This window comes from Gillisella taibaishanensis (genome assembly GCF_001938985.1).
GTDB lineage: Bacteria > Pseudomonadota > Alphaproteobacteria > Rhizobiales > Rhizobiaceae > Allorhizobium > Allorhizobium taibaishanense.
Genome location: NZ_MKIN01000022.1, coordinates 57,011 through 286,273 on the forward strand (window position 1 = coordinate 57,011; position 229,263 = coordinate 286,273).

General features: G+C 59.5%; 216 protein-coding genes, 7 tRNA genes, 1 pseudogene and 3 riboswitches (2 of these 227 only partly in view). Of the genes and pseudogenes, 98 read left to right on the plus strand and 126 right to left on the minus strand.

Annotated elements, in window-relative coordinates:
* From BJF91_RS11415 to BJF91_RS11435, 5 genes are all read right to left on the minus strand, one after another.
* On the minus strand, window positions 1-495 hold the beginning of the coding sequence (locus BJF91_RS11415; RefSeq protein WP_075614663.1) for a DNA methyltransferase. Its footprint begins 2,115 nt before the window's first position; 495 of the gene's 2,610 nt are visible here — the first part of the coding sequence; it begins with the start codon at window positions 493-495; its stop codon lies beyond the left edge, outside the window.
* Entirely contained in the window at window positions 492-1,052 is a 561-nt protein-coding gene (locus BJF91_RS11420; RefSeq protein WP_075614664.1) for a GcrA family cell cycle regulator, read from the minus strand. Before BJF91_RS11420 ends, BJF91_RS11415 begins: the two co-directional genes overlap by 4 nt.
* A complete protein-coding gene (locus BJF91_RS11425; protein ID WP_075614665.1) occupies window positions 1,049-1,240 on the minus strand; it encodes a hypothetical protein in 192 nt (63 codons plus the stop codon). The genes BJF91_RS11420 and BJF91_RS11425 overlap by 4 nt, the downstream gene beginning before the upstream one ends.
* Window positions 1,237-1,701 (minus strand): hypothetical protein, encoded by a 465-nt coding sequence (locus BJF91_RS11430; RefSeq protein ID WP_075614666.1) that lies wholly within the window; start codon window positions 1,699-1,701, stop codon window positions 1,237-1,239. The genes BJF91_RS11425 and BJF91_RS11430 overlap by 4 nt, the downstream gene beginning before the upstream one ends.
* Window positions 1,702-1,939: 238 nt before the next feature.
* The gene (locus BJF91_RS11435; protein WP_075614667.1) at window positions 1,940-2,173 is read right to left on the minus strand and encodes a hypothetical protein; all 234 of its coding nucleotides are present in this window, start codon (window positions 2,171-2,173) and stop codon (window positions 1,940-1,942) included.
* A 16-nt stretch (window positions 2,174-2,189) separates the two neighbouring features.
* On the opposite strand from BJF91_RS11435, the gene BJF91_RS11440 reads away from it, so the two are divergent.
* The 17 genes from BJF91_RS11440 (at window position 2,190) to BJF91_RS11525 (ending at window position 12,169) form a co-directional block, all read left to right on the plus strand.
* Window positions 2,190-2,870, plus strand: a complete 681-nt coding sequence (locus BJF91_RS11440) for a LexA family transcriptional regulator (protein WP_083943278.1) — start codon at window positions 2,190-2,192, stop codon at window positions 2,868-2,870.
* 199 nt (window positions 2,871-3,069) lie between these two features.
* Window positions 3,070-3,234, plus strand: a complete 165-nt coding sequence (locus BJF91_RS24995; RefSeq protein WP_162843861.1) for a hypothetical protein — start codon at window positions 3,070-3,072, stop codon at window positions 3,232-3,234.
* Between the two features lie 7 nt (window positions 3,235-3,241).
* On the plus strand, window positions 3,242-3,433 hold the full coding sequence (locus BJF91_RS11445) for a hypothetical protein (protein WP_075614669.1): 192 nt from the start codon (window positions 3,242-3,244) through the stop codon (window positions 3,431-3,433).
* Complete coding sequence (locus BJF91_RS11450; protein ID WP_075614670.1) at window positions 3,430-3,750, plus strand: hypothetical protein; 321 nt, start codon at window positions 3,430-3,432, stop codon at window positions 3,748-3,750. Before BJF91_RS11445 ends, BJF91_RS11450 begins: the two co-directional genes overlap by 4 nt.
* Window positions 3,747-4,445: a hypothetical protein gene (locus tag BJF91_RS11455; RefSeq protein ID WP_075614671.1), complete on the plus strand. Its 699-nt coding sequence runs from the start codon at window positions 3,747-3,749 to the stop codon at window positions 4,443-4,445. Before BJF91_RS11450 ends, BJF91_RS11455 begins: the two co-directional genes overlap by 4 nt.
* Before the next feature lie 16 nt (window positions 4,446-4,461).
* Complete coding sequence (locus tag BJF91_RS11460; protein WP_075614672.1) at window positions 4,462-4,899, plus strand: hypothetical protein; 438 nt, start codon at window positions 4,462-4,464, stop codon at window positions 4,897-4,899.
* Complete coding sequence (locus tag BJF91_RS24565; RefSeq protein WP_083943279.1) at window positions 4,896-5,438, plus strand: hypothetical protein; 543 nt, start codon at window positions 4,896-4,898, stop codon at window positions 5,436-5,438. Before BJF91_RS11460 ends, BJF91_RS24565 begins: the two co-directional genes overlap by 4 nt.
* A complete protein-coding gene (gene ssb, locus BJF91_RS11470) occupies window positions 5,438-5,917 on the plus strand; it encodes a single-stranded DNA-binding protein (RefSeq protein ID WP_075614673.1) in 480 nt (159 codons plus the stop codon). The genes BJF91_RS24565 and ssb overlap by 1 nt, the downstream gene beginning before the upstream one ends.
* A gap of 52 nt (window positions 5,918-5,969) precedes the next feature.
* The gene (locus BJF91_RS11475) at window positions 5,970-6,314 is read left to right on the plus strand and encodes a hypothetical protein (protein ID WP_075614674.1); all 345 of its coding nucleotides are present in this window, start codon (window positions 5,970-5,972) and stop codon (window positions 6,312-6,314) included.
* A 71-nt stretch (window positions 6,315-6,385) separates the two neighbouring features.
* Complete coding sequence (locus tag BJF91_RS11480; protein WP_075614675.1) at window positions 6,386-7,333, plus strand: DUF2303 family protein; 948 nt, start codon at window positions 6,386-6,388, stop codon at window positions 7,331-7,333.
* A gap of 4 nt (window positions 7,334-7,337) precedes the next feature.
* Window positions 7,338-7,598 carry a hypothetical protein gene (locus BJF91_RS11485; RefSeq protein ID WP_075614676.1) on the plus strand — a complete coding sequence of 87 codons (261 nt, stop codon included), beginning with the start codon at window positions 7,338-7,340 and terminating at the stop codon, window positions 7,596-7,598.
* Between the two features lie 3 nt (window positions 7,599-7,601).
* Window positions 7,602-8,024, plus strand: a complete 423-nt coding sequence (locus tag BJF91_RS11490; protein ID WP_075614677.1) for an ASCH domain-containing protein — start codon at window positions 7,602-7,604, stop codon at window positions 8,022-8,024.
* Window positions 8,025-8,252: 228 nt separating this feature from the next.
* Window positions 8,253-8,480, plus strand: coding sequence for a hypothetical protein (locus BJF91_RS11500; RefSeq protein ID WP_075614679.1), 228 nt, complete (start codon window positions 8,253-8,255; stop codon window positions 8,478-8,480).
* Window positions 8,477-9,589, plus strand: coding sequence for a DNA polymerase III subunit beta (gene dnaN / locus BJF91_RS11505; protein WP_075614680.1), 1,113 nt, complete (start codon window positions 8,477-8,479; stop codon window positions 9,587-9,589). The genes BJF91_RS11500 and dnaN overlap by 4 nt, the downstream gene beginning before the upstream one ends.
* A 10-nt stretch (window positions 9,590-9,599) precedes the next feature.
* Entirely contained in the window at window positions 9,600-10,667 is a 1,068-nt protein-coding gene (locus BJF91_RS25325) for a hypothetical protein (protein ID WP_234801615.1), read from the plus strand.
* Window positions 10,664-10,909, plus strand: a complete 246-nt coding sequence (locus tag BJF91_RS11515) for a hypothetical protein (RefSeq protein ID WP_075614681.1) — start codon at window positions 10,664-10,666, stop codon at window positions 10,907-10,909. The genes BJF91_RS25325 and BJF91_RS11515 overlap by 4 nt, the downstream gene beginning before the upstream one ends.
* Window positions 10,910-11,128: 219 nt before the next feature.
* On the plus strand, window positions 11,129-12,169 hold the full coding sequence (locus BJF91_RS11525) for a site-specific integrase (protein ID WP_075614683.1): 1,041 nt from the start codon (window positions 11,129-11,131) through the stop codon (window positions 12,167-12,169).
* A gap of 72 nt (window positions 12,170-12,241) precedes the next feature.
* Here BJF91_RS11525 and BJF91_RS11530 read toward each other — a convergent pair.
* The 5 genes from BJF91_RS11530 to BJF91_RS11550 all read right to left on the minus strand — a co-directional run bounded on the left by BJF91_RS11530 (window position 12,242) and on the right by BJF91_RS11550 (window position 14,009).
* Window positions 12,242-12,318 (minus strand) — tRNA-Arg (locus BJF91_RS11530).
* Between the two features lie 42 nt (window positions 12,319-12,360).
* The gene (locus BJF91_RS11535; protein ID WP_075615581.1) at window positions 12,361-12,666 is read right to left on the minus strand and encodes an ETC complex I subunit; all 306 of its coding nucleotides are present in this window, start codon (window positions 12,664-12,666) and stop codon (window positions 12,361-12,363) included.
* A 100-nt stretch (window positions 12,667-12,766) separates the two neighbouring features.
* Window positions 12,767-12,843: transfer RNA gene (locus BJF91_RS11540), tRNA-Pro, on the minus strand.
* Window positions 12,844-12,939: 96 nt separating this feature from the next.
* Complete coding sequence (locus BJF91_RS11545) at window positions 12,940-13,308, minus strand: DUF192 domain-containing protein (RefSeq protein ID WP_234801616.1); 369 nt, start codon at window positions 13,306-13,308, stop codon at window positions 12,940-12,942.
* Between the two features lie 122 nt (window positions 13,309-13,430).
* Window positions 13,431-14,009 (minus strand): cold-shock protein, encoded by a 579-nt coding sequence (locus BJF91_RS11550; protein ID WP_075614685.1) that lies wholly within the window; start codon window positions 14,007-14,009, stop codon window positions 13,431-13,433.
* Between the two features lie 284 nt (window positions 14,010-14,293).
* Here BJF91_RS11550 and gloA point away from each other — a divergent pair, with 284 nt between their 5' ends.
* The 5 genes from gloA to BJF91_RS11575 all read left to right on the plus strand — a co-directional run bounded on the left by gloA (window position 14,294) and on the right by BJF91_RS11575 (window position 16,524).
* On the plus strand, window positions 14,294-14,734 hold the full coding sequence (gene gloA, locus BJF91_RS11555) for a lactoylglutathione lyase (protein WP_075614686.1): 441 nt from the start codon (window positions 14,294-14,296) through the stop codon (window positions 14,732-14,734).
* 223 nt (window positions 14,735-14,957) lie between these two features.
* Window positions 14,958-15,842, plus strand: a complete 885-nt coding sequence (locus BJF91_RS11560) for a hypothetical protein (RefSeq protein WP_075614687.1) — start codon at window positions 14,958-14,960, stop codon at window positions 15,840-15,842.
* Window positions 15,843-15,945: 103 nt separating this feature from the next.
* Window positions 15,946-16,020, plus strand: a tRNA-Glu gene (locus tag BJF91_RS11565).
* 182 nt (window positions 16,021-16,202) lie between these two features.
* Window positions 16,203-16,277 (plus strand) — tRNA-Glu (locus tag BJF91_RS11570).
* A 172-nt stretch (window positions 16,278-16,449) separates the two neighbouring features.
* A tRNA-Glu gene (locus BJF91_RS11575) sits at window positions 16,450-16,524 on the plus strand.
* Window positions 16,525-16,713: 189 nt separating this feature from the next.
* Here BJF91_RS11575 and recJ read toward each other — a convergent pair.
* The 4 genes from recJ to BJF91_RS11595 all read right to left on the minus strand — a co-directional run bounded on the left by recJ (window position 16,714) and on the right by BJF91_RS11595 (window position 21,857).
* Window positions 16,714-18,516, minus strand: coding sequence for a single-stranded-DNA-specific exonuclease RecJ (gene recJ, locus BJF91_RS11580; RefSeq protein WP_075614688.1), 1,803 nt, complete (start codon window positions 18,514-18,516; stop codon window positions 16,714-16,716).
* Window positions 18,517-18,558: 42 nt separating this feature from the next.
* Window positions 18,559-19,881: a homoserine dehydrogenase gene (locus BJF91_RS11585; RefSeq protein WP_075614689.1), complete on the minus strand. Its 1,323-nt coding sequence runs from the start codon at window positions 19,879-19,881 to the stop codon at window positions 18,559-18,561.
* Window positions 19,882-19,953: 72 nt separating this feature from the next.
* Window positions 19,954-21,171 (minus strand): LL-diaminopimelate aminotransferase, encoded by a 1,218-nt coding sequence (locus tag BJF91_RS11590; protein WP_075614690.1) that lies wholly within the window; start codon window positions 21,169-21,171, stop codon window positions 19,954-19,956.
* A 281-nt stretch (window positions 21,172-21,452) separates the two neighbouring features.
* A complete protein-coding gene (locus BJF91_RS11595; protein ID WP_075614691.1) occupies window positions 21,453-21,857 on the minus strand; it encodes a hypothetical protein in 405 nt (134 codons plus the stop codon).
* 534 nt (window positions 21,858-22,391) lie between these two features.
* On the opposite strand from BJF91_RS11595, the gene BJF91_RS11600 reads away from it, so the two are divergent.
* Window positions 22,392-24,176, plus strand: coding sequence for a PHA/PHB synthase family protein (locus tag BJF91_RS11600; protein WP_234801640.1), 1,785 nt, complete (start codon window positions 22,392-22,394; stop codon window positions 24,174-24,176).
* Between the two features lie 4 nt (window positions 24,177-24,180).
* Window positions 24,181-24,888 (plus strand): DNA/RNA nuclease SfsA, encoded by a 708-nt coding sequence (gene sfsA, locus BJF91_RS11605; RefSeq protein ID WP_075614693.1) that lies wholly within the window; start codon window positions 24,181-24,183, stop codon window positions 24,886-24,888.
* Here sfsA and BJF91_RS11610 read toward each other — a convergent pair whose 3' ends face one another.
* The gene (locus BJF91_RS11610; protein WP_083943280.1) at window positions 24,889-25,962 is read right to left on the minus strand and encodes a YeiH family protein; all 1,074 of its coding nucleotides are present in this window, start codon (window positions 25,960-25,962) and stop codon (window positions 24,889-24,891) included.
* A gap of 119 nt (window positions 25,963-26,081) precedes the next feature.
* On the opposite strand from BJF91_RS11610, the gene BJF91_RS11615 reads away from it, so the two are divergent.
* From BJF91_RS11615 to BJF91_RS11630, 4 genes are all read left to right on the plus strand, one after another.
* Complete coding sequence (locus BJF91_RS11615; RefSeq protein WP_075615583.1) at window positions 26,082-26,993, plus strand: LysR family transcriptional regulator; 912 nt, start codon at window positions 26,082-26,084, stop codon at window positions 26,991-26,993.
* A gap of 79 nt (window positions 26,994-27,072) precedes the next feature.
* Window positions 27,073-27,909 carry a type I methionyl aminopeptidase gene (map, locus tag BJF91_RS11620; RefSeq protein WP_075614694.1) on the plus strand — a complete coding sequence of 279 codons (837 nt, stop codon included), beginning with the start codon at window positions 27,073-27,075 and terminating at the stop codon, window positions 27,907-27,909.
* Window positions 27,910-27,912: 3 nt separating this feature from the next.
* The gene (gene radC / locus BJF91_RS11625) at window positions 27,913-28,755 is read left to right on the plus strand and encodes a RadC family protein (RefSeq protein WP_075614695.1); all 843 of its coding nucleotides are present in this window, start codon (window positions 27,913-27,915) and stop codon (window positions 28,753-28,755) included.
* Window positions 28,756-28,909: 154 nt separating this feature from the next.
* Window positions 28,910-29,236: a flagellar basal body rod protein FlgC gene (locus BJF91_RS11630; protein WP_075614696.1), complete on the plus strand. Its 327-nt coding sequence runs from the start codon at window positions 28,910-28,912 to the stop codon at window positions 29,234-29,236.
* A gap of 15 nt (window positions 29,237-29,251) precedes the next feature.
* Here the strand turns inward: BJF91_RS11630 and BJF91_RS11635 are convergent, their stop codons facing one another.
* Window positions 29,252-29,923 carry a LysE family translocator gene (locus BJF91_RS11635; protein WP_324615712.1) on the minus strand — a complete coding sequence of 224 codons (672 nt, stop codon included), beginning with the start codon at window positions 29,921-29,923 and terminating at the stop codon, window positions 29,252-29,254.
* Window positions 29,924-30,268: 345 nt separating this feature from the next.
* Between BJF91_RS11635 and BJF91_RS11640 the strand changes: the two genes are divergently transcribed.
* Together BJF91_RS11640 and BJF91_RS11645 are read left to right on the plus strand one after the other, a co-directional pair.
* Complete coding sequence (locus tag BJF91_RS11640) at window positions 30,269-31,588, plus strand: MFS transporter (RefSeq protein WP_075614697.1); 1,320 nt, start codon at window positions 30,269-30,271, stop codon at window positions 31,586-31,588.
* 334 nt (window positions 31,589-31,922) lie between these two features.
* On the plus strand, window positions 31,923-32,228 hold the full coding sequence (locus tag BJF91_RS11645; protein WP_075614698.1) for a DUF1883 domain-containing protein: 306 nt from the start codon (window positions 31,923-31,925) through the stop codon (window positions 32,226-32,228).
* A gap of 23 nt (window positions 32,229-32,251) precedes the next feature.
* Here the strand turns inward: BJF91_RS11645 and BJF91_RS11650 are convergent, their stop codons facing one another.
* The 3 genes from BJF91_RS11650 to BJF91_RS11660 are packed head-to-tail and all read right to left on the minus strand — an operon-like array spanning window position 32,252 to window position 35,501.
* Complete coding sequence (locus tag BJF91_RS11650) at window positions 32,252-32,791, minus strand: MOSC domain-containing protein (protein ID WP_075614699.1); 540 nt, start codon at window positions 32,789-32,791, stop codon at window positions 32,252-32,254.
* A complete protein-coding gene (locus tag BJF91_RS11655) occupies window positions 32,788-34,101 on the minus strand; it encodes a replication-associated recombination protein A (RefSeq protein WP_075614700.1) in 1,314 nt (437 codons plus the stop codon). Before BJF91_RS11655 ends, BJF91_RS11650 begins: the two co-directional genes overlap by 4 nt.
* Window positions 34,098-35,501, minus strand: a complete 1,404-nt coding sequence (locus tag BJF91_RS11660; protein ID WP_075614701.1) for a DegQ family serine endoprotease — start codon at window positions 35,499-35,501, stop codon at window positions 34,098-34,100. Before BJF91_RS11660 ends, BJF91_RS11655 begins: the two co-directional genes overlap by 4 nt.
* Window positions 35,502-35,746: 245 nt before the next feature.
* Between BJF91_RS11660 and BJF91_RS11665 the strand changes: the two genes are divergently transcribed.
* From BJF91_RS11665 to BJF91_RS11685, 5 genes are all read left to right on the plus strand, one after another.
* Window positions 35,747-36,106: a lysozyme inhibitor LprI family protein gene (locus tag BJF91_RS11665; RefSeq protein WP_075614702.1), complete on the plus strand. Its 360-nt coding sequence runs from the start codon at window positions 35,747-35,749 to the stop codon at window positions 36,104-36,106.
* A 168-nt stretch (window positions 36,107-36,274) separates the two neighbouring features.
* Window positions 36,275-36,769 carry a DUF1203 domain-containing protein gene (locus tag BJF91_RS11670; protein WP_075614703.1) on the plus strand — a complete coding sequence of 165 codons (495 nt, stop codon included), beginning with the start codon at window positions 36,275-36,277 and terminating at the stop codon, window positions 36,767-36,769.
* Between the two features lie 21 nt (window positions 36,770-36,790).
* The gene (locus BJF91_RS11675; protein WP_075614704.1) at window positions 36,791-38,380 is read left to right on the plus strand and encodes an asparaginase domain-containing protein; all 1,590 of its coding nucleotides are present in this window, start codon (window positions 36,791-36,793) and stop codon (window positions 38,378-38,380) included.
* A gap of 133 nt (window positions 38,381-38,513) precedes the next feature.
* Window positions 38,514-38,849 (plus strand): PilZ domain-containing protein, encoded by a 336-nt coding sequence (locus BJF91_RS11680; RefSeq protein WP_075614705.1) that lies wholly within the window; start codon window positions 38,514-38,516, stop codon window positions 38,847-38,849.
* A 163-nt stretch (window positions 38,850-39,012) separates the two neighbouring features.
* Window positions 39,013-41,031: a bifunctional 2',3'-cyclic-nucleotide 2'-phosphodiesterase/3'-nucleotidase gene (locus BJF91_RS11685; protein WP_075615585.1), complete on the plus strand. Its 2,019-nt coding sequence runs from the start codon at window positions 39,013-39,015 to the stop codon at window positions 41,029-41,031.
* A 100-nt stretch (window positions 41,032-41,131) separates the two neighbouring features.
* Here BJF91_RS11685 and BJF91_RS11690 read toward each other — a convergent pair whose 3' ends face one another.
* Both BJF91_RS11690 and BJF91_RS11695 read right to left on the minus strand, forming a co-directional pair.
* A complete protein-coding gene (locus BJF91_RS11690) occupies window positions 41,132-41,458 on the minus strand; it encodes an HlyU family transcriptional regulator (RefSeq protein WP_075614706.1) in 327 nt (108 codons plus the stop codon).
* A gap of 147 nt (window positions 41,459-41,605) precedes the next feature.
* Entirely contained in the window at window positions 41,606-42,643 is a 1,038-nt protein-coding gene (locus BJF91_RS11695; protein WP_075614707.1) for a glycosyltransferase family 2 protein, read from the minus strand.
* An 895-nt stretch (window positions 42,644-43,538) separates the two neighbouring features.
* Between BJF91_RS11695 and ilvA the strand changes: the two genes are divergently transcribed.
* From ilvA to fghA, 16 genes are all read left to right on the plus strand, one after another.
* Window positions 43,539-44,789: a threonine ammonia-lyase gene (ilvA, locus tag BJF91_RS11700; protein ID WP_075615586.1), complete on the plus strand. Its 1,251-nt coding sequence runs from the start codon at window positions 43,539-43,541 to the stop codon at window positions 44,787-44,789.
* Window positions 44,790-44,800: 11 nt separating this feature from the next.
* Window positions 44,801-45,937, plus strand: a complete 1,137-nt coding sequence (locus BJF91_RS11705; protein WP_075614708.1) for a pectinesterase family protein — start codon at window positions 44,801-44,803, stop codon at window positions 45,935-45,937.
* A gap of 175 nt (window positions 45,938-46,112) precedes the next feature.
* Window positions 46,113-46,220, plus strand: a riboswitch (guanidine-I (ykkC/yxkD leader).
* Between the two features lie 69 nt (window positions 46,221-46,289).
* On the plus strand, window positions 46,290-47,360 hold the full coding sequence (locus tag BJF91_RS11710; protein ID WP_075614709.1) for a putative urea ABC transporter substrate-binding protein: 1,071 nt from the start codon (window positions 46,290-46,292) through the stop codon (window positions 47,358-47,360).
* A 70-nt stretch (window positions 47,361-47,430) separates the two neighbouring features.
* Complete coding sequence (locus BJF91_RS11715) at window positions 47,431-48,246, plus strand: ABC transporter permease (protein WP_075614710.1); 816 nt, start codon at window positions 47,431-47,433, stop codon at window positions 48,244-48,246.
* Window positions 48,246-49,061, plus strand: coding sequence for an ABC transporter ATP-binding protein (locus tag BJF91_RS11720; RefSeq protein WP_075614711.1), 816 nt, complete (start codon window positions 48,246-48,248; stop codon window positions 49,059-49,061). The genes BJF91_RS11715 and BJF91_RS11720 overlap by 1 nt, the downstream gene beginning before the upstream one ends.
* Window positions 49,062-49,072: 11 nt before the next feature.
* Window positions 49,073-49,900 carry an urea amidolyase associated protein UAAP1 gene (locus BJF91_RS11725; RefSeq protein WP_075614712.1) on the plus strand — a complete coding sequence of 276 codons (828 nt, stop codon included), beginning with the start codon at window positions 49,073-49,075 and terminating at the stop codon, window positions 49,898-49,900.
* A 12-nt stretch (window positions 49,901-49,912) separates the two neighbouring features.
* Window positions 49,913-50,563, plus strand: coding sequence for an urea amidolyase associated protein UAAP2 (locus tag BJF91_RS11730; RefSeq protein ID WP_075614713.1), 651 nt, complete (start codon window positions 49,913-49,915; stop codon window positions 50,561-50,563).
* A 3-nt stretch (window positions 50,564-50,566) separates the two neighbouring features.
* Window positions 50,567-54,097 carry an urea carboxylase gene (uca, locus tag BJF91_RS11735; RefSeq protein ID WP_075614714.1) on the plus strand — a complete coding sequence of 1,177 codons (3,531 nt, stop codon included), beginning with the start codon at window positions 50,567-50,569 and terminating at the stop codon, window positions 54,095-54,097.
* 173 nt (window positions 54,098-54,270) lie between these two features.
* The gene (locus tag BJF91_RS11740) at window positions 54,271-54,921 is read left to right on the plus strand and encodes an RBBP9/YdeN family alpha/beta hydrolase (RefSeq protein ID WP_083943281.1); all 651 of its coding nucleotides are present in this window, start codon (window positions 54,271-54,273) and stop codon (window positions 54,919-54,921) included.
* Window positions 54,922-55,074: 153 nt separating this feature from the next.
* Window positions 55,075-56,034, plus strand: coding sequence for a DMT family transporter (locus BJF91_RS11745; RefSeq protein ID WP_075614715.1), 960 nt, complete (start codon window positions 55,075-55,077; stop codon window positions 56,032-56,034).
* 149 nt (window positions 56,035-56,183) lie between these two features.
* Window positions 56,184-56,615, plus strand: a complete 432-nt coding sequence (locus BJF91_RS11750; protein WP_075614716.1) for a hypothetical protein — start codon at window positions 56,184-56,186, stop codon at window positions 56,613-56,615.
* A 298-nt stretch (window positions 56,616-56,913) separates the two neighbouring features.
* Window positions 56,914-58,041, plus strand: coding sequence for an S-(hydroxymethyl)glutathione dehydrogenase/class III alcohol dehydrogenase (locus tag BJF91_RS11755; protein ID WP_075614717.1), 1,128 nt, complete (start codon window positions 56,914-56,916; stop codon window positions 58,039-58,041).
* A complete protein-coding gene (locus BJF91_RS11760; RefSeq protein WP_075614718.1) occupies window positions 58,041-58,520 on the plus strand; it encodes a GNAT family N-acetyltransferase in 480 nt (159 codons plus the stop codon). The genes BJF91_RS11755 and BJF91_RS11760 overlap by 1 nt, the downstream gene beginning before the upstream one ends.
* Window positions 58,520-58,972 carry a YaiI/YqxD family protein gene (locus BJF91_RS11765; protein WP_075614719.1) on the plus strand — a complete coding sequence of 151 codons (453 nt, stop codon included), beginning with the start codon at window positions 58,520-58,522 and terminating at the stop codon, window positions 58,970-58,972. The genes BJF91_RS11760 and BJF91_RS11765 overlap by 1 nt, the downstream gene beginning before the upstream one ends.
* On the plus strand, window positions 58,969-59,646 hold the full coding sequence (locus BJF91_RS11770) for a DUF1345 domain-containing protein (protein WP_075614720.1): 678 nt from the start codon (window positions 58,969-58,971) through the stop codon (window positions 59,644-59,646). Before BJF91_RS11765 ends, BJF91_RS11770 begins: the two co-directional genes overlap by 4 nt.
* A 15-nt stretch (window positions 59,647-59,661) precedes the next feature.
* Window positions 59,662-60,495 carry an S-formylglutathione hydrolase gene (gene fghA, locus BJF91_RS11775; RefSeq protein WP_075614721.1) on the plus strand — a complete coding sequence of 278 codons (834 nt, stop codon included), beginning with the start codon at window positions 59,662-59,664 and terminating at the stop codon, window positions 60,493-60,495.
* A gap of 115 nt (window positions 60,496-60,610) precedes the next feature.
* Here fghA and lpxB read toward each other — a convergent pair whose 3' ends face one another.
* The 14 genes from lpxB to BJF91_RS11845 form a co-directional block, all read right to left on the minus strand.
* Window positions 60,611-61,786: a lipid-A-disaccharide synthase gene (gene lpxB, locus BJF91_RS11780; RefSeq protein ID WP_075614722.1), complete on the minus strand. Its 1,176-nt coding sequence runs from the start codon at window positions 61,784-61,786 to the stop codon at window positions 60,611-60,613.
* A 121-nt stretch (window positions 61,787-61,907) separates the two neighbouring features.
* A complete protein-coding gene (locus BJF91_RS11785; RefSeq protein ID WP_139310671.1) occupies window positions 61,908-62,771 on the minus strand; it encodes an LpxI family protein in 864 nt (287 codons plus the stop codon).
* Window positions 62,772-62,785: 14 nt separating this feature from the next.
* Window positions 62,786-63,601 carry an acyl-ACP--UDP-N-acetylglucosamine O-acyltransferase gene (gene lpxA, locus BJF91_RS11790; protein ID WP_075614723.1) on the minus strand — a complete coding sequence of 272 codons (816 nt, stop codon included), beginning with the start codon at window positions 63,599-63,601 and terminating at the stop codon, window positions 62,786-62,788.
* Window positions 63,598-64,062: a 3-hydroxyacyl-ACP dehydratase FabZ gene (fabZ, locus tag BJF91_RS11795; protein WP_075614724.1), complete on the minus strand. Its 465-nt coding sequence runs from the start codon at window positions 64,060-64,062 to the stop codon at window positions 63,598-63,600. Before fabZ ends, lpxA begins: the two co-directional genes overlap by 4 nt.
* The gene (gene lpxD, locus BJF91_RS11800) at window positions 64,059-65,123 is read right to left on the minus strand and encodes a UDP-3-O-(3-hydroxymyristoyl)glucosamine N-acyltransferase (RefSeq protein ID WP_075614725.1); all 1,065 of its coding nucleotides are present in this window, start codon (window positions 65,121-65,123) and stop codon (window positions 64,059-64,061) included. Before lpxD ends, fabZ begins: the two co-directional genes overlap by 4 nt.
* Window positions 65,124-65,174: 51 nt before the next feature.
* Window positions 65,175-67,511, minus strand: a complete 2,337-nt coding sequence (gene bamA, locus BJF91_RS11805; protein ID WP_075614726.1) for an outer membrane protein assembly factor BamA — start codon at window positions 67,509-67,511, stop codon at window positions 65,175-65,177.
* Window positions 67,512-67,706: 195 nt separating this feature from the next.
* The gene (gene rseP / locus BJF91_RS11810; protein ID WP_075614727.1) at window positions 67,707-68,828 is read right to left on the minus strand and encodes an RIP metalloprotease RseP; all 1,122 of its coding nucleotides are present in this window, start codon (window positions 68,826-68,828) and stop codon (window positions 67,707-67,709) included.
* 110 nt (window positions 68,829-68,938) lie between these two features.
* Window positions 68,939-69,781, minus strand: a complete 843-nt coding sequence (locus tag BJF91_RS11815; protein WP_075614728.1) for a phosphatidate cytidylyltransferase — start codon at window positions 69,779-69,781, stop codon at window positions 68,939-68,941.
* A 5-nt stretch (window positions 69,782-69,786) separates the two neighbouring features.
* Window positions 69,787-70,530 carry an isoprenyl transferase gene (locus BJF91_RS11820; protein ID WP_075614729.1) on the minus strand — a complete coding sequence of 248 codons (744 nt, stop codon included), beginning with the start codon at window positions 70,528-70,530 and terminating at the stop codon, window positions 69,787-69,789.
* Between the two features lie 197 nt (window positions 70,531-70,727).
* Entirely contained in the window at window positions 70,728-71,288 is a 561-nt protein-coding gene (gene frr / locus BJF91_RS11825; protein ID WP_075614730.1) for a ribosome recycling factor, read from the minus strand.
* 87 nt (window positions 71,289-71,375) lie between these two features.
* Window positions 71,376-72,098 (minus strand): UMP kinase, encoded by a 723-nt coding sequence (pyrH, locus tag BJF91_RS11830; protein ID WP_075614731.1) that lies wholly within the window; start codon window positions 72,096-72,098, stop codon window positions 71,376-71,378.
* A gap of 230 nt (window positions 72,099-72,328) precedes the next feature.
* A complete protein-coding gene (gene tsf, locus BJF91_RS11835; protein ID WP_075614732.1) occupies window positions 72,329-73,255 on the minus strand; it encodes a translation elongation factor Ts in 927 nt (308 codons plus the stop codon).
* Between the two features lie 316 nt (window positions 73,256-73,571).
* The gene (gene rpsB / locus BJF91_RS11840; protein WP_075614733.1) at window positions 73,572-74,339 is read right to left on the minus strand and encodes a 30S ribosomal protein S2; all 768 of its coding nucleotides are present in this window, start codon (window positions 74,337-74,339) and stop codon (window positions 73,572-73,574) included.
* Between the two features lie 193 nt (window positions 74,340-74,532).
* Window positions 74,533-75,348: a cell envelope integrity EipB family protein gene (locus BJF91_RS11845; protein ID WP_075614734.1), complete on the minus strand. Its 816-nt coding sequence runs from the start codon at window positions 75,346-75,348 to the stop codon at window positions 74,533-74,535.
* Between the two features lie 336 nt (window positions 75,349-75,684).
* Here BJF91_RS11845 and BJF91_RS11850 point away from each other — a divergent pair, with 336 nt between their 5' ends.
* The 4 genes from BJF91_RS11850 to BJF91_RS11865 are packed head-to-tail and all read left to right on the plus strand — an operon-like array spanning window position 75,685 to window position 78,597.
* Window positions 75,685-76,155 (plus strand): RidA family protein, encoded by a 471-nt coding sequence (locus BJF91_RS11850; protein ID WP_075614735.1) that lies wholly within the window; start codon window positions 75,685-75,687, stop codon window positions 76,153-76,155.
* Entirely contained in the window at window positions 76,152-76,883 is a 732-nt protein-coding gene (locus BJF91_RS11855; protein WP_075614736.1) for a glycerophosphodiester phosphodiesterase, read from the plus strand. Before BJF91_RS11850 ends, BJF91_RS11855 begins: the two co-directional genes overlap by 4 nt.
* Window positions 76,884-76,895: 12 nt before the next feature.
* Complete coding sequence (locus BJF91_RS11860; RefSeq protein WP_075614737.1) at window positions 76,896-78,125, plus strand: GNAT family N-acetyltransferase; 1,230 nt, start codon at window positions 76,896-76,898, stop codon at window positions 78,123-78,125.
* Between the two features lie 52 nt (window positions 78,126-78,177).
* A complete protein-coding gene (locus BJF91_RS11865) occupies window positions 78,178-78,597 on the plus strand; it encodes an HIT family protein (protein ID WP_075614738.1) in 420 nt (139 codons plus the stop codon).
* A gap of 67 nt (window positions 78,598-78,664) precedes the next feature.
* Here the strand turns inward: BJF91_RS11865 and BJF91_RS11870 are convergent, their stop codons facing one another.
* The 5 genes from BJF91_RS11870 to BJF91_RS11890 all read right to left on the minus strand — a co-directional run bounded on the left by BJF91_RS11870 (window position 78,665) and on the right by BJF91_RS11890 (window position 83,854).
* Window positions 78,665-80,239 (minus strand): Do family serine endopeptidase, encoded by a 1,575-nt coding sequence (locus BJF91_RS11870; protein WP_407639880.1) that lies wholly within the window; start codon window positions 80,237-80,239, stop codon window positions 78,665-78,667.
* Window positions 80,240-80,629: 390 nt separating this feature from the next.
* Complete coding sequence (gene hflC / locus BJF91_RS11875) at window positions 80,630-81,547, minus strand: protease modulator HflC (RefSeq protein ID WP_075614740.1); 918 nt, start codon at window positions 81,545-81,547, stop codon at window positions 80,630-80,632.
* A gap of 1 nt (window position 81,548) precedes the next feature.
* Window positions 81,549-82,655 (minus strand): FtsH protease activity modulator HflK, encoded by a 1,107-nt coding sequence (gene hflK, locus BJF91_RS11880; RefSeq protein WP_075614741.1) that lies wholly within the window; start codon window positions 82,653-82,655, stop codon window positions 81,549-81,551.
* 245 nt (window positions 82,656-82,900) lie between these two features.
* Window positions 82,901-83,422 (minus strand): dihydrofolate reductase, encoded by a 522-nt coding sequence (locus BJF91_RS11885; RefSeq protein ID WP_075614742.1) that lies wholly within the window; start codon window positions 83,420-83,422, stop codon window positions 82,901-82,903.
* Between the two features lie 126 nt (window positions 83,423-83,548).
* A complete protein-coding gene (locus BJF91_RS11890; RefSeq protein ID WP_407639881.1) occupies window positions 83,549-83,854 on the minus strand; it encodes a DoxX family protein in 306 nt (101 codons plus the stop codon).
* Between the two features lie 3 nt (window positions 83,855-83,857).
* On the opposite strand from BJF91_RS11890, the gene BJF91_RS25000 reads away from it, so the two are divergent.
* Entirely contained in the window at window positions 83,858-84,025 is a 168-nt protein-coding gene (locus tag BJF91_RS25000; protein WP_162843857.1) for a hypothetical protein, read from the plus strand.
* Between the two features lie 151 nt (window positions 84,026-84,176).
* On the opposite strand, the gene BJF91_RS11895 is transcribed toward BJF91_RS25000, so the two are convergent.
* A complete protein-coding gene (locus tag BJF91_RS11895; protein ID WP_075614744.1) occupies window positions 84,177-85,028 on the minus strand; it encodes an urea carboxylase-associated family protein in 852 nt (283 codons plus the stop codon).
* A gap of 213 nt (window positions 85,029-85,241) precedes the next feature.
* On the opposite strand from BJF91_RS11895, the gene BJF91_RS11900 reads away from it, so the two are divergent.
* Complete coding sequence (locus tag BJF91_RS11900) at window positions 85,242-86,111, plus strand: LysR substrate-binding domain-containing protein (RefSeq protein ID WP_075614745.1); 870 nt, start codon at window positions 85,242-85,244, stop codon at window positions 86,109-86,111.
* 58 nt (window positions 86,112-86,169) lie between these two features.
* Here BJF91_RS11900 and BJF91_RS11905 read toward each other — a convergent pair whose 3' ends face one another.
* The 7 genes from BJF91_RS11905 to cysE all read right to left on the minus strand — a co-directional run bounded on the left by BJF91_RS11905 (window position 86,170) and on the right by cysE (window position 92,739).
* Window positions 86,170-86,499 carry an AzlD domain-containing protein gene (locus tag BJF91_RS11905; RefSeq protein ID WP_139310673.1) on the minus strand — a complete coding sequence of 110 codons (330 nt, stop codon included), beginning with the start codon at window positions 86,497-86,499 and terminating at the stop codon, window positions 86,170-86,172.
* The gene (locus BJF91_RS11910) at window positions 86,499-87,290 is read right to left on the minus strand and encodes an AzlC family ABC transporter permease (protein WP_075614747.1); all 792 of its coding nucleotides are present in this window, start codon (window positions 87,288-87,290) and stop codon (window positions 86,499-86,501) included. Before BJF91_RS11910 ends, BJF91_RS11905 begins: the two co-directional genes overlap by 1 nt.
* A gap of 173 nt (window positions 87,291-87,463) precedes the next feature.
* Window positions 87,464-89,950 carry an ATP-dependent Clp protease ATP-binding subunit ClpA gene (gene clpA / locus BJF91_RS11915; RefSeq protein WP_075614748.1) on the minus strand — a complete coding sequence of 829 codons (2,487 nt, stop codon included), beginning with the start codon at window positions 89,948-89,950 and terminating at the stop codon, window positions 87,464-87,466.
* 10 nt (window positions 89,951-89,960) lie between these two features.
* Window positions 89,961-90,308 carry an ATP-dependent Clp protease adapter ClpS gene (clpS, locus tag BJF91_RS11920; RefSeq protein WP_075615588.1) on the minus strand — a complete coding sequence of 116 codons (348 nt, stop codon included), beginning with the start codon at window positions 90,306-90,308 and terminating at the stop codon, window positions 89,961-89,963.
* Between the two features lie 545 nt (window positions 90,309-90,853).
* The gene (locus BJF91_RS11925) at window positions 90,854-91,210 is read right to left on the minus strand and encodes a phasin family protein (RefSeq protein ID WP_075614749.1); all 357 of its coding nucleotides are present in this window, start codon (window positions 91,208-91,210) and stop codon (window positions 90,854-90,856) included.
* A 192-nt stretch (window positions 91,211-91,402) separates the two neighbouring features.
* Window positions 91,403-91,606, minus strand: a complete 204-nt coding sequence (locus BJF91_RS11930; RefSeq protein WP_075615589.1) for a DUF3126 family protein — start codon at window positions 91,604-91,606, stop codon at window positions 91,403-91,405.
* A 308-nt stretch (window positions 91,607-91,914) separates the two neighbouring features.
* Window positions 91,915-92,739 carry a serine O-acetyltransferase gene (gene cysE, locus BJF91_RS11940; RefSeq protein ID WP_075614751.1) on the minus strand — a complete coding sequence of 275 codons (825 nt, stop codon included), beginning with the start codon at window positions 92,737-92,739 and terminating at the stop codon, window positions 91,915-91,917.
* Between the two features lie 72 nt (window positions 92,740-92,811).
* Between cysE and BJF91_RS11945 the strand changes: the two genes are divergently transcribed.
* Window positions 92,812-93,615, plus strand: a complete 804-nt coding sequence (locus tag BJF91_RS11945; protein ID WP_075614752.1) for an enoyl-CoA hydratase-related protein — start codon at window positions 92,812-92,814, stop codon at window positions 93,613-93,615.
* Window positions 93,616-93,624: 9 nt separating this feature from the next.
* Here BJF91_RS11945 and BJF91_RS11950 read toward each other — a convergent pair whose 3' ends face one another.
* Window positions 93,625-94,407 (minus strand): alpha/beta fold hydrolase, encoded by a 783-nt coding sequence (locus tag BJF91_RS11950; protein ID WP_075614753.1) that lies wholly within the window; start codon window positions 94,405-94,407, stop codon window positions 93,625-93,627.
* 328 nt (window positions 94,408-94,735) lie between these two features.
* Here BJF91_RS11950 and BJF91_RS11955 point away from each other — a divergent pair, with 328 nt between their 5' ends.
* A complete protein-coding gene (locus BJF91_RS11955) occupies window positions 94,736-94,981 on the plus strand; it encodes a zinc-finger domain-containing protein (protein WP_075614754.1) in 246 nt (81 codons plus the stop codon).
* Between the two features lie 129 nt (window positions 94,982-95,110).
* On the plus strand, window positions 95,111-96,280 hold the full coding sequence (locus tag BJF91_RS11960; protein ID WP_075614755.1) for an FAD-dependent monooxygenase: 1,170 nt from the start codon (window positions 95,111-95,113) through the stop codon (window positions 96,278-96,280).
* Between the two features lie 55 nt (window positions 96,281-96,335).
* On the opposite strand, the gene BJF91_RS11965 is transcribed toward BJF91_RS11960, so the two are convergent.
* Both BJF91_RS11965 and BJF91_RS25005 read right to left on the minus strand, forming a co-directional pair.
* Entirely contained in the window at window positions 96,336-97,526 is a 1,191-nt protein-coding gene (locus BJF91_RS11965) for a cystathionine beta-lyase (RefSeq protein WP_075614756.1), read from the minus strand.
* On the minus strand, window positions 97,502-97,672 hold the full coding sequence (locus tag BJF91_RS25005; protein ID WP_162843862.1) for a hypothetical protein: 171 nt from the start codon (window positions 97,670-97,672) through the stop codon (window positions 97,502-97,504). The genes BJF91_RS11965 and BJF91_RS25005 overlap by 25 nt, the downstream gene beginning before the upstream one ends.
* 283 nt (window positions 97,673-97,955) lie before the next feature.
* On the opposite strand from BJF91_RS25005, the gene BJF91_RS11970 reads away from it, so the two are divergent.
* The 4 genes from BJF91_RS11970 (at window position 97,956) to BJF91_RS11985 (ending at window position 102,353) form a co-directional block, all read left to right on the plus strand.
* Window positions 97,956-98,981: an amino acid ABC transporter substrate-binding protein gene (locus BJF91_RS11970; protein WP_075614757.1), complete on the plus strand. Its 1,026-nt coding sequence runs from the start codon at window positions 97,956-97,958 to the stop codon at window positions 98,979-98,981.
* 125 nt (window positions 98,982-99,106) lie between these two features.
* Window positions 99,107-100,303, plus strand: coding sequence for an amino acid ABC transporter permease (locus BJF91_RS11975; RefSeq protein WP_075614758.1), 1,197 nt, complete (start codon window positions 99,107-99,109; stop codon window positions 100,301-100,303).
* A gap of 40 nt (window positions 100,304-100,343) precedes the next feature.
* Window positions 100,344-101,462 carry an amino acid ABC transporter permease gene (locus BJF91_RS11980; protein ID WP_407639888.1) on the plus strand — a complete coding sequence of 373 codons (1,119 nt, stop codon included), beginning with the start codon at window positions 100,344-100,346 and terminating at the stop codon, window positions 101,460-101,462.
* A 120-nt stretch (window positions 101,463-101,582) separates the two neighbouring features.
* Window positions 101,583-102,353 carry an amino acid ABC transporter ATP-binding protein gene (locus tag BJF91_RS11985; protein WP_075614760.1) on the plus strand — a complete coding sequence of 257 codons (771 nt, stop codon included), beginning with the start codon at window positions 101,583-101,585 and terminating at the stop codon, window positions 102,351-102,353.
* Window positions 102,354-102,433: 80 nt separating this feature from the next.
* Here BJF91_RS11985 and BJF91_RS11990 read toward each other — a convergent pair whose 3' ends face one another.
* From BJF91_RS11990 to recA, 3 genes are all read right to left on the minus strand, one after another.
* The gene (locus tag BJF91_RS11990) at window positions 102,434-103,840 is read right to left on the minus strand and encodes an amidase (protein ID WP_075614761.1); all 1,407 of its coding nucleotides are present in this window, start codon (window positions 103,838-103,840) and stop codon (window positions 102,434-102,436) included.
* Window positions 103,841-103,981: 141 nt separating this feature from the next.
* On the minus strand, window positions 103,982-106,645 hold the full coding sequence (gene alaS, locus BJF91_RS11995; RefSeq protein WP_075614762.1) for an alanine--tRNA ligase: 2,664 nt from the start codon (window positions 106,643-106,645) through the stop codon (window positions 103,982-103,984).
* Window positions 106,646-106,815: 170 nt separating this feature from the next.
* Window positions 106,816-107,904, minus strand: a complete 1,089-nt coding sequence (gene recA / locus BJF91_RS12000; protein WP_075614763.1) for a recombinase RecA — start codon at window positions 107,902-107,904, stop codon at window positions 106,816-106,818.
* A gap of 245 nt (window positions 107,905-108,149) precedes the next feature.
* Here recA and BJF91_RS12005 point away from each other — a divergent pair, with 245 nt between their 5' ends.
* The 3 genes from BJF91_RS12005 (at window position 108,150) to BJF91_RS12015 (ending at window position 110,351) form a co-directional block, all read left to right on the plus strand.
* Window positions 108,150-109,115: a carbohydrate kinase family protein gene (locus BJF91_RS12005; protein ID WP_075614764.1), complete on the plus strand. Its 966-nt coding sequence runs from the start codon at window positions 108,150-108,152 to the stop codon at window positions 109,113-109,115.
* Window positions 109,112-110,035, plus strand: a complete 924-nt coding sequence (locus BJF91_RS12010) for a pseudouridine-5'-phosphate glycosidase (RefSeq protein ID WP_075614765.1) — start codon at window positions 109,112-109,114, stop codon at window positions 110,033-110,035. The genes BJF91_RS12005 and BJF91_RS12010 overlap by 4 nt, the downstream gene beginning before the upstream one ends.
* 231 nt (window positions 110,036-110,266) lie before the next feature.
* Window positions 110,267-110,351: transfer RNA gene (locus BJF91_RS12015), tRNA-Leu, on the plus strand.
* Between the two features lie 1,060 nt (window positions 110,352-111,411).
* Here the strand turns inward: BJF91_RS12015 and BJF91_RS25560 are convergent.
* The 3 genes and pseudogenes from BJF91_RS25560 to BJF91_RS25175 form a co-directional block, all read right to left on the minus strand.
* A pseudogene (locus tag BJF91_RS25560) lies at window positions 111,412-111,864 on the minus strand (recombinase family protein); the annotation flags it as partial.
* 282 nt (window positions 111,865-112,146) lie between these two features.
* On the minus strand, window positions 112,147-112,584 hold the full coding sequence (locus tag BJF91_RS25565) for a recombinase family protein (protein ID WP_139310674.1): 438 nt from the start codon (window positions 112,582-112,584) through the stop codon (window positions 112,147-112,149).
* Between the two features lie 926 nt (window positions 112,585-113,510).
* The gene (locus tag BJF91_RS25175) at window positions 113,511-115,322 is read right to left on the minus strand and encodes a hypothetical protein (protein WP_184412680.1); all 1,812 of its coding nucleotides are present in this window, start codon (window positions 115,320-115,322) and stop codon (window positions 113,511-113,513) included.
* 204 nt (window positions 115,323-115,526) lie between these two features.
* On the opposite strand from BJF91_RS25175, the gene BJF91_RS12040 reads away from it, so the two are divergent.
* The 3 genes from BJF91_RS12040 (at window position 115,527) to BJF91_RS12050 (ending at window position 123,935) form a co-directional block, all read left to right on the plus strand.
* Window positions 115,527-121,955, plus strand: a complete 6,429-nt coding sequence (locus BJF91_RS12040; RefSeq protein WP_075614768.1) for a hypothetical protein — start codon at window positions 115,527-115,529, stop codon at window positions 121,953-121,955.
* 392 nt (window positions 121,956-122,347) lie between these two features.
* Window positions 122,348-123,298: a hypothetical protein gene (locus tag BJF91_RS12045; RefSeq protein ID WP_139310675.1), complete on the plus strand. Its 951-nt coding sequence runs from the start codon at window positions 122,348-122,350 to the stop codon at window positions 123,296-123,298.
* A gap of 178 nt (window positions 123,299-123,476) precedes the next feature.
* Complete coding sequence (locus tag BJF91_RS12050) at window positions 123,477-123,935, plus strand: hypothetical protein (protein ID WP_075614770.1); 459 nt, start codon at window positions 123,477-123,479, stop codon at window positions 123,933-123,935.
* 102 nt (window positions 123,936-124,037) lie between these two features.
* Here the strand turns inward: BJF91_RS12050 and BJF91_RS12055 are convergent, their stop codons facing one another.
* The 8 genes from BJF91_RS12055 to BJF91_RS12090 all read right to left on the minus strand — a co-directional run bounded on the left by BJF91_RS12055 (window position 124,038) and on the right by BJF91_RS12090 (window position 133,795).
* Window positions 124,038-124,730 (minus strand): hypothetical protein, encoded by a 693-nt coding sequence (locus BJF91_RS12055; protein ID WP_075614771.1) that lies wholly within the window; start codon window positions 124,728-124,730, stop codon window positions 124,038-124,040.
* 149 nt (window positions 124,731-124,879) lie between these two features.
* Window positions 124,880-126,667 carry a hypothetical protein gene (locus BJF91_RS12060; RefSeq protein WP_075614772.1) on the minus strand — a complete coding sequence of 596 codons (1,788 nt, stop codon included), beginning with the start codon at window positions 126,665-126,667 and terminating at the stop codon, window positions 124,880-124,882.
* Window positions 126,664-128,400, minus strand: coding sequence for a hypothetical protein (locus BJF91_RS12065; protein ID WP_075614773.1), 1,737 nt, complete (start codon window positions 128,398-128,400; stop codon window positions 126,664-126,666). The genes BJF91_RS12060 and BJF91_RS12065 overlap by 4 nt, the downstream gene beginning before the upstream one ends.
* A 167-nt stretch (window positions 128,401-128,567) precedes the next feature.
* A complete protein-coding gene (locus tag BJF91_RS12070; RefSeq protein ID WP_075614774.1) occupies window positions 128,568-128,768 on the minus strand; it encodes a hypothetical protein in 201 nt (66 codons plus the stop codon).
* A 120-nt stretch (window positions 128,769-128,888) separates the two neighbouring features.
* Window positions 128,889-130,421, minus strand: a complete 1,533-nt coding sequence (locus BJF91_RS24575) for an AAA family ATPase (RefSeq protein ID WP_162843863.1) — start codon at window positions 130,419-130,421, stop codon at window positions 128,889-128,891.
* Window positions 130,422-130,955: 534 nt separating this feature from the next.
* Window positions 130,956-131,429, minus strand: a complete 474-nt coding sequence (locus tag BJF91_RS12080; RefSeq protein WP_075614775.1) for a chemotaxis protein CheW — start codon at window positions 131,427-131,429, stop codon at window positions 130,956-130,958.
* Between the two features lie 479 nt (window positions 131,430-131,908).
* Window positions 131,909-132,346 (minus strand): DUF1489 family protein, encoded by a 438-nt coding sequence (locus BJF91_RS12085; protein ID WP_075614776.1) that lies wholly within the window; start codon window positions 132,344-132,346, stop codon window positions 131,909-131,911.
* 45 nt (window positions 132,347-132,391) lie between these two features.
* Window positions 132,392-133,795, minus strand: a complete 1,404-nt coding sequence (locus BJF91_RS12090; RefSeq protein WP_075614777.1) for an L-serine ammonia-lyase — start codon at window positions 133,793-133,795, stop codon at window positions 132,392-132,394.
* A gap of 555 nt (window positions 133,796-134,350) precedes the next feature.
* On the opposite strand from BJF91_RS12090, the gene BJF91_RS12100 reads away from it, so the two are divergent.
* The 3 genes from BJF91_RS12100 to BJF91_RS12110 all read left to right on the plus strand — a co-directional run bounded on the left by BJF91_RS12100 (window position 134,351) and on the right by BJF91_RS12110 (window position 136,680).
* Window positions 134,351-135,124, plus strand: coding sequence for a DUF599 domain-containing protein (locus BJF91_RS12100; protein WP_075614779.1), 774 nt, complete (start codon window positions 134,351-134,353; stop codon window positions 135,122-135,124).
* A 98-nt stretch (window positions 135,125-135,222) separates the two neighbouring features.
* Window positions 135,223-136,191 carry a heparan-alpha-glucosaminide N-acetyltransferase gene (locus tag BJF91_RS12105; protein ID WP_075614780.1) on the plus strand — a complete coding sequence of 323 codons (969 nt, stop codon included), beginning with the start codon at window positions 135,223-135,225 and terminating at the stop codon, window positions 136,189-136,191.
* A 12-nt stretch (window positions 136,192-136,203) separates the two neighbouring features.
* Window positions 136,204-136,680: a methyltransferase family protein gene (locus tag BJF91_RS12110; protein WP_075614781.1), complete on the plus strand. Its 477-nt coding sequence runs from the start codon at window positions 136,204-136,206 to the stop codon at window positions 136,678-136,680.
* Window positions 136,681-136,704: 24 nt separating this feature from the next.
* On the opposite strand, the gene BJF91_RS12115 is transcribed toward BJF91_RS12110, so the two are convergent.
* The 6 genes from BJF91_RS12115 to cobA form a co-directional block, all read right to left on the minus strand.
* The gene (locus BJF91_RS12115; RefSeq protein WP_075614782.1) at window positions 136,705-137,091 is read right to left on the minus strand and encodes a MerR family transcriptional regulator; all 387 of its coding nucleotides are present in this window, start codon (window positions 137,089-137,091) and stop codon (window positions 136,705-136,707) included.
* A 158-nt stretch (window positions 137,092-137,249) separates the two neighbouring features.
* Entirely contained in the window at window positions 137,250-138,665 is a 1,416-nt protein-coding gene (gene mgtE / locus BJF91_RS12120) for a magnesium transporter (RefSeq protein WP_075614783.1), read from the minus strand.
* Between the two features lie 125 nt (window positions 138,666-138,790).
* Entirely contained in the window at window positions 138,791-139,762 is a 972-nt protein-coding gene (cbiB, locus tag BJF91_RS12125; protein WP_075614784.1) for an adenosylcobinamide-phosphate synthase CbiB, read from the minus strand.
* Window positions 139,759-140,772 (minus strand): threonine-phosphate decarboxylase CobD, encoded by a 1,014-nt coding sequence (cobD, locus tag BJF91_RS12130; RefSeq protein ID WP_210288951.1) that lies wholly within the window; start codon window positions 140,770-140,772, stop codon window positions 139,759-139,761. Before cobD ends, cbiB begins: the two co-directional genes overlap by 4 nt.
* Window positions 140,769-142,079: a cobyrinate a,c-diamide synthase gene (locus tag BJF91_RS12135; RefSeq protein WP_075614785.1), complete on the minus strand. Its 1,311-nt coding sequence runs from the start codon at window positions 142,077-142,079 to the stop codon at window positions 140,769-140,771. Before BJF91_RS12135 ends, cobD begins: the two co-directional genes overlap by 4 nt.
* Entirely contained in the window at window positions 142,076-142,951 is an 876-nt protein-coding gene (gene cobA / locus BJF91_RS12140; RefSeq protein ID WP_075614786.1) for a uroporphyrinogen-III C-methyltransferase, read from the minus strand. Before cobA ends, BJF91_RS12135 begins: the two co-directional genes overlap by 4 nt.
* 249 nt (window positions 142,952-143,200) lie before the next feature.
* Here cobA and BJF91_RS12145 point away from each other — a divergent pair, with 249 nt between their 5' ends.
* Window positions 143,201-144,328 carry a cobalt-precorrin-5B (C(1))-methyltransferase gene (locus BJF91_RS12145; protein WP_075614787.1) on the plus strand — a complete coding sequence of 376 codons (1,128 nt, stop codon included), beginning with the start codon at window positions 143,201-143,203 and terminating at the stop codon, window positions 144,326-144,328.
* Window positions 144,312-145,031: a cobalt-precorrin-6A reductase gene (locus BJF91_RS12150; protein ID WP_234801618.1), complete on the plus strand. Its 720-nt coding sequence runs from the start codon at window positions 144,312-144,314 to the stop codon at window positions 145,029-145,031. The genes BJF91_RS12145 and BJF91_RS12150 overlap by 17 nt, the downstream gene beginning before the upstream one ends.
* Window positions 145,032-145,053: 22 nt before the next feature.
* Here BJF91_RS12150 and BJF91_RS12155 read toward each other — a convergent pair whose 3' ends face one another.
* From BJF91_RS12155 to BJF91_RS12190, 8 genes are all read right to left on the minus strand, one after another.
* Window positions 145,054-145,626, minus strand: a complete 573-nt coding sequence (locus tag BJF91_RS12155) for a chemotaxis protein CheD (RefSeq protein WP_075614789.1) — start codon at window positions 145,624-145,626, stop codon at window positions 145,054-145,056.
* A 452-nt stretch (window positions 145,627-146,078) separates the two neighbouring features.
* Window positions 146,079-147,038: a nucleoside hydrolase gene (locus tag BJF91_RS12160; RefSeq protein WP_075614790.1), complete on the minus strand. Its 960-nt coding sequence runs from the start codon at window positions 147,036-147,038 to the stop codon at window positions 146,079-146,081.
* A gap of 68 nt (window positions 147,039-147,106) precedes the next feature.
* On the minus strand, window positions 147,107-147,883 hold the full coding sequence (cobM, locus tag BJF91_RS12165) for a precorrin-4 C(11)-methyltransferase (protein ID WP_075614791.1): 777 nt from the start codon (window positions 147,881-147,883) through the stop codon (window positions 147,107-147,109).
* 1 nt (window position 147,884) lies between these two features.
* The gene (gene cobJ, locus BJF91_RS12170; RefSeq protein WP_075614792.1) at window positions 147,885-149,708 is read right to left on the minus strand and encodes a precorrin-3B C(17)-methyltransferase; all 1,824 of its coding nucleotides are present in this window, start codon (window positions 149,706-149,708) and stop codon (window positions 147,885-147,887) included.
* A gap of 12 nt (window positions 149,709-149,720) precedes the next feature.
* The gene (cobI, locus tag BJF91_RS12175; protein ID WP_075614793.1) at window positions 149,721-150,461 is read right to left on the minus strand and encodes a precorrin-2 C(20)-methyltransferase; all 741 of its coding nucleotides are present in this window, start codon (window positions 150,459-150,461) and stop codon (window positions 149,721-149,723) included.
* Entirely contained in the window at window positions 150,458-151,684 is a 1,227-nt protein-coding gene (cbiE, locus tag BJF91_RS12180; protein ID WP_075614794.1) for a precorrin-6y C5,15-methyltransferase (decarboxylating) subunit CbiE, read from the minus strand. The genes cobI and cbiE overlap by 4 nt, the downstream gene beginning before the upstream one ends.
* Window positions 151,677-152,348, minus strand: coding sequence for a precorrin-8X methylmutase (locus BJF91_RS25330; protein ID WP_075615593.1), 672 nt, complete (start codon window positions 152,346-152,348; stop codon window positions 151,677-151,679). Before BJF91_RS25330 ends, cbiE begins: the two co-directional genes overlap by 8 nt.
* 921 nt (window positions 152,349-153,269) lie before the next feature.
* A complete protein-coding gene (locus BJF91_RS12190) occupies window positions 153,270-154,610 on the minus strand; it encodes a sirohydrochlorin chelatase (RefSeq protein WP_075614795.1) in 1,341 nt (446 codons plus the stop codon).
* A 340-nt stretch (window positions 154,611-154,950) separates the two neighbouring features.
* Between BJF91_RS12190 and BJF91_RS12195 the strand changes: the two genes are divergently transcribed.
* Window positions 154,951-155,736: a TSUP family transporter gene (locus BJF91_RS12195; protein WP_075614796.1), complete on the plus strand. Its 786-nt coding sequence runs from the start codon at window positions 154,951-154,953 to the stop codon at window positions 155,734-155,736.
* Window positions 155,737-155,748: 12 nt separating this feature from the next.
* Here BJF91_RS12195 and BJF91_RS12200 read toward each other — a convergent pair whose 3' ends face one another.
* From BJF91_RS12200 to BJF91_RS12250, 11 genes are all read right to left on the minus strand, one after another.
* Window positions 155,749-156,582, minus strand: a complete 834-nt coding sequence (locus BJF91_RS12200; RefSeq protein ID WP_075614797.1) for an FkbM family methyltransferase — start codon at window positions 156,580-156,582, stop codon at window positions 155,749-155,751.
* Between the two features lie 177 nt (window positions 156,583-156,759).
* Window positions 156,760-157,185: an EamA family transporter gene (locus BJF91_RS12205; RefSeq protein ID WP_075614798.1), complete on the minus strand. Its 426-nt coding sequence runs from the start codon at window positions 157,183-157,185 to the stop codon at window positions 156,760-156,762.
* Between the two features lies 1 nt (window position 157,186).
* Complete coding sequence (gene cobO / locus BJF91_RS12210) at window positions 157,187-157,831, minus strand: cob(I)yrinic acid a,c-diamide adenosyltransferase (protein ID WP_075614799.1); 645 nt, start codon at window positions 157,829-157,831, stop codon at window positions 157,187-157,189.
* Complete coding sequence (cobN, locus tag BJF91_RS12215) at window positions 157,828-161,613, minus strand: cobaltochelatase subunit CobN (RefSeq protein ID WP_075614800.1); 3,786 nt, start codon at window positions 161,611-161,613, stop codon at window positions 157,828-157,830. The genes cobO and cobN overlap by 4 nt, the downstream gene beginning before the upstream one ends.
* A 4-nt stretch (window positions 161,614-161,617) precedes the next feature.
* Window positions 161,618-162,691, minus strand: a complete 1,074-nt coding sequence (cobW, locus tag BJF91_RS12220; RefSeq protein WP_075614801.1) for a cobalamin biosynthesis protein CobW — start codon at window positions 162,689-162,691, stop codon at window positions 161,618-161,620.
* A gap of 5 nt (window positions 162,692-162,696) precedes the next feature.
* On the minus strand, window positions 162,697-163,224 hold the full coding sequence (cobU, locus tag BJF91_RS12225) for a bifunctional adenosylcobinamide kinase/adenosylcobinamide-phosphate guanylyltransferase (RefSeq protein WP_075614802.1): 528 nt from the start codon (window positions 163,222-163,224) through the stop codon (window positions 162,697-162,699).
* Between the two features lie 3 nt (window positions 163,225-163,227).
* A complete protein-coding gene (locus tag BJF91_RS12230) occupies window positions 163,228-163,545 on the minus strand; it encodes a hypothetical protein (RefSeq protein WP_075614803.1) in 318 nt (105 codons plus the stop codon).
* Window positions 163,546-163,678: 133 nt separating this feature from the next.
* A riboswitch (cobalamin riboswitch) is annotated at window positions 163,679-164,059 on the minus strand.
* Window positions 164,060-164,115: 56 nt separating this feature from the next.
* Window positions 164,116-164,583, minus strand: coding sequence for a hypothetical protein (locus BJF91_RS12235; RefSeq protein WP_075614804.1), 468 nt, complete (start codon window positions 164,581-164,583; stop codon window positions 164,116-164,118).
* Window positions 164,584-164,645: 62 nt separating this feature from the next.
* Window positions 164,646-165,431, minus strand: coding sequence for an ATP12 family chaperone protein (locus BJF91_RS12240; RefSeq protein ID WP_075614805.1), 786 nt, complete (start codon window positions 165,429-165,431; stop codon window positions 164,646-164,648).
* Between the two features lie 8 nt (window positions 165,432-165,439).
* Window positions 165,440-166,093, minus strand: coding sequence for an HAD-IA family hydrolase (locus BJF91_RS12245; RefSeq protein WP_075614806.1), 654 nt, complete (start codon window positions 166,091-166,093; stop codon window positions 165,440-165,442).
* Entirely contained in the window at window positions 166,090-167,082 is a 993-nt protein-coding gene (locus tag BJF91_RS12250) for an RluA family pseudouridine synthase (protein ID WP_075614807.1), read from the minus strand. Before BJF91_RS12250 ends, BJF91_RS12245 begins: the two co-directional genes overlap by 4 nt.
* 334 nt (window positions 167,083-167,416) lie before the next feature.
* On the opposite strand from BJF91_RS12250, the gene BJF91_RS12255 reads away from it, so the two are divergent.
* Together BJF91_RS12255 and BJF91_RS12260 are read left to right on the plus strand one after the other, a co-directional pair.
* The gene (locus BJF91_RS12255) at window positions 167,417-167,713 is read left to right on the plus strand and encodes a hypothetical protein (protein WP_075614808.1); all 297 of its coding nucleotides are present in this window, start codon (window positions 167,417-167,419) and stop codon (window positions 167,711-167,713) included.
* 146 nt (window positions 167,714-167,859) lie between these two features.
* Window positions 167,860-168,075, plus strand: a complete 216-nt coding sequence (locus BJF91_RS12260) for a hypothetical protein (RefSeq protein WP_075614809.1) — start codon at window positions 167,860-167,862, stop codon at window positions 168,073-168,075.
* An 88-nt stretch (window positions 168,076-168,163) separates the two neighbouring features.
* Here BJF91_RS12260 and BJF91_RS12265 read toward each other — a convergent pair whose 3' ends face one another.
* Window positions 168,164-168,703, minus strand: coding sequence for a copper chaperone PCu(A)C (locus BJF91_RS12265; protein ID WP_075614810.1), 540 nt, complete (start codon window positions 168,701-168,703; stop codon window positions 168,164-168,166).
* A gap of 348 nt (window positions 168,704-169,051) precedes the next feature.
* Window positions 169,052-169,139: riboswitch (glycine riboswitch) on the plus strand.
* A gap of 153 nt (window positions 169,140-169,292) precedes the next feature.
* Here BJF91_RS12265 and gcvT point away from each other — a divergent pair.
* The 6 genes from gcvT (at window position 169,293) to BJF91_RS12295 (ending at window position 176,584) form a co-directional block, all read left to right on the plus strand.
* On the plus strand, window positions 169,293-170,432 hold the full coding sequence (gcvT, locus tag BJF91_RS12270; protein ID WP_075614811.1) for a glycine cleavage system aminomethyltransferase GcvT: 1,140 nt from the start codon (window positions 169,293-169,295) through the stop codon (window positions 170,430-170,432).
* 36 nt (window positions 170,433-170,468) lie between these two features.
* The gene (gene gcvH / locus BJF91_RS12275) at window positions 170,469-170,831 is read left to right on the plus strand and encodes a glycine cleavage system protein GcvH (RefSeq protein WP_075614812.1); all 363 of its coding nucleotides are present in this window, start codon (window positions 170,469-170,471) and stop codon (window positions 170,829-170,831) included.
* Window positions 170,828-173,692 carry an aminomethyl-transferring glycine dehydrogenase gene (gene gcvP, locus BJF91_RS12280; RefSeq protein WP_075614813.1) on the plus strand — a complete coding sequence of 955 codons (2,865 nt, stop codon included), beginning with the start codon at window positions 170,828-170,830 and terminating at the stop codon, window positions 173,690-173,692. The genes gcvH and gcvP overlap by 4 nt, the downstream gene beginning before the upstream one ends.
* 241 nt (window positions 173,693-173,933) lie before the next feature.
* Entirely contained in the window at window positions 173,934-174,857 is a 924-nt protein-coding gene (locus BJF91_RS12285) for a LysR family transcriptional regulator (RefSeq protein ID WP_075614814.1), read from the plus strand.
* Between the two features lie 98 nt (window positions 174,858-174,955).
* Window positions 174,956-176,146, plus strand: a complete 1,191-nt coding sequence (locus BJF91_RS12290) for a cupin domain-containing protein (protein ID WP_075614815.1) — start codon at window positions 174,956-174,958, stop codon at window positions 176,144-176,146.
* Window positions 176,147-176,287: 141 nt separating this feature from the next.
* Window positions 176,288-176,584, plus strand: a complete 297-nt coding sequence (locus BJF91_RS12295; RefSeq protein WP_075614816.1) for a hypothetical protein — start codon at window positions 176,288-176,290, stop codon at window positions 176,582-176,584.
* Window positions 176,585-176,618: 34 nt separating this feature from the next.
* Here BJF91_RS12295 and speB read toward each other — a convergent pair whose 3' ends face one another.
* Both speB and BJF91_RS12305 read right to left on the minus strand, forming a co-directional pair.
* Window positions 176,619-177,668: an agmatinase gene (gene speB, locus BJF91_RS12300; RefSeq protein WP_075614817.1), complete on the minus strand. Its 1,050-nt coding sequence runs from the start codon at window positions 177,666-177,668 to the stop codon at window positions 176,619-176,621.
* An 11-nt stretch (window positions 177,669-177,679) separates the two neighbouring features.
* Window positions 177,680-178,861, minus strand: coding sequence for an aminotransferase (locus BJF91_RS12305; RefSeq protein ID WP_075614818.1), 1,182 nt, complete (start codon window positions 178,859-178,861; stop codon window positions 177,680-177,682).
* A gap of 373 nt (window positions 178,862-179,234) precedes the next feature.
* Between BJF91_RS12305 and sthA the strand changes: the two genes are divergently transcribed.
* Window positions 179,235-180,647, plus strand: a complete 1,413-nt coding sequence (gene sthA / locus BJF91_RS12310) for a Si-specific NAD(P)(+) transhydrogenase (protein ID WP_075614819.1) — start codon at window positions 179,235-179,237, stop codon at window positions 180,645-180,647.
* Window positions 180,648-180,707: 60 nt separating this feature from the next.
* Here the strand turns inward: sthA and BJF91_RS12315 are convergent, their stop codons facing one another.
* From BJF91_RS12315 to BJF91_RS12350, 8 genes are all read right to left on the minus strand, one after another.
* Window positions 180,708-181,223, minus strand: coding sequence for a DUF992 domain-containing protein (locus BJF91_RS12315; RefSeq protein ID WP_075615594.1), 516 nt, complete (start codon window positions 181,221-181,223; stop codon window positions 180,708-180,710).
* An 88-nt stretch (window positions 181,224-181,311) separates the two neighbouring features.
* Window positions 181,312-181,626, minus strand: a complete 315-nt coding sequence (locus tag BJF91_RS12320) for a BON domain-containing protein (RefSeq protein WP_075614820.1) — start codon at window positions 181,624-181,626, stop codon at window positions 181,312-181,314.
* Window positions 181,627-181,656: 30 nt separating this feature from the next.
* The gene (locus BJF91_RS12325; RefSeq protein WP_075614821.1) at window positions 181,657-181,836 is read right to left on the minus strand and encodes a CsbD family protein; all 180 of its coding nucleotides are present in this window, start codon (window positions 181,834-181,836) and stop codon (window positions 181,657-181,659) included.
* Between the two features lie 155 nt (window positions 181,837-181,991).
* A complete protein-coding gene (locus BJF91_RS12330; RefSeq protein ID WP_075614822.1) occupies window positions 181,992-183,467 on the minus strand; it encodes a helix-turn-helix transcriptional regulator in 1,476 nt (491 codons plus the stop codon).
* 125 nt (window positions 183,468-183,592) lie between these two features.
* Complete coding sequence (gene tig / locus BJF91_RS12335) at window positions 183,593-185,074, minus strand: trigger factor (RefSeq protein WP_075614823.1); 1,482 nt, start codon at window positions 185,072-185,074, stop codon at window positions 183,593-183,595.
* Window positions 185,075-185,420: 346 nt separating this feature from the next.
* Window positions 185,421-185,505, minus strand: a tRNA-Leu gene (locus tag BJF91_RS12340).
* A 152-nt stretch (window positions 185,506-185,657) separates the two neighbouring features.
* Window positions 185,658-186,239 carry a GDYXXLXY domain-containing protein gene (locus BJF91_RS12345; protein WP_075614824.1) on the minus strand — a complete coding sequence of 194 codons (582 nt, stop codon included), beginning with the start codon at window positions 186,237-186,239 and terminating at the stop codon, window positions 185,658-185,660.
* Complete coding sequence (locus BJF91_RS12350) at window positions 186,236-187,363, minus strand: DUF2157 domain-containing protein (protein WP_075614825.1); 1,128 nt, start codon at window positions 187,361-187,363, stop codon at window positions 186,236-186,238. The genes BJF91_RS12345 and BJF91_RS12350 overlap by 4 nt, the downstream gene beginning before the upstream one ends.
* A gap of 608 nt (window positions 187,364-187,971) precedes the next feature.
* Between BJF91_RS12350 and BJF91_RS12355 the strand changes: the two genes are divergently transcribed.
* The 3 genes from BJF91_RS12355 to trmFO all read left to right on the plus strand — a co-directional run bounded on the left by BJF91_RS12355 (window position 187,972) and on the right by trmFO (window position 190,242).
* Window positions 187,972-188,121, plus strand: coding sequence for a DUF1127 domain-containing protein (locus BJF91_RS12355; RefSeq protein WP_075615595.1), 150 nt, complete (start codon window positions 187,972-187,974; stop codon window positions 188,119-188,121).
* Between the two features lie 356 nt (window positions 188,122-188,477).
* Window positions 188,478-188,621, plus strand: coding sequence for a DUF1127 domain-containing protein (locus BJF91_RS12360; protein ID WP_075614826.1), 144 nt, complete (start codon window positions 188,478-188,480; stop codon window positions 188,619-188,621).
* 142 nt (window positions 188,622-188,763) lie between these two features.
* Window positions 188,764-190,242 carry a methylenetetrahydrofolate--tRNA-(uracil(54)-C(5))-methyltransferase (FADH(2)-oxidizing) TrmFO gene (gene trmFO, locus BJF91_RS12365; RefSeq protein ID WP_075614827.1) on the plus strand — a complete coding sequence of 493 codons (1,479 nt, stop codon included), beginning with the start codon at window positions 188,764-188,766 and terminating at the stop codon, window positions 190,240-190,242.
* Between the two features lie 193 nt (window positions 190,243-190,435).
* Here trmFO and BJF91_RS12370 read toward each other — a convergent pair whose 3' ends face one another.
* From BJF91_RS12370 to yajC, 5 genes are all read right to left on the minus strand, one after another.
* Complete coding sequence (locus BJF91_RS12370) at window positions 190,436-190,900, minus strand: hypothetical protein (RefSeq protein ID WP_075615596.1); 465 nt, start codon at window positions 190,898-190,900, stop codon at window positions 190,436-190,438.
* Window positions 190,901-191,152: 252 nt separating this feature from the next.
* Entirely contained in the window at window positions 191,153-192,016 is an 864-nt protein-coding gene (locus BJF91_RS12375; protein WP_139310677.1) for a phytoene/squalene synthase family protein, read from the minus strand.
* Window positions 192,017-192,019: 3 nt separating this feature from the next.
* Window positions 192,020-192,406, minus strand: a complete 387-nt coding sequence (locus tag BJF91_RS12380) for an Mth938-like domain-containing protein (protein WP_075614828.1) — start codon at window positions 192,404-192,406, stop codon at window positions 192,020-192,022.
* Between the two features lie 3 nt (window positions 192,407-192,409).
* Window positions 192,410-194,986 (minus strand): protein translocase subunit SecDF, encoded by a 2,577-nt coding sequence (gene secDF, locus BJF91_RS12385; protein WP_075615598.1) that lies wholly within the window; start codon window positions 194,984-194,986, stop codon window positions 192,410-192,412.
* A 206-nt stretch (window positions 194,987-195,192) separates the two neighbouring features.
* Window positions 195,193-195,567: a preprotein translocase subunit YajC gene (gene yajC / locus BJF91_RS12390; RefSeq protein WP_075615599.1), complete on the minus strand. Its 375-nt coding sequence runs from the start codon at window positions 195,565-195,567 to the stop codon at window positions 195,193-195,195.
* 218 nt (window positions 195,568-195,785) lie between these two features.
* Here yajC and BJF91_RS12395 point away from each other — a divergent pair, with 218 nt between their 5' ends.
* A complete protein-coding gene (locus BJF91_RS12395) occupies window positions 195,786-196,652 on the plus strand; it encodes an ATP-binding protein (RefSeq protein ID WP_075615600.1) in 867 nt (288 codons plus the stop codon).
* Between the two features lie 125 nt (window positions 196,653-196,777).
* Here BJF91_RS12395 and BJF91_RS12400 read toward each other — a convergent pair whose 3' ends face one another.
* The 13 genes from BJF91_RS12400 to BJF91_RS12460 all read right to left on the minus strand — a co-directional run bounded on the left by BJF91_RS12400 (window position 196,778) and on the right by BJF91_RS12460 (window position 212,462).
* Entirely contained in the window at window positions 196,778-198,418 is a 1,641-nt protein-coding gene (locus tag BJF91_RS12400) for a LysM peptidoglycan-binding domain-containing M23 family metallopeptidase (protein ID WP_083943287.1), read from the minus strand.
* Window positions 198,419-198,699: 281 nt separating this feature from the next.
* The gene (locus BJF91_RS12405; RefSeq protein WP_075614830.1) at window positions 198,700-199,353 is read right to left on the minus strand and encodes a protein-L-isoaspartate(D-aspartate) O-methyltransferase; all 654 of its coding nucleotides are present in this window, start codon (window positions 199,351-199,353) and stop codon (window positions 198,700-198,702) included.
* Window positions 199,350-200,120 carry a 5'/3'-nucleotidase SurE gene (surE, locus tag BJF91_RS12410; RefSeq protein WP_075614831.1) on the minus strand — a complete coding sequence of 257 codons (771 nt, stop codon included), beginning with the start codon at window positions 200,118-200,120 and terminating at the stop codon, window positions 199,350-199,352. The genes BJF91_RS12405 and surE overlap by 4 nt, the downstream gene beginning before the upstream one ends.
* 33 nt (window positions 200,121-200,153) lie before the next feature.
* Window positions 200,154-201,437, minus strand: a complete 1,284-nt coding sequence (serS, locus tag BJF91_RS12415; RefSeq protein WP_075614832.1) for a serine--tRNA ligase — start codon at window positions 201,435-201,437, stop codon at window positions 200,154-200,156.
* Between the two features lie 109 nt (window positions 201,438-201,546).
* The gene (gene tatC, locus BJF91_RS12420; protein ID WP_075614833.1) at window positions 201,547-202,353 is read right to left on the minus strand and encodes a twin-arginine translocase subunit TatC; all 807 of its coding nucleotides are present in this window, start codon (window positions 202,351-202,353) and stop codon (window positions 201,547-201,549) included.
* Window positions 202,350-203,225: a Sec-independent protein translocase protein TatB gene (gene tatB, locus BJF91_RS12425; protein ID WP_075614834.1), complete on the minus strand. Its 876-nt coding sequence runs from the start codon at window positions 203,223-203,225 to the stop codon at window positions 202,350-202,352. The genes tatC and tatB overlap by 4 nt, the downstream gene beginning before the upstream one ends.
* Window positions 203,226-203,346: 121 nt before the next feature.
* Complete coding sequence (locus BJF91_RS12430) at window positions 203,347-203,556, minus strand: twin-arginine translocase TatA/TatE family subunit (RefSeq protein WP_075614835.1); 210 nt, start codon at window positions 203,554-203,556, stop codon at window positions 203,347-203,349.
* A 191-nt stretch (window positions 203,557-203,747) separates the two neighbouring features.
* Entirely contained in the window at window positions 203,748-204,434 is a 687-nt protein-coding gene (gene scpB / locus BJF91_RS12435) for an SMC-Scp complex subunit ScpB (protein ID WP_139310728.1), read from the minus strand.
* Between the two features lie 17 nt (window positions 204,435-204,451).
* Window positions 204,452-205,336 carry a segregation and condensation protein A gene (locus BJF91_RS12440; protein ID WP_075614837.1) on the minus strand — a complete coding sequence of 295 codons (885 nt, stop codon included), beginning with the start codon at window positions 205,334-205,336 and terminating at the stop codon, window positions 204,452-204,454.
* Window positions 205,336-206,352, minus strand: coding sequence for a beta-N-acetylhexosaminidase (nagZ, locus tag BJF91_RS12445; RefSeq protein ID WP_075614838.1), 1,017 nt, complete (start codon window positions 206,350-206,352; stop codon window positions 205,336-205,338). Before nagZ ends, BJF91_RS12440 begins: the two co-directional genes overlap by 1 nt.
* A gap of 158 nt (window positions 206,353-206,510) precedes the next feature.
* Window positions 206,511-209,354: an SPOR domain-containing protein gene (locus tag BJF91_RS12450; RefSeq protein WP_075614839.1), complete on the minus strand. Its 2,844-nt coding sequence runs from the start codon at window positions 209,352-209,354 to the stop codon at window positions 206,511-206,513.
* Window positions 209,355-209,422: 68 nt separating this feature from the next.
* Complete coding sequence (gene argS / locus BJF91_RS12455; RefSeq protein WP_075614840.1) at window positions 209,423-211,180, minus strand: arginine--tRNA ligase; 1,758 nt, start codon at window positions 211,178-211,180, stop codon at window positions 209,423-209,425.
* 64 nt (window positions 211,181-211,244) lie between these two features.
* A complete protein-coding gene (locus tag BJF91_RS12460) occupies window positions 211,245-212,462 on the minus strand; it encodes a deoxyguanosinetriphosphate triphosphohydrolase (protein ID WP_075614841.1) in 1,218 nt (405 codons plus the stop codon).
* Between the two features lie 194 nt (window positions 212,463-212,656).
* Here BJF91_RS12460 and erpA point away from each other — a divergent pair, with 194 nt between their 5' ends.
* Both erpA and xth read left to right on the plus strand, forming a co-directional pair.
* Window positions 212,657-212,989, plus strand: a complete 333-nt coding sequence (gene erpA, locus BJF91_RS12465; protein WP_075614842.1) for an iron-sulfur cluster insertion protein ErpA — start codon at window positions 212,657-212,659, stop codon at window positions 212,987-212,989.
* A 33-nt stretch (window positions 212,990-213,022) separates the two neighbouring features.
* Entirely contained in the window at window positions 213,023-213,817 is a 795-nt protein-coding gene (gene xth / locus BJF91_RS12470) for an exodeoxyribonuclease III (protein ID WP_075614843.1), read from the plus strand.
* Window positions 213,818-213,903: 86 nt separating this feature from the next.
* On the opposite strand, the gene exoR is transcribed toward xth, so the two are convergent.
* The 6 genes from exoR to BJF91_RS12500 all read right to left on the minus strand — a co-directional run bounded on the left by exoR (window position 213,904) and on the right by BJF91_RS12500 (window position 223,610).
* A complete protein-coding gene (gene exoR / locus BJF91_RS12475) occupies window positions 213,904-214,671 on the minus strand; it encodes an exopolysaccharide production regulator ExoR (RefSeq protein ID WP_162843877.1) in 768 nt (255 codons plus the stop codon).
* A gap of 660 nt (window positions 214,672-215,331) precedes the next feature.
* Window positions 215,332-216,546: an OmpP1/FadL family transporter gene (locus BJF91_RS12480; RefSeq protein WP_075614844.1), complete on the minus strand. Its 1,215-nt coding sequence runs from the start codon at window positions 216,544-216,546 to the stop codon at window positions 215,332-215,334.
* A gap of 377 nt (window positions 216,547-216,923) precedes the next feature.
* Window positions 216,924-219,767 (minus strand): valine--tRNA ligase, encoded by a 2,844-nt coding sequence (locus BJF91_RS12485; protein ID WP_075614845.1) that lies wholly within the window; start codon window positions 219,765-219,767, stop codon window positions 216,924-216,926.
* A gap of 204 nt (window positions 219,768-219,971) precedes the next feature.
* Entirely contained in the window at window positions 219,972-220,841 is an 870-nt protein-coding gene (locus tag BJF91_RS12490) for a PopZ family protein (protein WP_075614846.1), read from the minus strand.
* A gap of 220 nt (window positions 220,842-221,061) precedes the next feature.
* On the minus strand, window positions 221,062-222,465 hold the full coding sequence (locus tag BJF91_RS12495; RefSeq protein WP_075614847.1) for a TolC family outer membrane protein: 1,404 nt from the start codon (window positions 222,463-222,465) through the stop codon (window positions 221,062-221,064).
* Between the two features lie 491 nt (window positions 222,466-222,956).
* Window positions 222,957-223,610 carry a protein-L-isoaspartate O-methyltransferase family protein gene (locus BJF91_RS12500; RefSeq protein ID WP_075615602.1) on the minus strand — a complete coding sequence of 218 codons (654 nt, stop codon included), beginning with the start codon at window positions 223,608-223,610 and terminating at the stop codon, window positions 222,957-222,959.
* Window positions 223,611-224,129: 519 nt separating this feature from the next.
* Here BJF91_RS12500 and BJF91_RS12505 point away from each other — a divergent pair.
* Window positions 224,130-224,456: a hypothetical protein gene (locus BJF91_RS12505; RefSeq protein WP_075614848.1), complete on the plus strand. Its 327-nt coding sequence runs from the start codon at window positions 224,130-224,132 to the stop codon at window positions 224,454-224,456.
* A gap of 29 nt (window positions 224,457-224,485) precedes the next feature.
* Here the strand turns inward: BJF91_RS12505 and BJF91_RS12510 are convergent, their stop codons facing one another.
* A complete protein-coding gene (locus BJF91_RS12510) occupies window positions 224,486-224,734 on the minus strand; it encodes a hypothetical protein (RefSeq protein WP_075614849.1) in 249 nt (82 codons plus the stop codon).
* 343 nt (window positions 224,735-225,077) lie between these two features.
* Here BJF91_RS12510 and BJF91_RS12515 point away from each other — a divergent pair, with 343 nt between their 5' ends.
* The 6 genes from BJF91_RS12515 to BJF91_RS12535 form a co-directional block, all read left to right on the plus strand.
* Complete coding sequence (locus BJF91_RS12515) at window positions 225,078-226,058, plus strand: DNA polymerase beta superfamily protein (protein ID WP_075614850.1); 981 nt, start codon at window positions 225,078-225,080, stop codon at window positions 226,056-226,058.
* The gene (locus BJF91_RS12520) at window positions 226,051-226,584 is read left to right on the plus strand and encodes an HD domain-containing protein (RefSeq protein ID WP_075614851.1); all 534 of its coding nucleotides are present in this window, start codon (window positions 226,051-226,053) and stop codon (window positions 226,582-226,584) included. The genes BJF91_RS12515 and BJF91_RS12520 overlap by 8 nt, the downstream gene beginning before the upstream one ends.
* A gap of 137 nt (window positions 226,585-226,721) precedes the next feature.
* Window positions 226,722-226,889 carry a Thivi_2564 family membrane protein gene (locus tag BJF91_RS25010; RefSeq protein WP_162843858.1) on the plus strand — a complete coding sequence of 56 codons (168 nt, stop codon included), beginning with the start codon at window positions 226,722-226,724 and terminating at the stop codon, window positions 226,887-226,889.
* Between the two features lie 290 nt (window positions 226,890-227,179).
* A complete protein-coding gene (locus tag BJF91_RS12525; protein ID WP_075614852.1) occupies window positions 227,180-227,590 on the plus strand; it encodes a hypothetical protein in 411 nt (136 codons plus the stop codon).
* A 103-nt stretch (window positions 227,591-227,693) separates the two neighbouring features.
* The gene (locus tag BJF91_RS12530) at window positions 227,694-228,068 is read left to right on the plus strand and encodes a hypothetical protein (RefSeq protein WP_075614853.1); all 375 of its coding nucleotides are present in this window, start codon (window positions 227,694-227,696) and stop codon (window positions 228,066-228,068) included.
* 444 nt (window positions 228,069-228,512) lie between these two features.
* Window positions 228,513-229,263, plus strand: partial view of a methyl-accepting chemotaxis protein gene (locus tag BJF91_RS12535; RefSeq protein WP_075614854.1) — the 5' portion only. Its footprint extends 920 nt past the window's final position; the window shows 751 of its 1,671 coding nt (coding positions 1-751); its start codon is at window positions 228,513-228,515; its stop codon lies beyond the right edge, outside the window.

Here is a 229,263-nt window from a genome sequence, read left to right on the forward strand (position 1 = left end):
CGCCTCGTCGAGGCTTGCGACATCGAACAGGCGCGGGTCGATCTTGCCATCGCGCACCGGCTCATAGTTGGTCACATGCAGGCCGGTCGCCTGCGCCTCGGCCATGGAGCGGATGAAGGTAAGCCCATAAGCCCGATCGGGCCGCAGCGCCCGCCAGGCCTTCAACTCCGAGCGCTGCACATCGGTGATCCGGGGATGCGCGCCGGTTTCCAGCATCAAAGCATCCTTGCGGAATTCCTGGCGCACGCCGAGTGGCGCCACGATCAGGCCGCGACCGCCAAAGCGCGACAGCACCAGCCGCAGCACTTCCAGCTGAATGATGGTCTTGCCCAGCCCGAAGGCCGCGAAGATGGCGCGCCGGCCGCCAGCGCAAGCCCAGATGACAACCGCTTTCTGATGCGGCAGCAAAAGCGGATTGACGTCCTCGACGGCAACAGCAAACCCGCCTTCCGCCGCCATCTGGATCTTATCCTTGACAAACTCGACGTAGTTCATGCCGCCCTCGCCCGGAAAACCAGCTTCTGATGCGCGGGGCACCACGATTGCAGATCGTCGACAGCAGCACCGCAGCAAGGCGACTTCGGCCCGGCGACGTCATCGAAGGGAACCAGCGGGAATTTGCATTGGCCCGAGGTCAGATCGGCAAAGGCCACCGGCTCGACATGCTCCAGCCGGAACGCATTAAGATTGCGTTTCGGTGCGAGACCGCCCGTCACCCGCCCATCAACGATGGTCTGCACGAACACCGGCAGTTTGGGCGCTGGCTTCGGTTCCGGTTTCGGTGCTGCCGGCTTTGGCGCACGGGGCTTTGCTGGCGCGATTGGCTTGGCAGTGACCGCCACCTTGACCTGGCCCGTCCCTTTCCGGGATGGCGGCTGAGTGCCAACGCCACGGGCTGGAAAGAGGTCACGGCGCCGACCAGCAATACCGAGAACGGAACTCCGCGACACACCGAGAGTGCTGCTGATTTCAGTCGCCGAATGCCCCTCTTTCCAAAGGTCAGCGGCCTTTTCCAGCTTCTCGCCGGTCCAGACGAATGCCACGCCGCTCATCGAAAGAACCTCCCGATCTCAGCGCAGCGGATGCAGTGCTTTTCGATAACCTCAGCTGTGGTGCGCACCGTGCCGCATTCCTTGCACTGACGCTTCTCGAGCGACGGGCTCGGCGCAAAGGCGGCAATATTGATTTCGCGGTCATGGCGACGGCGGGCGGCGTAGAGCTTTTCCTCGACAGGTGTCATACGCCTGCCCCCGCCTTGCTCATGATCTCACGGATCTTTTTGATCAGCTTCTCGCCTTCGCGGCCGATGTCACGAGCCTCGCCCGTCGAAATGTGCCCATCGTCCAGGGCCTCGACGACGACGGTTTTCAGCGCATTGGACACGCTGTCCATGCTCAAGAGGTCCATCAGGTTGAGCTTTGCGGCCGCAGCCGCAGGCTCATCCTTCACCAGCCGATAGCCCTGCAACCGGGCCAGCTGCTCGGTAATGACGGGAGAACCGGCTTCGAGATCAGCCTCAAGGACGATATCGAGCGGCATGAACTTTTCCGCATTGTCATCGGAGGTGCTGGCGTAGTTCGACAGCGGCGCCTTGCCGACACGAGTGATGTGCTGAAAACTCTCAGCGGTGCCCGCCATCTGGATGGCTCGGCGGGTTGCGCCCTTCAGGGCAGCAGCCTGTTCTCTGTTAATTGCGCGCACTTATCCCTCCTCGGAAATCAAGGATATTTTTTGCCGATTTGTTTTCGTGAACCGCCCCGCGCCAGCGGCTAGAACCGCAACAGAAACAGGGACTTAACTTTAGCTCTCACTCACATGCGAGGCCGATATGACCAACAGACAAGAAAATGCCGAGGAGATCGGGGGACAATCCCCTCGGCAGGTAGCGCCAGGCTCTTGCCAGACCCGGCGCGGGAGAAGCGATGTGGAGCCGCGCGGTTCATTCGACAGCCTCCAAACCGACCGCATGTTTCGCGAGCCAGGCAAAAGAAATCTCTTCGATTCCTTGCGCAGCGGAAGCATCAACAACGCGAGCCCAATGCTTAGGCGCGATACTTCCACGTCGCCGCATCTGACGAGCAGCCTCATAGCCGCAGCCAACCGCTGACGCGAAATCCGCGATTGTCGGCCATTGGTCAATAAGCTCGGAAATTGTCGAAACCGTCTTGCTCATACATGGACTGTACAAAATGTACGACACTTCCGCAACCCTATTTCGTACACCTTGGACGACAAAAATCGTTCATTGTGTACGCATGAATGAACCGAAAGACAGATTGCAGATCGCTAGAGCGAAATCAGGCTACAAATCGCCGACAGAAGCGGCGAGAGCGTTTCCGCGCCACATCAATGCGAACACCATGATAAGTCATGAAAATGGCAACCGGGCGATATCGCGCAAAGCCGCCGCAAAATATGCCGATCTGTTCGGTGTTGACGCCGGCTGGATCCTTTATGGCGAGAATGACGCAACAGAGTCTTCCGACATCGACGTGCCACTTCTCTCGCTGGTCAGCGCGGGCAATCTCCGCGACCAATCCATGATCACTGCCGACAACATAATCAGACACATAAAGGTTGGCGAGCTGCCCAGGGGCGATTGGGTTGCACTACAGGTAGAAGGCGATTCTATGGATCGCATTGCTCCAGAAGGAGCGATCATTCTTGTAGACCGAGCCGACGATCAACTCATTGATGGCAGGTTTTATATTTTTGCACTGGCGACAGGCGAGGCTACCTTTAAGAGATGGCGCAGATCGCCTGCCCGCCTTCAGCCATACTCAACAAACCCTGATCATATGTCAACGCCAGCAAGCCTTGATGACTTGTATGTCTTCGGCCGCGTGAAGCGGGTTATTCACGACATCTAATCCAAAAAACCAGACGTTATGTGTGCTCGAAATTGCCTTGGGCATTTTTCGTACGTTTTGTACTTGACCCTATATCGTACATAAAGTACGTTTCCCGTTATCCGCTGCACCACACAGCGGGTTGCCCCCGAAGCCCGCCGCCAAGCCCCTACAGATCCACCGGGCGGCGGGCAACCGGGCTTTCAACGGGGAACAGATCATGTCTTTCAAATCGCTGCAATCGGTGATGGTGCATTTTCGCGTCTCTTCACCGTTAATCTGCTTTGACTATCAGTCTGCGACCACCTTCATCGCCCGCCACCAGACCGCGTTCATGCTGCCCTGCGCTTTCGCCATTGGCTTCATGATCGCCTGCAGCGTGTGAGGCGGCCATGACCGAGCAAGAGCAAGACGCCCTGATCCGCAAGTGTCACCGTTTGGAAATGATCATCGTTCGGGCGTTCCGCGAACTTGATCCTTCCTCCGATGTCGATACGCACAGCGATATCGAAGTCCTCTCCAGCCTGCCCTTCACCATCCGCAATCAGTTGCGGCTGCTGACACTGCTGGAGGTCGTGCGATGATCCAGGACGCTTTCGCCGCGCTCTACGCTTCGCTGTATGTCATTCTGACCATTTGGGTGATTGCGCTTTGCCTCGGCCTCGTGGCTTCTCTCTGGAACCGCAATAGCCGGCTGCGCGAGGACAATTACGATCTGCGTATCCGCGTGATTACAGCAGAGGCGGCTCTGGCATTCGCCGAACAACTCCCATCCCTGCAAGCGAAGTCGGACTTTCTCTGGGAATATATGTTCGGCGGCAGCTATGTCGGCGCCATGCATCCCAGCTGGCCGAAGTTTCTTCATGCGCGCATCTCTGCAGCGCTGGACACGCGCTCATGACGCGCCTCGCCTCCGCTCCCGTTGCATCTTTCCGTGCCGATGGATCGACCCTCGACCTGGTTGCCCCGCATCCGGGTGAGGTCTGCGTCTACAAGATGGCAGCGGCCCTCTCGCGCATCAACCGGTTCAACGGCGTGCCGGAGGCCGGGGGCTATTCGGTGGCGCAGCACAGCGTGATGGGCACCGAGGCCCTGCTGAATGAGGGCGCCGACCCGCTGGTGGCGGTCCTGTTTCAGTTTCACGACGGGCATGAATATCTGCTCGGCGATTGGACCCGCCCGGCGCAGGACGCCATTGCCGCCGTGATCCGCCAGCAGACCGCAGAGATCGGCCCGGCCGTTGCGTTTCGCAATGCGATGGCCCGGCTCAAGGACGGCTGGGACACGGCAATCTACAGCGCCCTGCACCTGCCGCCGCCAAGCGCCTGGAAGGCGGGTCAGCGAAAGCTCGTCCACGCCATGGATACGATGATGCTCGGCGCCGAGGCGCGCGCGCTGTTTCTGCGCGGCCAGGAGCTTTACCCGGTCGACAAGTACCGCCAGCCCAAACTGAAGGGCGCCATTACTCCTTGGGGCCCGTCCAAGGCCGAAGAGGCCTTCATCAAGCTCGCCGCCCGCCTGATCGGCCAGGACCGCCTGGATACCTGCCGGCTCACCCACCTCGCCCACATCGCCACCCCGGCCAAGCGCCGGTGAATTGGAGGAAATTTTCATGTCCAGAATCTATCTCGCGTCGAGCTGGCGGAATGCATCGCAGCCGCTTGCCGTTCAAACTCTGCGGAATGCTGGTCATTTCGTCTACGATTTCAGAAACCCACCAAACGGCGTCAAAGGTTTTGCATGGTCGGAGATTGATCCTGACTGGCAGGCATGGGATGCGAAAAAATACCGCGACTTGCTAACGACCCATCCCACGGCAGCACTCGGATACCTCAATGACTTTAGGGGCATGGAGTGGGCAGATACCTGCATCCTCCTTTTGCCCTGCGGGCGTAGTGCCCATCTCGAAGCCGGTTGGTTCGCCGGTCGCGGCAAACGCCTGATCATCTGGACCCGCGACGGCGAAGAGCCGGAGCTGATGGCACTGATGGCGAACGCTATCTGCACATCCCTCGATGAAGTGCTTGACGCCCTGGAAGGCGGCGCATGATGGCTGTCTTTACCGCGAAAATGCTCAGGGATCTGGCTTATTTTTACGCGAATACTGAACGTTCACGGCTGGAAAGCGCCGGCCTCGTTCAGGCTGGTAAATCTGGCGATGTCCAATGGGAGCGCTTCAACCATAACTTCGATACCTTCATCTTGAAGCTTTCAGACGAAAAGCTGACCCAGCTCGCCTCTATGGCAACCAAATATGCGGGAACATCCTTTGAAGACAGCAAGGCCATCCGTGATGTGATCGCGGAACGGTTTCGACAGATCAATTATGAAGGGTGGACACCACACCACGATGACATCGAGCATGACGGCGGCGATCTCGCCGCTGCTGCTGCATCGTATGCCATTAATGCTGCAAATAACCTCTCTCCGCATGGACCGGGCGACAATGAATGCCCCGCATTTTGGTCATTCACGCCTGGATGGTGGAAACCAAAATCTCCCCGTGAAGATCTTGTTCGCGCTGGCGCGCTGATTTTGGCCGAGATCGACATGATCGACCGCGACGAAGCCAGAAAGGCAGGTGCATAATGGCCGGTTCCGTCAACAAGGTCATCCTCATCGGCTTTCTCGGCGCCGATCCAGAAATCCGGCGCACTCAGAGCGGCAACCCGATCGCGAATCTGCGCATCGCCACGTCGGAAAGCTGGCGCGACCAGTCCACCGGCGAACGCAAAGAGCGCACGGAATGGCACACCGTCGTGATTTTCACCGAGGGCCTGGCCAAGCTGGCCGAGCAGTACCTGAAGAAGGGATCGCAGGTCTACATCGAGGGCAAGCTGCAAACCCGCAAGTGGCAGGACCAGAACGGCAACGATCGCTACAGCACCGAGATCGTGCTGAACGGCTTCAACGCCACCCTGACCATGCTTGATCGCCAGCCCTCCAATCGTCCGCCAGCCGCCGGCAGCCCGGATGAATACCGCTCGACCAGCACCCGCACCGGGGCCGGTGCTGGCACGTCTTCGGGCGGCTTCCGCGATGAAATGTCGGACGACATTCCGTTTTAGCGACGGTCCAACCGTCTTTTTCAATCCGCACCACCAACCAACGAGGTGATTTATGGCAATTATTCGTGACCCCAGCGTTCTGATCGGCTCTCTGGAACAGGGCCAGCTCCACAAGGATCTCGCCGAGAAAATTCAGGAAACCATCACCAAGCTACAGGACCTGACAGGCGATAACGCCAAGGCGAAGGCCAAGGGCAGCGTTACCATCAAGCTCGATATCTGCGTGCAGGATGGCCGCATCGAATTCGACGCCGACGTGACGACTAAGACCCCGAAGCCACCGCGCCGGTCCACCGTGTACTTCCTCACCGAGGACGCCGAAATCAGCACGGTCCATCCCCGCCAACACGACATGTTCGGCGGCCCTAACGCAGTTCCCACGCGGGAAACCGCCTGATCCGCTCCGGTTTCCGCAGGACGTCACGTCACGCCTGCGGTTTCCCGAACGGACCAGCAAAGGAGCAGACCGTGGACACCCAGACTCTCATTCAACCTTCCAAACTTCCCGATAGCGGCGACGGTATTGATCGTATCGCAGAAATGGCAAAAGCCGCCAACGCCGTGACATTTCAGGTCGTCGAAACGGATGGCCTTGGCGATGGCTTGCCCGAAAAAATTCTTCTGGCCGTCGACACCAAGAATGGCAGGATCTCCGATCTGAAAAGCCAGATCGAGGCCTATCGTCAGGGTCCGAAACGCCGGACGGGCGAAGCCACGGTCACAACGCTGGACAGTTTTATTGACTTGGTCAACCGCCATGCATCGGAGGACGAAACGGTCGTCTTTGCCTCGACCACCTATCCGAACCTGAAGCTGACCGCCGTCATCAACTATCACAGCCTCGAAAACGTTCCGGGCCACAGCGATCACCGGATCGGCTACGCCTTTCCTATCACGCCGGAGATGGCGGCATGGCTGGCAAAGAACAACAAGCCCTTCACGCAAGGCGAATTTGCGGAATGGCTTGATGAGCATTGCGCCGAGCTATCGGAAGCCGACGACACCGAAAAAGACTTCTATGAAGGCCTGTTCAAGGAGCGCTTTGCCGAGCCGTCGCGGCTGATCGAACTGTCGCGCGATCTGGAAATTTCCGTCGGCGGCAAGGTCAAGCAGAACATCCGGCTGGCATCCGGAGAGCGCTCGCTGGTCTTCGAAGAAACCCACAGCGACAGCAACGGCCAGCCGATCAGCATTCCAGGCCTGTTTATGCTGTGTGTGCCCGCCTGGGTAGATGGCGATCCGGTGCGCATCCCGGCCCGCCTTCGGTATCGGGTGAAGGGAGGCGAGATCAGTTGGATGTATCAACTCTACCGCCCGGACATCGCTCTGCGCGATCAGGTCAAGAAAGACCTGGAAGCTGTCGCCGACCGGACAACGCTACCGGTCTTTGAAGGCAAGCCGGAAGTGACGGCCTGACGCCATGATCCCGCTCGCCAGCAACCCCGCCGTGACGGAACCGAAGACGACGCTGACGCAAGCGCAGCAGTCCGCCCTGCTGGCTATCCGCTTCTATCGCTTCAACAGCCGCGCGCGGGGCCGCTGGCGAGTGGGAAACGACACCGTCGCCACCGCCACCATCAAGGCCCTGATCGGCCACGGGCTGGTGATCGAGCGCGGCGGCCAGAACCCTTTGACCCTCACCAGGGCTGGCGAACTGGCCGCCGACAAGCTGAAAGGCTGAGAGATGGAAACCCTCCCAAAATTCGCCCTGTCGATTCGCCAACCATGGGCGTGGTGTATCGTCAATCTGGGCAAGGATATCGAGAACCGAGACTGGCCAACGCGGTTTCGCGGGCCGGTCTGCATCCACGCCTCAAAGGGCGTGACGCGCGACGAATATGAGGATTGCCTCGCAACCGTGCACGCCATCAGCCGCACTCGCCCTTTCCCGCAGGGCGGCGTCTTTCCAGAACGCGACGAATTGCAGCGCGGCGGCATCGTGGCCACGGCCGAGATCGTCAACTGCGTCGATAGCTCGTCAAGTCCATGGTTCTTTGGGCGCTATGGGTTCGTGCTGCGCAATGTCCAGCCGGTCAAATTCATTCCGGTCAAAGGCGCGCTCAGCTTTTTCGAATGGCGCAAGAACCTCGTCGAGGCGGGGCCATGAAGCCCGACCCGCCACTCTTCACCTGCCTGATTTGCGAGAAGGATGTCCCTCAGCCGCGACCCTACGAATACATGTCCAGGGGCCGGCCCACAGAACATACGCCCATCTGCAAATCATGCACGTCCCAATGGGGCAACAAGATTTCCGGCCCGGTTTTCAACCGGCGCAATTTTCAGGTTCTGCGGCAGCTCAAGGCGATGATCACTCTTTTGGAATGGGAAATCCAGAATGGACACTTCAGACATCGGTAGCGCCTTCGACGTTCCCGCCATCATCACCGGCCTGCGGCAAGACCTGACAGACCTCCGCACCGGCACGATCACCGCGCATGAAGCGAAAGTTCGCGCAGAGATCGCCAAACAGATCTTCAGCGGCCTGCGGCTGATGGTCCAGGCGCAGAAATACATGACCGGCAATGCCAAGCCTATCCAGCAAATCGAAGGGCAAGACCCATGATCACCGCCAGCAAATCCGCCCTCGCCGCAGCCTTGAAGGCCCGAAAGGGCATTGTCGAACGGCGCAACACCATCCCCATCCTGGCCAATGTCGGTTTCGAGCGCGGCCCGGCCGGGCTGCAGCTGCGCATGACGGATCTCGATATCGAAGGCACCATTGATTGCCCGGCCGATCTTGACATGGAGTTTCAGCCCTTCACCGTCCCGGCCGAGATGCTGGGTCAGATCGTCGACAAGCTGCCTGACGGGCAGATTAAGATCAAGCTCGACGCTGGCAAGACGCAGGCGCAGATCTCGGTCGGCCGGTCGCGGTTTGAGCTGCAGGTGCTGCCGATCGGCGATCTACCGACGATGGTGAGCTTTGCCGACGGCGCGGCCCCGACCAAATGCACCACCGGCGTCAAGGATCTGCTGGCCGCGATCGGCTCGGTTGCCTTCGCCATATCGACGGAAGAGACGCGCTATTACCTGAATGGCATCTACATCCACTCGGGCGCAGACGGCGCGCTGCTGGTGGCCACGGATGGCCACCGCCTGGCAAAGCGCTGGCTGCGCATTGATGGCGAAGCACCGCCCGGCGTCATCATGCCACGCAAGACGGTCGCGGCACTCATCCCGATTCTGAACGACCTGCCGAAGGATGCGCAGGTGACCATTGAGGCGAACGACAGCAAGATCGCCCTGACAATGCCCGGCATCAAGATCACCTCCAAACTGATCGATGGCACCTTCCCCAATTACCGCGCCGTCATTCCCGCTCCAGGCGCGCCCATGGCGGAATTCGAAGGCAAGATCCTGAAACCCGCCATTGAGCGGGTCACCACCATCGTGAGCGAACGCGGCCGGGCGGTGAAGTGCGCCTTCTCCGATGGCCAACTGATGCTGACCGTCAACAACCCGGATGCCGGCTCGGCCGAGGAAACCATTGCCGTCGAAGGCAATCTGCAAATCGAAGCCGGCTTCAACGGCAAATACGTGCTCGAGGCGCTGAAAATGCTGTCCGACGGCCCCTTGACGCTGGCGATGCAGGAAGCCGGCAGCCCCGCCATCCTGCGCACCGACGGCGACCATGAAGAGAACCTGATCGTGCTGATGCCGATGCGGGTGTGACTGGAGAGAGATGATGAATGTCACCAAAGACATGATCACCGCCGGCGCCATGGCTGGAAATGTGACGGATGAAAAGGCGCGTGAGATTATCGAAGCCGCCGTGGCCGTCGAATTTGGAGACGAGGAGCGGCCACGCTACACCATGCGGCGCTTGCGCGAAGAGATAGCCAGGGCTGAATACCGTGGGAGGCAGGGTGAACGCGAAGCGCTCGAATCTGCCCTGCCCGGAACCGCAGAGACCTATCAATATCGCGTATCTGCCGCGCACCATGCGCTCTTCCATGATGACCCAACTGATGTCGCGGAACGGCTCAACCGCTATGCGGAGGAGACAAACGAAGTCCTACAAGCGTTTGGCATGACGCGAGAAGATGCCCACCGCTTGGTGGATTACACATGGGACCGGCCAGCCGGCGAACCCGCCAAGGAGATCGGCGCAGCCCTTCTTACACTGACGTCGCTTTGCGTTGTCGCTGGATATGATCTCATGGCCTGCGGCGAGGCCGATCTCGAAAAGCTACAACAGCCCGAGACGATTGCCCGTATCCGTGCCAAGCGTTCCACCCGTCACGGACGTGGCCCGCTTCCCGGTCTTGATCCTGCCGCTCTAACCACGAACACGACGCAGGAAGTGCCTACCACCCTCACCTATACGAACTACCGCGGCGAAACTGCCCAGCGAACCATTCTGCCAAGAGGCATTTGGTTCGGTGCCACTGACTGGCACCCGGAACCGCAGTGGCTGCTCAAAGCCTTCGACGTCGAAAAAGGCGCAGACCGCGACTTTGCGCTGAAGGATTTCGGCAAGCCGCTCGCCGCCGAACTCTTCGGCTATTCCGCCTTGCCCGTTCCTGCGCCATTCAAAATCGGCGACATGGTCGAAAAGTATACCGGTGATTACAGTGCCAGGGGAGAGGTGCGCGGTATTTTCGCAACAACACGTGGCGCCGTCCGATATGTGGTCGAACATCAGGCCGAGGGCGGCGGATCGTTCTGCCATATCTACAGCGAACACAACTTACGTCTCGCACGCCGATTGCCGACATCGAACTGGGCTGAGAGGGCAACAAGCCGATGACCGCCGCCCGCGCCTATAAACTTCAATCTACCACCCGCTGCCCGTGCTGCGGCGCCGACCGGATCGTGATGGATATCGACGCCGCCAAGACCTGGGCCACTGTCGCCTATCAGCGTCATGCCGGCTTCACCGTCAAAGACGGCGAAATCACTGTCACCGGCATCTGCCACGCCGGCACGAACCTGGCGGCCTATCTGATGAATGCAGAAACCATGGGACCGCGAAGGGAGGTATCCGGATGAGGGAACCACGGCTACTAACGCAGACACAAGCGGCTCAATATTGCAATCTGTCCCCTGCCCAGTTCAACGCCTGGGTACGCGATGGAAGAATTCCCGGCCCATTGCCAGGCACCCATCGATGGGACAAGGTTGCGCTTGACAGGGATATCGACAAACTTTCCGGGATAGCGCCAAAGTCGGAACCGGAAGACGCTCTTGAGGCATGGAAAAGGAAACGGGATGCGCGTCGAGCTGAAGGGACTGCACAAAACAAGCAAAAGTCTCGCTGACGGCAGCAAGCGGGACTATTACTATGCCTGGAAAGGCGGCCCGCGCCTGAAAGAGAAATATGGCACGCCGGCATTTGTCGAAGAATTTCGGCAGGCGACACGCGATCGATCCTCACCAGATGCAGATACGTTGGCCTATGTGATCGCGCTCTACAAGCGGATGGAACTGCCGAGGCTGAAACCCTCTACCCGCAGCACCTATCTTCCCTATCTCAAAACCATCGAAATAGAGTTCGGCGATATGGACATCCGTGCCATCGAGGCGACCGGGTCACGCGCAGTCTTTCTCGAATGGCGCGATAGCTTGGCAAGAACACCTCGCGCGGCCGATATCGCATGGTCCATCCTGCAACGGATCATGGCGTTTGGTGTGCATATGGAAAAGTTGAAACGCAACCCCTGCACCAATGCCGGCAGGCTTGCCGAATCTGGCACGCGCCGGGAAATCATTTGGACCCCGCCAGATCTGTCCCGTTTCCGCGCCGTCGCATCACGCCAGTTGGCCGATGCCTTGCTGTTGGCAATTTGGACCGGCCAGCGCCAGGGCGACTTATTGCAATTGCGATGGTCGGCCTACGATGGGAAACACATCCGCCTCAAACAGGGTAAGACCGGACGCCGCGTTGCCATTCTGGTCTCTGGCACTCTCGGCAAAATGCTGGACCGGCTGAAGGCGGAAAACGAGGCCCGCAAAGTCCAGTCCTTGACGATCCTCACCAACCAGCGCGGCCGGTCGTGGACCAGCAGCGGATTTAAAACATCATGGGGAAAAGCGGCAAAGAAGGCCGGCATAACAGGCCTGACATTCCACGATCTACGCGGAACATTCATCACAATGGCTCGCCGAGCCGGGGCCTCGATCGAAGACATTGCCAAAGCCTCAGGCCATACGACGAAGGACATTCATAGCGTGCTCGAAACGCACTATCTGGCCGACGATCTGGAGCAAGGCGACGTGGTGATTTTGAAGCTGGAGGCGAATGAAAAATGAACAAAGCTCCAAACCGTTTGGATTTTTCTCCAAACCGCTCCAATCTGTATTCACATAACCATTTGAAATCATTGGCGACCCCTGCAGGAATCGAACCTGCGACAACCTGCTTAGAAGGCAGGTGCTCTATCCAGCTGAGCTAAGGGGCCGTCGCGGCCTTGGCGCAGGCCGGTCACAGCGAAATGATGCGCTCAATGCGTCCAGGGCTGGAGGCGGCTGAAGCGGAAATTGTCGGTGTAGGATACGGACTGGCGGCGCGGTTCTTTCGGGGGGATGACCCTGTAGTCGATACCATTGCGCTGGGCATAGGCCTCAGCAAGTTCCTGGGTTTCGAAGGTCAGCTTGACTTGTTGCAGCATGTCGCCGGAGCTGGTGTAGCCCATCATCGGATCGATTTTGCGTGGCTCAGAGGCGTCGAATTCCAGAACCCAAAGATGGGTCTTGGCCTTGCCCGATTGCATGGCAGTCTTAGCTGGACGGTAGATTTTCGCGGACATCGAACCCATTCCTCATGAAAACGAAGAGACTATAGCTCTTCCCTTCCTCGCCGTCACTGTTCGGCGTGAGCATTTCCCAGCGAAATATCCGCCGGAAGAATGGTCGGAGTGGAGAGATTCGAACTCCCGACCCTCTGGTCCCAAACCAGATGCGCTACCAGACTGCGCTACACTCCGTGACCGCCGAACAAGTGGGGAGATACACGGTTCATCCGGCAATCGCAACAGGCAAATCTCAAAAAGACAGGCTTTTTTCCATCTGTGCAAAAGAACTTAGGATGGAGGCCTCAACCCCTGCACCACCCGGCTCCCGGGCGTAATTCCAAGTGCCTGCGCCCGGCCCCCATTTATTTCGATGACGTAGCGCACCGGACCGGGCGACGGAATGATATCCTCGGAATAAGGCTGAGTTCGCTCGGCGACCCCGACGACCTCGCCCTTTTCATTGACGAACAACATGTCGAGCGACAGGATGGTGTTTTTCATCCACATCACGGCGCTCTGGGTTGCGCCAAAGTCGAAGATCATTCCTTCATCAGGACCAAGCAGCTTGCGGCCCATCAACCCCTGCTCGCGCTCGCCGACAGTTATAGCATATTCCATGGCAAAACGGCGCGCTTCCCCCGAAACCGTCTCAATCACGGCTGCGCCTTTTGTAAAATCTTCAGCTGAGGCGGGAAGAATAGCCAGCGCTATCCAGAAAAAAAGCGCCCGGAAGGCGCTTCTACGTAAAACAATCATGGCATTGCTCGCAATGCGGACGCTCAGTGCGCCATCACATGCGGCGCCGGATTGTCCGGGTGAATTTCTGCCGCCATCAGGCCCTTGTCGCCATGGCCGAAGCGCACCAACACTGTCTGTCCGGGGCGCAATTCTGTCAAGCCGAATCGGCGCAGCGTTTCCATGTGCACGAAGATGTCTTCGGTCCCCTCGCCCCGCGTCAAAAAGCCGAAGCCCTTCGTGCGGTTGAACCATTTCACCAAAACCCGCTCCAGCCCGCTCGACGGCGTCACCTGTACATGGGTGCGAACGGGCGGCATCTGCGATGGGTGGGTAGCAGTGGACTGGTCCATCGACAGGACACGGAAGGCCTGGTAGCCGCGGTCACGCTTCTGGATCAGCGCGACGATGCGTGTTCCTTCAAGAATTGTCTGATATCCGTCGCGGCGCAGGCAGGTCACATGCAACAGCACATCCTGCATGCCGTTATCAGGCACGATAAAGCCAAACCCTTTGGCCACATCGAACCATTTCACCGCGCCGGTGATTTCGATAAGGTCCATGGGCTCCTCCGAGAGCCCACTGAATTCCACGAAGTCCTTCGCCGAAATTCTTTCCACCATCTCCAAACCGCCCCTCGACACGCCAAACGGATAACGCACACTGATTCCCGAGGACTAGATTAACATTTTGTTAACGCTGTTGCGCAAGCCCTAGTTTCAGTTATTCGCATCTGCTTTCTGCTTGACGGACCTTGTTCCAGGCTGGCGCAGGGGGCGTTTGACACGCCCTGGTCTTACCAAGGGCATTTATACGCCCTTCGCTTTTTTCCAAACACTGCTCTGACAGAACTTGAAGCCGCACCGCAGAGGCGACATATGCGGCATGCAACAGGGAGATCTTTCAAATGCGCTATCTGCACACCATGGTTCGGGTCAAGGACGTCGATGCCTCGCTGAAATTCTACTGCGAGCTGTTTGGCATGAGCGAAGTCCGCCGCATCGACAACGACAAGGGCCGCTTCACGCTGATCTTTCTTGCGGCCGACGAGGACGTAGCAAAGGCCAACCATGACATGGCGCCCTGCCTCGAACTGACCTATAACTGGGATCCGGAAGACTACACCGGCGGTCGCAATTTCGGCCACCTCGCCTACGAGGTCGACGACATCTATGCTATCTGCCAGAAGCTGATGGACAATGGCGTTACCATCAACCGCCCGCCCCGCGACGGCCACATGGCGTTCGTGCGCTCGCCGGACGGAATTTCCATCGAAATCATCCAGAGGAATGGCTCGCTGGCTCCAGCCGAACCCTGGGCCTCGATGCCGAATACCGGCGCCTGGTAACCACTCTCTCACTTTCCCTTTGGCCCTAAAGCCATTGGTTTGCATTCCAGGATGCCGCCGCTAGCCTTTCTGAGCAATTTCGTACGGGAATCTACATTCCCCTTGGGAAGGCTTAAAGGGCGTCGGCATCCTGCCTGACGCAAGCTAAAATCGTCATAGTCTCCTCAACCAGAGGAGCAGTCCGCCGCATACCGGCTTGGACGCTCGCAGTCAGGAGAGCGACATGACGTCTCGAACCCGCATCGTCTTTCAGGTCCAAGCCGCAGCCTTTGCGGTGGCGTTGCTCGCCGGCTGCGCGACCACGAAACAGGACCTGCCGCCCATTGATAAAGGTCCGATCGGTGATGTCGATGCTGGCGAGAGTGCCGTTGTACCTCCAAGCTCGGCGACCGCACCGAAAAAAGGTGGGCTCTACCGCGATCCGCTCGTCACGACAGGTCACGATAGATCTGCAGCACCACCAGCTCTAAAGAGCGCAAAGCCGGCGAATGCGGCAGCGACCGCTTCCAGCGCGCCGCAGCACATTGCAACGCCTTCAGCTGACGAGCAGATGGTTGCCATGAACCAGACCGAATCGGACGCCACGGCGGCGTCTGGCACCCCGCATCATAACGGTCTCTATGCCGCTCAGCCGCAGCAAGCGGCTAACGACTCGGCACCTGCCAACAGCATCGTGCCGCCGGATATGCCATCGCGCCCGTTTCAAGCCACGGTAAACAGCGTCTACAGCCTGTCAAAGCAGCAGCAGAGCCAGCCGCAAGTGCAAGCAAATCAACCGGCGCAACCCGCAGCAGCGGCTCCGGTCGTCGTTCCCCAGCGTCCGCCGACCAAGGCCGAGATTCTGGCAGGGCTTGCACCGGATCCAAAGAAGCGTCGCCAAGCACCGCGCGCGGATCAGCAGCCGGTAACAATGCCAAGCGCCTCACCATCCAGCGAGATCGTGCCGGGAATGCCTGCACAGCTCCAGGCCAGCCTTCCCGGCGGCGTGCCTGGCGCGGCCAACTCCGGCGACATAACGGAAATGGACAAGATCCAGGGCGCGCCGGAAGCGACCGGCATGACAAAAGACAGTTTCATCAAGAAATTCCTGGCGAAAATCCGCAAATAGGCCCGCCAAAGCTCTAAAGTGCCGGCTGTCATTTTTCCGTAAAAAATTCGGATTTGAGCGCTTGCCAGCGACAAAACACCTGACTATAAGGGCGCCACAGCACGCGCCCTTCGTCTATCGGTTAGGACGTCAGATTTTCATTCTGAAAAGAGGGGTTCGACTCCCCTAGGGCGTGCCACTGTTTTCCACAGCCTTTCCCTGAATAAGTTGCACCCGCTCAGGCGGCGTTTCCCGTTGCTGGCAGGCAAATAAAGCTGGGCTTTTACGCGTTATCAACAAGCGCATCGGAATTTTGCCCACAGGGCACAAATTTCTCTTGCAGGGCAAAACCGTTCGCACTAAGAGAGCCGCACGCAACACGCGCCCTTCGTCTATCGGTTAGGACGTCAGATTTTCATTCTGAAAAGAGGGGTTCGACTCCCCTAGGGCGTGCCATGCGTTTCTCCTGACATAATAGAGAGTGAACCGGCTTGGCCTCGAGCCCGCTGGGGTGACTGCGGTTTTCTGCTCAGATTTCCCTTTAAAAAGAATCGCCAAACATGTGGAAAAGGCTCGATTTTCTGCTTGCCCTCAGGCTCGAGTCTGCCTATAAGCGGCCTCACAGCACGCGCCCTTCGTCTATCGGTTAGGACGTCAGATTTTCATTCTGAAAAGAGGGGTTCGACTCCCCTAGGGCGTGCCACTGTTACCCTCCCTACATAGATGAAGACTTGCAACGGCTCGCTCCTCGCTGCCGCTATGTCTGCATTTTCGGCCAATCTAGCCATCTTGAGTTTGTCAGGGAAAAGTGGAACCCGGTTTTCCCTAAAAGACAAACGAAAGATGAAATCTGGAGGCTGTCTAGTTCAACCTGAACCTGACAGATTCTAGTTCAAAATGCCGGAGCAGCGTCCAGGATTCTGATCTGTATACGGCGCGCGCCTTGCCAGAGTTCGGCGCCGAGGCAGCCGGCAACATGCACGGAATCGCCGCGACGTCCGAGCAACAAATCGCCGAGCGGCGTCTCCTTGGCACGGAAGGCTATACCATCGATCCGGCTGCCATCGGGCGCTTCGAGCGTGACTTTGACGTGATTGGTGCCGATCAGGCGGGAATCGCGAATCCGATGCGCCGGGATGGCAAAGATCGGCTGCGAATGGCCGGAGCCATAAGGACCGGCGGTTTCGATAAGGTCGATGAGATCGAGCGTCGCGCCTGACGCGCCAACAGCTCCATCGATCTTCAAGGCGCGGTTGGCGGCAAGCGCCATGACCGTATCCTGCGCCATATCCTCGAAAAATGCTCTGACCTTGCCCAGATTGCCGCGCTCGACCGTGAGGCCTGCGGCCATGGCGTGGCCGCCGCCTTTGACCAGCAAACCGTTATCGACAGCTGCCCGCACCATCTTGCCCATGTCGAAGCCGGGGATGGAACGGCCCGAGCCAGTGCCCTTGCCCGACCCATCGAAGGCGATGGCGAAAGCCGGGCGCTGGAATCGTTCCTTCAGCCGTGCGGCCAGCAGGCCGACAATGCCGGGATGCCAACCCTCGCGCGCCGTCAGGATAACCGCTGCCCGCTCGCCAGTACCATATTCGGCCATAGCCTCGGCTTCGGCCTCGGCCAGCATCTGGGCTTCCATGGCCTGACGCTGGCGGTTGAGATCATCGAGTTGCACGGCGATTTCCTCGGCTTGGGCGCTGTCATCGAGCGTCAACAACCGGCTGCCGAGTGCTGCATCGCCGATTCGTCCGCCAGCATTGATGCGCGGGCCGACCAAAAAGCCGAAATGATAGGGCGTGACCGGTCCGCCGATGCCAGCGACCTTCAACAGTGCCGCAAGCCCGGCGTTCTGCTGGTGACGGGCGGCGATCAGGCCTTTCACCACATAGGCGCGGTTCAGCCCCTTCAGCGGCACGACATCGCAAACCGTAGCCAGCGCCACGAGATCAAGCCAGGCGAGAAGATCGAGCGACCGCGCAGCACCTTGTCCGGCATCGCGCAGCTTGCGCAGCGTGCCGACCAGAACCATGAACACCACGCCAGCCGCACAGAGATGGCCTTGGCCCGAGAGATCGTCGCCCCTGTTGGGATTAACCAGCGCCAGGCAGGGCGGCAGTTCGTTGCCCATCTGGTGATGGTCAATGACCACGACATCGACGCCGCGACGCCGCGCCTCCTCCAGCGCCTCATGGCTGGTTGAGCCGCAATCGACCGTGACGATCAGCTGCGCGCCGCGCTCGATCAACTGGCCGATCGCAGCGGCATTCGGGCCGTAGCCTTCGAAAATCCGGTCGGGAATGTAGATTTCTGCATCGATACCGAAATGCGCCAGAAACCGCGCCATCAGCGCCGAGGAGGCTGCACCATCGACATCATAATCGCCGAAAACAGCCACGCGCTCGCCACGGTTGATCGCCGCGACCAGCCGGTCTGCGGCCTTGTCGCCATCTGTCAGGCTGGAAGGATCGGGCATCAGCCCGCGGATCGTCGGATCGAGGAAGGCCTTGGCATCCGAGACCGCGACGCCCCTGCCCGCCAGAACCCGGGCCACCAGCTCGGGAATGCCATGGACCTGCGAAATCGCCAGCGACCGGTTCAGCCCGGCCTGATCGAGGCGCGACACCCAGCGCTGGCCACTGACCGAGGTCTCGACATTCAAAAAGGCGCGTTCGATGGGATCGGCAGGCTCTAGCATTCTATGAAGCAACTCCGGTGTGGCCGCTCCAGGGAACGGGCATTACGCCGTTTTCGGCCGCTCAATGCGGATCACTTGCGGCTCACCCAGCAGATAGCCCTCCTCCTTGATCGCGGCAACGGCCGTGCGAACGGATTTTTCGAGCGTCGCGTGGGTCACGAGGATGATCGTCTTCGAATGATCGTCGCCGCTGCCGGTCTGGGAGTGCTGAACGATCGATTCGAGCGAGATGTTATTCTCGGCCATTTTCGTGGCAATGCTGGCGAATACGCCGGTGCGGTCCTCTACCGTCAGACGGATGAAATAGCCGCCTTCGTGGCGCGTCATCTCGGCCTGGACATAGGGCTCAAGCAGATGGGCGGGGCGGCCCAGCACCGGCACCTTCTGGGCGCCCGGCCGGCTCTTCGCGATATCGGTGATGTCACCGAGCACAGCCGAGGCTGTGGCATTGCCGCCGGCGCCGGGGCCGACCATCAGCAATTCGCCGAGAATGTCGGATTCGAGCGCTACGGCATTGGTGACGCCATCGACCTGGGCAATTACCGAATCGAGCGGCACCATGGTTGGATGCACCCGCTGTTCGATACCGGTCGCGGTCTTCTGGGCAACACCGAGCAGCTTGATCCGGTAGCCAAGATCGCGCGCAGCGTGGATGTCGTCGATAGAGATATTGCTGATGCCTTCGAGGTAGATATCGTCGGCAGCGATCTGGCTGCCGAAGGCCAGCGTTGTCAGGATCGACAGCTTGTGGGCCGTATCATTGCCATCGATGTCGAAGCTCGGATCCGCCTCGGCATAGCCGAGCCGCTGCGCTTCGGTCAGGCATTCGGCAAAGCTCAGACCTTCCTTTTCCATCCGGGTCAGGATGTAATTGCAGGTGCCGTTCATGATCCCGTAGATTCGGGAGAACTGGTTGCCGGTCAAGGATTCACGCAGCGTCTTGATAACAGGGATGCCGCCGGCGACCGCCGCCTCGTAGTTGAGCAGCACGCCCTTGTCTTCGGCCATTTTGGCCAGTTCGACACCGTGCCGGGCCAAGAGCGCCTTGTTTGCAGTCACCACATGCAGGCCACGGCTAAGGGCTACGCGCACCGACTGGTCCGCCGCGCCCTCGGCGCCGCCGATCAATTCGACGAAGACATCGATATCGGCCTTTTCCGCGAGCTCCATCGGCGTCGCGAACCACTCGATGCCGGAGAGATCGATGCCGCGATCGCGGCTGCGGTCACGGGCGGAGACTGCCGCAATGGAAATGGCGCGACCGCAGGAAACAGTGAGCGCGTCGGCCCTGGTTTGCAAGATCCGCGCCAGCGACGCACCGACGGTACCGAGACCCGCAATGCCGATCTTAAGGGCATCAGCCATGAGATAATCCTGATATGCTACTGGAAACATGGGAAGGGAGCGGCCGCGAATGGGCCGCTCTTTAAAATAAAATCAACGGTGGGCGTTGAGTGACACGACATTATGCAGCGTATCGTCAGCCGTGGACAGGAAGCGCTTCAAATTACGCGCCGCTTGACGGATGCGATGCTCGTTTTCGACCAGCGCGATGCGGACGTAATCATCACCCTGCTCGCCGAAACCGATACCGGGCGCCACGGCCACGTCAGCCTTTTCCACCAGCAGCTTGGAAAACTCCAGGGAGCCGAGATCTCGGAACTTCTCAGGAATCTTTGCCCAGGCAAACATGGTGGCTGCCGGCGGCGGAATCTCGAAGCCGGCCTTGCCGAAGCTTTCGACCAGTACGTCGCGGCGGCGCTTGTAGATATTGCGCACTTCGGCAACGTCTGTGCCATCACCGTTCAGCGCGTGGGTAGCAGCGACCTGAATCGGCGTGAAGGCGCCGTAGTCGAGATAGGATTTAACGCGCGCAAGCGCCGAGATCAGCCGCTCGTTGCCGACAGCAAAGCCCATGCGCCAGCCAGGCATGGAGAAGGTCTTGGACATCGAGGTGAATTCCACCGCAACATCCATGGCGCCGGGTACTTCCAGCACCGACGGCGGCGGGTTGCCGTCGAAATAGATTTCCGAATAGGCAAGGTCGGAGAGCACGATCAGATCATGCTTCTTCGCAAAAGCGATCACGTCCTTGTAGAAATCCAGCGAGGCAACACGGGCGGTCGGATTAGACGGATAATTGATGATCAGCGCCAGCGGCTTCGGAATCGAATGGCGCACGGCCCGCTCCAGCGGCGGGAAGAAGGTCTCGTCCGGCTCGACCGGGATCGAGCGGATCACGCCGCCGGTCATCAGGAAGCCGAAGGCATGGATCGGATAGGTCGGATCCGGGCAGAGAATGACATCGCCCGGCGCGGTAATCGCCTGCGCCATGTTGGCAAAGCCTTCCTTGGAACCCAGCGTCGCGACGACCTGGGTATCGGGATTGAGCTTCACGTTGAAACGACGAGCGTAATAGGCGGCCTGGGCACGGCGCAGGCCGGGAATGCCCTTGGAAGAGGAATAGCGATGCGTGCGCGGGTCCTGCACAGCTTCGCACAGCTTATCGACGACGGATTGTGGCGTCGGAAGATCGGGATTGCCCATGCCGAGGTCGATGATGTCAGCGCCACCGGCTCGCGCGCTTGCCTTCAAACGATTGACCTGTTCGAAAACATAGGGCGGCAGACGCCGGACTTTGTGAAACTCTTCCATTTCAGACCTCGTTGAACCGCAGGCCCTCAGCCTGGCGGACGATCCGTTTCCACTGTTGCATCCCCGAAAACGGACCGGGTAAACCGGGGTGCAGGCACGATACCGCAGATTGCAATGATTCGCGGTAATTTTAGGCCGCTCACCCCTGCCCGGCTTCGTACGGCCAGGCTGGCCTGACATGCACACGGGATACGGCAGATGCGACCGTCGCTCATTTTTGCTTTGCGGCCAAAAGCCGGGCAAGGCAAGGGCTAATTGAGGGTCAATGGTACGGCGCGGCCTTATTGGCTGGCCGGCTGGCCCTGCTTGGCGAGCTTGCGCATTTCTTCGACCTTGCGATCGTATTGTGCTTGGCTGATCTGGCCGGATTTGCGCTGGGCGCCGAGAGCTGACAGCCGCGTGCTCATCTCCTTAGCCTCGTCATTGCTCATCTGCACATTGGCAGCCGTGAGAGGCTTGGAGAATTCGGGATAACCGTCCGGCGTCGTATAGGCTGTTGCCGCGGGATCGGCCTTATCTGTCACGGTCACGTCGACATGATTCTGGCGCGCCGGAGCGGCCGTGCTGTTGCAGCCGGCGAGCGCAAGCAGACCGACAGAGGCGCCAGCGATTGCGCCGACCGTAGCCAGCCTCGACACACCACGTACAGCCGAAATCCGCAAAACGAAAGAGACGTTCGAAACCATAGTCAAACCCAACCAATTCCACCGGCACAGATGCCGGGCCAACGTCACCCGGCAGTGGCGACACAACCGCGCAGGCACCTCGTTTTCCACAGCAGAGACGCGAAGATCGAGAGACAACAAGCGCGGAAATTGCAAAAGATGGCGACCTGATTTGATCTACATCTTTCATCCGTCTGGAACTTGTAGTCATTTTCAGGCAGGATAGGCAAACATAAAAAAGAGAATGACAAAGGGGAGATGGCGTTGACCACAGTATCGAAGGATCAGGCTCGCAAACGTCCATCCCGCCCTACGCGCAAAGCGCCGGAAGCCGGGGCAAAAGACCCAGCCACAAAGGTTAAGTCCTCTGCCAAGGCAGCCCAGCCACAAAAGGCCGATGACAACGGCGCAGCCCGGCAGTCCGCTGCGAATCAGCAGCCAAACATGACCAAGACCGCAGCAGGCCAGGCCAGCGCGGATAAGCCGGGCGCCGACAAGGCTGGCGCGGGCCATGGGGGTCAGGCAGGCGCTGGCGCCGCAGGTTTCGACCCTTCGATGATCGAGCCCTATATCGTCAAGGACCCGGAGGCTCTGGCAGTCAATCTGGCCAAAGCGCTGGAAAATCTCGGCAAGGCCGCCTCCACCTGGCTCGCACCGCGCGAAAAGGGTGAGATCAACGATCCCGTCGCCGAGCCGGCGGTGGAGCTGGTCAAGACCCTGACCGGCGTTGCCGAATACTGGATGGCCGACCCGCAGCGCAGCCTGGAGGCGCAGACGCATCTGATGACATCGCTGTTTGGTGTCTGGATGAAGAGCATGACCCGCTTTTCCATGCCGATGGCGGCCACGCCGGCGGCGGAGCCTATCAAGGACAAGCGCTTTGCCGATGCGGACTGGCAGCGCAATCCCTTCTTCGATTTCCTGCGTCAGGCCTATCTCGTTCTATCGGACTGGGCCGAGAAGCTGGTCGAGAACACCGAGGGTATGGATGAGCATTCGCGCCACAAAGCCTTGTTCTACATGCGGCAGATGACGGCGGCGCTATCGCCAGTCAACTTCGTCATGACCAATCCCCAGCTCTACCGTGAGACGGTCGCCACCAGCGGCGCCAATCTGGTCAAGGGCATGAAGATGTTCGCCGAAGACATGGCCGCCGGCCGCGGCGAGTTGAGGATGCGCCAGACCGATACATCGAAATTTGCCGTCGGCACCAATATGGCGCTGTCACCGGGCAAGGTCGTGGCGCAGAGCGATGTCTGCGAAGTCATCCAGTACGAACCCTCGACGGACAAGGTGCTGAAGCGGCCATTGCTGATCTGCCCGCCCTGGATCAACAAATTCTATATTCTCGATCTCAATCCGGAAAAGAGCTTCATCAAATATTGCGTCGACAAGGGCCACACGGTCTTCGTGATCTCCTGGGTCAATCCTGATGAGCGCCATGCAAAGAAGGACTGGCTGTCCTATATTCGTGAGGGCGTCGATTTCGCGCTCGATACGGTGGAAAAGGCAACCGGCGAGAAACAGGTCAATGCCATCGGCTATTGCGTCGGCGGCACGCTTTTGTCGGCGGCCATGGCGCTGCATGCCAAGGAAGGCGATACCCGCATCGCCAGCGCCACGCTGTTTACCACCCAGGTGGATTTCACCTATGCCGGCGATCTCAAGGTCTTCGTCGATGAGGAACAGGTGCGCGGCCTGGAAGAGCGCATGAAGCAAAAGGGCTATCTCGATGGCTCGAAAATGGCGACCGCTTTCAACATGCTGCGCTCGTCCGAACTAATCTGGCCCTATTTCGTCAACAACTACCTGAAGGGCCAGGACCCGACCGCCTTCGACCTACTCTATTGGAACGCCGATTCGACCCGGATGGCAGCGGCCAATCACTCCTTCTACCTGCGCAACTGCTATCTCGAAAACAATCTGGCGCGCGGCAAGATGGAATTGGATGGCAAGACCCTGTCGCTAAAGGACGTCAAGATCCCGATCTACAATCTCGCCACCAAGGAAGACCACATCGCGCCGGCAAAGTCGGTCTTCATCGGCTCTGCCTGCTTCGGTGGCCCCGTGACCTATGTGATGAGCGGCTCGGGCCATATCGCCGGCGTTGTCAATCCGCCGGACAAGCGCAAATATCAGTTCTGGACCAATGGCAAGCCGGATGGCAGCTTCGAGGATTGGGTGGCGACCGCTGAGGAGACGCCGGGCTCCTGGTGGCCACATTGGCAGCAATGGATCGAAAGCCTGGACAAGCGGCGTGTCGATGCCCGCCTGCCCGGCGGAAATGCGCTAAACGCCATTGGCGATGCGCCCGGCTCCTACGTGCTGGAGCGCGTCTGAACGCATGATCTTCGACCCACCGCTGGTGGCGGCAACCCTCATCCGCCGTTACAAGCGCTTCCTGTTCGACGCTGTCCTGGAGGATGGGCGTGAGATCGCCGGCTTCTGCGCCAATACCGGCTCGATGCGCGGGCTGACCACGCCCGGTTCGCGCATCTATCTGTCGCAGCATGACAGCCCGAACCGCAAGTATCGCTATGCTTTCGAGATGATAGAGGCTGAAGGCACCTTGGTTGGCGTCAATACCGCCCTGCCCAACCGCCTGGCACAGGAGGCAATCCGGCTCGGCTTGGTCAGCGATCTCTTACACTACGAGAAAATCCGCACCGAGCAGCGCTACGGCGAAAACTCCCGCATCGACCTGCTGCTGTCGGCGCCTGACAGGGTCGATTGCTATGTCGAGATCAAGAACGTCCATTTCGTCAGGCAGACGGGATTGGCTGAATTTCCAGACAGCGTCACCACACGCGGCGCCAAGCATCTGAACGAGATGGCAAAGCTGGTGGCATCAGGTACAAGGGCCGTAATGCTCTACGTGATCCAGCGACCAGATTGCGAGGCGCTGGCGATCTCAGCCGATCTCGACCCCGCCTATGGCCGCGCCTTTACGGCAGCGGTGGCGCAAGGGGTCGAAGCCTATGCCGTCAAGTGCAGCGTGACGCCTGAGGGCATTGCTCCGGTTCGAGGCGTGCCGGTGCGTCTTACTGTCTAGCTACCCCATCAGCCCTGATATCATCAGCGCGATGCCAGTCAGGGCCATGATCGACAGGCTGCCGGCGGCGAGAACGCGACCGCCAGAGGCAAGCAAACCGCGCAGATTGACCTGAAGCCCAAGGGCGGCCATCGAAAGGGTGGTGAAAAAACCGGAAATATGTTGCGACGGTGCAATCAGACCCTGAGGCAATAGGCCAGCCGAGCGGGCAAGCATCATTGCCAGGAAGCCGAGGATGAACCAGGGCGCCAAATGCGCAAAGCCTATCTTCGCCGCACCCTCCCGTCCCTCGCCTCTGCGGCTGGAAATCATGCCCAGCGCCAACAGAACAGGTCCGAGCATCATCACCCGCACCAGCTTTACCAACGTGCCAACATGCAGGCTGACCAAACCGAAAGATGACGTTGCCGCCAGCACCTGCGGCACAGCATAGACCACCATGCCAGCGACCATGCCGTAATGGCGGGCGTCAAGCCCAGCCAAGGCCCCGAGCAGCGGCAGAAGCAGCACGACGAGAATTCCGAGCACGGCTGTGAAGGCAATGGACGAGGCCACCTCATTCGCATCCGCGCCGATTACAGGCGCCGCCGCCATGATCGCGGAATTGCCGCAGATAGAATTGCCGCAGGCCACAAGCAGTGCCGGGCGATGCGAAAGCCCCAACAAACGACCGATTCCATAGCTGCTGACAAGACCGCAGCAGACCAGAGCCATGATACCAAGCACGAGCGCCAGGCCATCGCCAGCAATCTCCTGAAGGCTTATCGATGCGCCGAGCAGCACAATGGCCGCCTCCAGCACGATCTTGGCGCAGAAATGAACCCCTGGCTGCACCTTTGGCGATAGCGCCAGCAGACTGTTGACCAATGTGCCGAGCAGGATGCACCAGACGAGCGGATCGACGGGCATTACCCCGGTTGCCCATTGCAATCCATAGGTCACGCCATAGCCGCAAAGCGACACGCCGGTCGCGAGCGCTATCCCCGGCAATAGCCTCGACAGCCGGCCGCGGCCGATGCTTTCCGGACTAATGAAGCGGTCGGTGGCGGTACCGGAGTGAGAAGACGTGCGCATGGTGAAAACCCTTGATCAACTAAACTGGTTTTGCGCCCTCGGTTCGTTTCACTCCATCGCATAATATGCGATAGTTCATGCGAAAATATTTCACGATCACTTTTGCAAGGCATCCTTCCATGACCCTCGAGCAACTTGCGATCTTTCTGGCCGTGGCCGAACGTCAGCACGTGACGCGGGCAGCGCAAGCGCTCGGCTTGACCCCATCCGCGGTCAGCGCCGCCATCCGCGCATTGGAAACCAATCACGATGTGCTGCTGTTTGACCGGGTAGGGCGCGGTATCGAATTGACTCAAGCGGGCAGGATCTTTCTGGAGGAAGCCCGCGCCACGCTTGCTGCAGCCAATCGCGCCACTCTCGTGCTGGCCGAATTGGGCGGGCTGAATCGTGGAAGGCTCGCCCTCTATGCCAGCCAGACCGTTGCCGGCCATTGGCTGCCGCGCCAGATGATGCGCTTTCGCGCCCGCTATCCCGAGATCATACTCGATCTAACCATCGGCAATTCGGCCTCTGTCGCCGAAGCGGTGGAAGGCGGTCGCGCGGAACTTGGCTTCGTCGAGGCGGAGATACCCTCGCAGGTTCTCTCACATCTTGTCGTGGCCGAGGATGAGATGGTGATCGTCGTGCCCAAGGGGCATCCGCTTACGCAGCCGGTTGCCGATCTGCCGGCAGCGCTTGCCGCCAGCCGCTGGGTTCTGCGCGAGCCGGGTTCCGGCACCCGCGCCTATTTCGAGCAAGCGATGCAGAGCCTGGGCATCGACCCACACCAACTGGTGATCGCCCTCACCTTCCCATCCAACGAGGCGGTATTGTCGGCCTTGACGGAAGGCGGCTGCGCCAGCCTGCTATCGCGCTCGACAGTTCAGGCGCTGGTCGAAACCGATGCGCTGGCGATCGTGCCGGTGCCGCTTGCGCCGCGGCGGTTCACAGCGCTTCGCCACCGGGAACGACGGATGAGCGGCGCGGCGCGGCAGTTCCTGCAATTATGCTCGCAGCCGGACGACCATGGTCGCAGTCTGTTCAAGAATTGAGCGCAACCGTCCGAACGTGATGGACGAACAACCTCTGCCTGCGGTATGTAAAACGCTGGAATGAATGCGGGACAGTTGAATGGTAAATTACATCGACGCGGCGACCGCGCCGCTCAAGAATACCGGCGCGATACGCCTTTACGGTTCGGACGCTTTCGAGGCGATGCGCAAGGCCTGCCAGGTCACGGCGCGATGCCTCGATGCCCTCGTGCCGATCGTCAAGCCGGGCGTGACGACCAATGAGATCGACCGTTTCGTGTTCGAATTCGGCATGGACCATGGCGTGCTGCCGGCAACGCTGAATTATCGCGGTTATCGCCATTCGGTCTGCACCTCGATCAACCATGTTGTCTGCCACGGCATTCCCGATGACAAGCCGCTACGCGAAGGCGATATCGTCAATATCGACGTCACCTATGTCGTTGATGGCTGGCACGGCGATTCGAGCCGGATGTACCCGGTCGGCGAGATCAAGCGCTCCGCCGAGCGGCTTTTGGAAGTCACCCATGAATGCCTGATGCGCGGCATTGCCGCCGTGCGTCCGGGCGCCCGCACCGGCGCGATCGGCGCGGCGATCCAGAGCTTTGCTGAGGCGCAGCGCTGCTCCGTCGTGCGCGATTTCTGCGGTCACGGTGTCGGCCAACTGTTTCACGACAGCCCGAATATCCTGCATTACGGTAAGGCGGATGAAGGTCCTGAAATCCGTGAGGGCATGATCTTCACCATCGAGCCAATGATCAACCTCGGCAAGCCGCATGTGAAGGTTCTGGCCGATGGCTGGACCGCCGTCACCCGCGACCGTTCGCTGACAGCCCAATACGAACATGCCGTCGGCGTCACCGCCACGGGCTGCGAGATCTTCACGCTGTCGCCCGCTGGCCTCGACCGGCCGGGCCTGCCACCCTTACAAGGCTGAGCGATGAACCGGCCGCCGCGTCTTCCGCTCTCCGACGAGCCAGAACAGGTTTCGCTTCCAGACGATATCGAGGCGGAGGCCTTTGATGACGAGCAGGATGAGCGTGGCTTTTTTGCCGAGCAGGTGCAAAAGCCGAAAGCCGTCAAGAAGGCGCCCGAGCCGGCGACCAAGCAGGTGGAGCATTATCACGGCCACCGCGAGCGGTTACGTCAGCGCTTCAAGGAGAAGGGCGACGAGGCGCTTGCCGATTACGAGGTGCTGGAACTGCTGCTATTCCGGCTGATCCCGAGACGCGACACCAAGCCGATTGCCAAGGCCCTGCTCGACCGGTTCGGCAGCCTGGCCGGCGTGTTCGGGGCCAAGCACAGCCTGCTGCAGGAAGTAAAAGGCATCGGTGAAACCGTCGCCCTCGATCTCAAGCTGATCTCGTCAGCTTCGCAACGCATGCTGAAAAGCGAGTTGAAGGGCAAGCAGGTCCTGTCATCGTGGTCGAGCGTTATCGATTACTGCCATGCGGCCATGGCCTATGAGACGACAGAACAATTCCGCATCCTGTTTCTCGACAAGCGCAATGCGCTGATTGCCGACGAGATCCAGGGCCGCGGCACCGTCGATCATACGCCCGTCTATCCTCGCGAAGTGGTCAAGCGCGCCCTGGAGCTTTCGGCAACGGCCATCATCCTTGTGCACAATCATCCCAGCGGCGATCCGACCCCGTCGCGCGCCGATATCGACATGACCAAGACGATCATCGATACCGCCAAGCCGCTTGGTATTACCGTGCATGACCACGTGATCATCGGCAAACAGGGACATGCCAGCCTGAAGGGGCTGCGGCTGATCTGACACCCCGCGACGCCGCAGTTTTATGGGCGATCAAGCCGGTCGTCCCATGGCGAGACACTTGCGACATCTGCGCCGACTCTCCGTTAAGCGTGATCCTTTAGCCTTCGGTAAAGGACCTTCCGTATTCATGGAGATTGACGGCAAGGAGCGAGCGATGAGCATTTCCGGGATCTTGAACACGGCAACGTCAGGCATGCTGGCCCAGCAGGTTCGCGTCAGCAATGTCGCGAGCAACATCGCCAACGCCGATACACCGGGCTATCGCCGGTTGAATACCGATCTTTCCGCCGATGGCGCAGGCGTGACAGCCACAACGGCACGATCCACTCAGGAACCCGTCACGCCTGATGTCTCCAATGTCGATCCCTTACAGGAGATGACCGAGATGATCGGGGCTCACCAGGCCTTCGCCGCCAATGCCAAAGTGTTTGAGGCCGGCGCCGACATGTGGGACATGCTGATGAGCATCAAGCGGGACTGACGCGCCGCGTCGCCCTCACCCGCCGAAATATTGCCGGGCCGCCAACGCCAGCGACACCAGGCCGAAGCCGATCAGCAGGAATGCAGACCCGCGCTGCACCCAATGGGCAAAATTGTCAGGCAGACGGCGCTGTAGCCAGACGACCGCCCCACAGAGCGCAAACCACCAGGCAAGTGACCCCAGAAACACCCCGGCCACCAGGAAGAACGGGCTGATACCATCCGTATCGGCAAGACCGGCACCGGCAAACAAAGCGGCAAAGCCGAACACGGTCGCTGGATTGGTAATCGTTAGCGCAAAGGTGGAAACGGTCGTCCGGATAATGTCGCTCGCCTCGATCTCTGCCGCCGCAATCAGCGGTCTGGGTGTCAGCATCCTGATGCCGATCACCAGAATTAAAATGCCCCCAACCAGCTTGAGCGGCAGCGAAATCTCAACAAGAAAATCCTGCATGGCCGCGAAACCGGCGGCAGCGGCGATGGCAAACACCATGTCACCAAGTGCCGCCCCAATCCCCGTTGAGACGCCATGCCAGAAGCCACGCTCCATCGTGCGGTTGATGCAGAGCGTGCCTATCGGCCCGATTGGCGCGGCCACGGCAACGCCGACCAGAAAGCCCTTGACCAGCAGGATGAACAGCATCGACATCTCCGTCACAGAGGCCTTATCCGTGACGGATGAAAGCATAAAAAGGTCTCGCCAGCCCTGCGGCCGCTTCACGCCTGCCTAACGCTGCAAACGGCAATCCGGTTCGTGCGTTATGACATTAACCGTTGAAACAGCGCCGCTTCGGGTAAAGTACGCCCCCTGTACTGCATAATCCCTTAAATCGGAACAGGTTTTGGCCAAAGTTTCCGGCCAGTGGCGCAAGTGCTGAACCGGGCCCTTGTGGGCATGTCCCTTTTGCCTAATTCACGTCTTGCGAGACGGTGTCGGGGCGTGCAACGCTGCCGGGATGGCGCCATGGCCTGCCCCGTCACCTCCATAAGTGACAGCCATGGCAGGAGAAGAACAGTAGAAGGAGGAAACGGTATGGCGAACGGACAGGCATCAAATCCGCCGCAGGAGGGCACGGGCGACATGGCGCGCCGGCTGCGCTCGATTTTCAGCGGATCGATCGGCAACATGGTCGAGTATTACGACTTCTACGTCTATTCGGCCTTCTCGCTCTATTTCGCACCGTCCTTCTTTCCCAACAGCAACCCGACCGCGCAATTGCTCAACACCGCGGGCATTTTCGCAGTCGGCTTCATCATGCGCCCTGTCGGCGGCTGGTTCTTCGGTGCCTATGCCGACCGGCGCGGCCGCAAGTCGGCACTGACACTGTCCGTGCTACTGATGTGCTTCGGTTCGTTGATGATTGCGGTAACACCGGGCTTTGCCACGATCGGCTATGCCGCGCCCGCGGTCCTGATGCTGGCGCGCATGCTGCAAGGGCTCAGCCTTGGCGGCGAATATGGTACCAGCGCCACCTATCTCTCGGAAATGGCCACGAAAGAGCGGCGCGGCTTCTACTCGAGCTTTCAATATGTCACGCTGATCAGCGGCCAGCTCTGCGCTATCCTGGTGCTGCTGCTCTTGCAAAAACTGCTGCTGACGCCGGCGGAGCTTGAGGCCTGGGGCTGGCGCATTCCCTTCGTCATCGGTGGCGGTTTGGCAATTATCGCCTTGTTTCTGCGCCGTAACATGGCCGAGACCGAACAGTTCAGCCGGACGGCAGGCAAAAACCTCGGTAGCCCGCTGCGTGAGTTGATGAAGTATCCGAGACAAGTCGTGACCGTCATCGGCCTGACATTGGGCGGCACGGTCGCCTTCTATACCTACACGACCTACATGCAGAAATTTCTTGTGAACACCGTCCACCTCAGCAAGGACGATTCGACCCTGGTGTCGGCGGGGGCACTGTTCGTCTACATGTGCCTGCAGCCGGTGGTGGGCTGGATTTCCGATAAGATCGGCCGGCGGCCCGTGCTGATCGCCTTCGGCGTGCTGGGCTCGATTTGCACCGTGCCGCTGCTGACGACGCTCAGCACCGCTTCAAATGCCTTCGAAGCCTTTTTGATCATCATCGCCGCACTGGTGATCGTGTCAGGTTATACGGCGATCAACGCGGTGGTGAAGGCGGAGCTGTTTCCAACTGGCGTACGCGCCTTGGGCGTTGGCCTGCCCTATGCGCTCACCGTGTCGATCTTTGGCGGCACAGCCGAATATGTCGCATTGTGGTTCAAGGAGGCTGGTGTCGAACACTGGTTCTACTGGTATGTTTCGGGCTGCATCGCCGTGTCGCTGGTGGTCTATGCCGTCATGCCCGACACGCGCCAGACATCGCACATCGATCGCGAATCTGAGTGAAAAACCACATTGTAAATTGAAAAAACACAAGAAAATCCCCGCCCGGCAGAGCCAGGGCGGGGTAACCAGAGGTTGGAGGGTTGACGGTCAAACCTCGATAGGGGGATACGAGACCTTCGTCGCCAACCCAACCGCATAACGGGCATCAAACCGATAAGTTCCGTTCGGTTTACCTTACTTTTCCTTAATGCTCTTCTTTTACCGTATCACTTGACGTTTTCCCAAGGCCCATGGGCCGAGAGAAGTTCTATCGAGCCATTCATACACCGCCGAGGGCCGCCCCGGCAGGCTCAGACCGGGATGACATCAGATTGACAGGCGGGAGGAGGACCTCATGACGAAACCGAGCTTCCGGTTCACCCATTACGACCTCAAGGAATTGCGGGCGGGTACCATTCTTGAAGTCCAATTGAACGCCATCAACAATGTCCGGCTGATGACGGCGCCCAATTTCCAACGCTTCAAGGAGGGGTTGGACTACAAATATGCCGGCGGCGTAGCGAAGAAGGCTCCCGTCAAGATCGTCGTTCCCGAAAGCGCCCATTGGCATCTAATCGTCGACATGGAAGGCCATCATGGCCTGGCTGAATCCTCTGTCAAGCTGGTGACGCCCCCGACAAAGGTGCGCAAGGCGGGGTGATTAACCGGCCCGTTGATCGAAGGTCAGACGGGACTTAAGGGCTGATGCGGTTCTGACGGCAGTTCAACGCGGATAGCATCACCTGAACGCACAGGCCCCCCGTTGATTACGACGGCCATCACTCCGGCTTTGCGGATCAGTCCGCCACCAGCATCGCGGTCCAGAACCGCCTGCATCAGGCCCGGCTGAAAGTCGTTGATCTGCTTGCAGGGATTGCGCAAGCCGGTGACCTCAATAACCGCAGTCGCACCAATATGCAGGCGGGCGCCCTCCGGCAGGCCGAGCAGATCGACACCAAGTGTCAGAATATTTTCCCCGAGATCGCCTGCGCGTACCGCAAAGCCCTTGCCGGCCAATTCCTCCAGCAATTCGCTATGGATCAGATGCACTTGGCGCAGGTTCGGCTGGCTCGGATCTTTTGCGACGCGCGAGCGGTGCTGCACCGTCACGCCGAGATGGGCATCTCCCTCCACACCCAAGCCGGCCAGAAGCATGATCTCCGCCAGCACCGGTTTGCTGAACTGGTGCGCTTCTGCACGGCTGACAGCTTCGACCTTGCTCATGTTTCGTTGCGCTCCCGTCGCAGTTTTGCCCACCAGTCCAGCCGCTTGCGGATGTCGCGCTCGAAGCCGCGCTCCGGCGGATCGTAGAAGGTCTGGCGGCCGAGCTTTTCAGGGAAATAATCCTGGCCGGAAAAGGCATCCGGCTCGTCATGGTCGTAGCGATAGCCGTCGCCATAGCCCTCGCCTTTCATCAGCTTGGTCGGAGCGTTGAGAATATGCTTGGGCGGCAGCAGCGAGCCATGTTCCTTGGCCACCCGCATGGCGGCCTTGTAGGCGGTATAGACTGCGTTGGATTTCGGCGCGGTGGCGAGATAGACGCAGGCCTGCGCCAACGCCAGTTCCCCTTCCGGGGAGCCGAGATAATCATAGGCGTCCTTGGCTGCGTTGCAGATCACCAGCGCCTGCGGGTCGGCAAGGCCGATATCCTCCACCGCCATGCGCACCAGCCGACGCCCGAGATAAAGCGGGTCTTCGCCTGCATCGAACATCCGGCAGAGATAGTAGAGCGCCGCATCCGGGTCAGAGCCGCGCACAGACTTATGGAGCGCCGAAATCAGATTGTAATGGCCGTCCTGGCCTTTGTCATAGACAGGCGCCCGCCGCTGCACGATCCGCGCCAGGCCTTCGGTATCAAAGACCTCGTCCTTGCGCGCCGCCCGCCAGACTTCTTCGGCCAGCGTCAGCGCCGCGCGGCCATCGCCGTCGGCCATGCGGATCAGACTGGCGCGGGCGGCCTCGTCGAGCGGCAGCGGCTTTGCTTCCGTCGCTTCTGCCCGTTGCAGCAGCACTTCGATGCTCGCCTCATCATGGGACTTGAAGGTCAGCACGCGGGCGCGTGACAAAAGAGCGGCATTGAGCTCAAAAGACGGGTTCTCGGTGGTCGCGCCAACCAGAATGACCGTACCGTCTTCCATAACAGGCAAAAAACTGTCCTGCTGGGCGCGATTGAACCGATGGATCTCGTCAACGAACAGCAGCGTTTGGCGTCCGGACATGCGCCGGGCGCGGGCGCCCTCGAACACCCGCTTCAGATCGGCCACGCCGGAAAAAATCGCCGAAATCTGCTCGAAGGCTAGTTCCGCCTCGCCCGACAGCAGCCGGGCGACCGTGGTCTTGCCGGTGCCCGGAGGCCCCCAGAAAATCATCGAGCCGAGCGAACCCGAAGCAATCATCCGGGCCAGTACACCGTCCGGCCCGGTCAGATGATCCTGCCCCGTCACATCAGAGAGCGTCTTCGGCCGCAGCCGATCCGCCAGCGGCCGTCGGGCCGCCATATCCTCATCCAGCTTCGGGGCGAACAGATCACTCATCGAAACATCTGCCGCAGCCGCTGGCCATTGCGGTCGATTTCCACCCGCCAATAGGATGGCGACGACTTGGCGATTTTTACCATGTCACGGGAAGTGGCGACATCGACGCCGTTGATGGAAACGATGATATCGCCGGGCTGAAAGCCCAGCCGCTGCGCCACGGAGCCATCGGCAACCGCTGTGATCGCAACGCCTGATGCCTGCGTGTTGAGCTTCAGCTCATAGGCAAGCCGCGGTGACAAATTGCCGACGGTCGCACCTTCGAACGGGCTGCCGTCCTTGATCACCTGCTCGTCGCGCGGCCGGGTCTCAGGCGCTCCGGCCAGCGTCAAGCTGATCTCCTTCGGCTTGCCGTCCTCGATCACGCTGAGCGTCACCGGCTTGCCGAGGCCTGTCGTGGTCAGCCGGTAGTTCAGCGCATCGGGATGCTCGACCGTGACGCCATCGACGGCGGTGATTACCTGCCCGGCCTTGATGCCGGCTTTTTCAGCCGGACCATCAGGCACCGTCTTTGTCACGAGCGCGCCGAGCACCTGCTTCAGGCCAAGCGCATCGGCAACATCCGAGGTGACCGGCTCAAAGGTAGCGCCGACATAGGGCCGTTCGAAGGATTTTTCACCCTTGTCGGCCGCAGCCAGGAACACCTTGACCAGATTGGCGGGAATCGCGAAACCAACGCCGTTCGAACCGCCGCCCTTGGAAAAGATCGCGGTGTTGATGCCGATCAACTCGCCATTCATGTTCATCAACGCGCCGCCGGAATTGCCGGGATTGATCGAAGCATCGGTCTGGATGAAGAAGCCGAAATCGCCTTCCGACACCTGATTACGGGCAAGACCCGAAACGATGCCGCTCGTGACAGTCTGACCGACGCCGAAGGGATTACCGATCGCCAGAACCAGATCGCCAACCTCGATCTTGTCGGAATCGGCGATCTTGAGCGTGGGCAGGCTTTCCTTTGCATCGACCTTCAACACCGCAAGATCCAGCCGCTCGTCCTTGAGCAGCACCTTGACCGGATATTCACGGCCATCGGACAGCGCCACCTTGATATCGTCGGCGCCGGCAATGACATGGTAGTTGGTCATGACCGTTCCGTTGTCTTCCACGATCACGCCCGATCCGAGCGAGGTCTGCTTTTCGGTGCGATTTGGAAAACGCTGGCCGAAGAACTGCTCGAAAAAGGGATCGCCTGCAAACGGACTTGCGCGGCTCTGCACGACCCGCTCGGCATAGACATTCACGACGGCGCCATGGGTCTGCTTGACCAGCGGCGCAAACGACATCTGCATCTCGGTGCGGCTTTGCGGCAGGGTCTTGGCATCCTGCGCCTGGCCGGGAGAACTTGCCATAAAGGCAAGAACGATGACAGCAGGAGAGATCAGTTTCAGGCCACGCATTCGGGTTTCCTCTTCAATCCCCTAAACCTTGTTGAGCAAGTCTTATGGGAGGTTCTGGCAAAGCAAAATAGGCTCATCCGTGAAAATTGTGGCAAACCATCGCCATTTCAAGCAGGTCAGGCGCAGTGCGGGAAAAACCACTGCGGCGCTGCGTCAAGGCGGGCCGCTGAATTGGGAACCTTTGCCTTTGTAGAACATTGATGATTAGCCATTTGGCTGACTGCATCACTGGAGAGCGAATCTGAATGTCCATCACCTTGAAATTGGCCGCTGCCTGCACCGTTGTTCTTGCCACGCTCTGCCTCGCTCCCCAGCAGAGTCATGCGGCGAGCTTCGACTGCAGCAAGACGGATCTGAAAGCCGACGAAAAGGCGATCTGCGACAATCGCGCCCTCAATGACCTCGACGTGAAGATGGTCACGACCTTCGAACTGATCTCCGGCCTGCTGCCCATGGGCAATCGCGGCGAATTGCAGGACCAGCAGACCACTTGGCTGAAAAGCCGCCAAGCCTGCAATGCCGATACCGATTGCATAGCCAAAGCCTATGAGGCGCGTCTGAAGGCGCTGATGGGCGTCTACGACAAGATCGAGCGGCCGATCTAACAGTCCGTCCCATAATCGCCGCTGGCCGTCTGCAAATGGCAATTTCGCCAGACCAGCAGCAATGTTTCGACAGGCCGTAACTTATTTCAGTATTGGCAAGAACCGGGTGGCTTGGGCGGGCGTCCTGAGATGACATGTCTGGCATAGACCCTCACAAAGGAGCCAGACATGCCCTCCATCCGCTTTACTCCCATGCCATCATCAATCGCGGCCGCCTATCGAAACGGCGAACCGGATGCCTATGGCTGCGCGCCGGAACAGCGCCTGTCGCCCGGCGGCTACCAATGCCGCCATTGCCTCGCGCCCATTGCCGAAGGTCAGCCCTACCTGACCGTCGCCTACCGTCCCTTCCCGGCGCTGCAGCCCTATGCCGAGACCGGTCCAATCTTCCTGCATGCCATGCAATGCACGGCCTATGATGGTGGGGACCGGTTGCCGCCGATCTTCGACAGCCCCGACTACATCGTGCGCGGTTATGGCCATGACGATCGCATCGTCTATGGCACCGGCGCGGTGACGCCCACATCAGAGATTGCAGCGCGTGCAAAGGCGCTTCTCCAGGACGAAAATATCGCCTATGTGCATGTCCGATCCGCGCGCAACAACTGCTTTCAATGCAGGATCGAGCGGGTTACGGCAGAAAAACACCTGCCGGAGAGATAGGAAACAGCGGAAAGCCCGCTGATGGAGGCGATTTTGAAGATTGGCGTGATCAATACGGGCGGCACGATCAGCTGCGTTGGCAACCCCTTGGCGCCGATGACCAGCGTCGAATTCAAGGCCGCCTGCCAGACTCATCTCGACCCCATCCTGCTTCAGGCCTTTCCCGATCTTCAGCTGGATTACGTGACCGACCTCGCTTTTCCCGAAAGCGCGACGGGCATGCTCGATAGCACCAATCTACAGCCATCCGACTGGTGCCTGATCGCCCGCGCCATCCTGGAGCGCTACGACAGCGTCGATGGTTGGATCGTGCTGCATGGCACCGACACGATGGATTTCAGCGGCACGGCGCTGTCGATGCTGCTGGCGCGCTTTGCCGCAGATGGCACCGTGCTTGCCGAGTTGAGCAAGCCGGTGATCCTCACGGGGTCGCAGGTGCCGCTGTTCCATTCGCCAGCGCCGGGCACGATTTCGGGCATGAGCTTCAATACCGATGCCTTCCAGAACGTTTGCGGGGCAATCGCTGCCGCCCAGGCAGGCATTCCCGGCGTCTGCGTCTTCTTCGACAGCCTGCTGATGCGCGGCTCACGCGTGGTCAAAGCCGATGCCAACCAGTTTCGCGGCTTTTCCAGCCCGAATTTCCCGCCGATAGGTCAATATGGCATTACGCTCGGGCTGAATCCGGACCTGATGCCTCAACCGCCGGTCTCACCCGCCACAAGCCTCGACGACCAAACGGCACGCGCCGGCGTTCTCGAACAGTTGGACGCCATCGCTGCCGATATCGACAAGGCACCGGTCATCACGCTTGGCGCCTTCCCCGCCCGCTATAACCCCGCCGAGGCGACGGCGCTTCTAGCCGAAATGATCCGCGCCTGCCTTGGCAAAGGCATTTCAGGGCTGGTGTTGCAGTCCTATGGCGAAGGCAATTTCCCGAGCGGCAATGCCAGGGAGGCTGCAAAAGGCGCCATCTATCAGGCGCTGGACGAAGCAAACCGCGCAGGCGTCGTCATCGTCGACAATACCCAAGTGTTGCAAGGCGCCGTCGATTACAACGCCTATGCAGCCGGCGCCTGGCTGCCGAAAATCGGTGCGCTGAACCCCGTCGATATGACTGTGATGGCCTCGATTGCCAAGCTCACCGTGCTGATCGCCGCCCGTCGCAAAAACGGCTGGACCCTCGACGACGTCAAATATCTGATGCAAACGCCACTCGTCGGGGAAATGACCGACATCTCCAGGCTCGACAGCCGCAGCAACGCCGTGCTTTTGCCGGGCCAGTCGCTGACGACCTTCAATGGCAGCGGCAGCCTGATCAACGACACCAAGACAGGCCCGCAATTGCGCGACAGCAGCGGCGCGGTGCTCTGGTCGATGCTGGAAGCACCGGACAAAGCCGCCCTGCCCGGTCGCCTGCACATCATGGGCAGTGGCAACCTTGCCTTCCACAGCCGCAACAGCGAACTTCTTTGGCAGAGCGAGAGCGGTAAGGACGATTGCGCCGCCGCCCGGCTGCGTCTCACACAGGCTGCGGATGGCTGCAGCGTAACGCTCAGCATCGAGGATTATGGGAAAAGCCGGACCCTCTGGACGAAAACGGTCAGCCTCTGAATGCGGCAAAGTGCCGGTGTTCGGCAGGGGATGCGCCGTCTCGGCACATGGTAATAATTTGAGTGGATTTTTTTACTCGATGGCGATCGAGCATGGATATTGTTGAGCTGTCATAAGCAACAAAGACAGCACCATGCAAAACAATCTGAAAATGGACGTCCGCTCAGCTCCCAGAAGCCGTTGCCGCATGGATAGTGCTGTGCGCTACATGCGCCAGATTGCAGACTGCCGGATTATCGACATCTCGCGCTCCGGGCTCGCGATCGAACTCCACACTGCTTTCCATGCATCTGCAGGCAGCACGATCGTGATTGAGAATGATGAAATCGGCTTGCTGGAAGGGCTTGTTCGCTGGAATCGCGGCGGTCGGATGGGGATCCAGTTTCGCCAGAACAGCAATTCCATTGCCAAGGTAGCGGCTTACTTCCGTAATTTCCATCAGGAAGTCCGTCCCGTCCTGAAGCGATAGGTGTCGCGCAAGGCTGCGGGATTCCGCCGCAAATGAAATTGACAGGACCGGCATTCTGCCGTCCGTGATGCTTTTGAAATAAACATCATCAACCTGTCATGATATGAAGGCAACTGATTTGCGATGCCAACGCATCGTTCATGCTATTTGCCAGGAGCCCTTCATGTCGCCACTCGTTGACCTGCCCTCCCGCAACCGCTTGTCTCCGGATCTGCATCCCATCTCCAGGCGCGCGCTGCTGGGCGGCGCCGCTGCAGCTGGCGCATTGATCATGCTGCATCCGTTTGCAGCACGGGCAGCCGCCAACCAGGCGCATCTGCGGCTGATGGAGACGACCGATATCCACGTCAACCTGATGCCTTATGACTATTATGCCGATAAGCCCAATGACACGATGGGCCTGACCCGCACGGCAACGCTGATCGACGAGATCCGCGCCGAAGCCGGAAACTCCATGCTGATCGACAATGGCGACCTGCTGCAGGGCAGCCCAATGGGCGATTACATGGCCTATAAAAAAGGCATCAAGGCCGGCGACGTGCATCCGGTCATGAAGGCGATGAACACGCTGGGCTACGATTGCGGCACATTGGGCAATCACGAGTTCAACTATGGGCTCGACTTCATGTTCAACACGCTGGCCGCCGCCAAGTATCCGCTGGTCTGCGCCAACCTGACCAAGGGGCAGCTTGCCAGCGATCCGAAGAACGATGACCTGTTCTTCAAGCCCTTCGCCATCATCGACAAGACCATCAAGGACGGTGCCGGCAACGAAAGCACCGTCAAGGTCGGTTTCATCGGTTTCGTGCCGCCACAGATCATGCTCTGGGACGCCAAGAACCTCGAAGGCAAGGCCCAGACCCGCGATATCGTTCAGGCGGCCCGCGCCTGGGTGCCCGTCATGAAGGAACAAGGCGCCGATATCGTCATCGCCCTTTCCCACTCCGGCATCGATGGCAACGGCCAGAGCGAACGGATGGAAAATGCCTCCCTCTATCTTGCTGCCGTCGAAGGCATAGATGCGATCTTCACCGGGCACCAGCATCTGGTTTTCCCGGGCCCGAAGACGTGGGACGGAGTCCAGGGCGCCGATCCGCTCAAGGGAACGCTGATGGGCAAACCCGCCGTCATGGCTGGCTTCTGGGGTTCGCATATGGGCCTGATCGACCTGATGCTCGAAAAGGACGGCAAAAACTGGAAGATCGTCGACTTCACCGTTGAGGCCCGGCCCATCTATCACCGCGACGATACAAAGAAAGTTATCGCGGACGTGCGCGACAAACCCGAAGTGGTCGCTGCCATCAAGGACGAACACGAAGCAACGCTCGCTTACGTGCGCACCCCTGTCGGCAAGACTTCGGCGCCACTCTATTCTTACTTTTCCCTGGTCGCCGATGATCCTTCGGTTCAGATCGTGTCCAATGCCCAGACCTGGTACATCAAGGACATGCTGAAGGAGACGAAATACAAGGACTATCCGGTCCTGTCGGCAGCAGCACCCTTCAAGGCCGGCGGTCGCGGCGGTGCTGACTATTATACCGACGTTCCCGCCGGCGACATCGCCATCAAGAACGTCTCGGACCTCTATCTCTATCCCAACACCGTTCAGGCAGTATTGATCACCGGCGCGCAGGTGAAGAACTGGCTGGAAATGTCAGCCGGTCTGTTCAACCAGATCAAGCCGGGCTCCAAGGATGCACCGCTGATCAATCTCGACTTCCCGACTTACAATTACGACGTGATTGACGGCGTCACCTACGAAATCGACGTTTCGCAACCGGCCAAATACGACAAGGACGGCAAGCCGATCAACGCGGACAGCAACCGGATCAAGAACCTCAGCTTCAACGGCAAGCCGATCGATGCCGAGGAGAAGTTCGTTGTCGTCACCAACAATTACCGCGCTGGCGGCGGCGGCCATTTCCCCGATATCGCCTCCGACAAGGTGATTTTCGTCGGCCCTGACACCAACAGAGACGTCATCGTCCGCTATATCGTTGCCCAGGGCACCATCAACCCGAGCGCCGACGGCAACTGGCGGCTTGCTGCTCTTGCCGATACGACCGCAAGCTTCCAGACCGGCCCCAAGAGCCGCCCCTTTGCGGCCGAGATCAAAGGCGCAAAGATCGAAGATGCCGGCGACGGTGCAGATGGCTTCGCCAATTACCGGATCTATCTCTAAGACCGCATCTGTCCTTAAAAAGAGCCGCAAAATAGTGAAATGCCCGGATCGTCGTCCGGGCATTTTTCATTGTAGAACTTTCAGAAGAAGTTGAGGCCGATCAGGCGTTTCGTTCCTTGGCGCCATCGGCAAACAGCGACGGCCCGTTCTGATCGATGATCTGACGCGCCTTGCGGAAGGTGCAGTCCAGTGCATCCTCGCGGGAGGTAAACATGTCGGCACGGATGAAGCTGCGCACCAGCGTTTCGCCGTTCACATCCTTCTCGATCCGGCCTGCCAGGCGCAACTGGCTGCCTTCCTTGATCGGCTCTGCATAAATGCGGCAATCGCCATGCAGTTGAGGTTCGGCGGCAGGCGACTGCTTTGTCTCACCAGAGGAGGAAGAGCCCGAAAAGGCTGAGAAGATCTTGGAAAGAAAGGATGCCATTGCAACTGCCCTCTGCCTGCAAACAATATCAAGGCACGGGCGCAAGCGCGCACCGGCCATGAAGATCAAGTAGCATTTCGGCATGTGGCAGGTAAAATCAAGCCCCTTCGTCCACCATGCCCGACAATCCGGGCATGGCTACCGCTATCATGCAACAGCATCTTCAGCGGGAAGAGACTTTACGGCCGTCTCATTGGTCATGACACGACGGTTGCGCAGGAAGAACTGGAAGCTCGTCGGCGCCCGCAGCAGATAGCCCGGATAAGCCGTCACCAGCCGCATCATCACCTTGAAATCGGGCAGGTAGCCCTTGGCCAGACCGCGCAGCAGCGCATAGGTATAGGCGCCCTCGTAAAGCTTCTGCCGGAACAGAACCGTTTCCGGATCAGCCAGCAGGATGACCGGCATGTCCTTCAGGTAATTGTACTGAAGTGCCAGGCATCCCTGGATCGCAACGGACTTCGGGCTATCCCAGGAGACGTTGGACCAATAGAGATTGACGCCCTCAAGGCAGCTGACATTGATCTTCGGGTCAATGACCGTGTCGTTGAACAGGCAAAGTTCGATCCAGAACACATGGTCTTCGCCAGCGCTGCGCAGCGCGCCGTTAAAGCGCAGGCCGGCATTTTTCTTGAAGCGGTAGACGACAGTCGAAGTCTGTGGCGGGCATTCGCGGATCATCACCTCTGCGAGACGACCCTTTCGGAATGCTCGGTAGCTGTCGCCGCAGGTCAGTTCGTCCTCACAGGCCAGCACCCGGCGCGTGCCCGGAAGGCTGATGAAGTAATCGGCGTAATACTTGCCGCGAACATGGTTACAGAAGAAAAAGTCGCCAAAAGCCAGCCCTTCCAGCGCCCGCTGGATGTGGTTGTCGTGCCAGACGTCATCAGAATCGAGAAAGGCGACATAATTGACAGGGTCGTTTTCGAGGTAATCCAGCGCCATATTACGCGCTTCGCCAGGACCACCATTTTCCTTCTCAAGTACAACAAGCCGCAGATTGGTGCCGGGATTGAAATCGGCAAGCTCTTCATGGACGGAAATAGGAGAGCTGTCATCGACAACAATAACGCTGATCTCGACGTCGCGATCGATTTTCTGCGACTTCACCGACTCCAGAGCGCGGGATAAAATCCCTTTTTCCCTCTGGAAGAAGGGAATCACGACAGCAACCGATACACTCATCACACACCTCACGTTGCTTCAAAGACACCCTTTACCGCACGCGCTATCAAACACGCGTGCAGCCGACACTTGTTAAGGCACCGTCTTGGCGCTAGAGCGTTCATAGAAAAAGCATTAATACAAAATTAAGCTTACACAACATTACCGAACCCAGCAACATCCAGAAACGCCATTTATTGGGTCTATTTTTTTCAAAGTAGCAACGGAACAAAGCTAGCATTGCCATTATGCTACATATGTATTCATGGCTACTTCTCAAAATGGGACAGCATGAAATATGCAGTAGGATTACAAAAAAATATTGTAAATCAATATTTTGCAAATTTTCTACGATGAACATCCCTCGATCTGAGGGGATATTTCGCGGTTTTTTGCGGTTTTATGTAAACGAAATCCGCTATTGATGATTGCATTTGGCGCTTCGAAAACTCGTGCCTATGGTTAACAACGTAGATCACCTTTGACTTGAGCCACATTGAAACAAAATTCCCCGCAGGCGCGGCTTTAGGGAGAAGCAAATCGAACTCATCAGGCAGCCATTAATACAACTATAAATAGTAAACTTGAAATTCTTATCGCATTTTTGGAAACAACCCAGCAACATGCGAGGGTTCCGATATCGATACGCCTGCCGAAGTTCTCTATTGTTACGGTAAGTGGCTTCACAAGACCCGGTTGCGACCCGACAGCACGACAAAATCGCTCTAAGAGGTTTCAACAGATCGTGTCATGCGCTAGTGGTCTGGACCATGCGCTTTGCCAGCCTTCGCAGCAGCGAAAAGAGCAAAAGGCACAACCTGGAAGATAGAAGCCGGCTTCGTGATTGCTATCGAGTTTCCGAACGCGACATACGATCATGATGCTGCCGCAACCCCGCCCTTCGGAACCCAAGACCGTGCAAAAATCCGATATTCACAATGCCGTTAACGCCATCCGCGAACTGTTTGCGGCCACGCCCTTGCAGCTCAGCGAGCATTTGAGCACGCTTTTCAACGCGGATATCTATCTGAAGCGGGAAGATTTGACGCCGGTGCGCTCCTATAAGGTCCGCGGTGCATACAATTTCTTCCGCAAGGCACTGGCTGGCGGGCATAGCGACAGGACCTTCGTCTGCGCCTCCGCTGGTAATCATGCCCAGGGCTTTGCATTCGCCTGCCGCCATTTCGGCGTCAAAGGCGTGGTCTTCATGCCGGTCACGACGCCGCAGCAGAAGATCGACAAGACCCGCAAATTCGGCGGTGAATTCATTACCATCAGGCTGATCGGCGATATCTTCGATCAGTGCTATAAGGCAGCTCGCGACCACGTGGAGGCAACCGGCGGCGTCATGGTCCCACCGTTCGACCATGCCGACATCATGGAAGGACAGGCAACGGTTGCCGCCGAGATCCTGGAGCAATTGCCCGAGGGTGTGACGCCCGACCTGATGATCATGCCCGTTGGCGGCGGCGGTCTTAGCGCTGGCATGACCGGCTATCTGGCCGACGATCTGCCCGCTTCCGCCTTCCTCTTTGCCGAACCGGTGGGCGCACCGAGCCTGAAGTGCTCGCTGGAGGCAGGACAGATCGTCACGCTCTCCAAGGTCGACAATTTCGTCGACGGCGCAGCCGTGGCACGCATCGGCGATGCCAATTTCGAAGCTCTGCGCCGGTTTTCTGCCGATCAAGTGCTGCTCGTGCCTGAGAACGCGATCTGCGGCACGATCATCGACATGCTGAATGTCGAGGGCGTCGTGCTGGAACCGGCTGGTGCACTCGCCATCGCCGCTCTCAGCCTGCTGCCACCGGAGACAATTGCCGGCAAGTCTGTGGTACTCGTCGTTTCCGGCGGCAATTTCGATTTCGAGCGCCTGCCCGACGTCAAGGAACGCGCCATGCGTTATGCGGGGTTGAAGAAATACTTCATCCTGCGCCTGCCGCAGCGTCCGGGTGCTCTGCGTGATTTCCTCAACTTGCTCGGGCCGGATGACGATATCGCCCGCTTCGAATATCTGAAGAAGTCGGCGCGCAATTTCGGCTCGATCCTGATCGGCATCGAAACCACCCATGCCTCGAATTTCGCCGGCCTCTTCCAACGCTTCGAGGAGAACGGTCTCGGATTCGAGGACATTACCGAAAATGAGATCCTTGCCAATCTGATCATCTGACGGTCGCCCTCATGTTGCGCCGTCACATCCTGAAAGGCTGCCTGATGAGCCTGCTGCTGCCAAACCTGTCGCTGAGATCAGTCTTCGCCAGCGATGCCGATATTGATGCGATCGTCGATTCTTCGTCGGAAGGGCAAGGTCAGATCGCAACGTATCCCACCATCGCCGCAGCAATTGCAGCAACACCGGCGCAACGGACACGGCCGTGGCGGATTGCGATCCGCGAAGGCCGCTACCGCGAAAAACTGTTCATCGATAAGCCCGACATCGTGCTCGTCGGCGCTGGCCAAGAGAAGACCGTGATCAGCTTCGACGCCTATGCCGGCGGCACGGCGCCTGATGGCAGCCACTGGGGCACCTTTGGTTCGGGGACCATCATCGTGCGGGCGCCGGGCTTTGCGGCAAAAGACCTGACGATTGCCAACACGTTCGATTTCCTCGCTCATGATGGGCGTGATCCGCATGCTGTCAACCGAGTCGGAGCCAGCCAGGCGGTGGCGCTGATGCTGGATCGGGGTGCGGATCGCAGCCTGTTCGATACTGTCGCGATCAACGGCTTTCAGGATACGCTGTTTACCGACCAGGGCCGCAGCCTGTTTCGCCGCTGCCAGATATCCGGCAATGTCGATTTCATCTTCGGCGCCGGCACCGCACTGTTTGTCGACTGCGATATTGTCAGCCGCAAGCGAGCCGATCCCGCAATCCTGCCGGCAGGCTTCGTGACCGCGCCAAGCACAGCACTCGCGCATCCCTACGGTCTGGTGTTCCATCACTGCCGCCTGCTGAAGGAAGATGCCTCGATCCCGCCCGCCAGCCATTATCTCGGGCGCCCGTGGCATCCTACCCGTGACTTCGCTGATGGCCGCTATGCGGACCCAGACGCCGTCGGCCAGGCGGTGTTCCTGACTTGTGAGATGGAGGATCATATCGCCACCAATGGCTGGACCGAAATGACCGGGCTCGCCAAGGACGGAACCCGCCGCAGCTTTCTTCCCTTTGAGCATGCCCGCTTTCTGGAATGCGAAAGCCATGGCCCAGGCGCAGCCGTCAATCCCGACCGGCCGCAACTGACGACACAACAGGCAGCGCTGTTTGCACCCGAAAAAGTGCTGGGCGATTGGCACGCCGCGCTCCTGCAACAGCAATAGGCCTGCCGTAAAAATCAGCGGACTTGCCTCATTTTTAATGTCTCAATTTTATTCAGCGCGTCGCCGCCTGCCCCATTTCTACGAACTTGCCATAGAAAAACGCATTCATATCAATTTCTTAAGCAAACGCAGAACCGAAAATTAAAATCTGGCACACCAATTGCTTTGATTGGTTTGAGTTGGCCGCTAGGGTTCCGGCGCGAAAGCGTGACTGGTCCGAGAGCAGCCACCGGCGGGGGAGACATCCCTGTCGGGTGCACGGCGGGATAAAAGCCCGGGAGACCTCGTTAGCCAAGGGATTGGCGGCGTTGGTCTATGCCGATCCCTTTTGAAAAAGCAAAAGGGGAAATGCATGCGCCTTCTATCGAAACTTCTTTCCATGTCCGCACTATCAGCAGCAATCGCGCTCGGTGGCTTGAGTGCCGCTGACGCCGCGCCGAAGAAGGATTTCAAGGTCGCCTGGTCGATCTATGCCGGCTGGATGCCCTGGGGCTATGCCAGCGACCATGGCATCGTCAAGAAATGGGCCGACAAATACGGCATCAAGATCGATGTCACCCAGTTCAACGACTATGTGGAGTCGATGAACCAGTATACCGCCGGCGCCTATGATGCGGTAACACTGACCAATATGGACGGGCTTTCCATCCCCGCCGCCGGCGGCGTCGACACCACGGCCGTCATCGTCGGCGACTTTTCCAACGGCAATGACGCCGTCATTCTCAAGGGTAAGGACAAGCTTGCCGACATCAAAGGACAGAAGGTCAATCTCGTCCAGTTCTCGGTGTCGCATTACCTGCTGGCCCGGGCGCTCGACAGCGTGAAAATGACCGAAAAGGACGTCACCGTCGTCAACACGTCTGACGCCGACATGGTCGCGGCCTACAAGACCGATGACGTGACATCCGTCGTCACCTGGAACCCGTTGGTCTCGACCATTATGGAAGAGCCGAGCGCAAAAAAAGTATTCGACAGCTCGCAAATCCCCGGTGAAATCATCGATCTGATGGTCGCCAATACCGCTGTGCTGAAGGACAATCCCGACTTCGGCAAGGCACTCGTTGGCATCTGGTATGAAACGACGGCGCTGATGATGAAAGACACGGCGGAAGGCAAGGCCGCCCGCGAAGAGATGGGCAAGGCCTCCGGCACCGATCTCAAGGGCTTCGACAGCCAGCTTGCCGCCACCAAGCTGTTCGACAAGCCCACCGATGCCAGCGCCTTTACCGCGTCGCCTGGTCTGCCGAAGACCATGGATCTGGTGCGCAACTTCCTGTTTACCAAGGGCCTGCTCGGCAATGGTGCGCCGTCTGCCGACGTGATCGGCATCGAAATGCCCGATGGCAAGGTGCTGGGCGACAAGGCCAATGTGAAGCTACGCTTCACCACCACCTACATGGACGCCGCCGCCAAGGGCCTCTGATCACTCCCATTCCGGAGGAGGTCCGCCTCCTCCGGTCTTTCAAGATCAGATTGATGGAACGGAGATTGCCATGCGGTTGATCAACCGAAGACCCGGCAACGGCGCGCGGCTGGCGCTGGCCTTTCTACCCTTTGCCGCCGTGCTCGCGGCTTACGCGGCAGGGTCTGCGGCCCGCCTTGCCGACAATGCCAATGATAAACTACTGCCGGGCTTTGCCTCTTTTGCGCAGGCCATCAACCGCATGGCTTTCGTGGCAGATCCGCGCACGGGGGATTACATTCTCTGGGCCGACACTTGGGCAAGCCTGATCCGGCTGTTTTCGGGCCTTGGCATTTCCACCGCTATCGCCCTGCTGCTCGGCCTCGTCATCGGCATGTTTCCTTATATCAGGGCGCTTCTGTCGCCCTTCGTCGGCGCAATTTCGATGGTGCCGCCGCTGGCGCTGCTGCCGATTCTGTTCATCGTCATGGGGCTAGGCGAATCCTCGAAGATTACCCTGATCGTCATCGGCGTCGCGCCAATCATGATCCGCGACCTGGCGCTCCGGGCAATGGAACTGCCGCGCGAGCAGATCATCAAGGCAGAGACGCTGGGCGGCTCCTCCTGGCAGATTGCGCTTCGGGTGGTGCTGCCGCAAATCCTGCCGCGCCTGATCACGACGCTGAGGCTGCAGCTTGGCCCGGCCTTCCTCTTCCTGATCGCGGCGGAAGCGATTTCGTCGGATAGCGGGCTTGGCTACCGGATATTTCTGGTGCGCCGCTATCTCTCCATGGACGTGATCTTTCCTTATGTCGCCTGGATCACCCTAATCGCCGTGCTGACAGATTACCTGCTCGACCGTCTGCGGATTGCGCTGTTTCCCTGGTCCAATCTGGAGGCGCATTGATGAGCGGCATCGTCATCGACAATGTCTGGAAGGAATACGGCGACCAGATCGTTTTGGAAAACGTGTCGCTCACCATCGAGCCACGCGGTTTCGTCGCCCTTGTCGGCCCCTCCGGCTGCGGCAAGAGCACATTTCTGCGCATGCTGCTCGGTCAGGAACGGCCAACGCGGGGCGCGATCCTGCTGGATGGCCAGCCGCTGCCGCCCGAACCGGGGCCGGATCGTGGCGTGGTGTTCCAGCGCTACTCCGTGTTTCCGCACCTCACCGTGCTCGGCAATGTCATGCTGGGCAAGGAACTGACAAAGGCGCGCATCTCTGCAAGATTGTTTGGTGCGGCCAGGCGGCAGGCGCGGGAAGAGGCGGAGGCGATGATTGCCGCCGTTGGCCTTTCCGGCTCCGAGAGCAAATACCCTGCGCAGCTCTCAGGCGGCATGCAGCAGCGTTTAGCGCTGGCGCAAGCGCTGATGATGAAGCCGAAAGTACTGCTGCTCGATGAGCCTTTCGGCGCACTCGATCCCGGCATCCGCGCCGAGATCCATCAACTGATGAAGAAGCTCTGGCATGAGAACCCGATGACCGTGGTCATGGTGACGCACGACATGCGCGAGGCCTTCACGCTCGCCAGCCGCGTCGTCGCCTTTGAGCGGCCACGTGACCGGCCGGAGGAAAAGCTGCGCTACGGCGCCACCATCACCAAGGACATTTCGATCTGGCCGCCACGACAGGCCGGAACACCTTCCATTTTTCGCCCAGACCGGGACGGCCCGGTCACCACAGACGGGCTTCACCGGGACGACCCGGCACATCGTCGATAGGAGAAAAACCCATGCATATCCGACGCTCTGCCGAAGAGATCGCCGCCAACCGGGCGCGCTATGAAGAACACCAGAAAAAGGGGCTGAATTTCGCGCCAAAGGCCTTGCCGGGCAAAAGCGCCCTGCCCGCGCCAGATCTCGATGATAAGACCATCGTCCACCGCGAGGTTATCCCCGGCGGCTGGTATTGGTCGACGCGGGTGAAGGCGCTGGAAACGCTGCGCGTTCACCTCACGCACGGCTTTTCCACCGTATCGCTGATTGCCTGGAACGCTGCCGATCCCGTTGAGCGGCTAAACCTGCCGGACACGGTGAAAATGCAATGGACCACGGGTCTTGGCAAAGGCCGGGTGATCTTTTCCGACATGGGCAAGGTGATGTTCTCGATCACCGAAGACAGCAGCGGCGCCCATGACTGCCTGATGGGTGGCTCCACCGCCGCCTCCAATGCCCGCAAATATGCCGGTTCCAACAGCGCCGCCACCAGAAACAGCCGCGACAATTTCGTGCTGATGGCGACGAAAGCCGGGCTTTCCAAGCGCGACATCCCCGCAAGCCTCGCCCTGTTTGCCCCTGTCCCCGTCGATGCCGAAGGCCGTTTCCAATGGAAACCGGAACTGCTGAACCAGGGCGACTATGTCGATCTGCGCGCCGAGATGGATATGATCGTCGGCTTTTCCAACTGCCCGCATCCGCTCGACCCCAATGCCTCCTATGCCCCCAACCCGGTGACGATCACGCGCCTTGCTGCTTCGGAACCTGCGGCTGACGATCTCTGCCGCACTGCCACTGCAGAAGCCGTTCGCGGCTTTGAAAACAACGCATTTGCAGCGCTTTGAGGGAGAAGACCGATGACCGAATTTAAAGCAACCTCCCCAGCCCGCTCGCTTGATAACGCCGTGCAGGACCATTTCATTCCAGCGGAAGCCCCTTTCTCCACCGTGGTGAAAAAGGGCCAGATCCTGCGCATCGAAGACAGCTACGGCCAACAGGCAATCGATACGCTGTTCTACAATGCCACCGACTTCTCCGAGCGCTATTCCAGCCAGGATACGATGCGCGAACAGGGTGCGGCCTATATCTCCACCGGCACGAAGATCATCTCCAACGAAGGTCAGATCATGCTGACCATGGTGGCCGATAGCTGCGGACGCCATGATACCTCGGCTGGCGCCTGCTCCTGCGAGAGCAACACCGTGCGCTTTGGCCACGCCACGAAATACCTGCATGCCTGCCGCGACAATTTCGTGCTTGAGGTCTCCAAGCACGGCATGAGCAAGCGTGACGTCGTGTCGAACATCAACTTCTTCATGAATGTGCCGATCGAACCGTCAGGCGAAATGACCATCGTCGACGGCATTTCCGCGCCCGGCGATTTCGTCGAGCTGAAGGCGGAGATGGATGTGCTGCTGATGATTTCCAATTGCCCGCAGATCAACAATCCCTGCAACGGGTTCGATCCGACGCCAGCCCGCGTCATGGTTTGGGATGGTGAGGCCTGAGCGATGTTCAAAAAGGTTCTGATTGCCAACCGGGGCGAAATCGCCGTCCGGATCATCCGCACGCTCCGCTCGATGGGGATTGCCTCCGTCGCCGTCCATTCCGATGCCGACCGCTTTGCCAAAGCCGTGCAATTGGCCGACGAGGCGGTACGGCTTGGTCCGGCAGCGGCATCTGAAAGCTATCTCAATGTCGAGGCTGTGATTGCCGCCTGCAAGGCAACGGGGGCTGAGGCCGTACATCCCGGCTATGGCTTTCTCTCGGAAAATATCGGCTTTGCCGAGCGGCTGGAGCAGGAAGGCATCGCCTTCATCGGTCCAACGCCTGCCAATATCGCCGCTTTCGGGCTGAAACATACCGCCCGCGAGATTGCGGAAAAAAGCGGCGTGCCGCTTTTGCCCGGCAGCGCCTTGCTCGATCATGCCGAGGAAGCCCTGGGCGAGGCCGAGCGCATCGGCTATCCCGTCATGCTGAAATCCACCGCCGGCGGCGGCGGTATCGGCATGCAGCTCTGCGCGGATGCAGCCACCTTGAAGGCCGCCTTCGATAGTGTGCAACGCACTGCAAAGGCCAGCTTTGGCGATGCCCGCGTCTATCTCGAGCGCTTCGTCGCCAAGGCCCGGCATGTGGAAGTGCAGATCTTCGGCGATGGAGAAGGACGGGTGATCGCGCTTGGCGAGCGGGATTGCTCGCTGCAACGGCGCAATCAGAAAGTCATCGAGGAAACCCCGGCACCCGGCCTGAGCGATGCCGTGCGCCAGCGTCTCCATTCAGCGGCGGTGTCGCTCGGACAATCCGTCAAATATCGCTCTGCGGGCACGGTGGAGTTCATCTACGATCCGGCGCGGCAGGAATTCTACTTCCTTGAGGTCAACACCCGGCTGCAGGTTGAGCATCCCGTCACCGAGGAAGTCTTCTGCATCGATCTCGTTGAATGGATGATCCGCCAGGCGGCGGGTGAAGACGTGCTGACGGGGAGGGAAAACCTCGCGCCCAAGGGTGCCGCCATCGAGGCGCGAGTCTATGCGGAAATGCCGCATGCGGACTTCCGCCCTAGCGCCGGGCTGCTGACGGAGGTGACCTTCCCGAACGGCGTTCGCGTCGACGGCTGGATCGAAACCGGCACCGAAGTCACACCCTTCTACGACCCGATGCTGGCCAAGGTGATCGTGTCAGGTGAAAGCCGCGAGGCGGCCATCGCGGCTTTGCAGCAGGCTCTGGATGGCTCCTCAATATCGGGCATAGAAACCAATCTCGAGTATCTTAAAGCCATTGCCGCCTCGGATCTTTTCAACAGCGCCGATGTCGCCACAACGGCCCTGAAGGATTTCAACTTCGTGCCTGACGTGGTCGAAGTCATCACAGCAGGCGCCCAATCCAGCCTGCAGGAACTGCCGGGACGGCTGGGGCTCTGGCATGTCGGTGTGCCCCCGAGTGGGCCGATGGATGAGCGCTCCTTCCGCCACGCCAACCGGCTGGTGGGCAATGCCGACGAGACGGCGACACTCGAACTGACGGTATCGGGACCTATTCTGAAATTCTTCTCGGATGTTACGGTGGCGCTGGCTGGTGCCGTGATGCCGATGACACTGGACGGTGAAGCGGTTGCCCATGATACGGCGATCTCGGTCAAGGCCGGCCAGACGCTTGCCATCGGCAGCATTGCGGGCGCGGGCCAACGTGCCTATCTCGCCGTGTCGGGCGGCTTTGCCGCCCCCGTCGTGCTCGGCTCCCGTGCCACCTTCGGCCTCGGCCAGTTCGGCGGTCACGCCACCGGCACGCTGAAGGCCGGGCATGTGCTGCGGCTGGCACGCAGCGCTCAATCCACGCCGAAGCCGGCGAATGACCCGGCGCAGTTGTCGCGCCATTGGCAGGTCGGCGTGATTTACGGTCCGCACGGGGCGCCCGACTTCTTTCAGGACGGTGACATCGAGACCCTGTTTTCCACCGATTACGAGGTGCATTTCAACAGCGCCCGCACCGGCGTCCGCCTGATCGGCCCTGCGCCGAAATGGGCGCGCAGCGACGGCGGCGAGGCGGGGCTTCACCCCTCCAACCTGCATGACAATGCTTACGCCATCGGTGCCATCGACTTTACCGGCGATATGCCGATCATTCTCGGTCCTGACGGCCCAAGCCTTGGCGGCTTCGTCTGCCCGGCGGTGATTGCGGCGGATGAACAGTGGAAGATGGGGCAGTTCAAGCCGGGGGATACCATCCGTTTTCATCCCGTGGCGCGAGATGCGGATCTCCTTACCGGTCCTGTGGTCAAACGTCTTCCGGCTGAAACCGGCTCGCCGATCATTGGCTCGGACCAATCCGGCCCGGTCTCCGTCACCTATCGCCGCCAGGGTGATGACAATCTTCTGGTCGAATATGGTGAGATGCAGCTCGACATCGGGCTGAGGCTGCGCATCCACCTGCTGATGCAGGCGGTTCAAGCGGCAAAGCTGCCTGGCCTTATCGACCTCACCCCCGGTATCCGCTCGCTGCAGATACATTATGACGGAGCGAGCCTGCCGCGCCACCGGCTGCTTGGTCAGTTGCGGGAGATCGAGGCGAGCCTGCCGGATATGCGGGATGTGAAAGTGCCGAGCCGCACCGTTTATCTGCCGCTCTCCTGGAACGATCCGCAGGCAGAGCTTGCCATGCGCAAATACCAGGACCTGGTGCGGCCAAACGCGCCCTGGTGCCCGTCGAATATCGAATTCATCCGCCGCATCAACGGGCTTGCCGACGAAGAAGCGGTGAAGCAGACGATTTTCGATGCCAGCTATCTGGTGATGGGTCTGGGCGATGTCTATCTCGGCGCGCCGGTTGCCACGCCTCTCGATCCACGCCACCGGCTAGTAACGACGAAATACAACCCTGCCCGCACCTGGACGCCCGAAAATGCCGTGGGCATCGGCGGTGCCTATATGTGCATCTATGGCATGGAAGGTCCGGGCGGCTACCAGCTGTTCGGGCGCACCATTCAGGTCTGGAACACCTGGCGCAAGACCTCTGTCTTCACCAAGCCCTGGCTGCTTGAGTTCTTCGACCAGATCCGCTTCTTCCCCGTCAGCCATGCGGAACTGACCGAAGCGAGGGAAGCTTTCCCGCACGGCGCCTACCCGATCCGTATTGAAGAGGGCACCCTCTCCTACGCCGCCTATGAGGCAGAGCTTGCTGCCAATGCCAGTGGCATCGCTGCCTTCAAGCAGCAGCAGCAGGCCTCCTTCGAGGCGGAGCGCCAGCGCTGGAAAGAGCTAGGACTAGACACGTTCCAGGTGGATGACGGCGCTGGTCCAGGCCTTGGCGGCGATATTCCCGACAATTGCTTCGGGGTAGAAAGCGCCGTGCCCGGCAATCTGTGGAAGCTACTCGTGGAAGAAGGCCAATTCGTTGCTGCCGGAGACACCATCGCCATCATCGAGTCGATGAAGATGGAAATCACGGTCACCGCTCATGCGCCCGGCATCTTGCGGGAAATCCGCGCAGCGCCCGGCCGCACGGTAAAAGCAGGAGATGTTATTGCGGTGCTGCAAAACCCTTAAAACTCGCCTCCAACGAGACCAAATGACCGGATATATGGAACAGAATTTCATTTATCCGGTCAAATTTTCTACTAAAAAGGAAGAGAATAGGCGCTCCTTTCTGGCCTTGGGCGGGTTTCGCCGCTGATAATGCCTCCCATAGCGACGACCCACAGCGACAGGAGGGATCCGCCATGGCAAGACCGTATTCCAGCACCGATACGCTTATCGTTCCCGGACTGAACGGATCGCCGGTGGGTCATTGGCAACAGGTATGGCTTGAGGATCGGCCGGAAAGCACACTGGTTGAGCAGGACGATTGGAACCATCCCGACCTCGACAGCTGGAAGGCCCGGCTGGAGCAGCATTTGTCGCGGAGCGAGGGTGCCTGGATCGTCGCCCATAGCATGGGATGTCTTCTCACCGCCCAGATGGCGGACAGCCCCCTGCGCCACCGAATTCGCGGTGCGCTTCTGGTGGCACCTTGTGACTTGAAAACGGCGGAAAACCAGCATCCTGACGTGATCCGCTTCGGTGCCATGCCCTGCAAGCACTTGCCCTTTCCAACCCTGATGATCGGCAGCCAGAACGACCCCTATATGGGCGAAGACGTTCTGGAGCGTACCGCCGCCTGCTGGGGCAGCCGGTTGGTCAATCTCGGCGCCGTTGGCCATATCAATCCGCAGAGCGGGTTTGGCCGCTGGCCGCAAGGTTATACGTTGCTGTCACATCTACAGGCCTATGTGGAGGGACGACTGGCCAGCCGCGTGCTCGACACCGATTTCGTGGGGGCACCAGCACCTCAAGCAATTGATCTCAATGGCACAACGGTCGGCGCATCCTGACCAGGGAAGATCCGCTAGAAAACGATAGATACGCCTTCAATTGCCTTTGCCAGGCGGACCGGAAATGTACGCAAATTGTCCGGCAGGCAATTCAGTACGCGCTTGAATAATATCCGTCGCCGTGGTCATCATCGATAAACCACGGATCGCACAATGACCTCTCAGCCTGCCCCTTCGCTTTCTACCACCCACAACTTGGCGCACGGCCCTATTCACGGCATGGCGCTGATGGCCGGCTGCATGCTGCTGTTGCCGGGCATGGATGCGATCGCCAAATACATGGCCAATGTCGAGGGTATGTCGCCTGGCCAAGTGACCTTCTATCGCTTCTTCTTTCAACTGGCCTGTACTCTGCCCTTCCTCGTTCTCATGCAGGGAAAAGCGGCTTTCACGGCCAAGCGGCCATTTCTCAATCTGCTGCGCGGCGCGCTGCATGGGGCGGCCAGCCTCTGCTTTTTCGCTGCCGTCAAATATATGCCGCTTGCCGATGTCTTCGCGATCTATTTCGTCGAGCCCTTCATCCTGACGGCACTGTCGGCCCTGTTCCTGGGCGACAAGGTCGGCTGGCGGCGGTGGCTGGCAATTGTGGTTGGTTTTGGCGGCGCGATGATCGTCATTCAGCCAAGCTGGGAAGTGTTCGGCGCCACATCGCTATTGCCGGTGCTCTGCGCGTTCCTCTTTGCCCTCTACATGTTCCTCAACCGCGCCATCGGCAACGCCGATTCGCCGATGACCATGCAGACCATGTCCGGCGTAGGCGGGACGATCTTCATGGCCGGTGCGATTTTTCTCGGCCACGGGCTAGGCAGTGCCGATTTTGCGCCCTCGTTGCCCGCAACATTCCTCGGCCTGATGTTGCTCATTTTGCTCGGCGTGCTCTCCGGCTATCTGCATCTGCTGGTCGTCAAAGCCTTCCGCATGGCGCCGCTGTCGGTGCTGGCGCCTTTCCAGTATTTCGAAATCATCGCTGCCACTATTCTCGGTTATGTGCTGTTCAGCGATTTCCCATCACCTTCGAAATGGCTGGGCATCGTCATCATCGTCGGCTCGGGCCTGTTCATCCTCTGGCGCGAGCACCGCAGCGCCCGCCGGGAGAAGATCGCAACGGGCTGAGGTACGCGCCCAAAAATGAGCAATTGCCTCTGACCTTTCCGTTTCATTTTGGGCCATCGTTACCATTCGTAAACCGAGTCCGTTATGTCGATTGCAACGATTGGCATTTAGATCAATCTACGGTTTCATGATGAAACGAGGTTTCGACGATGCGGGAATTTCGCCTGTCGTTTCCGGCAAGCGTGATTGCCGGAAAGCGAAGACTGGACCCTCATGACGTGGTCCTTCTCAAGACTTATAGCCTGCCGCAAGGTGTCTCGACCCATGAAGAGGCGATGATCCTCCTGGTTCTCAATGGCTGCTGTCCAGAGAAATGCCCGGAATGGCAGAGTTATTTCGTCGACGCCATCACCACCTTCATTGTTGCGAAGTGTCCGCCGGAAAATCGGATAGATACCCTGAAGCTGCGCTGGTTGATCAGCACCTTCACCACTGACGGTCAGGCCAACTCGCCGATCGAGCGCTGGCTCCTACAGCAGATAATCGCCAAAATTACACTTCTGCGCGGCAAAGGCGCAGCCACCCCAAAGACATCTTCCGTTACAGAAGAGTGGCAACAGAAATCCTTAGCCCTCGCTTAGGGCAACGGCTGGCCATTTCAGCCGCATTTTTCCTACAAACATCAGGATCGCTTCTGCCAACTTGAGATCGGCGGCATCGGCATGCAAAACTCCTCCTCACGAGGGCCATTGCTGTCGCTTTCATGATCCAGCACACCTCAGTTTCGCAAGATCCTCAACCGAACGGAATTTCCATAGCCTCGCCTCAATGCTATGGAGCACTGTTCGAAAAAGACAGAAATGACAGCACTGTGCCGATGACTGTCCTCTGCATAATGCTTTAAAGACGAAGACCTTAGGAAAATCAGGGAGATTCTCGATGGATGTTCGCGCCGCCGTTGCCACTCAGGCAGGCAAGCCGCTTGAAATCATGACCGTGCAGCTCGAAGGCCCGAAGGCTGGCGAGGTCCTTGTCGAGGTCAAGGCAACAGGCATTTGCCACACCGACGATTTCACCTTGTCGGGTGCCGATCCGGAAGGCCTCTTCCCCGCCATTCTCGGCCATGAGGGTGCGGGCATCGTCGTGGATGTCGGCCCGGGCGTAACATCGCTGAAAAAGGGCGATCACGTCATCCCGCTCTACACGCCGGAATGCCGCGAATGCTATTCCTGCACTTCGCGCAAAACCAATCTCTGCACCTCGATCCGCACCACCCAGGGCCAGGGCGTGATGCCTGACGGCACCTCGCGCTTCTCGATCGGCAAGGACAAGATCCACCATTACATGGGCTGCTCGACCTTCGCCAATTTCACCGTCCTGCCGGAAATTGCGCTGGCCAAGATCAATCCCGACGCCCCCTTCGACAAGGTCTGCTATATCGGCTGCGGCGTCACGACGGGCATTGGCGCAGTCATCAACACGGCGAAGGTCGAGATCGGCTCGACCGCCATCGTCTTCGGTCTCGGCGGCATCGGCTTGAACGTGCTGCAGGGCCTGCGCCTGGCTGGCGCCGACATGATCATCGGCGTCGACATCAATCCCGACCGAAAGGCCTGGGGCGAGAAATTCGGCATGACCCATTTCGTCAACCCGAAAGAGGTCGGTGACGACATCGTGCCCTATCTCGTCAACATGACCAAGCGTCATGGCGACCTGATTGGCGGCGCCGATTACACCTTCGACTGCACCGGCAATACCAAGGTCATGCGCCAGGCGCTGGAATGCTCGCATCGCGGCTGGGGCAAGTCCGTCATCATCGGCGTTGCCGGTGCTGGACAGGAAATTTCCACTCGCCCCTTCCAGCTGGTCACCGGCCGCAACTGGATGGGCACTGCCTTCGGCGGCGCGCGCGGCCGCACCGACGTGCCGAAGATCGTTGATTGGTACATGGAGGGCAAGATCCAGATCGATCCGATGATCACCCACACCATGCCGCTCGAGGACATCAACAAGGGCTTCGACCTCATGCACAAGGGCGAAAGCATCCGCGGCGTGGTGATTTATTGATGGCAGATCTGCCATATCGGGTCGACGTGCGGACAATGGAAACACTGTCCGCACATGACCTCTACGCATTGCTGAAAATGCGGGTCGACGTTTTCGTCGTCGAGCAGCAATGCGCCTATCCTGAACTGGACGGCAAGGATCTCGACGCCGTGCATGTGCGGTTGATGGAAGGTGACATGCCTGTCGCCGCTGCCCGGATTCTACCGCCTGGCAAGGCCTCGGCCACCGTGAAGATCGGCCGGGTGGTCGTCTCGCCGGATCACCGGGGCAAACGCCTCGGCGAGGCCCTGATGCGGGAGGCAATCGCCGTCTGCGAACGGCAGTTTCCTGAAATCCAGATCGGCCTTTCCGCGCAGCGCCATCTGCAGCATTTTTACGAATCCTTCGGCTTCCAGCCTGTTTCCGCAGTCTACCTTGAAGATGGCATTGCGCATGTCGACATGCTGCGCCCTGTCTCCGGCGCAAAGGACGGCCTGTGATGATCTATGTCGATGCCGACGCCTGCCCGGTGAAACCGGAAATTCTCAAGGTCGCCGAACGCCATGATCTGCCGGTGACCTTCGTTGCCAATTCCGGCCTGCGCCCCTCTCGCGATCCGATGGTGATAAACGTGATCGTCTCAAACGGCTTCGACGCCGCCGATGACTGGATCGCCGAGCGGGCCAGCGCTGGCGACATTGTCGTCACGGCCGACATCCCGCTCGCCGGTCGTTGCGTGGCTGCCGGCGCGCTGGTAACCGGACCGACCGGCCGGCCTTTTGACGAAACCAATATCGGCATGGTCACCGCCATGCGCGATCTTGGTGCCCATCTGCGCGAAACCGGCGAAAGCAAGGGCTATAACCGCGCCTTCAGCCCGCGTGACCGCTCGCAATTCCTGGAAACTCTCGACCGGCTGTGCCGCAGAGCGAAATCATTGGGCAAACCATGACCACCAAGAAGAAGAAGCCATTCCTTTATCTGCTGCGCCGCCATCGCCATAGCGCCTTCTACCGAGGTGGTCTCCTGGCGTTGTGCTCGCATCCAGTCTTCCTGGTGTTGAAACCGCAGCTCGCCATCGAACTGTCGGCAATCATCTTCTTCGTCTTCTATCTTGGAGCCATGGCACGGCGCATCCCCGGCATAACCGCTGAACGGCTGAAGACCAGCCCGCAGCGTGACGACGCACCGACCATCGCCATTCCCATGGTCAGCCTTATCGCCGTTGCCGCCGCCGTCGCGGCACTGTTTAACGCGCTGAACCGCGGCAGCGGGTCGGAAAGCGTAGTAGAAGTCGGCCTGGCCTTTGCCTCGGTCATTGGTGGCTGGTTTACCATTCACGTGATGTTCGCCATGCATTACGCCCATCGGTTCTGGCAACATCTGCCGGCCGGCGGTAATACCGAGCCGCACCGGGGCTTGGATTTTCCTCAGACGGACGAACCCGGCGCCTACGAATTTCTATATTTTTCACTCGTGATCGGCATGACAGCACAGACCTCAGACGTGGCGATCACCTCGACACCAATGCGCTGCGTCAACATTCTCCACGCCATCACCTCTTTCTTCTTCAACACCATCTTGGTTGCCGCAGCGGTCAATGCCGCCGTGGCGCTTGCCGGCTGAATTGGAGCTTTCCTCATGAATATCCTGTCGCAAAACACCGCTTTCGGCGGCATGCAGGGCGTGTTTTCGCACATGTCCGAGACCACGAAATGCGAGATGACCTTTGCAGTCTTCGTGCCGCCGCAGGCAATCGCCGAAAAGCGGCCTGTGCTCTGGTTTCTCTCAGGCCTGACCTGCACCCATGCCAATGTGATGGAAAAGGGCGAATACCGCCGTCTCGCAGCCGAACTTGGCCTGATCATCGTCTGCCCCGACACCAGCCCGCGCGGCAATGACGTGCCCGACGAACTGACCAACTGGAAGATGGGCAAGGGCGCGGGCATGTATCTCAATGCCACCGAGATGCCCTGGAGCGAACACTTCCAGATGTATAGCTATATCACCGAGGAACTGCCGGCCCTGATCGCCAGCCAGTTCCGCGCCGACATGGCCCGCCAGGGTGTTTTCGGCCATTCCATGGGCGGCCACGGCGCCCTGACCATCGCCCTGAAGAACCCTGACCGCTTCAAGAGCTGCTCGGCTTTTGCACCGATCGTCAGCCCCCTGCAGGCTGACTGGACGCAGGACGCATTCGAGAAATATCTCGGATCCGACCGCACGACATGGCGGCAATACGACGCCTGTGCCCTGATCGAGGACGGCGCGCGCTTTCCCGAGTTCCTGGTCGACCAAGGCAAGGCCGACAGCTTCCTTGAGAAGGGCCTACAGCCCTGGCTGCTGGAAGAGGCCGTGAAGGATACCGAGATCGGCCTGACGCTGCGCCTGCACGAGCGCTACGACCATTCCTATTATTTCATCTCAAGCTTCATGGACGACCATCTGCGCTGGCATGCCGAGCGGCTCGGTTGATCGGGACCCTCAGGCAAACGTGGGAACGGGTTAGCATTCACTAGAGCCCTTCCGTGTTCCGCGGAAAGGCGCTACCGCGCTTTTGCCGGAAATGCGCCACTGCGCAAACAGAAGGTCAAATCGCCTTTCGGCTACGCAACAGATCGAGCACGATTGCCGCCCCCGCCTCGCCGGCGGGGATCTGGGTCTGCATCTTGCGCCAGATGAGGTCATAGCCCTCAAGCATGGCCTGACGCTCCGGCGTTTGCTGCGACAGACGCTCCATCCAGCGCGCCAGGGAGGCGCCGCGCAATTGCTCGTTCAGGTATTCCGGCACGACGACATAATCGGCGATGATGCTGGGCAAAGCGCCGGTCCAGGTCTTGATAAGGCTGTTGAAAAGCTTGATCAGCCAATCGGTCTTGTAGGTGGAGACAACGGGCACGCCGGCGAGACTCAATTCCAAAAGCACGGTGCCCGACGCGGCAATGGCAGCATCCGCCTCGGCAAAGGCGCGCCACTTGGCCTCTTCGCCGACAACGACCTCCGGCTTTTCCTCCCAATCGGCGACCGCCTGGCGCACCATAGCCTCCCGGCGCGGAACCGTCGGCAACACGAACCGAGTGGGTCCGTTGCGCTCGACGAAGTCACGGGCGGCATCACGAAAGATAGGCGTCAGCGACGAAATCTCGGCGCCGCGTGACCCCGGCAGCAACATGATCGTTTTCGGCTCTGACGGCGCCGGCAGTGGCTTCAACAGGCGCTCAGCCCGGCAGGCAAGCACAGACGGATCAGTCACCAGCCGGTGGCCGACGAAATGGGTCTTCGGACCACCCAGCCGCTGCATGACGGCGGGCTCGAAGGGCAGTACCGCAAGCACGGCATCGACATAGGGCAACATGGCCTTGGCCCGGTATTCCTTCCAGGCCCAGACGCTCGGGCAGACGTAATTAACGACGGGAAGGTCGGGATGAACCGCCCTCACCTTCTTCGCCACCCGATGGGTGAAATCGGGACTGTCGACGATGAGCAGCAGGTCCGGCTTATCGGCAATGATAGCCTTCGCCGTCTTGCCGATCAGCGACAGAAAACGCGGCAGCCTGGCCAGGACTTGCGTTATGCCCATCACCGACAGCTCGGAAAAATCAAACAGCGAGGTCAGCCCCTGCGCCTCCAGCGCCGGCCCGCCGACACCGGTCAACAGGACCTCGCCGCCATATTGCCGCTTCAGTGCAGCGATCAGATCGGCTCCAAGCAGGTCGCCGGAGACCTCGCCGGCGATAACAGCGATCTTGAGGGGTTTATCGACCACGGTCTGTGTCTCCCGGCCCGGGCTACAGCATCGCGCCGAATCGGCAGGATGCTTCAGCTTTTTGTTTTTGCATCGGATTTACCTGAAAACCGGTTCCCGTTTTTCGGTCCGATGCTCTCAATCAGAGTGTGCTATCGTGCTGCAATTCGATGCCAGAGACGAACACACCAGCTGCATCGGCCATAGCAAGCGTTTCCTGCCGCTGCAATAGCAGCGCTCGGCCGGCCTCGACGGCGATGCCCGCCAGGCCAGCACGCGCCGCATGCTCGACCGTCGACTGGCCGATGGTTGGCAGGTCGGCGCGGATATCCTGCTGCGGCTTGCAGAGTTTGACCAAAACACCACGCCGGCGGGATGAAATTCGGCCTTCGGCGCGAAGTTCGGCGACCCGTTGCAGCATGCGATCGGTGCCTTCAACACCTTCCAGCGCTACGATACGTCCGCCGACACTCACAGCGCCCTGCCCGACATCCAGCCGGCCCAAAGCATCGGCGGCTTTCATCGCCGCGGCAATGTCGCGCTGGTCGTCATCATTTGGCCGTGCTGTCCCCTGCGGCCCGATCTCGGCCAGCAACTGCGGTGCAATTTCATGGGCGCCGACGACGCGGCATCCTTGCGATTCGATCAGTTGGATGACCATCTTCAGAACGGCATCATCGCCCCCCGACAGGAGCGTCCTGACAGCAAAGGGAAGCTTCATCAAAAAGCGAAGATTGACATGTATCTCATTGAAATTCGGCCTCTTCTTGACGCCGCCTGACATAACCACGCGTTTGATACCATGTCGGCGGATCAAGGCGGAAAGCCCAGACATGTCGCCGACCCCGATCACCGCGGTATCGAAGCCGTCCCAGCGCTGGTCGGCTTCGTTCTTCAAGGGCAGGATGAAGGGATTCTCACCGGCGGCACGGGCTGCCTCCGCGACATAAACCGGCAGCATTCCGCTGCCGGCGATGACGGCAAGACGCCCGTCCTGGGTCATCATCGCGCGGCCATCGTTCAGCTCTTGCCGCGGAACGGCGAAGACAGCGCCCGATCGCTTTCAGCTGCGATGAAATCGAGGATCTCCATCGCCTGCGGGCAATCGGCAAATTCGTCGCGGATCGCAGCGGCCTTTTCGCGGATCGCACCTTCTTCGTCGAACAGCGCCTTATAGGCCTTGCGCACCCGGTGAATGGTGGCGCGATCGACGCCGGCGCGGGTCATGCCGACGACGTTGAGGCCGCCCAGCAGGCCGGGATTGCCGTTCAGCATGCCATAGGGAATGACGTCATAGCTGCAGGCTGATAGCCCACCGATGAAAGCCTGGCGGCCAATACGGGTGAACTGATGAACCGCAGACCCGCCGCCGAGAATCGCCCGGTCCTCGATCTTGACATGGCCAGCCAGCATCACATTGTTCGACAGGATAATGTTGCTGCCGAGCTGGCAATCATGGGCCACATGCGAGTTGGCCAGGAACAGGTTATTGTCACCCACTACCGTATGCCCGCCGCCTTCCACCGTGCCGCAATTGATCGTCACGCCTTCGCGCATCGTGCAATTGTCGCCAATGGTCAGCGTCGTTTCCTCGCCATTGTGGTGGATGCTTTGCGGCTCTCCGCCGATCACGGCATTTGGAAACATCCGGCTGTTCTTGCCAATCACCGTCTTGCCGGTCACGACCACATGGGACAGCAGCTCTGCGCCCTCACCCAGAACCACCTTCGGCCCAATATGGCAGAAGGGTCCGATGCTGACGTTTTCACCGATCACCGCGCCATCTTCGATGACGGCGGAGGGGTGAATGCGGGCGCTGGCCGGAATAGCGGTCATTGGGCTTCCTTATGTATGATCATCGCACCGATATCGGCTTCCGCCGCCAGTGCGCCATCTACCTTGGCATCGCAATGGAACTTCCAGACATTGCCGCGCTGCTTCTGCTTCGTGACATGAAACTCGACACGATCACCGGGCACGACCGGCTTACGGAACCGGGCATTGTCGATTGTCATGAAATAGACCAGATCGCCACCCGTACCAGCCTTGCGCGCGCAAATGGCGCCGGCCGTCTGCGCCATGCCTTCAATGAGCAATACGCCAGGCATGATCGGCTGCTCCGGGAAATGCCCGGTGAACTGCGGCTCGTTTGCCGTGACATTCTTGATGCCGATTGCGGAGTTGTCGCCATCGATATCGATGATGCGATCTACCAGCAGGAAGGGATAGCGATGCGGCAGGAGCTTCATGATCTCCAGAATATCCGCGCGTCCCAACTCTTTCTGCTCAACGGTCATTTTTGCCCCTTTCCGACCTTCGACCTGCCTTCAGACCGGCCCATGACTTGAGCGCAATCCCTGAGGAAATCGCCAAGTGGGCGTGCGGGAATGCCACCGAATTTTTCTCCGGCGGGAAGATCCCCGATCACGCCGCTCATCGCCGCGATCTGAACACCGTCACCTATCTTGATATGGCCGTTCACGCCAGACCCACCGCCAATCAATACGCCATCGCCAATAACCGTGCTGCCGGCAATGCCGACTTGTGCAACGATGCCGCAATGGCGACCGATGCGCACGTTGTGAGCAATCTGCACCTGATTGTCGATCTTCGTGCCTTCACCAATGACTGTATCGTCCATGGTGCCGCGATCGATTGTCGTATTAGCGCCGATCTCGACATTATCCTGAATGATCACGCGCCCGACCTGAACGATCTTCACCATGCCACGCGAGCTTGGCGCATAGCCGAAGCCGTCCTGGCCAATCCGCGCCCCGTTATGGATGATCACGCCGTTGCCGATATAGCTGGCGATAACACTAGAGCCAGCGGCAATCGAGCAGTCCCGACCGATCTTGACGCCGCGCCCAATCACCGCACCTGCACCAATATGGCTGCCTGCGCCGATCTCGACATCCGCACCAACGACCGCCATAGGCTCGACAACGACACCGGCCTCAAGACGAGCGCTAGGATCGACGAAAGCCGCAGGAGAAATCTCCGCAGCTCCATCGCGCGCCACCGGCAAGGGGCGCTCACCTTCCGGATGCAGCCATTGCCCGGCCAGCGCGAACGCGGCATGCGGGTTCTTGATCAGCAGCACGGGAATGTTGTCGGGGATGAGGGAGCGGATCGCCTCATCGCAGAGGATAGCTCCCGCCTCGCAGGTTTCAAGCTCGGCTTTGCTGCGTCGCGACAGGATATAGCAGATATCTGTCGCCTTTGCCCGATACACCGGCGCAACCGAACGGATGACGCGGTCGCCCGCCTCCTCCTGTAACAGTTCCGCCCCAAGACGGACCGCCAGTTCTTTCAAACTGACGCCCGCGTGGGGCGGATAAAAATCTTCATGCTCCATCACACCAATGTCCCAGACGAGTTAATTTGTCTGAGGTTCCGACTATAGAAATCAGAACTGGTTCGCAATGGAGAATCGGAACTGCTGCACCTTGTCGTAGTCTTCCTTGAGGATAGGCTGTGCGTAATCGAAGCGCAGCGGACCAAAGGGCGATGCCCAGATGATACCAGCGCCGACGGATGCGCGCCAAGCCATATCGACACCCTGGGCGCCGCCACTGTTCTTCACGTCATTGCCGTAAAGCGTACCGGCATCAGAGAACACCGCGATACGGAAGCCCGCATCCTGCGGCACGCCCGGAATTGGCATGCTGGCTTCAGCCGAAGCCGTGAAGTAGGTCGTGCCGCCGAGCGCATCGTCGTTGTTGTTCGGCATGCGAACACCAATACCGTTGTTCTCGAAGCCACGGATTTCCTTACCACCGATCTGGAACTGATCGAAGACGTTCAGGTGATCACCCGTCGACATGACGTGACCGGCGCCGACAGACAGCGATCCGATAATATCCTGCTCGTCCGAGAGGCTCTTGAAGATCTTCGCCTTGCCCGACACCTTGTAGAATTCGGAATCACCACCAAGACCGGCAAACTCATGCGTAAACGTCGCGTAAATACCTTCATGCGGCAGGTTACGGTCGTCAAGCGTGTTGTAGGTCAGGGTTTGAGAAACCGATGACACGGTCCACGGGCTACCGTTGATCAGGTTCTGGTACGGAGCGGAAAGCTCGGTCGTCCAATCGTCGACGCCCTTATACTTGATCTGCTTGTAGGTGTAGCGGAACGTCGTCGCCAGGCTTTCGGTGATCGGCGCGGTCACGCGCAGAGTACCGCCCTGTTCGTCGTAGTCGTAGTAGTCGTTGCTGCTCGTGCTGCTCTTGAACAGGTCGAAGCCGACAGCCAACCGGTAACCGAGGAAATAGGGCTCGGTGAAGGACAGGTTGTAGGTCTGGCTATCGTCCGTGCCGGCACCCGCAGCGATGCGGATGTACTGACCACGGCCGAGGAAGTTCTTTTCTTCCACCGACGCTTCCAGGATCAGGCCGTCGCCGCCGACCGAATAGCCAGCACCGATACCGAAGGAGCCAGTCGACTGGTCTTCGACATTGACAACGATGATCACGCGGTCAGGTGCACTGCCCTGAGCCGTCGTGATGTTGACCGAGCTGAAATAACCCAGCGCTTCCAACCGACGCTTGGCGCGGGTGATGACTTCCTGATTGAATGCATCGCCTTCGCTGATGTCGAATTCGCGACGGATAACGTAATCGCGGGTCCGGGTATTGCCCTTCACTTCGATCCGCTCGACATAGGCGCGCTCGCCCTGGTCAACCATATAGGTCACGCCGATCGTGCCATTGCCCATGTCGCGGTTGCCGCGCGGAACGACGCGGGCAAACGGATAGCCCTTGGCAGACACGCGCTGCTGGATCGCTTCCATCGACTTCTGGATTTCGCGGGCGCTGTAGACGCCACCCTGCGAGGTCGTTACCAGACCCTTGAGCTCGTTGGCATCGACGCCTTCGACAGAGCTTTCGACATTGATGTCAGCGAATTTGTAGCGCTGGCCTTCGTCGACGGTGATGTTGATCGTATATTCGTTCGTCTGTTCGTTGAGCGACGCATCCGAAGAAATCACACGGAAATCGGCATAACCGTGATTGTAATAGAACTGACGCAGAGCTTCTTCGTCCGCCTTCAGCTTGTCCTCATTGTAGACATCCTTACGGGTCAGGAAGGACAGCGGATTGGACTTCTTGGTGCTGATGACAGCAGCCAGGCGGCTGTCGCCATAGGCATGATTGCCCGTGAAGTTGATCGAACCGATCTTGGTGCGGTCACCTTCGTTGACGACGAATGCCAAGTTGACACGGCCATTGCCAACCGGCGCGGTCTGCGTGGTGACTTCGACGTCAGCGCGACCAATGGCGGCATAAGCCTGCTTGATGCGGGCGATGTCGGCCTTGATCAGCTCTTCGCTATAGGGACCGAGCGGCTGCGTCTGCACGACGGTCTGGAGCTTGTCGTCCTTGATCTTGCGATTGCCGTTGAACACGACCTGGTTGACCAACTTGTTTTCGTTGACCGTAACCACCAGCGCGCTGCCGGCAACCGAGATCTTCACGTCCGAGAAATAGCCGGTCGCATAGAGGCGCTTGACCGAGTCGTCGACGTCGGAATTTGAGAAGGTCTTGCCAGGCTGAATCGTCAGATTGGAGCGAACCGCCTCCGTTCCAACCCGCGTTGCACCGCGAACGTCGATCCGCTGGATCACGGCCGCATTGGCGACAGAGGCAGAAGCCACAACTGCGAGGCCCGCACTTACCGAAACTACACCAGCAGACAGCGCGACCGCTGATACCGCGTTCAAAAATCTTGAACCAGCCTTCATGTGAACTTCTAACCTTTTTTCCGTTGTCCCTCGGTCTTAAAACCGACTCCGGTCCGATGGTCGTTTTAACCGCTTTTGCTCTACAAGCAAGGCCAGCAGTTAATTTCCATTTACTTCGTTTGCACACGTGGCGTATTCGCCACTCCCAAATTGAAACATCGTAAACAAATCCTTATCAACGATGCCAAAACACCCCTAGCCAATCAACCGGCTGATATCGTTCCACGTAGCGAACACCATCAACGACAGGATCATGACCATCCCCACCTTGAACGCGATCTCCTGCGCGCCGGTGCTGACGGGCTTTCCGCGTATTGCCTCTAGCGCATAGAGGATTAAATGGCCGCCATCAAGCACCGGAACCGGCATAAGGTTCAGTAACCCAATGGAAACCGACAGAACGGCCGCCAACTGCAGCAAGGCGACAACACCAAGCGTCGCAACCTGGCCCGAAGCCTGCGCCACGCGGATCGGTCCACCCAACTGATCAGCGCTCATCCGGCCGGCAAACAGGTTGGTAAGATAGTCATACGTGCTGGTGACGATGTTCCAGGTTTGCTGGACGCCAGCCTGCAGCGAATCGGCAACACCAAGTTTTTCCACACGAAAATTGCCGCTGGCCGCCGTCGTCATGATTCCGATCTGGCCGACTTCCATCTTGTTGCCGAAACGATCGGCTGTTTCCGTGCGCCGCGGCGTCATCTTCAGGTCCAGCTGTGCGTCAGCTCGCTTGACGGTGACGACAACAGGCACCTCGGGCCGCACGCTGACATAACGCACCACGTCATCGAAGGTCTTGACCGCAGTGCCATCGAGCGCCACCAAAACGTCTCCTGGCTGCACACCGGCTTCTGCGGCGGCACTGGCCGGCTTCACCTCGGCCACGACAGGATCGGAAACCGGCTTACCGTAGAGGCTGAAGGTTACCGTAAAAATTAAAATTGCGAGCAGGAAATTTGCAATTGGACCGGCGGCAACCGTCGCTGCCCGCTTCCAGAGTTTGGCTCCGTTCAGGGTGCGGGCCTGGTCTTCGGGGCTAAGAGCCTCGAACTCGGCAGCATCGGTCTTGCTGGAAGCATCGGCATCGCCGAAGAAGCGGACATAGCCGCCGAGCGGAATGGCGCTCAGCTTCCAACGTGTGCCATGACGGTCGTTATAGCCGATCAATTCCGGGCCAAAGCCAAGCGAGAAGGCGAGAACCCTGATGCCGGACCAACGTCCGACCAAATAGTGGCCCATCTCGTGGACGAAGACGATCAGCGACAGGACGAGGACGAAGGGCACGATATACCCCGTCAGAAATCCGATTATCGCCATCTTACATCCTCCTCACACACACCCTACCCGGGTCAGCCCTACATATGGGCCAGAATGACACCTGCGTAAAGCGCGCTTGTCAGCGGCGCCGCATGGCCGCTGCCATCCGGTCACCGGCCGGCAAAATCGAACAGTAAACCACCGACCGAGTCGGTCACGCCGTTATTGACCGCAGCTACCGTCATAGCGATCATAAATGCCGCGAAGCTTGCGGTCGCCAATCCATCGACGCGGTCCATGACGCCACCATGCCCGGGAATAAGCTGGCTCGAATCCTTGGCGCCAAACCGACGTTTGATGAAGGATTCGAACAGGTCGCCCATCTGGCTGCAGATCGACAGCACGAGCGCGAGAACAGGGATCCACCAGCCGGAAACCGAAAAATAGGAGGCGGTCACCGCGTAGCCACCGATCACGGCCGCAATCGTCCCGCCGATGGCACCTGACCATGTCTTGCCCGGCGATATGCGCGGGGCCAGCTTCGGCCCGCCAAGCGTGCGCCCGACGAAATAGGCGAAGATGTCGGTGCTCCAAACCGTAACGAACACAAACAGCATCGCAACAAAGCCAATGGCGTCGTCATCGCGGATTGCAGCCAAGGTAACGATGCTTGCACCGGCGTAGAAAACGCCGCCGGCCAGCCACCAGCGCCAACGGCGCAGCAGCGTCATCAGCATAATGGTCAGAGTGAAACCGCAAAGCAGCGGCAGACTGAGCGCGGGATCGCCAATAACAGCGTTGACCGCAACCACGACCACCGACAGCCAGCCAAGCGCCAGGCCCCGCATGCTGACCTCGGAGAGCCGAGTCATGGTCGACCATTCCCAGAACACCGCAAGACCGATCACGGCAGCAAGCGCCTGAAATGCCAGTCCGCCGACCCAGGTCGTGGCCAGGACCACGGCAAGCATGACGATGGAGGAGAGAATACGCAGCCTGAGTTCACGAGTCATGGAGATCAAGACCCGACAACGGCAGCCGCAGGCGCAAGCCCGCCAAAACGCCTGTTGCGCGTCGCATAGCGCTCCAGGGCTGCCAAGAAGTTTTCCCGGCCGAAATCAGGCCAATATTCCGGCACGAAGACCAGTTCGGAATAGGCAGCCTGCCACAGCAGGAAATTCGACAGCCGCTCTTCTCCGCTGGTGCGGATAATCAAATCGGGATCGGGCATGCCGGCTGTATCCAGCCGTGCTGAGATCGCTTCGGGAGTAATTGCGCTCATCGGCAACAGACCGGCCTGAACATCGCGCATCAAAGCCGACACTGCCCGGGTCATCTCGTCACGCGCACCGTAATTGAAGGCGATGACCAACGTCATGCCCGTATTGGTGGCGGTACCTTCCTCTGCTTCGATCAAAAGCTTGAGGATATCGTTCTTCAGATTCCCGCGTTCGCCAATCACCCGCACCCGCACATTGCGGGAGCGAAGCTCGGCGAGATCGCGTTGCACGAAGGTTTTCAACAACCCGAAAAGGCCGCTGATTTCGGTTTCTGGCCGGCGCCAGTTTTCCGAGGAAAACGCAAACAGGGTCAGATAGCGAATGCCGAGATCGCCGGCCGCCCGCACCACGGCGTGCAGCGATTCCATCCCCTGCCGGTGGCCGTAGGCGCGCGGCATGCCGCGCTGATTGGCCCAGCGACCGTTGCCATCCATAATGATGGCAACGTGTTCAGGGATGGTGGAGAGATCCAAATTCGTCATATCGGGTCCTGCATTGGCGTCGCAGACAAGGCGAGCTGACAGTCTGTTCAAGAATATGGCTGGCCTGGCGAAAATGGTGATTTCGAGAACCGAAGCGCACAAAAGGTGTGTAAGCCAAGGTAAGCACGGAAATTGCCATTTGCAGACGGTCAGCAGCGATTATGGAACGGACTGTCACACAAGGCAAACACTGCAGTTTAGACCTGCATGATTTCCTTTTCCTTTTCCGCAAGCAAGCGGTCGACATCCGAAATCGTGTCATCGGTCATCTTTTGCAGCTTTTCCGACAGACTGCGCGCATCGTCCTTGCCTATTTCGCCGTCCTTTTCCGCCTTCTTCAGGCTGTCCATGCCATCGCGACGAACGTGACGGATCGCCACTTTCGAGTTTTCCGCATAGCCGTGAGCAACCTTGACGAGCGATTTGCGGCGCTCTTCGTTGAGTTCCGGCAGCGGAATGCGCAGGTTCTGGCCATCGACGATCGGGTTGAGGCCCAGATTGGATTCGCGGATAGCCCGGTCGACAGCGCCGACCATGCTCTTGTCCCAGATGGATACGCCGAGCATGCGTGGTTCGGGCACGGTGATGTTGGCAACCGTGTTCAGCGCCACGCGTGAACCGTAGGCTTCGACCATGACGGGATCGAGAATATTGGCCGAAGCGCGGCCTGTGCGCAGCGAAGCAATGTCGCTTTTGAAAGCGTTGATGGCGCCATCCATGCGGCGCTTGATATCGTTGAGATCAATACCTGCAGTCATCTTACAGTCTCCGACAATTCTTGAGTGCCGCCTTGAAAACGTGAAACGGGGCGTCTGTCAATCGGTCCACCCCGTCTATTGTTTGCGTCAATCGTCGCTGACGACGGTTTTGACGCCGCCGCCCTGGAGAATGGCGCCGAAGCCGCCCTTTTCGTGGATGGAGAACACGATGATCGGAATGCTGTTTTCGCGCGCCAGGGCAACAGCGGTGACATCCATCACGGCCAGGCCTTTTTCCAGCACTTCGGCATGGGAAATGCGGTCGAAGCGGGTCGCTGTCGGGTCCTTCTTGGGGTCGGCGGAATAGATGCCGTCCACCTGGGTTCCCTTGAAGATCGCCTGGGCGCCCATTTCCGCCGCGCGCAAGGCTGCGGCAGAATCGGTGGTAAAGAACGGGTTGCCGGTGCCGCCGGCAAAGATCACCACCCGGCCCTGGGACAGGTGATGCACGGCGACGCGCTGCGAAAAGCTCTCGCAGATCTCAGGCATGGCGATGGCCGACAGCACAACCGTGTCGATGTCCAGCTTGCGCAGTGAGGTAGCCAGCGCCAGCGCGTTGATGACGGTGCCCAGCATGCCCATGTGGTCGCCGGTCACCCGGTCACCGCCCTTTGAAGCCACGGCGACGCCGCGGAAAATATTGCCGCCGCCGACCACGACGCCGACCTCAACGCCCATGGCGCGGGCTTCCGCGATGTCACCGGCAATGCGGTCGGCCACAGTGACGTCGATGCCGAAGCCCTGGCTGCCCATCAGGGCTTCGCCGGAAGCTTTGAGAAGAACTCGTTGATAGATGGGCTTGGAGGTCATGGTCTCTCCTGGATGGACCTTGCGGCGTCACGCCTCTTCCCGGATTAAAGCCGTGGAAGCCGGCAGAGACGGCAACGTTGAAATGCGATCGCACGATGAGCCGCAGTCACGGGAAGTGCGCGGGCGCCAGCAATGCCGGATACACGAAGGGCACCGCGTTGTCACGCGATGCCCTTTGGTTTTCCAAGATGGTGTTTCCCAAGATTGGAATGTTTTTAGGTTAAGGCCGATCAGCCCTTGGCGACAGCAGCAACTTCTGCCGCGAAATCGCTTTCTTCCTTCTCGACGCCTTCGCCGAGCAGAAGACGTGCCATGCCCACAACTTCGATGGCAGCACCGGCTTCCTTTTCAGCTTCCTTGATGGCAGCGCCAACCGTCAGGTCGGGGTTGACAACGAAAGCCTGCGACAGAAGAGCAACTTCTTCGAAGAACTTGCGCATGCGGCCTTCAACCATCTTTTCGATGATAGCTTCTGGCTTTCCGGATTCGCGCGCCTGTTCGATGAAGATAGCGCGTTCGCGCTCGGCAACAGCCTGGTCAACTTCTTCAGCGCGGATAGCGAGCGGGTTGGTAGCGGCGATGTGCATGGCAACCTGGCGGCCGATGGACGTCAGAACCTGCTTGTCACCAACAGACTTCAGAGCAACCAGCACGCCGAGCTTGCCGATGCCGTCGCCAGCAGCGTTATGGATGTAGGTGGCGACAACGCCGTGCTCAACTTCGAGCAGAGCGGCGCGGCGCAACGCCATGTTTTCGCCGATGGTTGCAATAGCATCCTTGATGGTGTCGCTGACCGACTTGCCGGTTGCGGGGTAGGTCGCGGCAGCAATGGCGTCAACAGTGCCATCGGTGGTCAGGGCAACGGCAGCAACGCCGCGAACGATATCCTGGAAGGAATCATTACGGGCGACGAAGTCGGTCTCGGAGTTCACTTCGACCACAACGGCTTTATGGCCGGCGCTGGCAACGCCGATCAGGCCTTCGGCTGCGGTGCGGCCGGACTTCTTGTCGGCCTTGGCAATGCCCTTGGCACGCAGCCAGTCGATCGATGCTTCCATGTCGCCGCCGTTCTCAGCAAGCGCCTTCTTGCAATCCATCATGCCTGCGCCGGTCTTTTCGCGCAGTTCCTTCACCATTGCAGCAGTGATCTCGGTCATTGTTTGCCTCTTTGTCTGGTCAGGGGCGGGGCAGGAGTGGATCGACCTGCAACCGGCGCCCGGATTGGGCACGACTTGTACCCGGAAATGTTACAGCGTGATGAAATGTGCTCATCACAGGCGGCCCCAACACGCGGCTGGAAGGTCCCGCAGCCGGCTCTAATCGTGTCCCGCCGACCTCGCCTATACGGCGTCAGGCGACGCGGGCCGTATCTCGGACCGGTATAAGCAGCGGGCCGCCGCACAGCAAATGCTGACGGGCGGCCCATTGAATTCTTGTCGAAGGCGGGCGGACCCGCCTTCCCTCACCGCAGCATCAAGCTTCGGCGGAGCCTTCCAGAGCCGGCTCGATCGGAGCTTCGGCCATGGCGCCGATATCACGGCCCGACGAACCCTGCTGGCGAGCGATACCGTCGATGGCAGCGCGCGAGATCAGATCGCAGTAGAGAGCGATGGCGCGCGAAGCGTCGTCGTTGCCTGGGATCGGATAGTCGATCAGATCAGGATCGCAGTTCGAGTCGATGATGGCGACGACCGGGATGCCCAGACGCTTGGCTTCATCGATAGCGATCTTTTCCTTGTTGGTGTCAACGATCACCATCAGGTCAGGGGTGCCGCCCATGTCGCGGATACCGCCGAGAGCCTTTTCAAGCTTCTCGCGTTCGCGCTCGAGGTTCAGGCGCTCCTTCTTGGTGAAGCCCTGAGCTTCCGAATTCAGGATCTCGTCGAGCTTGCGCAGACGCTGGATCGAATTGGAAATGGTCTTCCAGTTGGTCATCATGCCGCCGAGCCAGCGGGAGTTGACGTAGTACTGAGCCGAACGCTTGGCAGCATCGGCGATCAGGTCAGAAGCCTGACGCTTGGTGCCGACGAACAGAACGCGGCCGCCACGAGCAACGGTGTCGGACACGACCTGCAGGGCGCGCGACAGCATAGGAACGGTCTGAGCCAGGTCGATGATGTGGATGTTGTTACGATCGCCGAAGATGTACGGCTTCATCTTCGGGTTCCAGCGGTGAGTCTGGTGGCCGAAGTGAACGCCAGCTTCCAGAAGCTGACGCATGCTAAAATCAGGCAATGCCATGCCTTTTTCTCCTTTTCCGGTTTAACCCCCGTGAAGCGAACAGCGTTTCCGAAGAAACACCACCGGGCGGAACGGACCGGATGTCTCCCGGCCAATCCCAAGCTTCACGTGTGGAATGCGGGTCGCCTTAGACCGAATTCGGCGTTAAGGCAAGGCTCGCTGTCATAAAAAGCGCAAATGCGCTGCGGCGCTGCTACTTTTGCGACTTGCACACCGCTGGAGGCAAGAGTTCGAGCTTAGACAGTTTGCCGGTCAGGATCACGTCACCATAGTCGAGTGTCAGGTCGCGCGTGACGCCATTGTCGTAGAGGTCGAAGGACTGGGTATAGACCGGCAACTGATCGCCATTGGTCTTGTCGTCATAATAGGCGATCGATACCGGCCAATAGGTCCGTCCAGCCAGCTGATCCTTTGTGTCGCTCAGCCGCTTGGAGCCGCCAAGAACCGTTGTGGTCAGATAGCTCTTGTCACCATCCTCGGTACCGTCGAACACCCGCGCCTCAAAGAAACGACTGCCCTTGCGGGCCTTGTCGATCATTTCGAGCATGTGCTGAGCCGGAAAGCGGGCAGAGGCCATTTCCAGCTCCTTCTTTTGCGGCTCCTTCAGCTCGACGCGCAAACCGTCGGTGCGGGCCGCCGCCTCACCCTTCACGTCCTTGTCGAGCTTATCGTCGGTGAAGCTTTTTGCTTCGAAATCGAACCGCCGTGCCGCCATGTCCTCGAAGGTGCGTACCTGCTGGTCGGTAACGCTCACCTGGTCACCAGTCTCGATTCGCGTAACGAAACGGAAGCTGGTCGTATAGCCATCGCAGGCCGAGCCGTTGAATTCGTAGACCATGCGGCCGCTCATATCATCGACGCCGGATTGGTCGCTCGCCTTCTTCAGGCGAATGTCATAGGTGGCGCGATGGGGCTGTAGCTCGCCGGCTGTTGGCTGTTCGACCTTTGGAGTCGTCATCGCCGTATTGGCCGTCAATGCCAGAACGAGGGCCAGGGTCGCCTGCGGCATGCCTATTCTCCTGTTGCAGTCCAGACGGATGCTAGCGCATAATTTGCAAAACCGGAATCGGTCTGGGGACAAATTTACGCAGGCAGTCAAAAGCCTTAGAGCGCCTTAAGATCTGATATAATCAGATCGACTCTCTAAGTCATTTGTTTGACACATGTCGTTACCGCAAAACCGCTACACACTTTTGCGCGACATGCGTTGGGACGTCATTTCTGCGTCATAGAACATCCACACAGAACGTCCTATAAGACCTGATCTGTCAAAAGCGAGGCGCCTGGCGCGCAAAGCTCAGTTTATCACCACGTTTCCACCAATCTGTTTATCCGGGAAGCCATCATGTCCGACACTATCGACAGCCGCCTCACCGCCCTTGGCATCACCCTGCCCGAAGCCGCCGCCCCGGCTGCCAACTATGTGCCCTATGTCATCAGCGGCAATCTTCTCTACCTCTCGGGCCAGTTGCCCATGGAAGCCGGCAAGATCGCCGTCACCGGTCTTGTGGGCGCCGATGTCGATCTCGCTTCCGCCCAGCGCGCAGCAGAACTTTGCGCCATCAACATCCTTGCCCAGGCGAAATCGGCGCTGTCGGGCGATCTGTCGCGTATCGTGCGCGTCATCAAGCTCAACGGCTTCGTTGCGTCGGGCGCCGGCTTCACCGATCAGCATCTGGTGATCAACGGCGCCTCGAACCTGATCGCCAATGTGCTGGGCGAGGCGGGTAAACACGCCCGCGCCGCCGTCGGCATGGCGGCCCTGCCCCTGAACGCCGCCGTCGAAATCGACGCCATCCTGGAGATCCGCCTGTGACGGATGCAAGCTGGCTCAAGGAAAAGCCCGTCGCCCATCGCGGCTTTCATGACATGAATAAACAAGTCTGGGAAAACACTCTCTCGGCTGCCGCCCGCGCCATCGAGGCCGGTTTTGCCATCGAGTGCGACCTGCAATACACGACTGACAGCGTGCCTGTGGTTTTCCACGATGACGACATGCAGCGCCTGTGCAGCATGACCGGCAATGTGCGAGACCGCACCTCCGCCGAACTGAAGATGATGTCCATCGGCGGCACCAAGGACAAGGTGCCGACGCTGCGCCAACTGCTCGATCTCGTCAAAGGCCAAGTGCCGCTGATCATCGAGCTGAAAGGCCGCCCCGGTGACGACGAAGGCTTTGTCGAGGATGTGCTGGAGGTTCTCTCCGGCTATCAGGGCAAAGTGGCAATGATGAGCTTCGACCATCACCTGCTGAAGGACCTGAAGGCCAATAACTGCCCCTACCCGGTCGGCCTGACCGCCGAAGGCGCCAAGCCGGAAGATTTCTTTGCCCATGACGAGGCCATGCAACTGGGGCTGGATTTCATCTCCTACTGCGTTGCCCACCTGCCCAACAGCTTCATTGAGGCCCAGCGGCAGAAAAACATTCCTGTCATCACCTGGACGGTACGGGATGAAATCATGCGCGAGCGCACCTATACTTATGCGGATCAGATGACATTCGAAGGTTTTGACCCACGCGATAGCGCCAACTCAAAACCCTGAACATGGAGCGGCATGACACAAGAGGTCATCATTCGGGTTGAACCGTCCTTCAAGGCGATTGACCGTGACGCATGGAGCCAGCTTTCCGGTGCCGGCAAGGCATCGAAGGCAAGCGGAGAGGCGGCGCCCCGCGTCGCCTATAACCCGTTCAACAGCTGGGCTTATCTCTCGGCTCTGGAAGAATCGGGGTCCGCCACGGCTACAACCGGTTGGCATGGGCACCATCTGCTGATGGAAGATGGCGACGGGCACTTGCTCGGCGCCATGCCGTGCTACCTCAAAAGCCACAGCCGTGGAGAATATGTCTTCGACCAGGGCTGGGCCGATGCCTTCGAGCGGGCCGGCGGGCAATATTACCCAAAGCTGCAGGTCTCCATCCCCTTCACCCCGGCCACAGGACCGAGACTGATGGTAGCGCCAGGTGTGGACGCCGACAGCGCCCAGGCCTCCCTTGCCTCAGGCCTTGCGCAGATCGCCCGCAAGCTCGGCGTCTCATCAGCCCACGCCACCTTCCTGCCACAGGCCGAACTTGACGCTTTCGAGGATGCCGATTTCCTGCATCGCGTCGACCAGCAGTTCCACTTCATCAACGAAGGCTATAGCGACCATAATGCCTTTCTCGACACGCTCGCATCGCGCAAGCGCAAGGCGCTGAAGAAGGAGCGGCGGGCCGCGCTGGAAAACGGCATCACCATCGACTGGCTGACCGGCTCCGACCTGACGGAAGCGATCTGGGACCAGTTTTTCGCCTTCTACATGGATACTGGCAGCCGCAAATGGGGTCGGCCCTATCTGACGCGCGAATTCTATTCGCTGATCGGCGAGCGCATGGCCGACGATATTCTGCTGGTCATGGCCAAGCGCGACGGACGCTACGTGGCCGGCGCCATCAATTTCATCGGCGAGGACACGCTGTTTGGTCGCCATTGGGGCTGTGTCGAGGACCATCCCTTCCTGCATTTCGAGGTCTGCTATCACCAGGCCATCGATTTCGCGCTGGCCAAGGGGCTGAAAAAGGTCGAGGCTGGCGCCCAGGGCGAGCACAAGCTGGCGCGCGGCTACCAGCCGGTTATGACCCATTCCGCCCATTACATCGCCCATCCGGGCCTGCGCCGGGCAATTGCTGATTACCTCGAGCGCGAGCGCCAGGATGTCGAGCAGATCGGCGCCTATCTCGACGACCACACACCCTTCCGAAAGGGCGACCGCCAGCCCCGTGAGGGCGAGGAAATCGACGGTTGACCTTAACGGAAGCTGCTGCCAACAGAAATCAATCCACTACCGAGGACTTCGCATGACCGACTACGACCCCAGCAATATCTTCGCCAAGATCATCAAAGGGGAAATTCCCTCGGTAAAGCTCTATGAAGACGATGACGCGCTGGCCTTCATGGATGTGATGCCCCAGGCGCCGGGCCATCTGCTTGTCATCCCCAAGCAGGGATCGCGCAACCTGCTGGACGCCGATCCTGCCGTGCTGGCCAAGCTGATGCCCGTGGTGCAGAAACTGGCTGTTGCGGCTAGGCAAGCCTTCGACGCCGATGGCGTCTATGTTGGCCAGTTCAATGAGCCGGCGGCCGGCCAGACCGTTTTCCACCTGCATTTCCACGTCATTCCCCGCCACGATGGCCAACCGCTGAAGCCACACATTGGCGGCATGGAGAATATCGACGTGCTGAAGGCCAATGCCGAAAAGATCAAGGCCTGCCTGTAACAGAGTCTCTGCGGCGAGGGCGTCCCCTCGCCGCTTTGACGCGACCTAAGTAACTTTAGGGCCGAAACTAATCCAGCGGAACCGCCACGAAGCGCAGATCGCCCTGCGGGTTCGCCACCATCAAGTGAATGGCGCGGCGACCATCGGATTTCAGCTTGGCGACCTTCTCAGCCAGGGCATCCGGCGTGGCGACGAATTCCTGAGCGACTTCAACGACGACTTCGCCAACCTTAAGACCCTTCTGGTCGGCTGCAGAGCCCTGCTGCACATCCGTGATCAGCAGGCCCTCGACGCTCTTGGCAATCGAATGGGCAGCCCGCGTCTCATCATCGAGCGCGACAACACTCATGCCAAGCACCGTGCCGGCGTCCGCCTCGTCCTCATCCTCACCGCCGGCCTTGGGGTCGGCCTGCTCGGTTTCCTTGTCCTTCGCGTCCGCTGTCTTGTCCTCAGGCAGTTGCGCCAGCTTCACCTTGAAAGTCTGACGATTGCCGTCGCGGAAGACGACGACATCGAGATCCTGATTGATCGGACTTTCTGCGACGGTGCGCACCAGATCGCGGCTTTCGGCAATATCCTTGCCGGCAAAGGAAATGATCACGTCACCAGTCTTCAGAGGCCCCTTGGCAACTGGACCGCCCTCGATGACGCTGCTGACCAATGCGCCGCGGCCGGTCTTGATGCCAGCGGACTTGGCGAGATCGTCGGGCACCGGCTGGATGCGCACGCCAAGCCAGCCGCGCCGCGTCTCGCCATAATCCCGCAACTGCTTGATGACGTTTTCCGCGAGCTCCGACGGCACGGCAAAGCCGATGCCGATCGAACCGCCGCTCGGCGAAATAATCGCCGTATTGATGCCGATCACCTCGCCGCGCATGTTGAACAGCGGTCCACCGGAATTGCCCTTGTTGATCGCCGCGTCGGTCTGGATGAAATTGTCGTAGGGGCCTGCATTGATATTGCGGCCGCGCGCCGACACGATACCAAGCGTCACCGATCCACCAAGTCCAAACGGGTTGCCGATCGCCATAACCCAGTCGCCGATCCGCATCACTTTCGAATCGCCGAACTTCACCGCCTTCAGCGGCTCCGTCGGCTCGACCTTCAGCAGCGACAGATCCGTCTTGGTATCCGTGCCGATCAGTTTGGCCTGAAGTTTCGAGCCATCGGAAAAGATAACTTCGATATCGTCGGCATTTTCAATGACGTGATTGTTGGTGACGATATAGCCGGCGGGATCGATGACGAAGCCGGAGCCCAGCGAATTGACCTTGTGATTGCTGCCCTTGCCCTGGCGGTTCTTGTAGAAATCCTCAAACAGATCCTCGAAAGGCGAACCCTTCGGCACCTGCGGCAAAGGCGCGGCATCGTCACCATCGACATTCTGCGAAGTGGCGATATTGACGACGGCGCCCAGCAGCCCTTCGGCGAGATCAGCAACCGGGGCGGGTCCGTTCTCGTGCGACGACGTGGCCCCAGCCGTCGGAGCCGACCCCGAAGCGGAAGGGGCCGCCGGCGCCGGCACGGCAGTCTTCATCTGGGCAAACCCTGGTGTGGCCGTAGCCATTGCGCTCAGACTGACGGCAGCCCCGACGAAAACGGAGGTCAGAAGGCTTGCGGCCGTGCTGCGGCGCTTGATCATGGGCTTCCTCATATAGAACTGGTTCCTGCTCGCACGGAGCATAGAGCATTTCGAGGGAAAGTGGGAACCGGTTTCCCATCCGGAAATGCGTAAAAACAATAGGCTAGGTCGTCTTGGTGTTTCGATAAACGAGAGCGTCTGTCAGGTTCGGAGCGAACCGGACAAACGCTCGCGTCTCCTATTTTCGTTCGTCTTTTTGGAAAAACCGGTCTCCGCTTTTGCCTGACAAACACCAGGGTAATCTACCGCTCATGGCGTCAAACCGAAACGGGTTTGCCCCACTTGTTCACGCTATCTTGTGTATGGGGCATCGTGATGGCGTGGCCAAAGCCCGCAATAGAAAAGGGGCCGGACATGTCCGACCCCTCTGTATGGCTTTTAGCGCTGCGCTTACTTCGTGGCGGGTGCTGCCGGCGCCGGGCTTGGGGTGCCTGCCTGCGACCGGAAGTACTTGAAGAACTCCGAGTTCGGTGACAGAACCATGGATGTGCCTGTCGTTCCGAGCGAATGCTCGTAAGCAGCCATCGACCGGTAGAACTCGAAGAAGGCCGGATCACGCTGATAGGCATCGGCAAAGATCCGGTTCCGTTCGGCATCGCCCTGACCGCGCAGGATTTCCGAATCGCGCTGAGCATCGGCCTGAAGCTCGACCACCTGGCGGTCGGCAATGGCGCGGCGCCGCTGGCCTTCTTCATTACCGCGAGCGCGGATCAGTTCGGCTTCGGCCAGACGCTCGGAACGCATGCGAGCATAAGTCTGCTGCGACACTTCCTGCGTAAGGTCGGTCCGGCGAATACGAACGTCCTCGATGGTGATGCCGAGGTTTTCCGCATCCGATTTCAGATCGGCGGCGACTTCCTGCATCATCTGCGAGCGGGCGTCGGAGAGCGCCGCCTCGAAGCCGCGCAGACCGTAGACCCGGCGCAGCGATGCGTCGAGACGGGTGCGCAGTCGAGCTTCCGCCAGATCGCGGTCACCGCCGGAGACGATGCCGATGAAGCGACGAGCATCCGTGATCTTGTAGATCAGGAAAGCGTCGACTTCATAGAATTTACCGCCGGAGACCTGAACGCGGATGTTATCCAGATCAAAACGGAGCGACTGATCCGAGATGATCTGCACCTTGTCGGCGCCGGAGAAGGCAAACGGCAGTTTGAAGTAGAGGCCGGGCTCGTTATAGACGGCCTTGATCTGGCCGAAACGCACGACCACCGCCTGCTGGCGCTGGTTGACGACGAAGATAGACGAATAGACCAGCAACAAAATGATCGCGAGGCCAATTAGGAAGGCGGGAAGACGATTGGTCATCTTACTTGCCTCCCTGTGCCGGCTGGCTGCCCATGCGGCCGATTTCGTTCAAGGGCAGATAGGGCACGACGCCCTGGCCCTGCTCGTCGACAATCACCTTGTTGGACTTCTTCAGGACCTGCTCCATGGTTTCGATATAAAGCCGCTTGCGGGTCACATCAGGCGCCTTGGTATACTGGTCGTAAATCGAGACGAATCGTTGCGCCTCGCCTTCGGCTTCCTTCACGACGCGGTCCTTGTAGGCAGCCGCCTCTTCGCGGATCTGTGCCGATTGGCCGCGGGCCTGACCGAGCTTCTGGTTGGAATACTGGTTGGCCTCTTCGACGAAACGGTCTTCGTCCTGCTCGGCACGCTGCACTTCATCGAAAGCGTCAGCAACTTCGCGCGGCGGTGCCGCATCCTCGATGGCCACGGAGTTGATGGAAATGCCGGAACCGTAGCTGTCCATCGTGCCCTGGATGATATTGCGTACGTCAACGGCAATCGACTGACGCGCATCGCGGAAGATGTCCTGGGCAGGCCGACGACCAACGACTTCACGCATCGCACTTTCGGCAACCTGCTGCAGGGTCTGCGGCGGCGTTTCCAGATTGAACAGATAGGCCTTGGGATCGCTGACCGTATAAAGCACGGAGAACTGCACGTTGACGATGTTCTGGTCGCCGGTCAGCATCAGGCCAGCCGTGGAATTGGACGCGACCTTGGCGCCGATATTCTGCTGCTGCTCCGTGACCTTGACCTTCTCGACTGTTTCGAGCGGCCAGAGATGGAAATGGAGGCCAGGCGCTGAAATCTCGTCCTTCGGCTTACCGAAGCGCATTTCGACGCCGCGCTCATCCGGCTGCACCGTATAGACGGCCTGGGTCAGCCAAAGGCCGACGACGCCAAGCGCAATGAGAAGCCCCATACCGCCGCTAAAGCCGCCGGGCACGAGGTTCTTGAACTGGTCCTGGCCGCGCTTGATGATGTCTTCCAGATCCGGTGGCTGTTTTCCGCCGCCGCCATTGCCGCGTGGACGGTTCGGCCCCTGCCCCCACGGCCCTCCCTGATTGTTATTGCCACCGCCGCCGCCCCAAGGGCCGCCGCCGTTCTGATTACTCCAAGGCATCAAAACCTCTTTTTCTGAGATGCTCCCAACAGCGCCATGGAGTGTGAGTACCCGGCATGGTGCTGCAAAACCTCTAGTTTCCTGCACAAACAGCGCTGCCGGCCCTTCGGCCGAACATTGTCGTGCAAAGGCCCGCAACGGCGCCGCAAACAGGCATCCACCCGGATTATCACCGTTATAGGGATCGCGACCCCGGCTTTCAACGAAAACGCCCTAACTTCTTCGATTTCTATGGAAATAAACGGTTACGATGCCGGTTTTCGCCGATAGATCACGTAGCGGGTGGGAAAACTGTCGCGCTCGCCGGCGGGAAAGCGCTCTTCCGCCACTGGGTCAAACATATCGAGATCGACCGGCGGAAAGAAAGTATCGCCATTGGCAATTTTGACTTCCACATGGGTAACGTAGAGACGATCGGCGAGCTGCAGCGCCTGACGATAGATCTCGCCGCCGCCGATCACGAAAATCTCGTCGACGCCGGTGTCCTCGGCAGTCTCACGAGCGCGCTCCAGCCCCTCTTCAAGACTGCGCACCGTCTCGACCATGGGCATGACAATCTCAGCGCTGCGGCTGATGACGACATGCGGCCGACCGGGTAGCGGTCGCGAACCGAAACTTTCGAAGGTCTTGCGGCCGAGAACCAGCGGCTTGCCGAGCGTCAGCGCCTTGAAACGCTTTAGATCGGTGCTCAGTTTCCAAGGCATATCGCCGTCACGGCCGATGACGCCATTGGTCGAAACCGCCAGAACAATCGAAATCAGCGCCATAACCTGCCCTTTGCAATCACGATAACCGGATTGGTTTCACAAGCAGCACCCATCGTCCATAGAAAAAGCCGCCGTCAGAAGACGGCGGCCACTTATCCATAGGAACCTAGCTCATTTGAACCAGGATTATTCCTTGCCCATGGCCGCATCGGCGCTGAGCGGGCCGGGACCGGCAAAAACCAAGTAGAAGAACACGAAGCAGAACAGGATCGCCGGTTCGCCGTGATTGTTCATCGGGTAAAAGCCCATCTGCGCATGGACAAGAAAGTAGGCGACGGCGCACATGCCCGATGCGATGAAGGCTGCCGGGCGGGTGAAGAGGCCGATGGTGATCAGCACGCCGCCGACGAGCTCGATACAACCTGCGATCCAGGGCAGCGACATCGCAGCCGGGTGCATATCCGACGGCGGGAAGCCCAGAAGCTTGCTCATGCCATGCTCGAGAAACAGCAGGCCAGCCATGATGCGGACGATGCTGAGGATGGTTGGAGCCCATGGGCTAAGACGCTTGAAGAACATCAAAGATTTACCTTTTCAAAAAAGTGGATGGCGGACGAAAACCACACCTGCGGCATTCTGTCACTCAAACTTTCGATAACATAACCGTGAAAGGAAACTTTACCGTGATTAAACTGAAAATGGAACTCTGGCGACAGCATCTACAACTCAATGTCATGATGAAATCCAAAGAAAATTGGCACCGTCCCTTAAAGCACTAGCGACGACCATCGACGCCACAGACGGAAAGCCCAACTCACGCTGGCCGATAGCCGTTGCGCTCCGGGAATGGCCACGCCGAAAGCACATCTAGATCCGGCCTGAAAATCTCGACTTTCAGCGGATAGCAGGCTGCCGTGTCGCTGGAATGGGAAGCGCTGCAATCGCCGCCAGGGCAAGCCGACAGCGCGCCAAGTAGATCAATCTCAGCAAACATTTCCAAGTAATCGCCCGGCCGCACCGGGCTCGCTTTCATGAAATATTGATGCGTATCTTTGGTAAAGCCAGTGCACATGAAGACGTTGAGCACGTCATGCACATGCGGCTCCGCATCCCGAAAACTGAGCCCCTTCGTCGCAGCCAAGGCGTTGCAGAGGTTGGAGTGGCAGCAATGGTGATAATCGCCACCGCTCAACAGCCTGTTCGTGTAGGGATCGCAACGGGTGCCGATGACATCGTGAATCCCGCCTCCGTCAGCATCGAACCCATACCAGGACAGCGTATCCTCGCTGATCGTCGCCATCGGCCTCAGCGACGGCAGATTGCTCCAGAGGCGGTCACCAACCGACACATGCGTGGCATGCAACGCCCGAGTCTTGCCGCTGAAAAACCGCTCCGTCAGGTCCTGCGCATTCCAGAGGTTGAGATCGCCCACCTGGGCGCCCTCTACGCTGACGATGCGGAAGAAATGACCCTTCGGCACGGTAAAGCACCGGCCATCCCTCGGCGGTACGATTACCTCGTCGATCTTTTCCATCCGCTGCTTGGCCTTGCCGAGAAGCGCGAGATCGGGCGCCACAAGCGTGCCATTGGGATAGACGACCACGGGCTTTGCGGCACGGCGGGCATCGGCGTCAGCAGGGGCGGGAGAGGCAGGAAGAGCTGGCATGATCTGGCCGTTCTTGAGAGTGATGATGGGGCTAAAGCGTGTCGCCGTGAGTAGGATTCACGGCGACACGCTTTAGCTCTTCTTTTGTCGCATGTACGTTATCGTTTAATTGCGGGCAATTAAACGCGACATGCTTTAGTGTCGCGGAATTCGCGACTGAAACAAGAGAGCTTCTTCTTGCGCAAAGGCTAAGTCTGGCTTAGCCATTAGCCCATGAAATTACCTCCCCTTACCGCATTGCGGGCCTTTGAAGCAGCGGCCCGCCTGGAAAGCTTCGCCCGCGCCGCCGATGAACTCGGCACGACTGCCGCTGCCGTCAGCCAGCATGTGCGGGCACTGGAGGATTGGCTCGGCCAGCCACTGTTCGAACGCCGCCCACGCGGCGTGACGTTAAATGGCGATGGCAGAACATTCGGTGCCGAAGTCTCGAGTGGGCTGGGCCTGATTGCCACGGCAGCGGCGCGCCTGAAGGCCGCTTCGAAGCACGAGACGGTGACGCTCGCCTGTCTGCCTTCGGTCGTCACCCATTGGTTAGGACCGCGCCTGCCGGGCTTCCGTCAGCTGTATCCGGAAGTCCAGGTGACCATCAGCTATGCAGCCGCCCAGGCTGTCAGAGCACAGGATATCCAGGCCGATCTTCTGCTCTGTCACGGCGTAAAGCCACACCCTGGTGCCCGCAAGATCCTGAGCGGCGAGACCCAGGCAGCCGCCTCGCCCGCCTTTCTGGCGTTGAAAGGCCCTTTCCAACACCCGGCGGACCTGCTCCAGGCAGACTTGCTGCATGATGAGACGGTGGACGGTTGGCGGCGCTGGTTCGAGACAGCGGGCCTGCGTGGGACGGTGAAGCCAGGACCGATCTTCGCCGATTTTACGCTGCTGCGCAGTTCGCTGCTGGCCGGACTCGGTGTTGGGCTCTGCCCAATCGCGCTGATCGAAGAGGATCTGGCTGAAGGTCGGCTGCAACTGCTGTTCGACCACGGCAGCGACCTCGACCGCGCCTATTGGCTGGTGGAACGCCAGCTGCTATCCCCGGCGGCGACACTGATGCGCGATTGGCTGATCCGCGAGGCGGAGGGCTTATAGTGCATCGGACCGAAAAGTGGGCACCGGTTTTCGGAACAATCCGATGCCAGACAAAAAACTAGAGCAACGCCAGGCCCGCGCCCAGCACCCCGAGCGAAACCAGCACGCCGACGATGATCCGTTGGCCTCCGGCAAGAAAAGCGCCAAAACCGATGGCCGTCGCGGCAAGCCGCAACCACAGCGGTGAGTGCTCAAGCACGCCAGTGGGAAACACGATCAGCTTGGCCGTGACAGCCATGACCAGGGACGTTGCGACCGCCTTCACCCAATATAGCGCTTCCGAACCTTCTTGAAGCCGGTTGCCGGCGACAACGCCGAGCCAGCGCCACAGATCGGTTGCCAGAAAGCCCGCGACGATGATCACCACATAGGGCCAGTAATCCGCCATCACAGCTCCTCCGCAACGTTTTCGGCGGGACTGATGGCGGAGGGTTCGCCGCGGCGGCGGCGCATCTGCCGGTCGATGAGATAGGCTAGCGTGCCGCCGCCGAGACCGGCAATCAGGATGTCGAAGCCAGGCAGCAGCACCGCCAGCAATGGCCCCGAAACGATGCCGATCACGAAGGCGATCTTCACCACCCGCTGCTTGCCTGTCGCCCAGATCGAGGCGACGAAATAGACCGGCGTCAGGAAGAACAACAGCCCGGCCACGAGCGGCGGAAAGCTCGACACCAGCCCGTAGCAGATCCCGACCAGCAGCGTATTGACCGCAACCAGGGTGATGCCGAAGCCGGCGAAGAAAGCGACACGCCCTTCCCTTGGCACCGTCTTCAGATGGCCCATGGCATAGACCCAAGCGGTGATGGCCACAAAATGCGAGAGGATCAGCAGCAGCCAGGTCGGCGTACGCTGGCTGCGCATTTCAGGCACCAGCGACGCCACCATGGGCATCATCCGGATCGATGATAGCGATACGGCGAGAAAGCAGGCCAGCAGATTAGCGCCGCTCGACATCATGCCGATCAGGATCATTTTGGCCGGCAGCGCCCAAATGATCACAGTCATGAACATCGCCTCGTTGCGGCTGATGCCGCTTTGCAGGGCAAAGCCGCTGAAGCCGATGAAGGACACCATCAGGATCATTGCAGGAAGGCTGAACAGGCCACGCATGCCGGTGAAAAACCAAAGGAGCTGGCTACGTTCGTGGCCATCCGGCTCGACGGAAATGGAAGAGGACATGAAATCGATCGTGATTGACAGGGTTCGTCAGGACGCGGTTTGCCTTAACAGACATAAGAAGACAAGGGGATCGCGGGTGAGAGGGAGGAATTGACGTGAAGCGACCAACAAAAAGAATGCCGGGCACTGGCCCGGCATTCTCTGCATCTGATATCAAAGGATAACGAAGCGTCTTATTTCTTCTTCGGCACCTTCGGAACGGCGGTCTTTTTCGTAGACGCCTTGGTTTCCTTCAGCGCTTCGACCTCAGGTTCGGCCTTGGCAGCCTTTTTCACCTTCGGGCGAGGCTTGGCGATCACGTCGCCATCGTCAACCTCGGCGGCAGCGATTTCGGCTTCCTTCTGCGGCTTGACCGGCGTGGCATCGGCCACGCAATCGAGCTTCAGTTCCTCTTCGCCATCCTTCATGACCGTGCCGACCTTGACGACACCGCCCTTTTTCAGCTTGCCGAACAGGATCTCATTGGCCAACGGCTTCTTGATATGCTCCTGGATGACACGGCCGAGCGGACGTGCGCCCATCTTTTCGTCGTAGCCACGGGTGGCGAGCCAAGCAACAGCCTCTTCCGCCAGATCGAAGGTAACGCCACGTTCCGAAAGCTGTGCTTCCAGCTGCATGACGAATTTCTGCACGACCTTGTGGATGACTTCGCTTGGCAGCGGCGCGAACGGAATGATCGCATCGAGACGATTGCGGAATTCCGGGGTGAACAGACGGTTTATTGCCTCTTCATCCTCACCACTACGCTTCGACGATCCGAAACCGATGGCCGATTTCGCCATTTCCGATGCGCCGGCATTGGTCGTCATGATCAGGATCACGTTGCGGAAGTCGATCTTCTTGCCATTGTGATCCGTCAGCGAGCCATGGTCCATGACCTGCAGCAGGATATTGTAGATATCCGGATGCGCTTTCTCGATTTCGTCGAGCAGCACGACGCAATGCGGATGCTGGTCGACACCATCGGTCAGCAGACCACCCTGGTCAAAGCCGACATAGCCGGGAGGTGCACCAAGCAGGCGCGAGACCGTATGGCGCTCCATATATTCCGACATGTCGAAGCGCAGCATCTCGACGCCGAGAGACGAGGCGAGCTGCTTGGCCACTTCGGTCTTGCCGACGCCGGTCGGACCGGAGAAGACGTAAGAGCCGATCGGCTTGTTCGGCTCGCGCAAGCCGGCCCGAGCCAGCTTGATCGCCGTCGACAGCGCATCGATGGCGGCATCCTGACCGTAGACGACCGAGCGCAGCTCCTTGTCCAGGTTGGCAAGAACCAGTTCGTCATCCTTCGACACGGTCTTGGCCGGAATCCGAGCCATGGTGGCGATGGTGGCTTCGATTTCCTTTTCGGTGATCAACTTGCGCCGACGCGAGGCCGGGAGCAGCATCTGTGCCGCGCCGGTTTCATCGATGACGTCGATTGCTTTATCCGGCAGCTTACGGTCGCTGATATAGCGGGCCGACAGCTCGACAGCCGTCTTGATCGCCTCGTTGGTGTACCGCAGCTTGTGATAGTCTTCGAAATAGGGCTTCAGGCCCTTCATGATCTCGATGGCATCGTCGATCGATGGTTCATTGACGTCGATCTTCTGGAACCGCCGCACAAGAGCCCGGTCCTTTTCGAAGAACTGCCGGTATTCCTTGTAGGTCGTCGAGCCGATGCAGCGGATCGCCCCGGAAGACAGAGCCGGCTTCAACAGGTTCGACGCATCCATGGCGCCGCCCGAGGTCGCGCCAGCACCGATGACCGTATGGATTTCATCGATGAACAGCACGGCGCCGGGATAATCTTCCAGCTCCTTGACGACCTGCTTCAATCGCTCTTCGAAATCACCGCGATAGCGAGTGCCGGCCAGCAGCGTGCCCATGTCGAGCGAGAAGATCGTCGCATCGGACAGCGCTTCCGGCACCTTGCCTTCGACGATCCGCTTGGCAAGACCTTCGGCAATGGCCGTCTTGCCGACGCCAGGGTCACCGACATAAAGCGGATTGTTCTTAGAACGGCGGCACAAAACCTGGATCGTCCGGTTGACCTCGTCGTGACGACCGATCAGCGGGTCGATCCGGCCGGTTTTGGCCTTTTCGTTCAGATTGACGCAATAGGCCTTGAGGGCTTCCGGCTGTTTCTTGGCCGGGCCTTCCTCCTGCTCGCGCTGCGGCTTCTGGCTGGCTTCGCTTTCTTCCTCGACGCCGCGTGGCGGACGAGCGGTCGAAGCACCCGGCCGTTTGCCAATGCCATGAGAGATATAGTTGACCGCATCGTAGCGGGTCATTTCCTGCTCCTGCAGGAAATAAGCCGCATGGCTTTCGCGTTCAGCAAAGATCGCCACCAGCACATTGGCACCGGTCACTTCCTCGCGTCCAGACGATTGGACGTGGATCACGGCGCGCTGGATGACGCGCTGGAAGCCCGAGGTCGGCTTCGAATCCTCGTCGTAGCCAGTCACCAGATTGGCCAGCTCGTTGTCGATGTAGTCGCTTACGGTCTTGCGCAATACGTCGAGGTTGACATTGCAGGCGCCCATTACAGCGGCTGCATCAGCATCGTCGATCAACGCCATCAGCAGATGTTCAAGGGTCGCATACTCGTGGTGCCGCTCATTGGCATAGGTCAGTGCCTGATGCAGCGCCTTTTCCAGGCTCGGAGAAAATGTTGGCACGGTCAGATCCTCATTTCTTTTCCATGACGCATTGCAGCGGATGCTCGTGCTGCCGCGCGAAGTCCATGACTTGGCTTACCTTGGTTTCGGCGACCTCATAGGTGAAGACGCCGCATTCCCCTACCCCGTGGTTGTGTACATGCAGCATGACGATTGTGGCTGCGTCCCTGTCTTTCTGAAAGAAACGCTCCAGGATGTGAATGACGAATTCCATGGGAGTATAGTCGTCATTCAGCAGCAGAACACGATAAAGATTAGGCTTCTTGGTCTTCGGTTTAGTGCGCGTGATCACTGACGTTCCCCTGTTGGGGCCGTCATTGTTACCCTGCGCTTGCATGACGATCGATTGCACGATCATTTCCATCCATTCTCCCGAAACCCGGCCATTTCATCGCGTCAGGCGAATCCCGCCGAGCCTCACAGATTCTATAAGGTAGTCTATTTTTCTCCGATTTTAAGCCCATCCGCCCACACTGCAAAGAGAATTGAGCAGACGGGTCAAAAAACTCGCCCCGGATAACTTCCTGGGATATTATCCTCATCCCCAGGAGCCGTCACCTGGAATGATGCAACGAAGACCTTGGTCTAAGGATAGCTGGCAAGAAGCCGACGGAGATTTCGCATCTTAAGATAAGAACGACGAATTCATTTTCCAGCCTCGAACAGTCTGTTGTCGCATTGCGAACAAAGCCCGTTTGCGGTCTGTCGACCGCCGCGACCTAGGCACCGCTGTCCATCTATAAAGCCGAACGCTCTCTCAACCTCGGCGCAATCACTGATCAGATTATGACCATGCACTGTCAGCACTGCCCGAAGCTGACTATACGAGGCGCTCATTGTCCCTGAAACGCAAAACGGCCACCCGTTAGGGTGACCGCTTCGGCAATTATCAAGATAAAATGATCAGGCTGCGGCTGCAGCCGGCACGATCTTGGAGGAAGCCCGGGCAATCGGAGCTTCGTAAGGCTTGTAGGCGGTTTTAGCCAACTCGACATACATTTCGCCGATCTTGGTGGCTTCAGCCATGAAGCTCTCGAAGGAGGACTTGGCATACTTCGTCTGAAGCTCCAGCACCGTTTCAATGCTGCGCGCAGCGGTCAGCTGCTCGACGAGGCCAGTCACTTCCTGGAAGGACTTCTTCTGGTATTCCTGGGTCTCGGCAGCGATGGCCTGAAAGCCCTTGGCGACTTCGGAATAGTTCTTCACCATCGTATCGACGGCTTCTTTGCTCTTTTTATTGACGTCTTCGAAATTCAGCATGAGAGCACTCCTTTTTCCTCTGCCATGGGGAACATTAGGACAAAATTCGTCCTTAAGGTCAAGCGAAATTGTGCGGTGCGTCATCGCGACATAGTTGCACACCATGAGGAACGAACAAGGGCGGCCCCTTTCGAAGCCGCCCTTCATCATTAAATATCAATAGGTCTATCCTTTTAGAGATACAACCTGAGATCAGAGATCCACGTCCAAAATAGCCATGGAAAAATTATAGGAGAGGTCGCCATCTTCCTCATCCTTGAACACGACGCCGAGAAACTCATCGCCAACATAGACTTCCGCCGAGTCATCCTTGCGCGGCCGCGCCTTGACGGCCATGGTCGGGTTGAAAGTCCGCTTGAAATAAGCGTCCAGCTTCTTGATTTCGTCAGCTTTCACAAAAATCTCCATTATGGCCGGCGCGGCGCGGACGATCTGCGATCACCACTGCGCAACGCTCACAAAATGTCCAGCACGACGGTGGCCTGCGCCTGCCGAACCATGCCCTTGCGGCCCGCTTGTCGCATCGCCAACCGAGCCTGTAAAGCCGGGATCGGGTCACTGCCCCCGCTTTTGAGGGATAATGCCGGTAACCCCTTTATGGTTAAGGCTAAAAAACATCGCGAGGCGAAATTGCGACCGCGTCGCGTGATGCGGGTGACGGCCGGTATCCGGAAAATCCCAGTTATACCGGCCATCGCGTCGCCTCAATTGTCCTCGGATACCATCTGGTTCATAGACCGGGCGGGCTCGGCGCAGCCGGCCTCGCCGACCACCCTTGCTGGAACGCCTGCCACTGTCATGCCAGCCGGAATCGACTTCAACACCACCGATCCTGCCGCCACCCGCGAGCAGCAACCAATCTCGATATTGCCAAGTACCTTGGCACCGGCGCCGATCAGTACGCCATTGGCGATCTTGGGATGACGATCCGCGCCCTCCTTGCCAGTGCCGCCGAGTGTCACGCCATGCAGGATAGAGACATTGTCGCCCACCCGCGCGGTTTCGCCAACCACGAGGCCCGTTGCATGATCAAGAAAGATACCACGGCCGATACGGGCTGCAGGATTGATATCCGTCTGGAACACGCTTGAGGCGCGGCTTTGCAGATAGAGCGCGAAATCCCGCCGCCCCTTGTTCCACAGCCAATGGGCCAGCCGATGAGTCTGGATGGCGTGAAAGCCCTTGAAATACAGAAGTGGCTCGATGAACCGCAGGCAGGCTGGATCGCGGTCGTAGTAGGCCTGGATATCGACGCGCAGCACCGAACCCCATTCCGGCCAATCCGCCAGCATGTCCCCGAAGGTCTGGCAGAGCAGGCTGGATTGCAGATCGGCATGATCGAGCCTTTCGCAGATCCGGTAGATCACGCTGTCTTCGAGCGAACGGTGGTTGAGCACCGTCGAATAAAGGAAAGCGGCGAGTAAGGGATCATGCTCAGCGGCGCTTCGGGCCTCTTGGCGCATACTATCCCAGATCGGGTCCAGGGGCTGGATCGTGTCGCGTGTCATAAATTCCGGCACAGCCGCCATGACGGTCTCCTCATTGACGTTCACGGCGCATTATATAGATGATCTACGACCGAGACCAGATGGGGACATGACATGAAAAAAGCGCGGACATTCGCAGACAACGGCATCCGCGTGGCGGCCCAGGATGGCATTGGGGCGTTGATCATCGACAATCCGTCACGCAAGAACGCCCTCACCCAAGCCATGTGGCGCGCCATTCCGACTGCCATCGACTGGTTGCTCGATGATGCCCGCGTGCACGCAATCGTCATGACAGGTGGCGGCCATACCGATTTTTCTGCAGGGGCCGATATTTCGGAGTTCGATACCGTGCGGGCGGATGCGGGCCTCGCCCGCATCTATGAAGCCGACAACAGCAGTGCCTTTGAAGCCATCCGCGAGGCAAGGGTGCCGGTTATCGCTTCCCTCCGCGGCGTCTGCTATGGCGGCGCCTTCGGGCTTGCCGCCGCCGCAGACCTGCGGATCGCCGACGACACTGCCGTCTTTGCGATTCCGGCCGCACGGCTCGGGCTCGCCTATCCCGCAGATGCTGTGGCCGATCTCGTCCGCGCGCTCGGTGGCCAGATGGCGCGGCGGGCCCTGTTTACCGGCCAGGCCTTTCCTGCCTCAAGCCTTATGGCCTGCGGTTTCCTCAGCGAAGTCGTTGTCGCCGACTCGTTGGATGGCGCCGCCTTTTCGCTTGCCAAAACCATTGCCGCCAATGCGCCACTATCCGTCATCGCCGCCAAGATGGCATTGAGGGCAACGGAGGCGCAGGACGAACGGCTGTTGACCGAGGCCGCCGTGCTTGGTGCCGCGACCTTCGAAAGCGCTGACTATCGCGAAGGCCGCGCTGCCTTCCGTGAGAAGCGCCAGCCGGTCTTTACCGGGGAATAGAGGGGCTGATCAGCCCTCCAGTTCGGCATAGAATTCCAGTACGGCCTGTTTAAACACGCGGTCGCCAACGGCAAGCATGTGATCGCGTTTGGGAATGTCGATGGCGCGGGCGTTAGGCATCAGCGCCGCAAGCTCATGGGGTGATCCCGCGATATCGTCGACCGTGCCCACACCGATCAGCACCGGCATGTCGATCCGCGCCAGTTCGGCGGTAGAGACCAGATCCCGCGACGTGCTGATGCAGGCGGCAAGCGCCAGTCGGTCGCTGCGGGTCTGGTCGGCAAAGGCGCGGAACATCCGGCCGCGCTCGTGGGTGACATCGTCAAGCGACGGCGCCAGCAAGGCCTCGGCAATCGGATCCCAATCACCAACGCCAGTGCTGATGCCGATGCCGAGCCCGCCGAACACCAGGGACCGAACCCGGTGCGGAAAATCCAGCGCCATGAAGGCGGAGATCCGCGCACCCATCGAGTAGCCCATCACATGGGCCTCGGCCAAACCGAGATGATCGAGCAGAGCGGCGGCATCCGACGCCATGTTTTCGGGGTGATAGAGTTCTGCCTCATGCGGCTTGTCGCTCTGGCCATGGCCGCGATTGTCGATGGCGATCACCCGGTGGCCGGCATCCCCAAGCGTCTTCAGCCAGCCGGGATGAACCCAGTTGACCAGCGCACTGGATGCAAAACCGTGAATAAGCAGCACCGCCGGGCCAGATGGATCGCCCTCGTCGAAATAGGCAAGCTCCAGACCGTCGTGACGGAAGCGGGAAAAGGATGGGGCATTGAGGTTCATCGCATTCGGTCCAGTTCGATCGAGGGTCGGTCTTCAAGGTTGCGTCTGCTGCATAAGGGGTAACCGGCCCGATGTTCAAGGGCGGGATTTAGAGCATAGATGTCTCCAGACCACTGCAAATGCGTGGCAGCACCGGCAAAAAACTCCAGGGGCTACGGCGCATTGCCCCTACCCATTTTGAAAAAAGGCGGATAATGTCGCGCGGAAATCAGCCACGGCTGGGCGTCATCCAGCATGCCGCCCGCGCATCGTGGCACATCATCTTCCTGTGGATTTCCGACGGTGTACCGCTGCGGAAATTGCGCAACAAGGCATTCGGAGCAGAGACATGGCCGGTCATTCCATTCCCCATTTCCAGAACGACGGCGGACATCGGCTGATCGAAATCGGCGTCAAGGAATTCATGTGCACGGGCGCATCCGTTCCCTTCGACCACCCGCATATCTTTATCGACCTTGGCCACGAGACCGAGAAGGTCTGTTCCTATTGCTCGACACTCTACCGTTACAATCCGAGCCTGAAGGCGACCGAGACCAACCCGCCAGGCTGCGTCTTCCACGTCAAGGCTGCCTGAGCATCAGTCGCACCTAGACGGAACAGGCCGCGCGTCGGCTTGCTGATATACAAACAATAACAAATCGATCTGCAGCCTGCTTGATTCAATGTGACAGCGCAGGCTGCGGGCCCGGGAACGGATCACCCCATGTCCACGAAAACCGTGGCGATCGTCGGCGGCGGCATAGCCGGCCTCGCCGCATCCCTTTGCTTTGCCCGTCGGGGCATTGCCAGCCGGATATTCGAAAAGACCGCTGATTTGCAGGAAGTGGGCGCCGGCCTGCAACTAACGCCCAATGTGACGTGGATCCTTGATGAACTCGGCATCCTCGCCGCGCTCAAACAGCGCTGGCATGAGCCGCAAGTGGTGGCACTCGCCTCGGGTATCAGCCTGAAAAGGCTTTGCGCCGTACCAGTCCAGAACCATGCTCAATCCGTCTGGAACGCTCCGTATGGCGTGGTGCACCGCGCCACCCTGCAGCGGGCGCTTCTCGATGCCGTAGAAGCCAATCCGCTCTGCTCGTTGATCCTTGGCCAACGGGTCGAAAGTCCCGACGCCCAGATCCTGCGCAACCCCGTAACCGGTGAGCGGCCCGACCTGCTGATTGCCGCCGATGGGGTCTGGTCGCGGCTGCGCAATTTCGTGACAGGCGGTCCCGATGTCAGCTTCAGCGGTTCCATTGCCTGGCGAATGACCATTAAGGAAGCCAGCGCGCCAGCCTTTCTCGACCGCGATGCCGTTACCGCCTATCTCGGGCCGAGATCGCATATGGTGACCTATCCGCTGCGCGAGGTTGGCAGCATCAATATTGTGGCGATCGGCGCCGGTATCAATCCTGGCGAAGGCTGGGCCGCACAGACCGGAGCCAACCAGGGCCCGTTGCTGGAGCGCGCCTTCCGCGGCTGGAACAGCGGCATCCGGGCTATGCTGGCCACTCCGCACGACACCACGTTCTGGCCATTGTTTGAAGCCGGCCCGGGACGCTGGCAGAACGGCCGCGATCTGGTGCTGATCGGCGATGCCGCCCACGCCATGCTGCCGTTTTCCGCCCAGGGCGCGGGAATGGCTATTGAAGATGCCTATGAGCTAGCTGGCCTCGTGGCAGAGAAGCCGCGCGCGGACGCTCTACCCGCTTACGAACAGCGTCGGCAAAAGCGGGTCTACAGCGTGCGCAAGCGCGGTGCCATCAACAAATTCGCCTATCACGCTCGTGGTCCGCTCCAACTCGGTCGCGACATGCTGCTGTCGCTACGGTCGGGCGACAGCTTTGCCCGCGACCTTGACTGGCTCTACGGATATCGTCCCGCTTCGCCATGATAGGACTGCCGGACCGGTCTTAAGACCGAAGCGCCCGGCACTGCCATCTTCTGCGTCACACCTTCGCAGCCGCCTCAAAGCCACGTTCCAGGTCAGCCTGCAGATCGACCACATCCTCGAGACCGATCTGCAAGCGGATCAGCGGCCCTGTCGTCGGCGGTTTGGCAATGGTACGTCCGCCAACATTTGCAACGACGGCAAGGCTTTCGTAACCACCCCATGACCACCCAATGCCAAAAATCTGCAAGGCGTTCAAAAAGGCGTGCGCCCTCAGCTTGAAGCGGGTCGGATCATTTTCCGCCAAGACAAAAGAAAACAGCCCGGATGCGCCCTTGAAATCACGCTTCCAGAGTGCGTGACCCGGAAAGCTTGGAAGCGCTGGATGCAGCACACTCGCCACGTCATCGCGCGCTTCCAGCCATTGAGCGATCTCACGGGCGCTGCGATCGTGATGGGCAAGGCGCACCGCCATGGTGCGCAGCCCACGCAATACCATGTAGCTGTCTTCCGCCGAACCGCAGAGGCCCATCGCGCCGTAGGCCGCCTTCAGCGTCGGCCAGCACGCGGCATTGGCCGAAACCGTCCCCATCAAGATGTCGGAATGCCCGGCCGGATATTTGGTCGAGGCCTGCATCGACAGATCCACGCCAAAATCGAGGGGGCGAAAATAGAGCGGCGTTGCCCATGTATTGTCCATGCTGACCAAAGCGCCGTGGCGATGGGCAATCTCGGTCAAGATCCGGATATCCTGCATCTCGAGGGTATTGCTTCCCGGTGATTCCGTGTGAACCAGCTTGGTGTTCGGCCGAATCAACGCTTCGATTCCAGCCCCGATCGTCGGGTCGTAATATTCAACCTCAACCCCGAGACGCTTCAGCATCGTGTCGCAGAAATGCCGCGCAGGATCATAGACCGAATCGACCACCAACGCGTGATCGCCATGCGACAGGAAGGCCAAAAACGGTACGGTGATCGCGGCAAGGCCGGAAGGCAAGATGATGGTCCCGGCAGAGCCTTCCAGCGCGTCGATCGCCTCGCACAGCGCGTCCGTGGTCGGCGTCCCGCGCGTGCCATAGGTATATTTCTGCTGCGGCGGGTCCATGCTCTCAGCCGTGGCAAACAGAACGGTCGACGCCTTGACGATCGGCGGATTGACGAAGCCATGATAGCTCGACGGATCATGCCCTATGTGACAGAGCTTGGTATTGGTACCGGCCCCGGTCAGCCAATCTTTCTTTTCGGACATCGGTATTCACTGCCTTTCACTGTCTTGCCGCTGGCCGAACGAGCGCGGCAGCTTTCCTGCGGATCAAAGAAAACAACCTGCCCCACGAGCCAAAATTCACAAACTTTCTGTCCCGCTTTGTCGCCCGCCATCACGAGATCGGTCAAGCACCACATGCGTCATCAAGACAATGAAATTTCCGGATGCATTTTCCGTCTATTTTTTCATCATCCACTGCAGCTTTCATGGTTACGGCGCCTATAATCTGCGCAGAATCTCGGAATTGCCACTTTTCGGCGCAATTTCCACCCATCAACTCTTGACCATGAACCCATTTATGAATGTGATGGGGCAAGCTAGGGTTACAACCCAAGCACCGGCGTCATGGAGAGGGGCAACAGCCGTGTCGGACGCCGGAGGGAAGACAAACAGAAAAAAAGGTTGGGAAACATGAAAAAAACGCTCCTGTCCGCTGCGCTCGCCGCTGCGGCATTCGGTTTTGGCGCATCGGCAGCCTCGGCCGACACTTTGAGCGACGTGAAGGCAAAGGGCTTCGTACAATGCGGCGTCAGCCAGGGCGTTCCGGGCTTCTCGGCTCCGAACGATAAGGGCGAATGGTCGGGTCTCGACGTGGACTACTGCCGCGGCATCGCTGCAGCCATCTTCGGAGATCCAACGAAAGCCAAATTTACGCCTCTGTCGTCCAAAGACCGCTTCCCGGCACTTCAGTCCGGGGAAATCGACGTCCTGACCCGTAACACGACTTGGACGATCAGCCGCGATACCTCGCTCGGCTTCAACTTCCGCTCTGTCAACTATTATGACGGCCAGGGCTTCATGGTCAAAAAGGGCCTCAGCGTAAAGTCTGCTCTGGAACTGTCGGGCGCTGCCGTCTGCGTGCAGACCGGCACGACGACCGAACTGAACCTTGCCGATTACTTCAAGGCCAATGGCCTGAAATACAATCCGGTCGTGTTCGAAAAGGAAGACGATGCTACGTCCGCCTATGACGCCGGCCGTTGCGACGTATACACCACCGACCAGTCCGGTCTTTATGCCATCCGTCTGAAGCTTAAGAACCCCGACGACAACATGGTTCTGCCGGAAGTCATTTCCAAGGAGCCGCTTGGCCCGGCCGTTCGCCAGGGCGACGACAAGTGGTTCGACGTGGTCAGCTGGGTTCACTATGCCATGGTGAACGCCGAAGAAGCTGGCGTGACGTCGAAGAATGTCGACGACATGAAGACCAACGGCAGCCCTGACGTGAAGCGCATGCTTGGCGCCGAAAGCGGCAGCAAGCTCGGCACGGACCTCGGTCTGAAGGAAGACTGGGCTTATAATATCGTCAAGTTGGTCGGCAATTACGGCGAAGTCTTCGACCGCAACGTCGGCGCTGGTAGCCCGCTGAAGATCGCCCGCGGCGTAAATGCCCTGTGGTCGAAGGGCGGCTTCCAGTACGGTCCGCCTATCCGCTAAACCGTCGCGACCGATAGCAAGTCAAACCTAGCCTTTCTGGGGAGGCGGTGTCCGCACCGCCTCCCCATTGCAAAACGGCAGGGAAATATACGCCCGAAAAGGGTGACGAAGGGGAAAAAGCCTCGATGGCAATTCAGGATTCGAGCTCGTCCAAAACAGGATCGGCTGGCACAGCGTCGCTGATCTACGACCCGAAAGTGCGCGGACTATTTTACCAGGTGGTCACATTGTTGGTTCTGATCGCCTTCATCTGGGCGGTCGCCAATAACACCATCCACAATCTCCAAAAAGCCAATATCGCCTCGGGTTTCGGCTTCTTGCAAGGCCGGTCCGGCTTTGACATCGGCCAGCAGCTGATCAGCTACACGAGCGACTCCACTTATGGACGCGCGCTCATTGTTGGCCTGCTGAATACGCTGCAGGTCGCCATAGCCGGCATCATTACTGCCTCCATCATCGGCTTTGCCGTCGGTTTAGGGCGGCTGTCGCACAATTGGCTAATTGCCAAGATCTGCCAGGTCTATGTTGAAATCTTCCGCAATATTCCGCCGCTGCTGGTTATCTTCTTCTGGTATCGCGGCGTTATCGCCATCCTGCCGCAGGCGCGCGATTCCATTGCGCTGCCATTCGACATCTATCTGAACAACCGCGGTCTGACTTTTCCCAAGCCTATCTTCGGTAATGATGCATTGTTGCTTCTGCCGGCCATCCTGATCGGTATCGTCCTTGCCATCGTCATTGCAAAATGGGCGCGCAAACGTCAGATGGCGACCGGGCAGCAATTTCCGATCCTCTGGTGCTCGTTGGCGCTGGTTATCGGCCTGCCATTGCTGGTCTTCTTTGCGATCGGCATGCCGTTGACATTCGACCTTCCGATCGTCGGTCGCTTCAACATGCAGGGCGGCTCCGTCATCGGGCCGGAATTCACCTCGGTCTTCCTGGCACTGTCGTTCTATACCGCAGCATTCATCGCCGAAATCGTCCGCGGTGGCATCAAGGCCGTATCCAAGGGCCAAACCGAAGCCGCGAGCGCGCTTGGTTTGAAGCATAGCCATACGTCACGGCTCATCGTCGTGCCGCAGGCGATGCGGATCATCATTCCACCGCTTACCAGCCAATATCTCAACCTCACGAAGAACTCCTCGCTCGCGGTCGCCATCGGCTTTGCCGATATCGTGGCAGTCGGCGGCACCATCCTCAACCAGACCGGTCAGGCCGTAGAGGTGGTAGCAATCTGGCTCGCCGTCTATCTGACGATCAGCATCAGCACAGCAATCTTCATGAACTGGTTCAATGCCAAGATGGCGCTGGTCGAGAGGTAAAATCATGGCAACAGAGTTCAAAACCTACGTCCGCCAGGAAATGGTTCCACCGTCTCCTGCACCCGCCGGCCAGATCGGCCCGACCGCCTGGATCCGCAAGAACCTGCTTGCGACCCCTAAAGACGTCGTTCTGACCATCCTCGCAATTGCGCTCCTGGCGTATATCTTGCCAGGGATCATCGACTGGCTGTTCATTCATGCCGTCTGGACGGGGACAAGCCGCGTCGCATGCCTCACCGTCTCCCAGGGCGGCGCCCTGCCAGATGGGACGGTCGGCGCCTGCTGGGCCGTGGTCGGCGCCAAGTTCCAGCAGTTCATCTTCGGCCGCTATCCAAGTGAGGAAATCTGGCGTCCGATCACCGTCATGGTGGTGTTCGCTCTGTTGCTCGTGCCGATGCTGATGCCGAAGGCACCGTTCAAGGTGACCAACGCTATCCTGCTGTTCATCGTCCTGCCGGTCGTGTCATTCTTCCTGCTGATCGGCGGCTTCGGCCTTGAACATGTAGAAACGGCACGCTGGGGTGGCCTGATGATCACCCTGATCCTGTCTTTCTTCGGGATCGCGGTATCTCTGCCTGTGGGCATCATCCTGGCACTCGGCCGCCGCTCGACCATGCCTGTCATCAAGATGCTCTGCGTCGTCTTTATTGAGGTGATCCGCGGCATTCCTCTGATCACAGTGCTGTTCATGGCCAGCGTCATGCTGCCGCTGTTCCTGCCTGATGGCTGGACCTTCGACAAGCTGCTGCGCGCCCTCGTCGGCGTCTCGATCTTCTCGTCTGCCTATATGGCTGAAGTCATTCGCGGTGGCTTACAGGCCATTCCGAAGGGGCAGTTCGAAGGGGCGGATTCGCTTGGGCTGAGCTACTGGCAGAAAATCTGGCTGATCATCCTGCCGCAGGCGATCAAGCTGGTCATTCCTGGCATCGTCAACACCTTCATCGGCCTGTTCAAGGACACGTCGCTGGTGTCGATTATCGGGATGTTCGACCTGTTGGGTATCGTTGTTCTCAACCTGTCGGACTCCAATTGGGCCACGCCCGTCACCGCCGTCACTGGCCTGGTGTTCGCAGGCTTCGTCTATTGGCTGTTCTGCTTCAGCATGTCACGCTACTCGCATTTCATGGAACGGCACCTCGATACCGGCCACAAGCACTAAGGCCATCACTATTGGCATCGGTCCGGCCCAACCGGGCGGATGCCGCTCTCAATCGCTTCGTTTGCATGGCATGACCGGTCCGCGGTTTTCCGGCAAACTTTACTACTAGGAACTTGAACAATGGCTGAAGCTCAATCCTCCTCCGGGAAAGCCCTTAACCCGACCGCCATCGAACTGATCGGCATGAACAAGTGGTATGGCGAATTCCACGTCCTCAGAGACATCAACCTCAAGGTCGCCACCGGCGAACGCATCGTCATCGCAGGCCCGTCAGGCTCTGGGAAATCGACGATGATCCGTTGCATCAACCGGCTTGAAGAGCATCAGACCGGCCAGATCATCGTCGACAATATCGAACTGACCAGCGACCTGAAGAAAATCGATGAAGTGCGCCGCGAAGTCGGCATGGTGTTCCAGCACTTCAACCTGTTCCCGCACCTGACCATTCTGGAAAACTGCACGCTGGCGCCGATCTGGGTGCGCAAGATGCCGAAGAAGCAGGCGGAAGAAGTCGCCATGCACTATCTTCAGCGTGTCAAGATCCCGGAACAGGCCAATAAATATCCTGGCCAGCTCTCCGGTGGCCAGCAGCAGCGCGTCGCTATCGCCCGCGCGCTCTGCATGAAGCCGAAGATCATGCTGTTCGACGAGCCTACCTCGGCACTCGACCCGGAAATGGTCAAGGAAGTGCTCGACACCATGGTGAGCCTTGCTGAAGAAGGCATGACCATGCTCTGCGTCACCCACGAAATGGGCTTCGCCCGCCAAGTCGCCGACCGCGTGATCTTCATGGACCAGGGCCAGATCGTCGAGCAGAATGCGCCTGCCGAATTCTTCGACAATCCGCAGCACGAGCGCACCAAGCTGTTCCTCAGCCAGATCCTGCACTAATCAAGTCTGGAAAGCTGGAGCCAAGACATTGAGGCACTGCGGCTTGATCGCCGCAGTGCCTCTTTCATGTCCTCGAATGTCTAACTGAACGTCATAGCCACCGGTGCAGGTGGCTGCAGATGTGCCGCTTTCGCCAGCGACAGTAGCAGCGGCTCCTGGAACGGACGCGCCATCAGATCAAGACCGACGGGCAGGCCATCGGAAAGGCCAACGGGCACGTTGATGGCGGGCCAGCCAATCGCCGAGGCCAGGACACCGTTGCGCTCAGGCCTGGAAGCTTGACCGATATTCAAGGCGGCCCGATGCTGCGCCGGATAGGCGAAGGCTTGCAAGCCGTGGTCATCAATCAGATTTTCGAGCACCTGCTGAATGGCTTGGGCAGCGGCTTTCTTCCTGGCATAGATCACCTGGCTTTCCGGCCGCTCCGCATCGAGCGCCACGGCTAGTAGCTGCTGCATCGTCGCTTGCGGCCAGCGGCCATCATCGACATAAGCCTTGAAACTGGAAATGGGTGCTTTGTCTCCCAGCCCCTCCAGCCAGCTATCGAAGGCTTGGTGGAACTCGTAGGCGTGCAGAGCGAGATCGGCATAGAGAGCAGCCGAATCAAAATGCGGATCGGAGAGCTCGATGATCTCGGCGCCCTGCCCTTCCAGTCGCTCCAGCGCAGACTTCAAGACGGCGTTGACGCCCAGATGCTCTTCACCTTGGCCAAACAGACCTGAGAGCACGCCGATACGCATGCCCTTCACGTCTGGCCACCGACAAGGATGCAGGTTGTCAACATCGTAATCTTTGGCGGCCAAGGTCACCGCATCAGCGGGATCAAAACCCACGATGAACCGCAGCGCCCGGGCGAGATCATCGACCGTTGATGCCAATGGCCCAAGCACATCCATGGTCGGAGACACCGGGATGACGCCGCTGCGCGAAACCAGACCTCTCGTTGGCCTCAGCCCCAGGATGCCGCAGACATTGGCAGGATTGCGAATCGAGTTGACCGTTTCCGTGCCCAACGCAAACGTGCAGGCGCCGGTAGCCACTGCTATGGCCGAGCCGCCGGAGGAACCCGCCGGTGTTCGCGCTGGGTCATAGGGATTGCGCGATTGGCCACCAAGCGAACTCAGCGTGCTGCCCCCTCCCGCCAGTTCGTCGAGGTTTGTCTTGCCGATCACCACCGCCCCCTGCCGCTTGAGCGCCTGCAGCGCAAACGCGTCTGAGTGCGGCACGTAACTTTGCAGCGCGACGGAGCCACCGGATGTCGCAAGACCAGCCGTTTCGATGTTGTCCTTCACAGCAATCACCATGCCCCGAAGGGGAAGGTGCTCGCCATCAGCGTGCCGCTGGTCCACGGCAGAAGCTTCATCTCGGGCATGGAGATTAGGGCGAATGAAGGCGTTGAGATGCCTGAACCGCTCCGCATTTTCGAGACAGCGCTCGACCGCGTCGAGAGAGGACCCCTTTGCCGCTTCGTCACTGTCGACAGCCATGCATTCCCTCGCGTCAAAATACCGGCGTGATTATGCCGATTTAAAAGACAAAAGGAGCCAACCTTTCGGCGGCTCCTTTCAATAGTCGTTGAACCAGACCTCCGGCCAACCGCTACGGCGGCTAGCCGATAGCAACCAGACTCAAGCGGCTTCGATCGCCTTTGCCACGGCTTCGATCGCCTCATCGGCCTTGGCGCCGTCAGGGCCACCGGCCTGGGCCATATCCGGCCGGCCGCCGCCGCCCTTGCCGCCGAGGGCAACCGAGGCAACGCGCACCAAATCCACGGCAGACATCTTCGCTGCCAGATCGGCGGTAACGCCAACCACGGCGCTAGCCTTGCCATCTTCGGCAACAGCGATAAGCGCGACAACGCCGGAGCCCAGCGCGGTCTTGGCCTCATCAACCATTCCCTTCAGATCCTTGGCGTCGATGCCGGCCAATTGCTTGCCGATGAACTTCACGCCAGCGATGTCACGCGGCACATCGGCACCACCAGCCGCACCGCCGCCCATGGCGAGCTTGCGCTTGGCATCGGCCAGTTCCCGTTCCAGCTTGCGGCGCTCGTCCACGAGAGCTTCGACGCGTGAGACGACATCGACGGGCTGTACCTTGAGAGCAGACGCCAGTGCCTTCACCCGTTCGTCCTGCTCTGCCAGATAGGCGCGGGCCGATTCGCCGGTCAACGCTTCGATACGGCGCACGCCGGCGCCGACAGCGCTTTCGGCGACCAGCCGCACGAGACCAATATCGCCTGTCGCAGACACATGCGTGCCGCCGCAAAGCTCAAGCGAATAGGGCTTGCCAGCCTTGTCGCCACGCACTGCCGTACCCATCGACACGACCCGGACTTCATCGCCATATTTCTCGCCAAACAGTGCCATCGCGCCCTCGGCAATCGCATCGTCAACCGCCATCAAACGGGTGCTGACAGGGCTGTTCTGGACGATGATCTCGTTGGCCATCTCCTCAACAATCTTCAGCTCCTCCACCGTCACCGGCTTCGGATGGGAAATGTCGAAGCGCAGCCGCTCCGGCGCCACGAGAGAACCCTTCTGGGCCACATGGCTGCCGAGCACTTCGCGCAGTGCCTCATGCAGAAGATGGGTGGCGGAATGGTTGGCGCGCAACCGCGACCGGCGGGCATGGTCGACGTTAAGCGCTACGACAGCGCCAGCCTTGACGGTGCCTTCACGCACCGTGGCGACATGCACGAACACACCCTCGCCCTTCTTCAGTGTATCCCGCACGTCAAGAACGAAGCCATCACCGGAAATCGTGCCGGTATCGCCAACCTGACCCCCGGATTCGCCATAGAAAGGCGTCTGGTTGACGACGACCTGGACGTCCTCACCTGCCGCCGCTTCGGCAACCACGGCTCCGTCGCGCACCAATGCCTGAATTTCGCCTTCGGCGCTCTCGGCGGAATAGCCGAGGAATTCGGTCGCGCCATGCTTTTCCTTGAGCTCAAACCAGACCGTCTCGGTCGCCTTGTCACCGGAGCCGGACCAATTGGCGCGGGCTTCGGCCTTTTGGCGCTGCATGGCATCGTTGAAGCCGGTAAGATCGACGCCGATACCACGGGCGCGCAGAGCGTCCTGGGTCAGGTCGAGCGGGAAACCATAGGTGTCATAGAGCTTGAAGGCGGTTTCGCCGTCGATGCTGTCACCCTTGTTGAGGTTGACGGTCGCATCCGACAGCAGCGCCAGACCGCGCTCCAGTGTCTTGCGGAACCGGTTTTCCTCAAGCTTCAACGTCTCGGAAATCAGCGCCTCGGCGCGGACCAGTTCCGGATAGGCGCGGCCCATCTGCTGAACGAGAACCGGCAGCAGCTTGAACAGCATCGGATCGCGGGCGCCGAGCAGTTCCGCGTGGCGCATGGCGCGGCGCATGATCCGGCGCAGCACATAGCCGCGACCTTCGTTGGACGGCAGCACACCATCGGCAATCAGGAAGGCGGACGAGCGCAGATGGTCGGCGATAACCCGGTGGCTGGCCCGGCGCTCGCCTTCAGCCGGAACGCCTGTCAGGTCGACCGACGCGTCAATCAGAGCGCGGAAAAGATCGATATCGTAATTGTCGTGCTTGCCCTGCAACAGCGCTGCAACGCGCTCCAGGCCCATGCCGGTATCGATCGACGGACGCGGCAGATCAACGCGCTGCTCCTTCGTGACCTGCTCATACTGCATGAAAACCAGGTTCCAGATCTCGATGAACCGATCACCATCCTCGTCGGCGGAGCCCGGAGGACCGCCCCAGATATGATCGCCGTGATCATAGAAGATTTCAGAGCAGGGACCGCAAGGACCGGTATCGCCCATCGCCCAGAAATTATCGCTGGTCGCAATACGGATGATCTTTTCTTCCGGCAGTCCGGCAATCTTCTTCCACAGGCCGAACGCCTCGTCATCGGTGTGATAAACCGTCACGCAGAGCTTGGTGCGGTCGATACCGAATTCCTTGGTGATCAGGTTCCAGGCCAGCTCGATGGCGTTTTCCTTGAAGTAATCGCCGAAGGAGAAGTTGCCGAGCATTTCGAAGAAGGTGTGATGGCGGGCGGTATAACCGACATTGTCGAGGTCGTTGTGCTTGCCGCCGGCGCGCACGCATTTCTGCGCCGTTGCAGCCCGCGAATAGGGGCGGTTTTCCAGGCCGGTGAAGACATTCTTGAACTGCACCATGCCAGCATTGGTGAACATCAATGTCGGATCGTTGCGCGGCACAAGCGGGCTCGACGCAACGACTTCGTGACCATTGGTCTTGAAGTAATCGAGGAAGGTCGACCGAATATCATTTACGCCGCTCATGGGATGCCCTTGGGAATAAGTGTCCGATGCTGGACAGACGTCAGAAAACAACGGCTTTTATCGTCCGCCATGGCGCCTGTCCAGCCTGTCAACGGAAAAGGGCCGGAGATCACATCCCCGGCCCCGAAAGACATATCAGCCTGACCGAAATCAGGAGGCTATTCGATGACTCAGGCGTCGTCGGAGCCGACGCCGTCATTGGCATCCGGACCGCCATTTTCCAGGAAGCGCTCGGCGATCAAACCGGCGTTCTGGCGCAGCGATACCTCGATCTCATCGGCAACGGCCGGATTGTCGCGCAGAAAGATCTTCGCATTTTCGCGACCCTGGCCGAGACGCTGGCTATTGTAGGAGAACCAGGCACCAGACTTCTCGACAATCCCGGCCTTGACGCCGAGGTCGACCAGTTCGCCGGTCTTCGACACGCCTTCGCCATACATGATGTCGAATTCGACCTGCTTGAAGGGCGGTGCCATCTTGTTCTTGACGACCTTGACACGGGTCTGGTTGCCGACAATCTCTTCCCGGTCCTTGACCGCGCCGATACGGCGGATATCGAGGCGCACGGAAGCGTAGAATTTCAACGCGTTACCGCCGGTCGTGGTTTCCGGCGAGCCGAACATGACGCCGATCTTCATGCGGATCTGGTTGATGAAGATCACCATGCAGTTCGAGCGCGAGATCGAGCCGGTCAGCTTGCGCAGCGCCTGGCTCATCAGGCGGGCCTGCATGCCCGGCAGGCTGTCGCCCATTTCGCCTTCGATTTCAGCCTTCGGCGTCAGCGCGGCAACCGAGTCGACCACGAGAACGTCGATGGCGCCGGAGCGCACCAGCGTGTCGACGATTTCAAGAGCCTGCTCTCCCGTGTCAGGCTGGGAGATCAGCAGGTTGTGCAGATCAACGCCGAGCTTGCGGGCATAGACCGGGTCCAGCGCGTGTTCGGCGTCGACAAAGGCGCACACGCCGCCCTTCTTCTGGGCTTCCGCAATGGTCTGCAGAGCAAGTGTCGTCTTACCCGAGCTTTCCGGACCATAAATTTCAATAACGCGGCCCTTGGGCAGGCCGCCAATCCCGAGCGCGATATCGAGGCTCAGCGAACCCGTCGATACGGTTTCCACTTCCACGATCTTCTCGTTGGCGCCGAGCTTCATGATCGAGCCCTTGCCGAACGACCGCTCGATCTGCGACAGAGCCGCTTCCAATGCCTTGCTTTTATCCACCGATTTGTCCTCTACGAGCCGCAAAGAATTTTGTGACATTTGAACCACCTTTAGGTTATTGAAGCCGCGTAGGCAACGAAACAGCAGACACGGATTATGTACATGTTTTGTTCTGCTTTTTCAAGCCCCGTTCAAGTCCTTGCATTCATTTTTGAATCCGGCGCGTGTTCTCTTAATGTTTCCATAGGTTTGGCCGAGTGGAAATATTCGGCGCCGCCCATCGCGACGGGCAAATTTGTCGCCATCGCGATTCGAAACTCAGCCGGCTGCGGAGGCCTTTTTCCATGACTGTCGACATTCTGGTTCTTGGCGGGGCGCATATCGATCGGCGAGGTCGCATTGACGACGAGACGGCCCCCGGCGCCAGCAACCCCGGACGATGGCTGGAGGAGCCGGGCGGCGGCGGTTTCAACGCGGCAAGGGCGCTGGCGCGACTCGGCCTATCCGTTGCGATGATCAGTCCGCGCGGCGGCGACGGCCTCGGCGAGCAGGTGGCCGCCGCAGCCCAAGCTGCCGGGGTCGACGACAGACCTTTCGTGTTTCTAGACCGCAGTACGCCGAGCTATACCGCCATTCTGGAGCGGGACGGCAATCTGGTTATCGGCCTTGCAGATATGGATCTCTACCGGATGTTCAGTCCGCGCCGGCTGCGGATACGCGCCGTGCGGGGTGCATTTTCGGCTGCCAAACTCATCCTCGTCGATGCCAATCTCCCGGCGGAAACACTGGAAGCAATTGCTGTTCTGGCGGCAAGCCTGTCGAAGCCGCTCTTGGGCATTGGCATCTCCCCGGCCAAAGTGGTGCGCTATACCGGCTGCCTTGGGAAGCTGGACATGCTTTTCCTCAATGGCGCCGAAGCTGCCGTTCTTGCGGGTTCCCGCCCGGATGATCCGACTGAATGGCCGCAGCTGCTGCGGGCCAAGGGCTTGCGCGGCGGCGTGGTCACCAATGGTCCCGGGCCCGTGATTGCCTTTGACGATAGCGGCGACTATGCCCTCACGCCGCCTGCGCTGGAGAAACTGGCCGACGTCACCGGGGCGGGCGATTCGCTTTGTGCCGGCGTGACATCGCAGCGCGTGCATAGTGCAGCCTTGCCGCTTGCCTTGCGTCATGGTGTTGCCTTGGCCGGGCTGACCCTGCTATCTGACAAAGCTACCGCCGAGGATCTGACTCCAGACCGCCTCGCCGCGCGCCTTGCCCTGGTCGGCGAGCCGCGCGCCCTGTCCAGCCAGCCGAGTGCCCTTTTATGACCCGTTCGATCTCCCCGCTCCTGCCCATCGTCTATGCGCGCGAAGTGGCTGCCGCCAAGGCCCGCAACGCGCCCGTCGTTGCGCTCGAATCCACCATCATCACCCATGGCATGCCCTATCCGCGCAATGTCGAGATGGCCCGAAGCGTCGAGGCGATTATCCGCGACGGCGGCGCCGTGCCGGCGACCATCGCTGTGATCGAAGGCGTCCTTCATATTGGGCTTGAGCCCGAGCAGCTGGAAAAGCTGGCGCAGATGACAGACGTGATGAAGGTCTCGCGCGCCGACCTCGCCTTCGCCATTGCCGAGCGCCGCACCGGCGCGACCACCGTTGCTGCAACGATGATTGCTGCCGCCCGCGCCAATATCGCGGTCTTCGCCACCGGCGGCATCGGCGGCGTGCATCGCGGCGCCGAAGAAAGCTTCGACATCTCCGCCGACCTCGAGGAACTGGCGCGCACGCCCGTTATCGTCGTCTGCGCTGGCGCCAAGGCGATCCTCGACATTCCAAAGACGCTGGAAGTGCTTGAAACCCGCGGCGTGCCTGTCATCACCTATGACAGCGACGTGTTCCCCGCCTTTTGGTCGCGCGATTCGGGACTGAAGAGCCCGCTGAAGCTGGAGAGCCCGGCGGCAATCGCCAATTTCCAGAAGACCCGCGACCAGCTCGGCATTGACGGCGGCATGCTGATTGCCAATCCCGTGCCGGAAGAAGACGAAATTTCCCGCGAGGAAATGGAAATCTATATTGGTCGCGCGCTGGCGAGCGCCGAGCGCGAAGACGTAACCGGCAAGGCCGTGACGCCCTTCCTGCTCGATGCGATCTATCACCTCACCGATGGCCGCAGCCTAGTGACCAATATCGCCCTCGTTGAAAACAACGCACGCCTGGCGGCCGAGATCGCCGTCGCTATGCTCTGAGCCGCAGATAACGTGGATGCTCGGGACAATCCCGGGGGTCCGCCGTCACCTCCGAAAGCTTGTCAGGTTCAGCTCGAGCCAGACAAGCTTTCACTTTTTTGGGGCGACGTCTGTCTTTTCGGGAAAACATGAACCCACTTTTCCCTGACAAACTTAGAACGACAAAACCCATTCGAATATCTAAAAACGCCACTTGCAATTCGATGCGAGACCGTTGAAAACGCTGGTCATGCGGACGTGGCGAAACTGGTAGACGCAAGGGACTTAAAATCCCTCACCTTCGGGTATACGGGTTCGACCCCCGTCGTCCGCACCATTCCAACATCCTGTGTCGTGAGATCTGCTAACACCTTGAACGGCAAAGTGGTTTCAGCGGTTCGAAAGCCCATACCCGGGGCATATTGAAGATGCTCGGTGAAGACCAACTTTCGCACGGCTCGACGATCTTCGAGCTTTCCGGTTTCCCATAGTTTCCAAGGACTTGCCAGAAACGCCAAGGCGGTTCGTAAGGTTGCATCGAAATCCGGCAGATTCTTCTCCGAATTTTCGATCTTCTCGGCGAGAGCGACCTTCTTCCTTTGCAGATCGATCAGACGTGTCTCATACGCTTCGACTAACTGCGGGTTGGAGGAACTCGCGACTCGATCAATCATGAGTCCTATCAACTTGTCGGTCGAGCCGATTTCCTGTCGAAGCTGAGCAGTCCGTTCTGTAGAGCCAACAGACCGCTTGTCCCATGCTTCTCGGAAAATGGTGGAAGCGACGTCAATGATCTCCATGGCGGGCGACATCATCTTCAGCAGAGCTTCGAACTCCTCGTGCATCTCGTCACTGCTAAAGGACTTCCTGTAGCTTTCGCACTTCTTGTTCAGACAGAAATAGTAGGGATACTCTGCGTTTCGGCCGCGCGAAAATGCCCCCCCAAGCAACCGACCGCAGTGCGCGCATTGAACGGCTTGGCGGAGGGGGAAATGTTGGCTCAAATCAGCGCGGGCTGGCGCCTTGGCGTTCTCATTCAGACGCTGTTGGATTCGTTGATAGGTGTCATAGGTGATCAGCCCTTGGTGACATCCTTTTCTGATTGATACGTCCCACGGTAGATACTCGATCATGCCTGCGTAAAGTACACATGTCAGCATTTCGGTCACGCGATCGAATTTGACCGTGCCATCTGTCAGTTTCGGATACCCAGAACTGTCTTGCAGAAAGCGTTGCACTTCTGCTTGTGTCTGAAACCGACCAGTAGCGAAACCCATGAGTGCCTCGGTCACGATAGATGCAATTGGCTCCACGCGGATCAATGTGTTCTGCGCATTTATCCTGGCGAATTCGTATGCAGGCGGCTTGGATGAGAAGCACCAGTAGCCATTGAGTAGGCGTCCCCGCATGCGGTTGCGAACCTGCTCTCCGTTTTTCTGCCGCTGATGCTGCGAGACGCTGGCGAGGAGGTTTTCGACGAGCAAGTCGTCGGAACTATCACCGAACTCGAAGGATGGGCATTCGAGCCGTGCACCTGTTGCCGCAATTGCAGCACGCAGTTTGTGGTGTACGGTGATGTCTCGTGCAAGTCGTGTGATATCATCGATAATTACGATGCAATCGGAGCCGCGGTTCTTTATCAAGAACTTGAGCATCGCTGCGAGACCTGGTCGAATCTCTGTCCCCCCTGATCGGTCATCCGTGAACATCATAGAGGGAGCGGGATAGCTGCGATTTCGTGCGTATTCTCGAATACGCGCTTCCTGTGAGCCGAGACCGTCGCCCTCTTTGACTTGTTTCTTGCCCGACACGCGGGTGTATCCTAACGTCAAGATGTTTTTGTCCGACATGAACTTGTTCTCCTCTTGTATGGCGCTTTCGTTGTTCGAGTGTGAATTGCGCGACGGCGCCGTCGTTGTCCGGATCGTTCCCGGCCCCGGAGTGGCCGAGCTGTGGCTTCGGGTGGCGAATTGTCTGGCCGAAAAGCTGTCGCTTGCTGGACAGCATCGATGCCGAATGCACGGTCAACATAGCTCTCCATGATCACGCTCAGGACCTCGAGAAGATCTTTCCAGGCGGACGGCGCTCCTGCTATTCGTTCGAGGGCCGGATGGACTTCCGCGAGCATAGGCTCACTCTTCCTCATCGCGTCCTCCCTTTTCCCGACCAGAACAGCTTCTTGGAGCCCCCTGCGAGGTTTTCTGAGTGGGCTCCCACAGTACAATTGGGGGGACGATGAGTTCAGTCCGGATGCCGGCTCCACTACGGTGCGACCTTATCAGCCGCAACGATCGCTCATCTCGCCCCAAACGGTGCACATCGGTGACAATAAAAACGTCAAAGGCTAGCGGCGCCCTTGCCGCCAAACTCATGACCAACGCCGGCCCGGGCTGCAGGAGGTCATATCGCGGATTGTCGTATGCTTCGCCCACGACGACGTATGCCCGGTCATGCGCATGCTTTCGTAAGCGATGAAGCTGCTCATCTACTTTTGCGGTAGATGCATTCTGGCTTTCGCTGGCGGAGCGCGCGTAAAGAAATGCACGAGTTGGACCAATCACAGGACGCATATACTTCCTCCATCATCCACATCCGCAACGGGAATGGTCGAGACCGCTTCTTTACATCGGCTGCGACGGCTCATCCGCCAGCTCAGAGGCAATAGTCTCTCGCTCGGCGGCGAGAAGTTGTTGAGCAATAGATACGGCAATCTCGCGCGGTGCTCGGGGAGCGGTCTGTCTCTGTGTCAAGATTGCATCTCGGCGGCGCGTCACCGGATTGGCTTTCGATCGACGACTGGTGTCGAAGCCTCTGCGGCGCGTACCTGGGAGGCGGCGCGATTCTTCTTGTTCTGACCGGGGCCTGCGCATTGTCCACCCTTTCTCAGTTAGGTGGTCCCTGTTTGACCTGCACTCGTTTTGGCTTCCGAATAGCTGTGCGATTCAACATGTGCCTTCAATGCAATTTTTAATTGTATGTCCATCTCGCATCGATCTGCCGGAATAGCTCCACTTTGGCAGCATTTGAGCTCCACCGCAACCAAATTAGGTTCATTTTGAATAGACTAACCAATTGTCTGCGTTTATTAATTTGTTTTTCGGTCCACCTGAGAGGTGGATTGAATCCTTCACGAAAAGCAGGTTCGGAAGGATTGAGAATATGCAACCAATGGATCTTTTTGTTTTCCAGACAGGGTCCATTCAGGAAACGTCCCAGGACCAAATGGCCAACGTCAAGGACTCGTCGTTGTCTGCCAGTGGGTTCGAGAACAAAGCGACACGTATGGTTATTGCTGAACGGTTGAATTCTTGTGCGAGGGGGTATTCCTCAATCGCAAAATTCCGTCAATGAACGACCGGTCACCTCCCTAAAACTGCGGCTCAGCGAACATCGAGCGGCTCCGCACAGGCCGATACGAAACGCCCGACGTTCATCTTGGACTTAGCTCGCACCAGCCAGAGGTTGCATTCAGTCTCTGGCAGCGGCGCTGCTGGAATCAGGGTTGGCAAACAATGGCGCCCACCGCTCCTACCTCGGCGCAGGCGGAGAAGAAGGACTGTAACAACCAATAGAGTTGAACAAACGACGGCGCTGGCTGCTGCCCATTCTGTATGGAGGCGAAGGCTGTTTCTATCGCGTGCCTGCTGATCGATGACGTGACGATGGTGGCGCGACGTATAGAGTCAGGAGCAGTTCGAGCGTTCCTCAGAGCATCCAAAAGGTCGGGAGCATTGGAGCGAATAACTCGAGAGATTTGTGTTGCCTGCCCTGGAGCATTGTATGTTGCGCCCCAACCCTGAACTTTGTTTTCGATCCGTTCTTCGGGAAATGACATGTTCCCGAGATTCTTGATCGCCTGGCCTACGGCAACATGGAATGAACTCGCGCCGAGGCCTAGAGGTCCATGCTTCGCGTGATAAAATGAGATGTGGGTTAGCGCTCCATCTTGTCGGATGCCGATGAAGTCCGCCCACTCGTCGCCGAGGTCATCGCAAATTAGGATGGTGTCGGCTGCACCTACCTCATTCACAACCACACCAAATGTGGAGGTACGATCAAACTCTCTCTGCGCGGCGCTAAAATCGCCTTTCTCGCTAGTAGCGTTCGCAAGCGCTTGCTCGGGGTGGAGATATCGGAGAAACGACGCACCGCCATCAAGCATGCTTTCGTCTCGGAAGACTTGGCCATCAATGTAGGCAAGACCGACATCGTCAAAGAGAACGATCAGCGCGTCGATCTCATCGAGGTACTTATGAAGTGGTCGTCGTTCTGGATCTGTGCCAAGCGGAAATTCGCAGCTTTCAACCTCAATGGTCGAAGCGGGCGCGAGAGTGAGAGATCGAAGAGCGATACGCGTTTTGTTGAGGCTGATCGTAGCGGCCCCGGTACCGTCCACAAGACTTGCCGTTCTCACCCTGTCGGCGCCGTCGATTCTAAGGGCTTGGTCCAGTTGCTCGATCAGCGCGTGGAGCTCCTCTTCATTCAGTTCAGTAGGATGATCCCCGCCGTGCAATAATCGAATGGTCGCTCCATCTCCAGCGATGGCGTCCACCACGCGGTTTGTATCAATTGCCATCGTGATTGGCTGGAACTCCGCCAGGGCATCTGCAAGCGACATTGGTCGCGCGAACGAACGGATGAACGGCGATACCTCGCTTAGTTCCGCTCGAAGCGAGTCGATGATGCCCACCGCGAATTCAATCAGCTCGTTGAATCCTACACGTATGGAGCGGATGCCGATGCGTCCCGTGCTAGGCGTAGCGGTGCTAAAACTGCCATCGACGGCGACAGTATAAGTCTGAGGCGCGTATCTGCGGCTGCCACCGGGCCCAACTACATTGGCTAGGTCGGCGGCTTCCAAGGTCTTGTTGCGCATCGCGTACTGCGACACTGACATGTTACGCATACGCATGCGCTGAAACACAGCACTTTCTTTCGCGATTGCGCCTTCGACACGGCTGATTGGGACAGGCGAAAGGTGCGTTGACTTGAATCTTGCGGGCAAGGTTATTCGGGATGAGAAGATCGCCAGGTGTTGTTCATACTCTACGAGCAGCAGGTATCCGCATAGAAGCTCCCGGATGCCCGCACCTGTCTCCAGAAACGAAGGGGTGGTTTCGTACGAAAAGCAAATCGCTGACCATCTTAGATTACCTTCGGGCACTCTCGTATGTCTGAAAATGTCACGCGTGGAAACGTTGTAGTTTTCGCGTAACGTGACGAACAGTTCTCTGATTGCCTTATTTGACAAGTTTTTCCGGACAAGAAAGAACGTCGCGGTTTTCGCGGCCAAGAGATCATAAATCAACAAGGTTTTCCCCCGAACTGAATGCGGATGAAGAGCAACTCGCTATCCGGGCACTTTATGCTCTACCTGATTGCCGGAAGGCAGCAGTGAATCGCCAAGGCTAACGATCTTATCTCCGTACCACGCCGTCGCTACCAGCCAGAATTAAGTGCGATCGAGTGCCACAGTCTTTTGCACAACAATTGCGAGCAGTATAAATGCGCTATGCAAGAATCGATAAAGGTCCGCGCTTCGCGAGATGGGCATCAATTTCATGAGCAGTGGGCAGCTCGGGTCGCCTTAGGCCTGTTGCTTCCAAAGGTGTCTCTGACTTCTATTGCCCTTGAGGGGTTCAGGACAGAGGACGAAGTCGGCAAGGCGGCGACGGAAATCGCCGACCTTGTGAAGTTTTACAGGGACGAGCCTTCCGCGACGGACGAGAGAATAGTCGTCGTCCAGTTCAAGTACTCACCGACCGGCGAAGACGAGCCACTGACCGCAGCAGATCTCGGAGCAACGCTGAAGAAGTTTTCAGATGCACAGGAAGACTTCGAGAACACCAAAGGCGCGGCCTGGGTCGAGAAAAACCTAGCTTTTGAGTTCGCATCAAACCGTCCGATTGGAGCCAATCTATCGCAAGCGATTGCCCACGTGCACGCCGGCACCAAGGGCAAAGGTCCGGTGAAGTTGCAACAGGCCACCCTTATTGCCGCATTTGGCGGCGACCAACTTGCGGCCACCACCGTGCTTGGCAAATTAGCAATCGTCGGACGCGGATCGAGCGTTAGCTCCCTTAGGCAGGATACGCGGGCGACGCTCACTTCGTGGTACGGTGCCAGCGGACCACTCGCCCGCCAAAGCTTCCTTGAGCTTTGCGATCTGGTCCGCACCAAGGCAGGAATGGCGGGAGCGCGTAACGGTGTCATCACCAAGGTCGACGTTCTCGGGTGCCTCGGAATCGACGATGAGAGCGAGCTCTTTCCTGTCTCGCAGGCGTTCCCGGACGTTCCCCAGGTTATTGAACGAGATTGCTTCGACGAGATCGAAGCCACTATACGGCGATCGGGCGGTCCGTTCCTAATCCACGCGGGGGGCGGTTCCGGAAAGACCGTTTTAATGCAGTCACTGGCGCGCCGATTTGCCTCCGACGGGTCGGTGATCCTCTTTGACGGCTTCGGGGGCGGGCGCTGGCGAATGCCAGGCGATGATCGCCACCAATGTCGTCGCAGCCTTCTTCATATCGTCAATGAGCTTGCGGCGCGTGGGCTGTGCGATCTCATGCTTCCCGGCGAGGATGATGACACGGCGCTTCGGACCGCGCGAAGGCGTCTCAAGCAGGCGGCAGAAAGCGTGAGCCTCTCAAACCAGAATCGCAGGATCTTCATCTTGCTTGATGCGATCGATCACGCTGGCATTCAAGCATTGGCACAGCGCGAGCGCTCCTTTGCCGAACTGCTCATCCGGCAGATTCAGATCGAACCGATTGACGGCGTAACGGTCGTTGCGTCGTGCCGTTCAGAGCGGATCAGACAGGCGGTAGGCGACGCAAAGGTCGACTGCCTTCCCGTCCCCTCACTGTCACATCATGAGGCAGAAGCGCTTGCGGTTAGCCTCGACCCCTCGATCACTGCGGCCGAGGCTCGCACCATCCATGCGCGGGCAATGGGCAATCCGCGCTGTCTCGATGCGCTCGTAAAAGCCGGACGGCCGTATGACATCGGCAGCCCAAGCGAGGCATCGGCATCCACCGCGGACATACTCGAACGGCTACTGAGAGAACAGTTCCAGAGGGCGATTTCCGATGCCATCAAGAGGGGCAGCTCCGACAATCGCGTTCAGCGACTGCTTCATGCGATGGCCTTGCTGCCGCCCCCCGTTCCGGTAGAGGAACTCTCGGAAGCGATTGGCTACCCAATTTCTGAGGTGGCGAGCTTCTTCTCCGACTTGTTCCCACTTATCGAAACAACCCCGTTTGGTCTGATCTTCCGGGACGAGCCAACCGAAACGCTCGCTATCAAACTTGCGCAAGACGACCCAGCTTCCCTGAACGAGGTGATCGGGCGCCTGGAGAGGCGGCAAAAGCAATCCCAGTACGCCACTCGAGCTCTTCCCAGCCTCTTGCTTCACCACGGCCGTGTCGATGAGCTTGTCGATCTGGCTTTTTCGGATGACTTCCCCGCCTCGTTGTCCAGCAGTGTGGCTAAGCGAGGCGTGCGGCTTTCGCGACTCGGTGCGGCGGCAATCAGCGTTCTCGATGATCACCTACGCGCGGACGACCTTTTTTCCCTTCTGGTTGAGGCGGCGCGCGTCTCTGGTGGTAGCGCGCGAGCCGATAGACTGGTCTTGGATTTTCCTGATCTGACGGCTCTGAGCGGCGACGCTGAAGCCTTACGGCGGCTCTTCGATCGCAAGACGAGCTGGGCGGCGCCCCGTTATGGAGCAATGGCGATAGCAAGCCTGTTCTCTGGGGATAGCGGTGAGGCAGACAGAAACGCAGGCAGGGCGATTGCATGGCTCAATTGGAGCCTACACCAAGACGATCACGACAGAAGAGGCATGGACCGGGATTGGATCAGAGCGTTGTTCGTGTTCCTTCTCCAAGGCCAAAGCGCCAAGATCCTCAAGTGGCTGAGCAGACGGGACGCGTACTCGGCATACACGTACCTTTCCGATCTCCTTCAACTCTTGGAACGAAGCAGAACGGTCGATCCGCGGTCAGCGAAAGTTCGGAGAGATCTGCTCGCGAAAGCAGCATCGAAGCGAAGGCAACCGATCTGGTTCTATGCAGCATTGCTGCACACGCTGCCCTGCACCAAGGAGGCTCAGACTGCGATCATCGCCCGAATGGCCGAGCACATCGAACTGATCCCGAAGGACCAGACTGAAAACTGGGACTTGGAGCGGAGGCGGCGGAAAGACTTGGTGGACGCCGCTCTTGGAGCTGCGGTCCAAGCCGCTCACCTTGGCCGCATAGAGGACGCGGGCAAGATCCTCGCAGCCCTGCCGATAGACAGGCCGACCTACTATGACCTGGATGAAGACTATTTCTACGACCGAAAGATCGGTCGCTGGATTATTTACTGCGCTGTAAGCGCAATCGTCGCGAAGCGGCCCGCCCCGTATTCGGATACGATACCGAGCGAACTGTGGCAGGAGATACCTAAATCGGTGCGGCGCGCGGGTGACCGGGTAGTCGAAAAAAGGTGCCGGGACTTACTTCACCGACAACCAAAAAAGAGGAAGAAGCCTCGCTTCGAGTATGAAACAGCTCAGCGGCTGACTCGGGTTCTCGACAACCGGTCGGCGATCGTAGGGCAGCTCATCCAATTGTCACGCGAGCTGATCACCGGGAGCGCCAGCGCGACATCCGCATTTGAAACCACCTCTAAAGCGATGAAGAACGCGGGGAACTATCCCTACCGCGACGGAGCGATGTACGTCGCCGAGCATGCGATCGGTTCCATCCTCTTCGTCGTAGATAGACTGCACCAGTGGGATGGGAAGTCGGCGTCCGCGGCGATAGCCTGGATCAAGCAGTTGCCAAGGAAGAATGCGGCAAGGATGATCGATCTGGTGCATTCGCTTGCTCAGGCCGATGCAAGTCAAGCGCAGTCGTTGGAACTTGCCAACATTGCCCGGGAATTCATCAAAACGGAATCCGAGGCAGAGACGCGCATCCAGAACCTCGCATTGCTTGCCCAGGTACTTTGGAGCGTTTCGGAGGCAGAGGCAGGTGCGCGCTTCCGCGAGTCACTAGAACTGGCCGACGTGGTGGGCTCGGATAGCCAAGATACAATCCAAGAACTCATTTCGCTCCTCGCCCAGCATGAGGGTCCGCAGTTCGCGCCAAAGACCGTCCACAACATAACGCGGCTTTGCGAGCTAAACCTTCCCTACGATCACGACAAATTTGATTGGGACGGTCTCGCGAAGGCATTGGCGCGCATTTCGGGCCTCTCATCGATCGCATTCTTCACCCGTCTAGTCGACCGCGAGAAATTGACCTTGGGCTGGGCGCTCACCCCCTTCCTCGCGTTTCTTTCCGAGCAGAGTAAGGTATCCGCGACGGCAGCGGCTGCGCTCGTCGGAACGGACCGCGTCACGGAGTCCTGGTATTGGAATGTGGCGGACTACGCAGCCGCCGTTGCGCCCAAACTTACCGAGGGCGGCAGGGCATTGATGCTGGACTGGATTAGCGTGGAGCTGGACAGGGTCTATGGCGAGAACCTGTCGCTGGAGCGACTTGACCGCCTCCTTGCCGTCTTTCACCCGCTTGTAGGAGACACTCCGGCGCACAAGCGCCTGAAGGATATTGCGCAACGTGAGCGCAACAAGAAGGTAGGAGCGGCGAAAACGACTGCGCAAGTAGCGAGGGTCTCCAAGAGCGAGTTCCGTATAGACAGCGTCGCTATGCTCGATGACCAGTTGCAGACTGAGCAGGCCAAGCACGGCATGAGAGATGTTGGCGGCCCGACGCTCATCGCGCTTGGGAAAGCGGCTCGCACTGTGCGTGCCGCTCTCAACGCGATCGAAATGATCGCGGCGTCGGAAGTGGCAGTCCTCCATGACAAACTCCATGGCCTAGAGGCCATACAGGACAACTGGGCAGACAAGTCCATAGCGGTAAAAGATAAGCTCGCGGAAACCGCCGAACATCTGGCCGAACTGCACGCAGCCGAACTGATCGGCGCCGGATGGACCGTGGGCGGCGCTTTCCGTAAGCTGACAGAACTGAGCCCCGAGAGAATCGGCACCATCGTCCGCCGTATCATAGGATCTGCACGTGGCGGGTTAGACAAGCTGGCCCCAGAGGACTGGCTGCGTTGCGCGAAGTGGCTTTCGGGAGAGGTCGGCTCCGACGCCTTCACGAGGGCGGTAACCCGCTTTGCCGACCGTTCGAGCGCCGACATACCTTCCGATTTCGGCGATCCAGCCTGGAGTTCGGAGTTCGAACCGCCGGCGGATGAGTCAGAGATAGTCGCCAGCTTCCTATGGCATCAGTTGGGATCACCGGATGAGACGATTAGATGGCGGGCCGCCCATGCGTTGAGACGCTTCGCTCAGGCTGGAGAGTTCGACATCTTATCAAAGGTGCTGAATCGCTTCGCCTCGGCGTCATCGAGGCCCTTCGGCGATCAGAAACTGCCATTCTATCCGTACCATGCAAGGCACTGGTTACTCCTCGCACTGGATCGGATTGCATCAGATTACGCCCACCGGCTCGCGCCCGCAGTTGGGGATCTCCAGCGGATGTACATGTCTGAGCCAGACCACGTACTCTTGCGATCCTTGCTGTTCGCGGTCTTATCGAAGGTCGAGGCGGCATCGCCACAGCCGGGGCTTGGGGCCTTTCTGCACTCGGTTGGCCCCTCCCTCGCACCGATCGGCGTCGTGCAAAGAGCTGTCGGATCCCATCGTCGAGACTCGTACCAGGCTCGCCCTGAGGGAGTGGCGAAGCCTGCTGACGAAGTCTATCTGGATTACGATTTCAAGAAGTATCAGGTCGATCACCTCGGCCGTGTCTTCGGAGTCGACACCTGGCAGGTTCACGACGCGGTCTCTGCCGAGATGCGGGCGTTGGATCCCAGTATCGGTAGCATGCATGAATGCCCGCGAGGACTCGGGCGATACGAGAACAAGGACCGGTTCACCGACGCCTACGGTGCATATCTTGCCGAGCATGCGCTCCAAATCGTTGCCGGAAAATTCCTCCGCACTCTACCGGTCGAGCAAAGCGAATGGGATTGGGAGGCCGATCCTTGGAGTGCGTGGCTTGAACGATATTCCCTTCCCAACGCAAAGTGGTGGGCGTCTGATGCCACCGATCCATTTCCCTACGATCTGCCGATCATAGCGCTCGATCTGGGAGATCCGATGAACAAGACTTTGTCCGAAGATCGCCTCGCCCTGGCATCTCTGTGCGACGTGCCACAAAGCGTATCGCGGCCCGCCGATGGCTGGCTCCTGAGCGCGCGGTGGAGTGCGGGGAACGAAACGACGATTGATGTTTCGTCGATACTTGTTAGCACCGATGAAGCGCGTCGGTTTGCAACAGCTCTAGCAATGATTGACCCGATTTATCAGTACGTACCTCAGTCTACCGACTTTCTGCGAGACGCAGACGAGCCCCTCCGAAACTGCTTCCGAATTTCCCTGGAGGAACATCGGCAGTCAGAGGATAGGATCGATGACAGCGATCCCTATGGGACGTCGGCCGCGCTGAATCGAGAGTGGCCCACCGACTGGCTTAGCGAGGCGCTCGACGGTGCCAGCCCGGTCGACTTCGAACGCCGGTGGATCAACCGTATGGGCAGCGATGCGTTGCAGATCGAATGTTGGGGAGCCCGTTTCGGCCGCGGTCGTCATGAGCGACAGGCAAACGGCTACAGGGTGACATGTCCAAAGGAAGCTCTTTCGCGGGTCCTCAAGGACCACAATCTTGAACTCGTTACGCTTGTGAAGGCCGAGCGATATTTCAAAGATTCGAAAAGCAGCGAGGGCGCATTCAGCCGACGATCTTCCGTCGTCGTTGTCGACGGCAATGGGCGTGCAAATCCTATTAGCCGGATATCAAGCAAGACTAGAGCTCAGTGGAAAGCACTCGATAGTGACGATCGAACCTACCTTGCAAAAGTCTATGCAGGTATCCAATGACGAAGGATGCGCGTGGCAATGAGCGGTAATTGACTGGTTCCAGGTCGGGAAGGTGCAGGATTCGACACCTGTCCCGCAAAGCTCGCGGGTTCGCACCAGCTAGGACACATGCGACAGATTGCAGTGGGCCTGAAAATAGGGTTCATGCAAGCGTCCAATTAACAAGTCGTGCAGGTTGCCGTTGCAGCGGCTGGTGCCGATCTTCTTGATCTCGCCGGCGATGACGACCGATACGGCGCATTCGTGTCGATGCACGACCATGACCGCAAGGCTTGGTTCGCACGACGACCATCTCTGGGCGGCTCCTCCGATTTACACGCTTTCAAGGAGCACTTCGAATTTCCACACGCTTGCATTGTTGGAACGAGTGGCTGATATCTTTGACACCAGTGATGCATGAGACCATTCGAGTGATGAAGCTTCCTCCAAGAATTCGCTTTCAGTTGATGCTCAAGGCACGTGCGGCGATAGAGCGTGCACTCTCGTCCGGCAGTCCAACGGGCTTGAGCGTTCCCCGTACCGAACCGGGACTTGTCGCCGCAGTGACGACCTATGCGATTCCACAGCTTGCCAAGGACTGGAGGCAAATCCTGCAGCCCACGGGGACGAACATAGCAATCAGTGCGGTGTTCACCCACCAAGCGCCCAAGGTGCGTTTCATCGGTCCCCACAAGACCAAGGCCGCATGTGAACTCGCGGACCTACTGCTTGTTGTGGACAATATTCGGACCGGAAGACGCCAGGCGGCACTGATCCAAGCGAAAATGGCGGCGCAGCGTGGCACCGTTATCATTTCTCGGCCACAGGACAAGTTGCAGCTCGCGCTTTTTCAGAATTGGCCGCGGTTCGACTTCCAGGAGCCGATCTACAAGTTGGCGAACGTCGATTTCCACTCCGGCGGGTCGGCACATGACTGTGGGCAATATGGCGTCATAGATCGACATTTCGTCAGCCCTCCGGTGTGGTCGCAGATGCTCCCCTCCACCGTTCCCGGTAAGACCCTCGCAGCACCGCTCCTCGCGGAATTCATCGTCGATCTCGTCCGGGGTCGTGTCGGTCGTGACGCCACTCCAGCGCTTGCAACCGATTGGAGCCGAACCGTTGAGGCATTGATGACCGTTACCTACGGGCGGCTGTTCCATCATCGACAGTCGCTTGGCCCGCTGGCATTTCCGAGAGGAAACACGACACAGGCGTTTTTCCTGCAGAACAATCTGATTCAGGTGTCAGTCACGACTGACGGATCGCTGCCTACCGACGAGGAGCCGCGATTCGAACTCATGGACGTTGAGCCTCCCAACCGCGCGATTAGCACCATTTGGATCAAACTCGGTGGGGATTAGTGAACATTGACAGGAGCGGCGTGCCGCTCGGTGCAATGATGAATGCGGCAACGGCAGTCGTTGGTATACCCACGAGAGACATCTAACTTTCGGCCGCGAGCGGTTCGCCTACTTTTAAGCGCCAAGGGGGCGTTCGCCGATGAGTGACGAGTCAGCTTGCTTGTGTCAGAATGGTTATATGGACACAGAGGAAATCCAAGATCGCTTCGTGAAGGCCGTTCAGATGTTTATGGACGATCAACATCAGTTGCTCGAACTTGATGCTAATGAGCGCGCTATCGGGGCAACGCTCGCCCATGTGTTTATGCGAGAGATGTTCCCCTACCACCGCGTCGATGCCGAGTATAACCGCGTTGGCCTTGATGGTAGCGCGAAACGCCTGAATTTGCCGTTGGAGTGCGGCGGCGACAACGCGCGTGTCTTTCCCGACATTGTAGTGCATCGTCGCGGTGACAACCAAGAAAACATACTTGCAGTCGAAATCAAACTGACCTCGAACAAGCAGCCACGCCACTGCGATCTCATAAAACTTGAGGCCTTCCGTGAGCAGCTTCGGTATCGCGTGGGCGTCTTCCTCGAACTTCCTGCAGGCAAAGACTTCGGGCGAATGGATGCAATGATGCGATGGTTTGTCTAGCGACCTCTTTTGAAGTGATTGATTGATATTCGATCGTTAGAACCGCGGTGCGTCCCGATCTCTCCGAAAGTCGAAGGCGGTAGCCGGCTAGGCGTACCGCCTCTATGCTCCTTGACTGCCGCTGATGGCTACTGACGCCATCAAGCTAGAAACGGAGAAGCTGGCGTTTTGTCGAACGCGGGCTGTGCCGGCAACCCGATATGGAATCTTCTTGTTGACGCTGCCAAGCTTGCATGGGGGGGGCGACAGTAAATTGCTAGCAAAACGCTCATCGGTAAGCATATCTGACGGCTTTATCCCGAACTTCTGACAGAACTGCACGATGTTTGCGTTGTCCGGAAGCAGCCCCCAGTGGGGCTCATTGTGTGGGTTGCCTTGGAAGGCAAATGGGATGTCTGGGATCGTCGTTCGATCGCTCCACATCGCATAGACCCCCTGCATCTCAACCAAGTCGGCGGCATCGTCACGTATGAAGAGTATGCTGTCAGCACCGAATTTCGGCGGAGTCACGTCTATTAATTGCCGATTGGGGTTTTCCCACACGCTGTGATGCTCACCAATCAACATACTATCAAATCCCCAGAGCGCCCAGCCGTGCACCCTCCTTCCGCCGTTCTCTATGGCACAGTGCTTGAACGATAGGTGGCATTGATTGTCGTCGTATCCACGGTTCTCGTATTTCAGGTGCATCGGGGCGCTGGTAAGGCCGAATCGGGTCATGAACTCGGTAACGAGAGATTCATCGAGGTCCGGAACGCGGGCAGTGGGATCTTGGGTCATGCCGCGATCATGCATGACCAATTCCACCTCCGCAATCGGGCGGCGACAGCTAAGTGGCAGCTTTCGCCGGTCGTGATCGGGATGCGCACACTGGCCTCCTGTAAGCTCGACAATTTCATTAAAGCTATCCTAGGTGAGAGGTCGAATACGAGTGGTTGCGAAACCTAACGTGCGCCGTCACCTGTTGGCGGGGGCGCGTCCTTTACAGTCGGTCGCACTGCAGGCAGGAGGTCGCGCCAGACCTGCGGCGGTACTGGCAGCCGGTAGCAGCGGCAAGCCGTGAGCACGATCGGCCAGTGCCCTAGCCGAACCGCCGAAAGCGAATCATAGTGCGGGTTGCTGACAACCTCGTCGAGTACGAAATCTAGGGTGTCCCGTGTGCCCGCAGTAACGGGAATATCGGTTAGCGCGGAACCGTGATTATCATGACCGAGATAGAGATTGTCCTCGCTGTCCTCGTCCGGTAGCCAGGCCTGAAAAGTGCAGTGTCCGAGTGATTTAGATTTGAATGCGGCCAGTTCGTCGAACAGTTCCTGCTTACCGCGCGCCGCGGCCCATTGTGCGAGCATCGGGTATAGAATGCTGCCCTCGGTTGAACTCTGGCGATACTCCTCGCTGCGCTCGGAGGGATGGTCGACTATGTCCCAATAGGAGCGACTTGTCACTGGATAGCGGCCATGCACGTTGAATGCGAAGATGGTGCGCTTTGCGAGCTCCTCGGCCCATTGATCGATCGCGCAATGGGCAGCGGGGCGGCAGCCGAGAAGCGTGAAGGCGAGACCAATGTCTATCGCCTGCCAATCGCCCATCGGCGAAAGCAGCGCCCGGTTGTTGCTAACGATCTGCGTAAGTTGCGCACATAGCCCGTCGATTCGCTTAACTGTCGCCTTGGTGGCCCCCGCGAGCACTGCCGGAAGTGTCTGGAGATAATCCTCGCTGAGCACGACCGGGCCGTTTGGCGGAGCGAGTTGCCAAACCAGCCAAAGCCCACGTAGCGACAGGCGACCAACAATTTCGAACAGCTTGAGGTTAACGTCGATCGCCGCATGTGATCCGACTGCCGATGAAAGCGCGTGGCGGACGTTGGCGTGCGGCAGAATCTTCTTCTCGAACAACTCGTCCCAAATCGCGAAATGTAACTCGAACAGCTCGTTGATGACAAAGCCCGCCGCTTCGGCCGCCTTGCCCGAGCGCGCGACGTCAGCTTTTAGAAGGTGCCAGACCTCAAGTTGCGCGCGTTCGCTGGCAAGATAGGGAGCTTCCACGTTGTTTGCCTCGCGTGCCCAGACAAACATGATCCACAGACAGATATTGATCATCCGGGCTTGCGATAGTCGCGCCGCCGAGGTCGCACCAGGCATGTCGGTCAACGCGCGCAGCAGCTTGCCGAAATGGTTGAGTGCGATGTCGGGCTCCTCGACCATCGCGACGCTCTTGCGCAAATGGCTGCGCAACGGGGGTGGTAGCAAGCCTTCGCGCAGGATGCCGTGGAGGATGACGTCCGCCAATCGATCGCCATTCCACTCTTCGAAGCTGATTCGTTGAGTGGTGTTGCGTTTCATGTAGCCGGTCACTTCGGCACGGACATGTTCATCGATCGCACCGCCGAACGTGAGACAAATGGCGATTGGCAGATCAGCATATTCGGGCGGGATACGGCTTGCGATGTAGTGATCGAGAATTTCGTCGAGTGATGGCCTCAGACTCTGCGGCGAGGCCGTGTTCCACTCCGTGCGGTCCAGGTCCCCGGATTTGACAGAGAACAGATGGACTCGCCGAACGCCATCGCGTCCATTGCCGATTGCGGCAACGTCAACGCCGTATTGACGTGTGCCCCGGGCCGGGCGCGAATAGACAGTGAACCCAAGCTCCGTAAGCAAATCGGGCAACACCGCATCGAGCTCGCCGCGTTCGCGCAGGGAGGCGAGATATTCACGTATGACAAGCTTCACGATTCCGCCCCCTGCATGGCGCGAAAAATCCGCAGCTTGTAGTCAAGGTCGAACGGCTCGAGAATGTCGAGGCGCGGCGCCTCGAAGCTGTGGCTAAAACTGTGCAGCTTCGTTTCGTGACGCTGCTTCTTGCCGTCAGATCCTCTGGAGTAGCTGATCGATCGAGTGCCATAAAGTATCACCGATCGGCTCACGAGTGACATGAGTATCGACCTCTTCTCGGCCTGCTTATGCACTTGCAGCATTGACTCATGCTGACGATGGCTTTCGATCAGCCGCTCGCGCTCGGACGGGTCAAGCTCCTTGATCCGTCCAGCCTTGCGCAGGCCTTCGATATAATCTTCAAGCCGAGCGAGCAATTCCTGAGTAACGGGCTGTGCCGGGTCGCCTGCAGACTTGACGCGTTCCCTTAGCCAGTCAGCTAATTCTCCGGAATAGTTGATGAGCAGTGGATCGAAAAGAACTTCCGCCATCACCTTGCGCGGAACTTCGCTGGCGCCCTGGATGAGTCCAAGCACCAGCGAAGCAGCGGTGATTGCGTGGATGAATAGATAGCCGATCGCGCGGTGCGCAAGCAGTATTTTATCGGCATCGGCCAGTCCAAGGGCCGCATGATCGGCCTCGACAACTAGCGGTCCGTCGCCATGATATCTGCCGACCAGGGACAGCGTGGCATGACCAAGGTTGGCATCCAACGAAAGCAGCCAGCCGATCATCACTTCAGCCAACTGGTCGGGTCTGAGTTGTAGGAGCGCATAAGAAAAGCTGCCGAACTCTTCAAGTGAGGTGAGCTCGTCATGCCGCGCAATCAGCGGTGTGATAAGAGCGAGCCCTTCCTCTAGCCGCCCACGTGCGACCAGCTTGCTGCCCGCAGCGTCGATGTTTTCGAGCGTTCCACGATTGCCGATTGCGACCTTGTGCATGATGGTTGTCAGACCCGCCACAATTTTCGGCGGCAGCCCCTCCCCATGGAACATAAGCTCAAGCGAGAGCTGGTGGATCGCATGGTCGCCAATCTGTGGCGCGGCAATCTGGATCAGCGCGACGGCTGAGGCGTCCATTTCAGGATAAGCGCGAGCGATTTCGCATATGGCAGTCAAAATATCACCAAGACTATTGTCGTCGGCATTATCGGTGGCGGCGACGAGGGCGTCCACCGCGCGGTTGCGGGCTTGCGGGGTGTCAAGTGCGATAGTACCGATCGCCTTGGCTGCGGCCGATCGCACTGGCGCCGCCAAGCTTTTAAGGTAGGCGATTGCTTCCCTCAGTGCGTCATCTGGCGAGCCCTTGGCAAGTGCTTGGAGGCCAAGGAACACATAAGCCGAATCTTCTGGGTTCTCCTCGCTAAGCGTAGCAAGGGTCATCCGTGCGCGCTCGCCTTGTTCAGCCCACGTTCGATACGCGCCATTAGGCATGCCGGAGGTGAGGTCGTCGCCAGCCCGCACGACTAATGCCTTTACAGCGGCCAACATAGCCGGAACCTCGGCCTGAAGAGTCGGAATGAGTTCGCAATAGGTGTGCATGACAGTGAAGAAGTCATGTTGATTGATCGAAGACGCGGAAATCGTGCGAGCGGATTCGAGCACGTCTATTTCGCCGTCATTGTGGAGTTTCGTCAGGGTTGCCTGAAAAGTCTTGTCGACGTCGTCGTTGCGATGGCTTCGCGTGCGCTCGATGAAAAGCTCTGGGAGCGTGCCGGCCCTATGGTGCTCGATGATTTCTTCTTCTGCCATCACTCCCCCGCGTCTCGGACCGAAAATGCCGCCCTCTCAAGATAACAGACGGGTCAACCTCTATATGGGACGTTCTTGCCCCAGTCGCACACAAAACGCCCATCGGCTTTCCCAAATCAGCACGCGACGAGTTGTTCCAAGAAAGATTCGCGGTCCCGCACCGGAATTCACTTATTGCGGTTGGTGGACGCTTTCTTCTTCAGCGTCTCCCTACGCTTCCCTTCGGACACAATCTTGCGCCCAACATTTGCCGGTACGAATCCTTCGTTTGACAGCGCTTCGCCAAACGTCTCCTTATCGGTCATCGATTTCGCGGTCAGGCTAACGTTGTCGGTTTTACCTACATCATTCTTTCCACCTTTTGGCATGGCAGTCTCCACGTCAGAACGTCGTTATCGAGCGGGCAGACACGAGAAGTGGTGAAGCTGCCTGCGGTGTTAGCATGCACAACGAGAGTATGGCGGTTGGAAAATGATGTGGGTCAGACGTCATTGTCGTCGCCTATCAGCCTCGCGCGCCTTCCGCAGTCCATCTACCAGCCGTTCCAACGGCCGGATCGAACCACCCGTCCAGACGCTAGCCAAGGCATCCAGTTCGAATCCTTCAAGCGGCGTGGCCCAGCGCGGATCGTAACCCGCCTCGATGTACAGCCGCTCCAGGATACGTGGGGCGAGCAGCGGCAATTGATCGGCTCCCGGGTCGGGAAAGCGAAGGATTCGGCACCTGTCCCGCAAGGCCGCCGGGATCGGCTCAAGCGAGTTCGCGGTCATCAGCCAAGACACATGCGACAAATCGCAATGGGCCTGAAGGTAGGGATCATGCCAACGGCGCGATGTCTCCTTTTCGAACAGGCCGATCAAGACGTCGTGCACGTTCCCATTGTGGCGGCTTGTGCCGATCTTCTCGATCTCGTCGAGAATAACGACTGGTCCGGCGCATTTGTGTCGGCGCACGGCCATAACCGCAATGCTAGGTTCGCCCGACGTCCATCTCCGGGCGGTTCCCCCGACGGCGCTATCGCTCAAGCCCCCACAAGAAATGATCTCATAGGGCGCGCCGAGTTCCTCGGTCAGTCGCCGGGCGAACCGCGTCTTCCCACTACCGGGTGCTCCAAGCAGGATGGTCGGTCTTAGGTAGACATTTGGCCGGCCACCAAGTATTTCCAGCACGCTGTCAACAATAGTAACCGCATACGGAAACTCAGCGATCAATATCGCGCGAACTGTGGGTAATTCTGGCATGCCTGGCAGAGGCAACGGCCGCAGCTTAAAATTCTCGAATTCTTTCGCCACTCGCTTCCCATCAGCCGTCGTGTCATTTCCTATGCCGCTGATCACGATCACTCCGTCTGTCGCACTTGTTTTGTGTTCTGATGGCTCTTCTTCCCATGTTTTAGCAAGGCCAACAAAGGATGAGTCCTTGGGCTCCTGTTCGTCGACAGTTGATGACGTGATCGCATCTCTGAAGTGTTGTTCATAGGTCCGGACTTCCTGCTCGAACCACTCCGCAGATCTCTGAACAGAGACGCCTGCTCGTCGGCGCCAGTCGAGTACGCGGGATTGTGCCGCCCAACCGAGTGAGCGCCAGTGCAGGCTGCTGCGCTCCGTAGGCGATAAATCGCCAGAGGCGAGATGGGCGATCTCACCGGCGATCAGCGCCGTCGCTTGGCCGTCCCCGAAGAAGGCCCGGTAGAATCTGCACCGCAGGCGGCACTCACTGAGCGGCAATCCTTCGGTATTATCGATGAGATCGATCGCCGCCTCCACGGCAAGCACGCTGTCCTCAGTCGGCTCCACGGCCAACTCATCCAGACTGGTAGCGAGCAGTGCAAGCCCAGCCCGCTTGCGCTTTTTAACTCGACCCGACAGTCGACCGGAATATTCGCGGATGTCTTCGGCCAAGTCTTCGCGGAAGAACGCCATCCCCCTCAGCAACTCCTCGGCCGTCGGCAAATGCAATCCGGCAATTGCTGCCTTCTGCCGGCGTTGAAAGTGGCGGTCTTGTGATGGCTTGTCTGTCACGGGACACCTCCTGAATCCTAGTCGAGCACCGACATGCCGCCGCCAGTGGACACCAGCGCGCGCAATCTTCGGCATCGGATTGAAACATTTCTACCCGCTAGTTGAAGCGATCGGGCAACTGGTCGGAATGTATTCGATTCGAAACCGCCTGTCCGGGGGGCACAGGTTGGTCAAGTTGGGCCCGAACAACGGGCCGAGCGTGCCGAGGCAGGACTTTGAAACCAGCTCCGGAAAGGTGCAGGCGGGAGGGCGTTGCACTCAATGTTGACACGAACCGCGTTCCCGCGCACGACCCGCGTTCTGACACCAACGTCGTCGACGCGGGGTGATCCTAGCGTAGGCTCGTGTTTGTTAGGACGTCCACCCATGTGGACATTTCAAGAACCGCCGACCATAGTTGGTTCGAACTTTCCCCCGTTCGCTGCACCAGATCCAGTATGCCGATCCCGGCAACTTCATTGAACGATATAAAAACAAAAACGCCCCGGACTGCTGAGCGTCCGAGGCGTTTGTATTTCAATTGATTTCCGTCGATCAGACGGCCATGCCCCAGCTGTCGGCATCGTCGACGCCGAACATGCGCTCGAGGTTGAGGAAGCAGATCATGCTTTCGCCCTGGGCGATAATGCCATCCGAGAAGGCGGCGCTTGGGCCAGCGGCCTGTGGCAGCGGCTGCAGGCGGTCGGCAGGAATGGTCAAAATGTCGGAGACGCCATCAACCAGCAAGCCGACGGTAACGCCGTTGACATCGGCAACGACGACGGCGCTGCGCTGATTGACTTCAGAATTGGCCATGCCGAGCTTGACGGCGAGGTCAACGATCGGAATGACCGTACCGCGCAGGTTCATGACGCCGAGCACTTCATAAGGCGCATGCGGCAGCGGGGTTACGGTCGCCCAACCGCGAATTTCGCGGATCGAGGTGGTCTTAACGCAAAATTCCTGGGAATGAAGCCGGAAGGCGATGATCTCCAGCGATCCTGCCTGCACGAGATGCGAAGTGTTCATCAATAGTCTCCCAGCTTTCTTAGGTTCGGGACAGTGTCTAAAGCGCCGCGTGTACGAATATCGTCTCTCCGACGGCGCCTTGTCATGCGTTTTATTTGCTCGATTCCTCCGCAAATCTCCGGAGGTTTAAGAAGAAATCGAGCACATCAGAGAAAACCTACGCCAAATGTCGAACCACCACTCATTCGCAGATCGCGTTGGCGTCGCATTCTCTGGCCGAAATATAGTTGACGGGACTTAACCGTTAGTGAATTCGAATGTAAAATATGGGGCGTGTACCGACATTTTGGCTACCAAATCCCGCGCAAATTCAGGGATTTCCGGCGAATTGGCCACATTAACGATGGTTATCGTACAAAAAACCCGAGGTGCGGCACCACCGTCAATGAAAAGCCGAATCAGACGGACAGCCGCTAGCGGCAGAAGAAATTCTTCGTCCTGCTGTTTAGCCGCGCTGGAAATGACGCGGGCGAAAAGGGTTAAAGAAGGCCGAGTTCGGCCAGTTCCCGCTTTAGATCGTCAGGCATGTCGCCGAGATCACCGCCGCCGGCCGAGAGGTCGCGCGGAGCATCCTTTGGATCCAGATAACGCCAGCCCTGAAAAGGACGACGCGGCGCCGGCGCGGTTTCGATGACTTCGGGGCCGAGGATCAGTTCGCAGCGATTGATGCCATCGCCACCAGTGAAGCTGACGACGTCGAGCAGCGGCTGACGCGCCGCGACTTGGCCCTTGATGATCCAGTAGAGCGAGCCGCCATCGAGCAATTCGTCGACCCGCTTCGGCACCATGCGGGTGACGTGCGAGCTTTGTGCCGGCAAGCCGGCAGCCATTGCCACCAGGGAGCGTTCCGCAACCCAGTGCCTGAGATCGTCAATGCTTTCAGCTCCAACGCAGAGCTTGATTAGATGAAGCGCCATGGCTTTTGGAGATAGACCTTTGGCGGCAGGGGTCAAGCGCCGTCTTCAACATTCCACGACATTGACGGCGAGACCGCCGAGCGAGGTTTCCTTGTATTTCTCGCTCATGTCGTTGCCGGTCTGGCGCATGGTCTCAATACAGGCGTCGAGCGGCACGAAATGGCTGCCGTCGCCCTTGATGGCCAGAGAGGCCGCCGTGACCGCCTTGACCGCGCCAAGCGCATTGCGCTCGATGCAGGGCACCTGCACCAGGCCGGCGACAGGATCACAGGTCATGCCGAGATGATGCTCAAGGGCAATTTCGGCGGCATTCTCAATTTGTTCCGGGCTGCCGCCCATTACAGCCGCCAGCCCCGCCGCAGCCATGGCCGCTGCCGAGCCAACCTCGCCCTGGCAGCCGACCTCGGCACCTGAAATCGAGGCATTGTGCTTGATAATGCCGCCAACGGCTGCGGCCGTCAGCAGATAGTCGCGCACGCCGTCCTGGTCGGCATCGGGATGGAAGTGCAGGTAATAACGGATCGTGGCCGGCACCACGCCGGCCGCGCCATTGGTAGGCGCCGTCACCACCCTGCCCCCGGCGGCATTCTCCTCGTTGACGGCCATGGCATAGACCGACAGCCAGTCGTTGGCGAGCAAGGGGTTTTGCCGGTTCGAACGCCATTCCTCCTGCAGCTTGTCATGGATTTTCCGGGCCCGGCGCTTGACCTTCAGCCCGCCTGGCAATTCGCCCTCGACCCGGAGGCCGCGATCGATACAGCCGCTCATCGCCGACCAGAGTTTGTCGAGCCCTTCGTCCAGCGCCTGCCGGCTCATCGTCACCTCTTCATTGGCGCGCTTCATTTGGGCAATGGTCAGGCCGGACGAGGCGGCCATGGCCAGCATCTGCTTGGCGCTGGCAAAGGGATAGGGCACCTTCACCGCATGGCTCTCGGCTTTCTTTGCCTTCTGCATCGCGGCAAGCTCGATATCGGTGACCACGAAGCCGCCACCGATCGAATAATAGACCGTGGTGAGCAACAACCGCCCCTGACGGTCGAAAGCGGAAAAGCGCATGCCGTTGGCATGGCCGGCAAGCGGCGTCTTCTTGTCCAGCACGAGGTCGCCGGCTGGCTGGAACCGATAGGCAGAATGGCCGGGAGGACAGACCTCTCCCTTGCTCTGCACCTCCGCGACGATCTCTTCCATCCGGTCCGGATCGACCTTGTCTGGCGTCTGGCCGGTCAGGCCGATGATCACGGCCCGGTCGGTTCCGTGGCCAACGCCGGTATAGGCAAGCGAGCCATGCAGGCTGACCTTCAGCGCCGCCACTTCGGCACCGGCCGGGCGCGGCCAGTCATTCGACAGGATCAGATCGAGAAACCGTCCCGCCGCCGACATCGGCCCCATCGTATGGGAGCTGGAGGGACCGATCCCGATCTTGAAGACGTCGAACACGGAAAGAAACATGAAAAGACCCTATCAATGACATTACAGCCATTGTTCTACAGCATCTTGCAGAAAACCGCAGGGCCAGGATGCGCCGCTTTTTATTCTCGCATCGGATTATCCGGAAACCGGTGCCCACTTTCCGGCCGATGCTTTTTATTCTCGCATCGGATCATCCGGAAACCAGACCCCGAAAACGAAAACAGCGCGGCTTGTTCAGCCGCGCTGTCGTCCCCCGCCGGAAAGCGGATACTTCCGCTGGAAGCGAAAGGTCCAGGACGCTATCCCCCGAAAGGTCTTGGACACGGCATGGATAGCCGATTTGCCGTCAACGCTCAATCAGATAAAAGCGGTGGATAGCCAAAAAAAAATTGCGGTATAGAAGAGGCGGAGTCTCAACGAGGCCGGGCGGCCGCAGCAGGTCGAACCAAATAATTTCATCGCGACAATTTCGGTTATGAAAACGGCTTCCGGCCCTTTGCGAAACGAGGCAGAGCCCTCATGATCTAGCGAGGAAAAGCTAGATTCGCGGTTGTTTTCATCCATAACAACAGAAGCTGAAGGCGCGTATTGGACATGACCATTCTTGATAGCGTCGCGCTACTGCTCTTTGTCTGCGGTTGGGCCGGGCTTGCGGTGCTCACCCAGAGCGATATCGTCAAATCCCGCGCCAGCCTCAGCCGCATTATGACTGAGCGCCGCCGCGTCTGGATCTTCAATGCGCTGAAGCGCGACCTCAGGATGATAGACACCCAGATCCTGGCCGGCCTGCAAAACGGTACAGCCTTTTTCGCTTCTACATCGATTATCGCTATTGGCGGCTGTTTCGCCATGCTCGGCGCCACCGAGAAGGTCGATCTGGTGCTGCGTGACCTCCCGCTTTTCGGCGCAGGTGGCCGGGCTGCTTTTGAGCTGAAAACCTGTGGCCTGATCGCGATTTTCGGCTACGCCTTCTTCAAGTTCGGCTGGTCCTACCGGTTGTTTAACTACTGCACCATTCTCTTCGGCGGTTTGCCGATGCTGACTGAAGTACGCCAGGACCCGGTTGCGGCTGAGGACGCCGCCGAAACCGTGATTGCCATGAACGTCATTGCCGCCAAAAACTTCAACGCGGGCCTGCGGGCGATCTTCATGTCGCTGGGCTATCTCGGCTGGTTTCTCAACGCCTATATGTTCATGGCGACGACGCTGCTGATCTTCGTGGTGCTGATTCATCGTCAGTTCTTCTCCAATGCCCGGCTGGCCGCCATGCTGAAACATCCCATGGCACCGCCCGGCCAAATGATCCGGAGCCTTGGTTTGGCACCCGAAAGCGAAACCGAGCGCGACAGTTCTGCAGGGATGGTGTAGGAAACGCCGGAATTCCAACGGACCGCCTGCCCTTCATCCAGGGTGCAGGCCCGATCACCGGCAGACATGCCGCCGTCTCATTTGTTTTAGGACCAAGAGTGGCTTTTACAAACGACATCCTTTCCGATCAGAAACCGTCATCCCGCATCGGTCTGCTCGATACTTTGCGCGGCGTGGCGCTTCTCGCCATGGCCTCCTATCACTTCACCTGGGACCTGGAATTCTTCGGCTACCTTGACCCCGGCACGGCGGAAACCGGGCCGTTGAAGATCTATGCCCGCTGCATCGCCTCGACCTTTCTGTTCCTGGTCGGCATCGGACTAGTGCTGGCCCATCGCCGTGGCATTCGCTGGCCGGCCTTCGGTCGCCGAATGGTGCAGATCGCCGGAAGCGCACTCGCCATCTCCCTCGTCACCTATTTCGCCATCGGGCAAGGCTGGATCTTTTTCGGCATCCTGCATGCCATTGCGCTGATGAGCCTGATCGGTCTTGTCTTCCTGCGCGTGCCCGCAATCATCACAGCGCTCGCAGCCGCTGGCACCTTGGCCCTACCCTTCTACCTGCGGTCCTCGGTCTTTGATGCGCCTTATTTCTGGTGGCTTGGGCTGTCGGAAAGCCTGCCGCGGTCGAATGACTATGTGCCGGTCTTTCCCTGGTTTGCCGCCGTCCTCTCAGGCATCGCAGTGGCAAAGCTCTGCCTGCACTTCAATCTGTTTGAAAAACTGGCCAGGGGTCCGTCCGGGCCGAAGCTGCTTGCGACAGCAGGCCGCCACAGCCTGGTCTTCTATCTCGTTCATCAGCCGGTGCTGTTTGCCCTGGTGTATTTAGCGACTCTGGTCGTTGCTCCGCCACCGCCGGATCGCGCCGCTGCCTATAACCGCAGCTGCCAGCAGTCCTGCACGGCAAACGGCAGCGAGGCTGGATTCTGCCAGCGGTTCTGCGGCTGCACATTGGAGAAACTGCAAACAGGCAACATGCTCGAACCGCTCCAGTCTGGGGCAATCATAGCGGCACAAGATGAAAGGGTCCTGAAACTGGCGCGGGAATGCACGATCGCCAGCCAATAAAGGGTCCTTGACATGAACGCCTATCGCATGAAGCCGCTGAAATACCCATGGCCGCCGCTTCTCTATGTCGGCGCCTGTGTAATTGCTTTTCTGCTTGATACTTATCTTGCCCCGGTCAGCCCTTTCGAGGACCGGGAACCGGTGATCTGGATGACTGGCGCGATGATCGCTGCCAGCGCCCTCGCCATCGACTTCTGGGCCATCAAGACCCTGATGTCCAACTACACGCCGCTCAGCCAGCATCAATGTGCAAGACGACTGGTAACCGGCGGGCCATACCGCTATTCACGCAACCCGATCTATCTCGGCTATACGCTGCTGATGATTGCGGCGGGCATGATCCTTGGCAATGTCTGGCTGATTCTGGCCGCACCGCTGACCGCGATGCTCACCACCATGGTGGCGATCCGATGCGAGGAAATGCATCTCCTCGTCCGCTTCGGTGTCGATTTCGAACGCTATTGCCAGAATACTCGGCGCTGGCTCTGACAGAATGACGGTGCCGGGTCCAGGTTACGATCCGACACCGATCTCGACCAACCGCGTCAGGCAGGCCTCTTCAGCCTGATCAAGCTCGGCCAAAGTCTCTTCAATATCCTTGCGCTTCTGGCGCAATTCATCGCGCTTCTCGTCGATGCGCTTCATCATCAGCTTCAGCTGGCCGATTTCGCCCGGCGGCTGCTTGTAGACATGGATAATTTCACGGATATCTGCTACAGTGAAGCCGATCCGCCGTGCACGCAGAATTTCCTTCAGCAGATGCCGATCGGCGCCGCGATAGACACGGGTCCGCCCCTTGCGCTCGGGATGAATCAGCCCCTCGTCCTCGTAGAACCTGAGGGTGCGGGTCGATACGCCGAATTCGCGGGTCAGCTCGGTGATGCTGTAAGATTTCTTCAAGGCCGTGACATTCCCTGTCGTTCAAGCCTCTCACTCTATTAACTTTGACGTAAAAGTCAATTTTTGTTCCCGAAACCTGTCCCGGATGCGGCATTACCCTGTGAATTAAGGGAGGCTTCAGCTAGACGCAGCTTAACGACGTCAACAGGCCCGTCGCCCTATATCCCAAACCACCACGTGGCGAGGCCGAGGAACGAGAAAAATCCAGTGATATCGGTGACTGTCGTCACGAACACTGCCGAAGACACCGCCGGATCGGCGCCGATCCTGTCGAGCAGCAGTGGAATGAGAATGCCGGCGATGGCAGCGGCCATCATGTTGATCAGCATGGCTGCGGCGATGATGCCGCCGATATTGACGTCCTGAAACCAGAGCCCCGCAGTCACGCCGATCAGCACGCCGAAGATCAACCCGTTGAGCAGCCCAACGCCCGCCTCGCGGCGCACGACACGCCAGGCATTGTGAATGTCGAGATTGCGGGTGGCAAGCGCGCGCACCGTCACCGTCATGGTCTGCGATCCGGCATTGCCGCCCATGCCGGCAACGATCGGCATCAGCACGGCCAGCGCCACTATCTGCTCAATGGTCGCCTCGAATAGCGAAATGACCGAGGCGGCGAGGATAGCCGTCAGCAGATTGACTAGCAGCCAGGGCACGCGAGACCGGGAGGTCTCGGGAATACTGTCGGACAGTTCTTCATCGCCGACGCCGCCGAGGCGCATCAAGTCTTCCTCGGCTTCTTCCTGGATCACGTCGACCACGTCATCGATGGTGAGCACCCCGACCAGCCGCCCACCCTCGTCGACAACAGCCGCCGACAGAAGGTCGTATTGCTCGAACACCTGGGCTGCCTCTTCCTGGTCCATTTCGGCCGGGATCGGGTGATTGGTCTCGCGCATGATGGTTTCGATCTTCACCTGCCGCTTGGTGCGCAGGATGCGGTCGAGATCGACGACGCCAAGTAGTTTGAAGGTCGGATCAATGACGAAGATCTGGGTAAAACTTTCCGGCAGGCCCTCTTCTTCGCGCATGTAATCGATGGTCTGGCCAACCGCCCAGAAAGGCGGCACGGCAACGAACTCCGACTGCATGCGCCGGCCGGCCGAGCTTTCCGGATAATCCAGCGCCCGGCGCAGCCGCACCCGTTCCGTGAAGGGCAATTGCGCGAGAATCTCGTCGCGGTCTTCCTCGTCGAGATCTTCGAGAATGTAGACGGCATCGTCCGAATCGAGATCGCCGATAGCAGCAGCGATCTGCTCGTTCGGCATCTGGTCGACGATTTGCAGGCGGATGGCGTCATCGACCTCGGTCAGCGCCGTCATGTCGAAATCATCACCGAGCAGGGTGATCAGCGCCAGACGCTGATCGGGCTGTATCGCCTCGATCAAATGGCCGAGTTCGGACTCGTGCAGATGCGCGACTTCCTTGCGCAGGAACAGCACATCACGGTCGGCAATCGCGGCGCCGACCAGAGCGCGAAAGTCGCTGCGGATCGAGCCGTCCTCGTCGTAAATATCAGCCTTTTCCTCGTCGCGGGACTGGCGCGGGCGCACTTGCTCGTCGATGTCGTTCATGCTCGCGCTCCCAATTCTAAGCTCCTGACACCGGCTCCAAACGAATCCCGGTGTCTTGTCCTAGAGCTTCACCATAACTGCATGACAGAAACGACACATGCCACCAAAAACGGCAATAACTTTGGCTAAATCAGCATCATAACGATGACCAGACCAACGCCGACCCGCCAGGCGCCGTCGATCAGCCCCAGCCCGCGCCTGATATCGGCACCGCCGATGACCCGCTCACCGGCGGCGTTCATCATCGGTTCCTGCACCTTTTCGCCGCCATAGATGCGCGGCCCGGCGAGCGCCACGTCAAGCGCGCCTGCCGCCGCCGCCTCCGGCCATCCGGAATTGGGCGAGCGGTGCAGGCCGTGGTCGGTCATGACGACGGACAAACCACGGCGCGCAGCGGCGCGGCCCTGACTAATCCAGCAGGAACAGAGGATCAGAAACCCCGCCAGCCGCGCCGCAGGCCAATTGGCGACATCGTCCAACCGCGCCGAGGCCCAGCCGAAGCGAAGATATTTTTCGCTTTTATGACCGATCATCGAATCGGCAGTGTTCAGCATCTTGTAGGCGATCAGGCCGGGCAGGCCGAGCAATCCATACCAGAAGGCAGGCGCGACGACGCCATCGGCAAAATTTTCAGACAGGCTCTCCAGCGCCGCCCGCGCTACCCCGGCTTCATCGAGAACGGACGGATCGCGCCCGACAATCATCGACACCGCACGGCGCCCACCGGCAAGCCCATCATGGCGCAGACCATCGGCCACGGCCACGACATGATCGATCAAGCTTTTCTGGGCCAGGAATACGGCCGCGACGACGACCTCCAGCAGCAGACCGAGCAGGCCGAGTGCTGCAAATATCAGGTGCAGGGCGACGCCGACAGCAAGGCTCAGCGCCAGCAGCAGCAGGATGGTCACGACCCCGCCCGCCCTGCGCAAGCCATCAGGAAAGCCGGGTCGGTTGAGCAGCTGGTCGAAAAACGAAATCGCCTTGCCGAACAGCACGACCGGATGCGGCAGCCGCGACCAAAGCCATGGGGGATCGCCGACCACCCGGTCGAGCAAAAGTGCCAAAAACAGCAGGAGAAGATGCGCCTCGATCATGGCTGGTATGCCTGCAAGGCGGCGCCCAGACGCGCATCGGCGGCTTCATCCGGCGCAAGCCCGATCCGCAGCCAGGACGGCGCGTAGTCGAAGGCCCGCGTCAGGATGTGATGTCGCGCCAGATGCGCATGCAGGCTTGCCGCATCGGGATGATCGACCAAGGCAAATAGCGGCGTGCCGCCGAGGACATTCATTCCGGCGCTTGCAAGCGCCTCATCAAGTCCGGCCTTTCGGGCAAAGATCCGCTCACGGATCACCTGGCAATCACCGGCAAACAGCTCTGATGCCACGGCAAGCGCCGGTCCCGAAACCGCCCAAGGGCCGAGCCATTCGGCGAAACGCTCCAGGATAGGCTCCTGCGCAATGACGAACCCAAGCCGCAGGCCCGCAAGCCCAAAGAACTTGCCGAAGGAGCGAAACAGCAGGAGATTATCATGATCCGCAGCCACGGAAGCCAGCGAGGACTGCGGCTCGACATCGGCAAAGGCCTCATCGACAAGCAGCAACCCGCCGGACGCCGCCAAGCGCCGCGCCAGGGCGGCAAGGTCGCTGGTGGCGATCAGTCGGCCGGTTGGATTGTTGGGATTGACCACCACGACCAGCCCATGCGCCGGGGTAACCGCCTCCAACGTATCGATCTGATCAACAGCGACGCCGCCAAGGGCAAGGCTGCGGGCATATTCGCCATAGGTCGGCCCAAGGATCGCGGCCCGCGCCCCGGTTTTCAGCAGACGCGGCAAAAGCTGGATCACCGATTGGGTACCGGGCACCGGCAGCGGCAGAATAGACCCGGAGCCGTAGAAAACCCGTGCCGCGAGCCGCGCCGCCTCTTCCCGCTCGCGGTCGGGCAGACGATGCCAGGCGCGGGCATCTATAGCGGGCAAGTCCGGCGGACAAGGATTGATGCCAGTGGACAGGTCGAGCCAGTCCTCGATCCGGCCGCCATAGCGACGCGCTGCTGTCGCCAGACCGCCCCCATGGGCAATCGGTGCCATCACGTCGGTACTCATGCGCGTGCCTCGCCGAACCGGTCGATGATGTGAATATAGGAACCGGCCACCCGCCCGCGCCGTAAGCCGACCTCGCCCAAGGACTGCCCCAGGGCATCTGATGCTTCGAACAGCCGGTCGCCCTCACCTTCCTCGACAACGGTGGAATAATGAAATTCATGCCCGGTCATCGGATGATTGAAAATCTCCTGCGACAGCGGCCGCAGCACGCGGTAGCCGAGATGGCGGTTACGGGTGGCAAAACTCGTTTTCAGCGGCAAGAGGCCGAGCATGGCATGGTCCTGCCCCTCGGCATCGGTGAGGACCTCACCCAGCACCATGTAACCACCGCATTCGCCGAAAATCTTCACCCCACGTTCGGCGGCCAGCCGCATCGCAGCGCAGAAGGCAGAGGCCCCGGCAAGCCGCCCAGCATGCAGTTCCGGGTAACCGCCGGGCAGATAGATGGCATCGGCGCCAGAAGCTGGCACCTCATCCTGCAACGGCGAAAAGAAGCTGATCTCGGCGCCACGCCGGCGCCAGCCGAGCAGCATATGATCGTAACAAAAGGCGAAAGCCTCGTCCCGCGCCACGGCAATGTGTCGGCCGAGCGGTGCCAGCCGGGCAATATTGGCATCCGAGACCGGATCAGGTGAGCGGGCCGCCGCGCGCAGCATCGCTTCAAGATCGCAGCCGGCCTCCACCACATCAGCGGCATGAGTGATAAAAGCCTCAAGGCCTGAGATTTCCTGCGCTTGCACCAGACCCAGATGCCGCTCCGGCAGCGACAGCGCCGCATCGGCCCTGATGACGCCGAGGACGGGTATGCGCACCGCCTCCAGCGCCTGGCGCAGCATCATCTCATGCCTGTCACTGCCGACCCGGTTGAGAATGACCCCAGCCATAAGCAGGCCTGAGCGAAAATCGGAGAAACCCTTGACAAGGGCGGCGACGGATTGGGACATCCGTGCACAATCGACCACCAGCACGACAGACAGGCCGAGCATGATGGCGAGATCGGCGGGCGAGCCGGTGCCATCGGCCGCACCGTCGTAAAGCCCCATCATCGCCTCGATGACAAGCGTGCGCCCGCCCTGGCGATGCAGCGCGGCATTGGCGGCGACCAGTTCCGGGCGCATGGCCCAAGGGTCGAAATTCAGGCAAGTCTCGCCGCTTGCCGCCGCATGAAAGGCCGGATCGATATAATCAGGACCCGCCTTGCCCGGCGCAAGCCGATGACCGGCATCTTTCAGTGCTCGCAACAGGCCAAGCGTAACCGTGGTCTTGCCGGAACCGGAAGCCGGTGCTGCGATCAGAAGGCCGCTCATGCGCCGCTTCCTCGCAAGCTATGTCCTTGCAACGGCGCGCGGATCGGGTCGGTTTCGGCAAACGGGTCCGGCTGCAACGCCCGCCCCGAGAGCGCGCCGAGCCAGTCGAGCGAGGGACGCAGCCGCACGACATCGCCGATCACGACGATTGCTGGTGGCTGGATGCTGGCTGCTTTCATGTCCGCCTCGGCGGCGCCGAGCGTGGTTTCCAATACCCTCTGGCGGTCCGTCGCGGCATCGCAGACGAAAGCCAGCGGCTCTTGGGACGACCTGCCGGCGGCGATCAATTGCGCGGCGATATGGTCCATATGTTTCATCGCCATGTACATGACGATCACTTTCGATCCCTTGGCAATCGCCCGCCAATCGATAGCATCGGGAACCGCACCGGACGAATCGTGGCCCGTCAGAAACGTGACGGCGTGATTGACCTCGCGGTGGGTGACGGGAATACCGGCATAGGCCAGCCCGCCAATGCCGGCGGTGATGCCGGGCACGATGCGGAAGGGCACGCCATGCTCTACCAGCGTCAGCGCCTCCTCGCCGCCGCGCCCGAACACGAAGGGGTCGCCCCCCTTCAGCCGCAGCACCCGCTTGCCTGATTTGGCGAGATCGACCAGCCGCAACGAAATATCGCGCTGCTTGGCCGACGGCTTGCCGCCACGCTTGCCGGCATATTCCAGTTCCGCCGCCGGATTGGCATAGGCTAGGCAGGCCTCGTCGACCAGCGCGTCATGCACGACGACATCGGCCATCGACAGGCCACGCACCGCCAGCAGCGTCAGCAGACCCGGATCTCCGGGACCGGCGCCAGCCAGCCAGACATGGCCGGGCTCCAGCTGCGGCAAAGGCTCGAAAACGTCTTTCATCATGGTCCATGCTCTACTGCATAATCGACCAAACCGAAATCGATTCTGCGCGAAATTTATCAAGCCGCAGGCTATCTTGCCGGAGTGATGTGCAACGTAGCGTCTGGACGCTGGCACCCGGTCATCAGGCACTTTCGTTCGCTGGCAGGAAAACCGGTTTCCACTTTTCTCTGACAAACGCTTGGCTTGCTTTTCGTTTGTCGGACGGGAAAACCGGTTTCCACTTTTCCCTGACAAACTCTATAAGACCTTATGACCGATCCCGAAACGCCGTCCGACCTGCACGACGCCGCTGCCCCGCGCAAGCCAGGCGGCGCGCTGCGCACCGGTTGGACGACCGGCGCCTGCGCTACTGCGGCGACAAAGGCGGCACTGACGGCGCTGCTGACGGGCGAGTTTCCAGATCCTGTCTCGATCCGGCTGCCCGGCGGCCAGGAGCCTGCCTTCGCTCTCGCCCAGGAGGCGCTGAGCAAGGATAAGGCCTCCGCTGGCATCATCAAAGACGCTGGCGACGACCCCGATGTCACCCATGGTGCCACCGTAATCGCGACGGTCCGGCGGCTTGCCGAAGGCTCCGGCATTCGCTTCTTGGCTGGCGATGGCGTTGGCACGGTGACCAAGCCCGGCCTGCCGCTTGCGGTCGGCGAACCCGCCATTAACCCGGTGCCGCGTTCGATGATGACGGCCGAAGTCGAGGCGCTTGCCGTGCTTCACTCCATCGCACCGGACATTGAAATCACCATTTCGATCCCCGGCGGCGAAGAACTGGCGCAAAAGACCTGGAACCCGCGCCTCGGCATTGTCGGCGGCCTCTCCGTGCTCGGCACCACGGGCGTGGTCCACCCGTTTTCCTGCGCCGCCTGGATCCATTCCATCCATCGCGGCATCGACGTCGCACGCGCCATGGGCCTTACCCATGTGCTCGGAGCGACCGGCTCGACCTCGGAACGGACGGCACAGGCGATCTATGGATTGCCGACGGAAGCACTGCTCGATATGGGCGACTTTGCCGGTGGCCTGCTGAAATATCTGCGTCAGCATCCGGTACCACGACTGACGATTGCAGGTGGCTTCGCTAAGATGAGCAAGCTTGCCCAAGGCGCACTCGACCTGCATTCCAGCCGAAGCCAAATCGACAATATCTTCATGGAAACATTGATCTGTAGTGATTTACTCACGAAGGACTTGAGGACTGAAATTCGCTCCGCCAATACCGCGCTTGAAATCCTCGAACGCACAAGGGGCGCCGGCCTCGACATTGCCACGCCAGTTGCCGAGCGTGCACGCCAGACGGCGCTCGCGGTACTGCGTGGCGCCGATATTGTCGTGGATGTCGTTGTCACCGACCGCGCGGGAGCCATCCTTGCCCGGGCGTCCTGATGCGGCTGTCGAAACCATCCTCATTCTCGGCGGCACAGCCGAGGCGGCAAAACTTGCGGCAGCGTTGAGCGAGAAGGGGCAGGCAAGGGTGATCACCGCCCTTGCCGGGCGCACCGACGATCCGGTCTTGCCACCCGGCGAGGTCCGCATCGGCGGCTTCGGCGGCGTAGACGGGCTTGCTGCCTATCTCAAGGCGGAAGATGTCAGCCGCGTGATCGACGCCACTCATCCCTTTGCGCGGCAGATCTCCGAGAATGCGATCGCAGCCTGCGCCAAGGCCCATGTACCTCTCACCGTCCACAGCCGTAAGCCTTGGGAGAAGCAGGCCGACGACATCTGGATCGAAGTCGACAGTCTCGAACAGGCGGTGGCAGCCCTTCCGCCAGGCGCTCACGTGTTCCTAGCGCTGGGCCGCCAGCACATCGATGCTTTTGCACGGCGCCAGGATTGCCGTTTCGTGATCCGCATGGTGGATGCACCAAAGCAGCCCCTACCCTTTGCAGATGCCACGATTGTGCTGGGAAAAGCCTCAGCCGATTGGCAGGAGGAGCGACGCCTGTTTGAGACCTACGGTATCGACCATATCGTGGCGCGCAATTCCGGCGGCGACGCCGGCTATGGCAAGATCATTGCTGCAAGGGAAATGCGCTTGCCCATCGTGATCATTGGCCGTCCTTTCGCAGAGCTTTCTGACGCAGACTGACGCGCTGGCCGTACTCTCTCTGTCAAGCCCGACTTGCGGCCACACGGAGGCCAGCGATAGCTGCGTCTTCAATGTTCGCATGACGGATGCGATCGGGCAGCGCGACGCAATCAGCGCGGCCAGAGGCCGGCCAGTATTCGAGCTTGCAGCCACGCGGTCCGCCCATGCTTTCTTCGATTACGGTAATGTTGCGGCTTGCGAGAAACAGCCGGGCATAATCGAAATTGCGCGCACCGACGTTGTAGAAATTATTGCCGGCCGGGCTAGCACCACCAAAAATGCGGGCTTCCAGCCGGCGTGGATTGGCACCGTATTTGATGAGATCACTGACCAGCGCATCCATCAGCCAGCAGCCATAACGGGCGGCTTCGTAACGATCCATCGTCCGGTTGATCGGCCCGGGCAACACGAAATGGTTCATGCCGCCAAGGCCGATGGCAGGGTCACGAATGCATGCGGCAACGCAGGAACCGAGAACCGTTGAGAGAACCACATTGCGGTCATCCGTGATCACGTGCTCGCCCTGCGCGACCATGATCCGATGAGCGGGTCGAGCCGTCTTCGACGCAACGCCGATATTCCACTCGAAAGACATTTGACGCTACACACCCTGCTTCATGACTTTCTAATAAAAGCATAGATCCATTGCAAAAAATACCATAGATTTAGATGGGGGAAGCTACTTCTGTACCGTTTTGATCCAGACACGGTCAACAGCACCTTAACATGCTGTCTACGGCGACGCTGACCAGACCGCCAGCGCAGACCAAGACACTCATCAAAGCATTGTTTTGATGAGTGTATCGACTGAAACGCATTAAGGGTCTTTGTGTTTTTGGAAGCCTCTGGATTTTTTCCGATTGCTGAAATTCCGGATAACCGCATGGTTAGTCCCGGCGCGCAATCGTTTCAGAGCGAAACACCATATCGGCAGAGGTCAGCGGAGAGTCTGCTAAACGATCCGCTGAGGGCCATACCCGGCAGGCCTCAGCCTTTCCGTCGGTTCTGTCCGCCAACCGCCTGCGGCCAACTCCGACGGAATAAGGGTCAGCTTTCCTGCACCGACACAATCGTGTCATGGATCAATTTCAACACCGCATCTGCGTCGATGTCGGTGCAGATCGTCTGGCTCGGCAGGTTATCCCAATCGCTCGGTCCGAAGCCCATGCTGTCGGGCTTCTGGATGGTCTGGCCATCAGCGATGCCGCCGCAGACGACACGGATCGAGCCTGATCGCGTGGTGAAAAGATCAGGCGCCACCACATAGGCGCAGGCGCAGCTGTCATGCACGACCATGCCGTCAGGCACCCGGCTCTCGTAGAACTTGATGTAGAATTGCGAGAGATCGAATAGCAATTGCGCCCGCCGCCCGGCGGCATCGCGAATATCCGACAGCGCCTGACGCGTCATGACCGTCTTCAACGTTACATCAAGCCCGACGACGACCACCGGCCAGCCTGCCGTAAACACCACGTCTGCGGCTTCGGGATCGCCATGGATATTGGCTTCGGCCGCTGGCGTGACATTGCCGTTGACGTCGAAGGCGCCACCCATGATGACGATATCCTTCACCAGAGAAACGATCTCAGGATCTTCCTTCAAAGCATTGGCAAGATTCGTCATTCGCCCAACTGCGACAATGCGCACTTCGCCCGGATTGGCCCTTATCGTCTCGACGATGAAGCGGTGAGCCGGGCGCGGGTCGAGCGGCACGTCGATGGTATCGGGCACGCCGATATTGCCCAGCCCGTCATCGCCATGGATGAAGGTCGGCGGGGCATGGGTGACGCGGTGGGGAATGAAGGTCTCGCCCGCGCCCTTGGCGACGGGTGCTTCGATTTTCCATTCCTGCTTCAGGTAGAGCGCATTGCGGGTCGTCGTCTCGATCGTTGCATTGCCGAATACGGTGGTGATGCCCAGCAGATCGACATCCTTGCTATGGTGCAGGAACAACAGCGCCATCGCGTCATCGACGCCGGGGTCCGTATCGAAAATAACCTTATGCATGGCCTGACCTCTTTTTCGTTTGAACACGAGCATAGCCAGCTGCAACGGTGCCGCAACCGGCCACTGCGTTAGGCCGACTTATTTTTCTTGCCGACATTGCGCAGCACGTGGGAAAATTCGGCATTGTAGAGATCGCTGTCGCGAAACGCGACGTCGCCGAACACCTTGCCGACCATGATCAGCGCCGTGCGAGTGATCTTTGCCTTGCGCACTTCCTCGGCCATGTCCTTCAGCGTCGTGCGGATAAACAGCTCGTCCGGCCAGGTGGCACGATAGGCGATCACCACAGGGCAATCCTCGCCGTAATAAGGCACCAGCGTTTCGCGGATATGGTTGAGGTTGCGGATCGACAGGTGGATAGCCAGTGTGGCGCGGGATTTGCCCAAAATCTCCAGCGTCTCGAATTCCGGCATGGACGAGGCCTTCATCTCCGTGCGGGTGATGATCACGGTCTGGGCCACCTCGGGCAGGGTCAGCTCGGTCTTCAGCCTGGCGGCGGCAGCCGCAAAAGCCGGCACGCCAGGCACGACGTCATAGGGAATGTCGAGCGCATCGAGCCTGCGCATCTGCTCGGCAATGGCGCCATAAATAGCGGGATCTCCAGAATGGACGCGGGCCACATCCTGGCCGCGTTCATGGGCTGCGGCGATCTCAGCGATGATGTCGTCGAGATGCATGGGCGCGGTATCCTTGACCAAGGCATCCGCAGGCGTGGCCTTCACGATTTCTTCCGGTACCAATGATCCCGCATAGAGGCAGACGGGGCAGCGCTCGATCAGCCGCAGCCCGCGCACGGTGATCAGGTCTGGCGCGCCGGGACCGGCGCCGATGAAATAAACGGTCATGTCATGCCTCTTTCTGCATCGCCGTGCCGGCCTTGCCGGAATAGCCGCGCGGCGTATAAACCCAGGTCTTGCCGTCGCCGGTCTTCACGCTGCGGCTCTCGGACGAGCCGACGACGACGACAGTCAGCATGTCCACGTCATCGACATCGAGACCACCAAGCGGCACCACCCGCACCAACTCGCCGGGACGGCCAAGATTGGTCGCAAGAATGACCGGCGTATCGGCGGGCCGATAAGTCAGCAATTGATCGCGGGCATAGGCAAGCTGGGTGCGTCGCTTCATCGAGACCGGATTGTAGAAGGCGATAACGAAATCACCCTCACCCGCCGCCTTCACCCGGCGCTGGATATGCTCCCAGGGGGTCAGCAGATCAGACAGCGAGATAGTGCAGAAATCATGCCCGAGCGGCGCACCGATCCGGGCAGCAGCAGCCTGCAGCGCCGAAATGCCCGGCGAGACCTGCACGGCAATGCGGCTCGCCGCATCGCTGACGCCGCATTTGTCCAGGAGTTCGAAGACCAGAGTCGCCATGGCATAGATGCCAGCATCGCCGGAGCAGACCAGCGCCACCGTCTTGCCCTCGCCCGCCAGTTCCATCGCATGCACGACGCGGGCCTCTTCCTTGCCAAGGTCGAAATCGTGGCGGGTCTTTCCAGCAGCCAGCGGTCCGAGCAGGTCGAGATAGAGCGAATAGCCCACAAGATCGCTTGAGCTCTCCACCATCCGTGACACTTCAGGCGAGCGCCAGGCCTCCGATCCCGGCCCGATGCCGACCACGAACAGCGTGCCGCGGGCACGTCCGACGGTCTCCGACTGGACAACACCAGTGGCACGGCCGATAGCGGCGGTGGCGCCCTTCGATTTGATCTTAGGGAGCAACAAACTTCCATGGCCTCCGACCGCCGCAAACGCCGCCCCCTCGGCAACGCCGTGGCAGCCGACTTCGGCAAAAACGATCTCGGATGGGTTCTGAAGGCGCGGGCTTTCCTGCTCCAGCCGTTCTGCCGTGAAGAACCGGGCCGGCACGCCGAAATGCGCCGCCACCGCATGGATCGCCGTCTCATCTGCCTTCAGATCGATGGAGGCGATGGCGGCAAGGCTCAGTGGGGAGACATTGGCCTGTTCCAGCGCTTGCGTCGCAAGCGCAATCGCCTCCTGCGCCGAGGCATGCCGCTCGCAGCCCATGCCCAGCACCAGGGTGCGAGGGTAGTAGATAAGTTCCAAATCCTGCGGCGCTTTCGGCTGCTCGGTAACGGTGATCGTCACGGCTCCATCATCGGCAAAAGGCAGCCGGGAGGATGTGAGCCAGCCCGCCTCACCCTGCAGCCGCACAGACGCGCCAGCCACCAGTTCCGCCATCACGGCCTTGGCCGACTGCGGATTGGCAAGCACATAACCCTCCGGCGGCGCATCCAGCGCCATGCCGAAGCGCAGATCGCCGGCGGTGGTGATCGCCGCATAACCATTCAGCACCTGCGCCACCCGCCGCGCCAGATCATTGGCACCGTGATGCCCGCCCAGCAGCGGCACGACCGTCGCGCCATCTTCCGACAGGCTCAGCACCGGCGGTTCCGTCTGCTTGTCGGCAAGGCATGGCGCCAACAGCCGGATCAGCGCGCCCGAAGCCATGACGGCAATGATCGGCCTTCCAGCTTCAAACAATTTACGAACGTGGCTCTTCACATCGGAAAAGCCAATATCCGCGCCCTCGACGCGCGGCGTCGCGCCGTGGATTTCGGCTCCCAGCGCCTCGGCCAACCGGCGGGCCAGCGGCAGGGCGGAGGGCATCAGCAGCACGATGGCGGGTTTGGGCACAACACTCATTGCGGTCTTTCACTAGATTTGGGCGGCTGATTGGGACGAATGACTGGCATGCGCCCAGCCTTCCTGGCCCTTGTAGATCAGGATCATCGAGAAATACGGGGCGACATCTTCAGCGACGGCATTGAGCGGCAGAACGCGCTGATTGGACAGCGAAACCCGCTCGACATAGCCGGCGGCAGAGGTGAGACCAAGTGATGCGATCAGGGCGCGGATACGCGAAAAATGCCGGCCGAGCTTGATGATCGCAACCGCATCCGCCGCCGCGATCCGCGCCGATAGCGCCTCATCGTCCAGCGGGCCGGGCAGCACGGTCAGCACGTCATTGCGCGCCGCCAAGGGTCGACCATAAGCAGCCGCCGCCGCCATCATAGAGGAGACGCCTGGCACGACTTCAGTCTCATAGCGCCCGGCCAGCCGCGCAAACAGATACATGAAGGAGCCGTAGAAAAAGGGATCGCCCTCACAGAGCACGGCAACATCCGATCCCACATCGAGATGATGCGACAGCGTCACGGCAGCGGCGTCATAGATATCCTGCGCCGGAAAGCGTTCGACCCGCATCGGCACGATCATGGGCACTTCCAGCTGATCCGCCCGCAGAAAGGGACCGGCGATCTGTCGGGCAAAGCTCGGCCCGGTATCGGGCGCGGGATAGGCGATGACCGGTGCCGAGGTCAGGATGCGATGCGCCTTGAGCGTGATGAGTTCGGGATCGCCGGGGCCGAGCCCCAAACCGTAGAGCTTACCGGTCATTTCACCACACTCCAGATCGTGACGGGCATCAGCGATTTCCAGCCGCAGAACCGGCCGACGGGTGCGGCTCGCGACACCGAGATCCGGCTCATTTCGCCGCCATGTTGGCCCCGCAGAGTAATCAAAGCCGCCTCGCCTTCCAGCGTCACGGCATTGGCGACCAGTCGCCCGCCTGGCTTCAGCGCCTGCCAGCAGGTCTCGAACAGGCCATCGGTCGTGACGCCACCGCCGATGAAGATCGCGTCCGGGCTTTCCAAGCCGTCAAGGGCGGCGGGCGCGGTTCCCTCGACAAGCTCAAGATCCGGCACGCCAAGCGTCTCGGCATTGGCGCGGATCATCGCCACCCGCTCCGGCTTCGGCTCTATGGCAATTGCCCGCGTGCCCATGCCTGTCCGCAACCATTCGATGGCGACCGACCCACAGCCGGCTCCGACATCCCAGAGCAGCGCGTTGGGAAACGGTGCGAGAAAAGCCAGCGTCGCCGCCCGCACCTCACGTTTGGTCAATTGCCCATCGTGGCGGAAGGCATCGTCCGGCAGGCCCGGCACCGGCGAAAGAACAGGCCCAGACGCGGCGCAATCGATGGCGAGCGTGTTAAAATCGGCAAGCACGGGTGCCTCGGCCAGCAACGCATCCGCAGTCAGATGCACGGCCCGCTCCTGGTTCCCGCCCATATGTTCCAGCACATGCAGCATGGATGCGCCGAAGCCGCGCTTTACCAGGAGATCGGCAGCCTCGAACACCGTTCCGGCATTCGAGGTCAAAGCGATGATGCGCGCACCAGGCAGCACGTGCCTGACGAGATAGGCCAGCGGCCGGCCATGCAGCGAGATCTGTGCGACACTCTGCAACGGCCAGCCCAGCCGGGCGGCGGCAAGCGAAAAGGCAGACGGAGCCGGCAGGATCCGCATCTCCTCGCTGGGCAGATAGCGCCGCAAGGTGGCGCCGATGCCGTAATGCATGGGATCACCGGTCGCCAGCACCACAACAGGCGTGCCGCGCAGCTGCAAAAGCTGTTCCAGCGTTTCGCGAAAGCCTGCACCCCAGGTGAGGATGCGCCGGACATTGGGAGTGGCATCGGCCACCGCATGTTCCAAACGCTCACCCAGCAAAAGCACCTCGGCCGTCTGCAGATGTGCCAGTTGCAGCGGGGTCAGGCTTTGAAGTCCGTCATCGCCAATGCCGATCAAGGTCAGCCAAGGTTTCGGAAGTGACTCAGTCATTGCCGCCGAGTCCTCCGGCCAGCGCATTGACAGCGGCAGAGGCCATGGCAGAACCACCCCGTCGGCCCTTGACCGCAATGAAGGGAATGCCCCTGTTATTGGCGATCAGTTCCGCCTTGCTTTCGGCAGCGCCGACGAAACCGACGGGAAAGCCGAGGATAAGCGCCGGTTTCGGCGCACCCTGATCGATGAGTTCCAGCAGGTGATAGAGCGCTGTCGGCGCATTGCCGATGGCAACCACTGCCCCTTCCAACTGGCCGGTCCAGAGATTGACCTGCGCTGCCGACCGGGTCGTGCGGCTCCAGGCGGCGAGCGGTCGCACGCGCACGTCATTGAGCAGGCAGACAGTCTCGTTTTCAGCCGGCAGCAGCCGCTTGATGATCCCGTGCCGCACCATCTCGGCATCGCAAAGCACGGGAGCACCCACCGCAAGTGCTGCTGCCCCGGCCTCGAAGGCGCCCTCGGAAAACACGATATCTTCGGCAAGATCGACCATGCCGCAGGCATGGATCAGTCGAACCACGAGCGGCTGCATGACAGCCGGAAAGCGATCGAGATCGGCCTCGCGCCTGATGGTCTCGAAGGATTGGCGATAGATCTCCGCGGGGTCTCTGACATAGCTGAGACCGACGGCGACAGGAGCATCTTCCGCAACGTCAGGCAGCTCCTGTTGCGGTAGCTCGTCGACCGCCACATCCAAATCGGCATGGCCAATGCCAAGAATCCAGCCTTCTTCATGTACCGTCATGGCGATCTCCTCATCCGACAGCCCCGCCGGACGGCCAAAGAGCGTACCAAAGCGTCCGGCCGCATTGAAGCCGGCAAAGCTTTCAGCGACCCGTCGCACCTGCGCCGCGTCCTTGACATCTGCACCGTCTCGCGGGAGCGAAAATAACGACGGATAGATTTCCGCCAGCACAACCGATCGCTCGAGGATGTCATCGTAGCCGGTTTCGAACGGCCAGACGGCAATCCGGTCACGCTCAGCATGGCTATCGAGAAAGCGCGACAGCCGGGCAATACCAAGCAAGCTCTGGCTGCCGACCGAGCCGGCATAGGCCAGTTGCCAGACTGATTTCGCACCCTTGGCATAGCGCTCTGACGTCCGCATCGTCAGCGGCTTCTCCACCGGCACCAGGGGGCGGGTGGCCGGCAGCCCTTCGATATCAAGCCCTTGCGGCCGGCCCCAAAAGCGTGCGCCGTCGGCGAAATACGTGCTGTTCCAATGGCCGGCGAGCGCAAACCGGTTATTGGCATTGTCGGCGGCGTCTTCTACTTCAGCAGCGATCTTGCGCCAAAGGCTCTGCCAGTCAGCAGACCCCGTCAGCCGCTCCGCCGTGCCTTGCGGATAGCCGAAGGCAAAATCGAACCCGGCCAGCAGCCTCTTGCCGTCGGCCAGCGCTGCATCGACCACTTGGGCGAACCGCGCCATGAAGGTCGCCCGGGTCGGAAAATTCTCCAGCCACAGCTCGACCGCTCCCGCCTCGCCGCAGTCGACAAGGCAGGCCCAGATGGAGTTCTTTCCCGTCACCGGCTTGGCTGCGCCCGACCAATCGACGACAAGGATGCGGTCGAACAGGGGCATTCAGCTCTTCTTCATCGACTTCGGCCCCAGCGGATGATCCGCATGCGGGTATGGGGCGTGGGTGTGGCTGTGGTTATGATCGTGCTGGTGATCATGCCCGTGGCTATGGCTATGGCCATGATCATGTCCGTGATCGTGATGGCTGTGATCGTGATGCGCGTGATCATGGTCATGATGATGACCGCAGCCGCAATCGGGACCATGCTCGTGGGCGGCAGCCCTACCACTCGAAGGCGCATTCATCACCGCCTCCAGCTCCGCATCCGGGCTGGCATTCAGGAGATGCCCATATTTGCCGCCAAGTGTGGTTGAGGCGGAGTAGTCGAAAGCGGGTTCCAGTGGCGCCGGATCGGCATGGCTATGCACCGGCGTCCAGGGCAGGCCATGCTCACGACAGAAATCCGGATCGCGGCAGGAGGCATCGCAATCGCCCTGGCAGGGACAGTTTTCCAGCCCGCCACCGATGCCCTCGACATGATGGTGGTGGCTTTCCTGGGGACGGCCGATATCGGCCTCGAAGCCAAGCACCTGCTCGCGATATTTGCACATCTGACAGTTCATCACGGCCGCACCTTCGAGGATTTCGCGCACGCGATCCTGGAAGGCGTCGAGCACCAGCGGGTGATCGTTGAGATAGCTGGCCTTGACGAACTGGATCTCGGGATGGCGCGCCGCCACCTCGTCGGTATAGCTGTAGATCCGCTTCACCAGCACGCCTGTAAACAGGAAATAGGGGAAGACGACGATGCGCTTGTAGCCGAGCTTGGCGGCATGGGTCAGGCCGGGCTCCACCAGCGGAAAAGTCACGCCGGAATAACAGGTCTCGCCCCAGCCGAAACCCATGCCTTCCCACAGCATGCGCATGACCTTGGTGGCATTGGAATTGGCATCGGGATCGGACGAGCCGCGCCCGACCACCATCAGCAGCGTCTCGTGCTTGTCGACGAAGCCCAGCCGCTCATTGGCCTCATCCACCGCCGCCTGGATGCGGTCACCGGCGGCGCGGATCATCTTGAGGTCGATGCCAAGCTCGCGGCCGTAATTGATCACCATGCCAGGGTTCTGCGCCTGGTAGGTGTTGAGAACCGAGGGAATGTCGTTCTTGGCATGGCCGGCGGCAAACAACATGCCCGGCACGGCGAGAACCCGCGTCACACCCTGCGCCTTCAGCGCATCGAGACCGGCGGCGATGACGGGATTGCAGAATTCGAGATAGCCGTATTCCACGGGCATGTCGGGATTGCGGGCCTTCAGCCCTTCGGCGATGACGGCGAATTCCCGCGCCGCATTCTGATTGCGGCTACCGTGACCGCAGACCATGATTCCGAGTTTTTCCGCCATGACATAAGGCTCCCTGCTTCGTTTCGCTTATGTACGAAGCGCCGGAGCCACCGGTTTTGCCGGTCGCTCCAATGGCCTTTGGGACAGCTCCGGAATTGGCCCCCTGCTTGGGTCGGCCGCACCGGACGATTCCAGCCTGTCGAACAGGCGCCGTCGCACATCATGATGGGAGGAATAGCGAAGCACCGGTGCCGGGTCAAACCGCAATTAACCTCAGATCTTCAGAGTGCACCGGTTGTTTGCCTGCTGATTTTCCCAATCACCTGCTTTTCCGGCTTACGAAAGCGACCGGATCGGCGTAAGGAGGCGACAAGCCCACCTTCCGCCGGATCCCCCATTCATGACCGATATTGCCCTTCAGGCCCTGATCTTCCTGTTTTTTGCCGCCTTCGTCGCCGGCTTCATCGATTCAATCGCCGGCGGCGGCGGGTTGATCACCATTCCAGCCATGCTGATTGCCGGCATTCCACCGCTGGAAACGCTCGGCACCAACAAGCTGCAGGGCATGTTCGGCTCGGCCTCGGCAACCATCGCCTATGCGCGCAAGGGTCATGTCAATCTCAGGAAACAATTGCCGATGGCTCTGATGGCGCTGATTGGCAGCATGTTCGGCGCCGTCATTGCCACCCATGTCCCCGGCGATGTGCTGAAAGCGGCGATGCCGATCCTGCTGATCGCCATTGCCGCCTATTTCGCGCTGAAGCCTGATATGTCCGACATAGACACCCACCAGCGGCTCACGCCTTTCGTCTTCGGTCTTACCTTCGCGCCGCTGGTCGGGCTTTATGACGGCGTCTTCGGCCCCGGTGCCGGCTCCTTCTACATGCTCGCCTTCGTCTCCATGGCCGGCTTCGGCCTGCTGAAGGCGACGGCCCACACCAAGCTGTTGAATTTCGGCTCGAATGTCGGCGCCTTCGCCGTCTTCCTGTTCAACGGCGTGATCCTCTGGAAGCTCGGCATCGTCATGGGCATCGGCCAGTTTCTCGGTGCCCAGACCGGATCGCGTGTGGCGATGCGCATCGGCGCGCGCGTCATCAAACCACTGCTGATCGTTACCTGCCTCAGCCTCGCCGGTAAGCTGTTGCTCGATCCGACCAACCCGATCCGGGTCTGGATCGGGTTTTGATCACAACTCCCGTCAGGCCGAGAGACGCTCGGCCCTGATATCCATGGACACCTTGCCGCTTTGGCCGTCGAAGCGCAGTTGCCGTTCATAGGCGGGATGCTGGGCGAGGATTTCCCGGTCGAAGGGCGTCAGGCGATAGCCGAGATCCTCAAGGAAGGCCACCGTCTGCCTGCCCTTTTCCCGATACCACTCGAAAGGCCAGAGTTCGAAGACAATAGGCGGGAAATTGTTGCGTCTCAATGTCTCGACGGCACCTTGGAAAAACTCCAGTTCCCAGCCTTCGATATCCACCTTGATGAAGCGAACATTTTCGAACAGTTCCAGGCTGTCCAACGGGATTTTTCGTACCTTGTAATTGCCGTAGCGACCGTCCACGACGTTCTTGATGTTGATGCCTTTCTCCGCATCAGCAAAGATCCGTTCGCGAAAGGCGGGATCGACAGAGAGGCCGCCAATGTTCTGGCTGCTGGAAAAATCCAGCTCCGGGATTTCGATCATGCCGTGGTCATCGCCCAGGGCGACGTTGTGGGCAAAGACGTTGCCGAGGCTGTTTACGATCACATTGGCGCAGAGCTGCTGAAACACGATCCGCTGCGGCTCAAAGGAGTAGACGCGGCCGCCTGATGCGTCCAGATGGCGCGCAACCGGCAAGGCAAACGTACCGAGATTGGCGCCGGCATCAATGACGATGGCATTCTCAGTCTCTGTGGTCAGGTAGCGGCAGAGGGTGATTTCCGTCTTACCCCATTGCTCGCCGCTGCGAATGACGTTCGAAATGTGATCGCGGCAATGGAAAAGCAAATAATCGAACGTCTCCGTTCGCACCATATCGACACGTGGCAGCATGATTGCGCATCCTTCTGAGTGTCTCAGGATTGCACCATGCATCATCGACAGACGGGCGAGGCAGGTCTTTATCGTGCCTCTATGATTCCCGAATATGATGAATCAAACATTTCTTTACAAGCAGATTCTCATGAAAGTTGCGATGATGCCTTGCCGGCGCAACCGTTGAGGCCTTACTCAAAACACCGCCATCACGATGGTGCCACTGGCAATCAGGGCCACTGCCAGCCAATGCACAAGCGAGACCTTCTCGCCAAGAAAAATCACGCCTGATATCACCACCAGTACGATGGAAAATTTGTCGACTGGTGCGACCTGCGAGGCATTGCCGAGCTTCAGTGCCCGGTAATAAGCGAGCCAGGAGGCGCCGGTGGCAAGGCCGGAGAGACCGAGGAAAATCCAGGTCTTGGCGCTGATGGTTCCCGGTGACTGCCATTGACCGGTCGCGGTAACGATGCCGGCCAGCATGACGATGATGACCACTGTGCGGATAAGAGTAGCGAGATCCGAATTGACGCCAGCGACGCCGATCTTGCCGAAGATCGCCGTCAGCGCCGCAAAGCCGGCCGAGAGCAGCGCCCAGAAAAGCCAGCTCTGTGCCATCTCAAAATTCCACGCCGATCTGCGCCTTGATGCCGGAGCGGAACGGATGCTTGATCAGCTCCATTTCAGTGACCAGATCGGCAAGCTCGATCAGCTCGTCCTTGGCGTTGCGGCCGGTCAAAACGACATGGGTCATGGCAGGCTTTTCCTCGGCGAGGAAGGTCAGCACATCGGCAAGCTCGATATAATCATAGCGAATGGCGATGTTGATTTCGTCGAGCAAAACCATGGTATTGGCGGGGTCGCGAATAAGCTCCTTTGCCTTTTCCCAGGCGGCCTTGGCCATCGCCATGTCGCGCGCCTTGTCCTGGGTTTCCCAGGTAAAGCCCTCGCCCATCGTGTGAAATTCGCAGAGATCGGAGAAATGCCGCAGGATAAGATCGCGCTCGCCTGTTGACATCGCGCCCTTGATGAACTGCACAACGGCGCATTTGCGGCCATGGGCGATGTGACGGAAGATCATCCCGAAGGCGGCGGAAGACTTGCCCTTGCCTTTGCCGGTATGGACGATGATCAGGCCTTTCTCGCCGGTCTTGGTCGCCATGATCTTGTCGCGGGCAGCCTTCTTCTTGGCCATCTTCTCGGCATGGCGGGCAAGATCCTCAGGCGAGGCTGACATGGTGGCGTCCTGGCTTGGCTCGGTCATGGTCTGCTAGTCTCCGGTTCGCTCTGTTGCGAGAGCTGCGACAAATCATATCTCGCCGAATTGCTGCGCGGCGTCCAGAGCCCACGTGCGATGGCCTCCAACAGCCGCTCAGCCATTTCCTTCAGCGCATCGGGGTTCTTCTCGTCCATGAAGGCCCGCACCCGCTCATCGGCGATGAAGGCGCGGTAGACAGCCTCGAAATGCGGCTGGCGCACCGCACCTGTCGTGGCCGCAAAGGCGAAGAGATAATCAACCGTCGCCGCGATCTCGAAAGCGCCCTTGTAGCCATGCCGCATGACGCCGTCGATCCATTTCGGATTGACGACCCGCGCCCGCACCACCCGGCCGATTTCCTCCTCCAGCGTGCGGATAACAGGCCGCTCCGGCCGGGAATGATCGTTGTGATAGACAGTCGGGCGCTTGCCCGACACCTGCTCCACAGCCGCCGTCATGCCACCTTCGAATTGGTAGTAATCGTCACTGTCGAGCAAATCATGCTCGCGATTGTCCTGGTTCTGCACCACCGCCTGCACGCTGCGCAACCGCTCTTCAAACAGGCCGCGCTCTGCCTTGCCCTCTTCGCCAGCGCCGTAGGCGTAGCCGCCCCAGACCAGATAGGCTTCGGCGAGATCTCCGCGCCTTTCCCAGCCCTTCTCATCGATCAAGGCTTGCAAACCAGCACCGTATGCGCCCGGTTTCGAGCCGAACACGCGGTAGCCGGCCCGGCGGCTCGCCGTCCTGGCATCCAGTCCCTGCGCCTGAAAACCAAGCGTCTCGGTCTTGATCCTTGCTGCAATCGAATTGTCAGCCGCATCTTCGTCAAGCGCGCCAACGGCGCGCACGGCCTTGTCGAACAGCGCGATCTGATCGGGAAACGCATCGCGGAAAAAGCCCGAGATCCGCAGGGTCACATCGACGCGCGGCCGCCCGAGCTTGGCTGGCGGAATGATCTCATAGCCGGTCACCCGCCGCGACGAGGCATCCCAGAGCGGCTTGACGCCGATCAGCGCCAGCGCCTGGGCGATATCGTCGCCGCCCGTGCGCATATTGCTGGTGCCCCAGGCGGTGATACCAAAGGATACCGGCCAGTCGCCATGGTCCTGCACATAGCGGGCAATCAGCAATTCCGCGGATTTCTGCCCCAGTTCGTAAGCCGCAGGCGTCGGTACGGCGCGGCTGTCGACTGAATAAAAATTGCGGCCCGTTGGCAGCACGTCCGGCCGGCCCCGCGTCGGCGCGCCGGATGGACCTGGCGCAACGAACCGGCCCTCGAGCCCGCGCAACAAGCCGGCGATTTCGGCCGGTCCGGATTTTTGCACGCTCGGCTTGAGCTTCATTTCGATCTGGTCGAGCACGACTTTCGTTCTCGCCCAATCCACCGGACAGGTTTCCTCTCCAGACACCAGCCTTGCTGCGAGCAGCTCGATCCGCTCCACAGTGTCACCTACCGTGCGCCATGGAGCCTCTATGACCGCGTGCAGAATGGCGGGTTTGGCGCCGGTCCATGGGCTGGCGAAATCGCAATCGAGCGGATCGAATGGCTTAGCATTCACGAGCTTTTCGTCGCCATTCAAACCGCCCAACCCCGCATCCGCAGCAATCGCCCGCTGCAAACTGGCGTCTCCGCCCTGCCCTTGGCCTCGCGGCACCCGCGCCAGGGCGACGGTCAGATCTGTCAACAGCCGACCCTCCGGCGCCTGTCCAAAAATATGCAAGCCGTCGCGGATCTGCATTTCCTTGAGATCGCAGAGATAGGCGTCGAGTTTCGTGAGCTTGACCTCGTCTACCTCGCCCGTCTCGATTCCCGCATCGGCGTCGAGGCCAATATCGGCGACGAGATCCATGATCTGAGTTTTCAGCAGCGCTACCCGGCGCGGATCGCCGCCCTGGGCCTGGTAATATTCGTCGACCAGTGCCTCCAGATCCTTCAGCGGCCCATAGGTTTCAGCCCGCGTCAGCGGCGGCGTCAGATGGTCGATGATGACCGCACTCGCGCGGCGCTTGGCCTGGGTGCCCTCGCCGGGATCGTTGACGATGAAGGGATAGAGATGCGGCAGGGGGCCGAGCGCTGCCTCCGGGTAACAGTCTTCGCTGAGCGCGAGTGCCTTGCCGGGCAACCATTCGAGATTGCCATGCTTGCCCATGTGGATCACGGCATCGATGCCGAATGTCTGGCGCAGATAAGCGTAGAAAGCGAAATAGCCATGCGGCGGCACCAGATCCGGCGAATGATAGCTGTCCTTCGGATCGATATTATAGCCTCGCGCCGGCTGGATGCCGACCATGACCCTGCCGAAGCGCATCAGCGGCAGCGCAAAGCCGTCGTCAGTGAAGAAGGGATCGGCCTGCGGCTCTCCCCAGCGCGCCGTGACCTCGGCGCGGATCTTACCCGGCAGGCCTTCGAAGAAGCCGGCGTAATCGGCAAGCATCAAGCGCTCACGCACGATCCGGCCGCGCACCGCCGCATTGGTGACGCCATCCATCAGCAACTGCATCAGAGCGTCACTGTCATCAGGAAGATCCCCGATATCATAGCCCGTATCGCGTAAGGCCCGCAGCACATTCAAGCTGGCCGCCGGCGTATCGAGGCCGACGCCATTGCCGAGCCGTCCATCGCGGTTGGGGTAATTGGCCATGACCAGCGCCACCCGACGCTCGGAGGTCGGCAGCTGCCGCAGCCGCGCCCAGCGGGCGGCAAGCTTGGCGACAAAGGCCATGCGGCCTGGATCGGGCGCGTGTGAGACCAGCGTCGCCTCGACGGTGGCATCGTAGCGCGCGGCTGATTTGAAGGACACGGCCCGGGTCAGCACCCGCCCATCCACCTCAGGCAGCGCAACATTCATGGCGAGGTCGCGCCCATTCAGCCCTTGCGTCGATGCTTCCCACACCGTGCGCGACGACGAGGAAAACAGCGCCTGCAGCACGACGGCCCCTTGCTCGTCCAGCACGGTCGAGGGCGCCTCGGCACCGGGTACGGAAACGGCAAAGCCTGTCGTGTTGACCACGACATCAGGCGCGACCTCGGCGAAGATCGCCCTCAACGTCTCGACACAGACCGCATCCTTGAGACTGGCGACGAAGACCGGGAGAACCCGCAAGCCTTCCGCCTGCAAGGCCTCAACCATCGCCTCCACCGGCGCGGTTTCGCCTGACTGCACCAAAGCCCGGTAGAAGCAGAGGGCTACAACAGGTTCACTGCCTGACAGCCCCGGCCAGTCCTCCAACGCAATAGCGCCACGCCCCGGCCACCACAGCCCGGCTTTCAGCAGCGGTGCCGCCGCCTGCGGCTTTGGCCTGTCGCTGATCAAGGCCTCGGCATAACCGATGAAATGGCCGGTATTGCTGTCCCCGCCTTCGGTCAGATAGGCAAACAGCGCCGACATATCCTCGGCATCAAGCGTCGAAAAGCCGTCGAGCCCGGCATCCGGTTTGTCGTCGCCAGGCAGAACGGCGATCTGCGCACCGTGTCGGCGGGCGCAGGCATGCAGCGCCTCCAGCGCATAGTGGAAATAGCTGGCGCCACCCAGCGCCCTGACCACGATCAACCGGGCATGGCGGGCGGTGCGCTCGATGTAAGTGTCGACCGACATCGGATGCTTGAGCGCCATCAGGCTCGCCAGCCGCCAGCGGCTCCCCCCTGCCGTCCGCGCCAAGCCACCGGCAACGGCCGAAAGCTCGGTGTCAGCGGCAGACAGGAACAGGATGTCGCCCGGCGTCTGACCGAGATCGACAGCCTCGTCCGGATCGCCGATCGCGCCTTGCTGGGCCAGCAGCAGATGCATCGACTCAGGCTGCCTTTCGGATGGCGTCGGCAATTGCCGTCTGGTCGATATCGTGCAGGCCGATTACCACCAGCCGTGTGCCGCGCGCCTCGCCAGAGGTCCAGGGGCGGTCGTAATGATGATCGATGCGGCTGCCGACGGCCTGCACCACCAGCCGCATCGGCTTGCCAGGCACATCGATAAAGCCTTTCAGCCGCAGCACATCATGGGCTTCGATCACATCCTTCAAGCGGTCGACGAACAGGCCGGGATCGCGCACCTCAGGCAGATCGACAACGAAACTGTCGAATTCGTCGTGGTCGTGATGATGGTCATGCGCCTCGCCGCTGGCATGTAGCGCCTCATGCTCCAGCTCGTGATGGCTCTTGCGGTTGTCGATATCGGCCTCCGAGCCGGCACCGATGCCGAGCAGCACCATCACAGGCACCTCGCCATTTTTCGCCTCGATCAAGGCGGGCTTGCGCGAAAGCCGTGCCGAGACGTCAGAGCGAACGGACGCGAGACCATCGGCATCGAGAAGATCGGTCTTGTTGAGTACGATCAGATCGGCGCAGGTCAGCTGATCCTCGAACAGTTCCTCAATCGGGCTTTCGTGATCGAGACTGTCATCGGCGGCGCGCTGGGCATCGATCCGGTCGTGATCGTCAGCAAAACGGCCGGCGGCAACGGCGGCGCTATCGACGACGGTCACCACGCCGTCAACAGTAACGCGGGTGCGAATGTCGGGCCAATTGAAGGCCGCGACCAGCGGCTGCGGCAAGGCAAGGCCTGAGGTTTCGATGACGATATGGTTGGGCAACACGTCCCGCGCCAGCAGCTTCTGCATGGTCGGCACGAAATCGTCGGCGACGGTGCAGCAGATGCAGCCATTGGTCAGCTCGATAATGTCGTCTTCGGTGCAGTTTTCCGCGCCGCAGCCCTTCAGCACCTCGCCATCGACGCCGAGATCGCCGAATTCGTTGATGATCAGCGCGATCTTTTTGCCACCGGCATTCATCAGCATGTTGCGGATGATCGTCGTCTTGCCGGCACCGAGAAAGCCGGTGATCACAGTCACCGGGATTTTTTGCAGGAGCATGGGTCTTAGCCTTTCATTTTCAGGGGCAGACCGGCGGCAACGAAATAGACTTCGTCGGCGCTGGCCGCAATCGATTGGTGCAGCCGTCCGGCATGGTCGCGGAATTCCCGCGCCATCCGGTTCTCAGGCACGATGCCGAGGCCAACTTCATTGGAAACGAGGACGACGGAAGCCTTGAGTTGCGGCAAAAGCCCGGCCAGCGCTTGCGCCTCGCCGGCCATATCGCGGCCCTCTTCCATCATCAGATTGGTCACCCACAGCGTCAGGCAATCGACGAGAACAATGCGGCCGGCCGCATCGATCTGGCGCAACCGCTCGACCAGCGCGAGCGGCTCCTCATGGGTCTGCCAGAGTGGCCCGCGATCATGCTTGTGCTGCTCGATACGGGCGCGCATCTCGTCATCCCACGCCCGGCCGGTCGCCACGTAATGGCGCTCCAGCCCGCTGAAGGTGCAAAGCCCTTCGGCAAAGCGGGATTTGCCTGAGCGCGCGCCCCCGAGAACGAAGACGCGCTTCGATGTCTGTTCAGTCATCGGTCAGCGCCCATCCGCAGGTGCGTAAAGACCGCCGGAGCGCGGCGCGAAAGCTGGCCAGCCGGGATCGCCTGCCTTGGCCTGCGGCAAGGGCTGGGATCTGAGATCGGGACGCGGCGTGGCAACCGACCCACCGAAGGTGGAATAGGTCGCTGTCGGCTCATGCGTCGGCAACTCCGCCGCCGGACGTGACTGCGGATCGATAGAATGATGATTGGAAAAGGGCAGTATAGCAAAGACCAGCGCCGCCAGAACCAGCAGCACGAAGGAAGCGATCACGCTACGCGAGGACGTGCTCCGAAATGAAGACGCCATCGTCATGACCACTCTCCCGCGATCGGAGAGTTTAGATCGAGCGGCAAATACGCCGCCAAGCGGCGCCGGACCGGCCCGCTGGTAATCTGTTGCGCCACGACAACCTCCGTGCTGGCGTCGGGATCTCTCCCAGTTGGGCTTTCGCCCGTCACGGACGGCAGGTCTCCTGGCTCACAGCGTCGAGCCGGCCTTGATCTGGCCGGCTTGCGGATTTCCCTCACCTTCCCGAAGGTCTTGGCGAAAACGAAAAGGCGGACGATTCGTAGATAAAGAGGCGTCCAACCCCGGCAGATCGTTTCACCACTTCAGTGGCTTTTCCGGCCTGTCGAGCCCCGCACCGTCCGCACCACGCGGCCTGTCATGCCAAGGCTTTTTCAAGCCGGATGGAAAACCCTCGCTGTTCTACAGTCGCGGGGTCGGCTGCGTTTGGTCTGCCCTGTCTGGGTCCAGGCCTTCGCATTCCCTTTTGCTTTTCAGCCTCAATCTCTTCAGGCCAAAAACCATCCAAACCTAGGGTTAGCAGAATGAGACATGAAGTCAATCTGGGAGGCGGCTACGGCCTTTTGCCTCCCACCGCTACATTTTTGGCATTCTGAGATAGAAAAGCGACCGTATCCGCGCGGAAATCTCTTCCGCCAGGCTCTCCGGCCCAAGACCTGGATCGTTGGTGATGGTCAGCACCTTGAATTCCCCCCTGGCAACCACCTCACCCGTTTCCACCGATGCGGCGCTGACCTGAACCAGGGCTTCGTTATGCTGCTTATCGAGGCCAAGTTGACCGGCCATGCTTTCCACCCTGACAGTCAGGATAACCCGTGGCAGGACCTCGGGGCGCACCGTGGCATCAACAGCTGCAGACAGCCGACGCTCCACGCCTTCGATCAGCGCCACCGGCACTTTTGGGCCAGCCAGCACGGTGACGGCCCGAATGTCGTAGTAGAACTTCTTCGGTGTGGAATGAAACAGGTCGGCCATGCAGCCGGCAAGGGCTAGGCAGGCGGCCAGGCAGGCGGAAAGGGCAAAGAGGAAACGCAAGCGATGCATGGACGTGACACTCCGAAGAAGGACTCCGGCGCGGACCATCCATGCGAGAGCTTGCAGCAGGCTTAAGCCGAGAGGGCTCTCAACACGTTATAGGCGGCCTGCATGTCGATAAAGCGGGCGGCGCGGCGCGCCTGGGCTTCGTCGTCGCTGCCCCAATGCTCCTCGGTCCAGTCCTCGTCCAGATGCGCCAGCGCCCAGCATTGCTGCAGGCTCAGATGCCCATCTGCCAGCGCCAGCGCCAGCACGGGCGATCCGGTGAGCGTCGTCATGACATGCAGGCAGGCGAGCGAAACGCCGTCGCGATAGGAGGCAAGCGCTTGGCCAAAGGCATCGATCGCTGCCTGCGGCTGCGCCTGGTGGATGATGCCGCTCGTCACTAGCAGCCGGGCACCATGGGTGGTCTCCAGCCAGGCGAGAACCGGATCCCAGGCCTTGGCCTGACGTTCCACCAGTTCCTGGGGCGTATCTGCCCGGTAGCAGAGCATGTCATTGCCACAGAAGCGCAGAAGATCGGCCACGACGTCCTCGACATTGCCGCTGACGGCGTCCAGCGCCGTATTGACGAGGCGCGTTACAGGCATGGTGCCGGGGTCGATCAACTCTGCCTGAGCCCGCCATTCAGCCGCGACCAGTTGAGCCAAGGCAACACTCGGCAGAACCAGCGCATGGCGCGCCGGAGTCTTCACCGTCTTGCCGTCGAGCAGCACGGCATGGCCGCCATCATCAGGGGCAACAGTGACGTCAGTGTAAAAGCGCTTGGGCAGCGGCTTCTTCATCTGGATCTGGGCCCGGCGAACGGGATCGGGATCACTGAGTTCGGGCGTCAGGCCCTCGAAAATGTCACGCATGATTTCACTCACAAAAGATGGGCTAGCAGCTCTTCGGCCCGATGCACGACCACATCGGCACCGCTTTGCCGCAGTTGCTCGGTGCTGGCGCTGCCCCAGCTGACGCCGATGGCCTTGGCACCGGCGCTTTTCGCCATCTGCATGTCATAGATGGCATCGCCGATGACAATTGTGTCCTTCAAGTCCATTCCGGTCTCGTCGCAGCATTCGGTGACCATGGCCGGATGCGGCTTGGACGGGCAATCGTCTGCCGTGCGCGAAACGACGAAATAGGACTGGAAGCCGTGAGCGTCGAGCACATAGTTCAGCCCGCGCCGGGATTTGCCCGTCACCGCACCGATCAGGATCTCGTCTTCGGCGGCCAGCCGCTCTATGACAGCGCGGATGCCATCGAACAGCGGCTCGCTATGGCCGGGCGCACCACGGATTTCAGTAAATAGTGTTTTGTAATGGTCGCGCATCGCAACCGCCTCGTCATCCACATGCTGCTTGCCGTCGATCCGGGCAATGGCGATATCAAGGGTCAGGCCCATGATCGCCTTCGTGGCCGCAAGCGTCGGCTCCGGCTTGTTGAAGGCGAGAAAGGTCCGGCGCATGCCTTCGTGAATAGTGGCGGCGCTGTCGACAAGCGTTCCGTCGCAATCGAACAGGACCAGCTTCACGCGAAATCCCCGCCGTTTTCCATATCGAGACCCAGCAGGTTCCAGCTCTGCACCATATGCGGCGGCATCGGCGCGGTCACCCGCAGACGCCCGCCATCGGGATGGGGAACATCGATATGACGGGCATGAAGATGCAGCCGCTTCTGCATGCCACCCGGGAAATCCCAGTTCGGGTCGTCCACGAAATATTTGGGGTCGCCGATGATGGGGTGGCCGATATGCAGCGCATGCACGCGCAGCTGATGCGTGCGGCCAGTATAGGGTTCCATTTCCAGCCAGGCCAAGCTCTGCGCGGCCGTCTCCAGCACGCGGTAATAAGAGACGGCGTGATCGGCGCCGTCTTCGCCATGTTTAGCAATGCGCATCCGGTCGCCGTCTTCGGTCTGTTCCTTGACCAGCCAGGTGGAAATCTTGTCGTCATGCTTGCGCGGCACGCCCTTGACCAGCGCCCAGTACGTCTTCTTGGTGTCGCGCTCGCGAAAGGCCGCCGTCAGCTTCTGGGCAGCACCGCGGGTGCGGGCCACGACCAGCACGCCTGAGGTATCGCGGTCGAGACGATGCACAAGGCGCGGCTTTTCGCCCTTCTTGCTGGTCCAGGCTTCCAGCATCTGGTCGATATGGCGGTTGAGGCCGGAACCGCCCTGCACCGCAAGACCGGCGGGCTTGTTCAGCACGAACACCTTCTCATCTTCATGCAGCAGCATGCGCGACAGCAACTCGCCATCACCGGCGTGTTTCAGGTCATGGGAGGCAATCGGGCCGGTCTTCGGGGCCTTCGCGTCGACATCGAGAGGCGGTATGCGCACCACCTGGCCCGGCTGCACGCGGGCGTCGGTTTTCACTCGACCGCCATCGACGCGCACCTGGCCTGAACGCAGCAACTTTTGCAGCGGGCCAAAGCCGAGGCCCGGATAGTGGATCTTGAACCACCGGTCGAGGCGCATGCCGGCCTCGTCGGGCCCGACGGTAATATGTTCTATGCCTGCCATGAGGTCGTCTTTCGTTCTCTTCCAGCGTGCCGCCCAAGGGCCACAGGGGGTTACGGGCGCAAAGCCGGGCACTTCAATAGGTTCGGCGCGCCCGCGCCTTCAGCGCCGCACACCTGTTAAGCGCTGGCTTTACCTCATTTCAACGCCGGTGGGAAACCGCGATTGCGAAAAAACCCGATTGAGGAAAAAGGGCTATAATCCGGCTCTATCCCCGGGATTTTCCCGGAAGAGATCGTAATTTCGTCCTTTCGGTAAAATGCAACCTTTCGGCTTAAACAGCGGGAGAGGTTGTCATGATGAAATACATCAGGACAAAAAGATTCCGGTAAGAGCCATGACGCAGATCCTTTCGGTTTCGGCCACCACGGCCGGCTACATCTCGGACACGTTGAAACCGATCAATAAGACCGGTCGCTCCCCCTATGTCGAGCAGATCAACCGCCAGATCAGCATCAAAAAGGAAATCGCCAAAACGCAAGGGATCAGCCGCACCGCGATCGAGACCCTGCGCGACAGCTCGGCCATCGGTCTGCATTTCATGAAAGCCGGCGAAAACAAGCAGCCGCGCGCTAGCCTGGAAGAAACAAAGCAGGCCTATCAGGAAGCCGAAGACGGCGCCTCCGCCTCCTGAGGCCTGGAACCTCCACCCCTCCCCGACGTTTGTTTCCTAGCACAAGAGGATGATGGATCGCTTTGCCGGCGACCAATTCGCTCAATGTGCTGCAACCGTCACCGCCCGCCTTGCGGGGCCTGCGGGACACAGGAAGGAGGTTCGCGATGAATAAGGACGTCAAGGCACGCAATGCCGTCGAACACGTCGAGAAATCCAAGCCTCTCGACAAATCGTCTGGTGCTGGCACCGCGCATGCGCCAGACCATTCGCCAGCCGGGCCGCATTCCAAGGACCACCTCACCGATCATGAAAAGACCCCCGGCAGCGGCACGCTGACGGACCAGAACAACCGCGATAACGTCGATCCCGGCACCGGCTAAACCGGTCATGAGCGAAAGAGATTTGAGAGCGCCGGTCTGATAAGCCAATCAAAGGTTATCAGGCCGGCGTTCTCGTTTGTCATTGATGTCAGAGGCGACCGTGCATCATGACGACAGGCATTTGCAGATCCACCTTGCCAGCCTTTTCGAATGTCAGCGTCACGGTCACGGTCTCGCCGGCTTTGAACGGCATTTTCATGCCCATGAACATCAGGTGGTAGCCGCCCGGCTCCATTGTCAGCGTCTGGCCGGGAGCGATGACGAAATCGTCAGGCACCTTGCGCATTTTCATGATGCTGCCCTGCATGGACATTTCATGCAGCTCGCCCCGGGTCGAGAGCGGCGTCGCGATCGACACCAGCCTGTCCGGCTCCTTGCCGTCATTGCGGATCGTCACGAAACCGCCGCCGACAGGCTGACCGGGGACCATGGCCTTCAGATAACCGTCGCTCAGCGTCAGCGAACCGAGTTGTGCCTTGGCTGCCTGCTCCGGCACGGCGGACGCCGCGTCATTGGACATGCTGCCCCCAGACATACCGGCCATGCCCGCATGGTTCATGTCCTCGGCCGCAGCTCCTCCAGCGGCAAGCATGACGATCATTGCGGATGCTAAAAATCGATTGGTCATTATTCTCTCTCCCTATAATCCACTCGCAAAAGGGCGTGCCGTCTGTCGAATCCGGCTTCCGGTTGCAAGCATGTCCAAGACCATGCGCTCTTTGCCACCGGTCTTACAATAACTTTGCTTTTACCATGCTAGCTTGCCGGCAAATTGCGGTGGATCAAGCGGGCCTTTTCCCTGCTGCGAAAAAAATATGGCCGGTGACGACTACAGCGCCGCGCGCCATACATGGCGCGCAAAGTTCGCTATAGCACTTTAGCTCTGCTGCATAATTTCTCCCTTAAATCGATCCCGATTTAAGGAATTATGCAGTAAGGCCTCTTGCCAAGAGCCATCGCCCCCGGATAATGGCCAATGACCTTGTTGGGAGAAACCGGTTCGATCCGGTGCCGAAGGAGCAACCGCCCCGGAAACTCTCAGGCAAAAGGACCACAAGGCGTCGACTGCACTCTGGAGAGAGGCTTGCTTTGATCAGCAAGCCGCGCCGAAGGGATAACAATCTCAGGCACACGGACAGAGGGGGCTCATGAACGACCGGCGCAGCCATGCCCGGACCTTGAGCCTTTGCGCGAAAGCGCCAATGTGGAGACGCCTCTTGGACGACCAGACCCCTCTGTTACAGACCCCGCTTCACGCCCTGCATATTGCGCTCGGTGCCCGCATGGTGCCCTTTGCCGGCTATGACATGCCGGTGCAATATCCCGCCGGCGTGCTGAAGGAACATCTGCATACCCGCGCAAGTGCCGGCCTGTTCGACGTGTCCCATATGGGCCAGGTCCTGCTCAAGCCGCTCTCCGGTAAACTCGAGGACGCAGCGCTGGCGCTGGAAAGCCTGGTGCCCGTCGATATCCTCGGCCTGAAGCAAGGACGCCAGCGCTATGGGTTCTTCACCGACGCTAACGGCGGCATCCTCGATGACCTGATGATCGCCAATCGCGGCGACCACCTGTTCGTCGTCGTCAACGCTGCCTGCAAACAGGCCGATACCGCCCATATGCAGGCGCATCTGTCTTCGGTCTGCACAGTCGAGCTGCTGGATGACCGGGCGCTGCTGGCCCTGCAAGGGCCGAAAGCGGAAGCGGTTCTCGCCTCGTTCAATCCGGCCGTTACAGCCATGCGCTTCATGGACATCAGTGACGTGACCCTGCTTGGTGCCGCCTGCATCGTCTCACGCTCCGGCTATTCCGGCGAGGACGGGTTTGAAATCTCCGTGCCGGCAGACAAGGCCGAGGCGCTGGCAAAGGCGCTGCTGGACCACCCCGATTGCGAGGCAATCGGCCTTGGCGCACGCGATTCGCTCAGGCTCGAAGCCGGGCTCTGCCTTTATGGCAATGACATCGACACCTCCACCAGCCCGGTGGAAGGCGCCATCGAATGGGGCATCCAAAAAGTGCGCCGCGCCGGTGGCGAGCGCGAAGGAGGCTTTCCCGGTGCAGCCCGCATTCTGGCCGAACTTGCCAATGGACCGGCGCGCCGCCGCGTCGGCCTGAAGCCAGAGGGCAAGGCCCCGGTGCGCGCCCATGCCAAGCTGTTTGCGGATGCCGAGGGCAGCCAGGAAATCGGCGAAGTCACGTCGGGCGGCTTTGGCCCAACCGTCGAAGGCCCGGTTGCCATGGGCTATCTGCCCACCAGCCATTCAGCCCCCGGCACCCAGGTTTTCGCGGAGGTACGCGGCAAATATCTGGCCATGACCGTTGCTGCCATGCCCTTCATCACCCCCACCTACAAACGCTGACCCACCCATCGACAGCTACGATTTGCGGAGAGAACCATGCTGAAATTTACCCCTGAACACGAATGGCTGCAGATCGAAGGCGATATCGCCACGGTCGGCATCACCGCCCACGCTGCCGAACAACTCGGCGATCTCGTCTTTGTGGAACTGCCTGAGGTCGGCGCTACCTTCGCCCGCGACGCCGCCTCGGCCACGGTCGAAAGCGTCAAGGCCGCCTCAGATGTCTATTGTCCGCTGGAAGGCGAAATCACCGAGATCAATCAGGCGATCGTCGACGACCCGTCGCTGGTCAATTCCGATCCGCGCGGCGCCGGCTGGTTCTTCAAACTGAAGCTCGCCAACCCTGCCGATGCCGAGACGCTGCTCAACGAAGCCGCCTATAACGAGCTGATCGCATGACCACGCCCACCGAATTTCAGTTTACCGACTACCAGCCCTACGACTTCGCCAATCGCCGCCATATCGGCCCCTCGCCGGCCGAAATGGAAGATATGCTGAAGACCGTCGGCTATGACAGCCTCGACGCGCTGATTGACGATACCGTGCCCGCTTCCATCCGCCAGCAGGTGCCGCTCACCTGGGGCCAGGCGATGAGCGAGCGCGAAGCGCTCGACAAGCTGCGCGAGACCGCCAATAAGAACAAGGTCCTGACCTCGCTGATCGGTCAGGGCTATTACGGCACCATCACCCCGCCGGTAATCCAGCGCAATATTCTGGAAAATCCGGCCTGGTACACGGCCTATACGCCTTATCAGCCGGAAATCTCTCAGGGTCGCCTCGAAGCGCTCCTGAACTTCCAGACGATGATCTGCGACCTGACGGGCCTCGACGTCGCCAATGCCTCGCTGCTGGATGAAGCAACGGCTGCGGCCGAAGCCATGGCCATGGCCGAGCGCGTGGCAAAGTCAAAGGCCAAGGCCTTCTTCGTCGATGCCGAGTGCCATCCGCAGACCATTGCCGTGATCCAGACCCGCGCCGAGCCGCTCGGCTGGGGCGTGATCGTCGGCGATCCCTTCACCGATCTCAATCCCGGCGAAGTGTTTGGCGCGCTGTTCCAATATCCCGGCACCCATGGCCGGGTGCGTGACTTCACACCGCTGATCGATGCCCTGCACAATGCCCAGGCAATTGTCGCCATGGCCGCCGATCCGCTAGCGCTGCTGCTATTGAAATCGCCAGGTGAAATGGGCGCCGATATCGCCATCGGCTCCAGCCAGCGCTTTGGCGTTCCGGTCGGCTACGGTGGTCCGCATGCGGCCTATATGGCGGTCAAGGACGCGATCAAGCGCTCCATGCCCGGCCGTCTGGTCGGCGTCTCCGTCGACGCGCGTGGCAACCGCGCCTATCGCCTCAGCCTCCAGACCCGCGAACAGCATATCCGCCGCGAAAAGGCGACCTCAAACATCTGCACGGCCCAGGTTCTGCTGGCGGTGATGGCGTCGATGTATGCCGTCTTCCACGGCCCGCAGGGGCTGAAGGCCATTGCCCAGCAGGTCCACCAGAAGACGGTCATGCTGGCCAAGGGGCTGGAAAAGCTCGGCTTCACAATCGAACCCGAGACCTTTTTCGACACGATCACCCTCGAAGTCGGCCATATGCAGGGCCTTATCCTGCGGGCTGCCGTTGCCGAAGGCGTCAACCTACGCAAGGTCGACGCGACCAAGATAGGGATTTCGCTCGACGAGCGCACCCGGCCGGCAACGCTGGAAGCCGTCTGGCGCGCCTTTGGCGGCCATTTCACCGTCGCCGATTTTGCGCCTGACTACCGCCTGCCGACATCACTGCTGCGCACAAGCCAATACCTCACCCACCCGATCTTCCACATGAACCGGGCGGAAAGCGAGATGACCCGTTATATCCGCCGGCTTTCGGATCGGGACCTCGCGCTCGACCGGGCAATGATCCCGCTCGGCTCCTGCACGATGAAGCTGAACGCAACAGCGGAAATGCTGCCGATCACCTGGCCGGAATTTGCCGATATCCATCCTTTCGCCCCCACCGATCAGGCACTGGGCTACAAGGAAATGATCGAGGATCTCTCGGAAAAGCTCTGCGCCGTGACAGGCTATGACGCCATTTCCATGCAGCCGAATTCCGGCGCGCAGGGCGAGTATGCGGGCCTGCTTACCATCCGCAACTACCACCTTGCCCGTGGCGATGCGCACCGCACCGTCTGCCTGATCCCGACCTCTGCCCATGGCACCAATCCGGCCTCGGCACAGATGGCGGGCATGCTGGTCGTTCCGGTCAAGTCCCGCGACAATGGCGACGTCGATCTCGACGATTTCCGCGCCAAGGCTGAAGCCCATGCGGAAAACCTGTCCTGCTGCATGATCACCTATCCCTCGACCCATGGCGTGTTCGAGGAAACGGTACGGGAGATCTGCACGATCACCCATCAGCACGGCGGCCAGGTCTATCTCGACGGCGCCAATATGAATGCCATGGTCGGCGTGTCCCGCCCTGGCGATATCGGCTCCGATGTCTCCCACCTCAACCTGCACAAGACCTTCTGCATTCCGCATGGCGGCGGCGGTCCGGGCATGGGGCCGATCGGCGTCAAGGCGCATCTCGCCCCTTACCTGCCCGGCCATGTCGAAACTGATGGCCGCCCCGGCGCAGTTTCGGCGGCCCCTTACGGCTCGCCATCGATCCTGCCAATCAGCTGGTCATACTGCCTGATGATGGGCGGCGAAGGTCTGACCCAGGCGACCAAGGTGGCGATCCTCAACGCCAACTATATCGCCAGCCGGCTGACGGGCGCCTATGACGTGCTCTACACCTCGCAAAGCGGTCGCGTCGCCCATGAATGCATCATCGACACCAGGCCGCTCGCCGACAGCGCCGGCGTCACCGTCGACGATGTTGCCAAGCGCCTGATCGACTGCGGCTTCCATGCGCCGACCATGAGCTGGCCGGTGGCGGGCACGCTGATGATCGAGCCGACCGAATCGGAAACCAAGGCCGAGCTCGACCGGTTCTGCACCGCCATGCTGGCGATCCGCGAGGAGGCTCGCGCCATTGAAGACGGCCGGATGGACAAGCTGAACAACCCGCTGAAGAACGCCCCGCATACGGTGGAAGACTTGGTGGGTGACTGGGACCGGCCCTACAGCCGCGACCAGGCCTGCTATCCACCCGGCGCGTTCCGGGTCGACAAGTACTGGTCCTCCGTCAACCGCGTCGATAATGTCTACGGCGACCGCAACCTCGTCTGCACCTGCCCGCCGATGAGCGAATACGCGGAAGCGGCAGAGTAAAGCGCAGGCCAAAGCGATAAATCACCCAAAATTGACGGCGGTCCCAGCCAGCAGGTTGAGGCCGCCGTTGGCGTTTCAGCGCAGGCTTTTTCTGATCACTGGAGCGCCCGGAAGACGTCTAGAGGGCACCGCACGCAGGAAAGTGCTGCACCGCAAAAATGATTTTTATCACATACTATCGCGAAGGTTGCTAACATCCGCTCATATTTGATTTTCAGCAAATTCATTATGGGTGGCGCCAGTGGAACCGATCTACCTCAAAACCTTTTTGTTGGTCATTGAAAGCGGCAGTTTTTCCGCCGCCGCCCGCCTGCTCGGTCTGTCGCAGCCGACGGTGAGCGAGCATATCAAGCGGCTCGAGCACTTCGCCGGCCAGCGGCTGTTCGAGCGCGACACCCATTCCCTGGCACTCACCCGCCACGGCGAGGCGATGCTGCCCTTTGCCCGATCGATTATCGAGACAACGGAAAAGGCCAAGACGTTTTTCGACTGCGCCGGCAAGCGCCACCGCCTGCGCTTCGGCGCCTCCGAAGACCTCGTCAGCGAATGGCTGCCGGATGTGATCCGCAGCTTTACTGCCCATTACCCCGATATCGACATCGACTTTACCATCGCGCTCAGCGAGGACCTGATCCAGAAATTCGAGGAGGGCGGGCTGGATATCGTGCTGTGCAAGCGCGGCCCGCAAAGCCTGACGAAGGGCGAACTGGTCTGGCGCGAACCGATGGTATGGCTATCGGCCAGCGGGCAGCCTGTGTTGCGCGAAGGCGAGACGCAGTTGGTGCTCTATCCGCCGCCGAGCATTACCCGGCAATGCGCTGTCGAGGCGATGGCCAAGACCACCCGCCCCTGGCGGATCGCCTTTAGCAGCAGCACGCTCAACGGTCTGGCTGCCGCTGCCCGGATAGGCCTTGGCATGATAGCCCATGCACGGCTTCTTGCACCGGCAGGCCTGTTCGAATGCGTCGATTTCCCCGACCTGCCGCCGCTTGGCGAGCTGGAATTCATTCTCCTCCACCGCAAACTGCTGATGGCGCCCTTGAAGGCGCTGTATGAAACTATTCAGGCCAAGGTCTCTGCGGAGGGCGCCAGGGTCGCACAAGAGGCAAGGACGGAATCCTTTATAAATCAGCGCTCTGACCCCGCCTATCAGCCGCGGCTATAGCTGTTATAGGCTTTGACCCCGTACCAATCTCCTGACGCAAATCTTACCACTTACACGGCGCGATTGCAGTTCGCGCGTTAGGAGACAGGGAGATTGACATGCAAACAGGTCGACGTGGTTTTCTGGGCGCAGCCGCCCTCGGGGCAGGCTTGGTATCCTTCGAACGATTGGCGGAAGCCGCCATGGTGCACGATCACGGCGACCCCGGCGCGGGCGGCTTTGGCCGCAATTCTGTAGCCCTGCCTGATGGAGCCGAGGTCGCCTATCACGATCCCAAGGACGTGGCGGCCATGCCTGATTTCCGCTTTTCGCTGGATGGCAATGCCCCAAAAGTCACGTCAGGTGGCTGGGCCAAGGAAGCCACCGTTCACCAGTTTCCAATCAGCAAGGGCATCGCCGGCGTCCACATGTATCTGAACCCAGGCGCCTCGCGCGAGCTGCACTGGCACGCCATTGCCGCCGAATGGGCCTTCGTCATCGAAGGCGAATGCCAGACCGTGGTGCTCGAACCGTCAGGCGCAAGCGAGATCAACAATTTCAAACCGGGCGATCTCTGGTATTTCAAGCGCGGCCATGGCCACGCCATCCAGTGTATCGGCGATAAGCCGTGCCATTTCATTCTGTCCTTCGACAACGGCGCCTTTTCCGAACACGGCACCTTCTCGATCACCGACTGGGTGGACCTGACGCCCAAGGATCTGCTCGCCAAGGAATTCGGCATTCCCAAGGATATCTTCGACGCTTTCCCGAAGGGCGAGGTCTATATCCAGCAAGGTCCTGTCCTGAAAGCCGAAGACGCGCTGGAAGCCCCTTGGCCGAAGGAATCCACCCACAAATTCCGGCTGCTCAACGACAACAGGGCCGTGCGCGATTTTGATGGCGGCAGCTTCCGGCTGGCGACTGTCGACGAGTTCCCGGCGTCCTCAAGCATGTCGGGCGGCCTGATGGTGCTGAAGCCAGGTGAGATGCGCAAGCTGCACTGGAACGTCAATGCCAATGAATGGCACTATTACCTGCGCGGCAAGGGCCAGGTCGCTATGTTCGGCTCGGGCGGGCGCGGCAAGGTGGCAGAATTCAAGCCCGGCGACGTCGCCTATATCCCCATGGGCTTCGGCCATGCCATCCGCAATACCGGCGACGAGGACCTGGAAATCGTCCAGACCTGGGACAATGGCAAATTCGAGGAAATCGATCTCGACCGCTGGATCCAGACCAGCCCCTCCTATCTGCTCTCCAACAACTTCACCGGTGTGAAGAAGGACGTGCTCGGCAACATGAAGAAGGCGTAACATCGACAGGTTTCCTTCACCCGGTCAGCAGATTTAACGTGCGAGAGCACCATGCGTTTGGTAAAGCGCATGGTGCTGTTGCATTGAAGAGATCGCAGCCGGCGCGCCACAGCAAGCGCCGGTCGCATAGAGGACGAGCCTGTGACCAGACTTTTTGCCCGCCTTTCCCTCAGCCTCGCCATCTCGATCACGGCCGCTGTCGGCGCCGGGCCTTCCCTTGCCCAGACACCCTCAGGCGTCTGCGTTAAGGATACGATCACCGAGTGCTCCACGAAGCCGATCGTCAAGCCGGCGACCAAGAAGGTCACCGCCAAGGACACCGGCGCGCCGAAAAAAGTGGTCCAGAAGCGCGTCAAGCATCGCGGCAAGATGATCGACCCGATCACCACCTGCGCGCTGAAGAACAAAATGCCCTGTGCAAACCCAGCCGGCCGCTAAGCCGGCCTTTTCGTTTCACTTCGTATCGAAAAGCTCAACGGAGCGACGGGCTGAACACCATCAGGCTCAGGATCTCGAATAGAACCTGAGCACCCGCCTGGGCAGTGTTGGTGGTGGCGTCGTATTGTGGCGCGACCTCCACGACATCGCCGCCGACAAGGTTCACGCCTTTCAACCCGCGCAGCAGCTCCAGCACTTCCCGTGTTGTCAGGCCGCCAATTTCAGGCGTCCCAGTGCCAGGCGCAAAGGCGGGATCGAGACTGTCGATATCGAATGATAGATAGCTGGGGCCGTCGCCGACCACCTCAAGCGCCTTGGCAATAACGGCGGGCATGCCGAGCGCCGAAATCTCCTCGGCATGAATGACGGTCATGCCGCTTTCATAACTGAATTCCCAGAGATATTCCGCAGGCCCGCGAATGCCGATCTGGATCGTCCTCGTGGGATCGAGCACGCCGTCCAGCACCGCGTTTCGAAACGGTCCGCCGTGGTGAAACTTGGTCTGGTCGAAGCCGCCGCTGGTATCGCAATGGGCATCGATATGGATCAGCCCAACCGGCCGATCCTTGCCGACCGCCTTCAGGATCGGATGGGTGATCGAGTGATCCCCGCCGACGCTAAGCGGTACGACGCCCTGGGCCACCATCTGACCGATGCGCTTCTCTATGTCGTCATGGCTCTGCTCCAGCCGGTAGCGGCTGGCAAAGGGCACGTCGCCAACATCGGCCACCCGCAGCTCATTCACCGGCGCGCAATCGAGCACATGATTATAGGGGCCGATCCGCTCGATGGTACGTACCGCGCGCGGCCCGAAGCGCGAGCCCGGCCGGTTGGTTACCCCGAGATCCATGGGCACGCCGATGATCCCGACCTGGAGATCGCCAAAATCAGGGTTTTCGGCTTCGACCTGCAACAACGGCGCCGACAGGAAGGTGGAAATGCCGGCATAGGGCGCAAGCCTTGTGCCCTTGCTGTCAAAAATCTTATCCGCAACCCGCTTGAAGCGCGGATCGAAGACGTCGCTGCCGCCCTCGCTTCCGTATTTGCGCCGCAGCGCCTCCAGCTTGTCTGTGTCCCAGGTCATATCGTCCCTCTTTATACTTTGATTTTGAAGCTCTGAAGCCGGGCCGGCAGCGTCGCGATGGTGGCGCAATCGACATTGGCGAAGGCGAGCCGCAGATAGCCCTCCTGCCCTGCGCCGAAGAACCCGCCCGGCACGGCCAGGATGCCTGATCGCTTCGCCAGTTGCTCGGCAACGTCAGCAGAGGGCGTATCGGCGAAAGGGTGACGCACGAAGGCGAAATAGGCGCCGATGGAATCGATCTGCCAATCCGGCAATTGCGCAAAGGCCTCGCGCAGCGCCACCGTCCGCCGCGCGATTTCGGCGGCATTCTCTATCCGCCAATCGTCCAGCACAGGAATGGCCTTGGCGAGGGCGATCTGTGCCGCGCGCGGCGCGCAGATCTGGAGATTATCCATGATCTTCGCGAGTTGCGCGACAACCGCCTCGCCCGCCGTGATCGCCGCCAGCCGGTGGCCGGGAATGGCGAAGGATTTGGAGAAACTGTAGATCTGAATGAGAGTCTCCGCCCAGTCCGGTCCGCCGAACAGATCATGCGGCGCACCGGAACCTGGCGCAAGGAAATCGCGGTAGGTCTCATCCAGAATCAGCCATACGCCATGACGGCGGCAGAGACGGTAGAGATCGGAGAGCAAAGCCTTGGGATAAACCGCGCCGGTCGGATTGTTGGGCGTCACCAGCGCCAGCGCCTTGATGCCGCTTTCGATGATCCGCTCGGCGGCGGCAAGATCGGGCAAGAAGCCGTTACCGCTATCACAGGGCAGAGCCACCGTCTCAATGCCCAGCATGGCAAGCGTGGTGTCATGGTTGAAGTAGAAGGGATCAGTCAGCGCGATCCGCTCGCCTGCTCCGGCCAATGCCATGGCGGTGCAGATAAAGGCCTGATTGGCGCCAGCGGTGATATGCACCTGCTCGGAAACGATACCAGCACCGTACAGCGTTGAGGCATGTTCGGCATAGGCCTGTCGCAACGCTGTTTCGCCTTCGATCGGACCATAGCCGCTCGATGCTGGCGATCCCGCTGCCGCAGACAACCACGCCAGGAGATCGGCGTGCGGCGGATGACCGGGAGCCGCTTGCGACAGGTCTATCAATGGGCCAGCCAACCCGTCATAAGCCCGCCCCCAGACAAAAACTGCGGGAATCGGCGGTACGGCTAGGGTGGCAACGCGGGAATTGAAGCGGGCATCAGACATTGAGCGGTTCCGGACATCTGGACAAGCCAAGACTATAGGCCGTCTTTTTGCAGCTGCGCAATCGCTGGCGGCCACATCGGTCCCCTGCCCGACAGATCCACACTTTCCTTTGAATATCAGCTGGTTGGATCGGCTTCCGGATTCACTCTTTCAAGCTGAAAGAGGATAGGCGCGGGAATTACACAGCCTAGATTTCACGATCATGTGCTCCATGTCCGCCTATGCCCTTCACTTTTTAGGGCGATTCTTGTGTTGCGCTGCAGCGCGGGATAACCAAACAGTTAGAATGCGCTGCTAACATATACGCTGATAACACACGCAATGGCGTGGACGGACAAGCTGGCGGCACCCGGCAGCAGACAGGAAGAACGATATGCACCAGTATGATCTCGTCGTCATCGGCAGTGGCCCTGCAGGGCGCCGCGCCGCCATCCAGGCCGCAAAGCTTGCCAAGAAAGTGCTGGTCATCGAGCGCGGCGGCCGTGTCGGCGGCGTGTCTGTCCATACCGGCACCATCCCGTCGAAGACACTGCGCGAGACGGCGTTGAACCTTTCAGGCTGGCGCGAGCGCGGCTTTTACGGCCGCTCCTACCGCGTCAAGCAGGAGATCAGCGCGGATGACCTGCGCCGCCGCCTGCTGATCACCCTCGACCACGAAGTCGATGTGCTCGAGCACCAGTTCGCCCGCAACCGCGTCCAGCAATTGCGCGGCCATGCCGTCTTCGTCGATCCACATACGCTTGAAGTGACAAAGGAAGACGGCGAAATCGTCCGCGTCAGCGCCACCTCTATCCTGCTGGCGGTTGGCACACGACCACACCGCCCGGCCAACATCGCCTTTGACGGCGTCAGCATCCTCGACAGCGACGACATCGTCCATATCAAGGACGTGCCGCGCTCCATGGTGGTGATCGGCGCCGGTGTCATCGGCATCGAATATGCGACGATTTTCAGCGCACTCGACACCCAGGTCACAGTGGTCGAGCCGCGCGACAGTATGCTCGACTTCATCGACAAGGAAATCGTCGAGGATTTCTCCTACCAGCTGCGCGACCGCAATATGAAGCTGATCTTCGGCCAGTCGGCTGAAAAGGTCGAAAAGGAAGACGGCAAGTGTCGCGTCACCCTTAAGAATGGCCGGATCCTGACCAGCGACATGGTGCTGTTTGCCGCCGGACGTGTCGGCGCCACCGACACGCTGAACCTTGCCGCCTGCGGCCTTGAGGCCGGCAACCGCGGTCGCTTGAAGGTCAATCCGGAAACCTTCCAGACTGAGGTGCCGAATATCTATGCCGCCGGCGATGTCGTCGGCTTCCCGAGCCTTGCCTCGACCTCGATGGAACAGGGCCGCATTGCCGCCCGCCATGCCGTCGGCGCGCCGGCCAGCGAACCGCCGCAATATTTCCCTTATGGCATCTATGCCGTGCCTGAAATCTCCACCTGTGGCCTGACCGAAGAAGAGGTCAAGCAGCGCAACATTCCCTATGAATGCGGCATTGCCCATTTCCGCGAGACGTCGCGCGGCCATATCATGGGTCTCGACAGCGGCATGCTGAAAATGATCTTCTCACTAAAGACGCGTCGCCTTCTCGGCGTGCATATCGTCGGCGAAGGCGCGACAGAACTGGTGCATATCGGCCAAGCCGTGCTGAACCTCAAAGGCACCGTCGAATATTTCGTCGAAAACACCTTCAACTATCCCACGCTCGCCGAAGCCTACAAGATTGCAGGCCTCGATGCCTGGAACCGCATGGGCGAACTGCCGGCCAAAAAGGCAACGGCCTGATCAACACGAAACGCACCGGGGCAAGCCCGGTGCGTCTCCATTTTGTGTTTTCAAGCTTGGTTAGCTGCCCAGCTGCAATTGCAGGCGGGAAACACCGGCGGCAACATTGAGGCCGGTCCCGGCTTCGCCGCTCAGCGGCTGCAAGGCAAAGTTCTTTGCACTACCACCAACCAGGGCATTGGCGCCAAGACCGATGCCGACAGAGGCCGAAGCCGAGGCGCCGACATAGCTGCCGGCCAGCGCGCCATCGCCAACCCGGGCAGGCTGTGTATTGACGACAACCCAGCTCATATAAGTCTTGCCGGTGATGCCGACATCGAGACCGATCTTGCCGATTGAGCCTGCGTAACGCTCGACCTTGCCGGACCGCTGACGAAACTCACAGGTGACATTCTTCTTGGAGCCGATCAGCAAGCCGATGCCGCCATCGATCTGGCAGTTCAGCGTGCCGAGCCGTTCGCGAGGCTCATTGGCGACCACGGTCTTTGCCGTACGGTGATGGTGGTGCTGGCTGGCGGCAAAGGCGGCCGGCGCAAGTGCCAGAGATGCAGCAGTGACAAGCATCATGGTCTTCATGACATAGTCCTTTTCTATCGGGAAAATCTGGGCCGGAAAATCTGGCCGTCGCATTTCTTGCGGCCCCAGAGCCGCAAGAAGCTGACCTTTAGGATGTGGCGCGGTAGACAGCCTGGATGGAAGGCGATGACGACGGTACGGCAAACACTTTCGGGCGCACCGCAAGGTCGGCGATCACAGAGCGGCAGGTGAATACCTCAGCCACGACGATTGCCGTTTCCAATGCGCTTTTCGAGCTGATATCGCCGCTGAGGACAATCTTGCCGCCCTCTGTCGTCACGCGAATGCGGCAGGCATCCAGTCCCTCCGTCCAGGCCAGCAGCGCCTCGAGTGCAGCGCAGAGGCTGCACTCGGCCGGGATGCTGCTGCTGGAAAATGCGGGAACAGTTGACAGAAAATACATGTCTTCCCTCATTCGCAGCGACACCAGGACTTATCTGAAGACGTTGCGCAGGCTGTCCTTGGCCTTGCCCAGAGTGCTCTGGGCTTCGCCGGCTGCCTTTTCGACCTTGCCTTCGGCTTCCAGCTCATGATTGCCGGTGATCTTGCCTGCGGCTTCCTTGACGGAGCCCTTGACCTGACGAACGGCACCTTCAACTCGGTTCTTATCCATTGCCAATCTCCTTTTTCATGTGTCGTGCCATCGCGTCTGCGCAACGGCATGACAAGGAGATAGCTCTGGCGCGAGCGAAAATTCAGAGACGAAAATACCAGAACGACTAGTAGATCCTGACCTTTTTTCAGATTAGTTGACCGGTTGCAGGCAAATCATCGCGAAGAACCCGAAAATCCGCGCTCCCGCGCCCAGATGACAGCCGCTGCACGGCGATTGACGCCGATCTTGTTATAGAGCGAGGCGACGTGATTGCGGATCGTGTGGCGCGACAGATGCAGGGCGTCGGCCATGTCGACATCGCTCATGCCCTTGCAGATCAGCGCTAGAATGCCCTTTTCCCGGTCGCTGAGATCTTCGAGCCCAGCCGAGGTTGCCCGCGCCCGCGTGGGCTGCCTAAGCCCCGCCAGCCGTTCCACCACGGTGCGGCTGAACCAGGACGTATCGGCCATCACGGTCTCGATTGCCTCGATCAACTCGTCCTCGGTCCGCCGCCGTTCGGTTACGTCCTGCAAGGCCCAGATGACGCAAGCCTCATCGTTGATGTCGACTCGCTCGGCAGACACCAGGCACTCTGCAAGACCGCCATCCTTCAGCTTCATCGCCAGTGGCTGATCGCGCACCGGCACGTTGTCGCGCAAAAGCTGCTCCACCGCCTTGCGCGCCTTCACATCCTCCCAGAGCTGCAATTCGGCGGCGCTGCGGCCGACCACTTCCTCCGGCTTACGACCGCAGAGCTGCAGGAAGGCCTCGTTGACTTCGATCAGCACGAAATCCTGCAGCCGGGAAATCGCTGTCGGCGCCGGCGACAGCCGGAAGGACTTGGAGAATCGTTCTTCGCTTTGGCGCAGCGCATTCTGCGCCTTCCGCCGCCCGTCGAGATCGGCGAAGGTAAACAGCATGCAGGCTTCTTCGCCAACAGGGATCGGTTCGCCCGCAACGATGACCAGTCGATCGCCCTCGGGAATCGGAATGAGCGCCTCGCGCTGGCGGATCAGCCGACCTTCGCCGAGCTTGTTCAGCGCGTCCTCGCCGGTATCGCAATCGGCAAACAGGCCGATCTCCTCGACGGTGCGGCCGATCACATCCTCCCGCGTCAACCCTGTCATTTCCATGAAGCCCTGGTTGACGCGGATGAAGCGCTGGTCCTCCAGCCGGCAGATCAGCCCGGGCGCCGGATTGGCGTTGAAGGCGCTCTCGAAACGCTTTTCGGCCTCATAGCGCGGCGTCTCATCTCTCACGACAAGCACCAGAACATCAGGTCGCGCACCGGCATCCTCGATGACCATGCTGCGCACCGTATGGACCCAGAGCGCATCTTCCTGATCGGCCGGTGAGACCTCGATGGTGATGTCACTCACTTCCTCGCCGGCCAATAACCGCTCCAGAGGATATTGGCCTTCGTCGAGAAAATGCTTGTTACGATAGCGCAGCGTGAACCGGCGCCGATAGCCGGCGACATCGCCGCCTAGATCTTCGATGGCTTCGATGCGATGCATGTCGAGCGCAGCCTGATTGGCCCAAGCGATCGTGCCATCAAGCTCAAGGAGAATGAGCCCGTCGCTCAAGCCGGCAATCACCTGCTGCAGCACGGCTCTGTTAATTTTCGGAGGTTCAATCTCGCTCGTCATGCGCCCACCCTGTCTATCAGGAGGGGAATCTGGCTCGATATAGCCGGAAAGCAAGGGCAACGCTGGCCTTAAAACAAAAAGGCCGCCCCGAGGGACGGCCTTTCCTAAAACATTGGCAGCAATGCTTATTCAGCGTCGCCTTCAGCAGCCTTCTTCTTCGGAGCGGCCTTCTTCTTTGGAGCGGCTTCTTCGCCTTCAGCGGAAGCCTCTTCGGCCTTCGCAGCCTTCTTCTTGGAAGCGGTCTTCTTGGCCGGCTTGGCGTCGTCGCCATCTTCGTCTTCGGCCAGCAGTTCTTCCTTCGTCACGGCCTTGTCGGTGACATTGACCTCGGAGATCAGCTTGTCCATGACCTTTTCTTCAAAGATCGGCGCACGCAGGGAAGCCGAAGCGCCGGGCGTATTGCGGAAGAAGTCGATGATCTGCTTTTCCTGGCCCGGGAACTGCTGCAGCTGAGCGTAGAGCGCGCGCTGCATTTCTTCCTCGGTAACGTCGATATTGGCCTTCTCGCCGATTTCGGAGAGAACCAAGCCCAGACGAACGCGGCGCTCGGCCAGCGCGCGATATTCTTCGCGGGCGGCTTCTTCCGTGGTGTCTTCGTCTTCGAAGGTCTTGCCCGACTGCTGCAGGTCGGTGTTGATCTGACGCCAGATGTTGTCGAACTCAGCATCGATCAGGCGCGAAGGCGCATCGAACTTGTACATTTCGTCGAGCTGGTCGAGGATCTGACGCTTGACCTTCTGACGGGTCACGTTGCCGTACTGGCCTTCGATCTGACCGCGGACGATTTCCTTGAGCTTGTCGACCGATTCCAGGCCGAGCTTGGTGGCCAGTTCGTCGTTGATCTCAGTTTCAGCAGGAGCTGCAACTTCCTTGACGGTGATGTCGAAGGTGGCTTCCTTGCCGGCAAGGTTGGCGGCCGGATAATCTGCCGGGAAGTTGACGGTGATGACCTTTTCATCGCCGGCCTTCAGGCCAACCAGCTGCTCTTCGAAGCCGGGGATGAAGCGGTTGGAACCGATAACCAGTTCGGCATCTTCGTCCTTGCCGCCGTCGAAGGGAACGCCATCGACCTTACCGAGGTAGTCCATGGTGACGCGGTCGCCATCGGCGGCAACGCCATCCTTGGCGGCAAAGGTGCGGGCGCTTTCGGCGATCTTCAGGATCTGCTCGTTGACTTCGTCTTCGGAGACTTCAACCACTTCGCGCACGACCTTGATGCCGTCGACCGGCTTCAGTTCGATGGCGGGGATCACTTCATAAGCGAGTGTGAATTCGAAATCGGCCTGGGCGTTGAGGATCTTGTCGGCTTCAGCCTCGTCCTCGGTCATCGCCACTTCCGGCTGGGTCGCAGACTTTTCGCCGCGCTCAGACAGGATGGCCGACGGACGGTCACGCACGATTTCGTTGACCAGCTCGGCCATGACCGACTTGCCATACATCTTCTTCAGGTGAGCAGCCGGCACTTTGCCCGGACGGAAACCGTTGATGCGAACCTTGTCCTTCACATCGGCAAGACGCTCATTCATCTGCGCTTCCATATCGGCGGCGGGGATGATGACCTTGAGTTCGCGCTTCAGCCCTTCAGCGAGCGTTTCGATAACCTGCATGTTCTAACCTTCGTGTCGTGACGGCCATGCTCGGACAGCCATTCGTTTCGTTGCGGCCGCGTTCACGGCCCGTTTCCTCGAAGCCGTGATCGAACGGCTTGTTTCCTCGGAGCCGTGATCGGATGGCTCGTTTCCCAGAAGCCGTGATCGAACGGCCTGTATTCGTCTTGCTCACCTGTAAAAGGCGAATAAGCGGCCCTGTCAGCCTCAAAGCCCTCGGCGGGAGCGCCTGCATCTCACCATCGCGCCAGGCGCAGCGGCGCGCAGACCGAACAGCAGGTGCCTACCTGCGGACATAGGGCCGGGATGTCACCATCCCAGCCTCACGATCACCACTCGTGCATTCTGGTGCGGGTAGAGAGACTTGAACTCCCACGCCTTGCGGCACCAGAACCTAAATCTGGCGTGTCTACCAATTTCACCATACCCGCGATCCATCAGAATGCCACGCGGTTTCGCATGACCCCGCCGGAGCGCGCGTCTCTATAACACCCGTTTTTCATCACGCAAAGGAAAAATGACAGTCCCGTGTCTTCGCTTGTGACCTAATGTCTTCACACGCAAATCATGCTGCATTGCGCCATCAGAAGTCGGGTTCGCGATAAACCGGGGTTCCCCCGACAAACAACTGCCGGATCTGCGCCTTGCCGCCCGAGGAAACTCTGACCGCAACCGTCACAGCACCCTGGTTGCGCGCAGCCTCGATCTCTTTCCCCTGCCCCTCCTGCACATAGAATCGTTCAATGCCGTAATGCACAGGGATAATGTCGCCCTGTTCCGGCAATGCGTAATAAAGGAGCGGTTCACTGGTCAGCACCACAGTTCCCGGCTTTTCCGGCAGATCGGCGAAAGAGGCCTCGGCAACAACAGCAAATCCATCTGGCTCAGGCGCGACCCGCACATGCAGGCGCACGTCATGCCCATCCGTCGGGCGAGGCCCGATAATCTTCTCTTCAGGGATTCGCGAAATCGGGTAACTCAGCACAACATAGTCGCCGCGCAGCAGGTCACGCGGGTCGACCGCCTCGGTGCGCAGCAGAATTTCACGGCCTTCGCGCAGGATATGGGCGCGTTCGCCGATCTGGTAGCCGATCACGGCCGTCTGCAACGCTGCGAGAAGGACGGCGCCTGACAGCAGGCGGAACAGGTGATTGCCTTGCATCATGGGCGCTCCCCTCCCCAACCCGCGTCGATGCCGGCGCCCACCGCCCGGCCCTTGCGCGCCTGCAGCCGTTTTTCAACTTGGCTCGCCCCAAGCGCCAGGAGCGCAACGATGACGCCGCTGATCAGGAAGAAACCCGAGGTACCCAGGAGAGAATCGATCGTGGCAAAAGACAGATAAAGGATTTCGCCGCCGAAGATGAGATACGCGACGGAACGAACCTGACCATCCTCCCGGCCACGCAGCACAAGCGCAACGATCGCAACAGCCACCGCACCGATGGCGACAAATGCCAGCGGCAGACCTTTGTCGTAAATCGAATTGAGAATGACCAGCCCTAACCCGCTCAACAACAGCGCATGCAGACCGGCAAGCCGCACGACGGCATGGCGCGCCAGACCTGGAAGCACAGTCAGGGCAAACAGCACCAGTCCGCCGACCGCATAGGCGACGGCGAGGTCGGTGCGCATCACCTCACCGTAGATCCAGGCCAGCCAGCCGAGGAGCAACAAACCCGCAAGGTTCTGCACGCGGACATTTCCCGTGAACCACGACAGGAAGGCGATAAGCAGTGCGAGCAGCGGCGGCGTCCAGACCGTCTCAGCCACCCAGGCGAAATTGAATTGGTCGATCGTCGCTCCTGCCAGCCCCAGTGCAAGCAGCCCGACAAAGCCCGCCATCGCTCCGGAGCGAAAGATCAGCGCCGACAGGGTCGCCATACCGATCCAAACATAGAGAAGGTCAAGCAGATCGCCGGAGAGGTGATAGAGCTGCCCGACCAGCGACATCGCCGCCCCGAAACTTGCCGCTCCCAAGACCAGCAGCGCCTGCCCGGTAGCTTTCCGGCCATAGGCAAGGCTGAAGGCCGCACCGCCATGAAAGATCCAGATCAGCAGGATGATGCCTGATACTTTGACCAATCGGGGAATCGCCTGCCAGTTGGCCGCGACGAGCAGAAGAATCGCTGCGGAAAGAAGCACCGCCGACAGCATCAGCAACACGCCGCCAATGGCAGGTGTCGTCGACCTCGAATCGTGATCCTCCAGCATGGCGTCGCTCGCTTGCTGGCTGATCAGGCCCATTTCGGCCCAGCGCTCAAGGTCTTTCTTCAATCTGGCTCGGTACATCCCAACTCCATCGGTCAAGGCTTACTCTATATAAGGATTTTTCAGCTAAAGTCGAAAGCGTGCCGATGCTTGCTGGGCTCAGCGGTGGGCAGCAGGAAACTATATGCGCGCTGCGCATACCTCGCATGACGATTTCGCACTGCACAAAACCCCTCAAAACGATTAGATATTCTTCAACGGCGAGCGGGAACATGATGTTCTTATACGCCATCGGCGAAGGCCGAGACAAAGTTTCGATGCAGCATACTCCTCCTCCCAATGCGCATCGAACGGGCTGACAACCCTCCTCCTCCCAGTTGTCGCCCATTTCAAATGACGCCCGCCGGATCTCCTCCCCCGGTGGGCGTTATTGATTCTTGGTCACCGCTTCCAACTTGATCTCCTGACGCGAGACGCGCAGATCACGCTTTTGCAGCGCAAAAGCTGAAATGGCGGGCAAGTTGCACGCAAAATAGCCAAAACTTAACAAATCGTTCACGGGCTATGCGCTGGAAGCATGGGTGGTTCGCCGGATTGGCGCTTCATAACTTATGCCGCAGCGCATATATTCATTTCAACACATGAGGGCTGGCCAACTTGCCAGCAAAACGCTGAAGAGAGGCACGACCATGAACCTTACCCGCTCCCTGACCAACTGGCGCAAGTATCGTCAGACCGTATCTGAACTCGGCCGCATGTCGGACCGCGAACTGCATGACCTCGGCATCGGCCGCGAGGAAATCCGTCGCGTTGCCCGTCACGCCGTCAAGGTCGGCTGATACGACACCAAGAATTAGAAGCCTCGTGCTTCCGCAAAAGCCTCCTTCGGGAGGCTTTTTTCGTTTTTGCGGTGTGATCATCGGACGGCTGAGTCCCACAGCTATTGCGGTGCGGCAGAAGATAATGGCGATGCCGACTGCGTATCTTGCAAAGCGGCGCAACGGCATTTCCTGTTGCATTAACGCCGTGCCCAAACCCTAGCCGAAGCACAATAAATAGCCATGAATCTGCACAAACGCATAGCAGTCGCTCATTTATTGCACTGCCGTTGTGACGCGTCCCGGTGTATAAGCAATGCAACAGCTGAGGCGAAGATAACCGCCCGATCAGCCAAAGAATTCACCGAGGAAACATCATGAACCCGATCCGCATCGCAAAAAACTGGATTAGCTATCGTCGTACCCTGTCCGAGCTGGGCAGCCTGTCGAACCAGACCCTGTCTGACATCGGCATTACCCGCTACGACATTCGCAACATTGCGACCCGCTCGTTCCGTTAATCTGCTCTTCGCAGATTGTATGTCTGAACGGCGCCACAGGGCGCCGTTTTTGATTCTGGGACTGCCGTGCCCCCCAGTTTCCTGGCGCCAAGTTTGCGCCGCAGACCAAGCTTGAAGATTGGAAGCGCGTCCAAGCCGTGATATGGGAGCCGCCATGACAGATAAAAGCGCTCATCTCCCTATTCACGTCATCGGCGGCGGCCTTGCCGGTTCGGAAGCCGCCTGGCAGATCGCCACATCAGGCGTGCCGGTTATCCTCCATGAAATGCGAGGCCTGCGCGGCACGGATGCCCACAAGACCGACAGCCTGGCCGAACTGGTTTGCTCAAACTCCTTCCGCTCCGACGATGCCACTGCCAATGCTGTCGGCGTGATCCATGCGGAGATGCGTCTGGCCGGCTCGCTGATCATGGCCTGCGCAGATCGCCATCAGGTGCCCGCCGGCGGCGCTTTGGCCGTCGACCGCGATGGCTTTGCCGAAGCTGTGACGCAATCGCTTGAGGCGCATCCCCTTGTGACTATCGTGCGCGAGGAAGTCACCGGCCTGCCTCCGCGCGACTGGGATCTCAGCATCATCGCCAGCGGCCCGCTGACATCGCCGGCTTTGGCCGAGGCGATCCGCGCCGAAACGGGTGAGGACGCACTTGCCTTTTTCGATGCGATTGCGCCGATCGTCCACCGCGACAGCATCAACATGGACATCTGCTGGTATCAGTCGCGCTACGACAAGGTCGGCCCCGGCGGGACGGGCAAGGATTATATCAACTGCCCGCTGGATGAAGCCCAATACCACGCATTCCTCGATGCATTGATTGCCGGCGATGCCGTCGGCTTCAAGGAATGGGAAGGCACGCCCTATTTCGACGGCTGCCTGCCCATCGAAGTAATGGCAGAGCGCGGTCGTGAAACCCTGCGCCACGGGCCGATGAAGCCCATGGGCCTCACCAATGCCCATAACCCTACGGTCAAGGCCTACGCGGTCGTGCAGCTACGCCAGGACAATGCGCTCGGCACGCTTTACAACATGGTCGGCTTCCAGACGAAGCTGCGCTACGGCGCCCAGGCCGAAATCTTCCGGATGATTCCGGGGCTTGAGAATGCCGAGTTCGCCCGTCTCGGCGGCTTGCACCGCAATACCTATATCCATTCGCCTGTGCTGCTCGATCCTTCGCTGGCGCTGAAGAGTCGGCCGGGCCTGCGCTTTGCCGGCCAGATCACCGGCTGTGAAGGCTATGTCGAAAGCGCCTCGATCGGACTACTCGCCGGCAGGTTTGCCGCCGCCGAGCGCAAGGGCGAGACCATCAGCCTGCCGCCGGCAACGACGGCGCTCGGCGCTCTTCTCAACCATATTACAGGCGGGCACATCGTCTCCGAAGACGAACCCGGCAAGAAGTCCTTCCAGCCGATGAATATCAATTTCGGCCTATTCCCGGACCTGGAGCCGGGCTCGATCGTAAGGCCCGAGGGCGTCAAGCGCTTCCGTGGCAAGGATAAGACGATAATGAAGCGGCAACTGATCGCCGCCCGCGCGCTGGTCCATTGCCGTCAGTGGCTTGGCCTGCCGCCTGCGCAAGAGTTGGTGCAGCCTTTGCCTGAGGCCTTGGAAGAGGCAGCGCAATAACGCTGCCGGTAGCGTCTAAAGACTGTCAGGTTCACGTTGGACCAGACAGTCTCTAGATTCTTTTGTTTTCGTTTGTCTTTTCGGGAAAACCCGGCTCCACTTTTCCCTGACAACCTCTAGAGCCAAAACCATGTCATCCCGTCAAAGACGCGATGACATGGTTTGACACTGATCCAGCAAAACACTTGCGCTATCAGGAAGACGCCTTGTCCATGCGGCTATCAACCACCTCGATATCGTCAGGCGCGATGTAATTACCCAACAGCCAAAGCGACACCTCGGCCGCTTCGGCAGGCTTGGCGAACAAATAATCGCCATTGTGCTGGGGCGCGCCCAGAAAATTCACATGAAATCCATGACCACTATCGAGCGGGCTGACCTGGACCTGGCCAGGCTCAATGATGTGGCATGCATAGTGATTGCGCATGCTGCGCATAAAACCGGCGCGGTTGTCATGCAGGCGCACGAAGACCGATTTGCCATCGGCCGTGGCATGCAGGCTGCGGATAGCCTCATTTGGAAAGGCGCGGCTGAACTCCACGATCGCCAGCCCGACATCGCTCAGTGTCTCCTCGTCATTGCGCTCTGCCATGCGCGAAACATACCAGGCAAAGGCAATAATTCCCGAGAAGATGAAAATACCGATTCCAACGCCCACTGCGACCTCCGGCTTCTGCATCGCCAGCCGCATCGGACGATACCGCCGCCTGCTGCCATGCTTCTTATGTGCCGCATAATCCCTTGAACCGATTCCATCGGAGATCATGCCTTGCCAGCGATCTAGCCGACGAGCCTTGCGTGAGTTTGGAGCGGGCGCGGCTAGCTCATTTTCTAACCGGTCCGACCAAAAAGACGACCCGGGTATTTCATAGGGAGAGCGATGGGAGCGCCAGCTTTTCGAGAGCCTACGCTAGAAGCGGCCTGTGAGACTGGCGCGCAGCAGCGTCAACTGGCGGCGCCATTGCGGACGGCGCAGAGGGCCATCGAGAACGTCGGCGCCGCGCTTGCGAGCATCGCGCAGCACAGGCTCTGCAAGCGCCACCGGCAGGTAAGCAGCGTTCAGCGAGGCCGGAACCTTGCCGGCCGCACGGGCCTTGGCCAAGTGATCGAGACCGAGCCCGGAAAAGGCCTCGATAGCGCCATCGATTCGCAGTCTGTCCCCACCCGCCAGGAAACTGTCGCGGTCGAGACCGGTGGCTGCGAGAACCTCGTCGGGAATATAAAGCTGCCCGCGCGCCCGATGCTGCGGCATCAGCGCCAGAAGCCCCGCAATGCACTGTGCAACGCCGGCATGACCCGCGGTCTCAGCCATCGTCGCTGCCGCATCCGCATCGAGCACAAGGCTTGCGAGCTGGATCAGTGCTGAAGCCGTTTCGCCGGCATAGCCTTCCAGCGCCGAACGCGGACCGATCGGATCGTCATAGAGATCGGCAATGCGGGCGTCGATCATGTCGAGCAATGGCTGCACCGGCAGGCGATAAGTCTCGACTGCCGAGGTCAGTCCAGCCGCCAGCGGATTGGCAGAGGTTTCGCCATGCCCCTTGCCGGACAGCAGGTCGCGCCAATATTGCAGCCGTATTTCGCCAGGCAGCGGCTCGCGCACGAGATCGCGTATTCGGGCGAGCTCGGCGTTGAAAGCATAAAGCGCGGCCAGAGCCGGCTGCTTGTCGGACGGAGACAGAAGACAGGCGAGATAGCGGTCCCGATCGGTCTCCCTGAGGGTCGAAAGGCAGATGTCGCTGCCGGGTACCGAAGATGCGGACAGTTCCGTCATGGCTTAGACGGCGATCAAGGCGGCGGCAACCGGCCGGTCTTCGGCCAGCATGACGTTATAGGTTCGCACCGCCGCTCCGGTGCTCATCGGGTCGGAGCCGATGCCGGCCGCCAATAGCGCCGCCTTCACGTCGGCGGGAATGCGCTTCAGGTCCACCCCCGTACCGACCAGCAAAAATTCCACCTTGTCGGCCTCGTCTAGCAGGCGCTGCAGCGAGGCGATGGTCAGGGTGTCGCCCTCCCGCATGTCCCAGCCGTAAATGCCCGAGGGAAGCAGCAGAAGGGAGCCGCGATGCGACATATCCGCAAACCGGAACCCACCATTGCCATAGGCATCGATGGGCGAACGGCCAGGAAAATGCGCCTCGCGGATGATGATTCCCTTTGCCAAACCTCAAGCTCCTGCTTTGCCCGCCGATCCGGGCTTACCAGCCTTAGCCGGCTTCTCCGACGTGTCGTCACCCTGATTCTGACCTTCCGGCCGCAGGCGGAAGGCGATGAGAACAGGCGCTGCCATATAAATAGAGGAGAAGGTGCCGACGAGAACCCCGAACAGCATTGCGAACGTAAACGAACGAATGACTTCGCCACCGAACAGGAACAGGGCAAGCAGCGCCAGCAGTGTCGTCACCGAGGTCAGGATGGTGCGCGACAGGGTCTGGTTGATCGAGGTATCGATCAGCACGTCGAGCGGCATTTTCTTATAGCGCCGCAGGTTTTCACGCATTCGGTCATAGACCACGACCGTATCGTTCAGCGAATAGCCGACGATGGTCAGGATTGCCGCGATACTGCTGAGATCGAACTCCACCCCGGTCACCACGTAAAGACCGAGCGTCAGGATGACGTCATGCAGCGTCGCGATGATCGCACCGGCAGCAAACTGCCACTCGAACCGGATCCAGATATAGACCAGGATCGCCATCAGCGAGATCAGCACGCCTATGGTGGCCGACTTGGTCAGCTCGCCCGAGACCGAAGGACCGACCACTTCCGTACGGCGGAATTCATAGGACTGCTCGAGCTCGTCACGCACCTTGGCAACAGCCGATTGCTCGCCATTCTCGCCTTCCTGCTGCGCCTGCAGACGCACCAGAACGCTGCTCGGATCGCCGAAGCCCTGAACCTGCACATCGCCGAGATTAAGGCTGCTCAGCTGCTCGCGTATTGCGGCGGGATCGGCATTGCCTTGACGGGCCTTCAGCTCGATGATCGAACCACCGGTAAAGTCGATGCCGAGCTTCATTCCAACCGTGCCAAAGCCAAGCAGAGCAGCAATGGACAGCGTTGCCGATAGAATGAAGGTGTAACGGCGAATGCCCATGAAGGGAATGTTGGTGCCGTCGAAGATGCCCGTACGGACGCCCTTCGGCAAAAATTTCGGGCGGCGCTTGTTGACCCAGATGGTAAACATCCAGCGAGTCAGCGCGAAGGCGGTGAAGACCGTGGTGATGATACCGATGGCAAGCGTAACGGAGAAGCCGCGCACGGGGCCGGAACCGAGGAAGAACAGCACGCCGGCCGCAATCAGTGTCGTCACGTTGGCGTCGACGATGGTGGCCAACGCCTTGTTGAAGCCGATATCGATCGACTGGATCAGCGATCGCCCGGTTTTATACTCTTCGCGGATACGCTCGTAGATCAGCACGTTGGAATCGACCGCCATGCCGATGGTCAAAACGATACCAGCGATACCCGGCAGCGTCAGCGTCGAGCCGAGCAGCGTCAGCACAGCCAGGATCATCACGATATTGGCAAACAGCGCCAATACGGCGAGCACGCCGAAGAAGCCGTAGAGCCCGATCATCAGCACGACGACCAGCGCCGCGCCGATGAAGCCGGCAGAAATACCGGCGCGGATCGAGTCTGCACCCAGGCTCGGGCCGACGGTGCGCTCTTCGACCACGGTCAAAGTCGCGGGCAGTGCGCCAGCGCGCAGCAGCACGGCAAGGTCATTAGCGCCCTGAACCGAGAAATTACCGGAAATCTGCCCGGAACCGCCGATGATCGGCTCACGGATCACAGGAGCCGAGATCACCTGGTTGTCGAGCACGATGGCAAAAGGACGGCCAACATTCTGCTGGGTCGCCTGAGCAAAGCGCTGGGCACCGCGGCTGTCGAAACGGAAGCTGACGACCGGCTCATTGTTCTGCTGGTTGAAGCTCGCCTGCGCATCGACCAGCTCTTCGCCCGAAACGAGAACCCGCTTTTCAACGAGATAGGGAACAGCCGGATCATCCTGGCTGTAAAGCACTTCAGAGGTTGCCGGCGGACGGCCGCTGATCGCCTCGGTGGCCGGCATGCTGGTATCGACCATACGGAAGGACAGCTTGGCGGTCTGGTTCAACAGGTTCTTCAGGCGCTGCGGATCGCTGAGACCCGGGACCTGCACGATAATCCGGTCAGAACCCTGACGCTGGATCAACGGCTCGGTATTGCCAAGCTCGTCGACGCGGCGGCGCACGACTTCGATCGACTGGGTGAGCGCCGAAGACATACGGTAATCGATGCCGGCATCGGTGAGGTTGAATTTCAGCAGCCCGTCGCCGCTATCGTCAAGCGTCGCTTCCTGGATGCTGCTGGAGCCGAAACCGCCGGTGCTGACCGGCTGGGTGATGTTCACCAACGCCTTGCGGGCGGCATCGAGCTGGGTCGGATCAGTGATGCGCACCTGCACGGTCTGGCCGGTACCGTTCAAGCCGGTATAGCGGATATTGGCATCGCGCAGGCTGCTTCTGATATCGCCGACGACGGCATCGAGCCGTTCCTTGACGATGTCGTTGCGCTCGATCTTCAGCATGATGTGCGAGCCACCCTGCAGGTCGAGGCCAAGCGTCATCTGCTTGTTCGGCAGCCAGGACGGCAGATGCGACAGCTGCTCCTTGCTGAACAGGTTGGGCAGAGCGATCAGAACGCTCGCCACGACAGCAAGCCAGAGAAGAGCGGTTTTCCAGCGGGAGAAATGCAGCATCGACATCTCGAAGGTAAGGTCTGTGAAACAGGCGGCGCCCAATCAGCGAAATGGCTGCTTGATAGGCCGAGCCAGATTTACAGCGGGGTAAATCCGGGCTCAACCTACAAAGCGGCCATTTCAGGCAGGCAAGACGGCTTTTCAGCAGACGGCAGGTAAAAAATCAGGCCGCCCTTTAAAAAGGACGGCCCGGTGTTCTGATAGGATCAGGCGTCTGTCTTGGCGCCGTCGGTCTTAACGACGTCGCCCTTGACCGGCTCACCCTTCACACGCACTTCGGCAATCAGGCTGCGCAGGGCCTTGACCTTGACGCCATCAGCGATCTCGACTTCCAGTTCCTTGTCGTCGATCACCTTGGTGACCTTGCCGATCAGGCCGCCACCCAAAACAACCTGGTCGCCGCGACGAATTGCCGACAGCGTCGCTTCCCGCTTCTTCAGCTGGTTACGCTGCGGACGGATCAGCAGGAAATACCAGATCACCATCAGCGGCGCGAACAGCAGCAGCATTTCGAAGCTGGAACCCATGCCACCAGCGGCGGCCGGGGCTGCATCCTGGGCGAATGCCTGTGTTATGAACATGAAAAACTCCTTGGGAACCGGGGCAGCAAGGATCTGTCCCCCCTGTTTTGCCGCCGGAATATAGGAATACCCCAAGGGAATGCAACAGAAACAGCGGCTTTGCGTACCGAATCCACGCTCATTACACTTTCGAAGCCGGGATAGCCATGGTAGCGCCGCAGAAGAGACGGCGGGAACGCGATTTTTACCACCCGATCGTCAGACAAAAGGAGGCCAGCATGACCGATGTTCTCGCGCAGCTGTTGCAGGAAGTATCCCGTCTCGCCGACGCCGTGGAGCGCCTGGCCGGCCCTGCCCCCGCCATCAACGACTGGAGCACCGCCGATTGCTTCGTCTGGCACCCGACAGATAAGCGCCTGCAGCCCATCCCGCAGCCCAACCGCGTCGAGCTCGGCCTGATCAGGGGCGTCGACCGGGTGCGCGACATCCTTCACGACAATACCGAGCGTTTCGCGCTCGGCTTTCCCGCCAACAACGTGCTGCTCTGGGGCGCGCGCGGCATGGGCAAGTCTTCTCTGGTCAAGGCCGTGCATGCCGACATCATCCGCGCCACCGGTATCCGACTGAAGCTGGTCGAAGTGCATCGTGAGGACATCGCCTCCCTGCCCGCGCTGATGGAGCTTCTGAAAGTCTCAAGCGAACGCGTCCTGCTGTTTTGCGACGACCTGTCCTTCGACCATGACGACACCGCCTATAAGTCGCTGAAGGCGGCACTCGATGGCGGTATCGAAGGTCGGCCGGATAATGTGCTGTTCTACGCCACCTCCAACCGTCGCCATCTGCTGCCGCGCCATATGATGGAAAACGAGCAGTCGACCGCGATCAATCCATCGGAAGCCGTGGAGGAGAAAGTCTCCCTGTCGGACCGCTTCGGCCTGTGGCTCGGCTTTCACAAATGCAGCCAGGACGACTATCTCGCGATGATCGACGGCTATGCCGCCCATTTCGCCCTGCCGCTGGCGCCGGAGCAATTGCATGCCGAGGCACTGGAATGGGCCACTACCCGCGGCGCCCGCTCCGGCCGTGTAGCCTGGCAATATATCCAGGACCTCGCCGGGCGTCTGCGTGTTGATCTGAGACGGTGACAGAACCGCGAAATACGGGCCGCCAGAACTGAAAAAGAACTGAAAAAGGCTCGGGTTGCCCCGAGCCTTCTTATATTTCCTGAAACGCACTACCTTATTCAAGAAAAAGCCTTGCGCCGAAGCGCCTATTCCAGGAAGCCCATCGGGTTGACGGGTGTTGCGTCCTTGCGCACTTCGAAATGCAGGGTCGGCTGGGTGGCGTTGCCGCTCATGCCTGACGTTGCGACCTGCTGGCCGCGCTGAACCTTCTGGCCCCGCTGAACCGAAATTGCATCGGCGTGGCCGTATACGGTGACCGTGCCGTCGTCGTGGCGCACGAGAACTGTGTTGCCGAGTTCCTTCAACCCGTTGCCAGCATAGATAACCACACCGTTTTCGGCCGCCTTGACCGGGGTGCCAGCCGGCACCGAGATGTCGATACCGTCATTGCGCTTGCCGGCGACATTGGCGCCGAAGGGTGCAACGACTGCGCCGCGCACGGGCCAGCGGTATTTGCCGATGCCGGTTGCATCGGGAGCCTTGTCGCCCGGATCTGCCGAGGCAACATCGGTGACCGACTTGGTCGGAGCGGCAGCTGCAGGAGCAGCAGCGGTGACCGGAGCAGACTTCGCAACTTCTGCCTTGGCAGCAGCTGGCGAGGCGCTGACCGGCGTTGCGGCCAGCTTCTGATCAGCCTGCGGCAGTTCCAGCGTCTGGCCAACCCGCACGCCCTGAGCGCCGAGATGATTGGCCTGTTTCAGGGCTGCAACCGAAACATTGTTTTCGCGAGCAATCTTGGCAAGCGAATCGCCTGGCTTGACGACATAGGAGCCAGCCGGCGGCGGGGTTTTGCCGGAGCCTGCGGCATTCGTCGCATTGTTGGCGGCGATATCAGTCTTGACCTTGTCGCGCAGCTTCGGATTGGTCGGGAGGACCGCGAGCTTCTCTTCCTGATGCGGGCCGGGGCCTGGCTGCTGACCTGGCGGCAGCAGCGTACCTTCCGCAGCAGCGGCACGGGTCGGCGTGCTGCGCGATCCGAAGGTCGGGATCAGGATCGACTGGCCGGGACGCGCAGCCCCTGCCGTCGACAAGCCGTTGGCCTTGACGATTTCTTTTTCCGGCACGCCGTAGCGCTGGGACAGCGTTGCAATGCTTTCGCCTGGCTTCAGCACGACGCGCGGTGCGTTGACCGTGCTCCAACCATTCGCGCCCTGACCGTTGGCACCTGGAGCACCTTGGCTTGCCAACGCCGGCTTTGTCGGCGCGGCAATGGTGTTGGTGGACATGCTGTCTCCGTCCTCAACCGCAGCGGCGGCCTGATGACCAGCGGACGGGAAAGGTGCAGCTGAGGCCATCTGGCGGCGTGACGAGATCGGACCTGACGACGCCGTCGAACCAGACGGCGGAGCAAGTTCAGACTTCTGCACCGAAGATGCACGCCGGGCTGGCGAATAGGTCTGCGCCGGATAGGGCTGCGTCATCGCCTGCTGGCGATTGTTGTAACCGCCGCCCGTCGAACCACCGCCCATCGAACCGCCGCCCATCGAACCGCCGGACGAAGCATAGCCGCCCCCTGCGCCATCGACATCAGCCTGGGGAACAGGCGCAGCATTCAAACCGGTGATCTGACCGCCAGTAGAGGCTGTCGTCATCGAATCGGTTTTGGAAAAGACACCTGCAAAACGGCTGGAGTCGGAACTGCAACCAGTCGCGACGCTTGCCATCAGGCCAACCCAGACGATCTGGGCAACAGGCATGCCGGATTTAGAAGACTGACTCTGACGCATGATACAACCCACTGACGACGCAACCATTTTCGTGAGTTTATTAAAGCGCGTTAGTGTTACCGGGCGGTTAACCGGGCGGAATCCTTATGAAGATTTCGCAAAAATCTGCCGGGAAATCAGCGCATGCGTCCCCGGAACGCCTATGGCTTCAAGGTTTTGCAGCAAAGTTGTTAACCATAAAAATTAAGGGGCATCCCGCGCGCAGCGGTTAAACCATCCCATTTTGGCAATTTTAGCCTGTGCAAACCTTCCAAATATGGGAAGTCACGGTAGTTGCTTTCTCAGAGGAAGGCAGCAACGTTCGGAGTTAGCGGAAGATAGGGAACCTCAAAAAGATCTTCCCGCTCGAACCGGCTGCCGGTGCGCGTCAGGCGCACCATGACGCAACGGTTCTCATCCACCATGATTGGCGCCATCAGCACGCCATTATGCACCAATTGCTCGGTAAACACCTTGGGCATCGAGGGAAACGCCGCGGTGGCGATGATTCGGTCGAAGGTCCCCTCGCCTGGTAGCCCAAGACTGCCATCCCCATGGCGGATAATCACATTGCGGATCGACAGCTGTTCCAGTCGTGCCTGGGCATCGTTCACCAGCGTCCGGTAACGCTCCACCGACACGACGCGCTCAGACAGCCGCGCCAGCACTGCCGTCATGAAACCACTGCCGGTACCGACTTCCATCACCCGCTGCCCCGCCCCGACCCTGAGCCGGTCGATCAAACGCACGGCCAGATCCGCGCCCTCCATGAACGCCCCACATTCGAGCGGGAGCGTCTGGCGGGAATAGGCATGTTCAGCCATATGATGCGCAACGAAGCGGGCGCGCGGCGTCTGCTCCACTGCCGTCAGCAGGTTGATGTTGGAAATGCCTTCGGCCCGCAAGCGCAAAACAAGCGCGGCAAAGCCTTCTCTCTCCAGCATCGCCGTCTTCATGATGCGTCCTCACCGGCGAGAGCGGCCGCAAGAGCATCCTGAACCGCATAGTCAGTCATATCGAGCTTTAAGGGGGTGACGGAAATCCTATTGTCGCGCAGCGCGCGGATATCGGTTCCCGGCCGGAAATTCCCCTGACGGTCGCCGAATCGCAGCCAGAAATACGGAAGACCGCGCCCATCGGCCCGCTCTTCGACGCTAAGGCCAAAATCGAGCTTGCCCTGCGCGGTGACGTCGACACCGGTCACTGCCTCTGGCTCGCAATTGGGGAAATTCAAGTTGAGCAATGTCCCGGGCGGCAGCTCAACGCCCATAAGTTTACGGATAAGGTCAGGCGCCAAAGTCTCCGTCACATGCCAAGGGATCGTATGACCGGCGACATAGCTATAGGCCTGGCTGAGCGCGAAAGAACGCACGCCATGCACCGTGCCCTCGATGGCGCCGGCTACCGTGCCGGAATAGGTGACATCGTCGGCCAGATTTGCCCCGGCATTGACACCTGACAAAACCAGATCCGGCTTGCCCGGCAGCACCTTGCGGATAGCCATGATCACGCAGTCGGTCGGTGTCCCGCGCAGCGCAAAGCGCTTTTCACCCAGTTGTCGCAGCCGCAGCGGCTCCGACAGTGTCAGCGAATGGGCAAGGCCGCTCTGGTCGGTTTCCGGCGCCACGATCCACACATCGTCGGACAGCGTGCGGGCAACCTTTTCCAGCACGGCCAGGCCGTCTGCGTGGATACCATCGTCGTTGGTCAGCAGAATCCGCATCGGTCCTCGTCAAGACGCATCTGAAACCTGCAATCAGCTGGCTTTTTCGATCCGCGTCATCCCGCCCATATAGGGCTGGAGCACGTCAGGCACAGTGATCGAACCATCTTCGTTGAGATAGTTTTCCATCACGGCGATCAGGCAGCGGCCAACCGCCGTGCCAGACCCGTTCAGCGTGTGCACGAAACTCGTGCCCTTGCCGTCCTTGTTGCGATAGCGGGCATTCATCCGCCGACCCTGGAAATCGCCACAGACAGAGCAGGACGAAATTTCTCGGAACGTATTCTGCCCCGGCAGCCAGACTTCCAGATCGTAGGTCTTTCGCGCACCAAACCCCATGTCGCCGGTGCAAAGCGTCATGGTGCGGAAATGCAGCCCAAGCCGCTTCAGCACTTCCTCGGCGCAAGCGGTCATCCGCTCATGCTCGGCAAGAGCGCTGTCGGCATCGGTGATCGACACGAGTTCGCACTTCCAGAACTGGTGCTGACGCAGCATGCCGCGCGTGTCGCGACCGGCAGAACCGGCTTCCGAGCGGAAAGATGGCGTCAGTGCCGTAAAGCGCAGCGGCAACTTCTCCTGGTCAAGAATTTCGCCTGATACCAGGTTGGTCAGCGTCACCTCGGCCGTCGGAATCAGCCAGCGGCCATCCGTGGTCTTGAACAGGTCTTCGGCAAATTTCGGCAACTGACCGGTGCCATACATCGCCTCGTCGCGCACCATCAGCGGCGAGGAGACTTCCGTATAGCCGTGTTCCGTCGTGTGCAGGTCGATCATGAACTGGCCAAGCGCCCGTTCCAGGCGCGCCAGAGGCCCCGTCAAAACGGTAAAGCGGGCACCCGAGAGCTTGGCGGCCCGGTCGAAATCCATATAGCCGAGCGCTTCACCAATCTCGGGATGCTCCATCGGCGTGTGATTCCAGCCCGGCTTCTGGCCGACAACGCGAGCCACGACATTGTCATGCTCGTCCTTGCCAACGGGCACATCGTCCAGCGGAATATTGGGAATGCTCGACAGAGCCTCAGTCAGCTCGGCGCTGAGACGGCGCTCTTCTTCTTCCGCCGCAGGCAACGTGTCCTTCAGCGAGGCGACCTCGGCCTTCAGCTTGTCGGCCAGCGCCATATCCTTCTGCGCCATGGCGGCGCCGATTTCCTTGGAGGCGGCATTGCGACGCGACTGCATGTCCTGCATCGCCTGGACCACGGAGCGGCGCTTCTCATCCAGCGCAATCAGGCCGGATGCCAACGGCTCTGCACCGCGCTTGGCCAGCGCCTGATCGAGAAGCTCAGGGTTTTCACGGATCCATTTGATATCAAGCATCGTCGTTCCAAAGTGTTGCGCAGGCCAAAATGTTTACATGGGCCAGAATGTTTGTCCGGCGGATCGCTGCCGCCTTTGCCGACCTCGGCAATGCCGAAACAGCAGCAGCTTATTCCAGCTCGGTGGACGAACTCGCCTCGGCCTTCTTGGACCGTTCCTTCTCCACCAGCTTGGCAGCAAAGATCGAGACTTCGTAGAGAAGGATGGTAGGCAGTGCAAGACCGATCTGCGACATCGGATCGGGCGGCGTCAGGATGGCAGCAGCGATAAAAGCGATAACGATGAAGTACTTGCGCTTTTGCGCCAGCCATTTGCTGTCGATGATCCCGACCCTGGCGAGAAGCGTGGTCACGACCGGCAGCTGGAACACCAGGCCGAAGGCAAACACCAGCGACATGATCAGGCTCAGATATTCCGACACCTTCGGCATCAGCGAGATCGCCACGTCACCCTCACCCGGCGCCTGCTGCATGGCCAGGAAGAACCACATCACCATCGGCGTGAAGAAGAAATAGACCAGCGCCGCCCCCATCAGGAACAGGATCGGCGAGGCTATCAGGAACGGCAGGAAGGCCTGACGCTCGTTCTTGTAGAGACCCGGGGCTACGAATTTATAGATCTGCGCAGCAATGACCGGGAAGGAAATCACCATGGCCGAGAACATCGCCACCTTCACCTGGGTGAAGAAAAATTCCTGCGGCGCCGTGTAGATCAGCTCTGCCTTGGCGACATCAAGATGCGCCCAGATCACCGCCCATTTGTAGGGAATGACCAACAGATTGAACAAATGCTTGGCAAAGAAAAAGCAGACGATGAAAGCCACGAAAAAGGCGGCCAGCGACCAGATCAACCGCGACCTGAGCTCGATCAGATGCTCGATCAGTGGCTGCGGCTTGTCCTCGATATCATCGCTCATGCTTCACCCTTGCTGGTGTCATCCGTAGTGGCGCCGGGCGTCTGGCCCTCGCCGCTCTTGGCCTTAGTCTGGCCAGTCTTGGTCTGGCGGGCAGCCGTCTTTTCGCTCACGACCTTCTTGATGGCAGGCTTTTTCGTCGGCGCTGCTGCGGCGACCACGACCGCGTCATCCTTGGCCACTGCCTTTGTTCTGGTCTTCGCCTTGGGCTTGGCGACCGGCGGGTTGGCGACAGCGAGAGCCTCGGCCATCGGCTGAACGGCTTCCACTGGAGTAGCCTTTTCCTTTACGGATTTGGCTTTGACGGTCTTGCTCTTCGCAGCAGGCTTGACCGGCTCCGCCTCTGCAGCGGCATCCTTGGCTTTGCGGGTCCGCTTCGGCTTCTCGCCCGCAACGGTATTCTCCGACGCTGCAGCTGCCATAGGGGCCGCGGCAGCCGATCCCGGCAGCTGCGGCTTGGCAAGCGTATCGCCAAGCGGCGCGAGCGGCGGCAGGTCCTCCGCCGTCATCGGCCGGGCTGGAGCATCGGGCAGCGGCAGGCGGCTGCTGTCGTCTTCGGGGAAATGGTCGATCTGGGTCGAACGCTGCAGATCTGCCTTGATATCGGCGCCCATCTGCCGGAGCGGATTGATCGCTTCGCGCAGCGCATTGGCAGGATTGAGCCGTTGCGCATCGTCGATAGTGCGGCGCAGGTCGTCCATGTCGGCCTCGCGCAGCGCCTCATCAAACTGGGCGCGGAACTCACCCGCCGTCTTGCGCAGCCGCGTCGTCATCTTACCGAAGGCGCGCAGCATGGGCGGCAAGTCTTTCGGACCGACCACGACGATCAGCACGACCGCGATGACCAGCAATTCGCTCCAGCCAATGTCAAGCATTCTTCAGGCTCCCGAAACCGTCGACCGAGCAACGGTTCATTCCGGAAAAGGCCAGCACAAGCTGGCCGGCACGAGGCGGGCCGGCGCAACCTGCACCGGCCTCATTGACGTCAGACCAAGATCACTTGCCGTCGTCGGCGCGGTGATCCACGGTCTTTGATCCGTCAGGCCGCGAAGCGCTGTCAGACGCATCCTCGTCGGACATGCCCTTCTTGAAATTCTTGATGCCCTTGGCAACGTCGCCCATCAATTCTGGGATCTTGCCGCGGCCGAACAACAACAGCACGATCGCCAGAACGATCAGCCAATGCCACATACTGAAAGAACCCATGGTCCCCACTCCTTATTGGTCGGTCTTACCGATTGATGGTTCCACCGATGTAAGATGTTTGTCCATCTTTTTCAAATTACAAAGTCTTTTCCTTGATTGGCATGGGAATAGCCAAGAGGCAAGCCGCTGCAGCCCCGCCATCAACAGTCATGCCCATTTTCACGGCAATGTCAGGGAAGAGGCAGATAAACCTATTCATCGTCCCCGCCGCCGCCAGTCGGTGCCAGCAGGCCGAGTTCTTCCAGATCGAGCTGGGTGATCGGGTCTTCGTCTTCGGACAGAGCGTCGGCATCGCTTGGCATGGGAACATGAAAATTCGGCGGAATGCGGCCGGTCAGCAGGCCAGCGCCCTTCAATTCCTCGATGCCCGGCAGGTCGCGCAGCTCCTCAAGGCCGAAATGATCGAGGAAATCTCGGGTCGTGCCGAAGGTGACCGGCCGGCCCGGCGTGCGCCGGCGGCCGCGAAACCGCACCCAGCCGGCTTCCAGCAGCACGTCGATCGTCCCCTTGGATGTCTGAACGCCTCTGATATCCTCGATTTCCGCCCGGGTGACCGGCTGGTGATAGGCAATGATCGCCAGAACCTCCAATGCGGCCCGCGACAATTTGCGCACCTCATTGTCTTCACGGCGAATGGCGAAGGCCAGATCGGCGGCGGTCCGAAAGGCCCAGTGTCCATCAATCCGCACAAGATTGACGCCGCGCGGCGCGTAATCCGCCTGCAACGTCCGCATCAGGCCAGCGACATCGGTGTCACGCGGTAACCGCTCAGCCAGAAAGCTTTCAGAGACAGGCTCGGCGGAGGCAAACACCAGCGCCTCGACGATCCTCAGTGCTTCCCGCTCGCGAATTTCGTCAAGCCTCGCTGCCTCGTTCATCACCTCTGTTTCATCGCTCACGATGCAATTCCCTCACCCGCTGCCGCCGGAACCGCCTGATCTGCGCGGCCCTGGCCGGCGCGCATGAAAATCGGCTGGAAAGCGCCATGCTGGCGGATTTCGAGCTTGCCTTCGCGCACCAGTTCCAGCGAGGCCGCAAAGGCGCTCGCCAGCGCCGTCACCCGCTCAGTGGGATCGGCGAGGTAATTCCCGAGATAACCGTCCAGCGCCGTCCAGTCGCTGATGTCGCCGATCATTCGGGTCAGCAATTCACGCGCCTCGACCAGCGACCAAACCGTTCGCCGGGCGATCGTCACCTGGGTAAACGCCTGGCGCTGGCGCAGATTGGCATAGGCCGAGAGCAGATCGTAGAGGCTAGCCTCGAAGGCCGAATTCACCCGATCCGGCACATGCTCCGGCGCGCCGCGCTGGAAGACATCGCGGCCAAGCCTGTTGCGGTTGATGAGCTTGCCGGCCACATCGCGCATAGCCTCCAGCCGCTTAAGCCGAAAGGCAAGCGCTGCCGCCATTTCCTCACCGGACGGCTCGTCGTCCTTGGGCTGCTGCGGGATCAGCAGCCGCGATTTGAGATAGGCAAGCCAGGCGGCCATGACGAGATAATCGGCCGCGAGTTCGATGCGGATGCTGCGCGCCTGCTCGACAAACAGCAAATACTGCTCGGCCAGCGCCAGAACCGAGATCCGCGACAGGTCGACCTTCTGATTGCGGGCCAGAAACAGCAGCAGATCGAGCGGTCCTTCGAAGCCCGCGACATCGATTACCAACGCCGGATCGCCACTCGCCCGTTCCTCCGCATCGCCCTGCCACAGCCGGTCCATCGGCGCGCCAACGGCAGGCTTGCCGCTGACAACAGACGTCGGGGCGGCAGGGTTGGCCGCCATCAGACCAACGCCGTCAGCGCGGCAAATTCGGCGCGCAGGGCCTGCTCGTCGGAGGTGTCGACGCTGCCAAAGGCTGATTCCACCGCCTTTACCCGCTCAAGTGCCGCACCGGAAAGCACGGGCGCATGTGCGGCGACCTGGATCATTTCTTCCATGATGCCATGGCAATGCAACAACACATCATTGCCGGCGGCAACGATGGCGGCGGCCCGCTCGGCGATCGTGCCCTTCAACGCATTCATCGAGATATCGTCGTTCATCAGCAGGCCGTTAAAGCCGATCAGTCCTCTGATAACCTCATCGATGACGATGGCCGAAGTTGAAGCCGTGTAGTCAGGGTCGAAGGCGGTGTAGACGACATGGGCGGTCATCGCCATCAACTCGCCGTTCAGACGCTTGAAGGGCGGGAAATCATGCGCTTCCAGCTCCGCGCGCGACGCGGACACGACAGGTAGCTCGTGGTGCGAGTCGGCCATGCCGCGGCCGTGGCCGGGAATATGCTTGATGGTCGGCAGCACTCCGCCCGCCTTCAGCCCGAGGGCCGCCGCCTCGCCCAAGGCACCGACCGTATCAGGATCGAAACCATAAGCGCGGGTGCCGATGACATTGCTCGCCCCTTCCACCGGCACGTCGAGCACCGGCAGGCAATCGACATTGATCCCGTAGCGGCTGAGATCGAAAGCATGCAGCCGTGACATGAGCCAAGCAGCGCGCAAGCCCTTTTCCGGGTCGGCGCGGTAGATCGCGCCGATATCGGAGCCGGAGGGGTAGCGCGGGCACATCGGCTCGCGGATACGCTGCACACGTCCGCCTTCCTGGTCGATCAACACAGGCGCATTGCGGCCGCCGACAGTTTCGCGCATCGAAGCGACGAGATCAGTGATCTGCGACGCGGAAATGCAGTTGCGGCCAAACAGGATAAAGCCCCAGGGCTGCTGTTCGCGAAAGAACGCCTGCTCGTCAGGGGTCAAAACCGGGCCTGAGCAGCCCAAAATCATTGCTTTTGCGTAGGTCATAACAAGACAATAGTCGAGCCAGCCGAAAAGCCGAGAAGAAAGCGCCGATCATGCACAGGAATCAGCACTGAAGACATGAACAAGGCCGCGCTGTGATGACAGCGCAGCCCTATTCTCTTCGACGTGCCCCGATCGCGAGGCAACCTGTCTTTCAAAGCTTAGCGGACAACCATGCAGGTGCCACCGGCGCCGCGATAGCGTTCGCAAAGCGATACAGCTTCATCCTTGCTGCCGGCCGGGATGCGGACACGGTAGTAGGTGCCCTTGCCCGGAATGTCGGCAGCCTTGATGTCGACGCCGCGGCCACCGATGACGCTACCGAACTTGGCCGAGAGGCTCTTATAGCTCTTCTGGGCGTCGGCCTCTGACGGCAGCGACGAGATCTGAACCAGGTAACCGCCGGCACCACCAGCCGAAGCAGTCTGAGTTGCAGCAGGTGCTGTCGGCGCTGGCTTGGCAGGTGCGGCCAACTGGGTGGGCGCGGCGGCAGCCGTCTGAGTCGGCGCAGACGATGGCGTCGGACGATTGCGCGGAACCGGCATATTGGGTGCAGGAACTCCTGCATTGTCCTGGGCAGGAGCGGCGGCTGCGGTATCAGCAGCAGCCGGAGCCGTATTGTTCGCTGCCATGGCCTGCTCTACCGTCTGCGGAGCCGCGGCAGGTTGACCAGCCAACGCCGGCTTTGCGCCCTGCGGCGGCTGAGCCGGCTGGCTATTGGTCTGCGGCGAGGTGCCGGCAGGCACATCCTGCGCCACCAGCGATCCGTCCGGCCGAACGATCATCGTCTTGACCTTACGCGGCGTCATATTCTGCTGGTCGCCGGTCTTGGCACCGTCCGTCTGGCCCGGCTGCCCGTTGCCTGCACCATCCTGACCATCGCCGTCCATGCCGGCCGTGTCGGCGGCAGACTCCTGGTCGAGCGGCAGATTGTCGGGGCCGAGCGTACGCTGGGCGACATCCATCGGCTCTTCCTGAGAAGAGATCAGGTTCTTTTGCTGCGGCTGGTCAGGCGTGGAACCGGACACTCGGTCATAAACGGCCTTGTTCTGGTTCGGTACGGACTTGCCGCCCGGATCGGCCGGCACGACTTTCACCGGACCCTTGTCAGCCATCACGATCTTCGGCTCGCCAGAGCCAATACCGTCGACAGAGCCGGTCTTTATCCAGGCGAATACACCGCCGCCGGCCACCAGCACGACGGCAGCCGCAGCAGCAACCGCCATCCAGCGACGTGAACGACCAGGAGCCTCTTCGTCATCGTATTCCTCGGCTTCGAGCGGCACGGGGACTGGACCTACCGGCTTGGTTCCGAAGCTGTGGGGACCGTCGAGGCTCCTGCGGAAATCCTCCTCGAGCGCCTTCTCGAAAACGTCGAAATCGTCGCTCGGCATGTTTTTGACCTGCTCGGCCAGCGGCGGCATGGCTGCAGCCGCCGCGACGGGAGCAGCCACTGCTGCTGCCGCCATCACAGGCGTTGCCCGCGACGGCGCAGGCGCCCCTCGCGGCTCGACCGTCTGATCGAGCAGCGTCGCAAGCTCGGCGTCGATGTCGAAATCATAGTCAGGCGTATAGGCAACAGGAGCCGCGTCTTCGACCGGCGGCAGATCAGGCACATCGAGATGCGCGAGAGCCTCCAGATGCTCATCCTGATCGGAAATTTCGGCCGCATCGAAGGGCAACGGTGCCGCCTCCAAGGGCGGGTGAGCAACAGGCTCGCTGACAGGCGCATGGGCCGCAGGAGCGTGGTGTTCACGAGGCGACGAGACATGACTTGCCGGGGCATAGTCTACAGCAGCAGGCGCAGCGACGGGTGCTTCGACTTCAGCGACAGGCCGATGATGCTCGACGGCAGCAGCCTCGGCTTCCAGTTCAGACAGGTCGAGTTCGATATCTTCGAGCTCGAAATCGAAGTCCGCACCAAGGAGATCGCTCTCCGGCTCGACAACGTCCGGCTCGTGATGGGATTGGGGCTGCGTCTCAACAGCAACGTACTGGGGCTCAGGAGCCTGATGCGCGTATGCTTGCGGCGCGTGACTATAATCCGTCCGACCGTAGTTAGAGTGATCAGAAGCGACCGGCGCCGGCATATGCTCTTCGCTGCGGGCCAGGGCGTCGAAGAAGCTAGAAACGTCCTGCTGTGCTGGAGCAAGGGGTGCGGCCGCAAAATAAGGATCGGTCGCGGGTTGCAGCAGCGGCTCATGACGAGGCTGAGGGGCATCGAATTCAGGCTCGCGGCGCGCCGTCGAGACCGACACCGTCGGCTCGGGGCTGAACCCAAAATCGAAATCCGCTTCCGGCTCGTGTTGCAAAGGCGCGGCATGGGCCTGAACCTGCTCGGAGCGAACCGGTTCCAGATGCACGGGAGTCGGCTCGACTGCCGGCGCCATATCGGGTTCATGGGCCATGACCGGTTCGTGGCGCTGGCCATAGCCATCGTCCTGACGCGATGGAGCAGCGCGTGCCGTTCCTGCGGTTACGGCATTGAAATTGGCAAGCGGCAACCTGTGACGGCCGTAACCATCCCTCGGATCGGCACCGCCGGAGCGCACCGCCGGCGGCTCTGGCGTCACGTCGCTAACCGACCATTCGAGCTCGTCGGCAAGCGATAGCTCCTCATCCACATGACGAGACGGCTCATGATAACCTGATGCGGCACCGCCGAATGAGACCGGCTCTGCTGCCGCCAGTGGGGCGGAGAGAGGCTCATGCGCATGGTGATGATGCGTCGCAGGTGCGGCGGCAAAAGCGGAGTCGTCGACATAGCCGTCGAGATCACGCAGCAATTCGTCCTGCAGGTCGACGTCAGCGGGCGGGGCGGCATGACCCTGCCCGTTTGCTGGTCGATAGGGTTCGGTTGGAGCGACCGAGGCGCCGAGCGGCGGATCGCGGCGCACGGCCGGCGCATCGTAGCCGACGAGACGGGCAAGTTCCGCCAACGGATCATCGTCAGCGAACGCATTGCCTGCTGTATCCCTGCTGTATGCAGCCTGTTTTTGCACCATAACCCTACACTTCCACTCGCTACGCGACTATCGGCCTGCCAGTGCAATGTGGGGAATTAGTGACAATGTTATCGCATTTCCTGTGGGGCATCCGTACCGGTAATAGCCAATCCGGACTTCAACACAGAAGCGACAGCATGCACCAGCCCAAGCCTGGCAAGACTTGATTGTCGGTTTTTATCGTTAACAAATCGTAATTCCGGCTGATCCTTGCCCTTGTTCCAGTGAGCATGGAACGAACTTGCCAGATCGTAAAGATAAAATGCGATGCGATGCGGCTCCATCGACTGCGCCGAAGCTTCGACGATTCGCGGATATTCTGCAAGTTTGGCAATCAGCTGCACTTCGCTCGGATCGGTAATGCCGGCGACTTCCGCCTTCAGCACATCAGGCGACAAATCGATATCACCAAAGGTTTCGCGCGCCTGCCGAAAGATCGACATGCAGCGGGCATGGGCATATTGCACGTAAAAGACCGGGTTGTCCTTCGACTGTTCTGTCACCTTGGCAAAGTCGAAATCCAGCGGCTCGCTGCTCTTGCGGTACAGCATCATGAAGCGCACCGAATCGCGGCCGACTTCTTCGACAACATCACGCAGCGTCACGAAATCGCCCGAGCGCTTCGACATCTTCACCGGCTCGCCATCGCGGTAGAGCTTCACGAGCTGGCACAACAGCACCGTCAGCTTCGACTTGCCTTCGGAAACAGCCTTGGCCACTGCTTCCAGCCGCTTGACGTAGCCGCCATGGTCGGCGCCCAACACATAGATCATCCGGCCGAAACCACGATCAAACTTGTCCTTGAAATAGGCAACGTCGGCGGCGAAATAGGTGTAGCTGCCGTCCGACTTGATCAGCGGCCGGTCGATGTCGTCACCGACCTCAGTGGAGCGGAACAGCGTCTGCTCGCGGTCTTCCCAATCCTCAGGCAACTGCCCCTTCGGTGGCGGCAGCGTACCGCGATAGACGTGGCCCTTGAAGGTCAGGTCGTTAATCGCCGTGCGGATCGCCGCCGCGCCATTGGCATGCAACTGGCGCTCGGAATAAAACAAGTCGTGATGCACGTTGAGGGCCGCCAGATCCTCGCGGATCATCACCATCATGGCATCGATGGCGCGGTCCTTGACGATCTCCATCCACTGCTCTTCCGGCATGTTGTGCAGCCGTACGCCATACTCTTGCGCCAGCGCCTCGCCGACAGGCTTCAGATAATCGCCCGGGTAAAGCCCCGGCGGGATCTCTCCAACGCTCTCGCCAAGGGCTTCGCGGTAGCGCAGAAACACAGAGCGGGCCAGCACATCGATCTGGGAACCGGCATCATTGATGTAATATTCCTTGGTCACATCATAGCCGGCAAAGGTCAGTAGATTGGCAAGCGTATCGCCAACGACAGCGCCCCGGCAATGACCGACATGCATCGGTCCGGTCGGATTGGCCGAGACATATTCGACATTGACCTTCTGGCCAGCGCCAGTCTCAGAGCGTCCGAAATCTGTTCCAGCCGTGATCACGGAGGACAGGAGCCGCTGCCAGTAGCCGGCCGAAAGACGAACATTGATGAAGCCTGGGCCAGCCACCGACACTTCGGAAATGTCGGCGTCTTCGCGCAACTTTTCCCCGATCAGATCGGCCAGCGCCCGTGGGCTGATGCCAAGCGGCTTGGCAAGAACCATGGCCGCATTGGTGGCGGCATCGCCGTGGCTTGCATCGCGCGGCGGCTCGACAACAATGCGCTCAAATGACAGTTCGCTTCGCTTTTCCTTTACAAGATCAAGGGTTTCAAGCGCTTGTTTGATTCGATTTTCGAAGTCGGCGAACAGGTTCATTTGGGTCAATCCAGACAGATTCAGGTCGAAACCGCCCGCAAGGGGGCGGGTTTTCGCCCGCTGCCTAGCGCAAATCCGGAGTATGGTCAAACAGCTGCCTGTGCACCCGCACAGCATAGGTATCGGTCATCCCCGCCAGAAAATCGCCGACATGCCGAGCCTTGGCAGGCGTTTCGAGCCCGGCGGTATGCTCGACCCAATAGTCGCTGCGCATCAGGGTGGGATCGGCCATATAGGCGTTGAACAGGTCGGTGACGATCTGGGCCGCACCTGCGCGGATGCGCATGATGTCGGGATGGCGGTAAATCTTCGAAAACAGCAGTTTCTTGATCTGCCTGTCGGTCTCGGCCATGGACTCCGAGAAGGTAATAATCGTCTCGCCCGCCTGACGGATGTCGTCCGCCGACATAGGGCGGATGCGTGTCAGCCGATCCTGCGCCATCGCAATCACGTCCTCGACCATCCGAGTGATCTGCCTGCGCATGATTTCATGGGTGAAGCGGTCGGCTTCGAGGTTGGGGTAGCGGTCGCGCACTTCGCGCATCAATCCAGCCAGAAACGGCACGTCCTCCAGCATATCGAACGTGAGGTAGCCGGAGCGTAGGCCGTCATCGATATCATGGGTATTGTAGGCGATGTCGTCGGCCACGGCGGCGGCCTGGGCCTCCAGGCTGGCGTGGCTGGCAATATCGAGGTCCTGTAGCTCGCAGTATTCGATGATCGGCAGAGGAACGGGGCCTCGGGTGCCCTCGCCGGCCGCAGTCATCAGTGGTCCATTGTGCTTGACCAGACCTTCGAGCGTTTCCCAGGTGAGGTTCAGCCCGTCGAATTCGGCGTAGCGCCGCTCCAGCTTGGTGACGATCCTGAGCGACTGGGCATTGTGATCGAAGCCACCATAGGGCTCCAGCAATTCATGCAGCGCGTCCTCGCCGGTATGACCGAAGGGCGTATGACCGAAATCATGCACCAGCGCCACGCCCTCAGCCAGATCCTCGTCGATGCGAAAGGCGCGCGCCAAGGCGCGGGCAATCTGGGCCACCTCGATCGTGTGGGTCAGCCGGGTGCGGTAATGGTCACTGTCGGGGCCGATGAACACCTGCGTCTTGTGCTTCAGGCGGCGAAAAGCTGTCGTATGGACGATCCGGTCCCGGTCTCGCTGGAAATCCGAGCGCGTCAGGCTGTTGCCCTCGGGATAGAGCCGGCCTCGCGACGCCCAGGGATCGGCGGCGAAAATCGCCCGCTCACCCACACCAAATCCCAATGCATTTCTATCGATCGTCATGCCTGCCCTATCCTGCCCATTGACGCCTTGGCTTCCTGTTCATACCTATAGGAAATCACCGTGCAAGACACGGGGCCGATCTATATAATCCAGTTTTCGCTCGGCAATTTTCGCTCTATTTCGGCGGGTTTGCCAGGTAAACACAGCATAACCCCTGGTTTCTACGGGCCTTGAACCCGTTTGGAGGCAAAGACATGACGAATCAGACAGTGACAGTTTCAGAACGGGCGGCGAAACGCATCGCCAAGATCGTTGCCGCCGAGAGCGATAAGTCGGCGCTGCGCGTCTCGGTCGAAGGCGGTGGCTGTTCCGGCTTCTCCTACAAGTTCGATCTCGACCAGGGCCCACAGGACGGCGACCTGGTGATCGAACGCGACGGCGCGACCCTGTTGATCGACTCCATGTCGCTGGTCTACATGGCCGGCTCGGAAATCGACTTCGTCGACAATCTACTCGGCCAGTCCTTCCAGATCACCAATCCCAATGCGGTGGCCAGCTGTGGCTGCGGCACCAGCTTTGCGATGTGAGCCATCCTGGCTGAAGGACAAAGAAAGCGCGCCATGAAAATTGCCACCTGGAACATCAACGGCGTCAAGGCGCGCATCGTCAATCTGTGCCAGTGGCTGGAAAGTGCTTCACCAGACATCGTCTGCCTGCAGGAAATCAAATCCGTCGATGAGGGCTTCCCACGCGCCGACATCGAGGCGCTTGGCTATCATGTCGAAACCCATGGCCAAAAGGGCTTCAATGGTGTCGCACTGCTATCGAAGCAGAAGCCTGATGAAGTCAACCGGGGCCTGCCCGGCGACGACGCAGACGAGCAGGCGCGCTTTATTGAAGGTGTGTTTTCCGTCGCTGATGGCGTGCTGCGGGTCTGCTCGCTGTACCTACCGAACGGCAATCCCTCCGACGATCCGGTGAAATATCCCTATAAACTCGCCTGGATGGCGCGCCTGCATCGCTTTGCCGCCGAGCGTCTTGCGCTGGAAGAGCCGCTGATTCTGGCCGGCGACTATAACGTGATTCCGCAGCCGCATGACTGTTACGATCCGGCAGCCTGGGCCACTGACGCGCTGTTCCTGCCGCAAACCCGTGCGGCTTTTCATGCCCTGACCAATCTCGGCCTGACCGATGCGGTGCGCGCCACCAGCGACGCGGTCAAACTCTATTCCTTCTGGGATTATCAGGCAGGCGCCTGGCAGAAAAACAGCGGCATCCGCATCGACCATCTGCTGCTATCGCCAGAGGCGACGGACCGACTGGTGTCGACGGAAATAGACAAGCATGTGCGCAGCTGGGAAAAGCCGTCCGACCACGTACCGGTCATTGGACATTTCAATTTCGCCGCAGCGTAAAACGACCAGTGCCGTTAACGGTAGAGCTTTGCTGAAATTTGGAACTGTAGAGGAAGGCTGGTTTAAAGCCTCTTAGGCGCAATCGATCAGGGATCGGCGTCCGGGCTGTTTTGCACCTGCGGCACGAGCGCCACGGCGACGCGCCGATCCTTTTCCTCCGCCAAGGAAAATGCCCGTTCCTGCAAATCCTCGATCCAGGTGCAGTCCTTCGGCGCGCATTTGTCGAGCGCTGCCGTCAAGAAGGCGAGACCGCGCGCAGCTTGGCCCTCTTCAAAAATTACGTCGCCAAACAGCGCCATGGCGCCGGCATGGCCGTTCTTGCGAGCAAGGTTGAGCCACTTCTTGGCCTGCTGCACATTGCGCTTACCGCCTTCGCCGGCCAGAAGCATCTTGGCGAGTTCAAACTGCGCTTCCGGAAACCCAAAGGTCGAGGCTGCCTGAAAGTAGAGCTGGCGCGCCTGGGCAAGGTCCGTCTTGACGGGGCTGCCGGCAATGCCCTCGTGATAGTAGTTGGCAAGAGAAATCAGCGCATTGACGAAATAGACCGTGTCTTCCGATCCAGGCTCGACACCTTGATTGGCGATTTCGGAATAGATCTTGAAAGCTTCATAATCGTTTTTGACGACGCCATCACCATCGGCATACATGTTGGCAAGCGCCCAGCGAGAACCGGTATGGCCCTTTTCGGCGGCATAACGATAGGCTTCGACGGCATCTTCCGTCTTGCCGCTCTTTTGAGCATTAAAGCCAAACTTGAACAGATCGAAAGGGCCAGATTCCTTCGAAACGCCCGACTTGATGTCAAAGGCATGGGCACATTGCGCGCAAAACAGGTTGCCGACAGCCAGCGACATCAGCACGAAAACTGAAGATCGCCAGAACACCCGCCCCTGATTACCGTACACCTTAAACATTTCCACGACCAAAGGCCCTTCTACGCACAAGCGAAGGATTTACGACCGAGGCACAAACAACAACGTCCGCAACCGGCACCAGATCCAAGTCCCATAAAGAACGCAACCGGATTGAAATCCGGTAAATTATTCTTGGCGCTCCGTCTATTTCCCCAGCATATAATAGCTTTCGGGCAAGAAAGCGGCCTTGAAGTTGAAACTGCTGCCCGGAATACTCGCTCACCGCCCTCACATCGCCAGAACGCCCAAGACCCACTTGAAAATGCGGCTTTTTCAGCGCCGCAGGAGCCGTGACCGTTCTGGGTAAGCGCGGAGATTGCACACCCAGAACTTCGCACACCAACTTTGCTGCGCTCCATTTGTGGCGGGAAATAGACATTTTAGCGTGTCGAGGATTACCGTGATGACGATATAGGCCGTGTTGCAGATTCAGCACAAATGTTGTCGCAAACGACAAAAACCGACATAGGCTGAGTTAACGAATTGTTCACAGCTCCATCATCGAACCAGCCGTAAAAAAGAAGGCTCGGTTGCTTTTGAAAACAACCGAGCCCTTTTTACAAATTCGTCAAAAACCTACCGAGACAACTGCTGCCAGGATTAGAATTTGACCTTCAGGTTGGCATTCAATGCCGTGACCACATCATTACCGAAGGAATAGGTCGCATCGTCGCCATACGTCTTACCGTCAATTACAACGGTACCGGATTTGCCGCTGGTCAGAAGGCCGACCAAACCGGCGAGCCGGAATTCGACATTCTTGGTCGGCGCATAGGACACCGCTGCACCGACAGCCCAGGTATCCGTCTGTGCGCCGTAACCCTGAGACGTGCCACGATCCCAGCTCAGGCTGACGGCACCGCTCCACTGATCGGTGAATTTGTGGCCGACGCCTGCTACGACCGTAACGCCGTCCCGGTAACCGAGATCCAACTGCGTGATCGCGATGTTCGTACCCTTGATGTAGAAGGGAATCTGCTGGAACTGGCTCCAGTCGACCCACTTGACGGAACCAAAGGCGAGCCAATCCGGTGCGATGCCGCTTTGAACCTTAAGCTCAACTGAATCAGGCATGGCCTGAGAGCCGTAGACGTTGTAATTGGCGCCATTGACCTGGCTGAGGTCCAGCTTGCCGGTAATATTGTCGAGCTTGACTTCGCTGTTGTAGACCAGGCTGGCGCGGAAAGCATATTCGGGAATTTCATAGGCGAGACCAGCGCGCCAACCCCAACCGTCACCCTTCAGTTCAAGATGTCCGACGCCGTTGCCGAACGGCGTCAACGCATCCGGCACGACCAGACGATCCTTGAAACCGCTGACTTCCTGATAGAAGCCGCCGCCGATCACCCTGATCTGACCCGGACCAGCATCGAAACGATAGGAACAGGTCAGACCATAGTTTTCGCTCTTGATCTTGGTTTCGATGTTGCTTTGAGCGCCGACCCAATTTGCACCCGGCTTGCTGTGAGCGCCCCAGGGCTGCGAATAATCGACAAGGCAGTCCGCCTCGCTGCCGATTGCCGCTTTGATCCCAACGCGCGAATTCCAGTAATTCTCGGTATCTTTTGCGGTGGTCGTGCCGCCACCAAAGCCGTTTGACCCCAAACCATCGGAGGGATCCACATCCTTGGCGTTCTTAAGTTTTCGATCCGGCATCACGTAGACAGTGGAACCTTCGGCTGTCACAGCGGAAGGATCGAACAGGAGGTCGATGTTATAGCCGCCGCGCTCCAGACCGCCCGCCATTGCCTCAGTGCCAACCAGGCCTGTCGCAAGCAAGGCGAGAGCCGCGCTAGAAATATGTCTTTTTATCATGTCCCCTCCGCATATAGAAAATTTCATAGGCAAGCCTAACCTATTCAAAACAAATGACAACTTTACGAATTGCAAGTGCAGCGCAGCATGACAGGCGTCAAATTTACGTAAGATCTCATTAGCGCCGCAATTTCGCCAAATTGGAAGGAGGGTTTTGCTTAATAGAAGACTTATCCCGCCATTTTCAGAATATTTTTTTACGTTTCACCGCATCCGTTGCAGAACGACAACAGCGACGTCGTTCGTGGTGATCGTGTCTTTTCGGCACATGTATTGCATCGCACAATTAATCGCGCACACGTTGCAACCATCAGCAAAAGGCCCGGAGGCGGTCACGCCTCCGGGCTTTTAAAAATGCAATCGATCCTCAGCAGATGTCAGCCGGCTTCATTGACCCTTTGCAGGGCCACAGCCAGTACGCCGCGCTGTTCTTCGAGTTCAGCCAGACGCTGGCGCTCAGCAGCGACGACTTCGGGATCGGCATTGGCGACAAACTTCTCGTTGCCGAGCTTCTTGCGACCCTTTTCGATATCCTGGTCGACCTTGCCGATCGCCTTTTCAAGCCGCGCCCGCTCCGCGCCCAGGTCAATCAGGCTGCCGAGCGGCAGGCAGGCCGTTGCTTCGCCGATGATCACCTGAGCAGAGCCCTTCGGCGCTTCGGCCGCGTGGCTGATATCGCCAACCCGCGCCAGGCGCTTGATGGCGGCTTCGTGATGCTCAAGCCTGGAGCGGGTGACGCCATTGGCCCCGACCACGACCAGCGGCGCCACGGCCGATGGCGGCACATTCATTTCGGCGCGGGCCGAGCGAATGCCGCTGACCAGATCGATCAACCAGTTGATGTCGGCGGCGGCATGCTCGTCACTGAACGACAGAACCGGCCAATCGGCATGGCAAAGCAAGGTTTCGCGCGCAGCGCCCTCGCCGGCCGTATGCGCCCAAAGTTCCTCCGTCATGAACGGCATGAAGGGATGCAACAGCTTGTAGATCTCTTCCAGCACGTAAGCCGCACAAGCCTGCGCCTCGGCCTTGGCGGCTTCGTTATCACCGGCAAAGATGGGCTTAAGCAGTTCCAGATACCAATCGCAGAACTGATTCCAGACAAAGCGATAGAGCGCCGTTGCCGCATCATTGAAGCGGAAGTGTTCAACAGCCTCGGTCACCTCGCTCTGGGCGCGGGTCAGCTCGGTCAGGATCCAACGGTTGATCGCCAGCGACGTCGTTTCCGGTAAGAAGGACGGATCGCTCTTCACACCGTTCATCTCGGCAAAGCGCGTCGCGTTCCAAAGCTTGGTGCCGAAATTGCGATAGCCGGCAACACGGGCCGTATCCAGCTTCACGTCGCGCCCCTGGGCGGCCATGATCGCCAACGTGAAGCGCAGGGCATCGGCACCGTATTCGTCGATCAGTTCCAGCGGATTGATGACATTGCCCTTGGACTTCGACATCTTCTGACCGTTCTTGTCACGCACCAGGGCGTGGACATAGACGGTCTCGAACGGCTCGACCGGATTGCCGGCCTCGTCCTTCATGAAATGCAAGCTCATCATCATCATCCGGGCGACCCAGAAGAAGATGATGTCGAAGCCGGTAACCAGGACATTGGTCGGATAATAGCGCGCCACCTCAGGCGCATTTTCCGGCCAGCCCAGTGTGGAGAAAGGCCAGAGTGCCGAAGAGAACCAGGTATCCAGCACGTCCTCGTCGCGGGTGAGGATCTCGCCCGGCTTGAAGTTCTCGATCTTGTCTTCGACAAACGCCTTCATCGGGCCTTCATGAGACAGGTAATGCTGGATGGCGGCGTGCAGCGCCTCTTCCTCGGTCTTTTCGACAAAAACCTGACCATCCGGGCCGTACCAGGCCGGAATCTGATGGCCCCACCACAACTGACGCGACACGCACCAGGGCTGGATGTTTTCCATCCACTCGTAATAGGTCTTGTCCCAGTTTTTAGGGACAAATTTGGTGCGGCCTTCGCGCACGCTCTCGATCGCGGGCTTGGCCAGCGTCTTGGCGTCGACATACCACTGCTCGGTCAGGCGCGGCTCGATCGGCACGCCGCCACGGTCGCCATGTGGCACCATATGCTTGTGCGGCACGATCTGGTCGAGCAGACCTTCGGCTTCAAAGATCTCGACGATCTTCTTGCGCACGAAGAAACGGTCCTGGCCTTCCAGCTCACCCCAGACCATTTCCTGCTCGCGGCTAGGCGTCAGCCCCTCCAGGAAATCGTCATTGTCGACAAGCGTGACGGTCGCGTCGATATTGAGGATATTGATCATCCTGAGGCCAGCGCGCTTACCGACGTCGAAGTCGTTGAAGTCATGCGCAGGCGTCATCTTGACGGCGCCGGTACCGGCCGTCGGATCTGGATACTCGTCGGCGACGATTGGAATGCGGCGGCCGACGATCGGCAAGATCACATGCTTGCCGACGATGTCCTTGTAGCGCTCGTCATCAGGGTGAACCGCAATGCCGGTATCGCCGAGCATGGTCTCGGGCCTTGTGGTCGCGACGACCAGATAATCGCGTACCTCCCATTCCGTCGGCTTGCCCTCGTCATCGAAGGCAACAGGGTGGCGATAAGTGACGCCCTCTTCGAGCGGATAGCGCAGGTGCCAGAGATTGCCGTTGATCTCGTGCTGCTCGACTTCAAGATCGGAAATCGCAGTCAAGAGCTTCGGGTCCCAGTTGACCAGCCGCTTGTCCTTGTAGATCAGGCCCTGCTTGTAGAGCGTGACGAAGACTTCCAGAACGGCCTCGGACAGGCCTTCGTCCATGGTGAACCGCTCACGCGACCAATCGCAGGAGGCTCCGAGGCGCTTCAGCTGATTGAAGATCAGCCCGCCCGATTCGTCCTTCCACTCCCAGACCTTGTCGATGAAGGCGTCGCGCCCCATGGCGCGCCGGCCGGGCAGTTGCTTTTCCATCAACTGACGCTCGACAACCATCTGCGTGGCGATGCCGGCATGGTCCATGCCCGGCTGCCACAGCACATCCTTGCCGCGCATGCGCTGGAAGCGGATCATGATGTCCTGCAGCGTATTGTTGAGTGCGTGACCCATGTGCAGCGACCCGGTCACGTTCGGCGGCGGGATCACGATGGTGAAGCTTTCCGCACCCGGCTTGGCGTTGGCGCCAGCGCGGAAGGCGTCTGCCTCATCCCAGGCCTTGGCGATCTTCGGTTCTACGAGAGCGGAATCATAGGTCTTGTCGAGCATGTTCTGACCGGATTTTGGGTCCTTCTGCTTCAATGCGAACCAGATGGACCGGGGGATTTCGGTAAAGTCACTGGCAAAGCCAGGGTTTGTGTAAACCGGAGAGGCTGCGCAGTGTCAAGGAAGGAAAGCAAAAAGCCGCCCGTCATCCGGGCGGCTCCAAGCCTATAAGCTTCGTCTGGATTCACGCCTGCCTGACGATCTTCATCAGCGGCGCGGGCCGCGGGCGATGCGCTCGATCTCTTCGCGCACCAGTCGTTCGACCAATGTCGGAAGATTGTCGTCCAGCCAGTCCTGCAGCATGGGCCGCAGCATGTCCTGAGCGATCTCATCCAACGAGCGCCGCTGCTGGCCATCGACCACGGCGGCAAGCTCTTCGAACGACTTTGCAACTTGGGCGCCTGCCTGCATCGACAGAAGACCGTTGCGATCACTGTCCTGATGATCCTGGCGCACCTGCTGCTGCTCCTCTTCGCGGCGCTCGATCGTTGCCGGCTGTTCAGCAGGCAAGGATGCCGCGACGCTTGCCGGCGACATCGGCTCGGACTGCAACAAGGCTTCGATATGGCGCTGGCTGGCGCTCATCGCCTCAGGCTCCGCAATCCGGGCCCTCGCCATGGGCATATCGCTGAAACCACCCGCAACGGGAGAGCCAAAAGATGCGATGGCACCGGCATCCCGCTGCTGCGGCTGGCTTTCATGGGCAAATTCAGGAACAGGCGGCTCATCGCGTCGCTCGGCCGTCGCGCGCACCCGGGCAGCCAAATCGGCCAGCGACACCGGCTTCTGAACCGACCTGCCGGCATCCTCCATAGGCTGGGAATTGATGTGACCACGATCGGCTGCATTGCCCTGATCTGAAACTGGGCCTGGTTGATTGGCTGCAACCGGCAGTTCCATCGGCAAGGCCTCTACTGAAAATGCGTCGCCGGGAATATCCAGTTCATCGACTTCGTTGTCATAGCCATAGTTGTTGAAGCTGCGGCCGGGGGCTGGCTCGTTGCTTTCAATGATCCGGCGAATGGATGCCAGGATTTCTTCCATGGATGGTTCACGCGATACATTCGGCTGCGCCATTACAATCCCCGTTGGCTTTGAACCCTACCGGCCTGCCCCATATGATTCGGTTGACCTTAGGATACGCCTTCGCGCGAGGAAATCTCCCTGAAATGCAGAAGCGACTCAATACACAGCTTTATGACCGCAATCGAGAATTGCCGCGGGCCACAATGATTGGGTGACCGACCCGAAAAGCCTCAGAGAGAGATTTTGCGCCGAGGCCTCAGGCGAGCAACAGTTACTTGCCGTTAGCGGCCCGCATGCCGAACCACTGGTCCTTGACCGCCTCGTAATGCTCTTCCGGCTTGTATTCGGCCACTTTCAAGCCCTGGCTCTGCACGGTCAACGCACCGGTCGAAGCAAGCAGCGAATAGCTTGCTACAACTTCGTTGCGCTGCGCCGTGACCAGGCTTTCCTCGGCGTCGAGGACGGTCTGCTGCGAATTCAACACGTCGAGCGTGATCTTCTGGCCGACATTCCGCTCTTCGATCACGCCCTGCAGGGCGAGCTTAGCCGCCGCAACCTGCTTGCGTCCCGATGCGATCGCAGCGGTTGCCGCCTGCATCTGAGCATAGGCCGTCATCACCTGCTTGCGCACCGACAAGCGGGCATAGTCGACCTTTAATTCCTGAGACCCAACGGTTTCCTTGGCCTTGCGGATCTGCCCGTATTCCGAACCGCCCTGATAAAGCGGAATTTTCACCTGCGCTGTGATCGAGGCGCCGGAATAGTCGCGGTCGCTGGATTCGCTGGGATTGTCGGTGTTGTGACGATCGAACGCGCCCTGAATGCTGACACCGGGCAGCAGGCTGCCTTCGGCATATTTCACCTGATACTGCGCCGCCGACACAGCATGCAATGCGGCAAGCACATTGGGATGCTCGCGAATACCGACCGCCACGGCAGCATCAAGATTGGCCGGCATCGCCTTGCTCGCGCGTACCGGCTGCCGCACGTCCTTCGGCATTTCACCGACGACCGCCACGTAGGAAGCCTCGCTTTGCCGCAACTGCGAGATCGCCGAGGCAAGCAGGCTTTCAGCCGCAGCCAGCTGCGCTTCCGCCTGAGCGACATCCGTCTTGGTGCCCTCGCCGACATCGAGCCGCGCATTGGCAGACTTCAACTGCTCTTTGAGAAAGTTCAGGTTCTGGCGTCGAATGGCCACCAATTGCTGGTCTCGAGCCACATCGGCATAGGCCTGAGCCGCGCCAAGCAAAATCTGGATTTCATCCGCTTTCATGCTCTCACGGCTGGAGCGAACGCTGGCCTCGGAATAACGGACATTGTTCAACGTCTGGAAGCCATCGAAGATCTGCTGGGTCAGCGTTATCTGCACATCTGTCTTGTAATAGTCTTCGGAAAACTTGTCCGCCGGCCGGGCACCAATCGCACCACCGTTGAAATTTGCCAGCGACGACTGGGTGGCGGACATCGAAATACCGAGCTGCGGCCTGTATCCAGCCTTGGCGATTGTCACGCTCTCGTCTGTCGCACGCAAGGCGGCGCGCACGGAATTCAAATCCGGATTGTTCTTGTAGGCCTTTTCCATGGCTCCGAAAATCGTTTCGGCGCGCAGGACACAAGGCTGAAACAGGAGAGGAAGGACAGCTGCGGCTAAGGCCACTTTACGAAGGCTCGACAAGGATACATCTCCCAAATTCAATTAAGCCAAGACCCCTTCCATCATGAAGGAGCCGGCCCCGCAGGACCGCCTGATTTGCATTGACTGTCCCACCGCATCGCGATTCTGACAATCTTGTCCCATTCCCCTCGGAACAATTCCAACTACGCGCCATGGCTGTGAACATTGCAGCGGATTCGCGAAGGCTCTGTGACATCGGCCATTGTAGAGCGCTAGATTGCGTGAAGCTGACCAGAAATCACCCAGGGGAAATTCCGGGGGCAAACAGGAATTCTGTTGGGGAATTCCTTGTTATGGTGGCGGCAAAGGTCGCTAGAGCAACAGTTACGCTACGCATTTAATGCTCGAGCAACGGCACAACCAAAGCGAGCTGTCTGGCGTCGACGCCTATAACGAAAAAAAGACCGGATCGGCGCCGCGGCCGATCCGGTCTTCAACAGTTAAAAAATATTTCACGCGAGCGGTGATACAGACGAAGCTCGTCTAAAGCCTCAGAAAACGAATTCACGCGCCTTTTCGAAGCCGGGAAGCAGCTTGATCGAGGCGTTGAAGACAGAGCTGGTCGACACCGAGCCGGTGGCCTTGACGAAGACATGAGCTCGGGCCGAGTGACCGCGACCGACGACGGCGATCACGCGTCCACCTTCGTGAAGCTGATCGAACAGCGCTTCCGGCACATTTTCGACGGCGCCGCTGAAGAAGATCAGGTTATAGGGCGCATCCTTGGCATGGCCAGCTTCGAGCGGCCCGTGCATGACCTTCACATTCGCTGCACCAACCTTGGCGAGATTGGCTTGCGCCGTCGCAGCGAGTTGTTCGTCGCTTTCAACCGCAACCACAGAACCGGCAAGGCGAGCAAGCAGTGCCGACACATAGCCGGTGCCTGCACCGATCTCCAGAACGACATCTTCCCGACCGATCTCCGCCAGCTGCAACAGCTTGGCGAGCGGCGACGGATCCATCAGATAACGGCCAGGGGCGACCTGCAAATCCTCATCGATATAGGCAAGCGCCTTCATGCTGTCCGGCACAAAGGTTTCGCGCGGCACGGACAGAAATGCCGAAAGCACGGAATGGGAAGTTACATCCGTCGTGCGAATCTGGCCATCCACCATTTTCGCTCGCGCTGCTTCAAAGTCGATCATATCGTTGCCCATCTCACACCGGGTTCAGGTCCGCCGCCGTTATGCGGCACACCATCGAACTGCCATTACGGGCGCGCCATCTGCAAAAAGATCGCACGTCTCCTCAGCGTGTTTAATCGGCGGCAACGCGGCTTTCAAGCCATGTCCAGCCTGGAGCGCCTAAAATCTCTGCCTGACAAGCACCAGTTCCGCCACGTCGGGTAGGGCAAAAGCGACAGTTGGTTAATGGAACGCCGCAACGCAGCATCGTTTCTTCGCAGAATAAACCCAATATTGGTCACATCACCCACAACCAAATCAATGTATTTTTGAGGAAATCTGCCCTAGGACAAAGGAAATTAGAATCGGCTGTCGCGGAAACAACGCGTTTACAGTTCTTGCACAAAACGCTCGATAGCGATAAATCGAAAAAACAACCAAAAGACGCGAAAAACCGGCGTTAATACTGAAACGGACCTTTGGCTTAAAGGTTTGTCTGAGCTAACCAAGACCATCAATTAAAGTTGCAACGGCGACCAGATGATAAAACCAAAAGACATTATCGGCAGTTCGGTGAAGGATTTGGCTATCCGCGCCGATACATTGCAGATCACATTTTCGAATCATTATAAATTGACTGCATCACTGGCCGCTGTGTCCGGCGAGGAGCTGAAAGAAAGATACCGCGATGATATCGTTCTCGCCGTCAATGATTCCGGTGAAGGCATCCTCATTCGCTTCCTGCGTCGCTGGCCGCTGCTGATCGGCGTTCCCGAAGAACCCAATGCAGGCCCGGCAATCATGACATTGCGCCAAGGCGCGCAGGTCCTCACCTGGCATTTCGACCGCCAGGATGCCGGATTTTAACTGCTAACCATCTGCTAGATAAGACGCCGTCAGCCAAACAACCGGCGCAGGAACGGAAAAAGCGATGGAGGCTCCTTGCCAATCGCACCATAGCCCGTCCGAGTAAGCGAAAAAAAAGTTTCCCCGCCCCTCTCCCTGCTTGTCATGTAAAGCATCGTCAAAGCCTGCAGGATCGCCGGCGTCATGCCTGACGACCAAGGCAAATCCCCCGCATGAACATCCCGTTCACCCGCATCATAAAGCGTCTGCAAGACGTATTGAAGGTCATTATGAGACATTGCTTATTCTGACATGGCAGGAAGGCGTTGAATAGAGTGATCTATGGATCGGTTAAATATAAACAATTGGCACTTTCAGACAGTCAGCCTGTCCACGTCATGAAGGCAGAAACTTTCCTAAGCGCAAACGACCTTGCCCGCGATACGGATCGTACTGTTACACCTTTTCCACAAGCGTTGCATGGGGCGGCATTGAGCTCGCTAACGCTTTTTGCGCGGTCGACAGTTGCAAGCCATCGCCTCCATCGGAAATAAGGAAAAGAGAGGACGTGTCGATCCACCGGCTTAATGTCGTGGTGCGAGGAAGCGCAATGCGTGTCGTGGCCGGTTAAGGAGCAAAACAATGGACACCATCATGCGCATCAAGTTCGGTAGCCATCTCTACGGCACCTCCACACCGGCGTCAGATATCGACTACAAAAGCATATTCATACCCCCGGCCCGGGAGATTGTGCTGCAGGACATTCGAGAGGTGATAACCAATCAACGCCCTAAACAAGTCGGGGAGAGAAATGTTGCCGGCGATATTGATGAGGAAGCGTTCAGCCTCCAGAAGTTCCTGAAGCTCGCGTCCGAAGGCCAGACCGTCGCGATGGATCTTCTTTTTGCGCCAGATTGGGCTCACATCATCCCGCCAGATCCTCTTTGGGCCGATATTGCGGCCAACCGATCTCGACTGCTCACTCGGAAGTCGGCCTCGTTCGTGGGCTATGTCAAAGCTCAGGCGAACAAATACGGCATCCGCGGTTCGCGTGTTGCGTCTTCGCGGGCAGCGCTCTCATTGCTTACGAGGGCTATGGAGACAAGCGGTGCAGGCGCCAAGCTTGATCTGCATGCTCAAGAGATCCACAAGCTGGTAGCCTCTTATGATCATATGGCCATTCTCCAGGACAGAACGCCTAACGGCCAGGATATCGAGTTGTGGGAGGTATGTGATCGAAAGATGCCGCTGACCGCGACGATCAAGAATGCGCATGACATCATGCAGCGGTTGGTCGGCGAATACGGCAAGCGGGCTCTTATGGCCGAAAGTAACCAAGGTGTCGACTGGAAGGCGCTTTCCCACGCCGTTCGCATTGGACACCAGGCGGTCGAGCTTCTGAAAACCGGACAAATCACCTTTCCATTACCTGATGCAAAGCATGTGCTTGATATCAAGCTGGGCCGGTTGTCCTATAAAGATGTCGCTGACGAGATAGAAGGACTTCTGGAAACCGTCAATGCGGTCGCCGAGTGCTCCACTCTTCCAGAACAACCCGATTATGACTGGATCAACAGCTTCGTCTATGAGGCCTATCGGACAGAGGTGGTGAAAAATGGATGATCTTTTCAAGAAGAAGAGCGTGCAGCGCGCCATAGCCTTCGCATCGGACGCCCACGCCAGCCAGGTCAGGAAATACACCGGCGAGCCATACGTCAATCACCCGATCGCGGTCGCACGGATCGTTGCGACCGTCGAACATACCGAAGAGATGATCATTGCGGCCATCCTCCACGACGTCGTCGAGGACACAGACGCCACGCTTGACGACATCAAGAAAACCTTCGGCCAAAAGGTGGCGACCTTGGTGGCCTGGCTCACGGATGTCTCGACGCCTTATCACGGCAATCGCGAGATCCGAAAGCGATTGGATCGAAAGCACCTTGCCATGGCCCCACCAGAGGTCCAGACGATCAAGATGGCCGACATGATCGACAACACAATCTCCATCAAGACACATGATCCCGGCTTCTGGAACGGCACCTATAAGAAGGAAAAGCTCCTGTTGCTCGAGGAGCTGACCGATGGCGATCAGCAGCTGCGGGACATCGCCTATAAGCAGGTCCTGGAGCGTACTGATGCAGGATGAAGGCAAGGGCAGCTGCCAGGCCGAAATTCCAGACGCGACCGGCGAGCTGCCATTTTAATGCCCGCCCCTTTCCTTCTGAAATCATTGCATTAGTTACCACCACATAGCGCAATTCTGCGTCTTCAAGGAGTGGGGCTTTGGGTACTTCAATTCTCATCAGCATCCTGATCACCTTCCTGGTGATCGTGCTGGTTCTTTACCTCATCGGCATGTTGCCACTCGATGCGCGGGCAAAACAGATCGCCCGCATCATCGTCATTATCATCGGTATTGTTTCACTGCTGAAGTATATTGCAGTGTTCTAAGGTAACGACACCCCGACAGGATACCGCTGTCGGGGTTCCAGGCTGAAACACCCCATCGAGCCGCCCGGCGCAGCGCCACAGTCGGCGCTTCCCGGCCACATGCGGACCAATATCCCTAGCCAGCCCCATCAGAAGGCACCGCAACGGCAGCGAGGTCCGCGACATTTATCAACAGCACGAGCGGCATGCGATCGTTGGGACTAGCTCATCTGTACACGTTGACAGCTAGCATTCATTCACGCTGAACTCCTGGTCTTATTTCGACACATGTTCAACGGATTGAAGAGAAAATGAAAATTGTGATCCTGGCGACGTCGATGCTCTTGGCTGTTACGGCACATGCACAAGCGGCATCCTGCGAGAATAATTTCCAAGTCACCGGTGTTCCCATGGTCACGGCACTCAGTTATCGTTCGTGGCAGGAATACCCGAAAGCCAAGGCATCTGTCGTCTTGAAGCAGCTGGCGCAGGCCGTGGCGGCAGAAGGTTTTTCCGGTATAAAAATCAACAACGATCTGTCGTCAATTGATGCCTTTCAGGAGACGAGCGGCAGTGGCCGGATCCAGACTCTGCGCGTTGTCGCCCGTCAGAAAGGCGCAGCTGTCAGGGTCGACGCAGTGTTTGATATCCAGGCCGGTCAGCTTACCAGCAAGGACGCGGTGCGCTCGAGCATTTGCAAAATTATTGATTCAGGCCGCTGACGATTGGGGCCATTCGGCTCGCTGTCTTGCTCATGCCGGCTCTTCCTCTTCAGGCGTGGGAGCCTTCTATAGAACATGATCATTGGCCTGTGAGAAAGCCGCTATGAAAGCCATGCTCTTTGCCGTTGTTACCTTAAGCAGTCTCGTCGGCCACAACGCTTTGTCTACCGAAGCCGGCAGCCAGCCGACCGATCCGGTCTGGCGCGCCTATACGCGACAGATCAACCTTCTCTGTCCAGAAAAGCACCTTGACCACCTGACACCGGCTGATCTGCGCGACGCGCTCGACGGCTATAAAGAGCGGCAGACAGCAAGCGATCAAGAACAAATGCTGAAAGCTGAAACCAGTTCCTGCAAAGGCGTCACGGCAGGTGCCAGTTGCGACAATGTCGGCGACATCAAATTCGCAAGTCACCGAGGCAAACTTACCCCTCTGGCTCGCGATATCTGCGCTCATGTAAACAAGCTGCCGCAATAGAGCCTATCGATACCTGTTAGACAATTTTCTGAAATGGATCTCGGCCAGTTCATAGCCGCACCGAGCGTATAGCCAGGACACATCACTGGTGGCGATTGCCGCCATCCCCGATGCGACACAGCCGATGGATTTGTCCAAGCCTCAGGCATTCATCGGCCAGTGCCATCTTGAACCGGCATGATGCCGACAGTTACAATTCATCGCAACCTTTTCTGACACTTTTAAGAAGCACGGCAGGCCGGCCGCCCTCGGCGTTTTAATCCAAACGTGTTTTTTTAACAAATTCGTTACGGCTAATATTATATGTCATGAAGGCAGAAAAGCCTGCAAAGTCGACAAGATATACAGATTCCCGGAAATCAAACTTGTGGCCTGCAGTTTGTCTACCTTCGACCGTTTCGCAGTCGAGGTCCGTCATCCTAGCTTGGCCAAAGGACCATCTCTATGTTTGGGTTATCCGCTAATAATCGTGCACAGCTCGCATCGCTCGAAGTGATTACTGCGAACATCATGATCGCAGATGCAAATCTCAACATCCGGTACATGAACGCAGCGACGAAGGAACTTCTTAAGGAAGCAGAAAGCGATCTGAAGAAGGAACTGCCACGCTTCGACTTCGACAAGCTTATCGGTAGCAACATAGATATTTTTCATAAAAATCCCAGTCACCAGCGCAACATGCTGGCAAGCCTAAAGACCCAGCACAAGGCGACCATCTGGGTCGGTCAAAGGGCCTTCGACCTGATTGTCACGCCATTGAGGGATGGAGCCAAGACCACCGGCTTCGTCGTCGAGTGGGCAAACGCCAAGGAGCGATTGCAGAATCAGGACTATCGCGGCCAGCTTATGGCCATTAGCCGGGCGCAAGCGGTTATCGAGTTTGATCCGAACGGCGTCATTGTTTCCGCAAACGAGAATTTCCTGAAGGCTACGGGGTATACGCTCACAGAGATCAAGGGAAAGAACCATAGGATTTTCCTGCAGTCCGGAGCGTCCGGGGACCAGGAATACGCTGCTCTATGGACAGATCTGAAGGCGAATAAGCCTAAGATCGGCGACATCACACGGTACGGAAAAAACAGCCATAAGATTTACCTGAACGCGTCCTACAATCCGATCACGGATGAACACGGCCAAATCATCAAGATCGTTAAGTTTGCCACTGATGTCAGCGAACGCCGTCATGCCGTGGAAA

Bases quoted from the DNA above. Each gene is read 5' to 3' on its own strand.
- BJF91_RS11420 (WP_075614664.1), bottom strand. From the start codon at position 1,052: ATGAGCGGCGTGGCATTCGTCTGGACCGGCGAGAAGCTGGAAAAGGCC.
- BJF91_RS11425 (WP_075614665.1), bottom strand. From the start codon at position 1,240: ATGACACCTGTCGAGGAAAAGCTCTACGCCGCCCGCCGTCGCCATGAC.
- BJF91_RS11435 (WP_075614667.1), bottom strand. From the start codon at position 2,173: ATGAGCAAGACGGTTTCGACAATTTCCGAGCTTATTGACCAATGGCCG.
- BJF91_RS11440 (WP_083943278.1), top strand. From the start codon at position 2,190: ATGTACGACACTTCCGCAACCCTATTTCGTACACCTTGGACGACAAAA.
- BJF91_RS24995 (WP_162843861.1), top strand. From the start codon at position 3,070: ATGTCTTTCAAATCGCTGCAATCGGTGATGGTGCATTTTCGCGTCTCT.
- BJF91_RS11445 (WP_075614669.1), top strand. From the start codon at position 3,242: ATGACCGAGCAAGAGCAAGACGCCCTGATCCGCAAGTGTCACCGTTTG.
- BJF91_RS11450 (WP_075614670.1), top strand. From the start codon at position 3,430: ATGATCCAGGACGCTTTCGCCGCGCTCTACGCTTCGCTGTATGTCATT.
- BJF91_RS11455 (WP_075614671.1), top strand. From the start codon at position 3,747: ATGACGCGCCTCGCCTCCGCTCCCGTTGCATCTTTCCGTGCCGATGGA.
- BJF91_RS11460 (WP_075614672.1), top strand. From the start codon at position 4,462: ATGTCCAGAATCTATCTCGCGTCGAGCTGGCGGAATGCATCGCAGCCG.
- BJF91_RS24565 (WP_083943279.1), top strand. From the start codon at position 4,896: ATGATGGCTGTCTTTACCGCGAAAATGCTCAGGGATCTGGCTTATTTT.
- ssb (WP_075614673.1), top strand. From the start codon at position 5,438: ATGGCCGGTTCCGTCAACAAGGTCATCCTCATCGGCTTTCTCGGCGCC.
- BJF91_RS11475 (WP_075614674.1), top strand. From the start codon at position 5,970: ATGGCAATTATTCGTGACCCCAGCGTTCTGATCGGCTCTCTGGAACAG.
- BJF91_RS11485 (WP_075614676.1), top strand. From the start codon at position 7,338: ATGATCCCGCTCGCCAGCAACCCCGCCGTGACGGAACCGAAGACGACG.
- BJF91_RS11490 (WP_075614677.1), top strand. From the start codon at position 7,602: ATGGAAACCCTCCCAAAATTCGCCCTGTCGATTCGCCAACCATGGGCG.
- BJF91_RS11500 (WP_075614679.1), top strand. From the start codon at position 8,253: ATGGACACTTCAGACATCGGTAGCGCCTTCGACGTTCCCGCCATCATC.
- dnaN (WP_075614680.1), top strand. From the start codon at position 8,477: ATGATCACCGCCAGCAAATCCGCCCTCGCCGCAGCCTTGAAGGCCCGA.
- BJF91_RS25325 (WP_234801615.1), top strand. From the start codon at position 9,600: ATGATGAATGTCACCAAAGACATGATCACCGCCGGCGCCATGGCTGGA.
- BJF91_RS11515 (WP_075614681.1), top strand. From the start codon at position 10,664: ATGACCGCCGCCCGCGCCTATAAACTTCAATCTACCACCCGCTGCCCG.
- BJF91_RS11525 (WP_075614683.1), top strand. From the start codon at position 11,129: ATGCGCGTCGAGCTGAAGGGACTGCACAAAACAAGCAAAAGTCTCGCT.
- BJF91_RS11535 (WP_075615581.1), bottom strand. From the start codon at position 12,666: ATGTCCGCGAAAATCTACCGTCCAGCTAAGACTGCCATGCAATCGGGC.
- BJF91_RS11550 (WP_075614685.1), bottom strand. From the start codon at position 14,009: ATGGTGGAAAGAATTTCGGCGAAGGACTTCGTGGAATTCAGTGGGCTC.
- gloA (WP_075614686.1), top strand. From the start codon at position 14,294: ATGCGCTATCTGCACACCATGGTTCGGGTCAAGGACGTCGATGCCTCG.
- BJF91_RS11560 (WP_075614687.1), top strand. From the start codon at position 14,958: ATGACGTCTCGAACCCGCATCGTCTTTCAGGTCCAAGCCGCAGCCTTT.
- recJ (WP_075614688.1), bottom strand. From the start codon at position 18,516: ATGCTAGAGCCTGCCGATCCCATCGAACGCGCCTTTTTGAATGTCGAG.
- BJF91_RS11585 (WP_075614689.1), bottom strand. From the start codon at position 19,881: ATGGCTGATGCCCTTAAGATCGGCATTGCGGGTCTCGGTACCGTCGGT.
- BJF91_RS11590 (WP_075614690.1), bottom strand. From the start codon at position 21,171: ATGGAAGAGTTTCACAAAGTCCGGCGTCTGCCGCCCTATGTTTTCGAA.
- BJF91_RS11595 (WP_075614691.1), bottom strand. From the start codon at position 21,857: ATGGTTTCGAACGTCTCTTTCGTTTTGCGGATTTCGGCTGTACGTGGT.
- BJF91_RS11600 (WP_234801640.1), top strand. From the start codon at position 22,392: ATGATCGAGCCCTATATCGTCAAGGACCCGGAGGCTCTGGCAGTCAAT.
- sfsA (WP_075614693.1), top strand. From the start codon at position 24,181: ATGATCTTCGACCCACCGCTGGTGGCGGCAACCCTCATCCGCCGTTAC.
- BJF91_RS11610 (WP_083943280.1), bottom strand. From the start codon at position 25,962: ATGCGCACGTCTTCTCACTCCGGTACCGCCACCGACCGCTTCATTAGT.
- BJF91_RS11615 (WP_075615583.1), top strand. From the start codon at position 26,082: ATGACCCTCGAGCAACTTGCGATCTTTCTGGCCGTGGCCGAACGTCAG.
- map (WP_075614694.1), top strand. From the start codon at position 27,073: ATGGTAAATTACATCGACGCGGCGACCGCGCCGCTCAAGAATACCGGC.
- radC (WP_075614695.1), top strand. From the start codon at position 27,913: ATGAACCGGCCGCCGCGTCTTCCGCTCTCCGACGAGCCAGAACAGGTT.
- BJF91_RS11630 (WP_075614696.1), top strand. From the start codon at position 28,910: ATGAGCATTTCCGGGATCTTGAACACGGCAACGTCAGGCATGCTGGCC.
- BJF91_RS11635 (WP_324615712.1), bottom strand. From the start codon at position 29,923: ATGCTTTCATCCGTCACGGATAAGGCCTCTGTGACGGAGATGTCGATG.
- BJF91_RS11640 (WP_075614697.1), top strand. From the start codon at position 30,269: ATGGCGAACGGACAGGCATCAAATCCGCCGCAGGAGGGCACGGGCGAC.
- BJF91_RS11645 (WP_075614698.1), top strand. From the start codon at position 31,923: ATGACGAAACCGAGCTTCCGGTTCACCCATTACGACCTCAAGGAATTG.
- BJF91_RS11650 (WP_075614699.1), bottom strand. From the start codon at position 32,791: ATGAGCAAGGTCGAAGCTGTCAGCCGTGCAGAAGCGCACCAGTTCAGC.
- BJF91_RS11655 (WP_075614700.1), bottom strand. From the start codon at position 34,101: ATGAGTGATCTGTTCGCCCCGAAGCTGGATGAGGATATGGCGGCCCGA.
- BJF91_RS11660 (WP_075614701.1), bottom strand. From the start codon at position 35,501: ATGCGTGGCCTGAAACTGATCTCTCCTGCTGTCATCGTTCTTGCCTTT.
- BJF91_RS11665 (WP_075614702.1), top strand. From the start codon at position 35,747: ATGTCCATCACCTTGAAATTGGCCGCTGCCTGCACCGTTGTTCTTGCC.
- BJF91_RS11670 (WP_075614703.1), top strand. From the start codon at position 36,275: ATGCCCTCCATCCGCTTTACTCCCATGCCATCATCAATCGCGGCCGCC.
- BJF91_RS11675 (WP_075614704.1), top strand. From the start codon at position 36,791: ATGGAGGCGATTTTGAAGATTGGCGTGATCAATACGGGCGGCACGATC.
- BJF91_RS11680 (WP_075614705.1), top strand. From the start codon at position 38,514: ATGCAAAACAATCTGAAAATGGACGTCCGCTCAGCTCCCAGAAGCCGT.
- BJF91_RS11685 (WP_075615585.1), top strand. From the start codon at position 39,013: ATGTCGCCACTCGTTGACCTGCCCTCCCGCAACCGCTTGTCTCCGGAT.
- BJF91_RS11690 (WP_075614706.1), bottom strand. From the start codon at position 41,458: ATGGCATCCTTTCTTTCCAAGATCTTCTCAGCCTTTTCGGGCTCTTCC.
- BJF91_RS11695 (WP_075614707.1), bottom strand. From the start codon at position 42,643: ATGAGTGTATCGGTTGCTGTCGTGATTCCCTTCTTCCAGAGGGAAAAA.
- BJF91_RS11705 (WP_075614708.1), top strand. From the start codon at position 44,801: ATGTTGCGCCGTCACATCCTGAAAGGCTGCCTGATGAGCCTGCTGCTG.
- BJF91_RS11710 (WP_075614709.1), top strand. From the start codon at position 46,290: ATGCGCCTTCTATCGAAACTTCTTTCCATGTCCGCACTATCAGCAGCA.
- BJF91_RS11715 (WP_075614710.1), top strand. From the start codon at position 47,431: ATGCGGTTGATCAACCGAAGACCCGGCAACGGCGCGCGGCTGGCGCTG.
- BJF91_RS11720 (WP_075614711.1), top strand. From the start codon at position 48,246: ATGAGCGGCATCGTCATCGACAATGTCTGGAAGGAATACGGCGACCAG.
- BJF91_RS11725 (WP_075614712.1), top strand. From the start codon at position 49,073: ATGCATATCCGACGCTCTGCCGAAGAGATCGCCGCCAACCGGGCGCGC.
- BJF91_RS11730 (WP_075614713.1), top strand. From the start codon at position 49,913: ATGACCGAATTTAAAGCAACCTCCCCAGCCCGCTCGCTTGATAACGCC.
- uca (WP_075614714.1), top strand. From the start codon at position 50,567: ATGTTCAAAAAGGTTCTGATTGCCAACCGGGGCGAAATCGCCGTCCGG.
- BJF91_RS11740 (WP_083943281.1), top strand. From the start codon at position 54,271: ATGGCAAGACCGTATTCCAGCACCGATACGCTTATCGTTCCCGGACTG.
- BJF91_RS11745 (WP_075614715.1), top strand. From the start codon at position 55,075: ATGACCTCTCAGCCTGCCCCTTCGCTTTCTACCACCCACAACTTGGCG.
- BJF91_RS11750 (WP_075614716.1), top strand. From the start codon at position 56,184: ATGCGGGAATTTCGCCTGTCGTTTCCGGCAAGCGTGATTGCCGGAAAG.
- BJF91_RS11755 (WP_075614717.1), top strand. From the start codon at position 56,914: ATGGATGTTCGCGCCGCCGTTGCCACTCAGGCAGGCAAGCCGCTTGAA.
- BJF91_RS11760 (WP_075614718.1), top strand. From the start codon at position 58,041: ATGGCAGATCTGCCATATCGGGTCGACGTGCGGACAATGGAAACACTG.
- BJF91_RS11765 (WP_075614719.1), top strand. From the start codon at position 58,520: ATGATCTATGTCGATGCCGACGCCTGCCCGGTGAAACCGGAAATTCTC.
- BJF91_RS11770 (WP_075614720.1), top strand. From the start codon at position 58,969: ATGACCACCAAGAAGAAGAAGCCATTCCTTTATCTGCTGCGCCGCCAT.
- fghA (WP_075614721.1), top strand. From the start codon at position 59,662: ATGAATATCCTGTCGCAAAACACCGCTTTCGGCGGCATGCAGGGCGTG.
- BJF91_RS11785 (WP_139310671.1), bottom strand. From the start codon at position 62,771: ATGATGACCCAGGACGGGCGTCTTGCCGTCATCGCCGGCAGCGGAATG.
- lpxA (WP_075614723.1), bottom strand. From the start codon at position 63,601: ATGACCGCTATTCCGGCCAGCGCCCGCATTCACCCCTCCGCCGTCATC.
- fabZ (WP_075614724.1), bottom strand. From the start codon at position 64,062: ATGACCGTTGAGCAGAAAGAGTTGGGACGCGCGGATATTCTGGAGATC.
- lpxD (WP_075614725.1), bottom strand. From the start codon at position 65,123: ATGGAGCATGAAGATTTTTATCCGCCCCACGCGGGCGTCAGTTTGAAA.
- bamA (WP_075614726.1), bottom strand. From the start codon at position 67,511: ATGAAGGCTGGTTCAAGATTTTTGAACGCGGTATCAGCGGTCGCGCTG.
- rseP (WP_075614727.1), bottom strand. From the start codon at position 68,828: ATGGCGATAATCGGATTTCTGACGGGGTATATCGTGCCCTTCGTCCTC.
- BJF91_RS11815 (WP_075614728.1), bottom strand. From the start codon at position 69,781: ATGACTCGTGAACTCAGGCTGCGTATTCTCTCCTCCATCGTCATGCTT.
- BJF91_RS11820 (WP_075614729.1), bottom strand. From the start codon at position 70,530: ATGACGAATTTGGATCTCTCCACCATCCCTGAACACGTTGCCATCATT.
- frr (WP_075614730.1), bottom strand. From the start codon at position 71,288: ATGACTGCAGGTATTGATCTCAACGATATCAAGCGCCGCATGGATGGC.
- pyrH (WP_075614731.1), bottom strand. From the start codon at position 72,098: ATGACCTCCAAGCCCATCTATCAACGAGTTCTTCTCAAAGCTTCCGGC.
- tsf (WP_075614732.1), bottom strand. From the start codon at position 73,255: ATGACCGAGATCACTGCTGCAATGGTGAAGGAACTGCGCGAAAAGACC.
- rpsB (WP_075614733.1), bottom strand. From the start codon at position 74,339: ATGGCATTGCCTGATTTTAGCATGCGTCAGCTTCTGGAAGCTGGCGTT.
- BJF91_RS11845 (WP_075614734.1), bottom strand. From the start codon at position 75,348: ATGCCGCAGGCGACCCTGGCCCTCGTTCTGGCATTGACGGCCAATACG.
- BJF91_RS11850 (WP_075614735.1), top strand. From the start codon at position 75,685: ATGTCCGACACTATCGACAGCCGCCTCACCGCCCTTGGCATCACCCTG.
- BJF91_RS11860 (WP_075614737.1), top strand. From the start codon at position 76,896: ATGACACAAGAGGTCATCATTCGGGTTGAACCGTCCTTCAAGGCGATT.
- BJF91_RS11865 (WP_075614738.1), top strand. From the start codon at position 78,178: ATGACCGACTACGACCCCAGCAATATCTTCGCCAAGATCATCAAAGGG.
- BJF91_RS11870 (WP_407639880.1), bottom strand. From the start codon at position 80,239: ATGATCAAGCGCCGCAGCACGGCCGCAAGCCTTCTGACCTCCGTTTTC.
- hflC (WP_075614740.1), bottom strand. From the start codon at position 81,547: ATGACCAATCGTCTTCCCGCCTTCCTAATTGGCCTCGCGATCATTTTG.
- hflK (WP_075614741.1), bottom strand. From the start codon at position 82,655: ATGCCTTGGAGTAATCAGAACGGCGGCGGCCCTTGGGGCGGCGGCGGT.
- BJF91_RS11885 (WP_075614742.1), bottom strand. From the start codon at position 83,422: ATGGCGCTGATTTCGATTGTTCTGGCGGTTTCGACCAATGGCGTCATC.
- BJF91_RS11890 (WP_407639881.1), bottom strand. From the start codon at position 83,854: ATGAGCAAGCTTCTGGGCTTCCCGCCGTCGGATATGCACCCGGCTGCG.
- BJF91_RS25000 (WP_162843857.1), top strand. From the start codon at position 83,858: ATGCTCGAGAAACAGCAGGCCAGCCATGATGCGGACGATGCTGAGGAT.
- BJF91_RS11895 (WP_075614744.1), bottom strand. From the start codon at position 85,028: ATGCCAGCTCTTCCTGCCTCTCCCGCCCCTGCTGACGCCGATGCCCGC.
- BJF91_RS11900 (WP_075614745.1), top strand. From the start codon at position 85,242: ATGAAATTACCTCCCCTTACCGCATTGCGGGCCTTTGAAGCAGCGGCC.
- BJF91_RS11905 (WP_139310673.1), bottom strand. From the start codon at position 86,499: ATGGCGGATTACTGGCCCTATGTGGTGATCATCGTCGCGGGCTTTCTG.
- BJF91_RS11910 (WP_075614747.1), bottom strand. From the start codon at position 87,290: ATGTCCTCTTCCATTTCCGTCGAGCCGGATGGCCACGAACGTAGCCAG.
- clpS (WP_075615588.1), bottom strand. From the start codon at position 90,308: ATGATCGTGCAATCGATCGTCATGCAAGCGCAGGGTAACAATGACGGC.
- BJF91_RS11925 (WP_075614749.1), bottom strand. From the start codon at position 91,210: ATGCTGAATTTCGAAGACGTCAATAAAAAGAGCAAAGAAGCCGTCGAT.
- cysE (WP_075614751.1), bottom strand. From the start codon at position 92,739: ATGGCGGCTGTGCCGGAATTTATGACACGCGACACGATCCAGCCCCTG.
- BJF91_RS11945 (WP_075614752.1), top strand. From the start codon at position 92,812: ATGAAAAAAGCGCGGACATTCGCAGACAACGGCATCCGCGTGGCGGCC.
- BJF91_RS11950 (WP_075614753.1), bottom strand. From the start codon at position 94,407: ATGAACCTCAATGCCCCATCCTTTTCCCGCTTCCGTCACGACGGTCTG.
- BJF91_RS11955 (WP_075614754.1), top strand. From the start codon at position 94,736: ATGGCCGGTCATTCCATTCCCCATTTCCAGAACGACGGCGGACATCGG.
- BJF91_RS11960 (WP_075614755.1), top strand. From the start codon at position 95,111: ATGTCCACGAAAACCGTGGCGATCGTCGGCGGCGGCATAGCCGGCCTC.
- BJF91_RS11965 (WP_075614756.1), bottom strand. From the start codon at position 97,526: ATGTCCGAAAAGAAAGATTGGCTGACCGGGGCCGGTACCAATACCAAG.
- BJF91_RS11970 (WP_075614757.1), top strand. From the start codon at position 97,956: ATGAAAAAAACGCTCCTGTCCGCTGCGCTCGCCGCTGCGGCATTCGGT.
- BJF91_RS11975 (WP_075614758.1), top strand. From the start codon at position 99,107: ATGGCAATTCAGGATTCGAGCTCGTCCAAAACAGGATCGGCTGGCACA.
- BJF91_RS11980 (WP_407639888.1), top strand. From the start codon at position 100,344: ATGGTTCCACCGTCTCCTGCACCCGCCGGCCAGATCGGCCCGACCGCC.
- BJF91_RS11985 (WP_075614760.1), top strand. From the start codon at position 101,583: ATGGCTGAAGCTCAATCCTCCTCCGGGAAAGCCCTTAACCCGACCGCC.
- BJF91_RS11990 (WP_075614761.1), bottom strand. From the start codon at position 103,840: ATGGCTGTCGACAGTGACGAAGCGGCAAAGGGGTCCTCTCTCGACGCG.
- alaS (WP_075614762.1), bottom strand. From the start codon at position 106,645: ATGAGCGGCGTAAATGATATTCGGTCGACCTTCCTCGATTACTTCAAG.
- recA (WP_075614763.1), bottom strand. From the start codon at position 107,904: ATGTCACAAAATTCTTTGCGGCTCGTAGAGGACAAATCGGTGGATAAA.
- BJF91_RS12005 (WP_075614764.1), top strand. From the start codon at position 108,150: ATGACTGTCGACATTCTGGTTCTTGGCGGGGCGCATATCGATCGGCGA.
- BJF91_RS12010 (WP_075614765.1), top strand. From the start codon at position 109,112: ATGACCCGTTCGATCTCCCCGCTCCTGCCCATCGTCTATGCGCGCGAA.
- BJF91_RS25565 (WP_139310674.1), bottom strand. From the start codon at position 112,584: ATGCGTCCTGTGATTGGTCCAACTCGTGCATTTCTTTACGCGCGCTCC.
- BJF91_RS12040 (WP_075614768.1), top strand. From the start codon at position 115,527: ATGCAAGAATCGATAAAGGTCCGCGCTTCGCGAGATGGGCATCAATTT.
- BJF91_RS12045 (WP_139310675.1), top strand. From the start codon at position 122,348: ATGCATGAGACCATTCGAGTGATGAAGCTTCCTCCAAGAATTCGCTTT.
- BJF91_RS12050 (WP_075614770.1), top strand. From the start codon at position 123,477: ATGGACACAGAGGAAATCCAAGATCGCTTCGTGAAGGCCGTTCAGATG.
- BJF91_RS12055 (WP_075614771.1), bottom strand. From the start codon at position 124,730: ATGCATGATCGCGGCATGACCCAAGATCCCACTGCCCGCGTTCCGGAC.
- BJF91_RS12065 (WP_075614773.1), bottom strand. From the start codon at position 128,400: ATGGCAGAAGAAGAAATCATCGAGCACCATAGGGCCGGCACGCTCCCA.
- BJF91_RS12070 (WP_075614774.1), bottom strand. From the start codon at position 128,768: ATGCCAAAAGGTGGAAAGAATGATGTAGGTAAAACCGACAACGTTAGC.
- BJF91_RS12080 (WP_075614775.1), bottom strand. From the start codon at position 131,429: ATGAACACTTCGCATCTCGTGCAGGCAGGATCGCTGGAGATCATCGCC.
- BJF91_RS12085 (WP_075614776.1), bottom strand. From the start codon at position 132,346: ATGGCGCTTCATCTAATCAAGCTCTGCGTTGGAGCTGAAAGCATTGAC.
- BJF91_RS12090 (WP_075614777.1), bottom strand. From the start codon at position 133,795: ATGTTTCTTTCCGTGTTCGACGTCTTCAAGATCGGGATCGGTCCCTCC.
- BJF91_RS12100 (WP_075614779.1), top strand. From the start codon at position 134,351: ATGACCATTCTTGATAGCGTCGCGCTACTGCTCTTTGTCTGCGGTTGG.
- BJF91_RS12110 (WP_075614781.1), top strand. From the start codon at position 136,204: ATGAACGCCTATCGCATGAAGCCGCTGAAATACCCATGGCCGCCGCTT.
- mgtE (WP_075614783.1), bottom strand. From the start codon at position 138,665: ATGAACGACATCGACGAGCAAGTGCGCCCGCGCCAGTCCCGCGACGAG.
- cbiB (WP_075614784.1), bottom strand. From the start codon at position 139,762: ATGATCGAGGCGCATCTTCTCCTGCTGTTTTTGGCACTTTTGCTCGAC.
- cobD (WP_210288951.1), bottom strand. From the start codon at position 140,772: ATGAGTACCGACGTGATGGCACCGATTGCCCATGGGGGCGGTCTGGCG.
- BJF91_RS12135 (WP_075614785.1), bottom strand. From the start codon at position 142,079: ATGAGCGGCCTTCTGATCGCAGCACCGGCTTCCGGTTCCGGCAAGACC.
- cobA (WP_075614786.1), bottom strand. From the start codon at position 142,951: ATGATGAAAGACGTTTTCGAGCCTTTGCCGCAGCTGGAGCCCGGCCAT.
- BJF91_RS12145 (WP_075614787.1), top strand. From the start codon at position 143,201: ATGACCGATCCCGAAACGCCGTCCGACCTGCACGACGCCGCTGCCCCG.
- BJF91_RS12155 (WP_075614789.1), bottom strand. From the start codon at position 145,626: ATGTCTTTCGAGTGGAATATCGGCGTTGCGTCGAAGACGGCTCGACCC.
- BJF91_RS12160 (WP_075614790.1), bottom strand. From the start codon at position 147,038: ATGCATAAGGTTATTTTCGATACGGACCCCGGCGTCGATGACGCGATG.
- cobM (WP_075614791.1), bottom strand. From the start codon at position 147,883: ATGACCGTTTATTTCATCGGCGCCGGTCCCGGCGCGCCAGACCTGATC.
- cobJ (WP_075614792.1), bottom strand. From the start codon at position 149,708: ATGAGTGTTGTGCCCAAACCCGCCATCGTGCTGCTGATGCCCTCCGCC.
- cobI (WP_075614793.1), bottom strand. From the start codon at position 150,461: ATGACCGGTAAGCTCTACGGTTTGGGGCTCGGCCCCGGCGATCCCGAA.
- cbiE (WP_075614794.1), bottom strand. From the start codon at position 151,684: ATGACTGAGTCACTTCCGAAACCTTGGCTGACCTTGATCGGCATTGGC.
- BJF91_RS12190 (WP_075614795.1), bottom strand. From the start codon at position 154,610: ATGGCGGAAAAACTCGGAATCATGGTCTGCGGTCACGGTAGCCGCAAT.
- BJF91_RS12195 (WP_075614796.1), top strand. From the start codon at position 154,951: ATGACCGATATTGCCCTTCAGGCCCTGATCTTCCTGTTTTTTGCCGCC.
- BJF91_RS12200 (WP_075614797.1), bottom strand. From the start codon at position 156,582: ATGCTGCCACGTGTCGATATGGTGCGAACGGAGACGTTCGATTATTTG.
- BJF91_RS12205 (WP_075614798.1), bottom strand. From the start codon at position 157,185: ATGGCACAGAGCTGGCTTTTCTGGGCGCTGCTCTCGGCCGGCTTTGCG.
- cobO (WP_075614799.1), bottom strand. From the start codon at position 157,831: ATGACCGAGCCAAGCCAGGACGCCACCATGTCAGCCTCGCCTGAGGAT.
- cobN (WP_075614800.1), bottom strand. From the start codon at position 161,613: ATGCATCTGCTGCTGGCCCAGCAAGGCGCGATCGGCGATCCGGACGAG.
- cobW (WP_075614801.1), bottom strand. From the start codon at position 162,691: ATGCTCCTGCAAAAAATCCCGGTGACTGTGATCACCGGCTTTCTCGGT.
- cobU (WP_075614802.1), bottom strand. From the start codon at position 163,224: ATGACTGAACAGACATCGAAGCGCGTCTTCGTTCTCGGGGGCGCGCGC.
- BJF91_RS12230 (WP_075614803.1), bottom strand. From the start codon at position 163,545: ATGACGATGGCGTCTTCATTTCGGAGCACGTCCTCGCGTAGCGTGATC.
- BJF91_RS12235 (WP_075614804.1), bottom strand. From the start codon at position 164,583: ATGCATCGCTTGCGTTTCCTCTTTGCCCTTTCCGCCTGCCTGGCCGCC.
- BJF91_RS12240 (WP_075614805.1), bottom strand. From the start codon at position 165,431: ATGCGTGACATTTTCGAGGGCCTGACGCCCGAACTCAGTGATCCCGAT.
- BJF91_RS12250 (WP_075614807.1), bottom strand. From the start codon at position 167,082: ATGGCAGGCATAGAACATATTACCGTCGGGCCCGACGAGGCCGGCATG.
- BJF91_RS12255 (WP_075614808.1), top strand. From the start codon at position 167,417: ATGACGCAGATCCTTTCGGTTTCGGCCACCACGGCCGGCTACATCTCG.
- BJF91_RS12260 (WP_075614809.1), top strand. From the start codon at position 167,860: ATGAATAAGGACGTCAAGGCACGCAATGCCGTCGAACACGTCGAGAAA.
- BJF91_RS12265 (WP_075614810.1), bottom strand. From the start codon at position 168,703: ATGACCAATCGATTTTTAGCATCCGCAATGATCGTCATGCTTGCCGCT.
- gcvH (WP_075614812.1), top strand. From the start codon at position 170,469: ATGCTGAAATTTACCCCTGAACACGAATGGCTGCAGATCGAAGGCGAT.
- gcvP (WP_075614813.1), top strand. From the start codon at position 170,828: ATGACCACGCCCACCGAATTTCAGTTTACCGACTACCAGCCCTACGAC.
- BJF91_RS12290 (WP_075614815.1), top strand. From the start codon at position 174,956: ATGCAAACAGGTCGACGTGGTTTTCTGGGCGCAGCCGCCCTCGGGGCA.
- speB (WP_075614817.1), bottom strand. From the start codon at position 177,668: ATGACCTGGGACACAGACAAGCTGGAGGCGCTGCGGCGCAAATACGGA.
- BJF91_RS12305 (WP_075614818.1), bottom strand. From the start codon at position 178,861: ATGTCTGATGCCCGCTTCAATTCCCGCGTTGCCACCCTAGCCGTACCG.
- sthA (WP_075614819.1), top strand. From the start codon at position 179,235: ATGCACCAGTATGATCTCGTCGTCATCGGCAGTGGCCCTGCAGGGCGC.
- BJF91_RS12315 (WP_075615594.1), bottom strand. From the start codon at position 181,223: ATGAAGACCATGATGCTTGTCACTGCTGCATCTCTGGCACTTGCGCCG.
- BJF91_RS12320 (WP_075614820.1), bottom strand. From the start codon at position 181,626: ATGTATTTTCTGTCAACTGTTCCCGCATTTTCCAGCAGCAGCATCCCG.
- BJF91_RS12325 (WP_075614821.1), bottom strand. From the start codon at position 181,836: ATGGATAAGAACCGAGTTGAAGGTGCCGTTCGTCAGGTCAAGGGCTCC.
- BJF91_RS12330 (WP_075614822.1), bottom strand. From the start codon at position 183,467: ATGACGAGCGAGATTGAACCTCCGAAAATTAACAGAGCCGTGCTGCAG.
- tig (WP_075614823.1), bottom strand. From the start codon at position 185,074: ATGCAGGTTATCGAAACGCTCGCTGAAGGGCTGAAGCGCGAACTCAAG.
- BJF91_RS12345 (WP_075614824.1), bottom strand. From the start codon at position 186,239: ATGATGCAAGGCAATCACCTGTTCCGCCTGCTGTCAGGCGCCGTCCTT.
- BJF91_RS12350 (WP_075614825.1), bottom strand. From the start codon at position 187,363: ATGTACCGAGCCAGATTGAAGAAAGACCTTGAGCGCTGGGCCGAAATG.
- BJF91_RS12355 (WP_075615595.1), top strand. From the start codon at position 187,972: ATGAACCTTACCCGCTCCCTGACCAACTGGCGCAAGTATCGTCAGACC.
- BJF91_RS12360 (WP_075614826.1), top strand. From the start codon at position 188,478: ATGAACCCGATCCGCATCGCAAAAAACTGGATTAGCTATCGTCGTACC.
- trmFO (WP_075614827.1), top strand. From the start codon at position 188,764: ATGGGAGCCGCCATGACAGATAAAAGCGCTCATCTCCCTATTCACGTC.
- BJF91_RS12375 (WP_139310677.1), bottom strand. From the start codon at position 192,016: ATGACGGAACTGTCCGCATCTTCGGTACCCGGCAGCGACATCTGCCTT.
- secDF (WP_075615598.1), bottom strand. From the start codon at position 194,986: ATGCTGCATTTCTCCCGCTGGAAAACCGCTCTTCTCTGGCTTGCTGTC.
- yajC (WP_075615599.1), bottom strand. From the start codon at position 195,567: ATGTTCATAACACAGGCATTCGCCCAGGATGCAGCCCCGGCCGCCGCT.
- BJF91_RS12395 (WP_075615600.1), top strand. From the start codon at position 195,786: ATGACCGATGTTCTCGCGCAGCTGTTGCAGGAAGTATCCCGTCTCGCC.
- BJF91_RS12400 (WP_083943287.1), bottom strand. From the start codon at position 198,418: ATGCGTCAGAGTCAGTCTTCTAAATCCGGCATGCCTGTTGCCCAGATC.
- BJF91_RS12405 (WP_075614830.1), bottom strand. From the start codon at position 199,353: ATGAAGACGGCGATGCTGGAGAGAGAAGGCTTTGCCGCGCTTGTTTTG.
- surE (WP_075614831.1), bottom strand. From the start codon at position 200,120: ATGCGGATTCTGCTGACCAACGACGATGGTATCCACGCAGACGGCCTG.
- serS (WP_075614832.1), bottom strand. From the start codon at position 201,437: ATGCTTGATATCAAATGGATCCGTGAAAACCCTGAGCTTCTCGATCAG.
- tatC (WP_075614833.1), bottom strand. From the start codon at position 202,353: ATGAGCGATGATATCGAGGACAAGCCGCAGCCACTGATCGAGCATCTG.
- tatB (WP_075614834.1), bottom strand. From the start codon at position 203,225: ATGCTTGACATTGGCTGGAGCGAATTGCTGGTCATCGCGGTCGTGCTG.
- BJF91_RS12430 (WP_075614835.1), bottom strand. From the start codon at position 203,556: ATGGGTTCTTTCAGTATGTGGCATTGGCTGATCGTTCTGGCGATCGTG.
- scpB (WP_139310728.1), bottom strand. From the start codon at position 204,434: ATGAACGAGGCAGCGAGGCTTGACGAAATTCGCGAGCGGGAAGCACTG.
- BJF91_RS12440 (WP_075614837.1), bottom strand. From the start codon at position 205,336: ATGGCGGCCAACCCTGCCGCCCCGACGTCTGTTGTCAGCGGCAAGCCT.
- nagZ (WP_075614838.1), bottom strand. From the start codon at position 206,352: ATGACCTACGCAAAAGCAATGATTTTGGGCTGCTCAGGCCCGGTTTTG.
- BJF91_RS12450 (WP_075614839.1), bottom strand. From the start codon at position 209,354: ATGGTGCAAAAACAGGCTGCATACAGCAGGGATACAGCAGGCAATGCG.
- argS (WP_075614840.1), bottom strand. From the start codon at position 211,180: ATGAACCTGTTCGCCGACTTCGAAAATCGAATCAAACAAGCGCTTGAA.
- BJF91_RS12460 (WP_075614841.1), bottom strand. From the start codon at position 212,462: ATGACGATCGATAGAAATGCATTGGGATTTGGTGTGGGTGAGCGGGCG.
- erpA (WP_075614842.1), top strand. From the start codon at position 212,657: ATGACGAATCAGACAGTGACAGTTTCAGAACGGGCGGCGAAACGCATC.
- xth (WP_075614843.1), top strand. From the start codon at position 213,023: ATGAAAATTGCCACCTGGAACATCAACGGCGTCAAGGCGCGCATCGTC.
- exoR (WP_162843877.1), bottom strand. From the start codon at position 214,671: ATGTCGCTGGCTGTCGGCAACCTGTTTTGCGCGCAATGTGCCCATGCC.
- BJF91_RS12480 (WP_075614844.1), bottom strand. From the start codon at position 216,546: ATGATAAAAAGACATATTTCTAGCGCGGCTCTCGCCTTGCTTGCGACA.
- BJF91_RS12485 (WP_075614845.1), bottom strand. From the start codon at position 219,767: ATGCTCGACAAGACCTATGATTCCGCTCTCGTAGAACCGAAGATCGCC.
- BJF91_RS12490 (WP_075614846.1), bottom strand. From the start codon at position 220,841: ATGGCGCAGCCGAATGTATCGCGTGAACCATCCATGGAAGAAATCCTG.
- BJF91_RS12500 (WP_075615602.1), bottom strand. From the start codon at position 223,610: ATGATCGACTTTGAAGCAGCGCGAGCGAAAATGGTGGATGGCCAGATT.
- BJF91_RS12505 (WP_075614848.1), top strand. From the start codon at position 224,130: ATGATAAAACCAAAAGACATTATCGGCAGTTCGGTGAAGGATTTGGCT.
- BJF91_RS12510 (WP_075614849.1), bottom strand. From the start codon at position 224,734: ATGTCTCATAATGACCTTCAATACGTCTTGCAGACGCTTTATGATGCG.
- BJF91_RS12515 (WP_075614850.1), top strand. From the start codon at position 225,078: ATGGACACCATCATGCGCATCAAGTTCGGTAGCCATCTCTACGGCACC.
- BJF91_RS12520 (WP_075614851.1), top strand. From the start codon at position 226,051: ATGGATGATCTTTTCAAGAAGAAGAGCGTGCAGCGCGCCATAGCCTTC.
- BJF91_RS12525 (WP_075614852.1), top strand. From the start codon at position 227,180: ATGAAAATTGTGATCCTGGCGACGTCGATGCTCTTGGCTGTTACGGCA.
- BJF91_RS12530 (WP_075614853.1), top strand. From the start codon at position 227,694: ATGAAAGCCATGCTCTTTGCCGTTGTTACCTTAAGCAGTCTCGTCGGC.